The sequence below is a fragment of the Vreelandella piezotolerans genome, assembly GCF_012427705.1.
Lineage (GTDB): Bacteria > Pseudomonadota > Gammaproteobacteria > Pseudomonadales > Halomonadaceae > Vreelandella > Vreelandella piezotolerans.
Map to the genome: position 1 here is coordinate 1,492,632 of NZ_CP048602.1, position 230,686 is coordinate 1,723,317.

At 58.1% G+C, this 230,686-nt stretch carries 207 protein-coding genes, 2 tRNA genes, 2 pseudogenes and 1 riboswitch (1 of these 212 running past the window's edge); of the genes and pseudogenes, 140 read left to right on the plus strand and 71 right to left on the minus strand.

From position 1 onward, the window contains the following. On the plus strand, positions 1-604 hold the 3' portion of the coding sequence (gene cra, locus GYM47_RS06865; protein WP_139528475.1) for a catabolite repressor/activator. Its footprint begins 371 nt before the window's first position; 604 of the gene's 975 nt are visible here — the last part of the coding sequence; its start codon lies off the left edge, out of view; it ends in the stop codon at positions 602-604. 17 nt (positions 605-621) lie between these two features. Here cra and GYM47_RS06870 read toward each other — a convergent pair whose 3' ends face one another. Together GYM47_RS06870 and pyk are read right to left on the minus strand one after the other, a co-directional pair. Then, positions 622-1,098: a methylglyoxal synthase gene (locus tag GYM47_RS06870; protein WP_139528476.1), complete on the minus strand. Its 477-nt coding sequence runs from the start codon at positions 1,096-1,098 to the stop codon at positions 622-624. A 54-nt stretch (positions 1,099-1,152) separates the two neighbouring features. Then, the gene (gene pyk / locus GYM47_RS06875) at positions 1,153-2,619 is read right to left on the minus strand and encodes a pyruvate kinase (protein WP_153843957.1); all 1,467 of its coding nucleotides are present in this window, start codon (positions 2,617-2,619) and stop codon (positions 1,153-1,155) included. 238 nt (positions 2,620-2,857) lie between these two features. Between pyk and gap the strand changes: the two genes are divergently transcribed. Then, complete coding sequence (gene gap, locus GYM47_RS06880; RefSeq protein WP_139528478.1) at positions 2,858-3,862, plus strand: type I glyceraldehyde-3-phosphate dehydrogenase; 1,005 nt, start codon at positions 2,858-2,860, stop codon at positions 3,860-3,862. Between the two features lie 23 nt (positions 3,863-3,885). Here the strand turns inward: gap and GYM47_RS06885 are convergent, their stop codons facing one another. The 6 genes from GYM47_RS06885 to GYM47_RS06910 all read right to left on the minus strand — a co-directional run bounded on the left by GYM47_RS06885 (position 3,886) and on the right by GYM47_RS06910 (position 11,091). Beyond that, the gene (locus GYM47_RS06885) at positions 3,886-4,917 is read right to left on the minus strand and encodes a LacI family DNA-binding transcriptional regulator (RefSeq protein ID WP_139528495.1); all 1,032 of its coding nucleotides are present in this window, start codon (positions 4,915-4,917) and stop codon (positions 3,886-3,888) included. Positions 4,918-5,113: 196 nt separating this feature from the next. Then, the gene (locus GYM47_RS06890; protein WP_139528479.1) at positions 5,114-6,220 is read right to left on the minus strand and encodes an ABC transporter ATP-binding protein; all 1,107 of its coding nucleotides are present in this window, start codon (positions 6,218-6,220) and stop codon (positions 5,114-5,116) included. A gap of 65 nt (positions 6,221-6,285) precedes the next feature. Next, positions 6,286-7,902: an alpha-glucosidase family protein gene (locus tag GYM47_RS06895; RefSeq protein ID WP_139528480.1), complete on the minus strand. Its 1,617-nt coding sequence runs from the start codon at positions 7,900-7,902 to the stop codon at positions 6,286-6,288. Positions 7,903-7,970: 68 nt separating this feature from the next. Next, a complete protein-coding gene (locus tag GYM47_RS06900) occupies positions 7,971-8,813 on the minus strand; it encodes a carbohydrate ABC transporter permease (protein WP_139528481.1) in 843 nt (280 codons plus the stop codon). Next, positions 8,813-9,805, minus strand: coding sequence for a carbohydrate ABC transporter permease (locus tag GYM47_RS06905; protein WP_139528482.1), 993 nt, complete (start codon positions 9,803-9,805; stop codon positions 8,813-8,815). Before GYM47_RS06905 ends, GYM47_RS06900 begins: the two co-directional genes overlap by 1 nt. 14 nt (positions 9,806-9,819) lie before the next feature. Further along, entirely contained in the window at positions 9,820-11,091 is a 1,272-nt protein-coding gene (locus GYM47_RS06910) for an ABC transporter substrate-binding protein (RefSeq protein WP_139528483.1), read from the minus strand. Between the two features lie 469 nt (positions 11,092-11,560). Between GYM47_RS06910 and GYM47_RS06915 the strand changes: the two genes are divergently transcribed. The 7 genes from GYM47_RS06915 (at position 11,561) to GYM47_RS06945 (ending at position 21,011) form a co-directional block, all read left to right on the plus strand. Then, on the plus strand, positions 11,561-13,096 hold the full coding sequence (locus GYM47_RS06915; RefSeq protein ID WP_139528484.1) for a carbohydrate porin: 1,536 nt from the start codon (positions 11,561-11,563) through the stop codon (positions 13,094-13,096). 158 nt (positions 13,097-13,254) lie between these two features. Then, complete coding sequence (gene malT / locus GYM47_RS06920) at positions 13,255-15,960, plus strand: HTH-type transcriptional regulator MalT (protein ID WP_153843958.1); 2,706 nt, start codon at positions 13,255-13,257, stop codon at positions 15,958-15,960. 147 nt (positions 15,961-16,107) lie between these two features. After that, complete coding sequence (locus GYM47_RS06925) at positions 16,108-17,787, plus strand: alpha-amylase family glycosyl hydrolase (protein WP_153843959.1); 1,680 nt, start codon at positions 16,108-16,110, stop codon at positions 17,785-17,787. Beyond that, on the plus strand, positions 17,775-18,890 hold the full coding sequence (gene ugpC, locus GYM47_RS06930; protein ID WP_153843960.1) for a sn-glycerol-3-phosphate ABC transporter ATP-binding protein UgpC: 1,116 nt from the start codon (positions 17,775-17,777) through the stop codon (positions 18,888-18,890). Before GYM47_RS06925 ends, ugpC begins: the two co-directional genes overlap by 13 nt. A gap of 114 nt (positions 18,891-19,004) precedes the next feature. After that, positions 19,005-19,529, plus strand: coding sequence for a DUF3455 domain-containing protein (locus GYM47_RS06935; protein WP_153843961.1), 525 nt, complete (start codon positions 19,005-19,007; stop codon positions 19,527-19,529). A gap of 124 nt (positions 19,530-19,653) precedes the next feature. Next, positions 19,654-20,277, plus strand: a complete 624-nt coding sequence (locus tag GYM47_RS06940) for a sigma-70 family RNA polymerase sigma factor (protein ID WP_231125666.1) — start codon at positions 19,654-19,656, stop codon at positions 20,275-20,277. Then, positions 20,274-21,011, plus strand: coding sequence for an anti-sigma factor (locus tag GYM47_RS06945; protein ID WP_153843962.1), 738 nt, complete (start codon positions 20,274-20,276; stop codon positions 21,009-21,011). Before GYM47_RS06940 ends, GYM47_RS06945 begins: the two co-directional genes overlap by 4 nt. A 15-nt stretch (positions 21,012-21,026) precedes the next feature. Here the strand turns inward: GYM47_RS06945 and trkA are convergent, their stop codons facing one another. The 7 genes from trkA to malE form a co-directional block, all read right to left on the minus strand. Then, a complete protein-coding gene (gene trkA / locus GYM47_RS06950) occupies positions 21,027-22,400 on the minus strand; it encodes a Trk system potassium transporter TrkA (protein WP_168444443.1) in 1,374 nt (457 codons plus the stop codon). Further along, positions 22,397-23,122 carry a response regulator gene (locus GYM47_RS06955; protein WP_153844070.1) on the minus strand — a complete coding sequence of 242 codons (726 nt, stop codon included), beginning with the start codon at positions 23,120-23,122 and terminating at the stop codon, positions 22,397-22,399. The genes trkA and GYM47_RS06955 overlap by 4 nt, the downstream gene beginning before the upstream one ends. Further along, the gene (locus tag GYM47_RS06960) at positions 23,112-24,203 is read right to left on the minus strand and encodes a sensor histidine kinase (RefSeq protein ID WP_153844071.1); all 1,092 of its coding nucleotides are present in this window, start codon (positions 24,201-24,203) and stop codon (positions 23,112-23,114) included. Before GYM47_RS06960 ends, GYM47_RS06955 begins: the two co-directional genes overlap by 11 nt. An 11-nt stretch (positions 24,204-24,214) precedes the next feature. Then, positions 24,215-25,702, minus strand: a complete 1,488-nt coding sequence (locus GYM47_RS06965) for a TrkH family potassium uptake protein (protein WP_153844072.1) — start codon at positions 25,700-25,702, stop codon at positions 24,215-24,217. A gap of 182 nt (positions 25,703-25,884) precedes the next feature. Then, on the minus strand, positions 25,885-26,775 hold the full coding sequence (malG, locus tag GYM47_RS06970; RefSeq protein ID WP_153844073.1) for a maltose ABC transporter permease MalG: 891 nt from the start codon (positions 26,773-26,775) through the stop codon (positions 25,885-25,887). A 10-nt stretch (positions 26,776-26,785) separates the two neighbouring features. Beyond that, the gene (gene malF, locus GYM47_RS06975) at positions 26,786-28,345 is read right to left on the minus strand and encodes a maltose ABC transporter permease MalF (RefSeq protein ID WP_139528207.1); all 1,560 of its coding nucleotides are present in this window, start codon (positions 28,343-28,345) and stop codon (positions 26,786-26,788) included. 63 nt (positions 28,346-28,408) lie between these two features. Further along, positions 28,409-29,596 carry a maltose/maltodextrin ABC transporter substrate-binding protein MalE gene (malE, locus tag GYM47_RS06980; protein ID WP_153844074.1) on the minus strand — a complete coding sequence of 396 codons (1,188 nt, stop codon included), beginning with the start codon at positions 29,594-29,596 and terminating at the stop codon, positions 28,409-28,411. Positions 29,597-29,920: 324 nt separating this feature from the next. On the opposite strand from malE, the gene zwf reads away from it, so the two are divergent. The 4 genes from zwf to GYM47_RS07000 all read left to right on the plus strand — a co-directional run bounded on the left by zwf (position 29,921) and on the right by GYM47_RS07000 (position 34,478). Next, positions 29,921-31,414 carry a glucose-6-phosphate dehydrogenase gene (gene zwf, locus GYM47_RS06985; protein WP_139528205.1) on the plus strand — a complete coding sequence of 498 codons (1,494 nt, stop codon included), beginning with the start codon at positions 29,921-29,923 and terminating at the stop codon, positions 31,412-31,414. A 1-nt stretch (position 31,415) separates the two neighbouring features. Next, positions 31,416-32,081 carry a 6-phosphogluconolactonase gene (gene pgl / locus GYM47_RS06990; RefSeq protein WP_139528204.1) on the plus strand — a complete coding sequence of 222 codons (666 nt, stop codon included), beginning with the start codon at positions 31,416-31,418 and terminating at the stop codon, positions 32,079-32,081. A gap of 42 nt (positions 32,082-32,123) precedes the next feature. Continuing rightward, positions 32,124-32,786 carry a bifunctional 4-hydroxy-2-oxoglutarate aldolase/2-dehydro-3-deoxy-phosphogluconate aldolase gene (locus tag GYM47_RS06995; protein ID WP_139528203.1) on the plus strand — a complete coding sequence of 221 codons (663 nt, stop codon included), beginning with the start codon at positions 32,124-32,126 and terminating at the stop codon, positions 32,784-32,786. A 210-nt stretch (positions 32,787-32,996) separates the two neighbouring features. Then, positions 32,997-34,478 carry a glycoside hydrolase family 32 protein gene (locus GYM47_RS07000; RefSeq protein WP_153844075.1) on the plus strand — a complete coding sequence of 494 codons (1,482 nt, stop codon included), beginning with the start codon at positions 32,997-32,999 and terminating at the stop codon, positions 34,476-34,478. Positions 34,479-34,499: 21 nt separating this feature from the next. Here the strand turns inward: GYM47_RS07000 and GYM47_RS07005 are convergent, their stop codons facing one another. Genes GYM47_RS07005 through edd form a run of 4 tightly spaced genes read right to left on the minus strand, consistent with a single transcriptional unit; the run spans position 34,500 to position 39,258 of the window. After that, entirely contained in the window at positions 34,500-35,465 is a 966-nt protein-coding gene (locus tag GYM47_RS07005) for a carbohydrate kinase family protein (protein WP_153844076.1), read from the minus strand. A 53-nt stretch (positions 35,466-35,518) separates the two neighbouring features. Then, positions 35,519-36,388 (minus strand): aldo/keto reductase, encoded by an 870-nt coding sequence (locus GYM47_RS07010; RefSeq protein ID WP_153844077.1) that lies wholly within the window; start codon positions 36,386-36,388, stop codon positions 35,519-35,521. Positions 36,389-36,403: 15 nt separating this feature from the next. Further along, a complete protein-coding gene (gene glk, locus GYM47_RS07015; protein ID WP_153844078.1) occupies positions 36,404-37,369 on the minus strand; it encodes a glucokinase in 966 nt (321 codons plus the stop codon). Next, positions 37,369-39,258 (minus strand): phosphogluconate dehydratase, encoded by a 1,890-nt coding sequence (edd, locus tag GYM47_RS07020; RefSeq protein ID WP_153844079.1) that lies wholly within the window; start codon positions 39,256-39,258, stop codon positions 37,369-37,371. The genes glk and edd overlap by 1 nt, the downstream gene beginning before the upstream one ends. A 276-nt stretch (positions 39,259-39,534) precedes the next feature. On the opposite strand from edd, the gene cobT reads away from it, so the two are divergent. The 18 genes and pseudogenes from cobT to GYM47_RS18340 all read left to right on the plus strand — a co-directional run. Continuing rightward, positions 39,535-40,611 (plus strand): nicotinate-nucleotide--dimethylbenzimidazole phosphoribosyltransferase, encoded by a 1,077-nt coding sequence (gene cobT, locus GYM47_RS07025; RefSeq protein ID WP_153844080.1) that lies wholly within the window; start codon positions 39,535-39,537, stop codon positions 40,609-40,611. Further along, positions 40,608-41,603, plus strand: a complete 996-nt coding sequence (gene cbiB, locus GYM47_RS07030; protein ID WP_153844081.1) for an adenosylcobinamide-phosphate synthase CbiB — start codon at positions 40,608-40,610, stop codon at positions 41,601-41,603. The genes cobT and cbiB overlap by 4 nt, the downstream gene beginning before the upstream one ends. After that, positions 41,600-42,691, plus strand: a complete 1,092-nt coding sequence (gene cobD / locus GYM47_RS07035) for a threonine-phosphate decarboxylase CobD (protein ID WP_153844082.1) — start codon at positions 41,600-41,602, stop codon at positions 42,689-42,691. The genes cbiB and cobD overlap by 4 nt, the downstream gene beginning before the upstream one ends. Next, positions 42,675-43,238: a bifunctional adenosylcobinamide kinase/adenosylcobinamide-phosphate guanylyltransferase gene (locus tag GYM47_RS07040; protein WP_139528194.1), complete on the plus strand. Its 564-nt coding sequence runs from the start codon at positions 42,675-42,677 to the stop codon at positions 43,236-43,238. Before cobD ends, GYM47_RS07040 begins: the two co-directional genes overlap by 17 nt. Further along, entirely contained in the window at positions 43,235-44,011 is a 777-nt protein-coding gene (cobS, locus tag GYM47_RS07045; protein WP_153844083.1) for an adenosylcobinamide-GDP ribazoletransferase, read from the plus strand. The genes GYM47_RS07040 and cobS overlap by 4 nt, the downstream gene beginning before the upstream one ends. Beyond that, positions 43,948-44,601 carry a histidine phosphatase family protein gene (locus GYM47_RS07050; RefSeq protein WP_153844084.1) on the plus strand — a complete coding sequence of 218 codons (654 nt, stop codon included), beginning with the start codon at positions 43,948-43,950 and terminating at the stop codon, positions 44,599-44,601. The genes cobS and GYM47_RS07050 overlap by 64 nt, the downstream gene beginning before the upstream one ends. Next, positions 44,553-44,996 carry a bifunctional adenosylcobinamide kinase/adenosylcobinamide-phosphate guanylyltransferase gene (locus tag GYM47_RS07055; protein WP_139528191.1) on the plus strand — a complete coding sequence of 148 codons (444 nt, stop codon included), beginning with the start codon at positions 44,553-44,555 and terminating at the stop codon, positions 44,994-44,996. Before GYM47_RS07050 ends, GYM47_RS07055 begins: the two co-directional genes overlap by 49 nt. 20 nt (positions 44,997-45,016) lie before the next feature. Beyond that, positions 45,017-45,265: riboswitch (cobalamin riboswitch) on the plus strand. Positions 45,266-45,408: 143 nt separating this feature from the next. Further along, positions 45,409-47,217: a TonB-dependent receptor domain-containing protein gene (locus GYM47_RS07060; RefSeq protein ID WP_153844085.1), complete on the plus strand. Its 1,809-nt coding sequence runs from the start codon at positions 45,409-45,411 to the stop codon at positions 47,215-47,217. A gap of 4 nt (positions 47,218-47,221) precedes the next feature. Continuing rightward, entirely contained in the window at positions 47,222-48,130 is a 909-nt protein-coding gene (locus GYM47_RS07065; RefSeq protein ID WP_153844093.1) for a cobalamin-binding protein, read from the plus strand. Beyond that, a complete protein-coding gene (locus GYM47_RS07070; RefSeq protein WP_153844086.1) occupies positions 48,130-49,101 on the plus strand; it encodes a FecCD family ABC transporter permease in 972 nt (323 codons plus the stop codon). Before GYM47_RS07065 ends, GYM47_RS07070 begins: the two co-directional genes overlap by 1 nt. After that, positions 49,101-49,889 (plus strand): ABC transporter ATP-binding protein, encoded by a 789-nt coding sequence (locus tag GYM47_RS07075; protein ID WP_153844087.1) that lies wholly within the window; start codon positions 49,101-49,103, stop codon positions 49,887-49,889. Before GYM47_RS07070 ends, GYM47_RS07075 begins: the two co-directional genes overlap by 1 nt. 14 nt (positions 49,890-49,903) lie before the next feature. After that, positions 49,904-51,214: a cobyrinic acid a,c-diamide synthase CobB gene (locus GYM47_RS07080; RefSeq protein ID WP_153844088.1), complete on the plus strand. Its 1,311-nt coding sequence runs from the start codon at positions 49,904-49,906 to the stop codon at positions 51,212-51,214. Between the two features lie 111 nt (positions 51,215-51,325). Then, positions 51,326-51,766: a YtoQ family protein gene (locus GYM47_RS07085; RefSeq protein WP_153844089.1), complete on the plus strand. Its 441-nt coding sequence runs from the start codon at positions 51,326-51,328 to the stop codon at positions 51,764-51,766. A gap of 19 nt (positions 51,767-51,785) precedes the next feature. Then, on the plus strand, positions 51,786-52,397 hold the full coding sequence (gene cobO, locus GYM47_RS07090; RefSeq protein WP_153844090.1) for a cob(I)yrinic acid a,c-diamide adenosyltransferase: 612 nt from the start codon (positions 51,786-51,788) through the stop codon (positions 52,395-52,397). Positions 52,398-52,968: 571 nt separating this feature from the next. Then, entirely contained in the window at positions 52,969-53,364 is a 396-nt protein-coding gene (locus GYM47_RS07095) for a hypothetical protein (RefSeq protein WP_153844091.1), read from the plus strand. 228 nt (positions 53,365-53,592) lie between these two features. Next, complete coding sequence (locus GYM47_RS07100) at positions 53,593-58,977, plus strand: NACHT domain-containing protein (protein ID WP_153844092.1); 5,385 nt, start codon at positions 53,593-53,595, stop codon at positions 58,975-58,977. Positions 58,978-59,211: 234 nt separating this feature from the next. Then, on the plus strand, positions 59,212-60,786 hold the full coding sequence (locus tag GYM47_RS07105) for a transposase (RefSeq protein ID WP_168444432.1): 1,575 nt from the start codon (positions 59,212-59,214) through the stop codon (positions 60,784-60,786). Between the two features lie 179 nt (positions 60,787-60,965). Next, positions 60,966-61,073, plus strand: a pseudogene (locus GYM47_RS18340) (transcription termination factor Rho); the annotation flags it as partial. A gap of 59 nt (positions 61,074-61,132) precedes the next feature. Here the strand turns inward: GYM47_RS18340 and GYM47_RS07110 are convergent. Continuing rightward, positions 61,133-62,332, minus strand: coding sequence for a DEAD/DEAH box helicase (locus tag GYM47_RS07110; RefSeq protein ID WP_153843854.1), 1,200 nt, complete (start codon positions 62,330-62,332; stop codon positions 61,133-61,135). Between the two features lie 215 nt (positions 62,333-62,547). Here GYM47_RS07110 and GYM47_RS07115 point away from each other — a divergent pair, with 215 nt between their 5' ends. Together GYM47_RS07115 and GYM47_RS07120 are read left to right on the plus strand one after the other, a co-directional pair. Then, positions 62,548-62,970 (plus strand): tetratricopeptide repeat protein, encoded by a 423-nt coding sequence (locus GYM47_RS07115; protein WP_153843853.1) that lies wholly within the window; start codon positions 62,548-62,550, stop codon positions 62,968-62,970. A gap of 9 nt (positions 62,971-62,979) precedes the next feature. Further along, positions 62,980-63,450: a YehS family protein gene (locus GYM47_RS07120; protein ID WP_153843852.1), complete on the plus strand. Its 471-nt coding sequence runs from the start codon at positions 62,980-62,982 to the stop codon at positions 63,448-63,450. Here GYM47_RS07120 and GYM47_RS07125 read toward each other — a convergent pair. Further along, the gene (locus GYM47_RS07125) at positions 63,447-64,202 is read right to left on the minus strand and encodes a class I SAM-dependent DNA methyltransferase (protein ID WP_153843851.1); all 756 of its coding nucleotides are present in this window, start codon (positions 64,200-64,202) and stop codon (positions 63,447-63,449) included. The two genes, GYM47_RS07120 and GYM47_RS07125, sit on opposite strands and share 4 nt — an antisense overlap. 220 nt (positions 64,203-64,422) lie before the next feature. Between GYM47_RS07125 and GYM47_RS07130 the strand changes: the two genes are divergently transcribed. After that, positions 64,423-64,833, plus strand: coding sequence for a DUF4019 domain-containing protein (locus GYM47_RS07130; protein ID WP_153843850.1), 411 nt, complete (start codon positions 64,423-64,425; stop codon positions 64,831-64,833). A 52-nt stretch (positions 64,834-64,885) separates the two neighbouring features. Here GYM47_RS07130 and GYM47_RS07135 read toward each other — a convergent pair whose 3' ends face one another. Beyond that, positions 64,886-65,488 (minus strand): YqaA family protein, encoded by a 603-nt coding sequence (locus tag GYM47_RS07135; protein WP_153843849.1) that lies wholly within the window; start codon positions 65,486-65,488, stop codon positions 64,886-64,888. A gap of 11 nt (positions 65,489-65,499) precedes the next feature. Continuing rightward, on the minus strand, positions 65,500-66,309 hold the full coding sequence (locus tag GYM47_RS07140; RefSeq protein ID WP_153843848.1) for a DUF1206 domain-containing protein: 810 nt from the start codon (positions 66,307-66,309) through the stop codon (positions 65,500-65,502). Positions 66,310-66,510: 201 nt separating this feature from the next. Between GYM47_RS07140 and GYM47_RS07145 the strand changes: the two genes are divergently transcribed. Together GYM47_RS07145 and GYM47_RS07150 are read left to right on the plus strand one after the other, a co-directional pair. After that, complete coding sequence (locus tag GYM47_RS07145) at positions 66,511-66,969, plus strand: hypothetical protein (RefSeq protein ID WP_153843847.1); 459 nt, start codon at positions 66,511-66,513, stop codon at positions 66,967-66,969. A 45-nt stretch (positions 66,970-67,014) separates the two neighbouring features. Then, positions 67,015-67,845, plus strand: coding sequence for an AraC family transcriptional regulator (locus GYM47_RS07150; RefSeq protein WP_194928590.1), 831 nt, complete (start codon positions 67,015-67,017; stop codon positions 67,843-67,845). On the opposite strand, the gene GYM47_RS07155 is transcribed toward GYM47_RS07150, so the two are convergent. Further along, positions 67,831-68,424: a LysE family translocator gene (locus GYM47_RS07155; RefSeq protein WP_153843846.1), complete on the minus strand. Its 594-nt coding sequence runs from the start codon at positions 68,422-68,424 to the stop codon at positions 67,831-67,833. The two genes, GYM47_RS07150 and GYM47_RS07155, sit on opposite strands and share 15 nt — an antisense overlap. A gap of 166 nt (positions 68,425-68,590) precedes the next feature. Here GYM47_RS07155 and GYM47_RS07160 point away from each other — a divergent pair, with 166 nt between their 5' ends. After that, on the plus strand, positions 68,591-69,451 hold the full coding sequence (locus tag GYM47_RS07160) for a methylated-DNA--[protein]-cysteine S-methyltransferase (RefSeq protein WP_153843845.1): 861 nt from the start codon (positions 68,591-68,593) through the stop codon (positions 69,449-69,451). Positions 69,452-69,471: 20 nt separating this feature from the next. On the opposite strand, the gene GYM47_RS07165 is transcribed toward GYM47_RS07160, so the two are convergent. After that, positions 69,472-70,392: a glutaminase gene (locus GYM47_RS07165; protein WP_139528167.1), complete on the minus strand. Its 921-nt coding sequence runs from the start codon at positions 70,390-70,392 to the stop codon at positions 69,472-69,474. Between the two features lie 216 nt (positions 70,393-70,608). Here GYM47_RS07165 and GYM47_RS07170 point away from each other — a divergent pair, with 216 nt between their 5' ends. The 4 genes from GYM47_RS07170 to GYM47_RS07185 all read left to right on the plus strand — a co-directional run bounded on the left by GYM47_RS07170 (position 70,609) and on the right by GYM47_RS07185 (position 76,756). Then, positions 70,609-71,979 carry a cytochrome P450 gene (locus GYM47_RS07170; protein WP_153843844.1) on the plus strand — a complete coding sequence of 457 codons (1,371 nt, stop codon included), beginning with the start codon at positions 70,609-70,611 and terminating at the stop codon, positions 71,977-71,979. A gap of 14 nt (positions 71,980-71,993) precedes the next feature. Continuing rightward, on the plus strand, positions 71,994-72,947 hold the full coding sequence (locus tag GYM47_RS07175; protein ID WP_153843843.1) for an alpha/beta hydrolase: 954 nt from the start codon (positions 71,994-71,996) through the stop codon (positions 72,945-72,947). Between the two features lie 133 nt (positions 72,948-73,080). After that, entirely contained in the window at positions 73,081-75,273 is a 2,193-nt protein-coding gene (locus GYM47_RS07180) for a S8 family serine peptidase (RefSeq protein WP_153843842.1), read from the plus strand. 10 nt (positions 75,274-75,283) lie between these two features. Continuing rightward, positions 75,284-76,756, plus strand: coding sequence for a cobyric acid synthase (locus GYM47_RS07185; protein WP_153843841.1), 1,473 nt, complete (start codon positions 75,284-75,286; stop codon positions 76,754-76,756). Here the strand turns inward: GYM47_RS07185 and GYM47_RS07190 are convergent. Next, positions 76,753-77,658 carry a LysR family transcriptional regulator gene (locus GYM47_RS07190; RefSeq protein ID WP_139528162.1) on the minus strand — a complete coding sequence of 302 codons (906 nt, stop codon included), beginning with the start codon at positions 77,656-77,658 and terminating at the stop codon, positions 76,753-76,755. The two genes, GYM47_RS07185 and GYM47_RS07190, sit on opposite strands and share 4 nt — an antisense overlap. 148 nt (positions 77,659-77,806) lie before the next feature. Between GYM47_RS07190 and GYM47_RS07195 the strand changes: the two genes are divergently transcribed. The 3 genes from GYM47_RS07195 (at position 77,807) to GYM47_RS07205 (ending at position 82,111) form a co-directional block, all read left to right on the plus strand. Continuing rightward, a complete protein-coding gene (locus GYM47_RS07195; RefSeq protein ID WP_153843840.1) occupies positions 77,807-78,931 on the plus strand; it encodes a 4-oxalomesaconate tautomerase in 1,125 nt (374 codons plus the stop codon). Positions 78,932-78,983: 52 nt separating this feature from the next. After that, positions 78,984-80,090 (plus strand): Bug family tripartite tricarboxylate transporter substrate binding protein, encoded by a 1,107-nt coding sequence (locus tag GYM47_RS07200; protein ID WP_231125658.1) that lies wholly within the window; start codon positions 78,984-78,986, stop codon positions 80,088-80,090. Between the two features lie 77 nt (positions 80,091-80,167). Then, positions 80,168-82,111: a tripartite tricarboxylate transporter permease gene (locus GYM47_RS07205; RefSeq protein ID WP_153843839.1), complete on the plus strand. Its 1,944-nt coding sequence runs from the start codon at positions 80,168-80,170 to the stop codon at positions 82,109-82,111. An 83-nt stretch (positions 82,112-82,194) separates the two neighbouring features. Here GYM47_RS07205 and GYM47_RS07210 read toward each other — a convergent pair whose 3' ends face one another. After that, on the minus strand, positions 82,195-82,581 hold the full coding sequence (locus GYM47_RS07210) for a RidA family protein (RefSeq protein ID WP_153843838.1): 387 nt from the start codon (positions 82,579-82,581) through the stop codon (positions 82,195-82,197). Positions 82,582-82,763: 182 nt separating this feature from the next. On the opposite strand from GYM47_RS07210, the gene GYM47_RS07215 reads away from it, so the two are divergent. Together GYM47_RS07215 and GYM47_RS07220 are read left to right on the plus strand one after the other, a co-directional pair. Then, positions 82,764-83,324, plus strand: a complete 561-nt coding sequence (locus GYM47_RS07215; protein WP_139528158.1) for a hypothetical protein — start codon at positions 82,764-82,766, stop codon at positions 83,322-83,324. A gap of 113 nt (positions 83,325-83,437) precedes the next feature. Further along, positions 83,438-83,965, plus strand: coding sequence for a cytochrome b (locus GYM47_RS07220; RefSeq protein ID WP_153843837.1), 528 nt, complete (start codon positions 83,438-83,440; stop codon positions 83,963-83,965). A gap of 78 nt (positions 83,966-84,043) precedes the next feature. Here GYM47_RS07220 and GYM47_RS07225 read toward each other — a convergent pair whose 3' ends face one another. The 3 genes from GYM47_RS07225 to GYM47_RS07235 form a co-directional block, all read right to left on the minus strand. Next, a complete protein-coding gene (locus GYM47_RS07225; protein WP_153843836.1) occupies positions 84,044-85,222 on the minus strand; it encodes a vWA domain-containing protein in 1,179 nt (392 codons plus the stop codon). Between the two features lie 3 nt (positions 85,223-85,225). Next, complete coding sequence (locus GYM47_RS07230) at positions 85,226-86,080, minus strand: AAA family ATPase (RefSeq protein ID WP_139528155.1); 855 nt, start codon at positions 86,078-86,080, stop codon at positions 85,226-85,228. A 90-nt stretch (positions 86,081-86,170) separates the two neighbouring features. Continuing rightward, positions 86,171-88,144 carry a sigma-54-dependent Fis family transcriptional regulator gene (locus tag GYM47_RS07235; RefSeq protein WP_153843835.1) on the minus strand — a complete coding sequence of 658 codons (1,974 nt, stop codon included), beginning with the start codon at positions 88,142-88,144 and terminating at the stop codon, positions 86,171-86,173. A 287-nt stretch (positions 88,145-88,431) separates the two neighbouring features. Between GYM47_RS07235 and GYM47_RS07240 the strand changes: the two genes are divergently transcribed. Both GYM47_RS07240 and GYM47_RS07245 read left to right on the plus strand, forming a co-directional pair. Next, complete coding sequence (locus GYM47_RS07240; protein WP_153843834.1) at positions 88,432-90,246, plus strand: NAD(P)/FAD-dependent oxidoreductase; 1,815 nt, start codon at positions 88,432-88,434, stop codon at positions 90,244-90,246. Between the two features lie 31 nt (positions 90,247-90,277). Then, entirely contained in the window at positions 90,278-91,354 is a 1,077-nt protein-coding gene (locus GYM47_RS07245) for a 2,3-butanediol dehydrogenase (protein ID WP_269202183.1), read from the plus strand. A 74-nt stretch (positions 91,355-91,428) separates the two neighbouring features. On the opposite strand, the gene GYM47_RS07250 is transcribed toward GYM47_RS07245, so the two are convergent. Next, a complete protein-coding gene (locus tag GYM47_RS07250; RefSeq protein WP_153843833.1) occupies positions 91,429-92,193 on the minus strand; it encodes an SDR family oxidoreductase in 765 nt (254 codons plus the stop codon). 177 nt (positions 92,194-92,370) lie between these two features. Between GYM47_RS07250 and GYM47_RS07255 the strand changes: the two genes are divergently transcribed. The 5 genes from GYM47_RS07255 (at position 92,371) to GYM47_RS07275 (ending at position 100,418) form a co-directional block, all read left to right on the plus strand. Further along, positions 92,371-94,104 carry a sensor histidine kinase gene (locus tag GYM47_RS07255; protein ID WP_196781584.1) on the plus strand — a complete coding sequence of 578 codons (1,734 nt, stop codon included), beginning with the start codon at positions 92,371-92,373 and terminating at the stop codon, positions 94,102-94,104. After that, positions 94,091-97,273, plus strand: coding sequence for a response regulator (locus tag GYM47_RS07260; RefSeq protein ID WP_168444444.1), 3,183 nt, complete (start codon positions 94,091-94,093; stop codon positions 97,271-97,273). The genes GYM47_RS07255 and GYM47_RS07260 overlap by 14 nt, the downstream gene beginning before the upstream one ends. After that, on the plus strand, positions 97,270-97,662 hold the full coding sequence (locus GYM47_RS07265) for a response regulator (RefSeq protein WP_139528150.1): 393 nt from the start codon (positions 97,270-97,272) through the stop codon (positions 97,660-97,662). Before GYM47_RS07260 ends, GYM47_RS07265 begins: the two co-directional genes overlap by 4 nt. Beyond that, a complete protein-coding gene (locus tag GYM47_RS07270; RefSeq protein WP_153843831.1) occupies positions 97,649-99,313 on the plus strand; it encodes a diguanylate cyclase in 1,665 nt (554 codons plus the stop codon). The genes GYM47_RS07265 and GYM47_RS07270 overlap by 14 nt, the downstream gene beginning before the upstream one ends. A 496-nt stretch (positions 99,314-99,809) precedes the next feature. Further along, positions 99,810-100,418, plus strand: coding sequence for an OmpW/AlkL family protein (locus tag GYM47_RS07275; protein WP_174788518.1), 609 nt, complete (start codon positions 99,810-99,812; stop codon positions 100,416-100,418). 68 nt (positions 100,419-100,486) lie between these two features. Here GYM47_RS07275 and pepQ read toward each other — a convergent pair whose 3' ends face one another. The 7 genes from pepQ to GYM47_RS07310 form a co-directional block, all read right to left on the minus strand. Next, positions 100,487-101,785 carry a Xaa-Pro dipeptidase gene (pepQ, locus tag GYM47_RS07280; RefSeq protein ID WP_153843830.1) on the minus strand — a complete coding sequence of 433 codons (1,299 nt, stop codon included), beginning with the start codon at positions 101,783-101,785 and terminating at the stop codon, positions 100,487-100,489. A gap of 12 nt (positions 101,786-101,797) precedes the next feature. Continuing rightward, on the minus strand, positions 101,798-102,709 hold the full coding sequence (locus tag GYM47_RS07285) for a LysR family transcriptional regulator (protein ID WP_153843829.1): 912 nt from the start codon (positions 102,707-102,709) through the stop codon (positions 101,798-101,800). A gap of 49 nt (positions 102,710-102,758) precedes the next feature. Continuing rightward, positions 102,759-103,820, minus strand: coding sequence for an ABC transporter ATP-binding protein (locus GYM47_RS07290; protein ID WP_139528145.1), 1,062 nt, complete (start codon positions 103,818-103,820; stop codon positions 102,759-102,761). Beyond that, positions 103,817-104,833: an ABC transporter ATP-binding protein gene (locus GYM47_RS07295; protein ID WP_139528144.1), complete on the minus strand. Its 1,017-nt coding sequence runs from the start codon at positions 104,831-104,833 to the stop codon at positions 103,817-103,819. The genes GYM47_RS07290 and GYM47_RS07295 overlap by 4 nt, the downstream gene beginning before the upstream one ends. 7 nt (positions 104,834-104,840) lie before the next feature. Then, positions 104,841-105,785 (minus strand): ABC transporter permease, encoded by a 945-nt coding sequence (locus GYM47_RS07300; RefSeq protein ID WP_153843828.1) that lies wholly within the window; start codon positions 105,783-105,785, stop codon positions 104,841-104,843. Continuing rightward, complete coding sequence (locus GYM47_RS07305; RefSeq protein WP_139528142.1) at positions 105,782-106,831, minus strand: ABC transporter permease; 1,050 nt, start codon at positions 106,829-106,831, stop codon at positions 105,782-105,784. Before GYM47_RS07305 ends, GYM47_RS07300 begins: the two co-directional genes overlap by 4 nt. 134 nt (positions 106,832-106,965) lie before the next feature. Next, a complete protein-coding gene (locus tag GYM47_RS07310; protein WP_153843827.1) occupies positions 106,966-108,537 on the minus strand; it encodes an ABC transporter substrate-binding protein in 1,572 nt (523 codons plus the stop codon). A gap of 276 nt (positions 108,538-108,813) precedes the next feature. Between GYM47_RS07310 and GYM47_RS07315 the strand changes: the two genes are divergently transcribed. Further along, the gene (locus tag GYM47_RS07315) at positions 108,814-109,326 is read left to right on the plus strand and encodes a hypothetical protein (protein WP_231125657.1); all 513 of its coding nucleotides are present in this window, start codon (positions 108,814-108,816) and stop codon (positions 109,324-109,326) included. 6 nt (positions 109,327-109,332) lie between these two features. Here GYM47_RS07315 and GYM47_RS07320 read toward each other — a convergent pair whose 3' ends face one another. Then, positions 109,333-109,725, minus strand: a complete 393-nt coding sequence (locus tag GYM47_RS07320) for a glutaredoxin family protein (protein WP_153843826.1) — start codon at positions 109,723-109,725, stop codon at positions 109,333-109,335. A gap of 239 nt (positions 109,726-109,964) precedes the next feature. Between GYM47_RS07320 and mpl the strand changes: the two genes are divergently transcribed. The 3 genes from mpl to GYM47_RS07335 are packed head-to-tail and all read left to right on the plus strand — an operon-like array spanning position 109,965 to position 112,635. Then, a complete protein-coding gene (mpl, locus tag GYM47_RS07325) occupies positions 109,965-111,350 on the plus strand; it encodes a UDP-N-acetylmuramate:L-alanyl-gamma-D-glutamyl-meso-diaminopimelate ligase (protein WP_153843825.1) in 1,386 nt (461 codons plus the stop codon). Further along, positions 111,347-112,015, plus strand: coding sequence for a flavin prenyltransferase UbiX (locus tag GYM47_RS07330; protein ID WP_153843824.1), 669 nt, complete (start codon positions 111,347-111,349; stop codon positions 112,013-112,015). The genes mpl and GYM47_RS07330 overlap by 4 nt, the downstream gene beginning before the upstream one ends. Continuing rightward, positions 112,012-112,635 carry a LysE family translocator gene (locus tag GYM47_RS07335; RefSeq protein ID WP_194928589.1) on the plus strand — a complete coding sequence of 208 codons (624 nt, stop codon included), beginning with the start codon at positions 112,012-112,014 and terminating at the stop codon, positions 112,633-112,635. The genes GYM47_RS07330 and GYM47_RS07335 overlap by 4 nt, the downstream gene beginning before the upstream one ends. A gap of 10 nt (positions 112,636-112,645) precedes the next feature. Here GYM47_RS07335 and GYM47_RS07340 read toward each other — a convergent pair whose 3' ends face one another. From GYM47_RS07340 to GYM47_RS07350, 3 genes are read right to left on the minus strand one after another with little or no spacing between them, the layout of a single operon-like run. Continuing rightward, on the minus strand, positions 112,646-114,043 hold the full coding sequence (locus GYM47_RS07340; protein WP_153843823.1) for a bifunctional DedA family/phosphatase PAP2 family protein: 1,398 nt from the start codon (positions 114,041-114,043) through the stop codon (positions 112,646-112,648). Positions 114,044-114,071: 28 nt separating this feature from the next. After that, positions 114,072-114,998 (minus strand): diguanylate cyclase domain-containing protein, encoded by a 927-nt coding sequence (locus tag GYM47_RS07345; protein WP_153843822.1) that lies wholly within the window; start codon positions 114,996-114,998, stop codon positions 114,072-114,074. Next, positions 114,995-115,849 (minus strand): hypothetical protein, encoded by an 855-nt coding sequence (locus GYM47_RS07350; protein WP_153843821.1) that lies wholly within the window; start codon positions 115,847-115,849, stop codon positions 114,995-114,997. Before GYM47_RS07350 ends, GYM47_RS07345 begins: the two co-directional genes overlap by 4 nt. A gap of 143 nt (positions 115,850-115,992) precedes the next feature. On the opposite strand from GYM47_RS07350, the gene GYM47_RS07355 reads away from it, so the two are divergent. The 11 genes from GYM47_RS07355 to lipB all read left to right on the plus strand — a co-directional run bounded on the left by GYM47_RS07355 (position 115,993) and on the right by lipB (position 126,504). After that, complete coding sequence (locus GYM47_RS07355; RefSeq protein ID WP_153843820.1) at positions 115,993-117,300, plus strand: glutamate-5-semialdehyde dehydrogenase; 1,308 nt, start codon at positions 115,993-115,995, stop codon at positions 117,298-117,300. Further along, positions 117,297-117,971: a nicotinate-nucleotide adenylyltransferase gene (nadD, locus tag GYM47_RS07360; RefSeq protein WP_153843819.1), complete on the plus strand. Its 675-nt coding sequence runs from the start codon at positions 117,297-117,299 to the stop codon at positions 117,969-117,971. Before GYM47_RS07355 ends, nadD begins: the two co-directional genes overlap by 4 nt. Positions 117,972-118,111: 140 nt before the next feature. Beyond that, positions 118,112-118,498 (plus strand): ribosome silencing factor, encoded by a 387-nt coding sequence (gene rsfS / locus GYM47_RS07365; RefSeq protein ID WP_153843855.1) that lies wholly within the window; start codon positions 118,112-118,114, stop codon positions 118,496-118,498. Next, positions 118,495-118,962 carry a 23S rRNA (pseudouridine(1915)-N(3))-methyltransferase RlmH gene (rlmH, locus tag GYM47_RS07370; protein WP_153843818.1) on the plus strand — a complete coding sequence of 156 codons (468 nt, stop codon included), beginning with the start codon at positions 118,495-118,497 and terminating at the stop codon, positions 118,960-118,962. The genes rsfS and rlmH overlap by 4 nt, the downstream gene beginning before the upstream one ends. 86 nt (positions 118,963-119,048) lie before the next feature. Then, positions 119,049-120,956 carry a penicillin-binding protein 2 gene (gene mrdA / locus GYM47_RS07375; RefSeq protein ID WP_153843817.1) on the plus strand — a complete coding sequence of 636 codons (1,908 nt, stop codon included), beginning with the start codon at positions 119,049-119,051 and terminating at the stop codon, positions 120,954-120,956. A 2-nt stretch (positions 120,957-120,958) separates the two neighbouring features. Continuing rightward, positions 120,959-122,119, plus strand: coding sequence for a rod shape-determining protein RodA (gene rodA, locus GYM47_RS07380; RefSeq protein ID WP_139528130.1), 1,161 nt, complete (start codon positions 120,959-120,961; stop codon positions 122,117-122,119). A 44-nt stretch (positions 122,120-122,163) separates the two neighbouring features. Beyond that, positions 122,164-123,189 carry a lytic murein transglycosylase B gene (mltB, locus tag GYM47_RS07385; RefSeq protein WP_153843816.1) on the plus strand — a complete coding sequence of 342 codons (1,026 nt, stop codon included), beginning with the start codon at positions 122,164-122,166 and terminating at the stop codon, positions 123,187-123,189. After that, positions 123,182-124,147 carry a septal ring lytic transglycosylase RlpA family protein gene (locus tag GYM47_RS07390; RefSeq protein ID WP_153843815.1) on the plus strand — a complete coding sequence of 322 codons (966 nt, stop codon included), beginning with the start codon at positions 123,182-123,184 and terminating at the stop codon, positions 124,145-124,147. Before mltB ends, GYM47_RS07390 begins: the two co-directional genes overlap by 8 nt. A 69-nt stretch (positions 124,148-124,216) precedes the next feature. Further along, on the plus strand, positions 124,217-125,416 hold the full coding sequence (locus GYM47_RS07395; RefSeq protein WP_139528127.1) for a D-alanyl-D-alanine carboxypeptidase family protein: 1,200 nt from the start codon (positions 124,217-124,219) through the stop codon (positions 125,414-125,416). A 105-nt stretch (positions 125,417-125,521) separates the two neighbouring features. Beyond that, positions 125,522-125,833, plus strand: coding sequence for an HP0495 family protein (locus GYM47_RS07400; protein WP_139528126.1), 312 nt, complete (start codon positions 125,522-125,524; stop codon positions 125,831-125,833). Positions 125,834-125,835: 2 nt separating this feature from the next. Further along, positions 125,836-126,504, plus strand: coding sequence for a lipoyl(octanoyl) transferase LipB (gene lipB, locus GYM47_RS07405; protein WP_153843814.1), 669 nt, complete (start codon positions 125,836-125,838; stop codon positions 126,502-126,504). Positions 126,505-126,549: 45 nt separating this feature from the next. Here lipB and lipA read toward each other — a convergent pair whose 3' ends face one another. Together lipA and GYM47_RS07415 are read right to left on the minus strand one after the other, a co-directional pair. Further along, entirely contained in the window at positions 126,550-127,602 is a 1,053-nt protein-coding gene (gene lipA, locus GYM47_RS07410; protein WP_153843813.1) for a lipoyl synthase, read from the minus strand. Between the two features lie 180 nt (positions 127,603-127,782). After that, positions 127,783-128,781, minus strand: coding sequence for a LysR family transcriptional regulator (locus GYM47_RS07415; RefSeq protein ID WP_153843812.1), 999 nt, complete (start codon positions 128,779-128,781; stop codon positions 127,783-127,785). Between the two features lie 278 nt (positions 128,782-129,059). Between GYM47_RS07415 and GYM47_RS07420 the strand changes: the two genes are divergently transcribed. From GYM47_RS07420 to GYM47_RS07445, 6 genes are all read left to right on the plus strand, one after another. Next, positions 129,060-131,444 (plus strand): DUF3141 domain-containing protein, encoded by a 2,385-nt coding sequence (locus tag GYM47_RS07420; protein WP_153843811.1) that lies wholly within the window; start codon positions 129,060-129,062, stop codon positions 131,442-131,444. Between the two features lie 321 nt (positions 131,445-131,765). Then, positions 131,766-134,393, plus strand: a complete 2,628-nt coding sequence (topA, locus tag GYM47_RS07425) for a type I DNA topoisomerase (protein ID WP_153843810.1) — start codon at positions 131,766-131,768, stop codon at positions 134,391-134,393. After that, positions 134,390-134,851 (plus strand): DUF6586 family protein, encoded by a 462-nt coding sequence (locus GYM47_RS07430; protein WP_153843809.1) that lies wholly within the window; start codon positions 134,390-134,392, stop codon positions 134,849-134,851. The genes topA and GYM47_RS07430 overlap by 4 nt, the downstream gene beginning before the upstream one ends. Positions 134,852-134,970: 119 nt before the next feature. Beyond that, positions 134,971-135,435, plus strand: coding sequence for a 2-hydroxyacyl-CoA dehydratase (locus GYM47_RS07435; RefSeq protein WP_153843808.1), 465 nt, complete (start codon positions 134,971-134,973; stop codon positions 135,433-135,435). Positions 135,436-135,620: 185 nt separating this feature from the next. Then, entirely contained in the window at positions 135,621-136,253 is a 633-nt protein-coding gene (locus tag GYM47_RS07440) for a L,D-transpeptidase family protein (RefSeq protein WP_153843807.1), read from the plus strand. A 224-nt stretch (positions 136,254-136,477) separates the two neighbouring features. Beyond that, a complete protein-coding gene (locus GYM47_RS07445) occupies positions 136,478-136,741 on the plus strand; it encodes an Lpp/OprI family alanine-zipper lipoprotein (RefSeq protein ID WP_016914087.1) in 264 nt (87 codons plus the stop codon). Between the two features lie 99 nt (positions 136,742-136,840). Here the strand turns inward: GYM47_RS07445 and GYM47_RS07450 are convergent, their stop codons facing one another. Together GYM47_RS07450 and mfd are read right to left on the minus strand one after the other, a co-directional pair. After that, a complete protein-coding gene (locus tag GYM47_RS07450; RefSeq protein WP_153843806.1) occupies positions 136,841-137,974 on the minus strand; it encodes a L,D-transpeptidase family protein in 1,134 nt (377 codons plus the stop codon). A 98-nt stretch (positions 137,975-138,072) separates the two neighbouring features. Continuing rightward, positions 138,073-141,522, minus strand: coding sequence for a transcription-repair coupling factor (gene mfd, locus GYM47_RS07455; RefSeq protein WP_194928588.1), 3,450 nt, complete (start codon positions 141,520-141,522; stop codon positions 138,073-138,075). A 242-nt stretch (positions 141,523-141,764) separates the two neighbouring features. Here mfd and GYM47_RS07460 point away from each other — a divergent pair, with 242 nt between their 5' ends. From GYM47_RS07460 to sthA, 9 genes are all read left to right on the plus strand, one after another. Further along, a complete protein-coding gene (locus GYM47_RS07460; RefSeq protein ID WP_139528115.1) occupies positions 141,765-143,219 on the plus strand; it encodes a glyceraldehyde-3-phosphate dehydrogenase in 1,455 nt (484 codons plus the stop codon). Positions 143,220-143,536: 317 nt separating this feature from the next. Continuing rightward, complete coding sequence (locus tag GYM47_RS07465; protein WP_139528114.1) at positions 143,537-144,886, plus strand: Na(+)-translocating NADH-quinone reductase subunit A; 1,350 nt, start codon at positions 143,537-143,539, stop codon at positions 144,884-144,886. Next, positions 144,886-146,112 (plus strand): NADH:ubiquinone reductase (Na(+)-transporting) subunit B, encoded by a 1,227-nt coding sequence (locus GYM47_RS07470; RefSeq protein ID WP_139528113.1) that lies wholly within the window; start codon positions 144,886-144,888, stop codon positions 146,110-146,112. The genes GYM47_RS07465 and GYM47_RS07470 overlap by 1 nt, the downstream gene beginning before the upstream one ends. Continuing rightward, the gene (locus GYM47_RS07475) at positions 146,112-146,933 is read left to right on the plus strand and encodes a Na(+)-translocating NADH-quinone reductase subunit C (protein WP_139528112.1); all 822 of its coding nucleotides are present in this window, start codon (positions 146,112-146,114) and stop codon (positions 146,931-146,933) included. The genes GYM47_RS07470 and GYM47_RS07475 overlap by 1 nt, the downstream gene beginning before the upstream one ends. A gap of 2 nt (positions 146,934-146,935) precedes the next feature. Further along, positions 146,936-147,604 (plus strand): NADH:ubiquinone reductase (Na(+)-transporting) subunit D, encoded by a 669-nt coding sequence (locus GYM47_RS07480; protein ID WP_139528111.1) that lies wholly within the window; start codon positions 146,936-146,938, stop codon positions 147,602-147,604. A 1-nt stretch (position 147,605) separates the two neighbouring features. Then, the gene (gene nqrE, locus GYM47_RS07485; protein WP_044628064.1) at positions 147,606-148,223 is read left to right on the plus strand and encodes an NADH:ubiquinone reductase (Na(+)-transporting) subunit E; all 618 of its coding nucleotides are present in this window, start codon (positions 147,606-147,608) and stop codon (positions 148,221-148,223) included. Positions 148,224-148,291: 68 nt separating this feature from the next. Continuing rightward, positions 148,292-149,524: an NADH:ubiquinone reductase (Na(+)-transporting) subunit F gene (gene nqrF, locus GYM47_RS07490; RefSeq protein ID WP_139528110.1), complete on the plus strand. Its 1,233-nt coding sequence runs from the start codon at positions 148,292-148,294 to the stop codon at positions 149,522-149,524. A gap of 211 nt (positions 149,525-149,735) precedes the next feature. Continuing rightward, a complete protein-coding gene (nqrM, locus tag GYM47_RS07495; RefSeq protein ID WP_139528109.1) occupies positions 149,736-149,990 on the plus strand; it encodes a (Na+)-NQR maturation NqrM in 255 nt (84 codons plus the stop codon). A 117-nt stretch (positions 149,991-150,107) separates the two neighbouring features. After that, positions 150,108-151,499: a Si-specific NAD(P)(+) transhydrogenase gene (gene sthA / locus GYM47_RS07500; protein ID WP_139528108.1), complete on the plus strand. Its 1,392-nt coding sequence runs from the start codon at positions 150,108-150,110 to the stop codon at positions 151,497-151,499. Positions 151,500-151,564: 65 nt separating this feature from the next. Here the strand turns inward: sthA and GYM47_RS07505 are convergent, their stop codons facing one another. From GYM47_RS07505 to leuS, 5 genes are all read right to left on the minus strand, one after another. Next, a complete protein-coding gene (locus GYM47_RS07505) occupies positions 151,565-152,500 on the minus strand; it encodes a PA2778 family cysteine peptidase (protein WP_231125656.1) in 936 nt (311 codons plus the stop codon). Between the two features lie 13 nt (positions 152,501-152,513). After that, positions 152,514-152,912 carry a PA2779 family protein gene (locus GYM47_RS07510; RefSeq protein ID WP_139528106.1) on the minus strand — a complete coding sequence of 133 codons (399 nt, stop codon included), beginning with the start codon at positions 152,910-152,912 and terminating at the stop codon, positions 152,514-152,516. A 98-nt stretch (positions 152,913-153,010) separates the two neighbouring features. Next, positions 153,011-154,078: a DNA polymerase III subunit delta gene (holA, locus tag GYM47_RS07515; RefSeq protein WP_139528105.1), complete on the minus strand. Its 1,068-nt coding sequence runs from the start codon at positions 154,076-154,078 to the stop codon at positions 153,011-153,013. Continuing rightward, entirely contained in the window at positions 154,075-154,569 is a 495-nt protein-coding gene (locus tag GYM47_RS07520; protein ID WP_153843803.1) for an LPS-assembly lipoprotein LptE, read from the minus strand. Before GYM47_RS07520 ends, holA begins: the two co-directional genes overlap by 4 nt. Further along, complete coding sequence (gene leuS / locus GYM47_RS07525; RefSeq protein ID WP_153843802.1) at positions 154,566-157,151, minus strand: leucine--tRNA ligase; 2,586 nt, start codon at positions 157,149-157,151, stop codon at positions 154,566-154,568. The genes GYM47_RS07520 and leuS overlap by 4 nt, the downstream gene beginning before the upstream one ends. 163 nt (positions 157,152-157,314) lie before the next feature. On the opposite strand from leuS, the gene GYM47_RS07530 reads away from it, so the two are divergent. Beyond that, a complete protein-coding gene (locus GYM47_RS07530) occupies positions 157,315-157,833 on the plus strand; it encodes a zinc ribbon-containing protein (protein ID WP_139528102.1) in 519 nt (172 codons plus the stop codon). A 3-nt stretch (positions 157,834-157,836) separates the two neighbouring features. Here the strand turns inward: GYM47_RS07530 and GYM47_RS07535 are convergent, their stop codons facing one another. Then, positions 157,837-159,150, minus strand: a complete 1,314-nt coding sequence (locus tag GYM47_RS07535; protein ID WP_153843801.1) for a hypothetical protein — start codon at positions 159,148-159,150, stop codon at positions 157,837-157,839. A gap of 565 nt (positions 159,151-159,715) precedes the next feature. Between GYM47_RS07535 and GYM47_RS07540 the strand changes: the two genes are divergently transcribed. Together GYM47_RS07540 and GYM47_RS07545 are read left to right on the plus strand one after the other, a co-directional pair. After that, the gene (locus GYM47_RS07540; protein WP_153843800.1) at positions 159,716-160,786 is read left to right on the plus strand and encodes a GTP pyrophosphokinase; all 1,071 of its coding nucleotides are present in this window, start codon (positions 159,716-159,718) and stop codon (positions 160,784-160,786) included. A gap of 91 nt (positions 160,787-160,877) precedes the next feature. Beyond that, positions 160,878-161,552: a hypothetical protein gene (locus GYM47_RS07545; RefSeq protein ID WP_196781585.1), complete on the plus strand. Its 675-nt coding sequence runs from the start codon at positions 160,878-160,880 to the stop codon at positions 161,550-161,552. Positions 161,553-161,648: 96 nt separating this feature from the next. Here the strand turns inward: GYM47_RS07545 and GYM47_RS07550 are convergent, their stop codons facing one another. After that, on the minus strand, positions 161,649-162,593 hold the full coding sequence (locus GYM47_RS07550; RefSeq protein ID WP_153844212.1) for an IS5 family transposase: 945 nt from the start codon (positions 162,591-162,593) through the stop codon (positions 161,649-161,651). Positions 162,594-162,769: 176 nt separating this feature from the next. On the opposite strand from GYM47_RS07550, the gene GYM47_RS07555 reads away from it, so the two are divergent. The 9 genes and pseudogenes from GYM47_RS07555 (at position 162,770) to GYM47_RS07595 (ending at position 167,344) form a co-directional block, all read left to right on the plus strand. Continuing rightward, positions 162,770-163,453, plus strand: a complete 684-nt coding sequence (locus tag GYM47_RS07555) for a hypothetical protein (protein ID WP_153843916.1) — start codon at positions 162,770-162,772, stop codon at positions 163,451-163,453. Between the two features lie 95 nt (positions 163,454-163,548). After that, positions 163,549-163,917, plus strand: coding sequence for a DUF3703 domain-containing protein (locus tag GYM47_RS07560; RefSeq protein ID WP_153843915.1), 369 nt, complete (start codon positions 163,549-163,551; stop codon positions 163,915-163,917). Positions 163,918-164,003: 86 nt separating this feature from the next. After that, the gene (locus tag GYM47_RS07565; protein WP_153843914.1) at positions 164,004-164,474 is read left to right on the plus strand and encodes a hypothetical protein; all 471 of its coding nucleotides are present in this window, start codon (positions 164,004-164,006) and stop codon (positions 164,472-164,474) included. A 138-nt stretch (positions 164,475-164,612) separates the two neighbouring features. Beyond that, complete coding sequence (locus GYM47_RS07570) at positions 164,613-164,870, plus strand: type II toxin-antitoxin system Phd/YefM family antitoxin (RefSeq protein WP_022990189.1); 258 nt, start codon at positions 164,613-164,615, stop codon at positions 164,868-164,870. Beyond that, positions 164,858-165,160 carry a type II toxin-antitoxin system RelE/ParE family toxin gene (locus GYM47_RS07575; RefSeq protein WP_153843913.1) on the plus strand — a complete coding sequence of 101 codons (303 nt, stop codon included), beginning with the start codon at positions 164,858-164,860 and terminating at the stop codon, positions 165,158-165,160. The genes GYM47_RS07570 and GYM47_RS07575 overlap by 13 nt, the downstream gene beginning before the upstream one ends. Next, entirely contained in the window at positions 165,147-165,836 is a 690-nt protein-coding gene (locus GYM47_RS07580) for a 5'-nucleotidase (RefSeq protein WP_231125662.1), read from the plus strand. Before GYM47_RS07575 ends, GYM47_RS07580 begins: the two co-directional genes overlap by 14 nt. 30 nt (positions 165,837-165,866) lie before the next feature. Next, positions 165,867-165,983 (plus strand): annotated as a pseudogene (locus GYM47_RS18345) (LysE family translocator); the annotation flags it as partial. Between the two features lie 377 nt (positions 165,984-166,360). Continuing rightward, positions 166,361-166,882 carry a GNAT family N-acetyltransferase gene (locus GYM47_RS07590; RefSeq protein ID WP_153843912.1) on the plus strand — a complete coding sequence of 174 codons (522 nt, stop codon included), beginning with the start codon at positions 166,361-166,363 and terminating at the stop codon, positions 166,880-166,882. A gap of 51 nt (positions 166,883-166,933) precedes the next feature. Then, positions 166,934-167,344 carry a thiol-disulfide oxidoreductase DCC family protein gene (locus GYM47_RS07595; RefSeq protein WP_153843911.1) on the plus strand — a complete coding sequence of 137 codons (411 nt, stop codon included), beginning with the start codon at positions 166,934-166,936 and terminating at the stop codon, positions 167,342-167,344. Between the two features lie 31 nt (positions 167,345-167,375). On the opposite strand, the gene GYM47_RS07600 is transcribed toward GYM47_RS07595, so the two are convergent. Beyond that, positions 167,376-168,275, minus strand: a complete 900-nt coding sequence (locus tag GYM47_RS07600; RefSeq protein ID WP_153843910.1) for a LysR family transcriptional regulator — start codon at positions 168,273-168,275, stop codon at positions 167,376-167,378. 155 nt (positions 168,276-168,430) lie between these two features. On the opposite strand from GYM47_RS07600, the gene leuC reads away from it, so the two are divergent. The 15 genes from leuC to GYM47_RS07675 all read left to right on the plus strand — a co-directional run bounded on the left by leuC (position 168,431) and on the right by GYM47_RS07675 (position 185,597). Further along, complete coding sequence (leuC, locus tag GYM47_RS07605) at positions 168,431-169,882, plus strand: 3-isopropylmalate dehydratase large subunit (RefSeq protein ID WP_153843909.1); 1,452 nt, start codon at positions 168,431-168,433, stop codon at positions 169,880-169,882. Positions 169,883-169,885: 3 nt separating this feature from the next. Beyond that, entirely contained in the window at positions 169,886-170,533 is a 648-nt protein-coding gene (gene leuD, locus GYM47_RS07610) for a 3-isopropylmalate dehydratase small subunit (protein ID WP_153843908.1), read from the plus strand. A gap of 59 nt (positions 170,534-170,592) precedes the next feature. Further along, positions 170,593-171,678, plus strand: a complete 1,086-nt coding sequence (gene leuB, locus GYM47_RS07615) for a 3-isopropylmalate dehydrogenase (RefSeq protein ID WP_153843907.1) — start codon at positions 170,593-170,595, stop codon at positions 171,676-171,678. 133 nt (positions 171,679-171,811) lie between these two features. Further along, entirely contained in the window at positions 171,812-172,924 is a 1,113-nt protein-coding gene (asd, locus tag GYM47_RS07620) for an aspartate-semialdehyde dehydrogenase (protein WP_139528088.1), read from the plus strand. A gap of 255 nt (positions 172,925-173,179) precedes the next feature. Then, the gene (locus tag GYM47_RS07625) at positions 173,180-175,216 is read left to right on the plus strand and encodes a type IV pilus assembly protein FimV (RefSeq protein WP_153843906.1); all 2,037 of its coding nucleotides are present in this window, start codon (positions 173,180-173,182) and stop codon (positions 175,214-175,216) included. Positions 175,217-175,246: 30 nt separating this feature from the next. After that, positions 175,247-176,185 carry a tRNA pseudouridine(38-40) synthase TruA gene (gene truA, locus GYM47_RS07630; RefSeq protein WP_153843905.1) on the plus strand — a complete coding sequence of 313 codons (939 nt, stop codon included), beginning with the start codon at positions 175,247-175,249 and terminating at the stop codon, positions 176,183-176,185. Next, positions 176,182-176,817 (plus strand): phosphoribosylanthranilate isomerase, encoded by a 636-nt coding sequence (locus GYM47_RS07635; protein WP_153843904.1) that lies wholly within the window; start codon positions 176,182-176,184, stop codon positions 176,815-176,817. The genes truA and GYM47_RS07635 overlap by 4 nt, the downstream gene beginning before the upstream one ends. Positions 176,818-176,916: 99 nt before the next feature. Further along, a complete protein-coding gene (gene trpB / locus GYM47_RS07640) occupies positions 176,917-178,155 on the plus strand; it encodes a tryptophan synthase subunit beta (RefSeq protein ID WP_153843903.1) in 1,239 nt (412 codons plus the stop codon). An 8-nt stretch (positions 178,156-178,163) separates the two neighbouring features. Next, complete coding sequence (gene trpA / locus GYM47_RS07645) at positions 178,164-178,967, plus strand: tryptophan synthase subunit alpha (RefSeq protein ID WP_139528083.1); 804 nt, start codon at positions 178,164-178,166, stop codon at positions 178,965-178,967. A gap of 91 nt (positions 178,968-179,058) precedes the next feature. Beyond that, a complete protein-coding gene (accD, locus tag GYM47_RS07650) occupies positions 179,059-180,069 on the plus strand; it encodes an acetyl-CoA carboxylase, carboxyltransferase subunit beta (RefSeq protein WP_139528082.1) in 1,011 nt (336 codons plus the stop codon). Next, positions 180,062-181,354: a bifunctional tetrahydrofolate synthase/dihydrofolate synthase gene (gene folC / locus GYM47_RS07655; protein ID WP_153843902.1), complete on the plus strand. Its 1,293-nt coding sequence runs from the start codon at positions 180,062-180,064 to the stop codon at positions 181,352-181,354. The genes accD and folC overlap by 8 nt, the downstream gene beginning before the upstream one ends. Before the next feature lie 17 nt (positions 181,355-181,371). Beyond that, on the plus strand, positions 181,372-182,067 hold the full coding sequence (locus tag GYM47_RS07660) for an SPOR domain-containing protein (RefSeq protein ID WP_153843901.1): 696 nt from the start codon (positions 181,372-181,374) through the stop codon (positions 182,065-182,067). Between the two features lie 2 nt (positions 182,068-182,069). Then, on the plus strand, positions 182,070-182,660 hold the full coding sequence (locus GYM47_RS07665) for a CvpA family protein (protein WP_153843900.1): 591 nt from the start codon (positions 182,070-182,072) through the stop codon (positions 182,658-182,660). Positions 182,661-182,770: 110 nt separating this feature from the next. Beyond that, positions 182,771-184,291 (plus strand): amidophosphoribosyltransferase, encoded by a 1,521-nt coding sequence (gene purF, locus GYM47_RS07670; protein ID WP_139528078.1) that lies wholly within the window; start codon positions 182,771-182,773, stop codon positions 184,289-184,291. Between the two features lie 106 nt (positions 184,292-184,397). Beyond that, the gene (locus GYM47_RS07675; RefSeq protein WP_153843899.1) at positions 184,398-185,597 is read left to right on the plus strand and encodes an O-succinylhomoserine sulfhydrylase; all 1,200 of its coding nucleotides are present in this window, start codon (positions 184,398-184,400) and stop codon (positions 185,595-185,597) included. A 78-nt stretch (positions 185,598-185,675) separates the two neighbouring features. On the opposite strand, the gene GYM47_RS07680 is transcribed toward GYM47_RS07675, so the two are convergent. Continuing rightward, positions 185,676-185,954 carry a hypothetical protein gene (locus GYM47_RS07680; RefSeq protein ID WP_153843898.1) on the minus strand — a complete coding sequence of 93 codons (279 nt, stop codon included), beginning with the start codon at positions 185,952-185,954 and terminating at the stop codon, positions 185,676-185,678. 331 nt (positions 185,955-186,285) lie between these two features. Here GYM47_RS07680 and GYM47_RS07685 point away from each other — a divergent pair, with 331 nt between their 5' ends. The 3 genes from GYM47_RS07685 to GYM47_RS07695 all read left to right on the plus strand — a co-directional run bounded on the left by GYM47_RS07685 (position 186,286) and on the right by GYM47_RS07695 (position 188,950). After that, positions 186,286-186,843 (plus strand): cytochrome b, encoded by a 558-nt coding sequence (locus GYM47_RS07685; RefSeq protein ID WP_139528075.1) that lies wholly within the window; start codon positions 186,286-186,288, stop codon positions 186,841-186,843. An 85-nt stretch (positions 186,844-186,928) separates the two neighbouring features. After that, complete coding sequence (locus GYM47_RS07690; protein WP_153843897.1) at positions 186,929-187,513, plus strand: YceI family protein; 585 nt, start codon at positions 186,929-186,931, stop codon at positions 187,511-187,513. Between the two features lie 102 nt (positions 187,514-187,615). Continuing rightward, a complete protein-coding gene (locus tag GYM47_RS07695) occupies positions 187,616-188,950 on the plus strand; it encodes an MATE family efflux transporter (RefSeq protein ID WP_153843918.1) in 1,335 nt (444 codons plus the stop codon). 1 nt (position 188,951) lies between these two features. Here the strand turns inward: GYM47_RS07695 and GYM47_RS07700 are convergent, their stop codons facing one another. From GYM47_RS07700 to GYM47_RS07715, 4 genes are all read right to left on the minus strand, one after another. Continuing rightward, positions 188,952-190,436 carry a SulP family inorganic anion transporter gene (locus GYM47_RS07700; RefSeq protein WP_153843896.1) on the minus strand — a complete coding sequence of 495 codons (1,485 nt, stop codon included), beginning with the start codon at positions 190,434-190,436 and terminating at the stop codon, positions 188,952-188,954. 237 nt (positions 190,437-190,673) lie between these two features. Then, positions 190,674-191,864: an amino acid aminotransferase gene (locus tag GYM47_RS07705; RefSeq protein WP_153843895.1), complete on the minus strand. Its 1,191-nt coding sequence runs from the start codon at positions 191,862-191,864 to the stop codon at positions 190,674-190,676. Then, positions 191,865-192,203 carry a 4a-hydroxytetrahydrobiopterin dehydratase gene (locus GYM47_RS07710; RefSeq protein ID WP_153843894.1) on the minus strand — a complete coding sequence of 113 codons (339 nt, stop codon included), beginning with the start codon at positions 192,201-192,203 and terminating at the stop codon, positions 191,865-191,867. A 28-nt stretch (positions 192,204-192,231) separates the two neighbouring features. After that, positions 192,232-193,143 (minus strand): GGDEF domain-containing protein, encoded by a 912-nt coding sequence (locus GYM47_RS07715; RefSeq protein ID WP_153843893.1) that lies wholly within the window; start codon positions 193,141-193,143, stop codon positions 192,232-192,234. Between the two features lie 283 nt (positions 193,144-193,426). Between GYM47_RS07715 and cobA the strand changes: the two genes are divergently transcribed. From cobA to dcd, 4 genes are all read left to right on the plus strand, one after another. Next, positions 193,427-194,245 carry a uroporphyrinogen-III C-methyltransferase gene (cobA, locus tag GYM47_RS07720; RefSeq protein ID WP_231125660.1) on the plus strand — a complete coding sequence of 273 codons (819 nt, stop codon included), beginning with the start codon at positions 193,427-193,429 and terminating at the stop codon, positions 194,243-194,245. Positions 194,246-194,393: 148 nt separating this feature from the next. Next, a complete protein-coding gene (locus tag GYM47_RS07725; protein ID WP_153843891.1) occupies positions 194,394-195,530 on the plus strand; it encodes a coiled-coil domain-containing protein in 1,137 nt (378 codons plus the stop codon). A 145-nt stretch (positions 195,531-195,675) separates the two neighbouring features. Next, positions 195,676-196,476 (plus strand): iron-sulfur cluster carrier protein ApbC, encoded by an 801-nt coding sequence (apbC, locus tag GYM47_RS07730; protein WP_139528067.1) that lies wholly within the window; start codon positions 195,676-195,678, stop codon positions 196,474-196,476. An 11-nt stretch (positions 196,477-196,487) separates the two neighbouring features. Next, entirely contained in the window at positions 196,488-197,054 is a 567-nt protein-coding gene (gene dcd, locus GYM47_RS07735; protein ID WP_153843890.1) for a dCTP deaminase, read from the plus strand. 77 nt (positions 197,055-197,131) lie between these two features. Here the strand turns inward: dcd and purN are convergent, their stop codons facing one another. After that, the gene (purN, locus tag GYM47_RS07740; RefSeq protein WP_139528065.1) at positions 197,132-197,875 is read right to left on the minus strand and encodes a phosphoribosylglycinamide formyltransferase; all 744 of its coding nucleotides are present in this window, start codon (positions 197,873-197,875) and stop codon (positions 197,132-197,134) included. Then, complete coding sequence (purM, locus tag GYM47_RS07745) at positions 197,872-198,951, minus strand: phosphoribosylformylglycinamidine cyclo-ligase (RefSeq protein WP_139528064.1); 1,080 nt, start codon at positions 198,949-198,951, stop codon at positions 197,872-197,874. The genes purN and purM overlap by 4 nt, the downstream gene beginning before the upstream one ends. Positions 198,952-199,150: 199 nt before the next feature. On the opposite strand from purM, the gene GYM47_RS07750 reads away from it, so the two are divergent. Then, on the plus strand, positions 199,151-200,263 hold the full coding sequence (locus GYM47_RS07750; RefSeq protein ID WP_139528063.1) for an AI-2E family transporter: 1,113 nt from the start codon (positions 199,151-199,153) through the stop codon (positions 200,261-200,263). Further along, positions 200,260-200,964 carry a DnaA regulatory inactivator Hda gene (hda, locus tag GYM47_RS07755; protein ID WP_139528062.1) on the plus strand — a complete coding sequence of 235 codons (705 nt, stop codon included), beginning with the start codon at positions 200,260-200,262 and terminating at the stop codon, positions 200,962-200,964. The genes GYM47_RS07750 and hda overlap by 4 nt, the downstream gene beginning before the upstream one ends. Positions 200,965-201,029: 65 nt before the next feature. On the opposite strand, the gene GYM47_RS07760 is transcribed toward hda, so the two are convergent. Continuing rightward, positions 201,030-201,404, minus strand: a complete 375-nt coding sequence (locus GYM47_RS07760; protein WP_153843917.1) for a phasin family protein — start codon at positions 201,402-201,404, stop codon at positions 201,030-201,032. 324 nt (positions 201,405-201,728) lie between these two features. Between GYM47_RS07760 and GYM47_RS07765 the strand changes: the two genes are divergently transcribed. Then, positions 201,729-203,105 carry a class II fumarate hydratase gene (locus GYM47_RS07765; RefSeq protein ID WP_153843889.1) on the plus strand — a complete coding sequence of 459 codons (1,377 nt, stop codon included), beginning with the start codon at positions 201,729-201,731 and terminating at the stop codon, positions 203,103-203,105. 28 nt (positions 203,106-203,133) lie between these two features. On the opposite strand, the gene GYM47_RS07770 is transcribed toward GYM47_RS07765, so the two are convergent. Continuing rightward, a complete protein-coding gene (locus GYM47_RS07770; protein WP_139528060.1) occupies positions 203,134-204,204 on the minus strand; it encodes an endonuclease/exonuclease/phosphatase family protein in 1,071 nt (356 codons plus the stop codon). Positions 204,205-204,383: 179 nt separating this feature from the next. Between GYM47_RS07770 and GYM47_RS07775 the strand changes: the two genes are divergently transcribed. Together GYM47_RS07775 and GYM47_RS07780 are read left to right on the plus strand one after the other, a co-directional pair. Then, positions 204,384-204,460, plus strand: a tRNA-Val gene (locus GYM47_RS07775). 24 nt (positions 204,461-204,484) lie between these two features. Beyond that, positions 204,485-204,561, plus strand: a tRNA-Val gene (locus GYM47_RS07780). A gap of 75 nt (positions 204,562-204,636) precedes the next feature. Here the strand turns inward: GYM47_RS07780 and GYM47_RS07785 are convergent. From GYM47_RS07785 to GYM47_RS07800, 4 genes are all read right to left on the minus strand, one after another. Continuing rightward, a complete protein-coding gene (locus GYM47_RS07785) occupies positions 204,637-205,107 on the minus strand; it encodes a GAF domain-containing protein (RefSeq protein ID WP_153843888.1) in 471 nt (156 codons plus the stop codon). Between the two features lie 74 nt (positions 205,108-205,181). Continuing rightward, positions 205,182-205,976 carry a MetQ/NlpA family ABC transporter substrate-binding protein gene (locus GYM47_RS07790; protein WP_139528058.1) on the minus strand — a complete coding sequence of 265 codons (795 nt, stop codon included), beginning with the start codon at positions 205,974-205,976 and terminating at the stop codon, positions 205,182-205,184. Positions 205,977-206,089: 113 nt separating this feature from the next. Continuing rightward, positions 206,090-206,743, minus strand: coding sequence for a methionine ABC transporter permease (locus tag GYM47_RS07795; protein ID WP_153843887.1), 654 nt, complete (start codon positions 206,741-206,743; stop codon positions 206,090-206,092). Further along, on the minus strand, positions 206,724-207,767 hold the full coding sequence (locus GYM47_RS07800) for a methionine ABC transporter ATP-binding protein (RefSeq protein ID WP_153843886.1): 1,044 nt from the start codon (positions 207,765-207,767) through the stop codon (positions 206,724-206,726). The genes GYM47_RS07795 and GYM47_RS07800 overlap by 20 nt, the downstream gene beginning before the upstream one ends. Before the next feature lie 460 nt (positions 207,768-208,227). Between GYM47_RS07800 and GYM47_RS07805 the strand changes: the two genes are divergently transcribed. From GYM47_RS07805 to moaE, 10 genes are all read left to right on the plus strand, one after another. Next, positions 208,228-208,857, plus strand: a complete 630-nt coding sequence (locus GYM47_RS07805; RefSeq protein ID WP_153843885.1) for a riboflavin synthase subunit alpha — start codon at positions 208,228-208,230, stop codon at positions 208,855-208,857. 204 nt (positions 208,858-209,061) lie between these two features. After that, positions 209,062-210,360 carry an NCS2 family permease gene (locus GYM47_RS07810; RefSeq protein WP_139528054.1) on the plus strand — a complete coding sequence of 433 codons (1,299 nt, stop codon included), beginning with the start codon at positions 209,062-209,064 and terminating at the stop codon, positions 210,358-210,360. A gap of 34 nt (positions 210,361-210,394) precedes the next feature. Further along, positions 210,395-210,940, plus strand: a complete 546-nt coding sequence (locus GYM47_RS07815; RefSeq protein ID WP_139528053.1) for an adenine phosphoribosyltransferase — start codon at positions 210,395-210,397, stop codon at positions 210,938-210,940. A gap of 6 nt (positions 210,941-210,946) precedes the next feature. Next, entirely contained in the window at positions 210,947-211,426 is a 480-nt protein-coding gene (gpt, locus tag GYM47_RS07820) for a xanthine phosphoribosyltransferase (RefSeq protein WP_139528052.1), read from the plus strand. A gap of 1 nt (position 211,427) precedes the next feature. Then, positions 211,428-212,111 carry a uracil-DNA glycosylase gene (ung, locus tag GYM47_RS07825; protein ID WP_153843884.1) on the plus strand — a complete coding sequence of 228 codons (684 nt, stop codon included), beginning with the start codon at positions 211,428-211,430 and terminating at the stop codon, positions 212,109-212,111. Positions 212,112-212,211: 100 nt separating this feature from the next. After that, positions 212,212-212,841, plus strand: a complete 630-nt coding sequence (gene upp, locus GYM47_RS07830) for a uracil phosphoribosyltransferase (RefSeq protein ID WP_044628300.1) — start codon at positions 212,212-212,214, stop codon at positions 212,839-212,841. Between the two features lie 137 nt (positions 212,842-212,978). Continuing rightward, a complete protein-coding gene (locus GYM47_RS07835; protein ID WP_176558252.1) occupies positions 212,979-214,208 on the plus strand; it encodes a uracil-xanthine permease family protein in 1,230 nt (409 codons plus the stop codon). 22 nt (positions 214,209-214,230) lie between these two features. Next, positions 214,231-214,779 carry a molybdopterin-guanine dinucleotide biosynthesis protein B gene (gene mobB, locus GYM47_RS07840; RefSeq protein WP_153843883.1) on the plus strand — a complete coding sequence of 183 codons (549 nt, stop codon included), beginning with the start codon at positions 214,231-214,233 and terminating at the stop codon, positions 214,777-214,779. A gap of 17 nt (positions 214,780-214,796) precedes the next feature. Beyond that, a complete protein-coding gene (moaC, locus tag GYM47_RS07845) occupies positions 214,797-215,591 on the plus strand; it encodes a cyclic pyranopterin monophosphate synthase MoaC (protein ID WP_153843882.1) in 795 nt (264 codons plus the stop codon). A gap of 3 nt (positions 215,592-215,594) precedes the next feature. Then, positions 215,595-216,071 carry a molybdopterin synthase catalytic subunit MoaE gene (gene moaE, locus GYM47_RS07850; RefSeq protein ID WP_255303967.1) on the plus strand — a complete coding sequence of 159 codons (477 nt, stop codon included), beginning with the start codon at positions 215,595-215,597 and terminating at the stop codon, positions 216,069-216,071. 3 nt (positions 216,072-216,074) lie between these two features. Here moaE and GYM47_RS07855 read toward each other — a convergent pair whose 3' ends face one another. Beyond that, positions 216,075-217,676 carry a ribonuclease J gene (locus tag GYM47_RS07855; RefSeq protein ID WP_139528216.1) on the minus strand — a complete coding sequence of 534 codons (1,602 nt, stop codon included), beginning with the start codon at positions 217,674-217,676 and terminating at the stop codon, positions 216,075-216,077. A 273-nt stretch (positions 217,677-217,949) separates the two neighbouring features. On the opposite strand from GYM47_RS07855, the gene purU reads away from it, so the two are divergent. Next, positions 217,950-218,804, plus strand: coding sequence for a formyltetrahydrofolate deformylase (gene purU / locus GYM47_RS07860; RefSeq protein WP_139528047.1), 855 nt, complete (start codon positions 217,950-217,952; stop codon positions 218,802-218,804). Positions 218,805-218,819: 15 nt separating this feature from the next. After that, complete coding sequence (locus GYM47_RS07865) at positions 218,820-219,491, plus strand: energy-coupling factor ABC transporter permease (protein ID WP_153843881.1); 672 nt, start codon at positions 218,820-218,822, stop codon at positions 219,489-219,491. Between the two features lie 37 nt (positions 219,492-219,528). On the opposite strand, the gene lexA is transcribed toward GYM47_RS07865, so the two are convergent. Next, positions 219,529-220,203 (minus strand): transcriptional repressor LexA, encoded by a 675-nt coding sequence (lexA, locus tag GYM47_RS07870; protein ID WP_139528045.1) that lies wholly within the window; start codon positions 220,201-220,203, stop codon positions 219,529-219,531. Between the two features lie 250 nt (positions 220,204-220,453). Between lexA and GYM47_RS07875 the strand changes: the two genes are divergently transcribed. From GYM47_RS07875 to GYM47_RS07890, 4 genes are all read left to right on the plus strand, one after another. Beyond that, entirely contained in the window at positions 220,454-221,131 is a 678-nt protein-coding gene (locus GYM47_RS07875; protein WP_139528044.1) for a TetR/AcrR family transcriptional regulator, read from the plus strand. Next, on the plus strand, positions 221,109-221,624 hold the full coding sequence (locus GYM47_RS07880) for a L,D-transpeptidase (RefSeq protein ID WP_139528043.1): 516 nt from the start codon (positions 221,109-221,111) through the stop codon (positions 221,622-221,624). Before GYM47_RS07875 ends, GYM47_RS07880 begins: the two co-directional genes overlap by 23 nt. A gap of 84 nt (positions 221,625-221,708) precedes the next feature. Next, complete coding sequence (nagZ, locus tag GYM47_RS07885; protein ID WP_139528042.1) at positions 221,709-222,719, plus strand: beta-N-acetylhexosaminidase; 1,011 nt, start codon at positions 221,709-221,711, stop codon at positions 222,717-222,719. Positions 222,720-222,762: 43 nt separating this feature from the next. Next, positions 222,763-223,341, plus strand: a complete 579-nt coding sequence (locus GYM47_RS07890; RefSeq protein WP_153843880.1) for a hypoxanthine-guanine phosphoribosyltransferase — start codon at positions 222,763-222,765, stop codon at positions 223,339-223,341. Between the two features lie 12 nt (positions 223,342-223,353). Here GYM47_RS07890 and ppsR read toward each other — a convergent pair whose 3' ends face one another. Beyond that, on the minus strand, positions 223,354-224,187 hold the full coding sequence (ppsR, locus tag GYM47_RS07895; RefSeq protein ID WP_139528040.1) for a posphoenolpyruvate synthetase regulatory kinase/phosphorylase PpsR: 834 nt from the start codon (positions 224,185-224,187) through the stop codon (positions 223,354-223,356). Positions 224,188-224,420: 233 nt separating this feature from the next. Between ppsR and ppsA the strand changes: the two genes are divergently transcribed. Both ppsA and ggt read left to right on the plus strand, forming a co-directional pair. After that, positions 224,421-226,805: a phosphoenolpyruvate synthase gene (ppsA, locus tag GYM47_RS07900; protein ID WP_153843879.1), complete on the plus strand. Its 2,385-nt coding sequence runs from the start codon at positions 224,421-224,423 to the stop codon at positions 226,803-226,805. 152 nt (positions 226,806-226,957) lie between these two features. Beyond that, a complete protein-coding gene (gene ggt, locus GYM47_RS07905; protein ID WP_153843878.1) occupies positions 226,958-228,745 on the plus strand; it encodes a gamma-glutamyltransferase in 1,788 nt (595 codons plus the stop codon). Positions 228,746-228,752: 7 nt separating this feature from the next. Here the strand turns inward: ggt and GYM47_RS07910 are convergent, their stop codons facing one another. Continuing rightward, a complete protein-coding gene (locus GYM47_RS07910; protein ID WP_231125663.1) occupies positions 228,753-230,639 on the minus strand; it encodes a glycerophosphodiester phosphodiesterase family protein in 1,887 nt (628 codons plus the stop codon). Positions 230,640-230,686: the final 47 nt, after the last annotated feature.

Below are 230,686 nucleotides of genomic sequence, written 5' to 3' on the forward strand. Positions count from 1 at the left end.
CAGCTGTCTGCCAGAGAGCGACACTTTTTATACGGATTTGGCCGACGAAGGCTGGAGCGTCGTTGGGATGGACCGTGGCCTGACACCCGAGCGTTTTGCCAGCGTGGTGAGCAATGACCAAGAGGCGGCTTACGCGCTGACGCGCTCGGTGATGGAGGGGTCAACGCGTCGCATTGCCTGGTTGGATGCTATGCCCGAGCTCTCGGTGAGCCGTGAGCGCCGTGCGGGTTTCTTTGCCGCCTTGGAAGACCAGGGGGTTGAGGCGACCACCTTCAGCGGCGAGCGTTACGAGCGGGATGTGGGCGTGGCGCTGGCGCAGCAAGCGTTTGCGGCGGGCGAGGTGGATGCGCTGGTCACCGCCTCTTACGCACTCATGGAGGGCGTCTTCGATGAGCTGCTGGCTCGAGGTGGGATGCCGAGGACACTTCGGTTAGCCACCTTCGGCGATCATCGCCTGTTGGATTTTCTACCCCAGTCGGTCAATTCGGCACGGCAAGATTACGACCGCATCGCCGAGCTGACGCTTCAGTGCGCGCTCGGCGCGATGAACGGAAGCTACCAATGCGGTCAGCAGGTGGTGGCACGCCACCTGCGTACTCGTTAAGCAAAAGGTGCGCGCGGTTATACCGTGCGGGCATTTGCCCAGGCATTCGCGTCGGGGATCGACATATCGTAGCGTTCGGCCAAGTAGGGCGAGGAGAGCAGAAAGTCAGCACTCGCCGCATTACAGGCCACCGGCACGTTCCACAGCGCCGCCAAACGCAGCAGCGCTTTCACATCCGGGTCGTGGGGCTGCGGTGCAAAGGGGTCCCAGAAGAAAATCAGCACGTCGAGCTGCTGCTCGGCGATACGTGCACCGATCTGCTGGTCGCCGCCCAGCGGCCCGCTCATCAAGCCTTCTACCTCTAGCCCCAGGGCGGTCTTCAGCCGCCCGGCGGTAGTGCCCGTGCCAATCAGCGTGTGCTGGCTCAGCGTCTCCTGCCAGCGCGTCGCCCACTCCAACATCTCGGTTTTTTTGCCATCGTGGGCTATCAACGCAATACGCTTGCGCGGTTGCAGCGTGCGCACCGCTTGGCGGGGTGGGCGGGCATCGTTCATGGCATGGCTCTCCTGGTCATTCGCTTGTTATTCATCGTCCGTCGAGACGGTTATTCATTCGGCGTCGACGGCCAGTACTTTCATGGTGTTGGTGCCGCCATGGGCGTTCATGTGGTCGCCGCGAGTAAGAATGACATGCTCGCCTGGGCGTGCCAATCCATGGGCTTTCAACAGCTTGATGGCTTCCTGGTTCACTTCGGTCGCCTCCATGTGCGTGGTATCGAATGGAAGCGAGACCACGCCGCGGTAGAGCGCCATGCGCCGCTGGGCGATGGGGCTATGGGCCAAGCCTACGATTGGCAGGCCCGACCGGATGCGCGAGGCAATCAGCGGCGTGTAGCCGGTGGAGGTCATGCAGGCAATGGCGCGTACGCCGGTCAGATGGTTGGCGGCGTACATGGCGGAGAGCGCAATGGTTTCATCGATCCGCTCGAAGCCTTCATGGATGCGGTGGCCGGAGGCTTGAGCAATGCGCTCGCGCTCGGCACCCAGGCAGACGCGGTCCATGGCTTCGATGGTTTCCACCGGATAGTCGCCCGCTGCGGTTTCTGCCGAGAGCATGACGGCATCGGTGGCGTCGAGCACGGCGTTGGCTACGTCGAAGACTTCCGCACGGGTGGGGAGCGGCGATTCGATCATCGACTCCATCATTTGGGTGGCGGTGATCACCGCGCGATTCAGCGAACGGGCATGCTTGATAATACGCTTTTGCGTGCCGATCAGCGCCTCATCGCCAATCTCTACGCCCAGGTCGCCGCGAGCGACCATTACCGCTTCCGATGCTTCGATGATGGCGTCCAAGGTGTCGTCGTTGGCGACGGCCTCGGCACGCTCCAATTTCGCCACCAACCCGATCTCTTTGCCCTCGTCACCCAGTAGAGCACGCGCTTCCTGCATGTCGGCGGCGCTGCGTGGGAACGAAACGGCGAGGTAATCCACGCCAATCTCGATGGCGGTTTTCAGGTCTTCTTTATCCTTATCGGTCAGCGCTGGGGCGGAAAGGCCGCCGCTTTGCTTATTGATGCCTTTATTGTTGGACAGCTTGCCGCCCACGTGAACTCGGGTGTGAACTTCTTGCCCAACGATAGACGTGACGTCCAGCACGACGCGACCATCGTCCAGCAGCAGACGGTCGCCGGGGGTGACGTCATCGATGAGCGCTTTGTAGTCGCAGCCGACGCGCTCGCTGCTGCCGCCATTGGCATCTAGTGCCATGTCCAGCACGAACGGTTGACCGACCTCTAGATGAACGGCGCCTTCGGCAAAGCGCGAAATGCGAATTTTAGGGCCCTGCAAGTCGCCGAGGGCGGCGACACTGCGGCCCAGGCGCTGGGCGATCTCGCGGACAGCGTTGAGGCGTTTGCGATGATCATCGGCAGACCCATGGGAGAAGTTGAGGCGCACCACGTCAACGCCTGCTTTTAGCATGGCTTCCAATACCCCAGGGCAGTCGCTGGCTGGGCCAAGCGTGGCGACGATTTTGGTACGGCGTAGGGGAGTCGAGGACGTTGCGCGTGTCATAGGGGCTCCTGGGGGCAGCGTTGCTGAACGTGGCCCGATAAAGGGCGGGTGAATCGTTGATTTAGTATTGGACTACGATAGCCTTTATATAGTAATTTTACTACATATTGGATAGTTATTAGCCTTTAGGGGCGGTTATGGCAGGTTTTAATCGGCCTACAGGTGATTAAATACGTATTTTTAGTAATTTTTTTACTGGATACGCCATCTACGACCACTGCTTGATTGAGGTGCTACCATGACAATAAGAGTTGCCATTAACGGATTTGGACGGATTGGCCGCAACGTACTGCGTGCACTGTATGAAAACGGCTACCGTGATCGCGTTCAGGTCGTTGCGATCAATGATCTGGGTGACCCTTCGCTTAATTCCCATCTACTGCGTCATGATACGGTTCACGGCCACTTCCCCTTCAGTGTCGAGCATGACGCCGAAAGCATCAGCGTAGATGGTGATCGTATTACGATCTCCTCCGAGCGTGATCCGGCCAACCTACCCTGGGCGTCCATGGATATCGATCTCGTCATGGAGTGTACTGGTCTGTTCACCAAGCGCGAGGCGGCTGCCAAGCATATTGCTGCGGGCGCCAAGCGTGTGCTGATCTCAGCTCCCAGCCCGGACGCGGATGCCACCATCGTTTACGGTGTGAATGACGACATCCTCACCGCTGAGCACACCGTGGTGTCCAACGCGTCGTGCACGACGAACTGCCTAGCACCGGTTGCCAAAGCGCTGAACGACGCTGTTGGTATCGAAAACGGCCTGATGACCACGGTTCATGCCTACACCAACGACCAAAACCTGTCGGATGTGTACCACTCCGACCCCTACCGTGCCCGTAGCGCTACCCACTCCATGATTCCGACCAAGACCGGCGCTGCCGCTGCAGTAGGTCTGGTATTACCGGAGCTGGCGGGCAAGTTCGACGGTTTGGCGGTGCGCGTACCGGTGATCAACGTCTCTCTGGTGGATCTGACTTTCACGGCAGGACGTGATACGACCAAAGAGGAGATCAACGAGATCGTCGAGAAAGCCGCCGCGAACTCCCCTGTCCTGGCGGTTAACGCCCAGCCGCTGGTCTCCATCGATTTCAACCACGATGCGCACTCGTCTACCTTTGACGCGAATCACACCCGCGTTAATGGCCGGTTGGTGAAAATCATGGCGTGGTACGACAACGAGTGGGGCTTCTCCAACCGCATGTTGGATACCGCCATCGCCATGCAGAAAACTGCGCAGTAATCCCGCCGTTTAGGGGCTGTCCGCTAAGGACAGGTATCGCCCAACAGCAGCTCGGTCTGGAGCAGCTGTTGGGTCTTGGGTATTCGCCCCAGAATCATTTTGGCCGCGACACGTCCTTTGCCCGCGCTGTCCTGGCGCACGGTCGTCAATCGAGGGGCACGATATTGCCCTTCGGCAATGCCATCGAACCCCGTGATGCGTAACGCCTTCGGCACCTGGATGCCTCGCTGTTCCGCCAGCGTCAGCGCGGTCAGAGCAATCCGATCCGACATGCACAGCAGCAGATCGGGACGCTGCTCTGCTGGCTGATCGAGGATCTCGGTGATCACCGGCGAGCACACATCGAACACGTTCTCCTCGATGTTCCATAGCGGAATGGTATCGGTATCGAACCCGTGTTCACTGAGCGCGGCGTGAAACCCGGCGAGGCGTGCTCGGCTGATCGTGCTGCTGTCGGGAAGCAACGTATGCGCCTTCGTTACTCGGCCATTACAGGGCTCTCTGGTCAGCCGCAGGTTGATGATGGCAGGCCGGGTAGGACGCTGTTTAAGGGCATGCATGGCCATGGCGTAGCTAGCGTCACGGTCATCGATATGCACCGTGGGGCAGCCGTCGATATCGAAGTCGACCGAGACCAGCGGACGCTGCGACGGCAGTTCGTTCAACAGTTTATTGTTGGGCATCAGGCCGTAGACGATGAAGCCATCGGCAATGTTGGCCGAGCCGGGCGGTTGTGATGCGTGCCCCCGGCCTGGAAGCAGCAGCAGGGTATGGCCATGGGCATCCAGGACTTCCGCTACACCGGAAAGAAACTCACTGGCGACGGCATCGTTCAAGCTGTAAGTCAGGCTTTCGGCCAGAATCACCGCCACGATGCTGGAGCGGCCGGTGCGCAGGCTGCGCGCTTTGGCATCGGGGCCGTTATACCCCAGGCGTTTGGCTTCTTTGAGAATGCGATCGCGCAGCAGCGGAGAGAGCTGGTCGGGGCGATTGAAGGCGTTGGAAATCGTCGCAGTAGAAACGCCGAGTTCGAGCGCAAGGTCCTTTAAGGTCATTCGGCGAGGGGTGGTCACGGAGCTTCCTAAACTGGTGAAGAGTATGGGCGGAGAGAGTGCGTGCCGGACGCCTTTACAGCGCAGGCTAATTATTGAATTGTCGCGCACAAGAATAACGGCCTTGACGGTCTGACGACTACCCTCTTTGCAAGGTGCCTCATCCAGCCAAGGCCGTTATGGGTCTTTCTATCCGTGTTTAAGCGGCCGAGCGCGCCTTGGCTAGTGTCAACGCGGCGCCGCTCTCATCGAACAGGTGGACGTGTTCGGTATCCGGTACCAGCGACACCTGCTGGCCCTCTTGCCACTGGCTGGGCGCTTCGCTGCGATGGATGAGCAGCGTCGAGCCCGCTTTCGGCTCCAGATAGACGTAGACCTCGTTGCCCAGGTACTCGACGTTGACGATATCGAAGCAGTTATCGCCTTGAGGCGCTTCCAAGCGAAGGTGCTCGGGCCGCACGCCAAGCGTGAGCGAGGTGCCCTGTGAGTAAGCGTCGCCCGCTTGGGGCAGTGAGACCTCGCCGATGCCCGCTGCTTTGACGCGGCAGCCTTCGGCGGCGCCGCTGATCAGCTCGGCGGGCATAAAATTCATGGTAGGCGAGCCAATGAAGCCCGCGACGAATTGGGTGGCCGGACGCTGGTACAGCTCGTGGGGACTGCCCACTTGCTCCACATGGCCCCGGTTGAGCACTACGATCTTATCCGCCAGGGTCATGGCTTCGACCTGATCGTGGGTCACGTAGATCATGGTAGAGCCAAGACGGTTGTGCAGGCGGGCGATTTCGTTACGCATCTGCACCCGCAGCGAGGCATCCAGGTTGGAGAGCGGCTCGTCGAACAGCAGAATGCGCGGCTCCCGCGCCATGGCACGTCCCATCGCCACGCGCTGGCGCTGGCCGCCAGAGAGGGCTTTGGGTTTGCGGTGCAGCAGCTCTTCCAGCTGCAGGATTTTGGCCGTGCTCATTACCCGCTCGTGAACGGTCTCTTTAGCAGTGTTGGCCAGCTTTAGGCCAAAGGCCATGTTGTCGTAGACGGTCATGTGCGGGTAGAGCGCGTAGGACTGAAACACCATGCCGACGCCGCGCTCGCGGGGGGGTAGGTCGTTCACCACGGTGCCGCCAATGTTCAGGTCGCCATCGGTGATCGATTCGAGCCCTGCAATCAGGCGCAGTAGGGTGGATTTACCGCAGCCGGAGGGACCCACGAACACGACGAACTCGCCGTCGCCAATGGAAAGATCGACGTCTTTGATGATGTGGTCGCGGCCAAATACCTTGTTGACCTTTTCAAGCGTAACACTTGCCATGGTAACTCCTTGCCGACCTCGACCTGAGCGGGTCGGCTATCGTTATTAACTGTTATGGGCGGCGTTTAGGCAACCTGCATAAAGGCGGCTTGGTACGCGGGCAGCGTGAGTGTGCTGCCGTCTCGCGTGGCGGTAAAATGGGCGACCGGCAAGTCGCTGGCGACCTCCACGGGCAGGGTGGTTTGCTGCTCTTGCCCGGTCAGGTTGAAAACACATAGCAAGATCTCGTCGCCTTTTTGACGGGTAAAGCCGAGCAGGTCGTCACCGACGTCGACCAACGATAAATCGCCATCGAAGAGGGCGGGGTGGCGGCGGCGGAACGCCAGCAGGGCGCGTACGGTATTGAGTGTGGCGTTGGGGTCGTCTTGCTGGCGGCTCACCGCCAAATCCAAGTGACGAGCTTCCATGGGCAGCCACGGCTCTACTGGCGAGAAGCCACCCTGATCGCCGTCGGTCCAGGGCATGGGCGTGCGGCAGCCGTCGCGGCCTTTGAACTCGGGCCACAGCACTTTGCCGTAGGGGTCTTGAATGCGCTCGAAGGGCACGTCCGCTTCCGGTAGGCCCAGCTCTTCGCCTTGGTACAGGCACACGCTGCCGCGCAGTGAGAACAGCATGGCCAGCATCACTTTTGGGTAGGCGTGGGGGTCTTCCTCAGCGCCCCAGCGGGTCGCACTGCGCACCACGTCGTGGTTGGACGTGGCCCAGCAAGGCCAGGCGTCGCCCGCCAAGCGTTGGAAGCGTTCGATCACTTCGCGCAGGTAGCTGGCGGAGTGGGGCATGTTGAGCAGGTCGAAGGTGTACGCCATGTGCAGCTTATCGCCACCGGCAGTGTATTCGGCCATGCGTTCTAGCGGATTATCGTCGCCAATCTCACCCACGGTGGTGGTGCCGGGGTACTCATCCATCAGCGCACGCAGGTCTTTGAGGAAGTCCAGATTTTCCGGCCGGCTGAGGTCGTAGACATGGCGCTGCCAGGTGTAGGGGTTCGCTTCCGGTGCCCCCAGGGTTTTGGCTTCGCCTGTCGGTACCGGCGGGTTGTCCCGCAGTTCGGCGTCGTGGAAGTAGAAGTTGACCGTATCCAAGCGGAAGCCGTCTACGCCCAAATCCAGCCAGAAACGCATGTTGTCGAGCTGCGCCTGACGGGCTTCCGGGTGGTGGAAGTTCACGTCCGGCTGGCTGGTCAGGAAGTTGTGCAGATAGTACTGCTGGCGCCGGGAGTCGAAGGTCCACGCCGAGCCGCCAAAAATCGACAGCCAGTTGTTGGGCGGCGTGCCGTCGGGTTTCGGATCGGCCCATACGAACCAGTCGGCTTTAGGATTGGTGCGATTCTGGCGGCTCTCCTGGAACCAGGGGTGCTGATCGGAGGTATGGCTGATCACCTGGTCGATCATCACTTTCAAGCCCAGCGAGTGAGCTTTTTCCAGCAGCGCCTTGAAGTCTTCCAGCGTGCCGAACATGGGGTCTACGTCGCGGTAGTCACTCACGTCATAGCCGAAGTCGAGCATCGGAGAAGTAAAGAAGGGCGATAGCCAGATGCCGTCCACGTTGAGGGAGGCCACGTAATCCAGCTTTTCGGTGATGCCGTTCAGATCGCCTACGCCGTCGCCGCGGCTGTCCAAGAAGCTACGCGGATAGATTTGATAAATAACGCCGCCGCGCCACCACATCATGTTGTCTTGCATTACTGTGTTCCTTAAAAACGGTTGCTGAGTTTGATCAGCGAATTCATGGGACCATGGTGTGAAGGCGGTTAGCCCTTCACGGCACCCGCGGTCAGGCCGGACACGATGCGGCGCTGGAAAATGATGACCAGAATCACCAGCGGTACGGTGACCACGACGGAGGCTGCCATGATCGGCCCCCAGGGCAGTTCGTAGGCACTACCGCCTGACAGAAGGGCAATCGCAACCGGCACCGTGCGCTGCGCATCGGTCAGTGTGAAGGTCAGTGCGAACAGAAACTCGTTCCAGGCGGCGATGAATGCGAGCAGGCCCGTGGTCGCCATGGCGGGCCACATCAGCGGCAGAAATACCTTGGTGATGGTCACCCAGGGCGTTGCCCCATCCATGATCGCCGCCTCTTCCAGCTCCATGGGGAGTTGCTTCATGAAGGTGGTGAGCACCCACACCGTAAAGGGCAGGGTAAAGATGGTGTAGCTGAGAATGAGGCCTGCCGGGTTGTTGTAGAGGTTCAGCGCGCGAATCACTTCGAACAGCCCAGAGAGAACGGCCACTTGAGGGAACATCGACACGCCGAGAATGACCAGCAGCACGGTGGAGCGGCCGCGAAAGCGTACCCGACCCAGCGCGTAAGAAGCGGTGATGCCTAGCAGCAGCGCGATGAATACCACGCTGAACGCGACGATGATCGAGTTGAAGATCGCCCTCACGAAGCTCGATTGGCTAAAGATCTGTGCGTAGTTGTCCAGATTCCAGGTCGAGGGCCATAGCTCCACGCGGAACAGGTCGCTGGAGGGTTTTACCGAGGTAATGACGGCGTAGTAGAACGGGAAGACCGCGTACACCATGATGACGGCAATCAGTGCCCAGAACCCGACGCGTTTCGCTACTTTGGCTAACTGACGGCTGTTCATCAGTCACCTCCCAATTGAATCTGTTTGCGGCCAAGGTAGAGATAAGCCACGGTGGCCAGCGCGATGATCAAGAACAGCAGCGTGGATGCGGCGCTGCCGTAGCCGACGTCCTGAAACTCGACGAGCTGCTGGCGCGCGTAGACCGACATCGACATCGTGCTGGTGGAGTTGGAGGTCAACACGTAGATCACGTCGAAGACCCGCAGGGCATCCAGCAGGCGGAAGATGACCGCCACCATCAGCGCCGGGGTAATCAGCGGTAGCGTGACCTTGAAGAACACGCGCACCGGATGAATGCCATCCACCTCGGCGGCTTCGTAGCAATCTTTGGGCAGCATCTGCAGCGCGGCCAGGACCAACAGAGCCACGAAGGGAATCGTTTTCCACACGTCGACCATGATCACCGCCCACATGGAGTAGGTGGCGCTCGCGGTCCAAGCGATGGGGTTATCAATAATACCGACCATCATCAGCAGGTGGTTGATGATGCCGAACTGGTCGTTGAGCATCCACGCCCACATCTGAGCCGACACGATGGTAGGAATGGCCCAGGGAATCAGCACGGCCGCCCGAACGATCACGCGGCCTTTGAATTCTGCGTTCAAAATCAGTGCGACGATGACGCCGAAAACGACTTCCAGCGATACCGACACCACCGAGAAGTAAACCGTGTTCCACACGGACTGCCACCACACTGGGTCCGCCAGCACGCCAAACCAGCGGCCGTTGTCGTAGACCAGGTAGTTTTCGAAACCGATCAGATTCGCCGAGCCCAAATCGGAGAGCGACGCATCGGTAAAACTCAGGAAAAACGTACGTAGTAACGGCCAGCCCGCCACCAGCGTGAGGGCAATCAGCATGGGGGCTAAGAACAGCCACGCCGCCTTGACGCGTTGGCGGCGGACCTTGGTACCCCGTTGCCGCCGCGCTGGCGTGGCGGAACGCGCCCCGAGGGGCGCGTTTTGGTGAGAGTGGTGAGAAGAGCTCGACATAGGTGTCTCCGCGTTTACCAGTTGCGACGCTTCAGGCGCAGCAATTCGCCTTCAAGGTCGGCGACGGCTTGAGCGCCATCTTTGGTGCCGGACAGCACGTCATGAGAGGTGCTGAAGAACGCGTTGCTGACACGGCCATAGGCATCGCCCGTGGGGGCAGAGGGGCGGGCCACCGCGTTGGTGAACGTATCGTAAAGCGTGCCGAAGAAGGGCACGGCATCCAGCACTTCCTGGTCTTGGTAGAGCGAATCGATCGTCGGGTTGTAAGAAGCCTGAATGGCGCGGCGCTTTTGCTCTTCTTCACCGGTCAGATACGCCACCAGGTCAGCGGCGATCTCAGGATGCTCGCTGTAGCGCGACACGGCCAGGTTCCAGCCGCCCAGGCCCGCGGCGCTCTGGCCCTCTTCACCGCCGGCAGGCAGCTGCACGACGCCTACTTTGCCGCGCACGTCGCTATCGTCACTCTGGGCCAGTGACCACGCGTAGGGCCAGTTGCGCATGAAGACGGCATTGCCGCCCTGGAAAACACCCCGTGCTTCCTCTTCGGTGTAGTTCAGCACGCCTTCCGGGGAGATGTCGCCAATCCAAGAGGCGGCCAGATCCAGCGCTTGGGCAGCGCGCTCGTTGTTGATGGTCACTTCGCCTTCGTTATCGACCACGGTGCCGCCGCCAAAGCTGGCAACCCACTCGAGGGCGTTGACGGTCAGGCCTTCGTAGGCGCGGCCTTGGAACACGAAGCCTTGCATACGGTCGTTGCCCGCTTCACGCTCGGCGTTTTGAATATCGCGCGCGATCTCCGTCATCTCTTGCCACGTGGTGGGCACCTCGTGGCCATGCTTTTCCAGCAGGTCTTCGCGGTAGTAAAGAACACCCGCATCGGTAAACCAGGGCATGGCGACCAGGCGGTCATCGATGGTGTTATTGGTCACGATGGTGTCGAAGTGACCGACTGCGGCGTCTTCACCCAGTACTTCGCGCAGGTCGAGCAGGTGGTTGGCTAGCAGACCGGGCCATACCACGTCGATCTGCATCACATCGATATCGCTGGAGTTAGCGGAGAGAATTTGTTGATAGAGAGACAGGCGCTCAGTAGACGAGTTGGGCGTTGAAACCACATCGACGCTGTGGCCGGTTTTCTCTTCCCAGGCGCGTACGCCTTCTTGGCAAAGGGTCAACTCTGCGCCAACTGCACCACAGGAGATCGTCAGTTCGGCCGCCTGGGCAGACCCGGTGGCACTGGCAAGACTGGCCAAAGCAATAGCTGAAGTGAGTAGTGTCTTTTTCATTACGGCGTTCCTCGGCGTTTATTGTTGTGGGTGATGGGGTATCAATGCGCTCATAGCGCCTACTTAAACGATTAAGTACGCTGCCAGTTAGCCGTCTGTCGTCGTGAAGTTCAATAGCGACTTTTGTCTAATCTATGTCAATTCAATTTCTCTAAGATAAATAACCTTTTAGACATTGGTCGATAATTAGTAAAAGCTTGTTGGTTTACGTGCTCTTAATCGATTAAGTTTCAACTGTCACTCTATCTTCACACAACACGAAAGTTGCTTTGCAACACGTTGGGTCAATCACCTTGTCGCGTTGTTGGGCACAGGCTTCGGCGAGTCGAAGTAACGACACGGGTGGCAGCACTGAAACGCTGGCTTTTTTTACACCGGTTTTGGGGCCGGTGATCAAAAAGTAGGGAGCCAAACGGTTCGGGCGTTCGGGATAAAAAACAATAGGATTTAACACTAGGGTTGAAAAACAATGCATAAAATGACGTTCAAAACACCTTTAGCCATTGCCGTCGCCGCTGCCAGCTTCGGTCTTTGCGGTGCCGCCAATGCTGACATGACCTTGGAAGAGCGCTTTGCCGAGCTGGAAGCACGCATTGCAGCCGCTGAGCAGCGAGCTGAAGCGGCCGAGCGCCGCGCCGAGCTAGCCGAGCAAGGTCGCGGAACCGCGCCTGCATCCAGCGCCCCGGCTGCGGCGACTACCAATGCCGATATCGAAGAGCGCCTGGCCCGCGTCGAACGCCAGGCCAGCGGCGAAGAGGGCTTTTCGTTTAACGTTTACGCCCGATCTGGCCTGCTGATTGGTGAAGATGGCAAAAGTGCACCGGGTGGCCCGTACCTAACGCCCGCCGGTGGTAACGGTGGGGCGGTGGGGCGTTTGGGCAACGAGCCGGACACCTACTCTGAAGCGATCCTGAACTACCGCATGCAGTTCGATAACGGCGCCAAAGCCCGCTACACCACCATGCTGGCCCATGGCACCAACTCCAGCAACGACTGGGTGGGCGATGACACCAACCTGAACGTGCGTCAGGTGTACGCAGAGTTCAGCGATTTGCCGAGCTTTACAGGGGCCTTCGAGAACGCCTCGATCTGGGCGGGTAAGCGCTTCGATCGCAATAACTTCGACATTCACTGGCTTGACAGCGACGTGGTCTTTCTCGCCGGTACCGGTGGTGGTGTGTACGACGTGCAGCTGGCGGAGAACTGGAAAACCAACTTCTCGCTCTATGGTCGCAGCTTCAGCGACTTCCCGGTCGTCAACCGTGAAAACCCCGGTTTGGACGGCGAAAACAGCGATACCGACAACCTTGTCCTGACCTCCAACAACTACTTCGGTAACTGGCAGGTGATGGTCAACGGCATGTCCGCTGCCGATAACGACGAGCGCGACATCGGCGTCGGCCAAACCGCTGCCGATACCGGTTGGCACACCATGGTGGCCTACCACGGTGATAGCTTCTTTGGGTTGGGCGACGGTAACTTCAAGGCCGCCGTACTGCACGGCCAAGGCCTGGGTGCCGAGGTGAAAGGCTTGGGTAGCAACGGCGACTTGACCGATGATGCCAGCGCAACGCGCCTTGCCCTCTACGGCACGACCTACATTGCCCCGCAGTGGCGCATTGCGCCGGCCATCCTGGCGGAAACCAGCGACGACCGTTTTGCTAGTGGCGATAGCTATGATTGGGCCACGCTGAACGTTCGCCTGGCGAACGAAATCAACCAAAACTTCGAAATGCAGTACGAAGCCAGCTACCAGTGGATGGACTTCGAACCGCAGGGTTACAGCGGCCGCAATGCGGTGGACGGCGACTACATGAAGTTCACTATCGCCCCGACCTTCAAGCCGGAAGTGGGCGGGTTCTGGAAGCGTCCTGAAATCCGTCTGTTCACCACCTACAGCGACTGGGATGAGAGCCTGAATAGCTACGGTGCCAGCTCGCTGGGCAGCGACGGCTTCACAGGTGGTGAGTTCACCTTCGGTGTCCAAACCGAAGTATGGTTCTAGGGGAGTACCGCTCGCTAGCAAGACTGCTTTCGATCTCATGGCGGCATGAGCGCCATCTGCCCATGCCGGTTGCCCGCGACTCGTCGCGGGCTTTTTATTGTCCAAATAAGTAGCCTAAGTCATAGACGAGGACGTTGGTAGACACATAGGAGAGGGCCATGCCGCTGCTACAAGAAAAGCTTACCGCACCGACGTTGCCACTGGGCGTCGTGGCAAGGCCGCGCCTCAATGATGCCTTTGCATTGAACGAGCGCGTGCGCCTGCTTCTCGTTCAAGCCCCGTCGGGCTACGGAAAGACCACGCTACTGGCAGAACGCCTACCCGCCCTGGAGCAAGACGCCGCTTGGCTGCGCCTGGACCAGCGCGACAATCGGCCCGAGCGCTTTTTACGCTACTGGCAAGCCGCCATCGATACGCTGTTACGTGAGGATGCGCCGCTGTCGCCTTTGTCTGAGGCGGCGGACTGCGTGGAGCAGCTAGAGCGCTGGCTGGGCGAGCTGCCGAAGCAGCGGACGGCTTGTCGGCTGGTCGTGGATGAGTTCGAGCACCTGACGCACCCCGATATTCTGGCGGGGCTTGCCCACTGGCTGCGTCATCAGCCGCCCTGGCTGACCCTGACCCTAGCCAGTCGCTCCCGGCCTGCGCTGGGCCTTGCCAGCCTGCGGCTGCGGGGCGAACTCGAAGAGATCGATCTAAGCGCCCTGGCCTTCGATAGCGAAGAGGCGCAAACCCTCTGCGCCGAGCAGCTCAGTTTTCCGCCTACTCGGGTGAGCCTGGAGCGGGCGCTGCGCCGCAGCGGCGGCTGGGTGATGGCCCTGAACTGGCTGGTGGAGCGTACGACGACTCGCGCCGGATTCGATGCGCTGGTCGAGCGGCTAAACGGCGGTCATCCCGATTTTGTGGCCTGGTTCGATGAACGGCTGGCCGAGGCGCTGCCCCCTGAGGAGCGAGAGCTACTACTGCAGCTCGGTGTGCTGGAGCGCTTCTCACCTGAATTGATGGCGCGCCTGCTGGAGGGCGAGCGGCTTACCCAGCGGCTCGATGCCTTCGAGCAAGCGGGGCTATTCATCGAGCGGCCCGACCCCCACGCCCAGTGGTACCGCTTTCAACGGCTGTTCGGGGAGTACCTGCGCCACCGCCGCCACGAGCTTAGCTTGGCCACCCAGCGCACCCTGCACCAGCGGGCCAGCCAAGCCTGGCTGGCACTCAACGACCCGATCATGGCGTTGCGCCAAGCCATTTTGGCGGAATCGCCCGAGGAGGTGGCCAGTCTACTGGTCGCGCAAGGGCCAGCGCTGTTGGCCAGCGGGGCCTACGCGCTGCTGGCTCAAGGGCTTGGGCTGCTGGGGGAGCCGCAAATCTCGACACGCCCAGAGCTGGCGCTGCTCTACGGCTGGGTCTCCCATGCGCAGTTCCAGTTCGATATCACCGCACGAGTCATCCAATGGATCGAAGCGCAGCTGGAGGCCCCAGAGTGGCAGCGGCTGACGGCCGAGTTTGCCACCCTGCGCGCCCAATTAGCGATCAATCAGGGCAACGCCGAGCGCGCTGCGCCGCTCGCTGAACAGGCGCTGGCCGTGCCCGCCCGCTATTTAGCCTCCACCCCGCTGACCGCGACCGCCATCTTGAGCGAGGCGCGTTTCGTGCTGGGCTATCTGGACGAGTCGCTGCAACGGGTGCGCGAGGTGGAGCGTCTGGCACGCCAGCGAGAGGATCACCAGCTACTGCTGTGGTCATTCTGCCATCAGTCGGAAACGCTGGTGGCCCAGGGGCGCTTGCAGGCCGCTTACGATATTCAAGAGCGCGCTTTTGCCCTTCTGGAGCGGGCAGAGCTCGAGCACCTGCCCGTGGCGGAGTTTCTCTACCGGATTCGCAGCCAGGTGCTTTGGGAGTGGCACCGCCTGGATGAAGCCGAGCAGGCCGCGCTCAAAGGCATTGCCGTGCTCGACAACCAGGGCGAGCGCTGGACGCTGCAGTGCCACATTCAACTGGCCAAAATTGCCCAGAGCCGTGGCGATCAGGCTCAGTGCGCTGACCATATTCGGCGGCTGCGTAAAATCCTGGCCGAAGGCGATTACCATATCGACTGGGTCGCCAATGCCCACGCCACGCTGCTGGCCTGGTGGCACTCCACGCAAGACCTCGACGCTGTGGAGCGCTGGCGTCAGGAAGCGCCCGCGCCCATCACCGAAGGGGCCACCAACCACTTTGCCCAATGCAACGTACGCAATCACGCTCGGGCGCTTACGCTGCTGGGCCGCTTTGATGAGGCCCGCGCGCTGCTGGAAGCACTCGAAGTCCATACTCAAAGACTTGGGCTGGTCACCGATGCCAACCGCAACCAGCTCTGCCTCGCGGCCGCTGCGTGGTCGGCTGGCCAGGAGGAGCAAGCCCGGCACCATATGCATCAAGCGCTCAGTTTGGCGTCTCGCACGGCGTTGATAGGCAGCTTTTTGCGCATGGGCAAACCGCTGGGAGATCTGCTGTCGGGCTTATTGACGGACGGCACGCTATCAGCCTTGGAGCAGGCGAGGGCAGAGCGGCTGCTGGCGCTGGCGGGTCAGCAGAAAGACTTTGGAAGCGCCCGACGCTTGATATTGGACGAAACGGTGATCGCGGATATCGTCGCAAGACCTGACGTGCCGGAGCTGATTCGCACCTCGCCGCTCACCCGACGCGAATGGCAAATCCTGGGGTTGATCCACGCCGGGCTCTCCAATGAGCAGATTGCCGAACAGCTCTCGGTGGCGCCGACGACCATCAAGACCCATATCCGCAGCCTTTACCAAAAGCAGAACATTCGCCGCCGAGACGAAGCCATTGCGCTGGCAGGGCAACTCATGGCGCATATTCAGGGGGAGTGAGGCGCCGTGTGACCACTCCTCCCCACGCCTACGCCTGATGCGTCCAGTGGGGGAGGATTCTATCAAGCGGCGTAGCCTGCATCATGCCAGCCATAGGTGATGACTCAACGATTTGAGACACCGTCGGTAATAACAAGGATAAGGACCATGATGCAGACACCTTCTACTTCTCACTACGTTGGCAGCCAAGGAGCCGACTGGTGGCGCGGCGCGGTGATTTACCAAATCTACCCGCGTAGCTTTATGGACAGTCACGGCGACGGCATTGGCGATTTGAAAGGGGTGATCGACAAGCTCGACTACATCGCTTCATTAAACGTCGATGCGATTTGGCTGTCGCCGTTTTTTACCTCGCCGATGAAAGATTTCGGCTACGACATCAGCAACTACCGCGATGTCGACCCCATGTTCGGCACGCTGGAAGACTTCGACCGCCTGGTCGAAGCGGCCCACGCGCGGGGGCTGAAAGTGACGATCGATCAGGTGATGTCCCACACCTCCGACCAGCACGTGTGGTTCGAAGAGAGCCGCCAAAGCCGCGACAACCCCAAAGCCGACTGGTACGTATGGGCCGATCCCAAACCCGACGGCGCGCCGCCCACCAACTGGCAGTCGGTATTCGGCGGCAGCGCCTGGCAGTGGGATACCCGCCGCTGCCAGTACTACCTGCATAACTTCTTGGCCAGCCAGCCGGATCTTAACTTCCGCACCCCTGCGGTGGTCGACGCCATGCTGGAAGAGGTGCGCTTCTGGTTGGAGCGCGGCGTGGATGGCTTCCGGCTGGATGCGGTGAACTTCTGCACCCACGGCGAGTTAAAAGACAACCCGCCGCGCCAGGAAGTTACCGAGAGCTTCCTGGGCGTTCGCCCCGACAACCCCTACGGCTATCAGCTCCACCAATACGACAAAACCCAGCCGGAAAATCTGGTGTTTCTGGAGCGGCTGCGGGCGCTGCTGGATGAGTACCCCGGCACCACGAGCGTAGGTGAAGTGGGTGACGACGATGCGCTCGGCGTGATGGCGGAGTACTCCCAGGGCGGCAAGCGCCTGCACATGTGCTATTCGTTCAACCTGCTGACCGATAAAGCCGACCCTGGCTACTTGCACGAAACGCTCACCGAAATGGAAGCGCGCATTGGCGATGGCTGGCCCTGCTGGGCGCTGGGAAACCACGACGTAACGCGGCTGGCAACCCGCTGGCAGGCGGAAGGGCAGCTCGATAAGCTGCGCCTCTATTTGGTGTTCCTGTTCAGCCAGCGGGGCAGCGTATGCCTCTATCAGGGCGAAGAGCTGGGCCTGCCCGAGGCGGAGCTGACGTTCGAGCAGCTCGTCGATCCGGCGGGCATCACCTTCTGGCCTGCTTATAAAGGTCGCGATGGCTGCCGCACCCCGCACCCCTGGCAGGCGGACGCCCGCCATGCGGGCTTTAGCAGCGCTACTCCCTGGCTGCCGGTGCCCGATTCCCACGCAAGTTTGGCGGTGGACCAGCAAGAGCAGGATGCCGATTCGCTGCTCAATGCCTACCGCGCGTTTTTAGCCTTCCGCCGCACGCAGCCTGCGCTGGTGAAAGGCGACGTGGATTACCATCCGGTACGCGACGAGGTGCTCTGTTTGGAGCGCACCCATCAGCAAACTCGCCTGCTGGTGGCGCTGAACTTTAGCGATCAAACCGTGACCCGCTCGGCTCCCGAGGGCGCTGAAGCACTGGGGGATGCACCTAAGTGGCTAAACGGCGAGTGGCAGGCAGGTACGCTGACACTGCCGCCGTTTGGGGTGGCGATTGCCCGCTGCCCGCACACTCAGGAGGAAGCACCATGGGACGTTTGACGTTTAGCGGCATCGGTAAGTCTTTCGATGGTATTGAAATCTCACGGGATATCGACCTCACCATCGAAGACGGCGAGTTCGTCGTTTTCGTGGGCCCCTCCGGCTGCGGTAAATCCACGCTACTCCGCATGATTGCAGGCTTGGAAGACATCACCACCGGGGATATGCAGCTCGATGGCCAGCGGATCAACGAGATACCGCCCCAGGAGCGGGACATCGGCATGGTGTTCCAATCCTACGCGCTCTACCCGCACATGAGCGTGGCGGAGAACATGGCCTTTGGCTTGAAGCTGGCGCGTACCGACAAAGCAGAAATTCGCCGCCGCGTGGAGCACGCCGCCGAGATGCTGCATCTCACCGAGCTTCTGGAGCGCAAGCCCAAAGACCTCTCCGGCGGCCAGCGCCAGCGGGTGGCCATTGGCCGCACCCTGGTCAAAGAGCCTGCCGTGTTTCTGTTCGACGAGCCGCTCTCCAATCTGGATGCCGCGCTGCGCGTGGATATGCGGGTACAGATCGCCGCGCTGCACAAGCGCCTGAACGCCACCATGATCTACGTCACCCACGATCAGGTGGAGGCGATGACCCTGGCCGACCGTATCGTGCTGCTCTCGAAAGGACGTATTGCCCAGGTAGGCGCGCCGCTGTCGCTGTATCACTTTCCTACCACCCTGGAAGTCGCCGAGTTCATCGGCTCGCCGCGGATCAATACGCTGCCGGTAACGGTGGTCGACCCCGGCGAGCGTCAGACCGTGGTGCGCCTGCATAGCGGTGAAACGCTGGCGGTGGCGGTCAACGGTCATCAGCTTCAGGCAGGCGATAGGGCCACCCTGGGACTGCGTGCCGAAGACTTCGTGGCGCCCGAGCAAGCCGACGCCGCCTTGAGCGCCACGCTGATGGTGGCCGAAAAGCTGGGCTATGAAACCCTCGCCCACTGGCAGTTGGCGGGCATCGATACCCCCGTGACCCAGCGGCTGGATGGCCTGACACGGCTGGAAGAGGGCCAAGTTTCGCGCTTGGGAATCGCTGGCCAGCGCTGCCACCTGTTCGATGCCGACGGTAATGCCTGTCCGCGCCAGGTCACGGTGGATGGGGTGAGCCGTTAATTTTTAAACACACAAACTTTTTTTCAAAAAGAGTGCATCCAATCGGTCTCCTTGTGTGTATCCCCTATACAGCCGCTACTCAAAGCGGTTGAACAAAACCCCAAGGAGACTGAAATGACCATCCAACACATGACGCGTGCGACGCTCGCCGCTACCTTGATTGCAACCTTCAGTCACGCCGCGTTGGCGGACATGCCCCCCGCCGACGTCCAAGTACCGGACGGCAACACCGTCGCTCTCGAAACCGTCGGCGTGGGTGCGATTACCTACATGTGTGAAGCCAAGGACGACGGCACCATGGGCTGGGTATTTAAAGGCCCACACGCTGCACTGAACGACAGCGAAGGCACCCAGGTCGGCAGCTACTACGGCCCGCCCGCCACTTGGGAAGCCCTGGACGGTTCTAAAATTACCGGCACTCAGCTAGCCGTGGCGCCGAATGGCGATGGCAACATTCCGCTGCAGCTCGTCGAAGCCAACCCGGCGGAAGGCGAAGGCGCAATGAGCGGCGTGAGCTACATCCAGCGCTTGAACACCCAAGGTGGCGTTGCCCCTGACGTTGCCTGCGACGAGGGCCACGACGGCGCCACTGCGGTCGTCACCTATCAAGCCGACTACATCTTCTGGACCGCGAACTAAGCGTTCCAACACTGACTCACTTTTATTAAGCTTCGTAAGGCTAGGGACTCGTCACCAGGCTCCCTAGCCGTTATGCTCCTGGCAGTGCGACGACCGATGCGGCGCGTTACCAGGGAGCGAAGATGTGTCTGAACGTGACATGCCTGAAACAGGTAAGGCTAACACCATTAGCACCGATAACGGCCACGTAAGGCCCGCTCAAGAATTCGATTACGCTGATGCGCTCGCCCGCTGTGCCCGGGGGGAGCACGCAGCGCTGCAACGGCTCTATCAACAGGAAGGCGCCAAGCTGCTGGGTGTCGTGCTGCGCATCGTGAAGGATCGAGGCATGGCAGAAGATATCGTTCACGATGCCTGCCTGAACATTTGGCAGCGCGCGGACAGCTTCGACCCGCAAAAAGGGGCGGCTCGTACTTGGATCTTCAGCATTGCCCGCCACTTGGCGCTGAATGCCATCCGCGGCCGTGACCGCGAAGTGAGCGTCGACCTGAACGACCCCCACGAACTCGATGACGACGATACCTTCCAGCAGGCGTCGCAAGTGACGGACGCCTTCGATTGGCAAACCGGCCAGCGGATGGACGAGTGCCTGCAGCAGTTGGAAACCGAACGTCGTAACTGCGTGCTGCATGCCTATGTGGATGGCTTGAGCCACGCAGAAATTGCGGCGCACACGGGCGCGCCGCTAGGTACGGTCAAAGCCTGGATCAAGCGCAGCCTGCTTCGCTTACGGGAGTGTATGGCATGAGCCCTTCGAACGAACCCGATGACCTTCATGCCCTGGCCGGGGAGTACGTGCTAGGCACGCTGCCCATGGCCGAGCGTGAAGCCTTTGAGGCGCGTTTAGCCAACGACCCTGAGCTGCAAAAAGCGGTGGCGGCATGGGAAGAGCGCTTTTTCCCCTACACCGCGATGGTGGAGCCGGTCACGCCCTCCGATTATCTCTGGCCGCGCATCGAGCGCAGTCTCAAAGCATCCGCTACCCATGCCCCGTCATCCGTGCCCACACGCGCTCCCAGGCCGGATGCACCACGCCGCCGCTTGATGCAGAGCCTGCCGTTTTGGCGAGGGGTGGCAGGGGCAGGATTAGCGGCTGCGCTGGCCATGGGCGTGTTGCTGACCAACGTCCCTACCGCACCCGCAACGCCAGAGTACATGGTGGTCCTGCTCGCACCGCAGACCCAGTCGGCAGGGTGGGTGGTACAAGCCGCCAACCGCCAGGAGATCCAGCTGATTCCTTTGGGCACCTTCGAGGTACCGGAGGGCAAAGCGCTGGAGTTCTGGACCAAAGCCGATGATTGGCAAGCGCCCGTCTCGCTGGGGCTCGTCGAGCCAGGGCAGCCGCTGCGCCTGCGGTTGGATCAGCTGCCGCCGCTGGAAGATAACCAGCTATTCGAGCTGACGCTGGAAGATGACACCGGCTCGCCCACCGGGCTGCCCACCGGCCCGATTGAGTTCATTGGCCGCGCGGTCGAAATCTAACGTCGCCAGCCGCTGTTAAAAAAAGCTCAACCCGACTTGGAACAGACGCTCCACGTCGCGAATACGCCGCTTGTCGATCACGAACAGAATCACGTGGTCGCCGCTCTCCACCTTCACATCGCCGTGGGCAATCAGCACCTCTTTGCCGCGTACGATGGCGCCGATGGTGGTGCCCTCGGGCAGGTCGATATCGGCGATGGTGCGGCCCACGACTTTCGACGACTGCTTATCGCCGTGGGCGATGGCCTCGATCGCCTCTGCCGCGCCCCGGCGCAGCGAGTGTACGTTGACGATATCGCCCCGGCGCACGTGGGTCAGCAGGCTGCCGATGGTGGCCTGTTGGGGGGAGATGGCGATGTCGATATCGCCACCCTGCACCAAATCCACGTAGGCCGCGTTGTTGATCAGCGTGAGGACCTTCTTCGCTCCCAGCCGTTTGGCCAGCAGCGACGACATGATGTTCACTTCGTCGTCGTTGGTCAGCGCGCAGAAGATATCGCAGTCTTCGATGTTTTCTTCTTCCAACAGCCGCTTGCTGGTGGCGCTGCCGTGCAGCACCACGGTGCGGTCCAGCCGCTCGGAGAGCGTGGTGCAGCGCTCCAGGCTGTGCTCGATGATCTTGACCTGATGGCTGTGCTCCAAGTGCTCCGCCAAGCGTTCGCCGATATTGCCGCCTCCGGCGATGACGACCCGGCGGAAGTCCCGCTCTACCTTGCGCAGCTCGCTCATCACCGCGCGGATATCTCGCCGGGCGGCGAGAAAAAACACCTCGTCGTCGGCTTCGATGATGGTGTCGCCCCGGGGGATGATCGGCCGGTTGCGACGGTAGATCGCCGCCACGCGGGTTTCCACGTTGGGCATGTGCTTGCCCAGAAAAGCCAAATCCTGGCCCACCAATGGACCGCCGTAGAAGGCTTTCACCGCTACCAGCTGTACCAACCCGCCGGCAAACTCCAGCACCTGCAGCGCGCCGGGATGCTCGATCAAGCGGCGCACGTGATCCGTCACCACCTGCTCGGGGCTGATCAGCACGTCGATGGGAATGGCTTCGTGGGCGAAGAGGCCTTTACGAGTCAGGTAGGCAGTGGAGCGGACCCGGGCAATTTTGGTGGGGGTGCGAAACAGCGTGTGAGCCACCTGACAGGCGATCATATTGATCTCGTCGGTGTTGGTCACCGCGATCAGCATATCGGCGTCTTCGCAGCCCGCCTGGCGCAGCACGATCGGGTAGGAGCCTGCGCCGGTCACCGTGCGGATATCCAGCTTGGTGTGCAGCTCGCGCAGTTTTGCGCCGTCGGTATCGACGACGGTGATGTCGTTCTCCTCGCGGGCAAGGTGCTCGGCTAGGGTTGCGCCCACTTGGCCTGCCCCAAGAATGATGATTTTCATTGATTGGACTCCTCACGGTCGAACTCGACACAGAAGCGGTAACCGATGCCAGGCTCCGTCTGCAACAAGCTGGGGGCTTGTGGATCATCCCCCAGCTTTTGGCGTAACTTGCTTACCACGATACGTAAATAGTGGGTGTCTTCCTGATGCGTAGGACCCCAAATGGCTTTCAACAGGTGGGTTTGCGTCACGATACGGCCCGCCCGACCGATCAATAGCGCCAGCACGGCAAACTCTTTGGGCGTCAAATGAATCGTCTCGCCGCTCAAGGTCACCAGGTGGGCGTCGATGTCCAGCGTCAGAGCGCCATACTGATAGCGGGATGGCTCACTTGGGGTGGGATAGTGGCGCAGCACGGCCCGAATACGGGCCAACAGCTCCTGAATCCCAAAGGGCTTGGTGACATAATCATTGGCACCGCTATCCAGCGCAGTGACCTTCTCGGACTCCTGGCCACGCACCGACACGATAATGATCGGTAGCGCGCTGTGTTGGCGCAGCGCCCGAAGCACTTGTTGACCATCCATGTCAGGCAACCCTAGGTCCAGTAGGACGACATCGATCGCATCGGCGCCTGCTGCTTCGTCCACCGTCCGAATGGCCTGTTGCCCGGTGCTGGCTTCGCTAATCAAAAAACCTTGCGATATCAAGCTAATACGCAAGAACTGCCGAATGGCGGGCTCATCGTCGACGATGAGAATGCGAGTAGGCTTAGTCCTCATGGCGAGGCTCCTGCGACGGCGTCGGCAATGGTAGCGACATGATGATACTCGTGCCGTGGCCATGAAGGCCGTCGGTGGCCGTTACGGTTCCGCCGTGAGCGCCCAGCATTCCGCGGCAAATGGCGAGCCCCAGGCCGGTGCCGTGCAAACTTCGGTCGCCATCGTTGCCGGTGAAGAACATCTCGAACACCTGCTCACGTAAATGGCGTGGAATGCCAGGCCCCTCATCGCTGACGGTGAGCGTCATCTTGCAGGCATTTTCATCGGTGGCTGCCGCAATGGTGATCTGGCCGCCAGTCGGTGAGAAGCGGGCGGCATTTTCCAATACATTGACGAGCGCCTGCTCCACCAAGGCTGGGTGAACGTGTAACAGAGGTAGATCGCTGTTCCACACCTGCTGCACGGTCAGGGGGGCTAACGCTCCTGACAAGCGTTTACGAGCAGCGGCGACAAGGTCGTCGACGCTTATCCAGTCTCGCTCGATGGCAAGCTTGCCGTGCCCTAGCCGCGTCATGTCCAACAGGTTTTGAATGTAGCGATTCAAACGCTCGCTCTCGTTCAAAATACCGTCTAGCAACGCGAAGCGATCTTTTGCTGTTAGCTGCGGGTCGAGTGCGCGCAGTGAGCTGGCGGCGCCTATGATCGACGCCAGCGGCGTGCGCAGATCATGGGAAACGGACGCGAGCAGCGCAGAGCGCAGCCGCTCTTGCTCCTCTGCCAGCCGCGCTGCGTTGAGGGCCAGCATGCGTTCCCGGCTTACGCCAGTAATGTTGCCGACGACCAGCGCCACGATCAAAAAGAACAGCAGCGTGACTAGCTGTTCGCGCTCGGCCACCGCTAGGGAGAAGTAGGGCTCGGTAAATGCCACGTTGAAAACGATGAAGTTCAACAGCGCGCTGATAAAGGCGGCATAGCTACCGACCAAGACGGCGCAGGCCAGCACTGCTGTCAAGAAAATCAGCGATAGATTGGCTAGCGCGAGCCAAGCGAATAGCCACCAAGCCACTAGCAGTGCCGCGAGGCTGGTGCCTACCACCAGCGCCCACTCCCGCAGGGTAGGCAGGCGTCGTAGTGCCGTCATGATAGAACTCCTCATCGCCGCCAGAACATCGGCGTCATCAACACCACCACGGTCAAAATCTCCAAGCGGCCCATCAACATGCCGATGCACAGTAGCCACTTGGCGGCATCGGGCAGGCTGGCGAAGTTACCGGCGGGGCCGATGATGTCGCCCAGGCCCGGGCCCACGTTGGCCACTGCCGTGGTGGCCCCGGTAAGCGCCGTGACGAGATCCAGACCCAGCGCGGCGAGCCCTAATGCTAAGACGGCAATGGTGATGAAAAAGAAAAACGAAAACGCCACCACGCTGCGGGAGATATCGCTGGTCACCGGCTGCTGGTTATAGCGAGTGGTAAAGACGCCGTTCGAGTGAATCAGATAGCGCAGCTGGTTACGCAGCATCAGCATGGCAATCTGGAAGCGAAAGATCTTCATGCCGCCACTGGTGGAGCCGCTACAACCGCCAACAAACGTCAGGTAGAAAAAGGCGGCAATGGGCAGCGAGCCCCATAGGGTGTAATCGTCGGAGGCGTACCCGGTGGTGGTGACCACGGAAATGACGTTGAAGGTCACATGGGTCAGAGAGACGAACCAGTCGTCGCCTTGTACGACTCGCCACGCGCTCAGTATTACGATGGCAGCCAGCAGCAGTTTGAGCAGCCCGCGCACCTGCTGATCTTTCCAAAGCGCGCTCTTGGAAGAGCGAATGAAGCGAATGTACAGCACGAAGGGGAGCGCGCCGCTGAGCATGAAAAAGCTCGCCATCCAGAGCAGCCAGGGCTGCTCGGCATAGGCCCCAAACGACGCGTCGGAGTTGGCAAAGCCACCCGTGGCCAGGGACGTCATGCCGTGAACGATGGCATCCAGCGGGAGCATGCCTCCCAGCCAATAGCTCAGCATGGCCGCTAGCGTCAATATCACGTAAACGGCGAGGGTGGCTTTGGCAATGCCGCCCGTGCGTGGCATGACCTTATCGGACCAATCGGACGACTCGGTGTGAAACAGCCGCATCCCACCCACTTTTAGAAACGGCAAAATGGCGATGCCCATGACGATGATGCCGATGCCTCCCATCCACTGCATCAAGCCGCGCCATAGTTTCAAACCGTCCGAGAGGTTATCGATACCTACCAAGACGGTCGACCCAGTGGTGGTAATCGCCGACACCGATTCGAACACGGCGTTGGTAAAGCTAAGCTGGGGAGCGCCTAGAACGAGCGGCAGACTGGCAAAGCCACTGATACTGGTCCAACTGCCGGCGGTCAAGATGAACATCTGCCAGGGTTTGAGCTCTAACGGCACGCCGCGGGTGAGTGCCCAAGTACTCAACGTCGCGCTTAAAATGATGATCAGCGAGACGGCAAAAGCAGGGGCATCGGGATCGCGTTCGATGAGCAGTACCATCAGCGGCAGCGTCATGAACATAGCCAGTACCAGCCACAGCACCGACATGATCTTGAAAATTTGTGCCCAGTTTCGGTAAGTCTCTTGGTAGTAACGTGCGCTAGGGAACGTGGCCATAAGTCCGCTCTAAGTGGGTCCGCTCTAAATTACCCTAAGGGTGGTGAGCTATCTCACCACGCCGATCAAACATTGTCCGTAAAATTTCCCTAAAAATTACCTTACCCATAAAAAACCGGCGCTGATGAGCGCCGGTCATGAGCAACATGCTCAAGCGAGGAAACCCTCGAGCGGTGGGCGGCCTAGCCCTTGACGCCTCCGGCGGTCAAACCGCCAATAATCCAGCGTTGGCAAATAAGAAACGCCACGGTGATGGGCAGGCCAGAGAGCACGGCGGCAGCGGCAAAGTTACCCCAACGCTGGTTATGGTCGGCGAGGTATTGCTGCGCGCCAACGGCAAGCGTCAGTTTGTGCTCGTCCACCAACAGTACCGAGGCCATCGGGTACTCCATGATGCTCATCACGAAGGCCAGGATGAAGACCACCATCAGAATGGGGACAGAAAGCGGCAGCAGAATATAGCGAAACGCCTGCCAGGTGCTGGCGCCATCGACCATGGCGGCCTCTTCCAGTGAACCGTCGATGGATTCGAAATAGCCTTTGATCGTCCAGATATGCAGCGCTACCGCCCCCAGCGAGGCGACGATCAGCGCGCCGTGCGTATTGATGCCCAGCCAACCGACGAACTGGCCCAGCCGGTCAAAGAGGGCATACAGTGCCACCAGCGAGAGCACCGCTGGGAACATCTGAAAAATCAGCATGCCTTTGAGCAGCGGCGCTTTGCCCTTGAAGCGCATGCGGGCAAACGCGTAGGCGCTGGTGGTAGCGAGCATGAGAATCAGCACCGAGGAGATCACCGCCACCTTGATGGAGTTCCACAGCCACAGCAGCACCGGGAAGGGCGGTTGGACCACGGTGCCGTCGGGCCGCTCCCAAGGGATCCCTAGCGCCAGGGACCAGTGCTCCAGCGAGAAGTTCTGCGGAATCAGGCTGCCGGTGGCAAAGTTACCCTCTCGAAACGAGATCGAGATCACCAGCAGCAGCGGAAAGACGATCAGCGATACGAAGCAGATCAGCGCCAAGTGCGCGCCCAAGCGACGCGCGCCAACGGAGCGGGGTTGAACCATGGGCATCGGTAACCTCCTATACCTTTACTTTGGAAAGGCGCAAATTGAGCAGCGACAAACCCGCGACTAGCAGGAAGATCAGCGTAGCGATGGCCGCCGCAAGGCCAAAGTTCTGCCCTGCGTCTTGAAAGGCGATGCGATAGGTGTAGCTCACCAGTAGGTCGGTGGTGCCCGCCGGGGTGCTGGCGCCCAAAATATCGGGGCTGCCGCCGGTGAGCAGGGCAATCAGCACGAAGTTATTGAAGTTGAACGCAAACGCAGCAATCAGCAGCGGCGTGAGCGGCTTGAGGATCAGCGGCAGGGTGATGTTGAACAGATTGGTGATTGGGCCGCCGCCATCCACGGCCGAGGCTTCGTACAAGTCCTGCGGAATGGCCTGAATCAAGCCCATGCAGAGCAGCAGCATGTAGGGGTAGCCCAACCAGGTATTGACGATCAGCAGCATGCTGCGCGCCATCCAAGGATCGGTAAACCACTCCGGGCGTACCCCAAACAGGGTATCCAGGATCAGGTTGATCTCACCGAAGTGCTGATTGAACATCCCTTTGAAAATCAGGATCGAGATGAACGCTGGCACCGCATAGGGCAGAATCAGCAGCGTGCGGTATACGGCCTTGCCCCTGAGTTGATCCCACTGCAGCAAAGAGGCCAGCACGAAACCGACGGCCAGAGTAAACACAACGGTGAGGGCGGCAAATACGAAGGTCCATACGAAAATCTGCATGAACGGACCGCGAATGTCCGGGTCGGTGAAAATCTGGGTGTAATTGGCCATGCCGACGTTGACCGGCCAGCCGGGCGCGATCCGTTCACCGTCGTCAGCCACGAAGAAACCAATGCTTGGGTCGGGGGTGAGCAGCCTGTCATCGCGACGGTCGTACAGCGCACCATCCTCGCGGGCTTCGTAGCGGTTGACCATGGGGGCGAACTGGCGCAGTCCCGCCATGCGCAGCTCGTTGCCGTCCGGGGTGATTAGCCGCAGCCCTTGCAGGGCCTCGCGCGCTTGAATGATGTCGCGCATGCCCAGTGCTTCCTGCGCGGGTGGTGCATCGGCGGGCTGCACGCCAATTTGTCGATTCTCCTGATTGGCAACATTGAGCGGGGAGGAAACGAATCGCTGGCCCTCTTGGCTCTCCAAATAGAGCCGAACCAAATCACTGTCGGGGTAGAGGGCCAGGTCAAAGGCATTGCCTTCCGCTTGATAGGTTTGGCTCATGAGCTGGTCGCGCACCCGCTCTTCCGAAAGCAGATTGGTAGAGCTGTAGTTACTGAAGCTGATCCCGATGGTGTACAGCAGCGGAAAAATGACGAACACACCAAGCCCGGCTATCGCAGGAAAGATGTAGCGATGACTCATCAGCGTGCGCTTGGTAAAGACCACGCCCAGCGAGCCGCCCAGTACCAGAAACAGCAGAGCAAACATCCACTGGCCGTTGAGATGAAACGCCAGCACCAGCCACAGTAGCGCGATCACCAGCACGGCAATGACGCCGCGCATGGCCCAGCGGGTATAGCGTTCGGTAAGATGGCGAGAGCGGTGGCGGGGCAGGCCACGAGACGCGTTAGTGGTGTACATGATGACGTCCTGAAAGGCTGCTCGGCAGCGGGCGCTGCCGGGCAATGGAGGCTAAAACGGAGGCTACTGGCGCATACGGCGCGCAGCGGCATCCAGCGCTTCTTGGGGGGATTGGCGACCGCTGCCAATGTTCTGTAGCGCGGGTTCCATAGCGGCCCAGAAGGCGCCCATTTCAGGAATGTTGGGCATCGGCATGCCCACTTCGGCGTTCTCTAGCGTCGCGGCAATGTTGGGGTTGTCCGCCAGCTCTGCCTGGTAATCGATATGCGCTACCGCGCCGAGCGAACCGTCGCTATTGAACGTGCGCATACCCTCTTCGCTCAGCAAATAGTTTTCCAAGAACTCTACCGCCAGGAAGTCGTTGGGCGTGGCGGAGTTGATCATCGCGGTCATCACGCCGAACATCGGCTTGGCTCGCTCGTCACCCACGTTGGGTAGCAGGGCGACGCCGTATTCGATGCCGCTACGCTCCAGGTTAGGCCACGCCCAAGGGCCGCTGATCATGGTCGCTACCTCGCCTTGGTTGAAGCGAGTATCCATCAGGTTGTAGTCGGTGCCGCGGGGCAGTACGCCGCTCTCGATCAACTCGACCAGCAGCTCAGCCCCTTGCAAGGCACCCTCGTTATTGACGCCGATATCGCTGACGTCATAACCGCTGTCGGTCTGTTTGAACGGGTAGCCGCCGTTGGCTGCCAGCAGCGTCCAGCCGTAGTAGGGTTCGCTGTAATCGAACAAAATGGCTTTTTTGCCTTCTTGGGAGAGCGTGGCGTCTAGCTCCATTAACTCGGCAAAGCTTTCAGGCGGCGTTTCTACCAACGCTTTGTTGTAAATCAGCCCCAGCGATTCCACCGAAATGGGGTAGCCGTAGGTCTCGCCATTCCATAGTGCGGCCTCCCAGGTGAAGTCGTAAAACGCTTCACGGAAGCTGTCGCTGGGCGCAATCGGTTTGAGCAGACCGCTTTGCGCCCATTCCCCCATGCGATCATGGGCCCAAATGACGATATCCGGCCCTTGACCGCTGCCTGCCGCTTGCTGAAAACGGTCGGTCAGGTTGTCGGGAAACACGACGTCCACCTCGATGCCGGTATCTTCCAGGAATTGATCGGCCACTGCGCGGATGCCTTCCTGGCCTTTATTGTCGCCCATCCAGATGGTCAAACGGTCATCTTCGAAGGCTAGGGCGGGGAGTGTGGCAGTGGCCGCTAGCGTAGCGGCGAGCAGCGGCGTGAAAAATGGACGAACCATTGCCATGATGTGCGTACCTCGTTATGACGTTGTTGTTGTCGTGCACGTTCTCATACGACGTGCTTTGTTCACGGTCAGCGTCGCTAATTACGTACGAGGTCACCTCATCCTAGGGGGGAGGAGGGGTGGCGTATCCAAGGGGCGTAGAGTAAAGGTAGAAGAATAGGTGACCAGGGCTCGGCATCACCGCTGTAAAACCAACCGGAAAGGGCAGCAGGCGAGAATATTTTGTAGTAAAATTACACGAATTATTGCGTATAATGCCTCACATCAGATAGATTTTAGGTAATCTAACTACATCAGATGACCTAATTATAAACAGGAGCTGAGATGAGCCAGTCACATGCCCCGCTGGGCGATCCCAATCACGCGATCGATCTGGCGCTATTCGGGGCGCTTGGCGACCTTGCCATGCGCAAGCTGTTTCCCGCGCTGTATCATCTTGACCGCGAAGGTTTGATGCCCGAAAGCACGCGGATCATGGGGCTGGCGCGTCAGGAGCATGACACTGCTGCGTTTCGCCAGCTAGTCAGTGGCGCGCTGCAGAAGCGTCTGAAGAAAGAGGAGCAGGACAAGGCGAGTCTGGAGCGCTTTTTAAATCGCTTGGAGTATCTCAAGCTCGACTTCGCTACCGCTGACGGTTATGACGCCATTCGCCAGTGGCGCGAAGGCTCAAAGCGCCCGATGGTGGTGTATCTCTCGGTGGCGGCGCGCATATACGGCGACATTTGCCGCAATCTCCAGGCCAGTAACAGTCTGGATGACGATACCCGCGTCGTGGTGGAAAAACCGATTGGCTACGACCTGGCCTCTTCCGAAGAGATCAACGATGCCATCGGCGCCGTGTTCCCCGAATCGCGCATCTACCGCATCGACCACTACTTGGGTAAAGAGACGGTTCAGAATCTCATTGCTCTTCGCTTTGCCAACCCGCTGTTTGGCACCCAGTGGAATCAGAATCATATTTCCCACGTCGAGATTACCGTCGCCGAAAAAGTCGGTATCGAAGGGCGCTGGGGCTATTTCGATGATGCGGGCCAACTGCGCGATATGGTCCAGAACCACCTTCTACAGCTGCTATGCCTGATCGCCATGGATCCGCCCTCGAACCTGGATGCCGATGCCATCCGCGATGAGAAGGTGAAGGTGCTCAAGGCGCTGAAACCGTTTACCGGTGAATCGCTGGGGCGTGACGTCGTGCGCGGCCAGTACATTGCCGGTACCAGCGACGGCCAAGCCGTGCCGGGCTACCTGGAAGAGGAGGGGGCCAACACCCAGAGCCAAACCGAAACCTTCGTGGCCATGAAAACCGAAGTGTCCAACTGGCGCTGGGCGGGCGTGCCGTTCTACCTGCGTACCGGTAAGCGGATGCCGGAAAAACTCTCGCAAATCGTCATTCACTTTCGTCAGCAGCCTCACTACATCTTCGATCCGGACCAGCGCGGCATCGCCTCCAACAAACTGATCATTCGCCTGCAGCCAGAAGAGGGCATTGCCCTTCAGGTGCTCACCAAGGATAGCGGTCTAGACAAGGGCATGCGCCTGCGCCCTGGCCCACTACATCTGGATTTCAACAGCGCGTTCCCGAAATCGCGTATCCCGGATGCGTACGAGCGCCTGCTATTGGAGGTCATGAAAGGCCAGCAGTATCTGTTCGTCCGCCGGGACGAGGTGGAGCATGCGTGGCGCTGGTGTGATCAGCTCATCGATGGTTGGAAATCACGCGATACCCCACCGCGCCGCTACCCGGCAGGCTCTTGGGGGCCGGTCGCCTCCATTGCCATGATCACCCAGGATGGTCGCAGCTGGTACGAGGATTATTGAGATGAGCAATACACGACAAGCGCTGGCCGAGCAGCTAGCCGAAGCCGTTTATCAAGCCCTGGCGACAGACCTGGAGCACCAGGAGCGTGCGCTGCTGGTGGTATCGGGCGGCTCGACGCCGGTGCCGTTCTTCAAAGCGCTGGCGCAAAAGCCACTGGCGTGGGCGCGGGTGGATATCACCCTGGCCGACGAGCGCTGGGTCGACGAGCAGAGCAGCGATAGCAACGCCAAACTGGTGCGCGACAACCTGCTGCAAGGCCCGGCGGCGGCCGCTAACTTCGTGCCACTTACTAGCAACGATGGTACGCCGGAAGAAGGGGTGGCCGCCGTGGTACAGCAAACCGCGGCTTTGAGCTGGCCTGCCAGCGTGGTGATTTTGGGCATGGGCGGCGATGGTCATACGGCCTCGCTGTTCCCCGATAGCCAAGAGCTGGGGCTGGCGCTCTCTACGGATGAGCCGCTAGTCGCGGTGCGTACGCCCAGCCAGCCGCAGCCGCGCATTACTTTCTCTGCGGACCGCCTGCACCAGGCGAAACGCCACATTCTGCATATCACGGGTGACGACAAGCGCGCCGTACTGGCCAACGCCATGGGCGGCGACGACGTTCGCACGCTGCCGATTCGCGCGTTTCTATCTTGCCCGCTGGCGATTTACTGGGCGCCCTAATAAACCGCCTTCGCCAATAACAAATTGCTTGGAGACTCACTGATGACCATCGATAAACAGTTACCCTCAACGCGCACCGCCGAGCTGGACAGCATCTGTTTGAAAGCCGAAGTGATCCCGGTGATCACCATCGAGCGCCTGGAAGATGCCGTGCCGCTGGGCCGTGCGCTGGTCGAAGGTGGCCTGACCGTTCTGGAAATTACCCTGCGTACCGACTGCGCCTTAGACGCCATCAAACGCATGAAAGAGGCGCTGCCGGGGGCCAGCATTGGAGTGGGCACCGTACTCACACCTGCCCAGTATCGCCAAGCAGAACAGGTCGGCGCTGATTTCGTCGTTACGCCAGGAGCCACCGAAGCGCTTTACCGCTACGGCGTAGAGAGCCCCGTGCCGATGCTGCCGGGCGTTTCTACCATTTCTGAGCTGATGACTGGCTGGCAATACGGCTACCGCCGCTTCAAGTTCTTCCCCGCTGAGTCCAGCGGCGGTGCCAAAGCGATCAAGGCCTTCGGCGCACCGATCCCCGAGGCGCGTTTCTGCCCCACGGGCGGTATCACGGTCGACAACGCCGACTCCTACCTCTCGCTGCCGAACGTGATGTGTGTCGGCGGCTCTTGGCTGACGCCGAAAGCAATGGTCGATGCCGAAGATTGGGACGGCATCCGCGAACTGGCCCGCCAAGCTGCGGAGCGTTTCCACCACTAAACGTTTCCACCACTTATGTAAAACACAGTACCGAGCACTCTCGTCACTTGCCTCACTGATGTCGGGTCGTGTGAGCAAGACGTTTGCCCGAGCATGGCGACATGCTCGGGCTTTTTTACATCTACACCTAAAGGGGATGCTTCCGTTAGTTAACAGGCGTGATACGCTAACTTAAACGATTAAGTTGACCGATTAACTCAAGGTTCAAGCATGACGTTAGCGGATTTCGAGCCCCAGCGACCGGCGATGCATTTTGCCCCGCCGATGGGATGGATGAATGACCCCAACGGGCTGGTGTTTTTCGAGGGCGAGTACCATCTGTTTTATCAGTACCACCCGTTCAGCACCGTCTGGGGGCCGATGCACTGGGGGCATGCGGTCAGTCGCGACCTGTGCCACTGGCAGCATTTGCCCATCGCGCTGGCGCCCAACGAAGACGGCACCTGCTTTTCGGGGAGCGCCGTGGTGGATGAGCACGATGTGACGGGGCTGTTCGAGGGCCAGCCGGGGCTCCTGGCGTTTTACACCTGCCATAAGGTGCTCTCCGGTGACCCGGAGGATTACCAGCAGTCCCAGTGCCTGGCGTACAGCCGTGACAAGGGCCGTACCTGGCAGCGCTACGCGGGTAATCCGGTTCTGCCGCCGCCTGGGTTTAAAGACGTCCGCGACCCTAAAGTCGTTTGGCATGGACCTAGCCAGCGCTGGGTAATGGCGCTGGCCTGTGGGCAGGCGATTCACTTCTATACCTCCCACGACCTATTGGCGTGGCAGTTCGCCAGCGCCTTTGGCGAAGGCGAGGGCGCTCACACCCAGCACCCCTGGGAGTGCCCGGACCTGTTCGAGCTGCCGGTGGACGGCGCAGGACCGAATGAGCCCGCCACCCGCTGGGTGCTGGTGGTGGGCATTGGCGCCACGCCGGATAACCCGTTTGGCTCGTTGACCCAGTACTTCATCGGCGCGTTCGACGGCCAGCGTTTCACCAATGACAACACTGCCGACGTCGTGCTGATGATGGACGAAGGTCGGGATTTCTACGCGGTGCAGAGCTGGTCGAATACCCCCGGGCGGCAGCTTGCGCTGGCGTGGTTGAACAACTGGCAGTACGCCAACCAGGCTCCCGAAACGGGCTGGCGGGGCACCATGAGCCTGCCGCGAGAGCTGACACTGCGCGCGACTTCCCGTGGGGTGCGGTTACGACAGCGCTTTGCTCGCGAAGCAGGGCAAGTGCTGAGCGCCCCTTGTCATCTATCGCCGCGCACGCTTCAAACGGCCGGGGAGCACTGCATTGTCGTGCCCGACGGGGAGGTCATTCACGGTCAGCTGACGCTGGTGCTCGAAGCGGGCACGAGGCTGGCGCTGTCGCTGCAGCAGGGGAGTCAGCAGCGGCTGTGGCTGACCGCAAGCGATGCCGAAACGTTACTTCACTACGAGCGGCAGGGACGTATTGGGCAGGCCGCGTTCGACGAATACTTTGCCTGCGACCACGCGGCGGGCAGCGTCGATGGGTTAACGGTGACGGTAACGTGGTGGTGCGATCACGGCACGCTGGAAATGTTGGTCGACGGGGCCACCGAACAGCGCAGCATCACTCAGGTTAGCTTTGTCGATCATCGCCGTCAGCCGGTGACGTTGGACGTCGTCAGCGGGCGGGTGGAAGTGGCGGAAGGGGTCATCCAAAGCGTCGTCGAGTAGCGGCCTCGACGACGCTGAGTGCTAGCCTGCCGAGCCGCGCAGGGCTTCGATATCGGTGTGGGTGGGCAGGGCGGCATACGCGCCGGGGCGGGTGACCGCGTGGGCACCGCAGCGGCAGGCAATGTCCACCGCGCGGGTGAGAAACGCGCTGTCCTGATGCCAGTTCTCACTGATGCCGTAGCGGGAAAGCTCGGCCAGTAAGCCGCCAATGAAGGCATCGCCACCGGCGGTGGTGTCGACGGCCGTCACGCTGGGTGGCGTCACGGTTTGGTCGATACCGACGCCTTTGAGCGCGACATCGTTGGGTCCATCGGTGACGACGACCACTTTGACACCTGCTGCCATGCGCTCGGCTAACCACGCCTCTGGTGGATGGTCGCCACGCAGGTAGTCCAGCTCTTCGAGAGAGACTTTGACCAACTCGGCGCTATCGACCAGCTCGGTGACCAGCCAAGGATCTGCCGCACCCTCTGCCCACAGGTTGTGGCGCAGGTTGGCATCCACGCTTACCAGACAGCCTGCACGCTTGGCCATGGCGGCAATCGCGAGGGTGGTCTCGGCAATGTTGGGGTCGGTCAGGCTGTTGCTGCATAGGTGCACGATGGCGGGCTGCTCGAACACGCCGTGGGGCAGATGCTCCAGGCGGTAGAGCAGGTCCGCTGCTGGCGGGCGGTAGAAGTCGAAGGTGCGTTCGCCGCTGGCGTCGCGAGAGACGAAGGCTAGCGCCGTGCGCGCCTCTTGGGTGAGCACGACCCCCTGGGTATCCACGCCGTGGCTTTTCAGCTCACGAATGAGAAAGTGCCCAAAGGTATCGTCACCGACCATGCCCAAAAACTGGCTGGGTACGTTGAGGCGCGCGCAGGCCACTGCGACGTTGGCGGGCGCGCCGCCCGCGTAGGGGGTAAAGGTTTCCGGCCCCGTGTCATCGCCCAATCGGCTCGAGAGCATGTCGATCAAGGCTTCACCGAAAGCAATCACCGGCGTCATAGGTCGTTCCTTGTCATTATTGGCATTGATGTTGAGTGGGCGCGCTAGCGAGCCTAAGCGACGCAGTGGCCGCGGCCGGCCTCCAGCAGTTCATACCAGGCGTCTCTGGGCAGCGTTTCCGGGCCGTTCAGCATATTGGCAATACGCTCCGGTTTCACGCTGCCCACCACCGGTGCCGGGCGGCCGGGCAGGGTGCGCAGCCAGGCCAGCGCCAACGCGCCGGGCGTACCGTTCAGCTCGCCTGCCAAACGGTTCAGCACGCGGCTGACCTCGCCCTGCATCAGTTGGCCGCCCGCCAGCGGCGACCACGCCATGGGCGCCTGGTCATCGGCGTTCAGGTCGTCGAAGCTGCCGTCGAACAGCGGCGCGCTATGGGCAATCGAAAGCTCGATCTGGTTGGCGCGTAGCGGGTGGTGCATATGGCGTTGCAGTCGGCGCCACTGACTGGGCAGATGGTTGGAAATCCCCGCCGCGCCGATTTTGCCCGCCTCGATGGCGTCATCCAGCGCACGGCCTGTCGCGGCGGCGTCCATCAACAGGTCCGGGCGGTGAATTAGAAAGTGATCCAGACGCTCGACACCCAAGCGGCCCAGCGCATCGTCAATGGCGCGGCCAAGGTAGTCCGGGCTGGCATTGTAGTGCTTGACCTTACCGGAGCCTGGAGCCGGATTGTCGTTGGCGATGCTGGCCTTGGTCACCACATTCAGCCGCTTGGCCAGCGCCGGGCGGGCGCGCAGGGCTTGGCCAAACAGCATTTCGCAGGCGCCATTGCCGTAGATGTCGGCATGGTCGAACCAGTGTAACCCTTGCTCTAGACTAGCTTCGATCCAGTCGGCCAACTGGCTCGCTTGGTGCATCTCTTGCGCTTCATGCAGGCGCATCATGCCGAGTACAAAAGGCACGTCAAACGTAACGGCAGCCATGGTGTTTTCCATTCGTTAAAAGACTTCTTCGTTATGCAGCGCTTCGGCGGCCCCTAACAGGCCGGTCCATGGATGTGTCACGATCCACACCGGAATATCGGCGTTATACCCGCCCATCCGCCCTTTGTTGACGAAGCTTGCGCGCAGCTCGCACTTAGGCAGCCAGTCCAACAGGCGGGGCAGAATGCCGCCGCAGAGGTAAACGCCGCCTCGGGCACCCATGGTGAGGGTGGCATCGCCGCATACGTCACCGAGAATCTTCAAAAAGCGCAGCAGCGTGGCGGTGGCGATGGCATCGCCCTGGTTGGCCGCCTGGGTCACCTCGGCAGGCGTCTCGCAGCGAGGCGCTTGGCCTTCCAGGGTGCAGTGCGCTTGGTACAGCTCAAGCAGCCCCTGACCACATAAAATGCGTTCGACGCTCACCCGCTGGTGGCGCTTTAAAAATACATCCAGCAGTGCGCGCTCGGTGGCGTCAGTGGGGGCAAAGGTGACGTGGCCGCCCTCGGTGGGTAGCGGAATCCAGGCGTGCTGGCCGGGGAACACGCCGGCCACGCCCAGCCCCGTCCCGGGGCCGATGACCAAGCGGGTCGAGTGCGACTGCGCCGTCCCCGACTGAACTTCGACGAGATCGTCTTTACCCACATGGGGCACGCCCAGCGCCTGGGCGGTGAAGTCATTGATGACCTTGAACAGCGACAAATTCAGCGCCTGCCGAACGTCGCTTTTCATGAAATCCCAATGGTTGTTGGTCATTTTCACTCGCTCGGCATGTACCGGGCAGGCGAACGCTAGGCAGGCTTCTTTGGGCGCGTTCTCGCCCGTGGCGCCTACCCGAGCGAGGTAGTCTTGAATCGCCTCGATCACGCCGGGGTAATCGGCGCAGGGCAGGTTAAGAATGTCGTGGGGCGTGACCTCGCCCGGCGTGACCAGCGCCAAGCGAGCATTCGTGCCGCCAATGTCCCCGATGAGTGCCGGTCGCATCAGGCGTCCTCTTGAAAAATCTGACCTTCTTGACGAGCGAGATCGTCGGCTTCGAAGCCGCCCAGGGAGCCTGCACCCTCTTCACCGCGCATGGCGAGGTGGCGGAAGCCCGAGAACAGCTCGCGGCCCAGGCCCACATGGTAGTGGTCCAAATTGGCGACAACGAGCTCACGCTCGGCCCAGGTGGCGGCGTCTACCTTGGCTTCCAGCGTACCGGCGTTGGCATCCAGGCGCACCACGTCGCCATCGCGCAGCTTGGCCAGCGGGCCGCCGTCGAGCGCTTCCGGGCTCATGTGGATAGAGGCGGGCACTTTGCCCGAGGCGCCGGACATGCGGCCATCGGTGACGAGGGCTACCTTGAAGCCGCGATCCTGGAGTACGCCCAGGAACGGTGTCAGTTTGTGCAGCTCGGGCATGCCGTTGGCTTTGGGACCTTGGAAACGCACGACGACGATCACGTCGCGGTCCAGCTCGCCCGACTCGAACGCCGCTTTCATCTCGTTCTGGTCTTCGAAGATCTTCACCGGCGCTTCGATGATGCGGTGCTCCTCGGCAACGGCCGAGACTTTGATGACGCCACGGCCCAGGTTGCCTTTCATCACGGTCAGGCCGCCGGTGGGGGCGAAGGGCGTGGCCACAGGGCGCAGCACGTCTTCGTCCAGGCTCTTCTCCGGGCCTTCGCGCCAGACCACTTTGCCATCTTCCAGGAAGGGCTCTTGGGTGTAAGCGGTCAGGTCGGTGCCAAACACGGTGGGAATGTCACCGTGGAGCAGGCCCGCGCCCAACAACTCGCGGAACAGGTAGCTCATGCCGCCCGCTGCCTGGAAGTGGTTGATGTCTGCTTGGCCGTTCGGGTACACCTTCATCAGGCTGGGGGTGACCGCTGACAGGTCGGTGAAGTCATCCCAGTTCAGCGTAATGCCTGCCGCGGCCGCCATGGCAATCAGGTGCATGGTATGGTTGGTCGAACCACCGGAGGCCAGCAGGCCGACCACGGCGTTGACGATGGCGCGCTCGTCGATCTGCTTATAGAACGGGCGGTACTCGCCGCCGGGTTCGGTGTTGCGAATGGCCTGCTCGGTGGCGTAGCGGGTCAGCGCTTCGCGCATCTCGGTGCCTGGGTTGACGAACGAGGTACCCGGCAGGTGCAGGCCCATCACTTCCATCATCAGCTGATTGGAGTTGGCGGTGCCGTAGAAGGTGCAGGTGCCGGGGCTGTGGTAGGAGTCGGACTCCGCTTGCAGCAGCTCTTCGCGGCCTACTTTGCCTTCGGCGTAGAGCTGGCGAATGCGCGCTTTCTCTTTGTTCGGCAAGCCGCTCGGCATTGGGCCTGCGGGGACGAACATGGCGGGAAGGTGACCGAAACGGGCCGCGCCGATAAACAGGCCCGGTACGATTTTATCGCACACGCCGAGGTAAAGCGCGGCATCGAACATGTTGTGCGACAGGCCCACGGCGGTGGCCATGGCAATCACATCGCGGGAGAATAGCGACAGCTCCATGCCCGGCTGGCCTTGGGTCACACCATCGCACATGGCGGGGACGCCGCCGGCAAACTGCGCAGTAGAGCCCATCGCACGGGCAGCCGCTTTGATGGTTTCCGGGAAGGTTTCGAACGGCTGGTGGGCGGAGAGCATATCGTTGTAGGCAGAAATGATCCCTAGGTTGGCGCTGTTCATCAGCTTCAGGGAGTTTTTTTCCTGCACGCTGCAGGCAGCGAAACCGTGGGCGAGGTTGCCGCAAGAGAGTTCGGCGCGGTGCACGCCGCGTTTGTGCTGGTCGGCCATGCGGCGCTCGTACAGGGCGCGTCGCTCGGCAGAGCGCTCACGAATGCGTTGGGTCACCTCGGCAACCGTAGGATGGAGTGTAGCGGATGTTGAACCAGGCATAGAGACCTCTGCATGTGTCGAGACGGTGAGTCGAACTTGTAGTTATTTTACATCTTATGGCGTCGATATAAGAGACTTTACGGCAATAAAATCGCTATTTATAGCTTAAGTTGTAGTTTTATTACTCTGATGAGTGACGACCATCACCGTTGAAGATGATGCTTTGATGAATGATGGATAAAAGTGGCTTGCAAGCGCCTGTTTCATGGTTAAAGCGCAAGTATAGCAGCCCTGGTTTTGCTACCATTTTGCGCCACCTGCCTGTGGAGAATTGTGATGGACAACGAGCCGACCGCTGAACAGCGACTTCAGTCACTTCTGGCGCGCATTCGCGCCGTAGATAACGCCGAGGGTGAGCGTACCCGCGCGTATCTCGACACGCTGACTAAACCTCCCGGCAGTTTAGGCAGGCTCGAAACGCTCGCCATTCAGTTGAGTGCCATTACCGGACAGCGCACACCGCTCGTCTCTCCGCCTGGTGTTGCCGTGTTTGCCGCCGACCACGGCGTGGCCGACGAGGGCGTCTCGGCGTTTCCCCAGGAAGTGACCGCTCAAATGGTGGCGAATTTCGCCCAGGGAGGCGCGGCCATCAATGTCTTCGCGCGCCAAATAGGCGCTCAGGTCGACGTGGTCGATGTGGGGGTGGCGTCACCGCTTGCCCTGCCCAGCGTGGTCGATGCCAAGGTGCGCGCCGGTACGGCGAACATGGTGCGGGAAGACGCGATGAGCCAGGGAGAAGCCCAGCGCGCCATCGGCGTAGGTGCCGACACGGTAGAGCGCTTGGCGGGCCAGGGCGCGAAGAGCGTCATCGTCGGTGAAATGGGCATTGCCAACACCACCGCGAGCAGCGCCATGCTCGCGGCACTTACCCAGGTGCCGGTGGCGACGGTGGTCGGCGCGGGGACCGGGATAAGCAGTGCCCAGCAGGCGCATAAAGTGGCGGTGATCGAGCAGGCGCTACGCGCCCGCCAAGCCCACGCCGACGATCCGTTAGACGTACTCAGCAAACTCGGCGGGCTGGAGATGGCCGCCATGACGGGCGCCTATTTGGCCGCAGCCGCCCACCGGCTACCCGCCATCGTCGATGGTTTCATCGCCACCGTCGCTGCGTTAACGGCGTGTCGCCTTTGCCCCGAGGCGCGCGGCTATCTCATTTTTGGTCATCGCTCCGAAGAGCCGGGCCATGCCACGGCGCTGGCGGCTCTCGACGCCGAGCCGCTTCTGGCACTGGGTATGCGCTTGGGGGAAGGCAGCGGCGCTGCGCTGGCGTTCCCGCTCATACAGGCCGCCGCCTCGATGCTCAGCGACATGGCCACCTTTGATAAGGCGGGCGTGAGCAGCAGCGGAGTATGAGCCCGCTTAGCAGTTGGCTGTCCGCCTCGGTGGCGCTGGTCGCGCTGGCCATCGTCGTCGATCTCATCGTGGGCGACCCGCGCGTGCTGCCGCATCCGGTGGTGATCATCGGTCGGGGCATCAGCGCGCTAGAACGGCGCTGGAACCGAGGCAGTGCCCAGCGTCGCCGTGCCATGGGCTTTTTACTGACGGCGGTGATCGTCCTGGGAACGTTCACTGCCACTTGGCTGGTGTTGGTACTGCTGACTCAGCTTCACCCCTGGCTAGGCCTCGCCGCCGAGCTTTGGCTGCTCGCCACCACGCTGGCCATCAAAGGGCTCGCCGAGGCCGGAAACGCCATTGCCCAACCGCTCGCCCGAGGGGATCTGCCTACCGCTCGTCATGCGCTTTCGATGGTGGTCGGCCGCGATACCGATTCGCTCGATGAAGCCGAGATTACCCGGGGGGCGGTCGAGACCGTTGCCGAGAACACCGTGGATGGCATTACCTCGCCGCTGCTGTTTGCCGTCATCGGCGGCGCGCCCCTGGCGTTGGCGTACAAAGCGATCAACACCCTCGATTCCATGGTGGGCTATCGCAACGAGCGCTACGCGGATTTCGGCTATGCGTCCGCCAAACTCGACGATTTCGCCAACTGGCTGCCTGCCCGGCTGACGACTCTCTGTTTATGGCTAGCGGGCAGGGGATTGATAGGGCGAGGCGTCACCGTGTCAAATTGGCGGGGTGCGCTGGCCGCCACCTGCCGGGAAGCGCCGCGCCACCCCAGTCCCAACGCCGGGTGGCCGGAAGCGATGGTGGCGAATCTGCTGGGCGTGCAGCTGGGCGGCACGAATATGTATCAGGGTGTGGCCTCCCTCCGGGCAACGCTGGGAAGCGGGCAAATACCGCTCACCGTGGCGCATATTTCCATGACGTTACGGCTGATGCACGGCGGGTGGCTGCTGTTTTTCGCATTCCTCGTGCTCTTAGCGTTTCTCTGGGGGCTGCAATGACCACGGCTCCCTGGCCCGACCACGGCGGCGACGCAGCGGCGCTGCTCAAACGCTTTAGGTTACCTGCGGATCACTCGTTCGAGGACGTGAGCGCGAACCTCAACCCGCTGGGGCCGCCGCCCTGGGTGGCGGATTGGTTGGTTGAATGTATTAGTGGGTTAAGCCGCTACCCGGAACCCAGCTACCGCGCCGCGCGGCGTGCCATTGCCGAACACGAAGGCGTGGCGCCGGAGCAAGTACTGCTCACCAACGGCGGAGCAGACGCCATTTTTTTGGCCGCTGCCCTTCATGCAGGCCAGCGCGGGCTGATCGTGACGCCAACCTTTGGCGAATATGCCAGAGCCTGTGCCGCGCATCGGTTAGTGGTAACGGAGCATGCCCTAGAGGCCCCCCGTTTCGGCCTACAAACGGCAGCGTTGGACGAGCCTGTCACACAGGCGGATGTGATCTTTCTCTGCCGCCCCAACAATCCCACCGGCACGCTGGTCAACGCCGTGGAGATCGAGCGTTTGCTCTCGTGCATGCCCACCACGGCAACGCTCGCGGTGGATGAAGCGTTCATCGATCTCGCCCTCGATGCCGAGCCGCTCACGCCGCTGTTGGCGCGCTACCCGCAGCTAATACTGCTGCGTTCCATGACCAAGTTTTACACCCTGCCCGGGCTGCGCCTGGGGTACGTGCTGGCGAGTGCCGAGCACGTTGCCGCCCTGGCATGCCATCAGCCGCCCTGGAGCGTCAATCATCTTGCCGCCGAGCTCGTTGCACCGCTGTTGGCGGATACGGCCTTTGCCCAGCGCACGCGGCAGTGGTTGGCGCGGGAACAGCCGCGTTTGGGCCAAGCGCTGACACACGCGGGGCTAGATGTCGTGCCCAGCCAAAGCTGCTTTTATCTGGTGCGGCCGGGACCAGCGTTGTGCCAGCGCGGGCTTTCCAGCGCGCTGCTGCTTGAACGCTTGCTGCATCACGGTATGCTGGCGCGACATACCTACAGCTTTGCAGCGCTCGACGGTGATTGGTTGCGGCTGGCAGTGCGCGATGGTTCGGCAAATGATCGATTGTTAAAGGTGTTACATGATTGTGTTCGTTAGTGGGGGCGCGCGCTCCGGTAAGAGTCACGTTGCTGAACAGTACGTGCTGCAAGCTGCCAACGGTCAACCGTGTTTTTACGTGGCGACCGCTAACGTATACGACGACGAGATGGCTGAGCGGGTCGCCCTCCATCGAGCCGATCGGGATGCCCAGGGTGTGCCTGATTCGTGGGTAACGCTGGAGGCACCGCTGGCCATCGATCAAGCCATCGCTCGAGTGCCCAACGGGCATGCCGCCTTGCTCGATTGTCTTACACTCTGGGCCAGCCAAGTGATGTTCGACGCCGACGACGCGCACGCACCGCTCTCTACCACCGAAGGGTTTTCGCTGTTGGTGCGCTGTTTGCAAGATGCCCGGGCGCGACACATTACCCTCGTCGTCGTCTCCAATGATCTCAACGAAGCGCCATTGCCTAACGACACCCATACGCAGCGTTATGTCGAGTTTTTGCAAATGCTGCACCGCTGGTTAGCCGTCGAGTCCGATAGCGTGATCGAGGTGGTCGCAGGCCAGGGCATCGAGTGGAAAGCGGGCGCCAATACGTGAACAACGTCCTTTATGGTGGGCTGCTGGCCCTGCAATTTTTGACTCGGTTACCCATACCGGTGGCGTGCCCCTGGACGCCCGCCACCCGCCGTTGGGCCATTCGTGCCTATCCGCTCGTCGGCCTGCTGATCGGCGGTTTGCTCGCGCTGGCCGCGTTACTGTTAGAGCACGTACAAACGCCCACGCCGATCAGTGCGCTGGTACTGCTCAGCGTGTGGGTGGGGCTCACGGGTGGACTACACCTGGATGGCGTAATGGACCTGGCCGATGCGCTGGGCAGCAACCAGCCGTTGCAGCGGCGCTGGGAAATCATGAAAGACCCGCAAATCGGCAGCTTCGGTATGCTGGCGCTGCTGTTTTTGCTGGCCTGGAAGGGCGTGCTGCTCTGGGCGCTGCTGCAGTATCACGCGCCGCTGTGGTGGCTCGCGGTAGTACCCGCACTGGGGCGCTGGGCGGGCGTCGCGCTGCTCGTGCTGACCCCATGCGCCCACTCGCGCGGCCTGGCTTGGAGATGGCAGCAGTCGTTGGGACGCCGCGATGTAGGCGTGGCGCTCCTGCCGCTGATCCCGCTCGCCATGCTCTGGCCGTTAGCCGCGCTGTGGCTGGCAGCGCTGGCATGTTGGGTAGCGCTGGTACGCAGAGCACTGCTGCGCTCGTTTAACGGCATCAACGGCGATATGGTCGGCGCCACCATCGAAGGAGGAGAGCTTTGGCTACTGATCTTAATGTGGAGCTGGTGGCAGTTCGTCACGGTATCACCGCCTGGAATCTAGAGCGCCGTTACCAAGGCCAGCGGGATATTCCGCTGCTGTTTCCTGAGGCGGAGGAGGGGCTGTTAACGTTGCGCGCGGCCCTGGCCGATGAGCGTTTCGACGCCATTTACGCCAGCGACCTAGGCCGCTGCCAAGAAACCCTGGCCTGGTCCCAGGCGGCCAAGCCGGGGGTTCCCGTCTACGCCGAACGGCGCTTACGGGAACTCGATTTTGGCGAGTACGAAGGCAAGGTTTACGATGAATTAAAAGAACTACCGCACTATCATGCCTGGATCGATAGCGCCGGAGAGCTACAAATTCCCGGTGGCGAATCCTCTGGCCAACTGCGCGAACGGCTGGATGCCTGGCTCGACGATGTTGCGGAACATACTCGGCAACACGGCTATCGAAAAGTGTTGGTAGTGACCCACGGCGGCGTGATTCGTGAATTGCGCCGCCGTTTCGAAACCCTCGATTTTTGGCAGGGAATCGTGCATCAAGCCCAGGGACGGCGCTGGCAGCTCGCGTATCAAGCAGGTGAGGACGGAAAAGGAGAATGGCAATGCAACTGTTCATTGGCGGTGCCAGCGCAGGTAAGCGCGACGCAGTAAAACAACGCTTTCCCGGCGCGGTGTGGTGGCGCCTAGCGCCTGGCCAGCGTCTTCACGAGGTCTCTCACGTCATGTTGCCCAACACGCCACTGGTGTTACATGGCTTATTTGAATGGCTGACCGCGGTGCTGGACTCCGACATCAGCAGCGACGAGTGGCGCGCCCAGTGGCGGGAAGATTTACAGCGCCTCGAGCAAGCCGCCGCCGCAGAGAACGTCGCGCTGGTGATCATTGCCAATGAGTTGGGGCGTGGCCTCGTCCCAGTGGCCCGCCACCAGCGCCGCCTGCGGGATTTGAGCGGCTGGTTCACCCAGGACGCCGCCGCTCACGCCGAGCAGGTGTGGTACGTGCGCCACGGCTTGGTACAAGCGCTGAAAGGCGCGTCAGCAAATTGACCACCCCCTAACAAGTTGCTAGTTTACGCACACTCTCAGGTGCTGGTGGCGTAACCGCCATCAGTTAAACGGGAAGTTGGTGAACATGGTCATGTCATGGCTGTGTCAATCCAACGCTGCCCCCGCAACGGTGATCGAGACAAGAACGGCTAGAGACGCCACTGTGCCTTGGCATGGGAAGGTGGTCGTTCGGAAAAGGGTCGGCGCTTAGGTAAAGCGCCCCTCTTTCGCTCGTCAGCCCGGAGACCGGCCTAAGAGTGATGGCTTGAAGAAAGCCACGGATTACCGGCATGCGGAGGGCATGTACAGGGTGACGTTACGTGGCGCTCTGCCACGGATTTCCCTTGTGTGCCCCTGCCCGGTCACTAAAAAATACGCTGTGCGGGTGAGCACAGCGAGCAAGGGACCCACCATGTTCAATCGTTTTCATACCCCCGCAACGCTTGCGGCGTTTACCATGGCCGCGCTACCGCTGGCCGTTCAGGCGCAAAGCGCATCGGCCACCGCGACGGCCTCCAACACGCTGAATCCCGTCGTGGTCACGGCCGCACTCGCTCCGCGCACCGCTAATGAAAGCCTCTCGTCGGTCACGGTAATCGACGAGGCCGCGCTGCGCCGCCAAGACCCCGTCAGTATCACCGACCTGCTGCGTGGCCAGCCGGGCGTGGACGTTTCCAGTAACGGTAGCTTCGGCAAGAATAGCAGCGTCTTCATTCGCGGCACGGGCAGCGCGCAGAATGTCCTGATGATCGATGGTATCCGTTTGCGCTCGGCTACCAGCGGCGGGGCCGCTTGGCAATATTTGGAGCCACGCATGTTCGAGCGTGCCGAAATCGTGCGCGGTCCTCGCGGCAGCCTTTACGGTGCCGATGCCATGGGCGGCGTCATACAGTTGTTTACCCCACAGGGTGAAGACGAAGGTCCGCAGCCGCGTATTTCCGCAGGCGGCGGCTCGTTCAACACCCAGCGGCTGAGCGCAGGCGTCAGCGGTAAAGAGGGCGGCACGCGTTACAGCTTTTCTGGCAGCCACTTCAATACCGACGGCCAGCCAGTGCGTCGTAATGGCGACGACAAAGGCTACGACAACACCTCTGCGCTGGCGCGCGTGTCGCACACCTTCGCGAACGGTGCCGAAGCAGGCGTATTGGCGCTGCGTGCCCGTGGGCATAACGAGTATGACGGCGGGGAAAATGACTTCGTTCAGCAGGTCGCGGGCGTGTATGGCGAGCTGCCGATGACCGACAGCTGGCGCAGCCGCTTGACGCTCAGCGAATCGCGGGACGAAAGCGATAACGTCGCTGATTTTGGCGATACCTCGTTCAATACCAAAATACGCACGGCGCGCTGGGAAAACACCGTGACCATGGGAGCCCACGAGGTGGTCGCCGGGGCCGAGTACAGCGAAGACCGGGTAGACAGCACCACCGCCTACGACGAAACCAGTCGCAGCAACGCGGCCATCTTCACCCAGGCGCTGCTGGATTTCTCTCCCTTCACGCTTCAAGGCAGCCTTCGCTTTGATGACAACGAGTCCTACGGCGACGAGGTGACGGGCAGCGTCGGGATCGGGTATGACGTGGATGGCCACCACACGCTGCGCGCCAACTACGGCACGGCGTTCAACGCACCGACCTACAACCAGCTTTATTTCCCTGGTTTTGGTAACCCGGACTTGGCGTCGGAAACCTCCGAGTCGATTGAAGTCGGCGTGCGTGGCCAGTATGCCCGCTGGTTCTGGGATGCGGCGCTTTACCAAACCGATATCGACAACTTGATTGCGGGCCAAGGGTTACAGTTCAACGTGCCGGAAACGCGCATTCGTGGAGCAGAGCTTAGCGCGGGTGTCGACGTGAACGAGTGGACGCTGGCCGCCGCGCTGACCTACACCGACCCCGAAAACCGCTTGACCGGCAAACGCCTGCAAAACCGTGCCTCGCAAAGCCTGCGCCTGGACGTCGACCGCGAGCTGGGTGATTGGTCCCTGGGCGGCTCTTGGGTCGCGCAAAACCATCGCTACCGTGATGCGGCCAACGAAGATCGCCTGAGCGGGTACGGTTTGGTGAACCTGCGTGCAGGCTGGCAGTTTGCGCCGCTGTGGAGCGCTCGGGTAACGTTAGAGAACGTGCTGGATCAAGACTATGTCACCACGCGCTCGTTTGACGGTGCCGACTACATCAACGCGGGCCGAGCAGGATTCTTGAGTGTTCACTTTGGCCAATAAATTCATGCAGTTCGGCGGCGCCTTGGGCGCCGCTTTCCTATGGCTGGGTAGCGGCATTGCCACCCCGCTTCATGCCGACAACCCCAGCCGCTGCGCGGTCGATGACCGTGGTCGGGAAGTGTGCTTACATGCCTCGGCCAACCGCATCGCCACGCTTTCACCCGGTGCCACGGAACTGACCTACGCCGCTGGCGCTGGGGATCAGGTGGTGGCCGTGGTGAGTTATAGCGACTACCCGCCGGAAGCAAAGGACGTGGCCTCGGTGGGTAGCCACACCCGAATCGATTTGGAAGCCCTGGTAGGGCTTGCCCCGGATTTAGTAATCGGCTGGGTAACGGGGAACCCCGCCGAGCAAATGGATATCCTCGAAGCGCTGGGCATGCCGGTATTTTATATCGAGCCGCGCAGCGTCGAGGCGGTGGCTGACACCATCGAGCGGCTTGCCCGCCTGGCCGGTACCGAACCGGTAGGCAAACAGGCGGCCAATGAGTTCAGAGAGGGCATGGCCGCGCTTACCGCCCGCTATAGCGAGCGTGACCCTGTGGCGACGTTTTATCAGGTGTGGGACGAGCCGTTGATGAGCGTCAATGACGACCACCTGATTGGGCAAGTGGTGCAATTGTGCGGCGGCGAAAACGTCTTTGGCGATCAGCACCGATTAGTACCGCGTTTAGACGATGAAGCCGTGCTTGCGGCCAACCCCGACGCCATCATTGCCGGAGGCATGGGGGAGGAGAACCGCGACTGGCTCACCCACTGGGAGCAGTACCCCAACCTTGCCGCCGTGGACGCCGGTAACCTCTATTTCGTGCCGCCTTCCTTAATTCAGCGGCCCACGCCGCGCCTGCTGGAAGGCGCACAGATTCTGTGTGAAAAGCTCGAACACACCCGCCAAAAGCGCAGGGGGTCTTGATGGTAATGCGCCTGTGGCAACCCCTTGGTCTGCTGGCGCTGATCGCCGTGGCCGCCATGCTGTTTTCTCTGGCGGTGGGCAGCGCGCAGCTTTCGGTAGCGCAGCTCTGGGCGGTGGTGCAGGGCCAGGGCGATGCGCTGGCGCGCACCATGGTGATCGAGCTTCGCTTGCCACGGGCGCTTTCCGCCTTTGCGGTGGGCGGGCTGTTGGCGGTGGCCGGTGCGCTAATGCAGGTGCTGCTACGTAACCCGCTGGCCGACCCCTACGTGCTGGGGCTATCCGGCGGGGCATCCATCGGTGCGCTGGCGGCCATGCTGGCCGGAATGGGCGGTGTGCTTATTTCGGGTTCGGCGTTTTTAGGCGCGCTGTTCTCCACGTTTTTAGTATTTGGCCTAGCCCACGGTAGCGGCGGCTGGACGCCTTCACGGCTGTTGCTCACTGGCGTGGTCGTGGCTGCGGGGTGGGGCGCGGTGATTACCCTGATGCTCGCGCTAAGCCCCGCCGAGCGGCTGCCGGGCATGCTCTATTGGCTGATGGGAGATTTATCTTACGCCCGCACGCCGTGGCCGCCGCTGCTGCTATTAATCGCCACCTGTGTATTGCTGATACCGCTAGGGCGCAGCCTTAACGTGCTGGCCCGTGGCCCCCTGCAGGCCGCCGCTCTGGGTGTGGATGTTCGCCCGTTGGAGTGGGGCATTTACATTGCCGCCAGCCTCTTGACCGCCGCCGCCGTGACCACCGCAGGCAGCATTGGGTTTGTAGGGCTGGTAGTGCCCCATATGTTGCGCCTGCTGCTCGGTAACGACCAGCGCTTGATTCTACCCGCCTGCGCGTTGGCAGGCGGCACGCTGCTGGTACTCGCCGATACCCTAGCGCGGACGATGATTGCCCCCGAGCAGCTCCCCGTCGGGGTGATCACCGCGCTGCTGGGCGTGCCCACCTTCCTCTTTTTGCTCTACCGGAGCCGCTGATGATCCGCTTGGCGACCCAAGACTTGATCATCGACGTGCCGGGGCGCAGCGCAGGCACAGCGCTGAATCTCACCATCGAGCCAGGGCAGGTGTGGGGTGTGCTTGGCCCCAACGGGGCGGGTAAAACCACGCTGTTGCATACGCTGGCGGGGCTGAACGCCCCCCGGTCCGGTCAGGTGCTGATCGGCGACAAACCGCTTGGCCAACTGCGCAGGCGGCAAGTGGCGCAGCAGTTAGGGCTGGTGTTTCAAGAGCGGCTAGACGGCTTTCCCGCCACGGTGCTGGAGACCGCGCTGATAGGCCGCCACCCCTACCTTTCCCTATGGCAGATGGAAGGGGCCGGCGACTACGCCCGCGCCGAGGCCGCCCTGGAAGCGCTGGATGTGGCGCATCTTCGCCACCGCTTGGTCAGCACGCTTTCCGGCGGTGAACGCCAGCGAGTAGCCATGGCGACGGTACTCACGCAAGCGCCCAACATCTGGCTGGCGGACGAACCCACCAACCACCTGGATTTACACCACCAAAGCGCGGTGATGGCGCTGATGGCCGAGCAGGCCGCCCAAGGCAGCGCGGTGATGATGTGCCTGCACGATTTGAATTTAGCCGCCCGCTGGTGCGACCACATTCTGCTGCTTTACCCCAGCGGTGAAGCCTGCTGGGGCCCACGAGACACCATGCTGGTGCCCAGCGCCCTAGAACGGCTCTACCAACAGCGGCTGGCCACGGTAGATGTGGGTGGTGCGCCGGTGTTTGTGCCCATCCAGGCACCCCTTACCGACCATGAGTGATTTAAGGAAGAGACATGTTGCAAGGTAAAGCACACGCAGCGCTGATCAGCGCCCCCGGTTCGGGCCAGGGCAAATCCATGGTCACGGCGGCGCTGGCACGGCTGCACCGCAACGCCGGGCGCACCGTGCGGGTCTTCAAACACGGCCCCGATTACCTAGACCCCATGGTGCAAGAAGTCGCTTCCGGCCAGCCAGTGTATCAGCTTCACCCATGGATGACCGGAGAGCATGAGTGCCGCTGGCGCTTAGCCAAAGCCGCCCAAGAAGCCGACGTGATTTTGGTGGAGGGCTCCATGGGGCTATTCGATGGCTCGCCCTCCAGCGCGGACTTAGCCATCCTGGCGGGCATCCCCGCGCTGCCGGTGATCGATGCCTGGGGCATGGCGCAAACCTTTGGCGCGGTGGCCCAAGGCCTGGCCAACTACCACCCCGACCTCGACATTCACGAAGTGATCGCCAACCGCATCGGCAGCCCCGGCCACGGCAAGCTGCTGAATGAGAGCATGCCGGAAGGCATTGCGCTGCTAGGCGCAATTCCCCGTCATGACGCGATGAAAATCCCCGACCGCCACTTGGGCCTGGTGCAAGCCAGTGAGCTGAGCGGCCTGGATGCCCAGCTAGACGCCGCCGCCATGGTGTTAGAAGAAGCTGGGTTAGGCCGCTTGCCTAAAGAGGTAACGCTAAGCGCTGACGCCCCCACGCCTGCACCGGACTATTTGCGCGGCGTGCGTATTGCCATTGCTAAAGACGACGCCTTTGCGTTTATCTACCGCGCGAATCTCGAAGTATTAGAAGAGATGGGCGCGACGCTGCACTTCTTCTCGCCACTTAATGATGCAGCACTGCCAGAATGCGACGCCCTCTGGCTGCCCGGCGGCTACCCAGAACTGCACGCCGCCCGCTTCAGCGCCAACCAGCCCATGCTAGAGGCGATCAGCGCTCACCACCGGGCAGGCAAACCCATTCTCGCCGAGTGCGGCGGGCTAATAAGCTGTGTAGAGCAATTAATCGATGGCGAAGACAGCGCCCACACCATGCTAGGGCTACTGCCCGGCACTGCCAAAATGGCCGGTAAGCTGACAGCGCTAGGCCTACAAAGCCTACACAGCCAACGCGGCGAACTACGCGGCCACACCTACCACCACTCGCTGCTGGACACCTCCATGCAACCGCTGGCCCGCACCCGCAAATTGGCCGGTAGCGAAGCCGAACCGATCTACCGTGATGGCGCGCTGGTAGCCAGCTACTTCCACGGTTACTTCCCCTCAGCGCCCAGGCTGGTGGCGGATATTTTCACCGGCCAACCAATTCACCAAGCGGAGTAACAGGAAGGGGAGCGCGCAGCTATTAGCCCAAAAATATGGAAGGTTTTTCCATAAAGCAGCAGTGGGCTATCATAGAGCGGCGAGACACTCCCCAACCCTAAAGGAGCTACCATGAGCTTTTACGTCTACCTTTCCGGCGAGATTCACACTGATTGGCGTGAAGAGATCCAGCGCGGTGCAGAAGCGGCAGGCCTGGATGTGGTGTTTACCGCCCCCGTGACCGACCACGACGCCTCCGATGCCGCAGGCGACCACCTGGGCAAACAGGACAACGGCTTCTGGCGCGACCACCAGTCGTCCAAAGTGAACGCCATCCGCACCCGCACGATGATCGAGCAGGCGGATTTAGTGGTGGTGCGCTTTGGCGATAAGTACAAACAGTGGAACGCCGCCTTTGACGCAGGCTACTGCGCGGCACTGGCCAAGCCCTACATCACGCTGCACAGCGAAGAGATCGTTCACCCGCTGAAAGAAGTCGACGCCCAAGCGCAAGCCTGGTGCACCACCACTGATCAGGTTGTGGAAACCCTGCGCTACGTGCTGAAAGCGTAAAACACCCCAAGGAGACCCCATGCGCGAAAATGCCAAAACCCCGGAACGCCATGCCCAGCGCATGGCGGCCAAGCAGAAAATAATGAACGAGCGCATTGCCCGCGCCGACAAAGAGCAGGGCATCTTGCTGGTGCTCACCGGCCCCGGCAAAGGCAAAAGCAGCTCCGGTTTTGGCATGCTCGCCCGCGCCCTTGGCCACGGCATGAAGGTCGGCGTTGTGCAGTTCATCAAGGGCGCGTTCAGCACCGGCGAAGAAGCCTTCTTCCGCAACCTGCCCAACGTGGACTACCACGTGATGGGCGAAGGCTACACCTGGGACACTCAAGACCGCGAACGCGACGTCGCCGCCGCCAACGCCGCCTGGGAGCAAGCCAAGCGCATGCTCCAAGACGACAGCTATCACATGGTACTGCTCGACGAACTCAACATCGCCCTACGCTACGAGTATCTAGACCTAGACCAAGTGCTCGACGACCTTCAAGCCCGCCCCGCCATGCAGCACGCCATCGTCACCGGCCGCTACGCCCCCCAACAACTCATCGACCTCGCCGACACCGTCACAGAAATGAAAGTCGTCAAACACGCCTTCAAAGACCAAGGCATCAAAGCCCAAAAAGGCATCGAACTTTGAAGTAAGGCGAGAAGCACAAGGGGAGAGAAGTGATTGGTGAGAACGAGACGTTCAGCCCCCACAGTGGACACCGGCACGAAGCCCCCCATGGTGGGAGGGAGCTTCAGCTCGCGACGATCAAGCCACCAAGCCTCAGCCCACTCGCCCTTGTGGGAGGGGAGCTTCAGCTCGCGACGATCAAGCCACCAAACCTCAGCCCACCCGTAGCGCGGCGTAACGCCCGAGCGAGAGCAACGAGCGAGGAAGGCACCCGCGAAGGCGGCGCCCAGCCGCCCCGACCCTGCCACATCACCTCAACCACACTCCCCAAGCCATCTCACTCTTTGACCCAACGCAATTTTTCCAAAAATCTACGTGACCAAAGCCAAATTTATCAATAGAGTATGATTGAATCGTAAAAAGCAGCGGGCACGCGAATTTTGGATATGCTGCCATGTGTCAGACATAGACTATGAGAAACAGTGCTTTATGCTTGTTTGAGTGGCTATATAACATCAATAATTATGCTGGCGCGTTCAATAGTGTTATGTAGAAGGGCGTATAATCACTGTTGGGCGTATAGGAGATAGTTTTGGCTGAAGGTCGAGAAACACGAGCAGCAATTGATTCAGAAACCGTGCGCGGCTTATTGCTGATAAACGGTGGTGGTGCCGTGGCATTGCTCGCATTCTTGTCTGGAATTATTGAAAAGCCCGACCTAGAAGTTCTGGCGAGAGCTGTTATCTGGTCAGTTTTCGCATTTCAAATCGGCCTTGCTTGCGCAGTTATACACAATAGGTTTCGCCGCCTCTGTTCACTGGAATTCTCGAAGAAAGCCGAAAACCGGAAAAAGTGCACCCTGTTTGGTCGAGAGAGCACTCAGCCATGCATCTGCTTATGGAGCGTTGGGTTTATGTGGGCGTCGATCATTTCCTTTCTATCTGGTGGCATATTGGTGCTGTGTGCGGGTCTCCAAATTCTGGACTAAAGGTCGATCATGAGGGAAATACGCCCAACAAGTCATTCAAGTTCGTTCCGGCCTACGGCCTCCACCGGACCGCTTTTTCTACGCTGCCGCTCCGCAAAAGCGGCCGCTTAATATTGGCGTTGGGCAGGCAAATGAAACATAGTCATGACCATGCCGCGCAGATAGTGCCTGCCGTCACAAAATTGGCTCCTCGACTTATAACTAGTCCACGAATTTTGCAGGCTAGCGATGCCACAATCACCTGAACTCGCCGGCGGCGAAGGTTTTACCTTTGAAGGGGACGCGGCTGCGTTCTACCTCACCGCATTGCTAGCCGAGGCTTTTGCACCCGGCATTGATGATCGAATCGTTGTCCGAGTGTCGGTTCAGCAGCGCGACTTCGGCGAACCGCTCGATGATGTAATCGTCGATTTTGGAGGGATAGCAAAGAACCCCGCTCGACTTAGCCTCCAGGTGAAACGTTCACTTACGATCAGCAAGGCAAAAACGAATAAAGACTTTCGCGACATCATCCGAGACAGTTGGGCCACAATCAAAAAGTCCGACTTCCGCATCAACGCTGATCGCTATGGGGCAGCGGTTGGCACGGTTACGCCTACCAAAGAAAGGGCGCTCAACACCCTTTGCGATTGGGCCCGTGAAAGTCTGACAGCTGACCATTTCGACGCTCGCTTTGCGAAAGATGGCAGCGCTAGCGCCGACATCACAGCGGTCAAGAACGACGTCATTGCCCTACTGGAAGAGGCGAAGGGGACACCGTGCACGAGTGAAGAAGTGCACCAGTTCCTGGCGCACTTTGTGCTCATCCAGTTCGATTTCCTTCGAGAAGGAGCCACTGATCCGCCTGATGCCATTAATCGCATTCGAGATTGTCTCGTGCCCGATGACGCAGCCAAAGCCCCACTCGTCTGGTCGCGGGTCGTTCAGTTAGCCCGCGCATCAGCAGGGAAGTCAGGCCAGTTTGATCGCGCGCGGCTTGTGCGTTCGATCTCATCTGTCGCACGCCTTCGAGGCGCGACGTCCTTGTGCCGAGATCTCGACAAGTTGAAGGAGCTCGCAAGGAGCTACGAGAACCTTATTCCGGACGATGTTGGCGGAATAAAGCTCGACCGAACCTCGCTCCTTGAGAGGCTGGACGCCAAGCTTACCGCAGCCCGTGTCGTCCAGGTCCGAGGCCTGCCAGGAAGTGGCAAATCAGTCTTGGTGAGGCGAGCGGTACAACGCGCGCTAGAACGCGGACCGATCCTCTTCCTCAAAGCCGAACAGCTCGAAGGCACCAGTTGGGTCAGCTACGCGGCCTCGCAGAGACTCTCTGGTGCTCCCCTGGAGCAACTTCTCGTGGAGATCGGAGCCGCCGGCACTCCCATTTTGTTTATCGATGCAATTGATCGCATTGAGAAGGAGCACCAGCCCATAATCCTCGACGTAATCCGTGTCATCGCGGAGTCGCCGCTGCTCGATAATTGGCGCGTCGTTGTCTCCCTGCGCGACACAGGGATTGAAGTGCTTCGCAATTGGTTAGGCCACTTCCTTGATGTCCTGAAGGTCGAGACGCTTGACGTTGGTCAGCTGAGCGACGAAGAGGCTGAGACGCTTGCAAAAGCCAAACCACACCTGAGGCCACTTCTGTTTGGATCAGCGCAGGTGCAAGAGATCGTCCGACGCCCCTTTTTCGCGAAGGTGCTGAACCAGAGTTATGTGGCTGACACCAGCGTCCCGACATTCGCTCCCCGATCTGAAGTCGATTTGATCGAGAATTGGTGGCGGCGGGGTGGCTACAACGAGACCGGCCAAAGCGCGATTGAGCGTCAGTGCGCATTGCTCGACTTGGCACGTATTCGTGCCCGCCAGCTAAGCCAGCCGATTCGCATTAGTCAGCTAACCTCGGCCGCACACATTGATGATCTAAGATCGGATGGCATACTTCAGAACGCTCGTGAAGGGATCTCCGTCCGCTTCGCTCACGATATTTTCTTCGAATGGGCCTTCTTCTATGTCCTGGCTGATCGCGGGCCCCAATGGATCGAAGAGATCAAGACCTGCGGCGAGCCGCCAGCGGTCGCACGCGTCGTCGAACTTGTTTCCCAATGGGAGTACGCACAGGGAGAAGACTGGCCAACGTACCTCGCCCAAACCGAGGGGTCGGACCTTAGATCACAATGGCTGAGAGCGTGGCTGATCGGTCCCCTCGGAACTGCGAGGTTCGAAGCTGATGAGGGCCAGTTCGCGACGGCTGTCTTTGCCGACGACTTCCGGCTTTTCAGAAAGGTGCTCGTCTGGTTTCAGGCGGAGAAGACCTCTCCGAATGCGAGTATCCTGGCTGGCACGCTCCCACAGGAGCAACGCCAACGGTTCGCTGATCTTCTCGGCTGGCCTTCCGACTTCGCCGCGTGGCGTCACCTCATCGGCTTTATTCTCCGGCGCGTTTCAGATATTCCACAGAGGCTATATCCGGAGGTAGTCGCAATCTTCGAGGTCTGGCAGAACGCCCTAGCCGAACTTCGCAACCCGACATCTCGCGCTCTTTTACAACAATGCGCTATCTGGCTCGCCGCCATCGACGCGCTTAGTACCGCTGATGGGCCTGACGAAAACTCTGAGTACTGGGCGCGGGTGCCCGACTTGGGCGCTTTCCGAAAATCTCTTGGCCAACTTCTCTTAAGATCGTCGAGAGCCGAGCCGACCCTTGCGGCCGACTATTTGCAGCGGGTCGTCGCTTTAGAACGCATCCGTGATGATGCGTTTCATGACATTATTGCCTACTCACCTGTACTCGCCCAATCGCTGCCTCAGTCGATCGTTGAGCTTTCACTGGTTTTCTTGCGCGAAGAGCTTCCTGACGAGCAAGTTGCCCGTGAAAAGCAGGAGCTTCGGACCGCATACGAGTGGCGCAAGGCCATTCTGGCCAAGCCTGAAGCCGAGCGCACGCGTAAACAGCAAATGGCGCTTTCCTTCGGTGTTTCTTTGCGAACGGTCGGCGATTTCAGTTACCACGACTGGGAAAGGCTTTCGATCCACGACGACTACCGAAGCTTCTCGCCCCCTTCGCCGCTTAGAGAGCCCTTTCACTCACTTTTCCAATCATCACCCGACGAGGCCCTGCGTCTCTTTCGGGAACTGTGCAATCACGCGATGACCGCGTGGCGACAGCTGCATCGTTATTCACGAGACCGTGATGGCACCCCCATACCGCTCGAACTGACATTTCCTTGGGGTACCCAAAAGTTCTGGGGCACCGACCGGGAGTATCTTTGGTTTCGGTCGACGTGGGCGCCCAATGCCATCGGCTGCGGGTTTATGGCGCTTGAGGAGTGGTGCTTCGCCGAGCTTGAGCGTAACAGGTCCGTCGACGAGTTGATCCAGCGAATCGTCGAGGGGAATGAGTGTATGGCTATCCTAGGCGTCGCGTCGATGCTTGCGCTCCATACTGAGACGGTGTCCGAAGGGACGTTGCCGCTCTTCACCTCACAGCGCCTGTTGGCGGCAGACCATAACCGAATGGCGCAAGATTTATCGTCAACTGCGAACCTGATCGGCTTCACGCAACGCACCGACATGCCGCACGTAGAGGCGATCCAAGCAGCAAACGCCCGGCCGGTTCGCAAGAAACAGCTTAGCTGGATGGTGCCCAGGTTCATCTTTGAGCCTGGACCGATCAGTGATCAAGCCCGTGAAGCAATACTTAATTTCAAGAACGATCTGCCATTTCAGTACGAAGAGCACCGCGACATTCCTGAGGCACGGGAGGACCTCACAAAGCAGGCCCTCGAATATGCCGAGTTGGCGGACACAGAAAACTATCAGGCCTACCGCACGGAAGAGGGTTCGGATCAAATAGCGATTGTCCACGTTAGCCCTTCCGCTGCTGAGCCTGAAAATGTCGCCAGGGCCGAAGAGGCTACTAAGTACCTCAGGCTGACCGGCCTTTGGACGTGGGCATCCAAATCATTCGAAGAGAAGACGTTAAACGACACCTATACGATAGAGGATGCCATTGTGTTGTCCAAGGAAGCGGACGCCAGAGACTTATTCGAACACCCGGGCAGCGAGAACGAAGAAGAACAGTTGGGAATGCGTCGGGGTGCAGTCGCCGCCACGGCGGCCATAGTGCTTAACTTCCGAGAAGGCTGTACACACGAAGACCTTGGGTGGGCTCGTGGTGTCCTGGGACGCGCGATCCGTCTGCCAGAAAATTTCGATCTGATGTGGTCCCCCAGTTCCGTCGTCCCATGGCACCAGGGGATCTATGTGGCCCGAGGCCTCGCAGCGGATCTCCGCGAAGGTACAGCGGCACGCGGTGCGACTCGCGACCTCCTTGGGCTGATTGCACACCCACTGGAAGTCGTTTCGTTGGCCGCGCTTGAAGAAGCCTGCAAGCTTTGGCCTAAGGACTCCAAATTGACTTGGGCCGCGCTGATCTTGGCATTTTCACTCTGCCACGTTCCTTCTCGGCCGCGGGACCAGCCCCGTCAACACGGTGAAGCAATCCATACATCGAATGAAGCACAAGCAGCTGTCAACGCGGCGCTTGCGTTCTATGAGCATGGAAGAGGATGGGCGCCTCTCCCGTTACCGCCTCCAGCCTGGGTGAAGGTCGAACCCGGGAAGGGGCGGCGTGAGCATCAAAGATATGAAGATTACGACTTGGATGATGCAACCGACGCTGCTGAGGTATGGGGTGAACCGGATGTCTTCTGGCACTCAAAGCAGGCTGCAGAAGTCCTTCAGCGCATCCCCTTCGACGAGGTTATAAACAGCAGTGCAAAGAGAGTGCTTCTCGACTTCCTTGCCAGTGTTCTCGACTGGACCAACCAGAAAAATGCGCCACCGTGGGTGAAGCCTGGACGCCGTGATCGGTCAGCGACCCAGATCTTTGAGTGGACGCATACGCTCGGATCAAGGTTGGGTCACGTGGCTGGCCTTATCCCGCTTGCTGACTTTCAGGCCCGCTTCCTTGACCCGATTTTGGGTCTCGAAGGCGACAATTGCTGGGCTCTCCTCTCTCCACTCGCGAGCACCTACGTCTGCGCTTATCTGTACGATGCGCCGGTCGTTCCAGCCGACGCGGTTGCGACGCTTGACCTCTGTCTCGGGCGGCTTCTCCAGGCCCCCGTCTTCATGCGCGACACCTACCGAAGCGGAGAATTCTCAGGCTTCGATCAACCCAAGCTTGTTCGCACGTTGATGTTTGTCTCAGTCGAGCGCGCGGAATTGGCCGCTCGCTACGTGAATGGCGACTGGTCCGAAATCAGCCGCATTCTGCCATTGATTGATCGTTTCATTCGCGCTGGCGGATGGGCTGTTTCCGTGATGGACCCGTTCTTGACGCTCTGTGAGCGAGCTAGGGCCAACTATCCGGCCGAAGCCTTCGCGGACCAAGTGCTCGCAATTATCGGCGACGGCCCCGACAATCTAAAGGGTTGGCATGGAACGTTCATTCCGGCGCGAATCGCAGAACTGGTTCAGCACTTTGCACATCGTGACGCACCAATGACACTGGCTATAGCTCAGAAATTCCTGCGGATCCTCGACATGCTGGTCGACATGGGCGACAGGCGAAGTGCGGCGCTTCAGCTTGGTGAGGCATTTCGCGAAGTTCGTTTGCCTTCCTAACCATAGAAGCTCGTGCCATTAGTGCGTGTGCGGCTACCTTGACTCTGTACTAGACGTCTAAGGAGCAATAAATCGGGGGCTTCCCTGAGAAACCCTTGAGCTAATCGCGCCCAACAAGGCGGTGCACCGGACGCCCTGATGGGCGCCGGTGACCTTTGCCGTTGAGGCTGTAGAAAAACCCCTTTGACAGCCAGGTTTTGGTAGGATCGGGAAAACAGACGGGGAGTGGTCAGCATGCCGCGCTTCAAGGTTTACAACTACGATCAGAACGCCATGGTGGTGATCAACTACCAGGATCAGCTTCAGCCTGGCACCTTCGAACACGCAGTGCATTACCTGATCGAGCACAAACTCGACTTGTCGGTTTTCCATCCGGGGTATCGCAACGACACGACAGGTCGGTTGGCCTATGATCCGGCCATCCTGTTGAAGATCATCCTGTTTGCCTACTCAAAAGGGATCACCTCTAGTCGTGAGATGCAGTGGTGCTGCGAGACCAATATCATTTTCAAAGCCCTTTCCTGCGATACCGTTCCCCACTTTACCACTCTGGCAAGCTTCGTTAGTCGGCATGCCGACGAAATTGAAGCGCTCTTTGAGCAAGTGCTGTTGGTGTGCCACGAACAAGGCTTACTGGGCAACGAACTCTTTGCCATTGATGGCTGCAAGATGTCCTCCGATGCCTCTAAAGAGTGGTCGGGTACGTTCAAGGAGTTGAGCGAGAAGCGGGAGAAGCTGAGAGGCCTGGTTCGGCATCACCTGCTAGAGCACTACGCTCGTGATGAAGCCGAAACGGAAGCCGATCTGGATCGGGACATTCGCCGAGCCAGGATGATCCTCTCACTAGATGCTGCCATGAACAAAGTGGATCGCTTCCTAAAGACGCACAGCCCAAGGATGGGCCGGGGGAAGCGAATCAAGGAGGTGAAGAGCAACCTCACCGATAACGAAAGCGCCAAGATGACCACTAGTAAAGGCACGATCCAGGGTTATAACGGTGTGGCGACGGTGGATAAGAAGCATCAGATCATCATTGACGCTCAGGCCTCTGGTGAAGGCCAGGAACACCACACCTTGCAGCCCGTACTGGAAAGCGTAGAAGCGCGCTTTAAAAAGCTAGGCATTGTGGACAACATCTACCAGACAGGCACCGTCGTGACCGCAGATACAGGCTTCGCCAATGAAGCAAATATGAAGTACCTGCACGAACGCCAGATCAATGGCTACATCCCCGATAACCAGTTCCGCAGCCGAGATCCGAAGTTCGCCGACCAGAAAGATAAATACGGAAAGCGCCACCAGCACCTACCGGACAAAGGCTGGCGTGAGACGACGCCAGCCAGCGCGTTCCAGTTTGATCCAGTAGCGCTCACGTGTATCTGCCCAACCGGCGAAAAGCTGTCTTATCGCGGGCAACGAGAAACGGACACTGGCAAGGTTCGGGTACACTTTGAAGGACGTTTGCTGCAATGTCGGCACTGCCCAAAGAAATCCCGTTGCATGCAGAACCCGGGCTCGGCCGATCATCGCCAAGGCGCAGGGCGACAAGTATCTTTTATTATCGAGAACAAACGCTTACCCAATTACACAGACTGGATGAAACACCGGGTGGATAGCCCGAAGGGCAAGGAAATCTACAGCCATCGTATGTCAGTCGTAGAGCCGGTATTCGGCAACATTGGCACGACGAAAAGGCTGAACCGATTCAGTCTACGGGGTAAGAAAAAGGTGCAGGGGCAGTGGCAGCTCTACTGCCTGGTTCACAACATTGAGAAGTTAGTGAATTATGGTCATTTGGCCTCGTCATGAAGGGCTTGGAGCGGGATAAATTGCTTTGTAAGAGCAAAATACTGCCTTCATCTAGCTTTAAATGGTAGCTCAAGTGGCGGAATGCCGGTATGAATATTATCCAGCCAGATGGCTGGCTGGATCAGTAAATGATGAAGAGAGGCGGTGGAGACGGCTCGAAATCGGGTTTTCCTACAACCTCGTTAACACCGCTTAAGCCTATAGAAGGCGCGCAGAGGCTGCTTGCGCTGTTGGAGAAATACCCCACCAATGCCGAGCTGTTGGATGCTTTTTCGCCCGCTGAGTAGCGGTGAAGCTCACCCATGACTTCTGAATTCAACTAATAGGTGAGCTTCTTGGTGAACGCTTAACGGCTACTTTTTTTAACGTGGTTCAAGTTAGACGCGGGCACGGCTTTCTTAACCGGGAACCCTTCCACTTCTTTGCGCTCAATCGTGTTTTTCAAACGCCTTTCAATCGCACACAGGTTTTTAAAGTCGCTGATATCGACCAGCGAGATCGCTTCACCGGAAGCACCCGCGCGGCCGGTGCGGCCAATGCGGTGGATGTACTCTTCTGGCTGGAAGGGTAAATCGTAATTCACCACGCGGCTGAGCTCGCCAATATCCAACCCCCGAGCGGCGACGCCGGTGGCCACCAAGTACTTCAGTTCGCCCGATTTGAACTGACCCAACACCTTTTCGCGCATGGCCTGGCTTCTGCCGCCATGGATGGAATCCGCTTGAATACCGCGCTTTTCCAGCTGGGCCACCAGCTTGGCGGCACTGTGCTTTTTCTCTACGAAGATCAGCGCCTGATCCCACGCTTGCTCGTTGATCAAGTGGCTTAGCAGGGCGGACTTGGTGTCTTTGTCGACCGTGATCAGCCACTGTTTGATGGTGGCGGCGGCGCGCACGTTGGGCGTAATGGAGATGTTCGCCGCCATGTCGGTCATTTTGCTGTCTGAAAACGCGTGGGCGATGGCGCGCACGTCGTTGGTCATGGTGGCCGTGAACAGCAGGTTCTGTCGGTTCTCTGGCAGGCGCACGATGATTTTGTGGATATCATCGACAAAGCCCATATCGACCATTCTGTCTGCTTCGTCCAATACCATGACTTGCAGTTCATCGAAGTGCAGCGCGCGCTGGTGCGCCAAATCCAGCAGCCTGCCCGGTGTGGCGACCAGAATATCCACCCCTTCGATCAAGCGCTCTTTTTGCGGCGCGGTATCCACACCGCCGTACGCGGCCATTGAGGTGAGCGGGGTATGCTTGGCGTATTGCGCCACGCTGGCGTCCACCTGAACCGCCAGCTCGCGAGTGGGTACAAGGATGAGTGCGCGAATGCGTTTACCGCGCAGCGGTTCTGCGGCTTTGCTGAACTGTTCCAGCAGCGGCAACACAAAAGCCGCGGTTTTGCCCGTGCCGGTTTGTGCGGTGGCGATTAAATCTTTGCCCGACAGAATGGCAGGAATCGCTTGTTCTTGGATGGGCGTTGGCGTTTGGTAACCGAGTTCAGTAATCGCCTGAACGAGCGGGCGGGACAAGCCTAGGGTTGAAAAGGGCATGAGAAGCTCTGACAGAGTGGCGTATGGGGTGTCGAAAATAAAAAAAGTGGTGCAGCATAGCGTAAAATCAGCCGTTCGACGCTCGAATACGCGTTTATTTCCACTCCACCTTTGCCCGTGCCTCCATCCCAACCAGGTATAATCCTGTCATGACGCTAAACGCACATGCATGTGGGGCGTTTTGCATCCCTTCCGAATGAACAGAGTCGTGGTCGATGATTAACACCAAAATTTACAAGGCGGTGTACGAGCTCGCCGAAAAGCTGATGAAGGCGGCTGCTAAAGATGACCGCGCCACGTTTGAAGCGCTGTATGCCGAGCTTGAGGCGATCTGCACCGAGCACGAAAATACCGAGAAAGACCACCCGGAGCAGTGGGAAACCCTGGCCGATTTCACCGAAGAGCTAGAGGACGCGCTGCCCATCTACCAAAAAGCGCTGGATAAAGCGGTCGCGAAGAAGTCGAACGACCATATCGCTTCGATTGGGTTTTCCATGGCGTCGCTACACGTGGAGTTGGGCGACACCCAGGCGGCCATTGAACGCTTGCAGCAGGCCCAGGCCAGCGCCGAAACGATTGAAGATAACGAGCTGAAAGCAGAAGTCGATGACCTGCTGGCTACGCTCACCCACGCCTAGGACCCCATTTTGACCAATAACGATATTTTTCGCTGTATTCGCTACACCTTCGATTTGAAAGACAACACCATCGTCAAGATCTTCGCCCTGGCGGACGTGAACGTGACCCAGGAGCAGGTGACGGCATGGCTGAAAAAAGATGAAGACGACGCCTTCGTGACCATGAAGAACAAAGAGCTAGCGGCGTTTTTGAACGGTTTCATCAGCTTCAAGCGGGGCAAGCGCGAAGGCCCACCGCCTGCCCCGGAAGCGCAGTTGAACAACAATATGGTGTTCCAGAAACTGCGCATCGCGCTGAACATGAAGGCGGAGGATATTTTAGAGGTGTTCGATCAGATGGGCCTGCCGCTTAGCCCTCACGAACTCAGCGCGTTTTTCCGCAAGCCCAGCCACAAGAATTCCCGCGAGTGCAAAGACCAAATGCTGCGTAATTTCTTGATGGGCGTCCAGCGGCAGCTTCGCCCCAACGATAACAGTTAAGCGAGGCGCTCGCGCTTCACACATACGAAGATCGCATTGCCTGAGACGTTATCCCAGGGCGTGATGGTCTGGTAATCGTGCTCGAACACGTGCACCTCGAAGGTAGGCTCTAGCAGGGCGATGAGTTCGCTAAAACTGACGGCCACCATGGGGTGCTCGTCATGCCACACTTGCGTTGTCTCCGCCGTGGTTTTTTCGATGCTCAGCCGCAGCGACTGCCGCTCCCCCTGGCCGCTGTAGTGCCATCCCGAGCGGAAAGAGAACGTCTCCTCCGCCTGCTGGGCCGTGTGCTTGACGAACAGCTCGTTATCGATTCGCTGTTTATCCACCGCGTTGAAGCAGAACACGCCGCCCTCGTTCAAGGCGCGGTGAGCGCTGGCGATGCAGTCGCCGAGCTTGTCCAGGCCATCGTTGTAGTGGATGGAGTAGAGAAAGCAGGTGATGAGGTCCAGCGGCTCATTGACCTCGAAGCGGCTCATGTCCTGCAGTGAGAAGCTTGCCTCTGGGCAGCGTTGGGCGGCGATATCCAACATCGGCTGGTTGATGTCCAAGCCACTGCTGGTGAAGCCAGCATCCAGAAAATGACGCACGTGGGGGCCGGTGCCGCAGGCGACATCCAGATGGCGTTTGCCTTCGTTGCCAAAAATCTGATGCAGACGACGAATGGCGTTGCTCTGGGCCTGGTAGTCGATGTCGACGCACATCAAATCGTAGTAGCCAGACAGGTCGGTGTAGAGCGCGTTGACGGACATAGTGGCCTAATGGTGAGGGCTGACATAAATGAGGAGGCGCATAGTAAACGAGCGGTTGGGGTTTGAGAAGGCGTAGGAGTGGCTTGGCCAAGCGGCGATCAAGTTTGCACTCTTTCACAGTTTGGCTAGCGCTTTAGGGTTAATGTGATTAAAGAAATCGTGTGATGGTCCGATAACTACTAAAGTCGCACGACACATTCGATTGCCATACGAGGCTGCCATGCCAAAACCCTTTGCTCTCATTCTTTCTGCGTTGCTCCTGGCGATGACTTCTTATGTGCAGGCGTCTACCACCGAGGCGGCGGAAGCGGCCGCGCTCGCTTGGCTGGAAGCGATCGATCAAGGTGAATATGAGCAGGCTTGGGAAAAGTCGTCGCCGCTGTTGAAGACGCCGCTTTCCCCCACCATGCTGCAGCGCGTGGTGACGCTGGCCCGCAACGATTTGGGCAGCGTCGAGTCGCGGCGGCGCATCCGCATGTCGCAGTACACCTCGATGCCTGGGGCGCCGCGCAACGACTACAAAGAGTTCGCTTTTCAAACCCAGTTCACGAATAACCAACGCGTGGTCGAAGTCGTCACGCCACATCTGGAAGAGGGCACGTGGCGAGTGAGCGGCTACTACGTGCAGTAACGTGATTCGAGCGCCCATCAATAGCCGCCAACGTTGGCGGCTATTGTGTTTTCTACACGATCAGCCCCGCCAGCGCCTGCATCCCCAGCACTAACAGAAGCACCACAGTGCCCAGCGCTAGGCTGGTCTTCAGCGCGTGGCGTTTCCACATGCTTTCCACTCGGTGCCCAAAACGATGTACCAGCCACGCCAGGCCATAGTAGCGCAGCCCGCGAGCCATCAGTGCTGCCAGGGCGAACAGCACGATCGGGTAGCCCGAGAGCCCAGCGGTAATCATCGCCACCTGGAACGGAATCGGCAAAATGCCAATCGCTAAAATGGCGGCAAAGCCGTATTGGTCGAAAAAGCTCTGAAACGCCTGATAGCTTTGCTGCATTCCCATGAAGTCGATGAACCAAGTGCCGACGGACTGGTACAACACCATGCCCACGCCGTAACCGACGATGGACGCCGCTAAACAGCCCAGCGTGGTGGCGGTGGCCATCGCCCAAATGCGTTGACGATTCACCGCCATGAGCGGAATCAGCACGAGTTCGATGGGAATCGGCAAAATGATGGTCTCTAGGAAAGAGAGCGTGGCGAGCAGCCACAGCATGTTTTTCGAGCCGTTGATACGCTCGAACCACTGCTTGGTTCGCGTGGAAGTGAAGGCCATGGGTCGAGTCGCTATACGGAAGGGTTGATGCGGCGATAGATCGCCGTGAGGAGGCTATACACGCCGAATGCGAACAGCCCGATGGCAACGAACGCAAGCAGCCACTGGCCGAAGGCTTGGTGTCTCAGCGTGCTCAAGGCTTCCGCCGTGCCGCCTGCTTGGCTAGGATTGTATTGGTACGCCGCGATGATAAATAGGCTGCCCACGATCACAAAGACGAGACCCCGCACCGCCAAGCCAAAGCGACAGACGGGGTATGCCCAACGCTGCACGTGAGTGGGCATGGAGAAGTGGCGGTCGAATTTGGCTTTCCAGCCTTTGATGGCATGGGCAATGCCTGCGCTAATCAAGACCGCGCCTATCGCCGCGACCAGCCAGCGCCCTAATGGCTGCTGCATCAGCCAGCCAGCGGCATCCTGTGAGCCGCTGCCAGAGCCACCGGAGGCGCCCAAGCTGACGATCAACTGAGCCGCAAAAAAAGCCAGCAGCGTGTGCGTTACGGCACTGACCAACAAGCCCGCGCGGATCGCCAACCCTTTGGGTTGACTGCCATGGCCGTCGGTGTCTTGAAGCGCTTGCAGAGTGCGCCAAGTGGCGTAGCCCACTAGCCCAAGGGCAATGATACCCAGCATTACTTTGCCGAATGGGGCGGCCAATACGCTCTCTAGTGCGCCACGACTGCCTTCGGTTTGGCCGCCCTGGCCTAACGCGGCGAGCGCGGCTAAGCCGCCTACCAGTAAATACACGACCCCCCGCGAGGCGTAGCCCAAGCGGGCGAACAGTTTAACCGCATCCCGATGTGTCGGGGGTTGACTGGCCATGGTGTCCTCCTGACGTGAATGGCATTGCCGATCCTTTCGGCGGCCCATACTGTGCATGTAAAATGGTATTGTCCAGCGTAGACCATGCGGCGGGCAGCGTTAGGGCATGGCGGTACTTTTATAGAGAGCACCGCTCAAAAGTGCCATAGTGGTTCTGGGAAGTAGTCAGTAAGCGTCTTCATGTGTCATGGATCGAACCCTATGAGCGATCACCACATCGTTTTTATTCCAGCAGACCCGCATTACCTGCCGGCTGAGGAGCAGGTATCCCGTGCTAAGGAGACGTTATGGCAATGGATGCCGGAAGCCGATTCGCTTGACGCCGCCGTGTCTGAATACGTGCAGTTTCATGACTGCGGTAGTAATTTCGAGTACGTTCGTTGTCACCTGTGTGGGCAGGAGCTGACCCTTCCCCAGTGGCATCTTCTGATGGATCAAGATTACGATTTAGTGCGCGGGTTTGGGCTAATGCCGCAAACGCTTCCATGCTGTGGAAGTGTGGCCAGCGTGAACCAACTCGACTACTCCTTTATGCAAGGGTTTTCACGCTTTTCTCTCACGGCGATTAACCCCAGAACGGGCGCGGTGAGCCCCCAGCAAGCGGAGCTACTAGGGCAACGGTTGGGTCATCGTCTTCTGGTGATTTATCGCCATCTTTAGTGGGGAAGAGCAGCGGTCAAGACGAGGGTGGACGGATAGGTGAACATGAATAGAGCACAGCCTATTTTCTGGCGTGACGCGCGTATGCCCCACGTCGAACTGCGCAAGATACAGGATGCGCGGCAGGTATGTTATGCACCGCACAGCCATGCGCATTGGTCGCTGGGGGCAGTGACCGCCGGGGTCAGTACGTTTCGATATCGCGATGCCTCACATCAGATTCGTGCCGGTGACCTGGTCATGATGAACCCTCACTGGGTGCATGCCTGTAACCCCATCGCCAACCAGCCTTGGGCGTACCTCATGCTGTATGTGGATGCTCGCTGGATGAGCGAGTTGCGCTATGGGCTTGGCCTACTACCTGCGCCAGAGTGGCAAGACATTGCGACTGCGGTCATCCGCCGGCCGAGTCTCTTCCACTCGTTTTGCGAGATGGCCGGCGGTTTGTTGGATGAGCAAGTCGCGATCGAGCGCAAGCGGCAGGCAGTCACCGCCTATCTCACTACGCTGATGAGCGAACTGGCGGAGGAGCCACCTCTGGCACCCGCGCCGACGCCTGAACTGCTGGCCCAAGTGGCAGACTATTTGCGCACGCACTGCGCCCGCGATATTTCGCTGGAAGAGTTATCCCAGCAAACGGGGTACAGCACGGGGCATTTGATTCGCGCGTTCAAGCAGCACTACGGCCTGACGCCCCATGCCTATTTGATCGATCAGCGTATTCAGTTAGGGCAGGCGGTGCTGAGGCAGGGTCAGCCCATCGTCGAGGCGGCGCTCACGGCAGGGTTCAACGATCAGCCCCATTTTCAGCGAACCTTCAAGCGGCTGGTCGCAGCGACGCCCCACCAATACCGTGCGCCGTCATTCAAGAAGTAGAAATAGCGTGCTCGCTGCCAAGCCGACCGCCAAGCAGCGGTTGATCGTCAGGAGCACGATAGGCCGGTGCAGGTAACGTTTGAGAAACGCCCCCGCGTACACCCAGCTTGCCAGCGACAGCCAGCAGATCGGTAGATAAAGCGCGGCGAATAGGCCAATCAAGTAAGGATCGTTGCCGTTGGTATACGCGCCAATGCCTGCCGCCGAGGCCAGCCACGCTTTGGGGTTGAGCCACTGCATGGCCGCGCCGGTGATAAAGCCGGGGGCTTTGTGGGGGTCGTGCTCGCTCACTCGTCCATCGTGCTGACATAAACGTACGCTGAGGTAGAGTAAGAACACGATACCGGCCCACCGTAGCGCCTCCTCTAGCCAGGGCGTGACATGCAGCAGCGAATAGAGCCCCACGCCAATGCCCAGAAACAGCGCAAGGAACCCAAGCGTCGCTCCGGTCACGAAGATGAGCCCTTTATGAAGGGGGTAGTGGGTACCGCTGCTCAAGCAAACGATATTGACCGGCCCCGGTGAAATGGACGCCGCCAGGGCAAAGGCCGACATGGGTAGCAGTAGCGATGTGCTCATGATGATCCTCCAGAAGGGAGGTGATAGTGTGCAAGCGGGGCGCAATCTGGGTATTGCACAAAATTGATATGTGACGTGCGCAAGATTCGGGTGGGGTTGGGCGTGCTCGCTGGTTATGCTTGGGTCACGATAGGTGGTTCGCAACGATGCCTGAGAGACCGACGCGATGAACGACTATGCCCGAATAGAAAAAGCCATGGCCTTTATGGTGGCCAACGCCACCCAGCAGCCGAGTTTGGAGACGGTGGCGGCGCAGGTGCATTTGAGCGCGTTCCATTTTCAGCGGCTGTTTTGCCGCTATGCAGGCGTTAGTCCCAAGCGCTTTTTGCAGGCGCTGACGCTGGCGCGGGGAAAGCAGCTGATTGCTTCGGCCCAGAGTCTTAGCGACACCGCTCATGCGCTGGGCCTGAGTGGGGGCTCGCGGCTGTACGACCATTTTGTGACGCTCGAAGCGGTGACACCCGGCGAGTTCAAGCGCCAAGGGGAGGGTGTGGAGATCGTTTATGGCATTCATCCCACGCCGTTTGGCGAGGTGTTGGTGGCAGCGACGCCAAGGGGTATTTGCCGAATGGGGTTTCTGGCCGCCACGTCCGAGGCAGGGATGCTGGCTCAGCTCGCCGCTGAGTGGCCGTGCAGTACGGTGCGCCACCAGCCAGAGGCGACCCGCTATGCCGTCGATGCGCTGTTCGAGCCAGGGAAAACGGCTGCGCCGGGGGCGCTGTCGCTACACGTACGCGGCACCAATTTCCAACTCAACGTATGGCGCGCGCTGCTGCTAATTCCCAACGGACGGCTCGCCAGCTATTCGCACATTGCCCAGTCGCTAGGCGCGCCAACAGCATCTCGGGCGGTGGGGAATGCGGTGGGCGCGAATCCGGTGGCGCTGTGGATTCCCTGCCACCGGGTGATTCAGCAAAGCGGCGCGCTGGGTGGCTACCGCTGGGGGCTGGAGGTGAAACGCAACGTGCAGGCCTGGGAAGCGGCTCGGCACCTAGAGCCGCAAGCGCAAGAGAGCGTTCAGAGCTAACCCCGCTTGGTGGCTAAAACCTAGTGGCCAAACACGGACCAGCCGGTGCGTTGTACGAACATCTCCAGCGCCCGTGCGCCTAGCAGGCTGTTACCGAAGCGATCCAGCCCCGGCGACCACACCGCCAGCGATCCACGCCCTGGGGCAATGGCTAGAATGCCGCCGCCCACGCCGCTCTTGCCCGGTAAGCCTACGCGGAAAGCAAACTCCCCCGAGGCGTCGTAGTGTCCGCACATCATCATCAGCGAATTGATCCGCCTCGCCCGCTGGGGCGACACCACCCGCAAATTGCTGGGCCGGTTGACCCCGTCGGAGGCCAGGAAGAGCCCAGCGTGGGCTAGCTGGTCGCAGCTCATGGCGATGGCGCACTGGTGAAAGTAGGTGCCGAGCACTTTATCGACATCGTGTCGCAGCCGCCCAAAGGCCTTCATGAAGTGGGCCAGCGACGCATTGCGATCTTTGTGCTCCATTTCCGACGCGGCGACCTGATGATCGAAACAGATGCTGTTGTCGTCGGCGATATAGCGCACGAAGCTCAATATCTCCGCCAGCGTCTCTTTGGGCGCGTGGCCCATCATGATGGCATCCACTACCGCAATGGCCCCGGCGTTGATGAACGGGTTACGCGGTTTACCGCTCTCGTGCTCGAGCTGAACGATGGAGTTGAATGGGTCGCCGGAAGGCTCGCGACCGACTTTAGTCCAAAGCCCATCGCCCCATTTGCCTAGCGCAATGGTCAGGGTGAACACTTTCGAAATGCTCTGAATCGAGAAGGGCGTCGTCGCGCAGCCCGCCGAAAAACGCTGGCCTTCGACCGTGGCCAAGCTGATCGCAAACTGGCTGGGGTCCACATGGGCCAGCTGGGGAATGTAATCGGCTACGGTGCCGCGTTCGGTTTCCAGGGCCAGCTCGGCGGCAATCTCGTCGAGTATCTCTTGCATATCGGGCGCAATCGTTGGGTGGTGGGAGCCGCTACCCTAGCGGAAAATGGCCAGGCTGTCTGCGGGCATTGCCTTGATGGCATGGCCCATAACGCTAACTTAGTTAATGTTTGGCTTGATTTAAGTGCTCGTTGCGCGAGGGGATAGGTGAATGCCTTGCGTGTGGTCGAGGTGGCTCTAGACTGTCACGGTAGCCGCATCACTCAAGGAGCAGGAATGGATAGGAGATCCACCCCTGATGGGTTGCCGACTGCAACGCTCAGGGAAACCATCGCCATTATCAGTCAAGTCATGGCCCCCAACGTGGCAAAGGGGGTCATTCTTCGTCGTCCAAACGTCGTTGGGATGGTGGAGCGTTTTGGCCTGGATGCGAAAGGCATTCGGCAGTTGCAAGCGCTCAGCAAGAAGTATGGCCGTGGCCCACTCATGCTGAAAGTGCCGGGCAAAAAGATGGCAGTGGTGCTCGATCCCGCTGATGCCAACCATGTGCTGGAGCACACTCCGGAGCCTTTCGCGACGGACGAAGCGCTGAAGCGCAGCGCACTCGGTCACTTCGAGCCTGACATGGCGCTGGTGTCCCACGGGGAAGCACGCCAAACGCGCCGCCAACTGAACGAGCGGGTGTTACAGAGTGGCTGCCCGCATCACCTTTTTGCCGATGCATTTACCCAGGTGGTGGAGGAAGAGGCCGACGCATTGGTGGCGCGCACCAACACACGCTTCGATGAGCTGGACTGGCCGACCTTTCAACGGGCGTGGGAGCGTATCGTACGGCGTGTGGTGCTCGGCGATAGCGCCCGAGATGACCGCACCGTCACTCGCGAATTAGTGCGGCTTCGTAAGGCCGCCAATTGGGGCTTCATGCACCCCAAACGCAAACGCTTGCAGCAGCGGTTCGAGCAGCATTTGGCGTTTTACTATCAGCAAGCCGAGCCCCATAGCCTGATGGCGATGCTGTTTCACCATTCGACCGAAGAGACCGACAGCGACCAAGCACCGCTTCAGCAAGTGCCGCAGTGGTTGTTTGCCTTTGACCCCGCTGGCATGGCGGCGTTTCGAGCGTTGGCGTTGCTGTGCGTGCACCCAGAGTTTGCGGCCAGAGCGTTGGATGACGTAAACGACACGCCGCCACCTGACATGGATTGCCTCAAGGCAAGTGTGTTGGAGGCGCTGCGCTTGTGGCCCACCACACCACTTATTTTGAGACAGTCGACGCAACCCACGCAGTGGACACCCGGGGAGATGCCTGCTCATACCTCTGTACTGATTCATACGCCTTATTTTCATCGCGATGAACGCTATTTGCATGCGGCTCATCGGTTTACGCCTGAGATGTGGCTTCGCCCGGACGGCGAGAGGCGATGGCCGCTGGTGCCATTCAGTGGCGGGCCTGGCATCTGCCCCGGTCGACATATCGTACTGCTGGTGACTAGCCGCTTGCTCGCTGCGCTTCTGCGGCGGGCGCGCTGGGAGCTGCATCCTCCAGGAAAGCTGAGCAGCGAAACCCCTATGCCGGGGTTGCTTAGCCCGTTCCACTTGCGCTTTCGCTTGGAGCGCTTTTCGTCCGATGACGCCACCACGGCCTAACAGGAGACCCTGCCATGCCACATGCCCAGCCTACTACCGGCTTACGTTTCGATGTGCTGGTGAATATCTTGCCGGCTGAGGCCGATATTCCGTCATTACAAAGCTATACCACGCGAGATGGCGGCACATTGAGTTACCGTTACTATGCTTGCCACCACTATGCTAGCCACAACCATGCCAGCCACCGCGCTACTCAGCAGGCTGCGCCGTCGACGCTGTTGGTGCTGTTACATGGCTCATCGGCCAGCAGCCATTACTTGGCGCCCATGGCAGAGTACCTAGCGACATCGGTCGGGTTCGATGTCATCACGCCGGATTTACGTGGCCATGGACCAAACCCAGCCAAACGTGGCGATGTGGACTATATCGGTCAATTAGAGGACGACGTAGCCGACCTGATCGAGCATGCTAAGCGTGAGCATGCGCCCTATGAGCGTGTGGTGATTGGTGGGCACTCTTCGGGCGGAGGGTTAGCACTGCGCTTTGCAGCGGGCAAGCAAGCAAGCCATTTAGCCGGGGTCGTGCTATTGGCCCCGTTTTTAGCTTACAACGCGGCCACCGTGCGCAAAAAAGCGGGATGGGCAAAGCCGAATCTATGGCGCATTCTGCCGCTGGCGTTGCTGAATCAAATGAACGTGACTCGCTTCAATCACTGGCCGGTACTGCACTTCAACCTGCCGCTGGCCTACCGCACCGGGTCGGAAACCCTGCGCTACACCTACCGCATGATGGAGAGCTTTGGAACGGCGGACTACAAGGCCGACCTTGCCAATATTCGCGCGCCCATTCTGGTACTAGTGGGCGATAGAGACGAGGCGTTTTACGCTAAGCAATTCGAGCCTACCATTCACCTCCACGCGGCGCAGTCAGAGTTTGAGTTCATTGCGGGAGTGTCGCATTTAGATATCGTCGTCAATACCACCGCTGCTCAGCGTATCGCCCTCTGGGCAGAAACTCACGGCCTATGAAATGAGCGTTATACGACTTGCGATAAGGGCTTTTCTCAGTATTTAATGCCGTTGCCTTTCTTATGTTTTCTAACGCCTTTAGTGCAAGCGAGTCACTCTATGCAACGCCATACCGATACGCAGGGCAGCCGCGATGTTTGAACGGCGCCCGCTCTTCCTAGCGGTAGGGATAGCGCTGGGCACTCTGTCATTATCAGGATGCGGGTCCAGTGGCGGCGGCGGGGGAGATAGCAGCCAGGGCGTGTACACCCCTAGCGGCTCCTCCCCTGGTGTGGGGGCCAGCCAGACCCCCGAACCGCTCGAGCCGGGATTGGTGAGGGTGGCGGTGACGGATAGCGCGTTCGATGTCGCGACCATCACCAACAGCGAGCGGGTGATCGACCGTTTGGACGTCTACACCGGCACGGCTGACGTCAGCGGTGTGGATGAGTGGCACGGTAACGCCGTGACATCCACCATCACGGGCGGCACTTTAGGCAATGCGCGTCTGGACCTTCTGAAAATAGAAGATAGCCAGGGCGCGACGCTGAACAACGCTTTGGATTATGCCATTGGGGAAGCCGCTAACCGGGGAGCGAGGGTCATCAACGCCAGTTTTTCCCGCCGTTTGGAAGCCAGCGACCCTCGTCTTACCTTCAATGGAGTGACCTCGGCGACGTCATATCAGCGCGTAGTAGATGCCAACGACGGCAAAGGCGCGATCTACGTGGTGAGTGCTGGCAATACGGGCAGCGCTATCGATACGCAAGGCAAGCCGATCTACACCAGCCAGCCTGGGCTGTACGAGATGATGCTGATTGCCGTGGGCACGACGCCCAGTGGCACTATTCATCCATCGAGCAGCTATCCCGGCGACGATGCGCAGTTGCAGTCGCGCGCTATTGGTACCGACTTCGCAAACCGCGATGTAGGAGCCCAAGGCACCTCGATTTCCGCCGCACGGATTTCGGAATATGCCGCAGGAATCATAGGCCAGTGGCCGCATCTCACGGCACAGCAGGCCAGCCAGCGGCTACTCGACACAGCCAGCCAGGAGAGCGCGCTGTTCCAGCAGAACACCTGTGGCACGAGCGGCACATTGAACTGTGGCGCTTTCTATTTGGGCCAAGGTGTTGCTGATATTGAGGCAGCGCTGGCCCCGGAAGGCGATCTGATCGTCAGCCAGAGCCAGCGAGTAGCCGATGGCGGTGCGCTAGCCGATGTCTCTTATCTACAGCTTTCAGACGCTTATGGCGATGCGGTCGCAGCGTCTGGTGTGCTGGAGAATGTGGTGGCCTTCGACGCGCTGGGCCGAGATTACGCCATCGATTTAGGGCGCCATACCCAGTCCCGCACCGTGCGGGCTTCGCAGCTTCGCGATCAGTTGCAACAGATGGCAAGTGCTTTCTCATCGCACGCCACCGCTCAGACGGCGATCGAGGGCAACTATCGTCTCTCGACCCGCAGTACGGCCTACGGTGAGCTGCTGTCCAGCCGTTTCGATGGCACCTTTGGTAACGCCCAGCTCAGCGCCTTTCGTTTCTCTGGAAACCAGCCTAGCCCAATGGGCAACTACGCCGAACTTGACGTGATGCCAATGATCTCGTTTCAAACCGGGTCGGCGTTGACCCAAGCCTTCGAGCGGGTGGACGGTGTAGAAACCCGCTATGAGATAGGTGAACGGTTGAGTATGACGGCCTCCCTTTGGGTGGGCGATATGGCTAACGATGCGGCCAGCGATTATCAAGCGCAGCGTTCCGACGTCGGTTTGGCATGGCAAATTGCCCCAGGGCTGCGTATCGACAGCTATGTCGGCCAACTGAGCGAGCAGCAGGGCCTGCTGGGCGCTAATGGCAACGGTGCATTGGGTTTGGGCGATGATAACCGCATGCGCTTTGCGGGCATTAGTCTGCAGGCCCAGAGAGATGGCTTTCGCGGTTTTGCCGAATTCGAACAGGGGCAGGGCAGCGCATCTGGTAGCGGCCTGCTAACTCGCGTGGATGGCATGCGCGCTCAGCAAATGGCGCTGGGGCTACAGTGGCAGGGAGAAGGCGAGCGCGCCGACCGTTGGGCGTTGACGCTGCGCCAGCCGCTGCGCATCGACAGCGCCACGGCCAGTTTCGATGTGCCCGTGGGACGTCGCTTGGATGGCAGCGTGGTGCGTGATACGCGCAGCGCCTCACTGGAACCGTCAGGCCGCCAGCTCGATATCGAACTGGGCTATGGGTTTGCCGCCAGCGAGCGCAGCCAGTGGCAGTTCAACCTGCTGCACACCCGCGAGCCGGGCCACGATGCGAACGCACCGAGCGATTCAGCGGCCATGGTGAACTACTCCTACGCTTGGTAATAGGCGCTCAATGACCACCTTAATGATTCAAGGTACCACCTCGGATGCAGGCAAAAGTACCGTGGTGGCAGGGCTTTGCCGCGTTCTTAAACGGCGCGGCTTCTCCGTCGCCCCATTCAAGCCGCAAAACATGGCGCTGAATAGCGCGGTGACCAGCGATGGCGGCGAGATAGGCCGTTCCACCGCACTGCAGGCCCAGGCGGCGGGTGTCCTTCCCCATAGCGATATGAACCCGGTACTGCTCAAGCCGGAAACCGACCGCGGCGCTCAGGTAATTTTGCGCGGCAAGGTACATGGGCATATGGATGCGCTGGATTACCATGCCTATAAACGCACCGCGAAAGAGAGCGTGATGGCGGCCTGGCAGGCGCTGGAAAGCCGCTTTGATGTGATCATTGCTGAAGGGGCCGGCAGCCCGGCGGAAATCAACCTGCGCCAAGGCGATATAGCCAACATGGGATTTGCCGAGGCCGCCGACTGCCCGGTGCTGCTAGTGGGCGATATCGACCGTGGCGGCGTGTTTGCCCAGCTAGTCGGCACGCTGGCGCTGTTGAGTGAGAGTGAGCAGGCTCGCACCAAAGGCTTCATTATCAACCGTTTTCGCGGTGATATTGCGCTGCTGGAGCCGGGGCTTGAGTGGTTGGAAGCACGTACCCAAAAGCCAGTGATGGGTACGTTGCCGTATCTGCAAGGGCTGCTGCTGGATGCCGAAGACAGCATTGGCACCGTGCAGGCTGAAAAAGCAAGCCAAACGCTTGAGGTGATCGTACCCGCGCTGCCGCGTATCAGTAACCACACCGATTTCGATCCGCTGCGCCTGCATCCGCAGGTATCGCTTAGCTTTATCGGCCCCGATCAGCCCATCCCCCCCGCTGATGTGATCATTCTTCCCGGCAGTAAAAGCACCGCCAGCGACTTAGCCTGGTTAAAGCGCCAAGGTTGGGACGCCGCAATGACTCGTCACCTGCGCTATGGCGGCAAAGTACTGGGCATTTGCGGCGGTTTTCAAATGTTGGGGGAGTGCGTCGATGACCCAGACGGGCTAGAAGGCACGCCCGGGAAAGTCGCCGGGTTCGGTCTGTTACCGCTGACGACACGCATGGTGGCGGGTAAGCAGCTTCGCAACGTGAGCGGCGTGCTAATGGGCGAAGAAGCAACGGTCGCGGGGTATGAGATTCATAATGGTGTGAGCGAAGGTCCGGCTCTGAGTAGCCCGCTCTTCGATCTAGGCACCCACTTGGATGGGGCCATCAGCGAAGACGGCCAAGTAATGGGCACTTACCTACACGGCTTATTCGATCATCCTGAAGCCTGCCAAGCGCTGCTGACCATACTTGGTTTAGCCCAGGTAGGCCGCGTCGATTATAGCGCCCACCGCGAACAGGCCCTGGAGCGCTTGGCCGATACGTTGGAAGCGCACTTGGATATCGACGCGATTCTGGCACTCATTGCATCGCCAAGTACTACTAACAAGCGTTGCTAAATAGCCTCTTTGCCCCAGTGCTCTAACAGAAGATCAATGAAGAGCTGCGCGGTGCTGGATAAGCTGTGTGAGTTGCTGCGCACCAAGCCAATCGAGCGCTGAATGCGTGGCTCGGGTAAATCGCGAGAACAGAGCGTGTCGTGATCGGGGCCGGGCATGGTCATGCGCGGCAAAATCGCCACGCCAAGGCCTGATTCCACCAGCCCCAAGGAAGTAGAGAGGTGCTGCACCTCGTAAAAGCTGTTGAGGTGGATACCCTCTGCTGACAGCGCGTTATCCAGCAGCGTGCGGTTGCCACTATCGCGGCTCACGGTGATGAGCCGCACATCCTCTAAATCGCTCCACTCAATCTGCTTTTTGCTGGCCAGCGGATGGTCCGAGCGCAGTGCCAGTACAAACGGATCTCTTAGCAGCGGCGTAAAGCGCACCTCCGAGCTTTGCGCGCTGATCATATTGATACCGAAATCCGCCTCGCCATTAATGACTTTTTCCAACCCCTCGTTGGCGCTGACATCCAAAATCCGGATGCGAATGCCCGGCCACGCCTCGCTAAACACGCGAATGACACTAGGCAAAAAGTAGAAGGCCGCCGTGGGCAGGCAGGCAATCGTCACCGTGCCTTTTTGGTGCGTGACAAGCTCTCGAATGCCTAAAATCGACGACTCATACTCTTCTAACATTCGCCTAGCGCGCGGGAGAAAATCTGCCCCAATGGGCGTTAGCCGAGTCCGCCGTGTGGTTCGCTCAAGTAGTTCAACTTCAAGGAGTTCTTCGAGTTTTTGGATACGCCGCGTCAGCGCAGGCTGCGACAAATGCAGGCGCTGAGCCGCCTCATGAAAGGTGCCCAATTCCGCGACCAAAATGAAGGCCTGGAGGTCAAGAAATTCGAGTCTGTGAAGCATGGGATTCTTGCGCTAAAGCGGTGGTTTGATAACCAATACACATTAATGCAAAAAATGGATTTATAGCAATCTATATTTGCATTTGAGACATTAAATATTGGCTGACATGCTCCGTTCATACAGTCATCGCGAACTATGGCGGAGCAATATGAACAGCATTCCTTGTGTCATTATGCGGGGCGGCACCTCACGAGGTCCCTTTATTCGCATGAAAGACCTGCCCAGTGATCAGGCCCAGCAGGCCGATATTCTGCTTAGCTTGATGGGCTCCGGCCATGCGCTACAGATCGATGGGATTGGGGGCGGTGACCCGCTCACCAGCAAAGTCGCCATTGTGGAGCGCTCATCGCACCCGGATGCCGACGTCGACTATCTATTTGCTCAAGTAGACGTAGTCAACAAGCGTGTCGACTTCAACCCGAACTGCGGCAACATGCTCTCTGCGGTGGGGCCTTATGCTATCGAAACCGGGCTGGTGGAACCCCAGGACGGTACCACCGTGGTGAGGGTGCATAACCTGAACACTCAGCGGCTGATCGAGTGCCATGTGCCCACTCCGGGCAAGCAGGTGCAGTACGAAGGCAGCGTAACTATCAGCGGCGTTCCTGGCAGTGCGGCGGGTATCCAGCTCAGCTTTTTAGACATCATGGGCAGTAAAACGGGCCAGCTTTTGCCCACTGGTAACGCCTGCGATGAGATCGATGGGGTGGAGGTGAGCTGTATTGATGCGGCGACCCCCATTATGTTGCTGCGCGCTGAGTCGGTGGGATTGACCGGCTACGAGTCACCTGGGGAGCTGGACAATAATGCTGCTTTATTAAGTCGCTTAGAGCACTTGCGCCGTGAAGCAGGGCGTCGGATGGGCATGGGGGATGTAAGCCAGAGCGTACTGCCCAAGGTGGTGCTGATTTCAGCGGCACAAGCAGCCTCGCATACGCTGAACGTGCGCTACTTCGTACCGCACCGTTGTCATAAGGCGATTGCCGTGACAGGGGCGATGGCGGTGGTGGCCGCGATTAACGTGCCCGGCTCGGTGGCCCATCATATGGCTTTTGGCACTGAGAAGCTTTCCGCTGGGCAACTGCTCTCACACATAATATTGGAGCATCCTTCTGGTGCTATTGAGTTAACGGCAGAGTATCGCCAGCAGAATGCGTTTGACCTAGCGCGGGTGTCACTCATTCGAACGGCTCGCAAAATTATGAGCGGGCAAATTTTTTACGCGACCCCTCCCAAGGGAGTGGGGCATTACGCCACCGAAACCATTGATTGAATAACCTGACCTTTATAATGAACCGACAATAATCAATAACAGGAGTATCGCCATGACCACCCTGAAAAACACTCCGCTAAAGACATTCAAGAAAGCGCTACTGGTCGTTGCTTGTTCCACGCTTGGCGCTATCAGTGTGAGTGCTCAAGCGGACAATGTGAACGTGCCTGACACCATCCACTGGACCATTCCCTTTGGTGTAGGCGGAGGAACCGACGTATGGGCGCGTTTTTTCACCACCTGGATGAGCGACCATATTCAAGGCAACCCGACACTGGTGATTGATAACGTGCCCGGCGGCGGCTCTATCAATGGTAGCAACTTGTTCGCGATACGGGCCGATTCGGATGGCAGCCAATGGATAGGCACCTCGGCGTCCACCCAGTATCCGGCCATGCTGCAAGATCGCCGTGTGCGCTATGACTACGACGACTGGACGCCGATTCTGGCCACACCCACCGGTGGCGTAGTGTATGCCCAGCCTAACCTCGGTGATACCGCCGAGGATGTGCTCCGGGCCGTAACCGAGCAGCGCGTCAAATTTGCCGTGCAGAGCCATACCGGATTGGAGCTGCCCGTCTTGATTGCGCTGGACTTGTTAGGGGTCGACGTGCAGGCCGTGTCGGGCATGCGCAGCCGTGGCGAAGGGCGGCTAGCGTTCGAGCGCGGTGAAGCCGATATCGATTTTCAAACCACCTCGGCGTATTTCAGTAGCGTAGCGCCGCTGGTCGAGAGCGGAAGAGCGGTTCCGCTGTTTTCCCTTGGGGTGCTCGACGACAGTGGCCAGGTCGTTCGTGATCCTGCCTTCCCTGATTTGCCGACCTTCAACGAGGTGTATGAAAACCTGCATGGGGAAGCCCCAAGCGGCCCTGCCGCCGAGGCGTATCGCAAGTTCTTCGCTTCAGGATTCACGCTGCAAAAGCTGATTCTACTGCCCAAGGACGCCCCTGAGGCGCTCATCCAAGAGTATCGCGATGCAGCGCGCCGCTTCGTGGACACCGAAACGTTCAAAGAAGCCGCTATGGCTCAGCTAGGCCCCTATACGCCGGTGGTCGGCGAGGTCGTCGAGCAGCACTTGCAAGATGCCATGTCGCTGGATGACGACACGCGCCAGTGGCTCGTCGAGTGGCTGCTCGAACAGCACGGCGCCCGCATTTAACACGCTGGTTCATCAAAGGCACTGTCGAGGCAGTGCCTTTCGGCTCCTTCACACTCAATAACACAAGAGCCACGACAATGTTCGATGTCTTATTCTCCAGTTTGGGACAGTTGTTTACTGTTCCCCATATGCTGTACATGGTGGTGGGTGTCCTGATTGGGTTAATCGTGGGCATCATTCCCGGGCTTGGTGGCATTGCCGGAATGTCGCTGCTATTGCCGTTCCTCTATGGCATGGAGCCGTCTGTGGCTCTTGGTATGCTCATGGGCCTGGTGGCGGTCATTCCCACGGGCGACACCTTTGCCTCTGTACTGCTTGGCATACCAGGCTCTAGCGCGTCGCAGGCCACCGTGGTGGACGGCTTTGCCCTGGCTAAAAAAGGGCAGGCGGCGCGGGCGCTCTCCAGCGCGTTTCTTTCGTCGATGATGGGTGGCCTGCTGGGCGCGGTGGTGTTGACGGCCTTTATCCTGATTGCTCGGCCGGTCGTGCTGTCGTTCTCCTCCTCTGAGCTGTTCATGCTGACGCTGCTGGGGCTCTCGATGGTCGCGGTGCTGTCTGGCAAGGATGTCTTCAAGGGCATTGCGGCCTGCGGAGTGGGGTTGCTGGTGGGCACCATCGGCATGGCCCCCGCCACGGGGGAGTTCCGCTTGCCGTTCGAGATCGACTACCTCTACGACGGTCTGCCGCTCGTCGTCGTGGGGTTGGGTATTTTCGCACTGCCCGAAATCATCGATCTGTTGGTGAAGCGCGGCGCGATTGCCGAGCAGCCGTGCCAGCTGGGCAAGGGGTGGAAAGAGGGCGTCAGGGACGTCGCCAAACGCCCTGGACTCGTCGCTCGCTGTGCGGGTATTGGCAGTTTGATGGGCACGATTCCCGGCTTGGCGGGCTCGGTGGTCGATTGGCTCACCTACGGCCACGCGGTGCAGAGCGCCAAGGATAAAACACAGTTCGGTAAAGGCGATATTCGCGGTGTGATTGCGCCGGAATCGGCGAATAACGCCTGTGCCTGTGGAGCGATGGTGCCCACTCTGCTGTTTGGTATTCCCGGTTCGGGGACGGCGGCGGTGTTCCTGGGCGGCTTGCTGCTACTCGGTCTGCAGCCCGGTGTGAGCATGCTGGAAACCAATTTGGACCTAACGTACACCATCATCTGGTCGTTGGCCCTGGCGAACATCCTCGGCGCTGCGCTCTGCTTGGGACTGGCGCGTCCGGTGGCCAGCCTGACACGGGTGCCGTTCGTGATTTTAGCGCCCTTGATCACTATCTTGATTCTCTTTGCGGCGTATCAAGCCACGCGCTCGCTGGGGGACCTGTTCGCACTTGGTGTCATCGGTGCGTTTGGCGTGCTGTTCAAGCAGGCCAACTGGTCACGCCCGGCCTTCCTGATTGGCTTCGTGCTTGCGCCCGGTGCCGAGGCGTACTTTTATCAGGCTGCCCAGTTCCAGGGGGCTGACGCCTTCATGCGGCCCGGTGTGTTGATCATCGGCGCGCTGATTGCCGCCTCGTTGGTGATTCCCCCATTACGCAGCTACCTGCATGCCCAGCGTCAACGAAAGGCGACCACACCGCATACGCCTCTAGAATCAGCAGAGCCGCTGTCGCTGGGCGCCATCGACGTGGTGCTGCTGGCTAGTCTACTAGCCGGTGCCGCCTACATGTGGTGGACGTTCGCTGATCTTTCCATGCTGGGAGGCATTATGCCCCGACTAGCGATCGCCATCATCGTGGCGGCCTGTGTGTTGGAGGTCGTGAGAACGGTCATTAAGCCGATGAAGTGGCAAACTCAAACGCTGAGCCAACAGCTGCTTTGGGTCGCGGGTTTCTTTGCGTTGATTGGGGGCGTGATGGTGCTCGGTTTTCTATTTGCTGCAGCGATCTTTTGTCTTGGGTTCTTATTGGTCGTCGCGCGTATGAAGCCAGTGGCTGCTGTTGGGTTAGCGGCAGGCGTAACGCTCTTCTTGATGGGAATGGCGCATATGCTGACGCTTAACTATCCAACGGGCATGCTGGCGGGCCTGTAACACCACCCTTGAGAAGTAGACGCACAAAAAGCCATTCAATTGGCTTTTTGTGCGTTGGAAACATGAAAATGTGGTGCTGAATATTAGTTGGGGCGTTTGGCCATCAACGTGATTTCTACCAAACTGCCACCGCAGATATGCGGGGATTCGGTGCAGGTCCGCGCTGGATAGCGACCAGGTTCGAAAAAATCCGCATAGATGCTGTCAAACGCGCTAATTTGCTTAAGATCCGCTAAGTGCACGTCAGCGCGCACTACATCAGCAAGGCTGCCACCCTCTTGTTCGAGCATGCGGGCGAGTTCACGCAGAACTAGGCGAGCCTCCTCTTTGATATTGCCCCGCGCCGCCTCTCCGTTAGAAAGATCGGCCACCGTGAGGCCAGAAATAAACATGTAGTGGTCGTCAACTACCATGTGGCTGCCAGGAAAATCCGGCTTTGGCAGGGTCGGGTCGTTGATGAACTGGGTCATATGCTCTCCTTGGCAATAAAAAACGCCTTGCCTTCAATGCGACTCCCCTAGATCAAGAGGGTTCCATCGACAACAGGCTGGTGTCTCCTCGTGCTTTGCTCTACGCTGGCGGGCTTTCATAACCCGTCAGCGCTTGTCGCTACGAAACATGGCGGGGTGAACGAACGTAACGAGAGAGCGTCATGAAGGTAGTCCATGTAAGTCAGAGTGAGCCGCGCGATGCGTGTTTGGCCAAGCTATGCGCCGAGGTGTATGGCCAGCAGGCAGGCTTGACGCCGTTGGTGATCTTTACCGGCACCAAAAATGTACTGTTTGCCCAAGAAGGCGCGCGGTTGTTGGCAGGGGTTGATGGCGAAGGACACCCTTTAGCGCTGGCGCTATTGGTGCTGGATGAAGCGGGCGAGGGCATGACCGTGACTCACGCCTGCGAGTTTGCAAAAGGTGCAAAAGCTCGTTTGCTGAGCGAGCTCAGTCTGAAGGCTCCGCTGCGCATCGATACGCAGGATGAAAAAGCTAAAACGTTCTTTCAACAGTGCGGCTTCAAACGCTGGTTAGAAGCGGAAAATGGCCAGCATATCGGGCTGTCGACTCGCCATCCTGCTAACAGCATTGAGACGCTATCGCCTACGTTAGCGCTGGATGAGGCGCTGATTATGCGCCGCTTCAAACACGATCCCGTGGCGTTCGCCCAAGCCAAAGAGGCTTTTTTAGCTGGGTTGAATCGCGTTCCCGTGTCGCTCTAAGGCAACGTCGTGTTCCTTTTTTTGCAACCAATTTCCATGCTGTTGTCATGATCTGGTGAGCTGTGCTGGGTAAGATAGTGCCATGGTTCAACGTTTGTTAAGAGGAACAATAGATGGCGCTAGCAGTGATGGACAGCTCTTCGCGTTACGGGTTGGTGAGTCGGGCATTGCACTGGGGAATGGCGCTGCTGTTCGTGTGGCAGTTTAGCAGTGCCGTTGCCAGGGTATGGCTGGAAGATACGGCAATTGAGGGCTTTCTGTGGGGGGCCCATAGCCAAGTGGGTGTCGTGTTGATGGCGCTCGTTGTGATTCGCGCTGTTTGGGCAGTGATGAATGCGTCACGGCGTCCGCCCGCGGTGAGCGTAATGGCGAAGCTTGGACACGTGGCGCTTTATGGATTGATGATCGTGGTGCCAGCGATTGCGCTTATTCGCCAGTACGGCTCGGGTCGTGCGCTGGATGTATTCGGGCTGTCTCTCATGTCGGGCGGCGGTGAGCGCATCGAATGGATGACTAATTTAGGCGGTTTGTTACACGGCGAGCTGGGGTGGGCGCTATTCGCCCTGGTGGTAGGCCATGTAGTGATGGCGGTTTTGCACCGCAAACTGACCAACCACAGCATCATGACGCGTATGGCTTAGCCATTCAGGCATTGCAATATGCGCAACGGCGCACCCATTGGGTGCGCCGTTTTCGTTGCTGCTCTAGGCAGTGCGAGGCTATTTGGCGAGCTCGCGCATGGCAGTTTCCAGCCCTTCCAGCGTCATCGGATACATACGGTCGTCGATGAGCTCGCGAATGAGCGTGGTCGAGTAGGTGTATTCCCAAGCGCGGGGAGGCATTGGGTTAAGCCAGGCTAAACGGGGAAATTTCTCGGTCAAGCGTTTGAGCCACACGCCGCCGGCTTCGTCATTGAAATGTTCGACGCTACCGCCAGGATGGGTGACCTCATAAGGCGACATGGCCGCATCACCGACGATGACGACTTGATAGTCCGCGCCGTAGGTATGCAGCACATCCATGGTCGGAATGCGCTCGTTGCCCCGACGCAGATTGTTGCGCCATACGCCTTCATACAGGCAGTTATGGAAATAGTAGTGCTCCAGGTGCTTGAACTCCGAGCGTGCCGCCGAGAATAGCTCTTCGCAGACGCGAATGTGGTCATCCATGGAGCCGCCGACGTCCAGAAACAGCAGCACCTTGACCGCATTGTGGCGTTCTGGGCGCATCTGAATATTGAGTAGCCCGGCATCACGTGCGGTTTCTCGGATGGTGCCACTGACGTCGAACTCGTCCCGCGCGCCTTGGCGGGCGAACTTTCTCAGTCGCCGAAGCGCCATTTTGATGTTACGGGTGCCCAACTCCAGCGAGTCGTCGTAATCCCGAAAGCGCCGTTCGTCCCACACCTTGGTGGCGCGGCGGTGACGGGAGCCGTCTTGCCCGATGCGAATGCCTTCCGGGTTGTAGCCGTATGCGCCAAATGGGCTGGTGCCGCCGGTACCAATCCATTTATTGCCGCCTGCGTGGCGCTCTTTCTGCTCCTCCAAACGTTTTTTGAACGTCTCGATGAGCTCTTCGAGCCCGCCTAGCGATTCGATCTTGGCCTTCTCCTCGTCGGTGAGCTGTTTCTCGAATTCGCGGCGCAGCCACTCCTCGGGGATCAGCGCTTCGATAGCGGCGTCCATGTCTTCGATGCCTTTAAACCAGGCGGCAAAGGCACGATCGAAACGGTCGAAGTGGCGCTCGTCTTTGACCATGACCGTGCGCGCTACCTGGTAAAACGCCTCCATATCGGCAAATACCACGCCGCGCTCGACCACGGCGTGAAGGTCCAACAGCTCCCGCAGCGAAACGGGGACACCCGCGCGTTTGAGGGTTTCGAACAAGCCTATGAACATGGCTTAGCGCCCGCTGCTCTTTTGGCGACGCATCATGAACGCCAAGCGTTCCAACAGGTGGGTATCCTGCTCGTTTTTGACCAGCGCACCAGCCATGGGCGGCAGTGCCTTGGCGGGGTCACGATGGTAGAGCGCTTCCTGGGCTAGCTCGTCGGCCATCAGCAGTTTGAGCCAATCGACCAGCTCCGAGGTGGAGGGCTTCTTCTTGAGGCCAGGTGCGCTGCGCAGGTCAAAGAAGACTTCCAGCGCCTCGCTGACCAGTTTCGGGGCAATGTCAGGAAAGTGAACATCGACGATGGCCTGCATGGTTTCGCGATCGGGGAACTCGATGTAGTGAAAAAAGCAGCGGCGCAAAAAGGCATCCGGCAGCTCTTTTTCGTTGTTAGAGGTGATGACGATAATAGGGCGCTTTTCGGCGCGGATGGTTTCGCCGGTTTCGTAAACGTGAAACTCCATGCGATCCAGCTCTTGGAGCAGGTCGTTGGGAAATTCGATGTCTGCTTTGTCGATCTCATCGATCAGCAGGACTACCCGCTCATCGGCGCTAAAAGCTTCCCACAGTTTGCCGGGCTTGATGTAGTTAGCGACGTTCTCGACGCCCTCTACGCCCAATTGGGAATCGCGCAGGCGGCTCACTGCATCGTACTCGTAAAGCCCCTGAGCGGCTTTGGTGCTGGATTTGATGTGCCAAGTGATCAGCCGAGTGCCGAGGGCGTCTGCCAGCTCTTCGGCCAGAAGCGTCTTGCCGGTGCCGGGTTCGCCTTTTATGAGCAGCGGGCGCTCGAGCATCACGGCAGCATTCACCGCCTGCTTGAGCGCATGGGTTGCGATATACGAAGAGGTGGAGTCAAACGCCATAGTGGGCCTCGGCTTGTCGAAAGCGTGGTGAACATCAGATTCAAACAAGTGTACGTGAGGCTGGCTGCCCAGGCCAAGCGCCGTCCGCTGTCAGGCCTTGTTCGGCGGCACGATGCCCTGGCGCTGCATTTGCCGATATACCGTTGGCCGTGAAACCCCCAGCTCGCGGGCCACGGCGCTAATGTTCCATTGGTGTTGCTGCAGCTGAATGAGGAGTTGGCTATCGGCGGCCTCGTTTTCAGGCGCGGTGATGGCTGGCGAGTGGGTAATGCGCTGGCTGAGGCACTGTTCGGGCAGGTCGTGTACGGTGATTTCGTTGCTCTCGGCGGTGGCCAGGGCAAACGCTAGGGCGTTTTTCAACTGGCGTATATTGCCTGGCCAGGCGTAGGCGAGCAGGGCGCTGATAGCATCGGCCCGCAGCCGTGGCGCTGAGCTTGCGCCGCGCTCTTTGACCACATCGCTGAAAACTTGGCGAATCACATAGAGCTTGTCGGCGCGTTCACGCAGCGGTGGTAGGCGTAGTTGGGCGCCGTTCAAGCGGTAGTAGAGATCTTCCCGAAACTCCCCCCGCGCGATCATGGTATCGATATGGCGGTGGGTGGCGGTAATCACCCGGATGTCGATTTTTTCCGGTTTACTGGCGCCTAGTGGCATGACCTCACGCTCGGCAAGTACGCGCAGCAGGCGGGTTTGTAGCGCCAGTGGCATATCGCCGATCTCGTCTAAAAACAGCGTGCCGCCATGGGCCTGAGGGATCAGCCCGCGCATACCTTTTGCACGCCCGCCGGTAAACGCGCCGGGCTCGTAGCCGAATAGCTCGCTCTCGATCAGCGCTTCGGGAATCGCCGCACAGTTCACCGCGATGAACGGGCCTTTGGCGCGGTTGCCGCTATCGTGCAGTGCGCGGGCAACCACCTCTTTGCCGGTGCCGGTTTCGCCGCTGATCAACACGTTGACACTGGCCTCGTTGCGCAGCCGTTCAGCCAATTTTTGTAGCTTACGTATCGCGGGGTCGTCGGCGCCCAGTCGTTCTAGCGGCGTCGGCAGGGACGATGCGGGCTGGTCGCGGGATACGATCCGCGGCCTACGCGGCTCTAGCAGGCTAATAAAGTAGATGGCATTGCTGGCGCGGGCGCGAAATGCCCGCAACTGGTCGTTGGTCGCGCTGTTGATGCTGAGCACATCGGCAATCTCGCACTCGAAGAGCTCGCTAAGCATAGGGGCGTGTAGTGCAGACCACGGCGGCCAACGGCGTTGGTGTTCCTCCATCAGTTCACGGCCTACGGCGTTGGCGGCAATCACTTGGCCGTTCTCTTCTATCGCGATCAGCCCCCGCCCATTCACGTGCACGAACTCTCGCGAGGTATCCAGGCGCACCATCAAGCAGTCGCGGTAGCGCTGCAGGAAGTAGGCGTCTTCGATCATGCGGGCGTAGAGCGTGACCAGCGAGAGGCTGAAGTTCTGGCTCTCATGCTGGGCAGGCGACTGCAGCGCGGAGATATCCAGCACGGCCATGACGTTGCCGTGGGGGTCGGCGATAGGGGCAGCCGTGCAGGTCAGCGAAATATGCGTGGCGTCGAAGTGCTCCTGGCGGTGGCAAATGATCGCTTGCCGGTCGTGCAGGCAGGTGCCTACGGCGCAGGTACCCGCGAAGCGCTCGTCCCAGTCGGCTCCTAAATAGAGGCCCGCTTTGCGTAGCTGCTGGTCTTGATTGGGATTGCCGCGAAACTCCACGGTAATGCCGCGATGATCGGTGAGGAGCAGCACGTAGCCGAGCTGGGCGATTTGTCCATAGAGCTGCTCGACCCCGGCGCGGGCGACGTGCAGCAGCTCATCGACGGATTCCCGGTGCTCGATCAAGGTTTGCTGGGGCACCACCCGGGCAGGGCGTGGTTTCGTAGGGTCGAGCCGGTATTCGTTCAGACAGCGCAGCCAAGAGCGGCGGATGGTGGCCTGCGCCGGTAGCTGCGGTGCGTCCACGCCTTCACAGAGCTGGAAGATGTGCTCGATATGCTGGCGCTGCACGGAGGCCAAGCGTGTCGGTGGTCGTGATGGCGTCGGCATGGCGAATCCATACAGAATTATTGTTGTACCTCCAGACTATGCGCTTTGTCGTGGGTGTCAACGAGGCTGTGTTACGCCGTTAGTCGTGGGTTACACCTGTAACGTTAGCCGTACACGAGGTGTGACAAGTGTACAGGTGGTGCGTTGGTGGATAGCAATGCAAAAATGTTTTTTGTCTAAATTTTTCAATTGCTTATTGATTATTTTGCACATTTGGCACGGCGGGTGCTTAGGGTTGGGTGTCTTATCGACAGTTCAACAATAACAACGACCTTGGAGTACCCGCGATGACTCACACAGAGGTAAGAACCCCATCCCACGCCACCAGCACCGTCAACGCATGGCTACAGGAGTTTGATGAGGCGCTGCAGGCACGCGATAGTCAGCGCGTGCTGACGCTATTCAACGACGAGTGCTACTGGCGCGATTTTCTGGCGTTTACCTGGAATCTAAAAACGTGCGAAGGCAAGGAGGAAATCCAGGCCATGCTCGATGCCACGCTGGCCCGCACGCGGCCTTCTCAGTGGCAGCTCGATGGGGAGGCCAGCGAAAACGGCGATACCATCGAGGCGTGGTTCACGTTCAAAACGGCCATTGCCAGCGGCAAAGGCTACCTGCGTTTGAAGAACGGCAAGTGTTGGACACTGCTCACTACCATGCAGGCGTTGAACGACTTCCCCGAACCGCGCAATCACCATCGCCCCAAAGGGGCCGAACATGGTGCCAACAAACAGCGTGAAACCTGGCTGGAAGCCCGTGAACGTGAGGAAGCCGAGCTTGGTTACACGCGCCAGCCCTACTGCGTGATCATTGGTGGTGGCCAGGGCGGTATTGGCTTGGGGGCGCGGCTGAAACAGATGGGCGTGTCCACGATCATCATCGAGCGCAACGAGCGCGCGGGGGACTCTTGGCGCAAGCGCTATAAATCTCTCTGCTTGCACGACCCGGTATGGTACGACCACCTGCCTTACATCCCCTTCCCAGAAAACTGGCCGGTGTTTGCCCCGAAAGACAAAGTGGGCGATTGGCTGGAAATGTACACGAAAGTGATGGAGCTCAATTATTGGAGTTCCACTGAGTGTCAGAATGCACGCTTCGATGACGCCGCAGGTGAGTGGATCGTGAACGTGAAGCGCAATGGCGAAGAGATCACGCTACGTCCGAAACAGCTGGTGATGGCTACCGGGATGTCGGGGATGCCCAACGTGCCCAAGTTTGCAGGCGCGGAGAGCTTCGAGGGCGAGCAGCAGCACTCCAGCCAGCACCCAGGGCCGGATGCCTACGCCGGTAAAAAATGCGTGATCGTGGGCTCGAATAACTCGGCTCACGATATTGCTGCCGCGCTCTGGGAGCATGATGCCGATGTCACCATGCTTCAGCGCTCCTCGACCCATATCGTCAAGTCGGACTCATTGATGGAAGAAGTGCTGGGGCCGCTTTACTCGGAGGAGGCCGTCGCGGGCGGGTTGACCCACGAAAAAGCAGACCTACTGTTTGCCTCGATTCCTTACAAGGTGTTGCCCGATTTTCAACGTCCGGCGTTCGATGCCATCAAACGGCGGGATGCTGAATTTTACCAAAAGCTCGAAGACGCGGGCTTCATGCTCGACTTCGGTGACGATGAGTCTGGCCTGTTTTTGAAGTACCTGCGCCGTGGCTCGGGCTATTACATCGATGTGGGGGCCTGCGATCTGGTCGCCAATGGCGATATCAAGCTGCGCAGCGGTGTGGGTATCGAGCGGATCAATCCGCGCTCGATCACGCTCACCGACGGCAGCGAATTGGACGCTGATCTGATCGTCTACGCCACCGGCTATGGCTCGATGAATGGGTGGGCGGCTCGACTGATTTCTCAAGAGGTAGCGGACAAGGTGGGCAAATGTTGGGGATTAGGCTCTGACACCACCAAAGACCCCGGCCCGTGGGAAGGGGAGCTGCGCAATATGTGGAAGCCCACCCAACAAGAGGCGCTGTGGTTCCACGGTGGCAACCTGCACCAGTCCCGGCACTACTCTCACTATTTGGCGCTGCAGTTGAAGGCGCGTATGGAAGGACTAGATACCCCCGTCTATGGGCTGCAGCCGGTTCACCATGTGTCTTAAAAGCCATGTGTCTTAACAGAAAGGGCAACCTATGAGCCAGTCAACGGATCAATCACAGATGCAGGCCGCGGTGTGGTATGCGGCGAAAGATTTGCGCGTCGAACAGGTGCCGATGCCGACCATCGATGACCCCCATGCGGTGAAAGTGAAAGTCGCCGCCTGCGGTATTTGCGGCAGCGATTTACACGAATACGCCGCCGGGCCGATTTTTATTCCGGTAGGCAAACCGCACCCCATTAGCGGCGGCCAGGCACCGATCATTATGGGCCATGAGTTCGCAGGCGAAGTGGTCGAGGTTGGTGAGAAAGTGACTCGGGTGAAGGTAGGCGACCGCGTGGCCATTGAGCCGATCCTCTCGCCTAATAAAGATGGCGCTTATCAGATGGAGCGCTACAACCTGACGCCGCTACTCGGCTTTCACGGCCTTTCCGGCGGTGGCGGCGGATTCTCTGAGTTCACTGTGATGGGTGAGCACATGGTGCACAAACTGCCGGATGACCTTAGCTTCGAGCAGGGGGCGCTGGTCGAGCCTGCGGCGGTCGCGCTGCATGCAGTACGCCAGAGCAGCCTCAAAGCCGGGGATAGTGCCGTGGTGTTTGGTGCTGGGCCGATTGGCTTAATGACCATCGAAGCCCTCAAAGCCGCAGGAGCAGCGCAGATTTATGCGGTGGAAGTCGCGCCTTCTCGTAAAGCCAAAGCCGAAGCGCTGGGCGCCATGGTCGTCGACCCACAGCAAGAAAACGCGGTGGAGAAACTGCAAGCATTGAGTAGTGGCGGGGTGGACGTGGCGTTCGAAGTGACCGGCATTCCCGCCGTGCTCAATCAAGCGCTGCACAGCACCCATGAGGGCGGTGAAGTGGTGGTGGTGATTTTGTGGGAGTCAGAGGCCAGCTTTCAGCCTAATGACTTGGTGATCAAAGAGCGCACCATGAAGGGCATCATTGCCTATCGCCATGTGTACCCAGCGGTGATGGCGCTGATGCAGCGGGGCTACTTCCGCGCCGAGGATATGGTCACTCAACGCATTCCGCTGGCGGATATCGTGGAGGAGGGCTTCGAGGCGCTGTTGAACGATAAGGCGCAAGTCAAAATCATCGTCACGCCATAAACCAACGTGGAGTTGCCATGTAAAGGCCATCCTTCGATGGCCTTTTTTGATGCGGTAACGTCGCGCGCAGACCGCTATTCGGCATAGATCATTTTGCGTGTCATGCCGCCGTCGACGACGAAATTCTGGCCGGTAATAAAACCAGACTCTTTAGAGAGCAGAAAGTGAGTGAGTGAAGCGATGTCTTCGGGGGTGCCCACGCGGCCGGCCGGGTGTTGTTCGCGATCGATATCCCGGTGCTCAACCGACTGCTGTCGGCTGGGTTTTTGCCAGTCGCCCACTTCGATCCAGCCGGGGCTGATAGCGTTGACGCGAACATCAGGCCCCAGGCTGACCGCCAGCGCATGCGTCAAGGCGACGATGCCGCCTTTGCTGGCGGCGTAGGCTTCAGTGTCCGGCTCGGATTGGATGGCGCGTGACGAGGCCATCAACACCATGCTGCCGCCGTGAGGACGTAAGTAGGCAGCGCCATGTTTGGCACACAAAAAGGCACCGGTGAGATTGGTGTTCAAGTATGCCTGCCATGTCTCTAGCGAAAGCTGCTCCACCGGGCCATGAAAAGGGTCGGCAATGCCAGCGTTATGCACGATACCGTCCAGGCGGCCAAAGTGGGTGACGCTTTTTTCGAGGCTAGCCATCACCTGGGCTTCATCGCTGACGTCTGCTGTGAGAATCAGCAGTTGCGACGGATGAGGCAGTCTTTGCGCAGCGGCGTCGAGGGCTTCGCCATCAATATCGGTAATGACGACACGATGTCCCTCGGTCAAGAGAGTATGGGCAATGCCAAGACCGATGCCTTGGGCGCCACCGGTAACGTAGTAGGTGCAGGGTGAGGTCATGAGTGCGTTTCCAAAGTGGTTGAGTCGTAATCGGCTGCGAGTAGTGCAAATGTAAAATATCGATACAGCCAGCGACAGCACCCACATTAAGGCATACATTGACAGTAACTAAACGATCTTAGCGGCGCTATGCCCGATGGATAATATTGGCGGTTAGACACCTTTGAGGTTTATGTCATGGTGGAGAGTGAACGAGCGCGGCTGCTGGCGTTACATAGTTTAGCCATTTTGGATACTCCGCCAGAGGAGCGCTTCGATCGGATCACCCGATTGGCTACTTCCATTTTTGACGTGGACATTGCGTTAGTGTCATTGGTCGATGAGGAGCGCCAGTGGTTCAAGTCACGCCAGGGCATTTCGCTGACACAGACCTGCAGAAAGGAGTCTTTTTGCGCGCACGCCATCCAGGGAGAGAGCATCTTCGAGATAGAAGATGCCAGTCAAGATTCCCGCTTTGCTGACAATGTGCTGGTCACCGCCCGTCGCGGCATTCGCTTCTATGCAGGCGTGCCGCTAACCACTGCCAACGGCTTTCGAGTGGGCACCTTGTGTATCATCCACCCCGAGCCGCGCCGTTTGAGCCCTTCCCAGCGTCAGGTGTTGACCGACTTGGCGGCGTGCGTAGAAGATGAAATCAATCGAATTGGGCTGGAAAATGAGCTTACCAGGGTCAACGACGTCAAACGACAGTTGGCTGACGATGAATCTCGCCAGCGTTCACTGGTGGACGCATTGGCCGCACTTAACGATATCAGCACCTCTAATCATTTAGGTATCGATCGGCAATTTCAGGAAGCGTTGGCGTTGGGCTGTCGCTATCTCAATCTTCAAATTGGCATCATTAGCCGTATCGATAGAGGGGTATTCGAAGTCGTCGCCGTCACGGCGCCGAAGGATGTCACGCTGGCGGCCGGCCAGTGCCTGCCCTTGGCCAATACCTACTGTGACATGACGCTAAAAACCAGCGGTCTATTGGCCGTTCACGATACGACCGAGAGCGATCTTAGGCATCATCCGTGTTACGACACCTTCGGCCTCAAAGCGTATATGGGATCGTCGATTCAACTGGGTGATCAGCTCTTTGGGACGGTGAGCTTCTCTTCCGCCGATCCTCGCCAGCACCGTTTTGCTGAAACCGACACACTCTTCATCAAGCTATTGAGCCGTTGGATTGGCTCGGCGTTAGATCGGCAGCGAGTCGATGCACTGAAGAGCGAGTTCGTTTCCACGGTGAGCCATGAACTTCGCACCCCACTCACGGCCATGACCGGCGGGTTGAAGCTAGTGCTGGGCGGTGCCACTGGAGAGCTACCCGAGAGCATCCATAAGATGCTCTCCATGGCATTGAAAAACGGCGAGCGGCTGTCGCTATTGATCAATGATCTTTTGGATATCGAAAAACTCTTGGCGGGGCAGCTCAATGTTATTTGCCAGCCAAGAGACCTAGGAGAACTGCTCAAGGCTGCGCTACTTGAAAACCAGCCTTATGCCGACCAGCATGGCGTTGCTTTACGGTTGGAAACGCTATCGAGAGACCGTTTTATTAACGTCGATGTATTGCGCTTTCAGCAGGTCATGGCCAACTTACTCTCCAATGCTGCAAAGTTCTCTCGGCTTAACAGTGACGTCGTTATATATTGTGACGAGTTTGATAAAGAGATACGCATCAACGTAAAGGATAGCGGATGCGGAATACCTGAGGCGTTTAGGGAACGGATTTTCCAAAAATTTTCGCAAGCAGATGCGAGTGATCGACGCGTTAAAGGAGGAACGGGTTTGGGACTGTCAATCAGTAAGGCGATGACCGAACAAATGGGGGGCACTATCGGTTTTCAATCCACAGAGGGAGAAGGCAGTACGTTTTACATAACTTTCCCTTATGCGGAGGTGCCTACGCGTGTTCGGCACTGAACGAATCGGACGCTTCAATGGGGCTCCTTGGTATCTAGGTATTCTGTTTGCGTGTCTGCTCGTCGCTGGCGTGGCGGGTAATATGCTTCAGCTTTCGGTACTGTTTAACGTTTATTTCGTATTTGGCTCGGTGGCTGTCATGCTGGCCATTGCTTGGCTGGGGACATGGCCAGCGGTACTGATTGGGGTCGCCTCAGGCGTTTATACTTACGCCTTTTGGGAAAATCCCGTCACCGTCATGGTGTTCATCCTAGAGGCGCTCGTGGTCTCTTGGCTTTACCACCATAAAGTCAAAAACTTGATCATTGCTGCACTGATCTTTTGGACGGCGATCGCCGCCCCGATCGACTTTCTATTATTGCCTTTGTGGTTAGGATGGAGCCAAGAGCTAACGCTGCTGGTGTATTTAAAACAAGCCATCAACGGTGTTTTCAACGCGGTCATCGCTAGCGCGATCATTATTATTTGTGGGCTATCTCAACGGTCTTGGCTGCCGACGGCAGGGGCTTTATTAAGGCTCAAACATCTGCTGTTTTGTGCCCTATTGTCGGTCACATTGATGACGGGTATTCCGCTGATTCTGTACGAAGGCCATGCCATGCGTCAGGGGCAAGAAAACTTTGTCAACCAAACGCTCAATGCCATGGGCAACGAGCTGGTGGGGCGTTTGTCGGAACCCGGAGCCGATCAGCGTTTCGTTTACCATATTGGTCGAGTAAGGGCAGATAGCAACGTCAATATTGGACTACTCGATGCAGAGGGTGAGCTGCTGGCACAGGTAGGTCATCTCAACTCACTAACGCTGGCATCTGGAGATGAACTCATCGATCTAGACGAGCGCATGCGTATGTGGCTTCCAGGCAATTTGGATAACCCGGCCGTTCGCTTTTCTCAGGGGTTTTATACACTACAGTTACCTGCCCGCGGCGTAGGAGGTGTCGATCACGTATTGTTAGAGACGCCGGCACTGCCTACCGTGCGTGCCATGGAAGCTTATCGGACCGTTTTGTTTGCCATGTTAGCGGCAGTATTGATCTTTGGCATCGTGGCGGCTGAACTCTTGATCCGTATGATTACTCAGCCGCTAACCCGTCTCGGCAAAAAAGGGCGGACGCTGAGCGATTCGATTGCCAAAGGCAAAACGCCCAAACTTCCCGACAGTCGCATCGTCGAGTTCCAGCAGCTATCTAATTTATTGGGTGCGATGAGCGCGGAGCTCAGCGATGCCTTCAAACGCCTTCGCCATACGCAGAGCAATTTAGAGCGCGAGGTCGATCAACGCACCAGAGCACTCGCCAGTAGCAACGATTTGCTGAGCTCGGTACTCGATGCTGCCGTGGATTTTGCCATTATCGCCATGGATACCCAGGGAGTGATCAAGCTGTTCAACAAAGGTGCTGAAGACCTTTTGGGATATCAGGCGAGCGAGGTCATCGGAGTGCAAACTCCCATGCTGTTTCACGATGCCGACGAAGTCGAACAGCGGCTCCTCGAACTGAGCCAGAGTGCAGGCCATACATTGACGCCCTTGGAGGTGTTTACCCACCGGGCTGCCCTGGAAAAGCGCGATGTCAACGAGTGGACCTATCTGACCCGCGCGGGCGATCGTGTGCCCATCAAGCTGGTGGTGACCGCTATTAAAGATCAGCAAGGCACGATTACCGGTTACTTGGGCATTGCCGAAGATATTTCTGAATCGAAGCGCGTCGAGCAAATGAAAAACGAGTTTGTCTCGACCGTGAGTCATGAGCTGCGTACGCCGCTTACGTCCATTTCGGGAGCGCTGGGTATGGTCGCTGCCGGGGCGCTTGGCAGCGTGCCGGATACCGTCATGCGTATGGTCAACATCGCGCATAAAAATAGTCAGCGGCTCACCCACTTGATCAACGACCTGCTGGATATCGAAAAAATAGCCGCCGGTAAACTGGCGTTCGATATGCAGTGGCAGCCGCTGCAGCGTTTACTGGAAAGTGCCATCGAGGAGAATCGCCACTATCGCCATGAGCGGCAGGTGACGTTGACGCTGGATAATCCTCATCCGGATACACAGGTGCGTGTCGACGGTCAGCGGCTTCGTCAGGTCATGGCGAACCTGCTCTCCAATGCCGTGAAGTTTTCGCCGGAGGGAGGAGAAGTCCAAATCAGTGTCGATAAGCAAGACCATAGGATGATGGTGACCGTCAAAGACGATGGGCCGGGAATTCCCGACCACTTCAAAGGCCATATTTTTAGTAAGTTCGCACAAGTCGATGCCTCCGACTCGCGGGCGAAAGGGGGAACGGGGTTGGGTTTGGCGATTACGCGCGAGCTAATCGAGCACATGGAAGGTGAGATGGGCTACGATTCAGAAGAGGGCAAGGGCAGCTGTTTCTGGTTCTCCCTGCCTCTTCATCCCTCGGATACTCTTAGTGATTCGCGGGGCGCTGACGCGGGCCGAGTGCTGGTGATCGAGGATGATCCTTCCGTCGTGCGTGTTCTTTTTGAAACATTGGCTCAAGCCGGTTTCGAAGTGGACTCTGCCTTGGACGGTGCCATGGCGCTAGAGAAACTGGCCAACCAACACTATGACGCCATCACCGTCGATATTGGACTACCCGACATGAGCGGTTTCGAAGTGATTCATGCGCTGCGACAGCAGCGGGCGTCGAAGCATACCCCCGTCATGGTGGTGACGGGGAGCATGGAGCGAGGCAGTGTCGCTCTGGAAGGTCACTTAGAGGACATCGCTTGGTTGGCAAAACCCATTCAGACTGAACACCTGCTAGCACTACTCAGCGAGCAGATGCAGACTCATCAAGAGCGCCTGAGGCTACTGCATATCGAGGATGACCCCGACCTCCATGCGGTCATACGCGCCATGCTTGATGAGCATGCAGAGTGTGATCACGCGGTGAGCGTGGCCATGGCACGTCGCCACTTAGCCTATCGACGCTACGATGCCATTATTTTGGATATTGGTCTGCCTGACGGCGAAGGTTGGGATTTACTAGAGCAGATTCGTGAAGAGCAGCCCCACGCGCGAATCATTATCCTATCTGGGCAGTCCATCAGTGAAGCAGATCAACATCGTGTCGAGACGGTGTTCTTGAAATCGCGCATTAGTCCGACAGAGTTGCTCGAGGCAATTCAACAACGAACCCAACTGGTCCAGATGGTGGATAACGAATGAGCAGCTTAGAGCGTATTTTGTATGTAGAAGATGATCCCGATATCCAAACGGTAGCGACACTTGCTCTCGAAGTCGTCGGTGGTTTTAACGTCAAAGTCTGTGCTTCAGGGGAGCAGGCATTGGAAGAAGCCGAAGCGTTCGCCCCAGACATGATTCTACTCGATGTCATGATGCCTGGTATGGATGGGCCATCGACGCTAGCGGCGTTGCGTCAACGCTCGAGTCTCGAGAAAGTGCCTATCGCGTTCATGACCGCCAAAGTACAACCCCACGAGGTGGATCAACTCATCGCACTCGGTGCCGAAAGCGTGATTGCCAAACCGTTCGATCCCATGACCCTGGCTAATCAAGTTCGCACTCTTTGGGAGCAGGCGTGTGGCAAATCATGATCAACAGTCGCTAGAGCACAAACTGGCACTGCTCAAACAAACCTATCAGCATAATCTGCAAGCCGAATTGGCATCGTTGTGCAGTGTGCTCACGCGTTTGCAGCAAACGTTACGTGCTCAGCTAATGGTCACCACCGAAGCCCCGTCCAGTGGCGACCCACAAGCCCCTCGGGATACGTTGACCGATGTCTACCATCGACTACACAAACTGGCAGGGTCGGCAGGGACGTTTGGTTTCGATACGATCGGCAGCCAAGCACGGCTGTTGGAAAATGGCCTTAAGCGCTGGCTGGAGGAGAGCGATCAAGCCATCGATCTTCAGCTCGTCAACGTGGTGAGTAGTCAATTACAGTCGATGCAAATCGAGCTTGTGCCTAGTTTGCAGCAGGCGCCTAGCGTTGATGGGCCTCAAGAAATCAATGGCACATCCGCTAAGATTTGGCTGATCGAAGAAGATGACGAGCTCGGTAAGCATATCCGTGAACAGTTGATGAACTTCAGTTATGACGTCCGCCTTTTCGACTCTGTGCCAGAGGCGTGCCAAGCGATCGCCAATCAGTCTCCCGATATTTTGATCGTAGACGCCATGGCAGGCGTGGGACACCTTGCACCGTTGCAAGCGCTCCCTTGCCCACTGCTTTTCATCAGCGACTGTGACTCCTTCGATGCACGAATGCGAGCGGCACAGTTAAATGCGCATGGCTATTTTTTGAAGCCACTGAACATACCGCAATTGGTGAACCGTCTGGAGCAGCTACTTCAAGAGCGTCAATCGCCACCCGCTCGTATTCTCGTCGTGGACGACGACCAACAGCTGGCGGCTTATTACCAGCTCGTGCTAGAAGCCGCAGGGATGGAAGTGCGTATCCTCGACAATCCCCGCCATATCATCGATCAACTTGCCTCGTTTAGACCCGAGCTCTTACTGATGGATGTGCACATGCCGGATTACGATGGCCCTGATTTAGCGTCAGTGGTTCGGCAGTATGACGAGTGGAGTAGTCTGCCCATCGTCTTCTTGTCGGCAGAGATGGACTTAGGTAAGCAGGTAGATGCGCTCAGCCACGGAGCCGATGACTTCCTCACCAAGCCCATTCTCGCTGCGCAGCTGGTAGCCTCGATTCGTGTGCGCGTGGCCCGCTCACGCACACTGTCGGCGCTGCTCAATAAAGACAGTCTGACCGGGCTGCTCAAGCATGCCAGCATTAAAAGTGCCGCGATCAATGAGATATGTCGTGGCTTCCGGCAGCACTATTCGGTGGTGGTCGCCATGGTGGACATCGACCATTTCAAATCGGTGAACGATACCTATGGCCATGCCACAGGGGACGTCGTGATTGCGTCAGTGGCGACGCTGCTGCGTCAGCGCCTACGCCAAACCGATATGATTGGCCGGTATGGGGGCGAGGAGTTTTTAGTGGTGCTGCCACACTGCAGCGCAGAGGACGGTCGGAAGCGCTTGGAAGACATTCGCCAGTACTTTTCTCGCCTGCGCTTTAACCAAGGGGAGCAGGAGTTTGCGTGCACGCTCTCGGCAGGTATGGTCTGTAGCACCGACGTATCAGAGGACAACAAAGACCGTCTCTTGGTTTTAGCAGATGAGGCACTTTATCGAGCCAAGCGCGGCGGCCGCAATCAAGTAAGCCAGTAAGGCTAGTTGCTGGTGGCGGTTGAGTGATTCGTTATGAAGCAATGCAGCGAAAAATGCGCGCCGCTGGTGCGCTTTTTCATGGGGTAAAGAGATAGCGAACGCTTTCTTTACTCATTTATTTAGTAAGGTTATGTTTTTTAATAGAAATTATTTTTTTGGCACGCAGCTCGCAATATAAAAGGTAACTCGCAAATGAATAGAGTCATTAAGGTCGCGATGCAACCGGCACTCAATGCTCTCCCTTCTTTGCAACGTTGCCGCGGCGCTGCCCGGCAATACACCGAGTGAGCTGGCGTGCTCCACCTGGGTCCCCTTCGGGGGACTTTTTTTATGCTCGTTTGTCAAGCGCGATAGTTAACAAAAGCTATCAGAGCCAGAAAACCTATAATAAAATTTCACATGAAATTTGGAAACGGTGTTCTTATACTATATATTGTATAGGTTAGCTGGCGTTGACCAGCATCAATCCCAAGCAAGATGCAAGAGGATGACCCTGATGAGCAAAATGAAATTGATCACCGCCGCTATCGTGTCTGCCAGTGCCGTCATGGCGAGCCAAGCCGTTATGGCCTACGAAGCAGGCGATGTGTTTGTTCGCGGCGGTGTTGCCCAAACGGATACGGGCTCAGGTAATGGCAATGTTGGCGGTGCGGACCTCAACGTACAAAGCGCACGTGGGTTCACTTATGGTGCGGGCTACCTGTTCAGCGACAAATTTGGCGTCGAACTCAACAGCTCTGAAAAATTCGAGCATGACTTGAACACGACACCGGGCGGCAGCGCAGGTAGCGTCGACCGTCTGCCGGTGAACCTGCTGGTCAACTACTACCCGATGGGTGGTTTGGACTCGAAAGTTCAGCCTTACGTAGGTCTTGGTTTGAACTACACGAGTTTTTCCAGCGAGCCATCCGGCTTGAGCATCGACGAGAGCTACGGCGCCATCGGCCAAGCGGGTGTGGATTTGGCAGTGACGGATAACGTCATGCTGAACGGCTATGTTAGCTACGCGGACGTGAGCGCCGACATCAATGCGGCTGGCGCCACCGTTGGCGAAGTCGATATCGAGCCAGTGACGATCGGCGGCGGTATTACTTACCGTTTCTAAACCAATCCGATACATATACGCCCGGCTTACATGCGTAAGCCGGGCGTTTTTATTGGGCAAGAGAATGACTATAACGTCAAGTTCTCAGGCCCGCCTTCTGTCACTAGGATATTATCCTCGATGCGTATGCCTCCGCACACCGCGAGCCGGTCGACCAGCGTCCAGTCGATGGGGTGGGGCTTTTTACGCAGTGGTGCCAGCAACATGGGAATGAAATAGAGGCCTGGCTCGATGGTGATGACCATACCGGCTTGCAGTGTACGGGTAAGACGCAGGGCTGGATGGGTGTCAGGTGCTGGCGATGGGCTCCCGTCTGGCTGCCTCAATCCGGCCACATCGTGTACCTGAATCCCTAATGAGTGGCCCAGTCCATGGGGGCAAAAGGCGCGGGTAACACCGGTTTCCACGGCGCTCTCTGCGCTGCCCTGATACAGTCCGTGCGAGACCAATATATCGGCTAGGCCTCGGTGCATCTGCTCATGTAGCGTTAGAAACTCGATGCCAGGAACGATTTGGGTGATGAGTTCATCTTTCAGACCGTGCATGGCGCTGATTAACTCGCCAAATTCGCTGGGTGCATCCGGGCCTGCATAGGTACGGGTAATGTCCGCACAGTAGCCGCGAAAACGACGGCCCGCATCGACTAGCAGGCTATAACGCCGTTTGGGGGCTGACAGGTCATAACGCTGATAGTGTAAGACCCCGGCATGCTCATTTAGACCGATAATGTTTTGATAAGGCACGTCCGACTCTCGCTGTCGGCTGGCCCCTAAATAGGCAAGCTGCACATCCAGTTCGGCCGACGCACCTATAAAAGCAGCATTAGCCGCTTGGTGGCCCGCGATTGCTAGTCGATTGGCTTCGCGCAGGCAAGCCACTTCGTAGGCGGACTTGACCATGCGCAACTCATCGAGTTCGCGTACCAAGCCTTCGGGATGAAGTGTGGCGACATTGGCGAGAGGTGTCGTGTTCGCGAGCTCCTTCAGATCGCCGATCACGGCAGCGCGTCCCGTGAGCGGCGGGGTGATTTTATCGCTACATAAATGTACGTCGAACTCCGCCACCCAGGGTTCTTCAGGCAGCTGAGTCGGTAAGTGCCAAAAATCGGCAGGCGCGTACAGATAAAGCTGGGGGCGCTGATGGGGCTGAATCACCAGCCAGCTGTGCTGAACATCGGCCATCCCCACCCAATGAATGAAATGGCCGTAGGACTGAAAGCTGGTGGCATGGTCATCAGCGAAGTGGTTGTTCGCATGGCCGCTGTATATCGCCAAACTATCCAGGTTATGCGCCGCCATGCGCGCTTGATAAGCATGATTCAGTGCTTGGATGTGGTCGCGCTGCAGTTGATAGAGGGTTGCTGACATATAAACGTCCTTTCAAAGTCGGGGCGGTGAGAGCTGGCCCCACAAACTATCGAGTTCGGCATGGTGCTGGCTTTGGTGACGATACAACCGCAGCTCCATGGGTACGTCCCAGCGGCTGTCGCCCGCCCTGACCAAGGTGCCGTCAGCTAGCTCTGCGGCCACATTTCGCTCGGGTAGCCAGCTCATGCCATACCCCAGCAGCACCAGTTCTTTGATACCTGCTGCATAGAGGTTTTCGCTCTGTGCCGTTAAGTACGTGCTTTGCGGCAACCGTGCCAAATGTGCTTTGACAGCCGAGCCGAGTAGCCCACGTTTGGGGTAGGCCAGCCAGGGCACTGGCTGCTGGCGAGCGCCAGGCAGTAGTGCACACGGCGACCCGTCGTTTTTACGCCCGGTCACGGGAATTAGCCGTTCATGCCCAATGACTCGATAGGTGCAGGCGCTAGTGTCGATATCCAGATCGCAGCGTCCAACGGGCCAATAGCAAATCGCTAGATCGCACTCTGCCCGAGCCAGCGCCTGAAAGTAGTCGCTGGCCACCCAGCCCGTCGCGCGAAGGTAGGGCTGAATGCGCTCCTGCCAGCCGCTGCTGGCTAACCATTCCGGTAGAAAATGCGCCAGCAGACTTTGCGGTGCGGCTACCATGATTCGCCGCTGCTGACCGGCGCTAATTTCACGAACGCGGTCGCGTGTCAAACGCACCCGGTCGGTGACCTGTTCGCAGAGCGTCAAGAACTCTTCACCCGCAGGCGTCAACGACAGCGGTAACGTTTGTCGGTTGATCAACGTGACGCCCATTTCCTCTTCGAGCAGTTTGATCCGCCTTGAAAAGGTAGGCTGCGTGACGTGTTGTTCGTCGGCGGCGCGGGAGAAGTGTCGCGTTCTGGCCAGGGCAATGAAGTCTTCTAGCCAGCGAATTTCCATGCCTTACCTCGCAAAACGACCAAGCGTATGGCGCTTGAAGGGGCCGCGCTCATAGGCGGCCTTCCTCAACAGCGTGACACGCTACGCGGGTGCCGTCATCCTGGGTTATCAAAGCAGGTATTTCTTGCTTGCAGCGGGCGTTAGCATGGGGACAACGACCATGGAAAACGCAGCCGCTGGGTAAGTTGACCGGTGTCGGCACTTCACCCGACAGGCGAATATGCTGAGGGCGGTCGTCCTCCAAGCGGGGAATGGCCGACAGCAATGCCTGGGTATAGGGGTGGCGAGGCTTGGCAAACAGCGTGGCGGTCGTGGCGACTTCACATACGGTGCCCAGATACATCACGGCCACCCGTGTCCCAAAGTGCTCGACCACCGCCAGATCGTGGGTAATGAACAGATAGGTCAGGTTGCGATCCCGCTGGGCATCCATCAGCAGGTTGAGCACCTGTGCTTGGATAGAGACGTCTAGCGCTGAAATGGGCTCATCGGCGACGATGAATTCGGGATCGACGGCCAGCGCACGGGCAATGGCAATTCGCTGACGCTGACCGCCAGAAAACTCGTGGCCAAAGCGCTTGCCCCAATCGGGGTCGATACCCACCGAACGCATCACCTCCTCGACTTTATCGAGGATCTGCTGGCGGTTCCAGTCAGGATGGTGAAGCCGCAGTGGCTCTTCCAGCGTCTGCTGAATGGTCATGCGTGGGTTCAGCGACGCGTAAGGGTTCTGGAAGATCATCTGCATGCGCTTGCGGTAGGGCAGGAGCTGCTTCGAGCTGAGATCGTCGATGCGCTGGCCGTCGTAGCGAATTTCACCCTCTGACGGAGAAATCAGCCCCATGACCGTGCGCGCCACGGTGGACTTACCGCAGCCAGATTCACCCACCACGCAGAGCGCTTCGCCGCGCTTGATGTCCAGATTGACGCCGTTAATGGCGTGGACATACTCCTGATGGCGAATCAGCTTGCCGCCTTTGAAGCGTAGCTGCTCCAGAAAATCACCGGAGAGTGAGAAACGCTTTTTAAGACCGCGAATTTGCAGTAGCGAGTCGTTGCTCGCTTCGTTTTGGGTCGGCATGGTCGCGATCGTTTCCGCCTGGGCGTTCATAAGCTCTCCTCCTTCAAGCGGCGATCTTCCAACATTTCCGCCACCATGTGGCAGGCCACGCGACAGTTGCCAGACTCGACGAAATCGGGGACTTGCTGGGTGCAGGCCGGCCGGGGGAGCCCGTCGGCGCGGTTGATAAAGTCACAGCGGGGATGGAACGCACAGCCGCTGGGCAAATTAGAGAGTGACGGCATACTGCCACGAATCTGGTTGAGTTTTTCACCCGGCGTCGCCATTTGCGGCAGCGCATTGATCAAGCCTTGGGTGTAAGGATGTTGCGGGTCGTTGATGATTTCCCGCGTAGGGCCCTGCTCGATGACGCGGCCAGCGTACATCACCAGCATACGCTGGGTCACTTGGCTTACCACGCCCAGATCGTGAGTGATCAAAATCAAGCCCACGTTGTGCTGCTCGCATAGCTCCAGCAGCAGCGCCATGATTTCGGCTTGAATCGTCACGTCCAGTGCCGTGGTGGGTTCGTCGGCAATGATGATGTCCGGGTCGAGTAGCAGGGCAATGGCGATGATGATGCGCTGGCGCATCCCGCCGGAAAGCTCGTGGGGATACTGATCCAAGCGCTTTTCGGGAGAGGGGATCTGCACCTGGCGTAGTTTGTCCAGGGCGATGGCCCGGGCTTCTTTGGTGGAGATGCGGCGGTGGGCCTTCAAGCACTCCACCATCTGTTCGCCGATGGAGAGCACTGGATTCAGTGTCATCATCGGGTCTTGGAAGATCATCGAAATGCGGTTGCCGCGCACTTTGCGCAGGCCTCGCTCCGACATGCTGTTGAGCTCTTTGCCTTCGAACGTGATGCTTCCGCCCGCAATGAAACCTGGTTTGGCGATCAAATTCAGCAACGAGAAGGCGGCGACGGATTTACCCGCGCCAGATTCGCCGACGATACCCAGGCGCTCGCCGCGCTCGAGAGTGAAGTTGACGTCGCGCAGGGCGCGTACTTCGCCCTGGCGCAGGGCAAAGCGGACGTCGAGTTGAGAGACTTCAAGAAGTGCCATGGTGTCCTCAGCCTTTGTAGAGTCGTGGGTTCATGACATCGCGCAGCCAGTCGCCCAGAAGATTGATCGACAGCACCAGCACGACCAGCACCGCACCGGGGATCAGCGTGATCCACCAAGAGCCTGACTGAATGTAGTCAAAGCCTGCTTTGATCAGCGACCCAAGTGAAGGGTGAGTTTCCGGCATACCCAGCCCTAAAAACGACAGCGCTGCTTCAGAAATGATGGCGTTAGCAATTTGCACCGTCGAAATGACGAATATCGGTGACAGCGTATTGGGCAGCACGTGACGGAACATGATGCGCTTGCTGCGCAGGCCCATGACGCGGGCGGCGTCGACGTACTCTTTGTTTTTCTCGGCGAGTACCGAGGCGCGCACCGTGCGCGCGTACTGGGGCCACTCGGCCAAGCCGATGATCAGAATCAGCATCAGCACGGCGTACTGGCTGTAGAAAGCGCTGCCCAAGGTGGCTTTCACCACGGCCCCCACGACGATGGCTACCATCAGTGTCGAGAACGAGAGCTGGATATCCGCCAGACGCATCAGAAAGGCGTCGACGCGGCCGCCCAAATAGCCTGCCATCAGCCCGAAGGTCACCCCCAAAAGCGCTTGCAGCGCCACGGCGCCAAAGCCGATCAGCAGCGATACCCGCGTGCCGTAAAGAATGATCGAAAGCAGGTCCCGGCCCTGAGCATCGGTGCCCAGGGTGTACATCGGGTCGGCGCCATCGATCCAGAAGGGAGGTAGCTCGGAGGCAAGAATGTCTATCTGTGCCAAGTCATAAGGGTCGGTAGGTGCCAGTAACGGTGCCGAAAACGCCGTCACGACCAAGCAAACGAACACGGCAAGGCAGAGCTGTGCCGTGCGGTCGCGCTTGAAGCTGTACCACAAAAAGGAGTCGCGCAGGCGCTCCCAGCGGCTTGGTGCGGGGGTAGAAGTGGACGTTGTCATGCGGGCTTACCAGTCAGTTTTACGGTGGGGTTCACGAAGCCGTAGATCAGGTCCACGATGGTGTTCGTAACCACGAAAATGACGCCGACAATCATCAGGTAGGTCACGATGAGCGGAATGTCGGCACGGTTGATGGCGTCGAGGAACATCAGCCCCATGCCCGGCCATTGAAAAACGGTTTCGGTCAAAATGGTGTAGGCCACCATGGTGCCGATTTGCACGCCGCCCACGGTAATCACCGGCAGCATGGTGTTTTTCAGCGCATGGACGAAATAGACCCGGCGCATGGAAATGCCTTTGGCGCGGGCGTACTTGACGTACTCGGACTGCAGCACTTCCATCATTTCCGCGCGGATCAAACGAATGAACAGCGGCAGCATGATCGAGGCCAGCGAGACAGCGGGTAGTACCAGGTGCTGTAAGCCGTTCCAGGTTGCCAGGTTGGTATCCCAGTGACCCACCACGTGCACCAAGTCATAGCCACGGCCAAACGACGGCATATTGCCTTCGGTCGAAAGCAAGCCATTTAGCCAAGCCCCCCAAGCCGTGCTCTCCGGGAATAGCGAGACGGTAATACCAATCGAGAAAATTTGAATCAACACGATGGCGGTCAAAAAGACCGGAATCGAAATACCGATAATCGACGCGCCCATAAAGAATCGAGAAACGGGCGAGCGCGGTTTGATCGCGCTATAGACGCCAATGGGCACGGACAGTAGCACGATGATCAGCGTGGCGGCAAAGACCAGCTCTAGGGTGGCGGGCAAGTGCCGAGCGATCACTTCCAACGCCGGTTCGCGGTAAAAATAGGAGTCGCCAAAGTCGCCTTGAACGGCATTTTTGGCAAAGCGCACGTACTGAACCAGGAAGGGGTCGTTGAGCCCCAACCGTTCACGAATGGCTTCGCGCTCACTTTCGGGGACCGACTGTCCGACCATCTGCTGTACAGGGTCACCCAGGTTATCCTGGATGGCGAAGGCCAGTACACTGATGACAAACATCACCAATATTGCGTGCATCAGCCGCTTGATTAAAAAAGCAATCATGGCGTACGCCACCTATGTAGGTTAATCAGAGACGCGCCGCTTCAGGGCCGGGGCGACCCATAGAAAACGCTTCGCCCTCCAGCATGACTGGAGAGCGAAGCATCCTTGCGCGGGTGTTCGGTTCAGCGTGGGGCTTAGCGGTCGATCACCAAGTCACCCAGGTAGGGGAAGTCCAGTGCGCTAACGACCGGCTCAACGTCGACGCCTTCCGCTGCCGCGTAGGCCAAGTTTTGCCAGTGCAGCATGACGAAACCAACGTCTTCATACAGCATGGCTTCGGCTTCACGCAGCATGTCGTTGCGTTTCTCGAGATCGGTTTCGCCGTCGGCTTCCGTCACTAGCGCGTCGATCTCTTCGTTGCAGTAGCTGCCGTAGTTGTACTGGCCAGCACCGCTCTCTTCATCGATACAGAACGAGAGATACTGGAAGAAGTTAGCAGTATCTTCGGTATCGGCGTGCCAACCGATCATGGCGATGTCGGACTGGCGGGTGTCGTACTCGGGCCAGTACTGGGCCAGCGGCATGGTACGCAGGTTCACCGTAATGTTGATACGCGCCAACATGTTGGCCACCGCCTGAGCGATTTGCGCATCGTTCACGTAGCGGTTGTTGGGCGCGATCATGTCGACGCTGAAACCCTCTTCGTAGCCCGCTTCGGCCATCAACGCTTGGGCGCGCTCCAGGTCGTAGCGCGGAACGAGATCCGGATTGTGGCCCGAGTAACCTTCAGGAGAGAACTGGCCAGCTGGTGTGGCGAAGCCGCGCATCAGGCGGTCGGCGATACCTTCCTGATTGATGGCGAGGTCGACGGCTTGACGAACGCGAGCATCCTGAAAGGCTTCCACGCGCTCTTCGTTGAGCTGGAAGCCAATGATGCGGGTGCCGGGCACTTCGACCAATTCGACACCGTCGGCTTCACGCACGCGCTCCAAGTCGTTCGGCGGTACAGCATCGATGAAGTCTACGCCACCGGAGAGGAGGGCCGCTACGCGGGAGGCGTTTTCAGCGATCGGCGTCAAAATGATTTCAGAAACGTTGCCTTCGCTTTCGGTATCCCAGTAATCCTCAAAACGTTTGAAGTCGACGCGGACACCCTGGCGGCGGTCGGTAACGATGAACGGGCCGGTGCCTGATACGTTACGTGAAGCGAAGGAGTTCCCCGCTTTGACGATCTCGGCTTTGTCGTTACCCTCTTCGGTTTCGCCCATGTAGAACTCGCTATCCATCGGGAAAATGTAGGTAGCAAGGTTCAACAGCAGCGGATAGGGCTCAGACGTGGTGATTTCGACGGTGTAGTCGTCGATGGCTTCTGCACTAGCCACCGGGTCAAAAATGGCGCGGTAGTCCGGGCTCTCTTTCAGACGCTCAATGGTCCATACGACGTCTTTCGCTGTGAAAGGGTTACCGGAATGGAAAGTAACGCCTTCGCGCAGGGTCATGCGCATGGTGGTGTCGTCTACCTGCTCCCATTCGGTGGCCAGGCGCGGCTCGAATTGGAAGTCTTTGGTCCAACGTACCAGCGGGTCGAAAGCGAGGTGCGAAAAACGCAATACGCCTCCGGAGAGCTGCTCGTGCAGGTCCAAGGTTTCAGGATCGGCAGAGTAACCAATACGTAGGGTTTCTGCGCTTGCCGTCATCGGCAACATGGCGGTTGCTGCTACGGTTGCACCAATCACAGAGGCCAGTAGTGTCTTCTTGAGCGTCATCTTTGTTCCCATGTATGTTGTTTATTGTTCGCTTTGCTGGACATGTCGCAGACGCATCAATGACCAGCAAAACAGACACGGTCAGCTCGTAAGCTATGCTGACAACATAGAGAGAGGTCATAGCGTCATACAATCGAAATAATGACTGGCCTCATTCATCTGATAAATGATGAGGCTAACGACGCACGTTGTAGACCAGGGTGTTAGACAAAAGTCGATGCGTGCCAGTGCTTTGGCTGGCTAGCCTCGAACAGACCACAGAAGGTGTCGTAGGCAATGTTCAAACAAGGGGTTGGCTGGCTACTCGCCAGTGTATTAACGGGCGGTGCGCTGTTAGCAGGCGCTGACGAGGCGGCGAATATAGCCGGGACATTGGACGGTGACGAGCGTGCTTGGTTCGTATTACGACAAAGTGACGACTCCAATGCGACGTTCATGGATGTCGGCGACCAGCGACAAGTCGAGGTCACCGGTTTCGTCGACCCGCTGGAGTGGGATGCGCAAGAGGCGCTGGTGCTGAGTTTCGTACTGGAGGGGGATGAACTCGTCTCGGCCAAGGTCATGCAGCTCATTGGTCCCACGGCCATACCCCCTCTTTACACCTCGGAAGGAGGCGATATTGATGTGTCGTTGAACCACGTGGAGCAGTTAGGGCGCGAGTTACACCTGCAAGGCGAGATTCAAGGCGTTTTAGCGCTTCAACACGACGCTGAGACACCCCCCAGCATATCGGAGGGCATCGATATTCGCGTTAACTTCGAGCTGGTCGCACAAAGGGTAGAGTTCTAAAAGTCGTTAGTGACTCGCAAAGCGCTGATGTAGCCAGCGGTTGATCTCATCCGATTCATAGAGCCACGTTGCTTGGCCGTCATCGTGATCGATTTTAAGGCAGGGGACTTTGACTTTGCCGCCGCCTTCCAGCAGCGCCTGTTTGTGGTCGGGGTCCAGCTGGGCATCCCGCAGCTCGATGTTGAGCCCTAGGCGCGCCATCTCTTTACGCACTTTGATACAAAATGGGCACGTTCGAAACTGATAGAGCGCGAGTTTCTGGCATTCGGCATCGACGCGTGCTTGCTCTTCTGAAGAGCGCTCCACGGCGGAAGGGGTCGATAGCTTCTCTGAGATCAGCATGACCGGCGCCAGCAAGATGCGAACACCTCTAAAAAAGTAGCGAATCAATACACGCATGATGGACTCCTGTTCTGCCCTATGGGTCACGGTGCAGGGCTGTCAATGTAAATGGCGAACAATAGGTGGGCGCATCCTGCAATAAATCGTCTCCATTGTCACTTTCTCGGCCGTCTGCCCCCTCTCTTCTTGCGAACAAGGTGAGCATCATCGCGTGGCGTGCTAATCTCAGCGCTCGCTGATTGGTAGGTTCGGTAAGTTCAATCGTTTGAAATGGTTAGGAAGGGAGCGCTTGGCCCATGCGTCTGCACATTATCGGTATCTGTGGCACCTTTATGGGGAGCCTTGCACTACTCGCGCGGGAACTGGGCCATGAGGTGAGCGGCTCCGATGCCAATGTGTATCCACCGATGAGCACGCAGCTCGCGGAGGCGGGCATCACCCTGATGGAAGGCTATCGTGAGGAGAATCTGTCGGGTTCCATCGACATGGTGGTGGTGGGTAATGCGCTTTCGCGAGGGAACCCCGAGGTCGAGGCGCTGCTCGATAGTGGCTTGCGCTACACCTCCGGTGCGCAGTGGTTGGCCGAGCATGTGCTTCCAGGACGACAAGTGATTGCCGTGGCGGGCACTCACGGTAAGACGACCACCGCAAGCTTATTGGCGTGGCTACTGGAAAGCGGAGGCCTATCGCCCGGCTTTCTGATTGGTGGCGTGCCGCGCAACTTTGGTGTTTCCGCTCGTTTGGGCGCGTTTGATGCTCCCTTCGTGGTGGAGGCCGACGAATACGATACGGCCTTTTTCGACAAGCGCTCCAAATTCGTGCATTACCGCCCGCATATCGCAGTAATGAATAATCTCGAGTTCGATCACGCCGACATTTTTCCAGACTTAGCCGCCATCGAGCGACAGTTTCATCATTTAGTCCGCATCGTACCTAGCAAAGGGCAGTTGCTGGTCGCCGATCAACAGCCTGCGTTGGAAAGGGTGCTCTCGATGGGCACTTGGTCGCCGGTGTCCCGTTTTGGCACCGACGCCAGCAGCCAATGGCAGCTTCGCTTGGAGCGTCCCGATGCCAGCCGTTTCCAGGTGCTGCATGTCAGCGACCAGGGCGAGGAGGATGGTGTCGTCGAGTGGACGCTCACTGGTGAACACAACGCGCGTAACGCCTTGGCGGCGCTGGCCGCTGCGCGCCTGTGCGGGGTTCAGTTAGCGCGCGCCTGTGCCGCGTTGGCACGTTTTCAAACGCCTCGTCGCCGCCAGGAGCTCCGAGGAGAGGTCAACGGTATTCAGGTCATCGATGATTTTGCTCACCATCCCACGGCGATTGCTGCCACGCTGGAGGGCTTGCGCGCCGCCACGACCAAGGGCCGCCTACTGGCGGTGATCGAGCCGCGCTCCAATACCATGCGCTTAGGCGCGCTGCGTGAGCGATTGATTGATAGCGTTGCCGAGGCGGATGCGGTGTTTTGGTTTCAGCCCAGCAACGTGGCTTGGTCAATGGAGTCGCTCGTCGAGGCCCAGGGGGGGAACGCCGCACTGTTTGACGACATCGAGGCGCTGGTGGAGGCCGTGGTCACACAAGCGTCACCGCTAGATCGTATCGTGGTGATGTCCAACGGTGGCTTTGAAGGGGTACATGAGCGTTTATTGAACGCATTGACCAAGCGGGAGCTAGAAAAGTGACGACGACGTTCAAGCCACCGGTCACCGTTGCCCTTACCGGGGCGTCAGGTGCTCAGTACGGTCTGAGATTGATCGATGTGTTGGTGAAGGCTGGGCACGAAGTATGGGTCATGATTTCCAAAGCAGCCCATATGGTGATCGCCACGGAAACCGATGTGTCCCTTCCGGCTCAGCCGCAGCGTTTGGTCGAGGCGCTGACTGAACGCAGCGGTGCGCAGCCTGGGCAGATCCGTTGTTTCGGTCGCGAGGATTGGATGGCACCGGTGGCGTCTGGGTCGGGCGCACCGTCGGCCATGGTCGTTTGCCCCTGCTCAACGGGTACATTGTCGGCAGTGGCCACCGGCGCGAGTAACAACTTGATCGAGCGGGCGGCGGACGTCGCCATCAAAGAGCGTCGCACGCTGGTCATGGTGCCGCGCGAAAGCCCTTTTTCGCCGATTCACTTAGAGCACATGCTGGCGCTGAGTCGCCTGGGGGTAGTAATTCTGCCCGCCGCGCCGGGGTTCTATCATCGTCCGCAGCGCCTGGAAGATTTGATCGACTTCATCGTGGCGCGCATTCTCAATCAGTTGGGGATCGCGCATACGCTGATGCCGCGCTGGGGCGAAGAGCAACACGCCGCGGCCACCTCTCGCGATGCGCAAAACAAGGACGGTTCGTCATGATGTCATGGGCGACGCTCTCGGTCTTCATACCGACGTTTCTCTTCGTCTCGTTAACACCAGGCATGTGCATGACGCTGGCCATGGTGTTGGGCATGACGCAAGGCGTCAAACGCACGCTGTGGATGATGATCGGGGAGCTGATCGGCGTCGGTTTCGTGGCGGCGGCGGCGGGGGCGGGCGTCGCTGCTTTGATGCTGCGCCAGCCCGAACTATTCATCGCCTTCAAGTGGGTGGGCGGTGCCTATTTGGCCTATTTGGGCATCATGATGTGGCGCTCACGTGGGCGGATGGCCATTCCTAGCGAGCTGGATACAGGGCCCGCGGCGGGGCGTCTTCAGTTAGCGACTCAGGGGCTGGTCACCGCGGTGGCCAATCCCAAGGGATGGGCATTTTTCATGGTGCTGTTGCCCCCCTTTTTGGACGGCAGCAGGCCTTTGGCTCCGCAGTTGAGCCTGTTGATCGCGGTGATTTTGACCATCGAATTTGCCAGCATGCTGGTGTATGCCACTGGTGGTAAAACGCTACGTAAGGTGCTGGGCAAAAGTGGTAATGTCAGGCTATTGAACCGTATTGCGGGTACGTTGATGATCGGCGTGGGGCTCTGGCTAGCGCTTGGCTGAGCGTAATGCCTCAGACGGGCGGAAAGAACGCTACGCGTACGCTCAATAGCACGAGCGGCCCTAGCAACAGCGCTGCCCAGGGCAGCGCTGGCACCGGCGGCCGATAGCGGCGCTGCCAGTTGATTTGAACGACGGCGCACACGACCAATCCCAGCAATGCCCCGCCGATGAGATCACTCAACCAGTGAACGCCCAGCACCAAGCGGGACAGCGCCATCGGCAGCGCCGTTACCATGGCTAGCCAATAAACCCACATGCGCCTTTGTCGAGGCAGTCGTGATGCAGCGAAAGCGGCGAATAGGCCAACGACGACGACCCAGGTCGATGTATGCGCGCTGGGGTAGGAGAACGACCCGGTCAGATACTCCGGTGTGTCGGGCCTGGGTCTTGCGAAAACGGCCTTACCCAAGGTATTGAGCGCGCCGATGCCTCCCAATGCCAGCGCTCCATGGGTCAGTAAATCCCACCGTTTGATCCAGACGAGCCAGCCGAACCAAGGGAGCGTCAGCGCGACGATTCCCGCCTTGTCACCTATTTTGGCGAGCATCAGGCTGGTCGCCGTTAGCCAGTCGGTATCGAGCCAAGCGAAGAGCCGCTGTGCCTGAAGGTCGATCATCAGTGGCTCGGGATGCTTCAGCACCAGCAGTGTCCACGCGCAGGCCAAGGTGATCGCGAGGAGCGATAAGAACAGCGAGGCCAAGGGCACCTCGCCGCTACGGCTCATGGCTAGCCAGGGGCGCCGTATGGCGGGTACACGCCGAGCCAGCCCAGCGATGAAGAAATACACACGGCCATCACGTCCCACCTGAGCCCGACCCCATGAGAACACGATAGCGAGCCCTACGATGCTGGCGGCCATGACGAAAAGGGCCATTTCTACGTTAGCAGGAAGGTCGAGCCGTTGCTGCCAGGTGTGGCCCAACAAGTAGCCTGGTAGCAGATAGGCCGGAGCCCAGAGTGCAGCCGACGTAATGTTGGCCAGTAGAAAAGTTCGCGCTGGCATGTGCATCATGCCAGCGACAAGCGGAATGATAGGGCGCACCGGGCCGACGAAACGGCCAATGAACACCGAGTAAACGCCGTAATGCTCGAAGAAGCGCGCTCCTCGGCCCAGCCACTCTGGATGTTGCGATAGCGGCCAGCGTGTCAGCACACGCTCGCTGTAACGCGCGCCCAGTAAGTAGCTCAAGCCGTCGCCAAGTACGGCCCCGATGAAAGCCGCGCCGATTAGCCAAGGGAGGGCTATCATCTGATGCCCTGCCATCGACGCGGCCGCCGTGATCAGTACGACGCCTGGCACGAGTAAACCCACCAGTGCGAGAGATTCAATCAGCGCAATGCCCAGCACCAGAAGTAATAGCGCCGTCGGCGAAAGCGAAAGAGAGAGGAGCGTGTCAGCAGTCGGCAAGAGTGAATCCATCCACAAAACAAGAAAACTAGACGTTGGCCATCGCGTCGGCGCGTGCTTCCAGTCGCTGTATGTAGCGCTCGAAGCTCTCTTTGCGTAGCGGCAGGCAGGTGGCGATGCGGACTTCCAGCTGTCCGGTCTCGACCAGTACGCAGTGTGACAGCGACCGCTGCAGCCGTTCACGCACGAGCAGCGCGCCACTCTCACTGGTATCTGGCAGCACCAGCCAAAACGTAGCGCTGCCTGCGCGGCCCAGAATGTCGTGGTCTCGGCAGCGACTGTTGACCTCCTGACACAGCGCGGCTAGCAGTGCCGTTTGTGCCCGCAGGCCAAACTGCTCTCCGGCCATGTCCAATTGCGGGAGGTGGAGCACCAAGACGGCCAAGCGTTTGTTCAACATGGCAGCACGCTGGAATTCGTTGTTCAAGCGCTCTTTTAACGTGTCGACATGGTAGGCGTTGCAGTCACTGTCATTGGGGTCTGTGGCGAGAAGCAATGCGCGACGTCGGGCGTGTTCCCAAGGAGGCAGCGCAAGCAGCAGGGCCAAGACGACCACACCTAGCGAAAGTGGTATGACGCCGACCGGTGCCAGCCACCACCAGGCGATCAAGCTCGCCGTATTGACCGCCAGCGCACTCCATAAAGGAAGCAGCAAAAACGTCGCAGCCATCGGTAATCCCCACCACAGGGAGGACGTTTCCACGTTGGCATTCACCGCGCTTAGCACGACGACGTAGGTGCTGATCAGCAGTATCAAGCGAGGCAGCGCCGGCTGAGTGCCCTGGCCCACGTGCATTAACAGGCACGCTAATAGCAAGAGTGACACGAACAGAGGCACCAGCAGTTCGCGGTAGCTACCCATGGCATAGAGCCATAGCGTATAGGCGACCATCGCGATAATGCTAGTACCGTAAGCCAAGGTCATGAGACGTTTTGGGGAAAAGAGGGTATTCATGCCACCTCACGTAGGTGGGATGCCGGAAAGTGGCTCAACTCGTCGAGCGTCAACGAGGCAAGCTCGATGTCCATCAGGGGGGTGTGTTGCGTGAGCACGTTATCAGGCAGGGCGGCCACTAATAGCGTCCGGCGGCTGGCAGCTTCTCCTGGGGTTTTGGAGAGCATCAAGGTAGCCAGCGTCGTGCTGTTGAGACGGTAGACGTTCTCGAAATCGTAGGTAAGTTCGCATAGTTTTTGTGCCACCGGCCAAAGCTGGCGTCTTCTTACCCGAACGATGAGTACGTCGGCATGAATGGCTTCACGCTCTGAGCGGGTCTGTTCGCGTATCAAGTCTCGCAACAACTGCTCGCCAGCCCACAGATTCAAACCGGGTATGAGGCGTAACCGCTGACGAATGACGCCATTGATCGTCAGCAGTTGGTGGGTGCGCGACATGGCCAGCAGCAGTAGGATGCTCAAGGAGAGTGCCATCAACAGCCATTCGGGGAGCGGGATATGAGGTAGCAGCACGAGGCAACTGACCAGCGCAGCGCCACCGTTGAAAACGGCCGCCCAACGATCCTGGGGTAGCATGAACACGGCCCCCCAAGCCCAAATGAGTAGCGCATGTCGGTCTGGTGCGGAGGCGATGAGTCCCAGCAGAAGCGTGCCTGCGAGCATTTGCCAGGGCAAACCTCGGGAGCGGCGATGGCTAAAATCCAGGATCAAGGCGGTGATCAAGAGCCAGCCGATGGAGAGCCACATCATGACGGCCGCTGCAGGTTCCGCGCTGGGTATCCAGAGCGATAAAGCGACGGCCGCGGCAAGTAGATTAGCCTTCAATAGGCTGATTTTGTATTTGCTTTGCATGGTGGCTTACTATTTACCTGATGGCGAATGTCCCTAGCATAACGCATTGCTTGGCCTCGTCCTTCGAATCACTCAGTATTAGGCCATTCGGCGATACGATACGCCGCACTTCATCGGTAACGCTTACGACACAGGGAGATCGCATGCGCGGTTCTGAGACATTCCAACAAGACGCCCAACACCATCTGGCTGCCGGGGATGTGCCCGCGTACATGCAGCAGGTAGGGAAAAGTGCCCGAGCCGCTGCCAGCGTTCTGCGTCGCGCCGATACGCATGTCAAGAACCAGGCGCTGATCGCCATGGCATCGCGTGTCGATGCCGCGCGCAGCGAGATTTTACAGGCCAACGAGCAAGACATGCAGCGAGGCCGAGAAAACGGCCTGGATAGCGCGCTGTTGGACCGTTTGTCGCTCAATGATCAGCGCATTGACGCAATGATCGAGGGACTTCGTCAAGTGGCTACTTTGCCGGACCCCGTCGGCGAGATCGACGGTATGCGCTATCGCCCGAGCGGTATTCAAGTGGGCAAAATGCGTGTGCCGCTGGGCGTGATCGGCATCATTTACGAGTCGCGTCCCAACGTGACTATCGAAGCCGCTAGCCTGTGCCTGAAGTCGGGCAACGCCTGCGTGTTGCGCGGTGGCTCTGAGGCAAGCGCTTCCAACGCGGCGCTGAGCCGCTGTTTACAGGCAGGGCTGTCCGATGTGGGGCTTCCAGCAGGCACCGTGCAAGTCGTGGCGACGACCGACCGTGCCGCCGTAGGGGAGATGATCGCCATGCCAGCGTATATCGACGTGATCATTCCTCGGGGTGGTAAATCGCTGATCGAGCGCATCTCCCGCGATGCCAAAGTGCCCGTCATCAAGCATTTGGACGGCGTGTGTCATGTCTACATCGACGCGACGGCCGATCCTGCCAAAGCGCTGTCCATAGCGGTCAATGCTAAAACTCACCGCTACGGCACCTGCAACACCATGGAAACCTTGTTAGTGGACGCTGCGGTTGCGGATATCTTACTGCCGGAGCTGGCCCGGGCATATGCCGAGCACGACGTCGAGTTGCGTGGCTGCGAGCGTACACGAGCACTATTGCCCCAGGCGCTCGAGGCCAGCGAGGAGGATTGGCAAGCAGAGTACCTGGCTCCCATCCTGGCCATCAAAGTGGTGGACGGCGTGGACGAGGCCATCGAACACATCGAGCGCTATGGCTCCCACCATACCGATGCCATCGTGACACAAGATTACTCATTGGCGAGACGCTTCATGGCAGAGGTGGATTCGAGTTCGGTCGTGGTCAATGCCTCGACTCGCTTTGCCGATGGCTTCGAGTACGGTTTAGGCGCTGAAATCGGTATTTCTACCGATAAGCTGCATGCCCGTGGGCCGGTGGGACTTGAAGGATTGACGACCCAGAAATACATCGTGCTAGGTGACGGTCAGGTTCGACAATGAGCGAGACATCACGACGCCCGCCGCCATTGCGGGTGGGCATGATGGGGGGCACTTTCGACCCGGTTCATCATGGTCACCTGCGCAGCGCATTGGAAGTGCGTGAAGCCCTGGGGCTTGCGACGCTGCACATGGTGCCCGCGCCACAGCCGCCCCTGCGCGATACCCCCCGAGTATCGGCCGCCCAGCGCTTTGCGCTCCTGCAAGCGGGCATTGGCGATGCCTGTGGTCTCGTAGCCGATGATCGTGAGCTTAGACGGGAGGGCCCTTCCTACAGTGTCGATACGCTGGCGGAGCTTCGCCAGCACTACGGCGACGAGGTGTCGCTGGTCATGGTCATCGGCCAGGATGCGTTTTTGCGCTTGGCCAACTGGGACCGCGCCGAGCAGGTGTTTGGGCTGGCGCATGTGGTGGTCATTGCGCGTCCAGGCTATCCATCGCCTTGGCCGTCCGCACTGACGGAACTGGTTGGCCATCGCGAAGTCAGTAGTGTCAGCGAACTGATGAAGCGCACGCGGGGTGGTGTTTTACAGTTGGAGCTGCCATCACGGATGGCGATATCGGCAACGTACATACGCCAACGGTTGAAAGAGGGGAAAAGCGTGCGGTATCTGGTGCCTGAAGCGGTGGAGCAAGCAATTTTCAGTGGGCGGCTTTATCAAACCGGTGAATAGCGCTGGCAGTCGCGAAAGAAGCCGTTACAATGGCCCGCTTGCAGTTCGGTGCCACCGATCAGGTGGTGCCGTCATCGCATTTTATCAATCGACACGTCATCACCACACGTCACTACCACAAGGGGTTGCCTTCAGGAGTCATGCACATCGATACACTGAAAAACCTAGCGATCGACGCGCTAGAAGAGCTCAAAGCACGTGATATCACGCAACTCGACGTTGCCAAACTCACCGAAGTGACCGACCTGATGCTGATTGCCAGCGGTACTTCGACTCGCCACGTGGCGGCCCTGGCCCAAAATCTCGTCGAGAAAGCCAAAGCATCCGGTCTTCATCCCCGCGGCGTAGAAGGCGGCGACAATGCAGACTGGGTACTGGTCGATCTGGGTGACATCGTCGTCCACATCATGCTGCCCGAAGCGCGTGCGCTCTACGATCTCGAGCGGCTATGGGCAGACTTGCCCAGCGATGCTGGCGCGGTGAGTGAATCGCTCAAGCAGTTCGAAGAGCGAGCCACGATGTCATGAGGATTCGGCTGTTGGCGGTGGGGACCAAAATGCCCGCGTGGGTAGAGCAGGGCGTCGAGACCTACCGCAAGCGGCTCCCTCGGGATTTCACGCTCGAAATCGAAGAAATTCCTCTTGGTCAGCGCGGTAAGAATGCCGATATCGCCAAAGCGCGTGCGCAAGAATCGCAGCGCATTCGCGAAAAACTGCGCGGCGATGAGATCGTGGTCGCGCTCGAAGTCAAAGGGAAGCCTTGGACCACCGAGCAGCTCGCCCGAGAAGCAGATGCTTGGCGTATGGAGGGGCGGGACGTCGTTCTGCTCGTTGGCGGTCCGGACGGTTTGGAGCCTTCCCTGTCCGCCACGGCGGACAAAGCGTGGTCTCTCTCGCCGCTGACGCTGCCCCACCCACTCGTCAGAATCATGCTGGCAGAACAGCTCTACCGCGCCTGGACACTGTTGGTGGGTCATCCCTACCACCGCTAGGCGTTAAAGGCCGATCGACGGCTAAATTGTGTTTACTCCCCACTGGGGCCGCCGCTTTTATTGTTTTGTGAGAGTCCTCTGTTGCCATGCCTCAGCGCCGTGACACGCTAAAAATTCCCGAGCAAGAACTGCGTATTTTCCGTGTCAGGGCACTGCTCGCCGTGTTAGTGGTCGTGGTGCTGACTAGCCTGTTGGTTAGTCGACTAGGCTACCTGCAGATCGTGCAGCACGACCTCTACAGCACTCGCTCTGAAAAAAACCGCGTACGGGTCGAGCCTCTGCCGCCCAATCGTGGGTTGATCTACGACCGCAACGGTGTGCTGTTGGCCGAGAACCGGCCTACCTACAATTTGACCCTGGTGCGTGAGCGAGTCGATGATCTCGATGAGACGCTCTCTTTGCTGGTCGATCTTCTAGAGTTGCCTGAGGAGGAGATCGAGGCGTTTCAAGTGCGTTCCCGCCAGCGCCAGCGACCGTTTCAGCCTGCGCTGTTGATGAGCGACCTTAGCGAAGAGCAGATCGCTCGGCTGGCCGTCAATCGCCACCGGTTGCCCGGCGTCGAAGTCGAGGCTCAACTGCTTCGCTACTATCCCGATGCGGACGTCATGGCCCACGCTCTGGGGTACGTCGGGCGTATCAACGCAGAAGAGCTACAGGAGCTCGACCCAGGACGCTATGCGGGTACCCATTTCATTGGCAAAACCGGCGTCGAGCGTTTTTACGAAACTGAACTCCACGGCGAGGCCGGACTACGTAAGGTCGAAACCAACGCACGGGGCCGCGTTCTACGCGAATTGGGCCGTACCGACCCCGTGCCCGGTGCCAACCTCACCTTGACGCTCGACCGCTCCTTGCAAATGCTGGCCTACGAGCTGCTTGATGGGCGACGCGGTTCCATCGTGGCTATCGTTCCCAGCACTGGCGAAATTTTGGCGATGGTGTCGACCCCTGGGTTCGATAGTAACCAGTTCGTGACCGGCATTGATGTCGGTTCTTATCGAGCGCTGCAGGAAGATATCGACCTGCCGCTGTTCAACCGTGCCATTCGCGGTCACTACCCGCCGGGGTCGACCATCAAGCCCTTCTTGGCGCTGGCAGGGTTGGTCGAGGGCGTGATCACCCCGGATAGCACCATCAACGATCCCGGTTTCTATCAATTACCCAACGATTCTCGCCGCTATCGTAATTGGCTGCGCTGGGGGCACGGGCGTGTCGATATGGAGCGCTCCATTGCCGTATCGAATAACACCTACTACTACTCTCTTGCCCACGACCTCGGTATCGACAAGCTCCACGAACAGATGACCAACTTCGGCTTTGGCCAACGCGTGGCTCACGACGTTCAGGGAGAAAGCACGGGGCTGATGCCCTCGCGTGACTGGAAGCGGGCGCGGTTCAATCAGCCGTGGTATCCCGGCGAAACGCTCTCGGTAGGTATTGGTCAAGGGTATTGGCAGGTCACACCGCTGCAACTTGCCAGCGCTACCGCTGCCTTGGCCAATCGTGGCCATTGGGTGAAGCCGCGCTTGGCCCTGCGTATTGGCGAGCAGCCGGTGCCCGAAGAGCTCCCCGATACGCTGCCCGATATCGAACTGGCCAACGATAACTGGTGGGATCGGGTATATAGCGGTATGGAAAAAGTGCTCAGTGGCAGCGAGGGTACGGCGCGTCGAACGGGGGTGGGGCTCGAGTATCGCATGGGGGGCAAGTCAGGCACGGCCCAGGTGTTCTCGCTTGGTCAAGATCAGCGCTATAACGCCGAAGAGCTCGAAGAGCGCCTGCGTGATCACGCGCTTTTCATGGCGTTTGCGCCCATCGACGACCCACAAATTGCGGTATCGGTCATCGTCGAAAACGCGGGGGGCGGCAGCACTCATGCCGCGCATTTGGCGCGGGCGATGACGGATGCTTGGCTGCTCGAAGATGAGGCCCCCGAGGTCGAGGAAGTCAAAGAGGTGTTAGAGGAAGATACCGCCAACGTGGAGGGCAACTAGCGATGCCTTGGCAACTGATTACCCGTTCGTTGCGGCGTTATCCAACGCGTCCGCCGGACAGCGGTATCGCCCGGCGCAAAAGTGTGTGGGAACGTATCCACCTCGACCCCTGGCTGCTCGGCATGCTACTGGTGCTGATGAGCGCCGGGCTATTGGTGCTTTACAGCGCTTCGGGGCAGCGGCTCGATACCGTCATCGCCCAGGCCATTCGGTTTGGCGTGGCGCTGGCGGGTATGGTGATCATCGCCCAGTTCTCCCCCTCGACGTTTTTACGCTGGGCACCGCTGGCCTACGGGGTGGGCCTTGCCATGCTGATTGCGGTAGAAATTGCTGGCGATATCGGCATGGGGGCCAAGCGCTGGCTTGAGATTCCTGGCGTCATCCGTTTTCAGCCCTCGGAGATGATGAAGTTGGCGGTGCCGCTGATGGTGGCGGCATATTTGAACCGCTGCCAGTTGCCGCCTCGTCTTCGCGATATCGTGGTCTGCGCGGTGATCATTGGTGTACCGGTCGTATTAACGGCCATTCAGCCAGATCTTGGTACCTCGCTGTTGGTGGCCAGCGCGGCGGTGATCGTCGTGCTGCTGGCAGGGCTTTCCTGGAAGTTGATCGGTTTGGTCGCAGCGCTGGGCGCGGCGGGCCTACCGGTGCTATGGATGAACATGCACAACTATCAGCGACAGCGGGTGCTGACGTTTCTAGACCCCGATAGCGACCCGCTGGGTTCCGGGTGGAACATCATACAATCCACTACGGCCATCGGCAGCGGTGGGCTATGGGGCAAAGGGTGGTTAGAAGGTACCCAGTCCCAACTCGAGTTCTTGCCCGAGCGGCATACCGATTTCATTATCGCCGTGTTGGGTGAGGAGTTTGGCCTGGTGGGTATGATGGTGCTGCTGACGCTGTATGTGATGATCGTGGGCCGCGGGCTGTGGCTGGCGGCATCGTCCCAAGATACCTTTGGTCGCCTGTTCGCAGGCAGTATCATTCTGACGTTTTTTATCTATGTATTCGTCAATGTGGGCATGGTGAGTGGCATCTTGCCGGTGGTGGGCGTGCCGCTGCCACTGGTCAGTTATGGCGGCACCTCTAGCGTGACCTTGTTAGCGGGGTTCGGTATCCTCATGTCCATACACGCCCATCGGCGGTTACTGCCACGCTGACGGTCAAGGCCGTGGCAGTATGAATTCACAGGAGTGGTGAGCAAATGAACAGGGCGCGAAGTCAAGCGGGTGGCTATGCCATTGCCATGCTAGTAGCGTGTTCGGCCCCGGCGGTCGTCGCTGAGGAAACGGTCAGTTTCGATCCGCAGCATAATCCGCAAACCCAGCAATTGGCTGACGAGCTGGCCGAGCAGGGCGTGCCAAATGCGTGGCTGGAGCAAGCGCTGGCTCAGGCAAGCTATCGACAGGAAGTGTTGGATGCCATGGCAGGCGCGGCCGAGCGTCGGCTGCGCTGGTTCGAGTATCGCGATATTTTTCTAACCGAGCAGCGTATCGACGAAGGGGCCGCGTTCATCAAGGCCCATGCCGATGCGCTGGCGCGTGCCGAATCGGAATACGGCGTGCCGCCGGAAGTGATTACCGCCATCATGGGTGTAGAGACCTACTACGGTCGCCACAAAGGGCGTCATAAAGTGTTGGACTCTCTCGCCACGCTGGCATTTCACCACCCGGTACGCGGCGATTTCTTTCGCGGCGAGCTAGCGGCCTTTTTGACCATCGCCCATCAGCAAGAGGTGGCACCCGAGTCGCTCTACGGCTCCTATGCAGGAGCCATGGGCTACCCTCAATTCATACCTACCAGCTATCAAGCTTACGCCGTCGATTTTGACGGTGACGCGAAGCGCGATCTGTGGAATAACCCAGTCGATGCGATTGGTAGCGTTGCCAATTACTTCGCCGAGCATGGTTGGCAACGAGGCGGCGCGATTTACCATGAAGCCGAAGGTCCTGAAGAGCTCCCTGAAGCGCTGAGCTTCAATCAGACGGTGCGCCCAAGCACGACGGCTGCCGAAGCCGCTGAGCAGGGTGTGGTGACGGAAACTTCCTTAACGCCCGATACGCCAGTGGTGCCACTGCTGCTTGAGGTCGCCGACGGCCAAGAGCGCTATCGGCTGGGGGAGTTCAACTTCTACGTGATTACGCGCTATAACCACAGCCACCTCTACGCCATGGCGGTCGCCGAGTTGGCAGAAGCTATCCAGCAGCAAACCGAGGCCGAGAATGATTAAACTGCGGATCGATGTGCGCCTGTTAAGCGGCTCGCTGTTACTCGCGGCCTTGATCAGCGGCTGCGCCAGCTCATCTTCACCGCAAAGAGTGGCGGGAGACGTAGGCGGTGCCAGCCCAGCATCCAATTCGCCGGCGGCCGCCAGTGGTGAGCGCTACGCCATGTCAGGGGATGCCTACCCGGTGGCGCCGCCGGATGTCAGCACCGTACCCGATGCCGAGCCGCGAATCGAAGCGCCTTCCCGGGCGGGCAACCGTTCCACCTATGAAGTGTGGGGCGAAACCTATCACGTGCTCCCCGACTCGCGCGGCTATGCGCGCCAGGGTACGGCGTCTTGGTATGGTGAAAAATTCCACGGCTACGCCACGTCCAACGGTGAGATTTACGACATGTACAAAATGTCGGCAGCTCACCGCTCGCTCCCGCTGCCCACCTTTGCCAGGGTCACCAGTTTGAACAACGGACGCTCGGTGATCGTTCGCGTCAATGACCGCGGCCCGTTCCATAGCGATCGTGAAATCGACCTCTCTTATGCGGCGGCAGCACGCTTGGGGATTCTCGATAACGGAACCGGGCCCGTGCGCGTCGAGGCGATCGACCCTGCTCAGTGGTTAGCCGAGCGTGGTCGAGGGGGCAGCGTTTCGTCCCCCCAAGCCACATCGGCGGCCCCCGCCGTTGCGGCTTCCACGCCTGTTTCTGAGACTCGGCCTGTTAGGGCGGCGTCAGCCGAGCCGAGCAGTGGTCATGCCGTCTATTTGCAGGTGGCTGCGCTGGGGAGTGCCGAAGGAGCGCAGCAGCTACAACAGCGGCTGTCGGATGAGTTACCCCACGGCGTTCGAGTGCAAAGTGAGGCCGACGTTCACCGCGTTCAGGTCGGCCCCGTCAGTCCCAGTCAAGAGACACAGGCTCGTGAAGAACTTCGTCGCGCAGGCTTTCCTCAAGTATTTGTCGTGAGATAATCGCTCTCAACATGTGCCCAAGTGGCGTATCATGCGCCGCCATTTTTCTTTGTCAGTGAGAAGTATGTGATGAATGTAATGATGTCAATCCGCCGTACCGCCAAGCTCTGCCTCTTCGCAGCGATGACGGCCGTCGTCGCCCCGGCGATGGCTCAGGTGATCCCTCAACCCCAAACGATCATCCCTGCACCACCGCAGCTTGCCGCGAGTTCGTGGATTTTGATGGACGCCAACAGTGGTCGCATTCTTGCAGAGCACAACGCCGATGAGCGTTTGCCGCCAGCAAGTTTGACCAAACTGATGACCGCGTACCTGGTCGAACGCGAGCTGGATCGTGGCACCATCAACCTGACCGATATGGTCAATATCAGCGAAAACGCTTGGCGCACCGGCGGCTCTAAGATGTTCATCGAAGTGGGCGATCGTGTTTCGGTGGATAATCTGCTTCATGGCATCATCATCGTCTCTGGTAACGATGCCAGCGTGGCCATGGCAGAACATCTGGCGGGCGGTGAAGCGCCGTTTGCCGACCTAATGAATCAGCACGCCACGCGTTTGGGCATGAACGATACCCACTTCATGAATGCCACTGGCTTGCCCCATGAGAATCACTACTCGACCGCCCATGATATGGCGCGTCTGTCTCGTCACATTATCAACGACTATCCCGAGCACTACGCCATCTATTCACAGCGTAACTTCTCGTTTGCGGGCATCGATCAGCCGAACCGTAACCGCCTATTGTGGCGCGACCCGACCGTAGACGGTCTGAAAACCGGCTGGACCACCGAAGCAGGTTACTGCCTGGTCTCTTCGGCGCAACGTGATGGCATGCGTCTGATCTCCGTGGTGATGGGCACGAGTTCCGATGAGGCGCGTGCCCAGGAATCGCAAAAGCTTCTGAGCTATGGCTTCCGTTTCTATGAAACCATGAAGCTCTATGAGCGCGGCGCCGTGCTGGCAACGCCGCGCGTGTGGGGCGGGGACATCAACGAGCTACGTGTGGGGGTGGATGAAGAAGTTTTCATGACGTTGCCCCGCAATCGCAATGAAGAGCTCCGCGCCCGTCTAAATTTGGATGCTGACATTCAAGCGCCCGTGGCAGTAGGTGACGACGTTGGTACGCTGGAAGTCTATCTAGGCGAAGAGATGGTGGGGGAGCGCCAGCTCGTCGCGCTGGAAAACATCGAAGAGGGTGGGCTGTTCAAGCGCCTGTTCGATCAAGTGCAGCGTTTCTTCAGCAACTTGATCAGTAATTTCACCAGCTAAACGGCCAGTGTTGGGCCCAGCCTCTCACATACGCCTTGTATTGTGAGAGGCTGGGCCTTATTTATTGGGATTAGCCCAACGATTCACTTAATGTAAAGGCGAGTTATGAAAAAAGGTGCCAAGCAAGGGCTGCGTGATTTACGCCAGCCCGTGGCGAAAGAGCCACCCAAAATTACCTTCCCGTGCGATTACCCGTTAAAGGTCGTGGGCGATGCGGCTGACGATTTTCCAGCCACCGTGTGCCAAGTCATCGTGCGTCACGCGCCTGACTTCGATGAGACCACGTTGGAAGTCGTGGATAGTCGCAATGGTCGTTTCCAGTCCGTTCGAGTCACCATCGTGGCTACAGGGGAGCAGCAGTTGAGCCAACTGTTCGACGAGCTGAAGGCCACTGGCCGCGTGCACATGGTGGTATGACCATGACCGACGACGCCCCGATTGCTCTGCATCGCCTCGGCCATCGCCCCTATCTACCAGTATGGGAAGCCATGCGTGAGCTTACCGACACGCGCGATGAAAACACGGCGGATCAATTTTGGCTGGTCGAGCATGAGCCTGTATTTACCCAAGGGCAGGCGGGCAAGCCAGAACACCTGTTGATGCCGGGCGATATTCCCGTGGTCAATACCGACCGGGGCGGACAGGTTACCTATCACGGGCCGGGGCAGGTGGTCCTCTATCCGCTGCTGGACGTGCGTCGGGGCAAGATCGGCGTGCGCGACTTGGTCACGGCGCTCGAAAATGCAGTGATCGACGTGCTAGACGCGTATGGAGTGCGCGGCTGGGCCAAGCCCGATGCGCCGGGGGTTTACGTAGAAACGGCCATGGGGGAGGCCAAAATCGCCTCGCTCGGCCTGCGTATTCGTCGTGGGGCCAGCTACCATGGCGTCGCGCTGAACGTCGACGGCGACCTGTCGCCATTTGCGCGTATCAATCCTTGTGGCTACGCGGGTATGCAGGTCACTCGTCTTGCCGATTTGGTCGATCTCTCTCATGGACAAGACGGGGCTAATGTTAAAGACGTTGGCGAACGGCTTGCGCAGGCGTTGGCCGCGCGACTGAAGCGTAGCCTGGTAGTGCCTGCGTAACGAAGACTGCCTGCAGAGCGCTGTATGCAGGCAGTCCGCGGCGAGTTAGCCGACGTTGAAGGCGGGGATGCGGTTGCTGTCCGGCTCTTGACCTGGAATGGCCGCAGGAGCGGCAAGACCCAAGTTGTTCTTTTCGAACACGCGGTCTGCCCGGTAGCTGGAGCGCACCAGCGGGCCAGAAGGCACTTCCATGAAGCCTTTCTCAAGTCCCAGTACGCGATAGCGCTCGAACTCGTCGGGGCTGACCCAGCGCTCCACCGCTAGGTGGTTTTTCGTCGGGCGCAGGTACTGCCCCAGCGTCACGATATCGACACCAATCTCACGCAAATCGTCGAAGGTTTGCAGGATCTCTTCGTCCGTTTCTCCCAGCCCCAACATCAAGCTGGTTTTGGTGATGATGTCGGGGCGATACTGCTTGGCGTGGGCCAATACGTCGAGCGTTTTGCGGTAGCCAGCGCGAGGGTCGCGCACTTTGCTGGTCAGCCGCTCGACGGTTTCGACGTTTTGGGCAAACACCTCCAATCCCGAGTCCACTACGCGCTCGATGGCAGATTTGTCGCCATCGAAATCGGGTGTGAGAGCTTCCACGACGACATCGGGCGTGCGCGCTTTGATGGCACGGATGCAGTTGGCGTAGTGAGTGGCACCACCGTCGTCGAGGTCGTCGCGGTCGACGGAGGTCAGCACGATATAGCGCAGCCCCATCAGCTCGACGGACTTCGCGGTGTTCTCGGGCTCTTCGTGGTCCAGCCAGCCTTTCGGGTTGCCCGTGTCCACCGCGCAGAATCGGCAGGCACGCGTGCATACGGAACCCATTAGCATGATGGTCGCGGTGCCGTTGCTCCAGCACTCGCCCATGTTAGGGCAGTGGGACTCGGCGCAAACGGTGCTCAGGCGGTGAGTGGCCACGTTTTTCTTCACGGCTTCGAATCGCTCGCCGCCGGGAATTTGCGCGCGCAGCCACTTAGGCTTGCGCTCGAGTGACGGGGCATCCACCTGCGCTTTGCGCTGCTTCATGCCGTCTTTGATCACCGTCATGCCGTGTTCGTTACGGAATTTTTCGCCGCTGGGCACGCGCTGGGAAGGGGTGTTGCTCATAGGAGAGAGCCTCTCTACTGTGCGGCTGGCAAAGGGAACGATCGCACGAGGTACGCTGCAAACCACGTTTGTCTAACGGAGTCGCTCGGCGACTGCCTGCCATGCCCTGAGTAACGCTAACTGATACGTAGGTTGTAGATAATGTAACATATCTGAACATCAACAAGACACCGTGTACCGCTACTCATCGTTTGCCAATGAGAGAGGGGGTAGGCAGGAAACGCCATGACTGGGTAGCGGGCTAGCCGGGGCCTGAAAGTGGCGCTGGAACTCGCCTAGATGCTCACGGACGAAGCGTAAGAAAAGCTCGGCCACTGGCGTCGGGAAGTGGTCGCGGCGATACACCGTGCACCAAGCGCGGCGAATGGGGAAGTTGGGCAGTGCCAGGGTGGCTAGCAACCCCTGTTCGAGCTCGCGCTGTACGGCTAAACGGGGCAACACGGCGACGCCCAGGTGAGCCATGACTCCCTGTTTGATAGCTTCGTTGGTGCCCAGCTCGATACGGTGGGCCAGCCCCACTTCCTGATCCACGGCGAGCTGCTCGAAGGCACTGCGCACCCCTGATCCTGGTTCGCGCATCAGCACGAAATGCCGCGCGAAATCGACCAGCGTCGGGCGAGGCATGCTGAGCAGTGGATGCTCTGGCCATACCACCGCTACCAATTCGTTTTCGAGGATCGGCATGACCACTAAGCCATCGTCCTCGGGCACCATGGCCATGATAACGATGTCATCCTGCTGCTCGGCCAGCCGTTCGAGTGCCTGACTGCGATTGCAGACCTTTAGCCGTAGCTGCACGTCTGGATAGCGTGAGCGAAATTTAGCCAGCACATAGGGCACGACATACTGCGCGGAGGAGACGGCAGCGACGTTCAACTTGCCGCTGATTTTGCCGTTAATGTCTGAAAGGCTCATTTGTAGACGAGAGAGCTGCCCAAAAATTTCCCGGGTCGAGAGCGCCAACGTATCGGCAGCAGGGAGAGCGTGAAGTGTTTTTCCCGCGTACTTGAACAGCGGCTGCCCAACGGCTTGCTCTAGCTGACGCATCTGCGCACTCACGGCAGGTTGGGTCAAGCCTAGCTGCTCGGCCGCTCGGGAGTAAGAGCGTTGACGATGTACCGCTTGAAACACCTGCAACTGACGGAACGTTAAGCGGTTGAGCAGCGTGGGGGATGACATAATTACCTCGGGGTAAGCTTCCTCTAGGTGAGATGCGCAGGCGCTTTGCGTGCCACTGCTAGCGATAAGCGCGGCGTCATCGGTGAAATGCTACCACTGATTGAGCGCTACCGCTTTGAAAGCTGGGGTTACGACTCTGGTGCGGGTGGCTTAAAGAGGGGCAAGTACAAAAGCGGGCGGTAATCATCGACGTTAGGCAGGGAGTGGCCTAAACTATATTGCATTGCAGCATCATTGCTTCGGGACGGGTGCCCAGCATCAACCCAACGGGAGACTCTATGAACTTTCTCGCAAACCCACTACTGGCGTCGACATCGAGCAGTGACACGCTCGCAAGCATGATGGACCCCTTTGGGTTCGGACGTGCGGCCATGAACTACTGGCGAGATAGCGTCGAGCGTAACATTCTTTACTGGGATGTCATGCGTGAACGCGGTAACCAATACCTAGCGCACATGGAGCAGACCAAGCCCAATGTGTTGGGGTTCGAGACAGAAGTTTTGATGGATGGGCGTACGCTGCCCAACCCGACGAACTATGAGCTGCTGCGCGTTCTTCCGCCTAGTAATGTCCAGGTCGACCCACAAAAACGTCCCTTCGTGGTGGTCGATCCCCGCGCGGGCCATGGTCCTGGGATCGGCGGTTTCAAGCCGGACAGCGAGCTTGGTGTTGCCTTGAAAGCGGGACATCCTTGCTACTTCATTGGCTTCTTGCCTTTCCCTGAGCCGGGCCAAACCGTCGAGGACGTGGTCGAGGCGGAAGTGGCGTTTTTACGCCACGTCATCGAGCTGCACCCAGAAACCACCGAAAAACCCATGGTGGTCGGCAACTGTCAGGCAGGCTGGCAGATCATGATGGCGGCCGCTTTGGAGCCCGATGTCTTCGGCCCGATCCTGATTGCCGGAGCACCGCTCTCTTATTGGGCAGGCGAGCACGGTAAAGCGCCCATGCGCTACACCGGCGGCATGACGGGCGGTAGCTGGATCACGGCGCTGACCAGCGATATCGGCAATGGTCTGTTCGACGGCGCTTGGCTGGTACAGAACTTCGAGCGCCTCAATCCGGCCAACACCTACTGGAAGAAGCAGTACCACCTTTACGCCAACGTGGATACCGAAACCAAGCGCTACTTGGAGTTCGAACGTTGGTGGGGAGGCCACGTGGTATTGGGCGGCGACGAAATTCAGTACATCGTCGACAACCTATTCGTGGGCAATCGTCTCTCAACCGCGCAACTGGTCACTCGCGACGGTCGCCGCATCGATCTGCGCAACGTGCGTTCGCCGGTCGTGGTGTTCTGCTCGCGTGGCGATGACATTACGCCGCCGCCCCAAGCGTTGGGCTGGATTCGTGATCTTTACGAAGGCGAGGAAGACATCATCGCCAACGAGCAAACGATCATCTACTGCCTGCACGATACCACCGGCCATTTGGGTATTTTCGTTTCTGGTAGCGTCTCGCGTAAAGAGCACTCCGAGTTCACGGCGAACATGGATTATATCGACGTCATGCCGCCGGGGCTCTACGAGACGACCATCTCCCATGCCAGTGAGCGTACGGATGCCGAACTGATCGAGCGGGACTACCTGCTGGAGTTCACGCCACGTAATTTCGCAGAACTCGACCAAGACGTGATGCACAAGCCCGAGGATGATCGGCGCTTTGCGACGGTCGCGCGTATCTCCGAAATCAATTTGGGACTTTACCGCCTTTACCTGCAGCCCTGGCTACAGGCTGTCATGACACCTGAAGCTGCCCGCTGGATTCGGCGCATGCATCCCATCCGCTTAGGATACAAGCTCCTCTCAGATCGCAATCCGCTGACGGTGCCGCTACCCGTCATGGCAGAGTACGTTCGTCGTCATCGTCAGCCGGTCGAACAGGACAATATGTTCAAAGCATTGGAAAGCATGGCGTCCGATCAGATCGTGGCGAGCTTGGATGCTTGGCGAGATCTGCGCGATAGCAGCACTGAGCGGATGTTCATGGATATTTACGGTCAGCCGCTTCTGCAAGCAGCCGTCGGCTTGTACGGCGATGCCCACGTCCATCGTCGCCGTCCGGGCGCCGAGCCTGAGCACCGCCGTTTTATCGAGCATCGTCAAAACGAGCTGCGCCACAAAATTGCCCAGGGGGGGCCTCATGAGGCCGTGATGCGCTCCGTTATTTACGTGCTTGGCGGTGCACCGGCCACCGACGAGCGCAACTTCAAGCGGTTGCGTGCATCACGCGCAGAACTCGAGCCGAGCACTTCGCTTAGTGAGTTCAAGCGTTTGGTTCGCGAGCAATTCTTCATTCTGAAGCTCGATAGGGAGCAAGCGTTAGCATCGCTGCCCACGCTGCTGAAGGGTCAAAGCAACGAGCGCATCGATGGCTATATCACTCACCTCGAACACGTGTTTGCGGCGAGCGGTGAGCTCTCGGAGCACGCGGCCGAACGCTTCGAGCAGGTTAAGGCTCTGTTTGACAAGGCGCGCCCCAAAGCCGTGAGCGCACCTGCAGCCAAGGCGTCCGGCGAGGCTGAGAACGCCTCCGTCGAAAGTGCCAAGACAAAGGAGGTGGCCCCTGCTAACGCCGCGCCGGATACGGCCAGCGATACAGCTGCTAAAAAGCCTTCACGTCGAGCGCCAAACCAGCGAAAAGGAACCCAGCGCAAGCAATAATACGCTTGCCTGACGTCGCTGCGCCCCCACTCACTCGTGGGGGCGTTTTTTATGCAAGGCGACTGTTTGGGTTGCCGAGCGGCAAGCGGCAGTCTAGTGTCTAGCTACCCCTTGATAAAACGGCATCCCCTATCTTTCGAGTGTGACGCACTGACGATGCGAAGCGTCAACCCTGCATTTCCCGGTTAGGTTGCTACTGGCGCTTCATCAAGGGCTGGGGTAGGGTAGGCGCATTTTTTCATGGTCGTCATGCCAAGGTGGTGGCGGCAACGTATTCAGAGCATGGGCGACAGCGCCTGGGCAATAGGAAAGTGGAGCACTATGGGCAAGTCACTGGTCATCGTCGAATCGCCCGCGAAAGCGAAGACGATCAATAAGTATCTCGGCAACGATTTCATCGTCAAGTCGAGCGTGGGCCACATCCGTGACCTGCCGACCAGCGGCTCAGGCAAGGCAGCCTCCGACCCGAAGGAGCGCGCTCGCCAAGCCGCGGCAACGCGTAAGATGTCGGCGGAAGAGAAGGCTGAGTATAAAAAGCGCAAGGCCCACGATCAGTTGATTCGGCGTATGGGTATCGACCCCGATAACGGCTGGGAAGCTCACTATGAGGTGCTGCCCGGTAAAGAGAAGGTCGTCGCCGAACTCAAAAAGCTTGCCGAGAAAGCCGATGCCGTCTATCTCGCGACGGATTTGGACCGCGAAGGGGAAGCCATTGCGTGGCACCTTCGCGAGACCATTGGGGGCGACGACAGCCGCTATAAGCGCGTGGTGTTCAACGAAATTACCAAGAACGCCATTCAAGATGCCTTTAAAGCGCCTGGCGCGCTTAACTTGCCCCGTGTCGAAGCCCAGCAGGCACGTCGTTTTCTCGATCGTGTCGTGGGCTTCATGCTGTCGCCTTTGCTGTGGGCAAAAATTGCTCGAGGGCTCTCTGCTGGGCGCGTGCAGTCGGTGGCGGTGCGCCTGATCGTCGAGCGTGAGCGGGAGATCCGTGCGTTCATTCCCGAAGAGTTTTGGGATGTGCATGCGGACCTCGTCTCCCCAGAAGGCGAGCTGGTGCGGTTTGCTCTGGCGAGGCAAGATGGGAAGGCGTTTCGCCCTACGTCCGAACAAGAGACGATGGAGCGCATCGCTCAGTTGCGTAAAGCCAAGCTGTCGATCACCTCTCGCGAGGATAAGCCGACCAGTTCCAAGCCCACTGCGCCGTTCATTACCTCGACACTTCAGCAGGCTGCCAGTGGTCGATTAGGGTTTTCGGTCAAGAAAACCATGACCATGGCTCAGCGCCTCTATGAAGCGGGCTACATCACCTATATGCGTACTGACTCTACCAACCTCTCTAAAGATGCAGTTGAGAGCGTTCGTTCGTTTATTGGTGATGAGTATGGGGCGCGCTATTTGCCCGAGTCGCCCAACCGTTACAGCAGCAAAGAGAGCGCTCAGGAGGCCCACGAGGCCATCCGGCCCTCGAGTGTCGAGCGTAAAGCAACGGATCTCTCTGGCATGGAGCGCGACGCCGAACGTCTCTACGAGCTCATTTGGCGACAATTCGTGGCGTGCCAGATGACGCCTGCCGAATACCTCTCCAGTACGCTGAGTGTGGAAGTGGATGGCTATGAGCTGAGAGCCAAAGGCCGCGTGCTGAAATTCGATGGTTACACACGAGTGATGAAACCCACCGGCAAAAATGAAGACCAAAGCTTGCCGGACCTACCGACCGGCACGAACATGCGTCTCGAGACGCTCGATCCACAGCAGCATTTCACCAAGCCGCCTGCTCGCTATACCGAAGCCAGCTTGGTCAAAGAGCTAGAGAAGCAGGGCATAGGGCGCCCTTCGACCTACGCGTCGATCATCTCGACCATTCAGGACCGCGGCTATGTAAAGCTGGAGAGCCGCCGTTTCTATGCCGAAAAACTAGGGGACATCGTCACCGAGCGGCTAAAAGAATCCTTCCCGGATCTGATGGACTACTCCTTCACGGCGCGCATGGAAGATAGCCTCGATGAGGTGGCCGAAGGCGAGCGTAACTGGCAGGCGCTGCTCGACGCGTTCTACGATGAATTCCGCATGGAGTTGATGAAGGCCGAAAGCGAGGAGGGCATGCGCCCCAACCAGCCGGTGCCTACCGACATCGACTGCCCGAGCTGTGGTCGAAAAATGCAGATTCGCACGGCCTCGACCGGCGTCTTCCTGGGGTGCAGTGGCTACAATTTACCGCCCAAAGAGCGCTGCAAGACGACCATCGACCTGATTCCTGGCGAGGAAGCGGTGGCAGAAGATGCCGGTGAAGAGGCGGAAACCGATGCGTTGCGCGCCAAGCGCCGCTGCCCGAAATGCGGCACGGCCATGGATAACTACCTGATCGATGAAACCCGCAAGCTGCACATTTGCGGTAACAGCCCTGACTGCGAAGGCTACGAAGTCGAAAGCGGTAAGTTCAAGATCAAAGGCTATGACGGCCCGCTCATCGAGTGCGATAAGTGCGGCTCGGACATGCAGCTCAAATCCGGGCGGTTTGGCAAGTACTTTGGCTGCACCAACAGTGAGTGTAAAAACACCCGTAAGCTGCTACGCAGCGGCGAAGTAGCACCGCCCAAAATGGACCCCATCCCCATGCCGGAGCTGGCCTGCCAAAAGGTAGATGACCACTATGTACTGCGCGATGGGGCAAGCGGACTGTTTTTGGCGGCGAGTAAATTCCCTAAAAACCGGGAAACACGCCCGCCGCTGGTCAAGGAACTCAAAGCGCATGCCGATGAGCTGCCGGAGAAGTACCACTTCATCTTGAAAGCGCCGAGTGAAGACCCGGATGGTCGTCCTGCGCAAATTCGCTACTCACGTAAAAACAAAGAGCAGTACGTGATGACTGACGAAGAGGGTAAAGCGACCGGGTGGAAAGCAACCTTCGAAGGCGGCAAATGGCACGTGGAGGATAAACGCAAGTGAGCCCGCGTTCCCGTACTAACCAGTTATTGTATCAGGCCGAACTGCTGGTAGGCCTACCGGTAGGCGATGACGAGCACAGCCCTGCCCGTCGGATGGCCATCGAGGAGAGCGCGCTGGCGCTGTTCGAGCTAGCACTGGGCTCGCTGCTCAAAGAGGTGACCGAGCACGCACGTTTGACGAACCATGACTGGCGCGCGCTACTCGCCAATGACGGGCCCGATGTGGCCGAGCTTCAGCGTCTGCGTGACGCCATGCATCAACCCGACCACTGGCTTCATTGGCTCGTGGGGCAGCTAGACAAGCTGCACAGTGACGAAGGGGCCGCACGGCGCACCGTGCAGAACCCTGCCATGATCGCCGTTGGCAGCCAGCGCTCGCTGGCAGAGCAGCTGTTGGACAACCTAGCGGCTGCCAAACGAGAGATCGCTTCGCTGAGAGAGACCAGCGAGGAGTGGTAGATCGCACTTTGCTGACATAGGGTCGAGGGAGGCGCGATGAGGAAATCGGCGCTGTGCGTTAGCCTTGAAATGGGCTGATTCGCCCTCAGGTCCTTAACACAACTACAGAGGAGACACGGATGCGCTACAACCAAGTCAAGGATCTCATCGAGTGGGCGACAGGCTATCATGCTCGTATGGCGCGTCAGTATAGCGATGCTGCCAGTCAAGCCGAGCACGAACGTTTGGCCATGGCGCTACGCTATTTAGCGGACAGCGAGTTGAAAATGAAAACGGGGCTAGAAGCGCTGTTTCATGATGGCTCAGACCACCGCGAAGTACTGGAGACCTGGTTCGATGATTCCAGCGATTTCCCGCAGCCCCCTGAGCTGGAAGCGCTTGCCGAGCAGAGTGTGGCGGGCTCCATCGATGAGCTGACCGAGACGGCAGTAGAGGCTCATCGTAAGCTTCAGAGCCTCTATGAGCATCGGGCGTCAAGAGCCAAAATCGAGCCAGAGGAAACGTTTTTCAATGCTCTTGCTCAAGGCCACAACGCAGAGGCTCGCAAGCTCGTCGTCAGCATGCAAGAGTTCGACGATCTCTAAGTGCGGGCTGCTCGATGTAGCGCCATCGACCGCACCGTTTTGCTGGCGCATCGTGTAGAGCGAGCGATGCTTATCAACGCATATTGCTTGCTAATACGCTGACAATGGCGGCATCTTTAAGGTATAACAGCCATCATTAACGTATTGTCGGTCAGCACCGCTGGCCCGTTTTTTTGAGAGCCATAATGATGCCTGTGAACCGCCGCCGATTTTTAGCGATGGCCCTGAGCTGGCCCGCCGTAGCCACCGCTGCGACGACCAGCACCGTCGACGACTATGCGCCGCCCGACCTAGTGGCGACGTTGCTTACTCGTGCGCCAGTGCCGCGCCATAGCAATGAGCTATGGGTGCTGATCGACGATAAAGAAGCTACGCTGAGTATTTTCCGTGGCAATGCGTTGATCGAACGCTTCGCGCCTATCTCTCTAGGCCGTGGTGGGGCCAAGACCCAGCGTGTTCGAGGTGATAACGTCACGCCGCTGGGCGAGTTTCGGATCAATCGATTTAATTACGAAAGTCAGTGGCATATCTTCATCGGTATCGATTATCCTACGCCACCTCACGCCCGAATGGCGCTCGACGCAGGTATCTACTCCCAAGCGGATTACGAGGCCTACTTCGATCACTACCGGCGTTTTGGCTCTCCCCCGCAAAATACGGCGCTGGGAGGCGCTATTGGCATTCACGGGATCGGCGGCGGTGATCCAGACATTCACGGTAACTTCCACTGGACCCAAGGGTGTGTGGCGGTGACCAACGAAGAGATCGAGCGAGTCGCCCAGCTAGTAGATGTTGGCACTCGCGTGGTGATCCGCTAGGCTTGTGTTGTTGAAGGAAGTTCTAGGTTTTGAACACGTGGCTATAGACAACCGCTGTGGTCTATTATAAAACAGCGTTTGACTTGCGTGCCCTGGTACGTAACCCTGGTACAAGTCGCTGTAACGAACCTGCACCGCAGGTAGACAAATTTAAGCTAACGTTTTAGCCTTATTTTTTGTCATACCCTTAACGTAGTACCCAAGGAAGACTCAAGGAGAACACTATGACTCTGAAGACTGCTCTGAAGATGACTGCCGCTGCCGCTTCTCTGGCAATCCTGGCTGGCTGTGCTTCTACCAGCGCTCTGGAAGAAGTTCGCATGACTGCTGAATCTGCACAAGCTGACGCTGCAGAAGCTCGCAGCATGGCTTCACAAGCTCTGAACACTGCAAACCAAGCTCAGCGCGACGCGCAAGCTGCTCTGCAGATGTCTGAGCAGAACCGTGAAGAAATGAACCGCATGTTCCAGCGTTCCATGCAGAAGTAATTCTGCTTGGGCCACCGGACATGATGCATGTTCGGTGGCTGCTGTAGATGTGAAAAACCCCGCCTTGGCGGGGTTTTTTGTTGTCTGGCGTTTGCCTTATCAGGCATCGCCTTCCACACGGACGGTAGTGGAGAGCTCGACACCCTCCAAAATCCCTTCCAGTTGTTGTGTGGGCTGCGGTTCGGGTTCCGGCTCAGGAGCAGGTGCCTGTGGGCCGTAAAGCGCCACGAAACGGCCATTTGGCGCTTCTACCGCACGCTTGACCTGTTCGTAGTCTATCTCCGCTTGATCTTCAGCAAGTTCGCTGACGCGCTCGATGGCATTGAGCAGCGGCTCGAAGTCACCGACGTTCTCTTCCAGCTGCGGATAAGACTGCACGAACAGCGTACCGTCAGCTGCCCAACCCGCTTTGAACGGTGCGTCCATCAGGTTGACTTGAGTGCCGCTAGGCAGACGCTCGTAGAGCGATTCGATATCTTCCGGATACATGCGAATACAGCCACGGCTGACACGCATACCCACGCCATCAGGACGATTGGTCCCGTGGATCAAGTAGCTCGGCATAGCCAGCAAGATGGCATGACGGCCAAGCGGGTTGTCAGGCCCTGGTGGAACGATAGCGGGTGCGGGCTCGCCCCTTGCAGCCGCTTCACGACGCATCGAGGCGGGCGGTGCCCAAGCAGGGTCTTTGACTTTGACCGTGGTCCGCGTGATGCCTACCGGAGTTGCGAACTCCTCGCGGCCAACGCTGACAGGGTAGGTTTCCACAATGCCGGGATTGTCGGCAGGGTAGTAGTAAAGGCGCAGCTCGGAGAGATTGACCACCACGCCCTCACGTGGCGCAGGCGGCAGAATGTAGCGCGCCGGAATCACTACCTCGGTACCTTCACCCGGTACCCATAGACTAACGTCTGGATTCGCCATGCGAATCTCTTCGTAACCGATATTATGGCGACGTGCGATGTCGATCAGCGTCTCTTCCGGATTATCGACGGTGACGGTGTAGTACTCACCGATGATGTCGCCATGTTCGGGTAAGCGGAAATGGCCACGCGGCAATTCACGGGCGTCGGCAACCTGCTCGGCACTGGCAGCGGCATCGCCGGTGATGGCCACCGCCGTCTCGGCTTGTTCGGCCGACGGTTGAGCATGAGCGGGGCCCGCCAGGCTGGCTGCTAGCAATACGGCTAGGCTAGTGGGGCCCCAACGGGTGATAGTCTTACGAATGGTCATGGTCGATCCTAGTCAATGTATGCACGGCTGGTACGCATGGTAACAGGCAGCGTTGCGTAACCGATGTGTGCTGCTTAAACATAAGTTTGCCCCAAGGTTCACGCTGCCGCTACTTTTTGATTGAGGGTCGTGAGCAGGGTTTCGATCTTTTCGAAACGCTGTTCGGCCGATTCCATTGGAAATTCAAATCGTAAGGTGTCAGAGCCGTCCAGGCGGTAGTGCTGGGGGGATGTCTGGATCAGGGTGACAAGCGTTAGCGGGTCGATCTCGGTGCTGCTATTGAAGATCACTCGCCCGCGCTGTTCGCCCGCTTCAATGCGGGCCACGCCGAGCTGCTCGGCTCGGTGGCGTAGCTTGGTTTGGCGTATCAGGTTTTTCAACGGCTGGGGGAGTAGGCCGAAACGGTCGATTAGCTCCACCTGGAGCTCTTTCAGCTCGGCATCCGACTGAGTGTTGGCAATGCGTTTGTACATGACCAGACGCTGCTGTACATCGTGCACGTAGTCATCTGGGATCAAGGCGGGCAGATTAAGGCTAATTTCGACACCGGTATTGAAGGGGGCATCGATATTGGGGGTTTTGCCTGCGCGAATCGCTTTTACTGCCCGGTCCAGCATCTCCATGTAGAGGGTATAGCCGATGGTTTCCATCTGTCCGCTCTGCTCGTCGCCCAGTAGCTCGCCTGCGCCGCGAATTTCCATATCGTGGCTGGCCAGTGTGAAGCCTGCGCCGAGATCGTCGGACGCGCTGATGGCTTCGAGGCGTTTGACCGCATCGCGGGTCATGGCTTTGGGGGGCGGCGTCAGTAGATACGCATAAGCCTGATGATGGCTGCGTCCCACGCGGCCACGCAGCTGGTGAAGTTGCGCCAAGCCAAACTTGTCGGCCCGCTCGATCAGAATGGTATTGGCACTGGGGACGTCGATCCCCGTTTCGATTATGGTCGAGCAAACCAGCACGTTGAAACGGCGATGATAGAAGTCTGACATGACACGCTCGAGACTGCGTTCAGGGAGCTGACCATGGGCCACGGCCACGCGCGCCTCGGGTACCAGTTCGCGAATCTGTTCAGCCGCGTTCTCGATGGTTTTGACTTCATTGTGTAAAAAGTACACCTGGCCACCGCGCAGAATCTCCCGCAGCAGCGCCTCTTTGATGACGCTGTTGTCTCGCTGCTGCACAAAGGTTTTGACCGACAGACGCCGAGCGGGAGGCGTAGCGATAATGGACAGATCGCGGATACCGCTCATGGCCATGTTGAGCGTGCGAGGAATCGGCGTAGCCGTTAGCGTGAGAATATCGATTTCAGCTCGCAGGGTTTTGAGCTTCTCTTTCTGGGCGACGCCAAAGCGGTGCTCCTCGTCGATGATCAACAGCCCCATTTTGGGTAGTTCGACGCTTTTTGAGAGCAATTTGTGGGTGCCGATGACGATATCGGTCTGGCCACTTTTGATGCTCTCCAGCGTTTGGGTCATCTCTTTGCCGCCGGTAAAACGCGAGATCAAGCTGATATTGACGGCGGTATCGGCAAAGCGGTCTCGGAAGTTTTCGAAATGCTGGCGCGCTAGCAGGGTGGTGGGCACCAGTACCACGACTTGTCGGCCGGACTGCACGGCGAGGAATGCCGCCCGCATGGCGACCTCGGTTTTACCGAAGCCCACATCGCCGCACACCACCCGGTCCATCGGCTGGGGCGACACCATATCGCCGATGACGGCCTCGATGGCCGCCTGCTGGTCGGGTGTCTCTTCGAAGGGGAAGCTGGCCGCGAAGCGCACGTACTCCTCCCCAGGCGTTTCGTAGATCACGCCTTGCTGGGCTTCGCGGCGCGCATAGATGTCGAGCAGCTCGGCAGCGGTATCGCGGATTTTCTCGGCGGCTTTGCGACGGGCTTTTTCCCACTGATCGGAGCCTAGTTTGTGCAGTGGGGCGAGCTCGTCATCGGCGCCGCTGTAGCGGGAGATGAGGTGTAAGCTGTCCACCGGCACATACAGCTTGGCGCCGTCGGCGTAGGAGAGGGCAAGAAACTCATTGGCCTGACCGCCTGCCTCTAGGGTTTCCAACCCCATGTAGCGACCCACGCCGTGGGCCTGGTGAACCACCGGCGCGCCCTCGCGCAATTCTGAGAGGTGTCTTACCGCCAATTCATTGTCGTCGGTGGCCTTTTCCCGCCGACGGCTTTGGCGCACCACGTCGCCAAACAGCTCGGTTTCGCTGATCACCGCCACATCCGGCTCGGTGAGCCAGAGGCCGCAGCCGACCAAACTTTCGGTAATCGCCATGCGTTGGGTGTCGGCCAGGAACGCTTGGAAACTGTCGCTATGAGGCAACGACAGTGTCAGCGGAGCGAGGACGTCTTCCAGGGCTTCCCGTCGTCCGCGGGATTCCGCGACGAACAGCACACGAGTGTCGGAGTGCTGTTCCAAAAAATTGGCCAGCTCGCTCAACGGCTGCTTGGCGCGGGCGTTGATCGAGAGGGTAGGTAGGGCTTGTGCCAGTGGGCTCAGCGCGTGGCGCTGGCTGTCGTCCTCGGTGAGCTCCAGGCGCGGCCGCGCTTTGATGGCGGAAAACACCTCGTTGACCGGGAAAAAAGCGCGATGGGGCGGCAAGAGCGGGCGCGTCGGGTCGACGCCAAGATTGACATAACGCGATTCGATGGCCTGCCAGTGCTGCTCGGCAGCTTCAAATACGCCTGGCAGAAGGGCGACGCGGGTGTCGTCGGTGACGTGCTCGAACAGGGAGGCGGTTTCATCGAAGAACAGCGGTAAGTACTGCTCTAGCCCGGGAGAGGGGATCGCTTTCAGCGCGTCGTTGTAGAGTGGGCACTGGCGCGGGTCGACGTCGAAGAGCGTTTCGAACTGTTCGCGGAAGCAGGCAATCGCGCTACGACTCAGCGAGTACTCATGTGCGGGCAGCAGCTCGATGGTGTCGACTTTGTCCGTAGAACGCTGACTGCCAGGATCGAAGTGGCGCAGTGTATCGATCTCGTCATCGAAGAGATCGATGCGGATCGGTTCGTCCATGCCCATGGCAAACAGGTCGATGATGGCGCCGCGCATGGCGTACTCACCTGGCTCGTACACCGTTTCGACCGCACGATAGCCTGCCCGGGAGAGCGATTCACGAAACGTCTCGCGGTTTAACGTAGCGCCAGCCTTGAGCGTCATTACGCGGCCAGCGATATAGGAGACCGGCGGCAGGCGCTGCATGAGCGTATTGATCGGCACGAGCACGATGCCGCGCACACCATCTTGCAATTGGCGCAGCGTTCTCAGCCGAGCAGAGATGATGTCCTGGTGCGGCGAAAAGCTGTCATAGGGCAGCGTTTCCCAATCGGGAAAGGGGAGTACGGGCACGCTGCTGTAAAACGCCAGATCCTGCTCCAGACGCTGCGCGCTGGCTGTGTTGGGGGTGATCACCAGCAGTGGCGCATGGGCGGCTGTCTGAGCGAGCGCCAAGGCAGTCGCACTGCCCGGCGGCGCTTTCAGGTAAAGCGTGTCGCGTATCCCTTGCGGCTGAGGCGGTTCGAGCAGAGAGAAAGAAGACATAATTAAGGTATCGTTTTGCGCAGAAACGGAACCAAGATCATACACGATCCGCCCTTTCGCGCAGAGGCTTTGGCGCCATGGGGCGTTAAGATCGCTTGGTCGCTGCATCATTGGCGTTTGTAGTCAATACCCTTTTTCTGTAATACCCCTACATGTTGTGCGACTATCCATTCATTGCGGCACCTTAATAAGCTCCGGATAATACTCGGGACATCCCCGTTCATAACTCAATGAGGCCGCACGTGAGTCAGCAAGCGCTCGAAAACGTTTTTCAGGAATGGCAAAACAACGAAGCCCTGGCGGAGCAAATGATCCCACTAGTGGGGCAGCTCTATCGCCAGAACAACGTTGTGGCCACGATGTTCGGACGCTCTCTGATCAAGCGGTCGGTCATTCGCATTCTCAAAGATCACCGTTTCGTGCGTAAGATCGAAGGGACCGAGCTGTCCGTGGCGGATACCTTTCCCATCGTCAAGGCGATGAGCGAGATGAATCTGGGGCCTGCCCACGTGGATGTAGGCAAGCTGGCGGTCAGCTTCAAGCGGCAAGGTGGCGGTGACCTGAATGCCTTCTTGAACAAGGAGCTGAACGAGATCATCGACGGCTACCAGCCGGGTGCCAGCACGGGTGAGCCAAAAGATGTAGTGCTTTACGGTTTTGGGCGCATTGGACGCTTGCTGGCCCGGGTCATGGTCGAAAAAGCCGGTGGTGGTAACCTATTGCGTCTACGTGCCATTGTGGTGCGTGGTCGCGGGGACGTTGCTAAAGATCTAGAGAAGCGCGCTAGCCTGCTACGCCGTGATTCTGTGCACGGCCCGTTCGATGGCACCATCACTGTCGATGCCGATGCGCGTACCCTGACCATTAATGGCAACGTGGTTCAAGTGATCTATGCGGATTCTCCGAGTGACATCGACTACACCGCCTATGACATCCACAACGCGGTCATCGTCGACAATACCGGTATCTGGCGCGACGAAGCGGGCCTGGGGCAACATTTGGAGTGTAAAGGAGCAGCAAAAGCGCTGCTGACCGCTCCAGGTAAAGGCGATATCAAAAACATCGTGTTCGGTATCAACCACGAGTCGATCGGCGATAGCGACCGTATCGTCTCGGCGGCATCGTGCACCACCAACGCCATCGTGCCGGTTCTCAAGGTGCTCAACGATGAGTTTGGCGTGGTGACGGGGCACGTGGAAACCGTCCATGCTTACACCAACGATCAGAACCTCATCGATAACTACCACAAGGGCGATCGTCGCGGCCGCAGCGCAGCGCTGAACATGGTGCTGACCGAAACCGGTGCTGCCAAAGCCGTTGCCAAGGCGCTGCCGGAGCTGGAAGGCAAGCTGACCGGTAACGCCATCCGCGTGCCCACGCCGAACGTCTCCATGGCGATTCTAAATTTGACCCTGGAGAAAGGCACCGACGCCGAAGCGCTCAACGACTATCTGCGTCGTATGTCCATCGATTCCGCTTATCAAAAACAGATCGATTTCGTCGACTCGGCCGAGGTGGTCTCGTCGGATTTCGTCGGCAACCGCCATGCGGGTATCGTCGATGCCAAAGCGACCATTGCCAACGGCAACCACGCGGTCGTGTATGTTTGGTACGACAATGAGTTTGGCTATAGCTGCCAGGTCATTCGCATTCTGCAGCACATGTCCAACGTGCAATTTTTGAAGCTGCCACACTAAGCCGATGCGGCTATAGACGCGGTAAACGCTAAATTAGCGTATCAGCGACATGGGTTTTATCAACGCCACCCTCGGGTGGCGTTTTTTTGTTCCAGAAACAAATGGCCTAGAACGGCACATAGCACTTTTGGAGGCCATCAGGGATGTGGTCATTGGCCGCGCTTATCTTTATAATGCGATAGATTTTTCGGGGTGGTTCAAGCGTGCTTGAGCCTGACTGGTAACGATCTGAACAGCAAAACAAGAATTCACTGAACAGAAAATAAGCATTCGAACCCCTTACCTTCGTATATCCGATCCATCAACTGGGCGAGACTATGATCGAAGTCAAAAAAGGCCTGGATCTCCCCATCACGGGAGCGCCCGAGCAGCGTATTGACAATGCGCAGCCTGTGCGTCACGTGGCAATCCTGGGCACTGACTATGTTGGCATGAAGCCAACCATGGAAGTTCAGGAAGGGGATAAGGTCAAATTAGGCCAGCTTCTCTTCACCGACAAGAAAATCGACGGCGTTCGTTTTACGGCGCCTGCCGGTGGTGAAGTGGTCGCTATTAACCGTGGCGAAAAACGACGTCTACTGTCTGTGGTCATTAAAGTCGATGAAAATGAAGAAGCGATGACATTTGCTTCTCATGATCGTGGCGCTTTAGCACAGCTCGATCGTCAAACCGTTGTCGACCAGCTCGTCGAGTCTGGCATGTGGACCGCTCTACGTACGCGTCCTTTCTCACGCACGCCAGCTATCGACAGTGTGCCTGCCGATATCTTCGTCACCGCCGTGGATACCCATCCGCTGAGCGCTGACCCCGCCTTTATCATCAACGAAAATGCTCAAGCATTCGAAGACGGCCTCAAGGTGCTAACCCGCCTGACCGAGGGCAACGTTTTTCTGTGCACCGGAGCAAACGCTTCCGTACCCGGCGGCGATATTAGCGGCGTCAAGACAGAAAGTTTCGCTGGGCCGCACCCGGCAGGCTTGGTAGGCACGCATATTCATTACCTTTCGCCCGTCGCGCTGCACAAAAAAGTGTGGCACATCGGTTATCAGGACGTGATTGCGTTCGGTAAGCTGTTTACCGAAGGTAAGCTGGACATGAGCCGCATCGTTGCGGTGGGTGGCCCGCGTGCTGAAAAGCCTCGTCTGCTGCGCACCCGTATCGGGGCGAGCACCGAGGAACTCTTGGCAGGTGAAATCATCCAACCAGAAGACACCCGTGTGATTTCTGGCTCGGTCTTCTCTGGCGCTGCCGCAGAAGGCAAGGTGACTTATTTGGGGCGTTTCCACAACCAAGTCAGCTTGCTGGAAGAGGGCAACAAGCGCACGTTCATGGGTTGGCTCTCTCCCGGTGCCAATCGCCACTCGGTGATGGGCATCTATCTTTCAAAAATCAAAGGCCTGAGCAATTACGCGCCGACCACCTCGACGAATGGTTCCGAGCGTGCCATGGTGCCGGTGGGTAACTACGAACGCGTCATGCCGTTGGATGTCATGCCAACGCAACTGCTGCGTTCGCTGATTGTGGGCGACATTGAGGTTGCCATGCAGCTTGGGTGTCTTGAGCTGGACGAAGAGGATCTGGCGCTATGTACCTACGTTTGCCCCGGCAAATACGAGTACGGCCCAATCCTGCGTGACAATCTCACCATGATCGAGAAAGAGGCCTGATGATGGGTATTCGACAAACACTCGATAATCTCGAGCCGCACTTCCACAAAGGTGGTAAGTACGAAAAGTTCTATCCGCTCTATGAAGCGGTAGATACGATTTTCTACTCGCCCCCCAGCGTTGCAAAAACCACCGCTCACGTGCGTGATGGCGTCGACCTGAAACGCATCATGATCACGGTATGGATGTGCACCTTCCCGGCCATGTTCTTCGGTATGTGGAACGCAGGCTGGCAGGCGAACACTGCCATCGAAGCGGGTTATGCCTCCATGAACGGCTGGCGCGAAGCCATCATGATGACCCTCGCGGGCGGTCATGATCCCAGCAGCCTGTGGGCTAACTTCGTTCTTGGCGCGACTTACTTCCTGCCCATTTACCTCGTGACGTTCGTCGTGGGTGGTTTCTGGGAAGTGCTGTTTGCCATCAAGCGTGGCCATGAAGTCAACGAAGGTTTCTTCGTGACCTCCGTGCTGTTTGCGCTGATTCTGCCGGCCACCATCCCGCTTTGGCAGGTCGCTTTGGGGATTACCTTTGGCGTCGTGATCGGCAAAGAGATCTTTGGCGGCACGGGTAAGAACTTCCTGAACCCCGCGTTGACGGGTCGCGCGTTCCTGTACTTTGCTTATCCGGCGCAAATTTCCGGTGATGCAGTGTGGGTCGCCGCCGATGGCTACACAGGTGCGACAGCGCTCTCCATGGCGTTTCAAGACGGTATGTCTGCGCTGACCAACACCTATAGCTGGTGGGATGCGTTCCTGGGCTTCGTGCCAGGTTCTGTGGGTGAAGTCTCGACCCTGGCTATCCTGATCGGTGCCGCCGTACTGCTTTGGACCAAGATCGCCAACTGGCGCATCATGCTGGGCGTCTTCCTGGGCATGGTGATCACCAGCACACTGTTCAACCTGATCGGCTCCGAGACCAATGCCATGTTCGCGATGCCGTGGTACTGGCACCTCGTCATTGGTGGTTTTGCCTTTGGTATGGTGTTCATGGCGACCGACCCAGTGTCTGCCGCGATGACCAACCAAGGTCGCTTGGTGTTCGGTGCCCTGATCGGTGTGATGACGGTCTTGATCCGCGTAGTCAACCCGGCTTTCCCGGAAGGCATCATGCTGGCCATTCTGTTCGCCAACCTGTTTGCGCCGCTGATCGATCACTACTTCGTCCAGGCCAATGTTAAGCGCCGTCTCAAGCGTACTGGCGTACCGGCCGAGGAGACTGCCTAATGGCACAAGGTAACAACTCCATCAAGAAAGTTCTGATTGTCGCTTTCTCGCTGTGCATCGTGTGCTCGGTCATCGTCTCGACGGCGGCCGTGGCACTGCGCCCAGCGCAGCAGCTCAATCAGGAGCTGGACCGTAAAACCAACATCCTCAACGTGGCGCGTCTTTACGAGCCAGGAATGGATGTGGAAGAGACGTTCAGCAATCAGATCACTGCCCGCGTCGTCGAGCTGGAAACCGGTGACTACACCGAACAGTTCGACCCCAGTACCTTCGATGGTTTCGAAGCTGCACGCGATCCGGCCACTGGCCGTACGCTGTCTGGCGATCGTGACATCGCGGGACTCTCGCGCGTAGAAAATTTCGCGACTGTGTACCTAGTAGGCGATCCTGAGAATCCTGACCAGATCGTTCTGCCTATTCGTGGACAGGGCCTGTGGGGCCGTATGATGGGATTCCTGTCGGTAGAAGGTGACGGCAACACCATCGTTAGTATCACTTACTACGACCACAGTGAAACGCCGGGCCTGGGTGCCGAAGTCAACAATCCGCGTTGGCAAGCCCAGTGGGAAGGTAAAGAGATCTACAGCGAAGAGGGCGACCTCTCTCCTGAAATCCACCTGACCAAAGGCGGTGCGAGTAACGAGCACGAAGTCGATGCGCTCTCCGGTGCTACGCTGACCAGTAACGGCGTGACCAACATGCTGCAGTTTTGGCTGAGTGAAGAGGGCTTTGCTCCTTACTTGGCTAAATTCCGCAGCGGAACCGAGCCATCAGACGCCGAAGACACCGAGACTGACTTCGACGACGTTGAGGGGGCCTGATCATGGCGGATGTAAATGCAAAAGGCGTTTTAACGGCGCCTATTTTCAAGAACAACCCCATTGCGCTTCAGATTCTGGGGATCTGTTCTGCACTGGCGGTGACCACCAGCATGAGTGTGTCGCTGGTCATGTCGCTGGCGGTTATTTTCGTAACCTCTTTTTCGAACCTGTTCGTATCGCTGATTCGGAATCACATTCCGTCTTCGATTCGTATCATCGTTCAGATGACCATCATTGCCTCGTTGGTCATCGTGGTCGACCAGATCCTCAAAGCCTATGCTTACGAAATGTCCAAGCAGCTGTCGGTGTTCGTCGGTCTGATCATCACCAACTGTATCGTAATGGGCCGCGCGGAAGGTTTCGCGATGTCCAATACGCCGGGCATGTCTTTCCTGGATGGTATCGGTAACGGCCTGGGCTACGGTTTCGTCCTGATGGTGGTAGGTTTCTTCCGCGAACTGCTGGGTGCTGGCAGCGTCTTCGGCTTCACCGTGCTGCCGACCATTCAGAATGGTGGCTGGTACGTGCCGAACGGTCTGCTGCTGCTGCCGCCGTCTGCTTTCTTCATCATTGGTCTGTTGATCTGGGTACTGCGCTCTGTCAACCCGGAGCAAGTCGAAGAGAACGAGTTCAAGATGAAGCACAACACCAAGCCGAAGGAGGCCGTGTAACATGGAACACTATCTGAGCCTTTTCGTCGCTTCGGTATTCGTCGAGAACATGGCACTAGCCTTCTTCCTGGGCATGTGTACGTTCCTCGCGGTATCCAAGAAGGTGTCTTCTGCCATCGGTCTCGGTATTGCGGTTATCGTCGTACTGACGATCACGGTGCCGGTCAATAACCTGGTATTCACGTACCTGCTGCAAGAAGGCGCGCTGACCTGGACCGGCATTAGCGGTGCTGAAAACATCGACCTGTCATTCCTGGGTCTGCTCTCGTACATCGGTGTTATCGCGGCCCTGGTACAGATCATGGAAATGTTCCTTGATAAGTACGTACCGTCGCTTTACAACGCCCTGGGTGTCTTCCTGCCGCTGATTACCGTTAACTGCGCCATCCTCGGTGGCGTACTGTTCATGGTGGAGCGTAGCTACAACTTTGGCGAGGCCGTGGTGTATGGCTTCGGCGCGGGTACCGGTTGGGCGCTAGCGATCGCTGCGCTGGCAGGCATTCGTGAAAAGCTGAAGTACAGCGACGTGCCGGGCGGTTTGCAGGGTCTTGGCATTACGTTTATCACCGTTGGCTTGATGTCGCTGGGCTTCATGTCCTTCTCTGGCATTCAGCTTTAATCGGAGCCGGTTTTCTCGGCAGCCCAGGCTGCCGAGGTACAGAAAACCTTCAGCAATAGGAAACCGACATGGTTGATACATCTGTCATCTTGCTCGGTGTTGTCATGTTCACGGTCATCGTTATTAGCTTAACGGCGATCATTCTGGCAGCGCGCAGCAAGCTAGTGAGTAGCGGGGACGTGACGATCGAAGTCAACGGCGACCCCGAGCACACCCTGAAGACCCAAGCCGGCGGCAAGCTACTGAACACCCTGGCGGCCAACGGTATCTTCCTTTCCTCTGCGTGTGGCGGCGGCGGTTCCTGCGCCCAGTGTAAGTGCCGCGTGGAAGAGGGCGGCGGTTCTATCCTGCCGACGGAAGAGTCGCACTTCACCATGCGCGAGAAGAAAGAGGGCTGGCGCCTCTCTTGTCAGGTTCCTGTGAAGCAGGACATGAAAGTAGAAGTGCCGGAAGAAGTCTTCGGCGTGAAGAAGTGGGAAACCGAAGTAACGGCCAACCCGAACGTCGCGACCTTCATCAAAGAGCTCAACTTGAAGCTGCCCGAAGGCGAAGAAGTCGCTTTCCGTGCAGGTGGTTACGTTCAGCTCGTGGCTCCGCCTTACGACATCAAGTTCTCGGACTTCGATATCGAAGAAGAGTACCGTGGCGACTGGGAAAAGTTTGGTCTATTCGACATTTCCCACAAGAACAACGAGGAAATCATCCGCGCCTACTCCATGGCGAACTACCCGGAAGAGAAAGGTCTCCTCAAGTTCAACATTCGTATCGCGACGCCGCCTCCTGGCACCAGCCATCCCCCGGGTCTCATGTCGACCTACGTCTTCAGCCTGAAGCCGGGTGACAAGGTGACCGTCATGGGGCCGTTTGGTGAGTTCTTCGCTAAAGACACCGATGCCGAGATGATCTTCGTCGGTGGTGGTGCGGGCATGGCGCCGATGCGTAGCCATATCTTCGACCAGCTCAAGCGTCTGAAGTCCGATCGTAAGATTTCGTTCTGGTACGGTGCGCGCTCCTGGCGTGAAACCTTCTACAACGAAGAGTACGATCAGTTGGCAGAAGAGTTCCCCAACTTCGAGTGGCATCTAGCGCTCTCCGATCCGCAGCCGGAAGACAACTGGGAAGGCCCGACGGGCTTCATTCACAACGTGCTTTACGAAAACTATCTGAAGGACCATCCGGCTCCTGAAGATTGTGAGTACTACATGTGTGGGCCGCCCATGATGAACGCCTCCGTTATCAAGCTGCTGCTTGATATGGGGGTCGAGCCGGAAAACATCCTGTTGGATGATTTCGGCGGCTAATGTCGCATCCGCAGACGTTAGACACGGGGCTAGCCTTAGGGCTAGCCCCGTTCGTTTATGGAGTGATCGACATGCACATCGTGGGGAATTTGCCCGGAATGCCTGATCATTTTGCATTGGCTGGGGTACAATAGAGGATAATTTTTAAGGCACTTATCGGCGCGATGGCTGTCGGCAGGTAAGGCACTCAACGCAATGTCGGGAGGACCACATGGCAATTTGGCTACTGGTATTCGGTTTTATGGCGCTGATCATGGGGGCCATGGCCGTCGGTGTTTTGATGGGCCGTAAACCCATTGCAGGCTCCTGCGGCGGCTTGAACCAAATCGGCATGAAAGAGGGTTGCGATATTTGCGGTGGCAAAGACGAGGTTTGCGAAGAAGAGAACCGCAAACGTGGCAGCGTGCGCCGGCGCAGCGACGAAAGCCGCGGAGCAGATCTAGGCTATGATGCGACACGCCGTTGAGCCGCATCACGGCTAGCGATTCATGATATACACGCACACACGTTCAACGCTCGCTTAATCGCGGGCGTTTACGTATGTGTTGGCGAAAATGTAAAGGAATGAGGAGATCCAAACCGTATGGCGGTTCACAATTACGATGTCGTGGTTATCGGGACCGGTCCCGCCGGGGAAAGCGCTGCCATCAATGCTGCCAAACACGGTATGCGGGTGGCGATCATCGAGAAACAGACCCAGGTCGGTGGTAATTGCACCCACTGGGGTACCATTCCTTCCAAAGCGCTGCGCCACCAGGTCAAGCAGATCATGGCGTTCAATACCAACCGGATGTTCCGCGATATCGGTGAACCGCGCTGGTTCTCTTTTCCCAAAGTCATGGAGCGCTCGCGCGGCACGATCGACAAACAGGTCGAAATGCGTACGACATTCTACGCGCGCAATCGAATCGACCTCTTTCACGGCGTCGCGCGTTTCAAAGACGAACATACTGTCGTCGTTCGCGACCGCCAAGAGGGGATGGAAGAGTTAGTGGCCAAGAAAATCGTCATCGCCACCGGCTCACGCCCTTATCGCCCGGCGGATATCAATTTCCGTCATCCGCGCATCTACTGTTCCGATACCATCCTAAGCCTTTCCCATACCCCGCGTACGCTGGTGATTTTTGGCGCGGGTGTCATTGGCTGTGAGTACGCCTCCATTTTTTCGGGGTTGGGCGTCAAAGTCGATCTGATCAACAACCGCGATAGTCTGCTGTCGTTCTTGGACGACGAGATCAGCGATGCGCTCTCGTACCACCTACGCAAACATGGCGTACTAATTCGTCATAAGGAAGAGTACGAGAGCGTCGAGGGTGACGAGGCGGGCGTGGTGGTCCGCTTGAAATCCGGCAAGAAAATCCGCGCCGATGCGTTTCTTTGGGCCAACGGCCGCACGGGTAACACCGACAGTTTGGGGCTCGAGAACATTGGCCTAGAGGCCAACGGTCGTGGCCAGCTCAGCGTCGATGAACACTATCGAACGTCGATTCCGCATATTTATGCGGCAGGGGACGTGATCGGTTGGCCAAGCCTGGCCAGCGCCGCCTACGATCAGGGCTTGAACTCCTGTAACGAGCTCTTGGAGAAAGAGTACCGCTTCGTTAGCGATGTACCGACCGGTATCTATACGATTCCCGAGATCAGCTCCTTTGGCCCCAACGAGCGTGAGTTGACCGAAGCCAAAGTGCCCTACGAAGTGGGCAAGGCCTTCTTCAAGGACACCGCCCGTGCTCAGATCACCGGCGATACCGTGGGTATGCTCAAGATCCTGTTCCACCAGGACACGCTAGAAATTTTGGGTATCCATTGCTTTGGTGACCAAGCCTCCGAGATTTTGCATATCGGCCAGGCGATCATGCAGCAAGAGGGCGAGGCGAATACGCTCAAGTACTTCGTTAACACTACCTTCAACTACCCGACCATGGCCGAAGCTTACCGGGTCGCCGCGCAAAACGGTTTGAATCGCGTTTTTTAAGCGCCCATAAAAAGGGGGCTGATGCCCCCTTCCTGTTGTCACACCACTTTCCCGCGGTTAGGCCTTTACAGCGACTCCAGCAGCTGCCGTGCACGGGGCTGCCATTCGCCTTCGAGCGCAGCGGCACGCTCAAGCGATGCTCGTGCGTCGTCGATGCGCTCTTGTTGGTATTGCAAAATAGCGAGGTTCAGCCACGCTGCGCCCATCGTGGGGTCTAACTCCGTGGCAGACTTGAACGCGCTCAGTGACGCGCTCGCCTGCTGGTCGGCATACAGCGCATTCCCTAGCGCAAACTGCCCCATCGGGTTTTGTGGGAAGCGCTCGACAAACGCCTGCCAGCTACTCAGTGCCTTCTCGGTGCCATGCTGCTCTTCATAGGCGCTAATCGCTTCCAGAGCATTACGTGCGGTTACGCCCTCGGGTAGGCTGCCTGGCTCGCTGACCACAAAGCCCCAGCGCTCAGAACGAGCCCAGGTCGCATCGAATCGGCTAAACGATAGGGTATGCCGCTCGATCTCACCGCTACGCAAAACCAGCGTTTCGTTCGGCAAATCAAAACCAATCGCCACCGCATAGTGCCACATGGGAAAGGCGGGCAGGGCGAGGTTCTGCATCACGACGACCGGGTCGCCAGCTTCCAGATGCGTCAGCAGGGCGTCCATGGTGCCGCGAATGGGAATCGCCAGCCGTTCGTAGCGGCGTACCGTGGCCAACATCTCTGGCTGCACGCTGCCATCTCGGCCCGGTAAAAAGACCTGAGGAATCAGCTCGTCCAAGCCGACGTCCACGCCTTCGTGATTGAGTACCATCGCCAGGGTTGCCGGACCGCACTGATACTCGGTTTGGGCGTAAAACGGCACGTCGGTAAGCTCGGTTTGCGGAGTAAGGCTTGCTTTGGTGCTTTCCAGCAGCACGGGGCTGCGGGCACAGCCGGTTAGCAGCAGGATCAGCAGGCTCAACACCAAAACGCCCGCAGAGCGGGCGTTAACGGAACGGTCCATGGTCACCAATACGTTAGCGAGTGAACGGATAAACATCGGTCAACCCTAGGATGTCCGTTACCAGCAGAATGACGAATACCGCGAACAGCGCGCCGATCACACCGGCACCGGCAGGCAGTTGTTCGAGCTGCTGTGCCATTTGCTGAGCTTCGGCATCGCTAAGGGCTGCAACACGCGCCTCGACATCGGCGGGATTGACGCCCTGTTTGAGCAGTTGATCTTGCACATCGGCACGGGCGAGGATTTCGTTGATACGCTCGCGGTCAGCGCCAGCACGGTCGCCTGCTAAAACAGACTGCGTCGATACCAGATCCATACCTTGTGGAGCGGTAGGGGCCGCCACGACGGGCAGGCTGGTCAGCACTAACGCAGCAATCAAAAGGGTCGAGAGGTAAGCACGCACTGTTTTCATCGTCTTCATCCTTAGACTGGTCGGGGAGCAGGCCATCAAGGGCCCGTTAAATAGTATAGAAACAAACAGATGCGGTTTTAAGATAAAAATGCAAAGTACTAATTATTTGCACTAATGCGATAGGTCCAGGGTGTTTCCGCTAAAATGCCCTTGGCTCCGGCCATGGTCATGGCCAGATCGTGCAGCCCCGGCCACAGCGGTACGACAGAGGCGCCTTTGACCGCCAAGTCCAAGCGCTGCGCCATGAGCAGCAGTTTGTGCAAGCGCTTCATGGAGAGTCGGCCAATGGCTTTTTGATAGGCCGGGCGGCGTTTATCGAAAATCATCGGCTTTTGGGTTTTGCAGGCGTGTTCGAAACTCTGGCCCTGGTCGAGATGCTGATGCAGGGACAGCAGGGTGCGCAGCTCGCGGGTCAGCGCCCATAGGACGATGGGCGCTTCCACGCCTTCGCTCTTCAGGCCGTGGACGATCCGCGAGGCGCGGCTGGGTTCGCCTTTCAAGCAGGCGTCTGCCAGATTGAAGACATCGAAGCGGGTACTGTCTTCGACGCCTTGAGCAATGTGTTCGACGTTGAGCCGAGTGTTGGCCGGGTAGATCAGCGCCAGCTTCTGTAGTTCCTGATCCGCCGCCAACAGATTGCCCTCGGTGCGCTCACCCAGTAAGCGCGCCGCTTCCAGGTCGATTTGCAGGCCGTGATGCGAGGCCCTATCGCGCAGCCAGTAGCCAAGGCGCGAGGCATCGACCGGCCAAACGGGCACGAACAAGCCGTGTTTGTCCAGCGCCTTGAACCAGGCGCTTTTCTGCTGCTTGGCATCGACTTTGCCCATGCTGACCAGCAGCAAATCATCGCTGCCATCCATCATGTCTGCGTACTGCGCCAGCGCTTTGGTGCCTTCCTGCCCCAGCTTTTGATTGCCCAAACGCAGCTCCAGCAGCTTGTTAGAGGCAAACAGCGAGAGGTTACTGGCGGTTTCCAGTAGCCGTCCCCAGGCAAAGTTGGGCTCCACGTCCAGCACTTCGCGCTCTTCGATACCCGCTTGGCGGGCGGCGGCGCGGACGGCATCGCAGGCGTCACGATGCTGAAGCGGCTCGTCACCCGCCACGATCACCGCTTTCGGCAGCTTCTTGGCAAGAGCGGCAGGCAATTGATCGGCAAATACCTTCACCGCAGCGCCTCGAGATTGGCCAACCGTTCGATGATGCGCTGGGCAAGCTGGCGGGTCAGCGTTTGCTGGGCTTCCTGGAAGAGCGTCTCCCGGTTCAGCAGGTCGTCATCGCTGACGCGAATGCGCGTGCTGGTCGCCACCGTAGCATCGTTCAACGCGTACGCGCCGGTATCGCGCTGCTGCACCGACAGCGACGTGCTCAGCGTTAGTTCATGCTCTCGGCTCGCGCGACCCTCGGTGCCAATGGGGCGCTGCTGTAGCGAGGGGGTGCTCAGCGTCACGCGCCAGGGCGCACCGCTTGTCACCTCGGTGCCCAGTTGCTGCAGACGTGTGCGAAGCTGCTGAGCGAGAGCGCTATTGTCATCGCCCTCTAACGATAGCGCAGGAAGACGTGGCATGGATTCCGAACCGCGCAAGCGGAACCCACAGCCGCTGAGCAGCACCGCCACCGAGGCGGCAGTACTCAGGGTCAAGAAGCGACGGCGATTCATCCACTCACCACAATGTTAACCAGCTTGCCGGGCACCACGATCACCTTACGAACCGTTTTGCCTTCCAAATGGCGCTGGACGTTATCGTTTTCCATCGCCAGTTGCTCGATGGCGGCTTTATCAGCGCTGGCCGGAGCTTCCAGGCGGGCGCGAAGCTTACCGTTCACCTGTACCACCAGCTCGATGCTGTCGCGGGTCAGGGCGGCTTCGTCGACGTCCGGCCACTGGGCTTCGATGGCCGGCTGTTCGTGGCCGAACTGTTGCCACAGCGTGTGGCACAAGTGCGGGGTAATAGGGGCCAGCAGCAGGACGCAGGCCTCTAGCGCTTCACGGCTGACCGCCAACCCCAGCTCGGAGGTATCCTCGAACTTGGCCACCGCGTTGGAAAGCTCCATCACGGCCGCAATGGCGGTGTTGAACGTGGTGCGACGGCCAATGTCGTCGCTGGCTTTCTTGATGGTTTCGTGGGTCTTGCGGCGTAGCGCTTTTTGGACGTCGTCGAGCGCGTCGACGTTCAGCGTGCCCGGCGTGCCCGCTTCCAAGTGCTCGCTGACCTGACGCCAGATACGCTTCAAGAAGCGATGCGCGCCTTCCACACCGGAGTCCGACCACTCCAGCGACTGCTCGGGCGGTGCAGCGAACATCATGAACAGGCGCACGGTGTCGGCACCGAACTTGTCGATCATCGATTGCGGATCGACGCCGTTGTTCTTCGACTTGGACATCTTCTCGATGCCGCCCATCTCCACCGGCTGGCCGTCGCTCATCAGTACGGCGCTCAGCGGGCGGCCTTTCTCGTCGCGCTTCACTTCCACATCGGCGGGATTAAACCACTCTTTACCGCCGTTCTCTTTAATGCGGTAGAAGGTTTCGGCGATCACCATGCCTTGGGTGAGCAGCTGCTGGAACGGCTCGTCGGAATTGACCATGCCGAAATCGCGCAGCAGCTTGTGGAAGAAGCGGGCGTAGAGCAGGTGCAGAATGGCATGCTCGATACCGCCAATGTAGAGATCCACCGGCAGCCAGTAGTTGGCGCGCTCGTCCAGCATCGCCTCGTGGTTATCCGCACAGCAGAAGCGGGCGAAGTACCAGGAGGACTCCATGAAGGTATCGAAGGTGTCGGTTTCACGCACCCAGCCGTCGCCCAGCTCGGAGAACTCCGGCATCTTCTTCAGCGGCGAGCCGGAGGCATCCACGGTGACTTCCATGGGCAGGGCGACGGGCAGCTCGTCATCGGAAAGCGGTACGGTTTGGCCTTCCGGGCCGTACTTCACCGGAATCGGCGCGCCCCAGTAGCGCTGGCGGGCAATGCCCCAATCGCGCAGGCGGTAGTTGGTTTTCACTTCGCCACGGCCCAGTTCGGCCAGCTTGGCGGCAATGGCATCGAACGCCGCTTGGAATTCCAGGCCGTCGAACTCGCCGGAATTGATCAGCGTGCCGTGTTCGACATACGCGCCTTCGGAGATATCCGGCGTGTTGCCTTGCTCATCGGCGACCACCGGCTTCAGCTCGACACCGTACTTGGTGGCAAACTCCCAGTCGCGCTGGTCGTGTGCGGGCACGGCCATGACCGCGCCAGTGCCAAACTCCATGAGCACGAAGTTGGCCACAAAGACGGGCACTTCTTCACCACTCAACGGGTGAATGGCTTTATGGCCCGTGGTCATGCCCAGCTTCTCTTTGGTGGCCATTTCCGCTTCAGAGGTGCCGCCTTTGGCGCACTCTTCACAGAACGCCGCGATCTCGCTGCTCTGCTCGGCGGCCTGTTTGGCCAGCGGGTGCCCGGCGGCCACGGCCACGTAGGTCACGCCCATCAGCGTGTCCGGGCGGGTGGTGTATACCGCCAGCGGCTCGCAGGCGCTACCATCGGCGGCTTTGATATCGAAGCTCAGCTCGACGCCACGGGATTTACCAATCCAGTTGCGCTGCATGGTTTTGACCTGCTCGGGCCACTCGACGTTATCCAAATCCGCCAGCAGTTCATCGGCGTAGTCAGTGATCTTCAGGAACCACAACGGGATCTCTTTGCGCTCCACCGGCGCGCCGGAACGCCAGCCGCAGCCGTCGATGACCTGTTCGTTGGCTAGCACGGTTTGGTCGACCGGGTCCCAGTTCACCGTGGACATCTTCTTGTAGACCAGCCCTTTCTCCACCAGCTTGGTGAAGAACCACTGCTCCCAGCGGTAGTAGCTGGTGTCGCAGGTAGCGAATTCACGGCTCCAGTCGTAGGCAAACCCCAGTGCCTTCAACTGGTTGCGCATGTAATCGATGTTCTGATAAGTCCACTTGGCAGGCGGCACCTGATTTTGGATCGCGGCATTTTCCGCCGGCATTCCGAACGCGTCCCAGCCCATGGGCTGCATGACATTTTTACCCTGCATGCGCTGGAAACGTGAGACAACGTCGCCGATAGTGTAATTACGCACGTGGCCCATGTGCAGCTTGCCGCTGGGGTAGGGGAACATGGATAGGCAGTAGAACTTTTCGCGGTTGGCGTCTTCTACGGCTTTGAAGCACTGGTGCTTGTCCCAGTACTGCTGAGCATCACGTTCGATATCACGGGGGCTGTAATGTGCGTCCATCGGTGTTTTCAATGCCTTGGGGTCATTCGCCCAGCTAAGGGCGCAAAGTGAATAATAGATGACGACTGTCAGATAAGTAGCGTCGATTGTATCCTATGCGGGTGTATCCTTGAACGGCTAGCCGATGATAGGCATCACCTGTGGCAACAAAAGGAGAGGACCCATGGAAAAACAGAACGATCACCGCCTTCGCGAAGGCTACGAGCGCCTGTTGGAGCGCATGCAAGATGGCGCCAACGAGCTCACTTGGGACAACCTGCAAAAGGATTTGGACGACGCCGTTGCCTTCGAAGCCGAGCTGGAAGAGTACACCAAAGACGAGCTGGCCCTGCTACGCGCCTGGGTAGAGCGCGACCTGAAAGACATGCGCTACTACATGGCCGATACCGGCAAGCAGGTGGCAAGCTGGCTAGGGATCGATATCGACCAGCTCTCCCGCCGCGTGGCGGAATCGCTACTCTCGATTGCCGACCGCAGCATCGTCGAGCGCGAACGCTTCGAGGATGACCTGGAAGCCGCCCGCGCCGACTACTGCGAAGGCGAAATGGCCGCCCCTGGCTTGATGGCCTGCACCCACTGCGATGCCCAGGTAATGCTCAACGAGGTCGCCCGGCTGGAACCCTGCCACCAGTGCGGCCACCGCTACTTCTACCGCTTCCCCAATAAAATCATCGAAACCTGATTGTTAACCCAGCCAAGCGCCCAAGCCTGCGATCGCCCCCAGCGAGAGCAGGCTCATCATCGCTGCGTAGGGCAGGTTGTCTTTCATCATGCGATACCCGCTCACTCCATAGCGGCCCTGTAAGGAAAGATTGATACCGGAAAGCGGCCCTACGCTGGTGCCCACCGCCCAGGCGCTCAGCGCCACAAAGGCAAACAGCGTTTGCTCGCCGCCGCTCAAATCCAAAATAGACGCCAGCACCGAAACGCCAATAATTGGGTGCAGCCCCGCCAGCGCGCTCAGTGTAATGGCGGCAAAGCTGGCCATGGCCTGCCAGGTGCCAAAGCGGGCAAACAGCGTCCACTCATCGCCCGCAGCGGCGGCCACCAGCGTCGACAGCCCCAAAGTAAGTAACCCCGCCGCTAGAAACAGCGAAATCTCCCCACGCATGGCGGGCAGGCGGGTCACGGTATGCTGGCGAATACGCCGCAGGGTAAAGCGCGGCCCTTCCCGCAGGTTGCTTAACAGCGCCACCCCCGGCAGTAAAAAGGTAATGATGCTGACGATGGTCAGCGACGGCGTGATCCAGAAGTGAAACAGCATCACCAGCGCCGCCATGCCCGCTGGCATCAGCAGGCTGCGCGGCGATAGCGAAAAACCATCCACCTCGGCCAAATCGAACCGCCGCCGCAGCTCTAATGTGGTCAATAGCCCCGAGAGCATGGCCATCGGAAAACCCACCACGGCAATCTGGGCGTACTGCACCGATGGCACCAGGGCAATCACCACCGCCATGGAGGCAAAGAAGGGCGACCAAAGGGCTGCGCTAGAAAGCCCCCGGTTCAGCGCCAGTAGCTGCGGCGTGGTCAACGGCGCACGGCGGGCCAAGCGGTCGCCCACCATGAACACCGTCGATAGATTCAAAATCGTGCCAAGAAAATGAACCCCCAGCCAGGTGCGTAGCACGCCGTCCGCCCCCGTTACCCGCTTACCCGGCGCACGCTTGTTGCCCTGGGTGCCGATCAGCGAGATAAAACTCACGCCCACCAGCATGGAAGCCACGAACACGTTCCCCTGCAGCATGGCAGGCCAGTTCACCGCCGCGCCATACACGGTTTGCGCCACCACCAGCATCACCACACCCAGGGCAATCAACACTCCAGCCTGAATGCGTGAACGCTTGGGAATATCCCGCCACAGCAGCGCCACCGCCGCCCACAACAAATAGCTCACCGCCTGCGCGGTCGGCACCGCCCCGGTAAAGCCCACTATCTGCGCCAAAAGCCCCAGCAGCACCAATACCCCCGCCAAGCGCTGCCGCCTCGTCGTCTCTCGCATCTCGATCCCTTACTGGTTGAGTTAGCAGGCTAAGCTGGTTTGCGAGAGAAGGCTAGTCGCAAGAGGTTAAGGGGTAAGGGAGATGGCATGTGTGGGAGGTGACAGATGTAGCAGGTGGCAGAGGCGAAAGATGGATGGTGCGGGAGATGATAGTTGTGAGAGATGGAAAGAGTGGAAGATGACATGAGTGGGAAGGCGCTTCAGCGCGCGATGACCCAGCCACCCAGACATCGAAAAAGCCACCGATCCCGTAGCGCGGCGTAACGAACGAAGTGAGGCACCCGCGAAGCACCGCAACGCGGTGCCGAATGTGCCACCCAAGGCACGCAAAAATTTTCGCAAGGTAGGTGACCTAAGCAAATTTTATGAATAGAGTATGATTAAACAGGCAAAACGAGCGTGCAGGATAATAGGGGATATGTAGCCTGATTCAAGGGGTTGTTATTTAAAATCAATGGGTTAGGTGTTTTTTGGGACTGTATAACATCAATGACTGTGATCGCTCAGTTATTGATGTTATGTAGCGGGCTATATAACCACTGTTAGCCATCCTCAGGGAGAATACATGCCATCTTTGGATTTTGAGACGGAAAAGACAAATTTCCGAGATTACTACAACGAAAATAGTGGGCTACTAGATGGAGCAAAGGGGTCATTCATCACTCTAGTGAATTCCTTAATCAGAAGCTCCAGCGATATTGCTTTGTCAAAAATTGAAGGCCGAGTAAAAGATAGGGACGAATGCGTAAAGAAATTCAGCAGAAAATATCGAACAGATCTTGAATCAGAAGGCGACGAATATCAGATTATAGATCACATCACCGACCTAATAGGCTTGCGGGTAGTTTGCCTCTATGAGGATGATATAGTCAAAATTAAAGATCTTTTGTGCGAGCATTTTGATGTTATTGATATAACTGACAAGATTTCACAGATTGAAAATACCGAAAACTCTTTCGGCTACAAGGGTCTCCATTTGGACCTGAAATTAAATGAACAAAGAAGGGGGCTTCCTGAATATTCGAAGTTCACAGATTTCCAGTTTGAAGTTCAAATACGGACGATAATACAGGACTCATGGAGCGTTATTGATCACAAGATTAAGTACAAAAAATCTATACCGAATTACCTTAAAAGACGAATTAACTCTCTAGCCGCGCTATTTGAGGTAGCAGATAGGGAGTTCAGAGAAATCCGAAATGCTACAGAAGAAAGTATAAGGGCAGAAGACGTACCTCAAGAACAAATCACTCAGGAAACCGATCAAGTTGAATCGGGTGAAGAAGCACCTAGGTTTACAATTTCCCCTTTAAACGCGTTCAGCTTTTTGAAGATAGCGCAGCACTTTTTTAACGGTTTTGAGTTCGAGTCCCATAAGGTGGACGGATTTACCGAAGAAATTGTGTCTCTGAAACCGGATATAACTCGCGGAAAATTCAATTTCTATATGCGAGAGAATATCTCGCTAGTAAAGCGATATAAGGAGTTTTTCGAACATGAGTACCCAAATGATAAGTTGAATCCTTATACAATTATTAGGCACTGCCTATATAACGGTAATAAGGAAGCGTTTTCTAAATTGCTAACCAACCAATCAACCGAAACGTTTGAAGCATGGCTGGCAGAAAATGGCTAACAAAGCGCTGCTGTCGGAAAAACTTTACGCTACGCTTCAAGTTTTCCGCAGAGCGCGGCGTTAGATTTCCGTTGCCACAAAGGAGGTTGTTTTGACCAAAGAGATAAAAGTGTTATCAAAAGATGAAGTGGCAACTAGTGTTGATCAATTTACAGCGGGATTGACGCAGTACCTCGGTGAGCTTGGGTTGCCTAATGAGCATGTCCTAGTTCCTGTTCAAGAGCGCCAACGGGTGATCGCTAACGTGCCTGATGTGATCGAGTTGATCGATGCTAATCGGAAATCGACATCGATCTATCTGTCAAAATTTATTGCTGCCTGCGGGGCAGGATTGTTTGATGCCGCCCTTAACTTCATCTGGGACGAGACTGTTGTAAACCTTCGAAATAAAGTGGCACGTTTTGATTTAGAGTATTTTTATGACAGTGTCGTGACAGATACCAAGCGCAGAGCAAAACTGAAAGATGAAGATGATCTTCAAAAAATAGAAGAGTGGGAGTTGATACGGGGCTGCCATCTGACAGGAATACTTTCTGATATTGGTTACAAGCACTTGGACTATATAAGGGATATGCGGAATTGGGCTAGCGCAGCGCACCCAAACCAAAATGACCTCACTGGCTTTCAGTTGATATCTTGGCTGGAGACTTGTATTCGAGAGGTTATTGCAAAGGAGCCTGAAGGGCCTGTAATTGAGGTCAAGCGTTTTCTTAACAGTATTAGGGAAGGTCTGAATAACTGCCGATATTCATCAACGCTTACTTGAGCCGACAAAAAATCGAAAATTCAGACACTCTTCTCCCTTTCTTTGTGTATTTTTGCTCCTTTCCCGCTCATTGAGCGGGAAAGGAGCGCAATCGCCCTATTCCCATAGGTATTTCTCACTGATCAGCAGGTTGCTGAACGCCGCCAGCAAGTGCAGGCGCTGAGTGTTTTTGGCCAGTCCACGATAGCGAGCCTTGCCATAACCAAAAACTTGTTTGATGTACCGAAAGGGGTGCTCCACCTTGGCACGGATACTGGCTTTGATGTTTTCGACTTTCTGTCGCCTGGCATCTAGCTTCTTGCGTGTGCCAGGCCGTTTGGCAATATACCAAGAGATATCGTTGCGGTGCTTGTGCTCGTCGCGTTTTTGAATACCCAGGTAACCGGCATCACCGAAGACGCGTTGCTCTTCACCGTGAAGGAGCTTATCGGCAGGCACAATGTCATGGACATTGGCAGCCGTGGTCTCGATGCTGTGAATCAACCCAAGCTTATCGTCGACACCTATATGCATTTTCATGCCAAAGTGCCAAGAGCTACCTTTTTTAGTCTGGTGCATTTCCGGATCGCGCTCGCCTTTTTTGTTTTTGGTGGAACTAGGCGCAGAGATGATAGTGGCATCGACAATGCTCCCTTCGCGCAGCATCAGGCCATTTTTCTCTAGGTGGTTGTTCACTTCCTGGAACAGCACCTTGCCAAGGCCGTGATGTTCCAGAAAATGGCGAAACTTGAGAATCGTGGTTTCGTCCGGCAATCGGTCTAGTTTCAAACCGGCGAATTGGCGCATGGACTCGATCTCGTAGAGGGCGTCTTCCATGGCCGGATCGCTCAGGTTGTAAAACAACTGCATGCAATGGACGCGGAGCATGGCAGACAACGGATACGGAGGCCGCCCGCTCTCGCCCTTGGGGTAATAACGGGCTATCTTCTTCTCCAGCTGCGTCCAGGGGATCAGCTTGTCCATCCGCTCCAGAAAGAGTTCGCGGCGAGTCTTTCTCTTCTTGTTCTGGTACTCGGCTTCGGAGAAGGTGATTTGATCCATGGCAGCACTGAAACCTATGCAGTTGACGATAGCCGTATTATCACTGATGGCAGTGACTTTTTCAGAGCTTCCTTAGAAATACCACACTCACTGAGCAGGACTCCCAGTATATTCGGGCAGGAATCGAGTATTTACCTCCCGAGTTGGCAACTTCCGTACTCAGAACCTTATTTGGTATGTACACAACCAAAGATGCGGCAGTTCAGATTAAAAGCAACATCAAGTTGGTGGCTGGCTCAGCGTGGACTGTTGCGCCAGATGAAGTTAAATACGAGTGTGGCTTTAAATACGCAACATTTGCATCAAACGGGGAGGTAGATAGAAAAGAGGCTGCCAACGAGTTCCTTTCCGTTGTTGGAGGCCTACCGTTTCTTCCAAATGATACGCTTGCGCTAGAAATGGCTGACAAAATTGACAGCCTATTTGCCGCCCATGCTGGATTTAATAATTTTCACAACGAGCCTGCTCACGCTCGAGCTCTTGATGCCTACGTTTCTTCTGCAGGCACGGTACCTGATGCCGTTCGAAAATCTTATGTTAAGACACTTGTGATGGCTCGAATTGGAAACGGTCATGGGGTGTCAGATATGGCTGTACCGTATTACGAACGCTTGATAACGAAATTTGGTGAGGCCGAGTTGCGAGAGGTGGCACTTCTTTTAACCGATCGAGAATTTTCATCCCGTGTTGGACTACGATCCTGTCTTTCAAATTTCAGGGCATTACTAGGGCGATTGGCGCCTCGAACTACTAATCAAGTCACTCAGCAGGCCTTTGCTCAGATACAAGGGGCTACCGATGCGCAAATCCCGAATTTAGGCAAAGACAGTGCATATAAACGGCTTCTGGGAGTACGATAAATCTAACCAGGCCATGCACCGGATGCCAAAACCTGCGCTTCGCTACGGCTTTGTCACCGGTGATGGCAGCGTTACATCCCTACGAAGAGGTCTTCATGAAACATACTTTTTCACAGCGAGTGGCACCCTACGTCGAGGTTGAGCTGACGAATGCCAAGCGGGCAAGGTCAGCGGGTGATACCCAGCAGGAATTTTCCCATCTCGAACGGGCGCATGTGCTTGGGCAGGAATCAACGTATTGGCACGTTAAGGTCCATTTGATGATGCTGGCATGGGCAATTCGTAATCGTTCATTTCGAGAAACGCTAGGTCAGGCTTTTCGGATTGTTGGTGCTGCGACGAAAACTGTATTTGGGTTGGTGCCACAAGGCAATACGGGTGGTGCCAATGTGAGCCCGTTCAAGAAGATGCCAATTGCACCGGAGTTGGCTACTTTGATTCAAAAGGCCAAGTCCGGTGTATAACCATACGCGTCACACGGATGTCCTTTACGCCGCTCCGCTCTGTAAAGACCACCGGTGCGCTATGCGTTATGTTTTCTGGAGAGATCGTGCGTAAAGAAGATATTAATGACCCTTTAAAGGAGTATGCGTTTGATTTCTTTTATTGGTTCTCACGATTTGAGTTTGCGCTTAAAGAAAACCGTTTCTTAAAACGCAATGGCGCTGGAGAAAATGCAGAACCGGGGTGGGATGCGTTCGTAGAAAGGTACGCAGAGACGTTCGAACACACAGCGGAAACCAATAGGCTAATTGAACTTAACCCCAAAAGACAAAAGGTTGGGGAGCATTCAGACCTTCAATGGCGCGAAGTAGGCTTAGCAGATTGTAACTCTGAACTCTGTAGAGTTGTTCGCTTACTTAAAACGATCAGAAACAACCTCTTTCACGGAGGTAAACACGGTGCAGAGGGCTGGGATAATCCAGAACGAACACAAGACTTATTGGTTACAGGTAAATCAATCCTAGATCAATTGGCAAGGTTGGCTGACATTGAAGCAGACTATACCCAATACTATTAAAAACATAACAAGCAAAGGCAGCATCGCCCTGCGGGCTGGACGCGCTACCGCGCGCCGCTGCTTTGGGCGTTAGCTGTGATTGTCCCATCCGAGAAGTGATACTATAGTGCCACTAACAGTCTGATTCAGGGTGAGCCCATGAAAGTCGAGCTTGTTACGAACCTCAAGCGCCAAGCCACAAAAATTCTGGCCGATCTGCACCTGTCTAAAGAACCGGTACTGATCACGGAGCATGGCCAGCCATCCGCATACCTTGTCGATGTGCAGGATTACGAGTTTATGCAGCGCCGGCTTGAGCTGCTTGAGGGGCTCTCACGGGGAGAGCGTGCTGTACTTGAGGGAAGAACGTACAGCCAAAGTGAGGCTAGGGAGAAAATGAGTAAATGGCTGAAGTAATCTGGACGGAGCCTGCCCTTCAAGAACTGGATGCCATCGCTGAGTACATCGCTCTGGATAATCCTGCTGCCGCAAGTCATCTGGTTAAAGAAGTTTTCGATAAGACCGAGCGCTTGGCAGATTTTCCCCAATCCGGACGGATTCCTCCAGAGCTCCCTAATTCGGTATACAGGGAGGTAGTGGTTCCACCATGTCGCATTTTTTATCGTGAGGATGGGCAGCGGGTTCTCGTTCTCTATGTCATGCGAGAGGAGCGGCAGCTTCGGGCGTACATGCTTGGGAACAGCTAACCAGGCGCGTCACTCGGATGCCTTTGTCTCCGCTTTGCTACGTCAAAGTCACCGGTGCGCTTCGGCGTTGAACATTGCGCTATTTTTGTCTGGCCACAAGCCGGACGTGGAGACCGCCATTGGCAGCGGCCCCCCGGCGGGGCAGGTGCTGGATTCCATGTTTGACGACGATGAAGACGACCAGACACTACGCATCGCTTTTGACTTCGATGGCGTGCTGGCGGGCGACGAATCCGAGTCGGTCATGCAGGCATCAGGACTCACGGCCTTCCATGATCATGAAGTCAAGAACGTGATGCAGCCGCATCACCCTGGGCCACTGAAAGAGTTCCTGGTACGCATTTCAAGAATCCAGTCGGCGGAAGAAGCGTACAAACAGCAGCACCCGGAGTATGAAAACCGTATACGCGTATCGATTGTCACGGCCCGCAATGCGCCTTCCCATGAACGCGCCTTGAAAACGCTGAAAAGCTGGGGTGTCATGGCCAACGATGCGTTTTTCCTCGGCGGAATCGAGAAGGGCAGAGTGCTGGGTGTGTTGAAGCCGCACATCTTCTTCGATGATCAGTCTGGCCATTTGCAGTCTGCCAGTGCGGTGGTGCCTTCTGTTCATATTCCGTTTGGTGTCACCAACCAGCCCAAGGCGAAGGCAGATGAGCTTTCTGCCGGGAGCTGACCCCATTCATCTTACAAGATGGGAACCGACATGACCCTGATGACGCTCCTGTTATTCATACCTGCATGCTTTGCCCTGAACATGGCCCCCGGCCCCAACAATCTGCTCTCCATGGCGAATGCCAAGCGATACGGCAAACATGTTGCTGGGTGCATTTCGCTCAGCTCGGTGGCGCGGCCTCGCGGGTGCCTCGCTAATCGCTCGTTACCACGCGCTACAGGGGGCTGCCCTGGGTGGCGCGTCGCACCGTCGTGAGGCCATGTGCCCGGGATCGCTTTCTCGCCGTGAGTGCCATACCTTTTTATCGAGGCTCTGCTGCTTTGCGCGACTTGAACGTCACCCTCTGGGGCGTCGGTGTGCACGCGCTGTACAAGGCTCATCAGTATTACCCGAGAGCCATATTCCGACGAAACACCTGCTTTGCCTAGGCAACGTTTCCTCATGAAACGGCTAGGCGTTGTGGTTAACCTTTTCCATCCAATAGGTCCATCCAATAGGCGCTCGAACAGTCAAGGAGCGGCATCATGAACGGAATAACGCTGCGTACAGCGCATTATAATGAGTTGGGGGCGTTGGTAGACATCGACGATGATGCGGGCCAGCTGTTCGTTCGTGCTGGGCTCGACATCGATATCGAGCAGGGGCATCCTTTTGTCGTATCGGAACAGCAGCGATGGGCTTTTGCCATTGAACGCGGGCTCGCCCTGGTGGCCGCTGACACTGTCAATAGGCCTGTCGGCTTTATGATCCTCGGTGTCGTTGATGGAGTGCCTTATCTGGATCAGCTTTCCGTGCGCACGGACCACATGCAGCAAGGAATAGGTAGCATGCTGATTCATCATGCTATTACTTGGAGCGATCATAGCCCCCTCTGGCTTACCACCTATGCGCATTTACCATGGAATAAGCCCTTCTACGAGAAGCATGGTTTTGTGAGGCTTCCGGAAGAAGAGTGTGGCCCAACGCTTTACGCTATCTTGCGAGAACAGCGGGCAACGCTTCCCGACCCGATGCAGCGGATTGCCATGGTGCGCCGTTGCCCGTAGCGTCAGGCAAGTTGGTCATTTCAAACGAACGTCATCTTCCCTCAGGAGCCTATGGAACATCGATATATCGTCATTTTCGATGGTGTGTGCAACTTCTGCAGCGGTGCTGTGAAGTTCATCATCAAGCGAGATCCACAGGGCGTTTTTGCCTTCACCCCGATGCAGAGTGAGTTGGCCCAGGAGCTGACGGAGCGCTTCAACGTCCCCGATGTGGGCGCGGATACTTTGGTGCTCATTAAGCAGGGTGAATGTTTCGTTCTTTCCGATGCGGCCCTTGAGATCGCCAGAGATCTGAAAGGGCCGTGGCGGTTCTGTTATGTATTCAAGGTTGTGCCAAGGCCGATCAGGGATGCGGCTTACAAACTATTCGCGCGGCATCGCTATCGGCTCTTTGGTAAGAAAAATGCCTGTATGGTGCCGTCAGCAGAAGTGAAGTCGCGTTTTTTGGGTATCGATAGCTAATCTCCACGTCATCCACGGCTACCGCCCTCGTCTAGTCGTTAGCATGTTGGCGGCTGTGCTCCAGCTCTTCGATCATTTTACGCGCGGCATTGGAAAGGGTGCGGTTGGTGTGCACCAAATAGCCGAGCGGGCGGTGAATGGGCGCGGTGTCTACCGGTAGCGCCACCAGCTCGCTGTCGATCATTTTTTCCGGCAGCAGGCTCCAGCCAAGTCCGACGCTGCACATCATCTTGAGCGTTTCCAAATAGTTGGTGGACATGCTCACCGGCAGGGTCAAGCCTGCTTCTTCGAAGCGCCGTTCGATCAGCGTTCGGGTAAAGGTTTTAGCCCCCGGCAAAACGCAGTTCACCTCACATAGCTCGGCCAGGCTCAGTGGTTTACCGTTCACGCGACTGCGCTGGGCAAGCGGATGGTCGCTGGCGCACACGACGCACAGGCGGTCGCGCCATAGCTCCACGACGTGAAGCTGTTCGACAGGATGGGGGGCGAGGGTGACGATGGCCATTTCCAGCGTGCCGTCCAGCACGCCCTGATAGGCCAGTTCGGAGTCCACGAAGTGTAAATCGAGCGCCACTTCCGGGTGATGCTGCGTGTACTGCTTCAACAACGGCGGCAGGCGGTGCAGGCCAATGTGGTGGCTGGTGGCGAGCGTCAGTTTGCCGCCCACTTGGCCAGAGAGATTCGCCAGCGCACGGCGGCTGTCTTCCACGGTAAACAGAATGCGCTGGGCCTTGGGCAGCAGCACGTTGCCCGCTTCGGTGAGCGCGATGCGCCGTCCAATGCGGTCGAAAAGCCGAGTGCCGAGCAGGTCTTCCAGCGTGGCGATGCGCTTGCTGACCGCAGGCTGAGTGAGGTGGAGCTGTTCGGCGGCGCGGGAGAAGCTCTGGGTCTCCGCCACGGCGAGAAAGGCTTGCAGGCTTTGGGTATCCACGGCGGCTCCCTGATTGCTATTCCTATTTGGAATCTAAAGTATGAATAACATGAATTGATTTTATGCGCGAGTCGCGTAACACTCTTGGCATGCCATAGAAGCAGCACGCAGAGGCTGCCAACACGAACTAGCAGGGCACCGCCCAGGAGAGCCACATGTCAGGCCAAACGCTTTACGACAAACTCTGGAACCAGCATTTGGTGAAGCAGCGCGACGACGGTACGGCGCTGATCTACATCGACCGCCAACTGCTCCACGAAGTGACTTCGCCGCAAGCGTTTGAAGGCCTGCGTTTGGCCAACCGTAAGCCCTGGCGCTTGGATGCCAACCTGGCCACGCCGGACCATAACGTGCCCACCACGGTGAAAGAGCGCGCCGAAGGTAACAGCGGTATCAAAGATCCGGTCTCGCTCATTCAGGTGCAAACCCTGGACGATAACTGCGTCGAGTACGGCATCGAAGAGTTCAAGATCAACGACCCGCGCCAGGGCATTGTGCACGTGGTTGGCCCTGAGCAGGGTGCCACACTGCCGGGTATGACCGTGGTATGCGGTGACTCCCACACCGCTACCCACGGCGCCTTTGGCGCGCTGGCCCACGGTATCGGCACCTCGGAAGTCGAGCACGTCTTGGCGACTCAGTGCCTGCTGGCGCAAAAAATGAAGAACATGCAGGTGCGCGTCGAAGGCGAGCTTGGCCTGGGCGTGACCGCAAAAGACGTGGTGCTGGCGATCATCGGCAAGATTGGCACCGCAGGCGGCACAGGCTACGCCATCGAGTTCGCTGGCAGCGCCATCGAGTCTCTCTCCATGGAAGGCCGCATGACCGTGTGCAACATGGCCATCGAAGCGGGTGCCCGGGTGGGGCTGATTGCGGTCGACGACACCACCATCGATTACCTCGCCGAGCGCCCCTTTGCGCCCACCGCCGAGCAGTGGGAAGCCGCCGTGGCCGACTGGCGTCTGCTGGTCTCCGATACCGATGCCCACTTCGATAAAGTGGTCACCCTGAAGGCCGAAGAGATCGAGCCCCAGGTGAGCTGGGGCACCAGCCCCGAAATGGTCACCGGTATTTCCGGTCAGGTGCCCGACCCCCAGGCCGCCGATGACGAAACCGTCCAGCGCAGCCACTCCCGCGCGCTGGAGTACATGGGCCTGCAGGCCAACCAGAAAATTACCGATATCAAGCTGGACAAGGTGTTCATCGGCTCCTGCACCAACTCGCGTATCGAAGACCTGCGTGAAGCCGCCAAGGTGGCCAAGGGCAACAAGGTGGCCGATACCATCAAGCTGGCCATGGTGGTGCCGGGTTCTGGCCTGGTGAAGCGCCAGGCGGAAGCCGAAGGCCTCGACAAGATCTTCATCGAAGCGGGCTTCGAGTGGCGCGAGCCGGGTTGCTCCATGTGCTTGGCCATGAACGCCGATAAGCTGGGCGCGGGCGAGCACTGTGCGTCCACCTCCAACCGTAACTTCGAGGGACGCCAGGGCTACGGCGGTCGTACTCACTTGGTGAGCCCGGCCATGGCAGCGGCTGCCGCCATTGCCGGTCACTTCGTCGACGTACGCACCTTGCCCGCCAACGACGCCACCCACGCGCAGGAGGCCTAAGCCATGAAAAAGTTCGAACGTTTTGAAGGCGTGGTCGCGCCGTTGGATCGCGCTAATGTCGATACCGACCTGATCATTCCCAAGCAGTTTTTGAAGTCCATCAAGCGCACAGGCTTTGGCGTCAACCTGTTTGACGAGCTGCGCTACCTGGATGAAGGCCAGCCGGGGCAGGATTGCTCGAAGCGCCCGCTGAATCCTGATTTCGTATTGAACCAGCCGCGTTACCAGGGCGCTGAGGTACTGCTGGCGCGTCGTAACTTCGGTTGCGGTAGTTCCCGCGAACACGCCCCTTGGGCGCTGGAAGATTTCGGCTTCAAGGTGGTGATTGCCCCCAGCTTTGCCGACATTTTCTACAATAACGCCTTCAAGAACGGCATTTTGCTGGTCACTCTGGCGGAAGAAGAAGTGGATCGCCTGTTTGCTGAAGTAGAAGCCAACGAGGGTTACCAGTTAGATATCGACCTTGAGCACCAGCGGGTGATCACGCCCAGCGGCGAAATTCTGGAGTTTGAGGTGGACGCGTTCCGCAAGCACTGTTTGCTCAACGGCTTGGACGATATCGGCATCACCTTGCAAGACGAAGACGCCATTCGCAGCTTTGAAGCGCAGCACCGTCAGCAGCGCCCGTGGCTGTTCCGCCAGCCTGCTTAGCGTCCACCCACTGAGTAGTGGGCTATAAGTATCTAAATTATAAGTGCTAAGGATAGAGCATGACTCATAAAGTGTTGCTGCTGCCCGGTGACGGCATCGGCCCGGAAATCGCGGCTCAGGCGGCGCGGTTGTTGAAAGCCTGCCAAGAGTCGGGCTTGGATATCGAGGTAGAAGAGGGCTTGGTGGGCGGTTCCGCTTACGATGTCCACGGTGAGCCGCTGCCCGCTGAAACACTGGAAAAAGCCAAAGCCGCCAGCGCCATTCTGCTGGGTGCGGTGGGTGGCCCCAAGTGGGATAAACTCGAAGACCTTTCCAAACGCCCTGAAAAAGGCTTGCTGGGGCTGCGTAAGAATCTCGGTCTGTTCGGCAACCTTCGCCCGGCCATGCTCTACCCGCAGCTAGCCAGCGCTTCCAGCCTGAAGCCGGAGCTGGTGGCGGGCTTGGATATCATGATCGTGCGGGAACTGACCGGCGGCATATACTTCGGGCAGCCGCGCGGTATCGAAGAGCGCAACGGTGAGCGCGTGGGCTTCAACACCTACGTCTACTCCGAAAGCGAAATCGAGCGCATTGGCCGCGTCGCGTTCGAGATGGCCCAGAAGCGCGGCAAGAAGCTCTGCTCGGTGGACAAGGCCAACGTGCTGGAAGTGACGATTCTGTGGCGTGAGGTCATGGAGCGGCTGGCGCCGGAGTATCCGGACGTCGAGCTGTCCCACATGTACGTGGACAACGCTGCCATGCAGCTGGTGCGCGCGCCGAAGCAGTTCGATGTGGTGGTGACCGGCAACATGTTTGGCGACATTCTCTCCGATGCCGCCGCCATGCTGACCGGCTCCATCGGCATGCTGCCTTCTGCATCGCTCAACGAGAGCGGGCAGGGCATGTACGAGCCTTGCCACGGCAGTGCGCCGGATATCGCGGGCCAGAACGTCGCCAATCCGCTGGCGATGATGCTCTCGGTGGCGATGATGCTGCGTTACTCGCTCAATGAAACGGCAATGGCCGAGCGGATCGAAGCCGCCGTGGGTAGTGTGTTGGACGACGGCTTGCGCACCGCCGATATCGCCTCCGAGGGCATGAAGCGCGTTTCCACAGCCGAGATGGGTGACGCCGTACTCGCGGCGTTCGAGCGTTATCAAGCATAAAGCGAGCTTGCTAACTAACTGATTCGTCTCGTTGCTTTGTAAATAGACCGCGTCGGCCGCCCTTAGGGGTGGCCGACGTCGTGTCTGATATGTGTGTATAATATAGGTCTCATTCTTTGTTGGAGGACTTCACATGTTGAAAGTCGGTTTCGTGGGATGGCGTGGCATGGTTGGCTCGGTGCTGATGCAGCGCATGCAGGAAGAGGGTGATTTCAACGGCATCGAACCGATCTTTTTCACCACTTCTCAAGTCGGCCAGCCGGGTCCCGATATCGGCGTGGACGTGCCTCCGCTGAAAGATGCGTTTGCGCTGGACGACTTGAAAGCTCTAGACGTCATCGTGACCTGTCAAGGCGGTGACTACACCAAGAAAGTCTACGGCGACCTGCGTAACGACGGCTGGAAAGGCTACTGGATCGATGCCGCCAGCACCCTGCGGATGGACGATGACGCCACTATCGTTCTCGACCCGGTGAACCGCAACGTCATCAACGACCAGCTCGCCAAAGGTGCGAAAACCTTCGTTGGTGGTAACTGCACCGTGAGCCTGATGCTCATGGGGTTGGGCGGTCTGTTCGAAGCCGATATGGTCGAGTGGATGACCTCCATGACCTATCAGGCGGCGTCAGGCTCCGGTGCCAAGCACATGCGCGAGCTGCTCAACCAGATGGGCCAACTGCGTGACAGCGTTTCCAGCGAGCTGGCCGACCCGGCGAGCGCGATTCTGGACATCGACCGCAAAGTGACCGCTGCCATGCGCGGTGGCGACTTCCCCACCGATAACTTCGCTGCGCCGCTGGCGGGCAGCCTGCTGCCGTGGATCGATACCAAGTTGGATAGCGGCCAAAGCCGCGAAGAGTGGAAGGGTAGCGTCGAGACCAACAAGATCCTGGGTCTCGACAACAACCCGATCCCCATCGATGGTCTTTGCGTGCGTATCGGTGCCATGCGCTCGCACAGCCAGGCGTTCACCATCAAGCTGAAGCAGGACGTGCCGCTGGATGAGATCGAAGAGCGCATCGCCAAGCATAACGAGTGGGTCAAGCTCATCCCCAACGAGAAAGACGCCACCATTGCGGGCCTGACGCCTGCGGCGGCGACGGGTACGCTGCAAGTGCCGGTTGGTCGTTTACGCAAGCTGAAAATGGGCGGTGAATACCTCTCTGCCTTCAGTGTGGGTGACCAGCTGCTGTGGGGCGCTGCTGAACCGCTCAAGCGCATGCTGAAAATTTTGCGCGAGCAGTAAGTGTCCGCGCAACGGCGCTGCACTTGCATCGCTACAAAGCGCTAGACCACAAGAGGGAAGCTGTTCGCAGCTTCCCTTTTTTTTGTCGTATGCCGCGTTCTCACTCCTGGGCTCATAAAAACGGCTCATGCAAAAAGGTGCGTTGAACCTAGCGTCATGGTAAATACGTTATGATAAGAACGAACTAACATAGCTCGTGGCGGACAGGCATGACGCTTGCCAGGAGCCAGGGAATGGAAGGCAGTAGGGGCCGAGATGAACAAAAAGCTGGCATGGTTGTTGTGGCTGCCGCTGAGCGTCGTGAGTCCGTTGGCTTTGGCCGTAGGGCTGGGGCAAGCCACCGTAAACTCAACGCTGCAGGCGCCGTTAGATGCCAGCGTGCCGCTCGTGAACGCCAGCGATGTGGTATTGGACGACGTACGCGTCGAGATAGCCGATGCCTCCGCTTTCCGCGCGCTAGGTTTGGAGTGGTCGCCGCTCGCGGCCAGCGTGCGCACCGAGCTTCAGCGCCTGCCCTCAGGCGCTCAGCTGGTACTGCGTTCCGATCAAGCGGTGAATGAGCCGTGGTTGGATCTGCTGGTCACCCTCATTACGCCCGAAGGGCGGCGCACGGAAGCCCTGACGCTTCTCTTCGATCCGCCTAACTATACTGCCAGCACCGCGTCCGCAGCGGGAGCATCGTCGGCGGTCTCATCGGCACCTTCGTCTGCGCCGCCATCCGTAGCCGCTTCTCGACCCAGCAGCGCCGCCCGTGACATCGCCTATGTGGCCAGCGGTGACACGCTTTGGGGCGTGGCGGCCCGTATCAAGCCTGCAGACGTTAGCGTCCAACAGATGATGGTGGCGCTGGTGGATGCGAATCCGACGGCATTCCCCACCGGCAACGTCGACGACATGCGTGCAGGCCAGACACTCAACGTGCCGAGTCGAGAGCAATTGATGGCTCGCTCGCCTGCCCAGGCCGCGCAAGCGATTCAATCGATGCGTCAGTCGTCTTCCGAGCCCTCTACCGTGCCGCCCTCAAACAATGCCCCGGCCTCCCAGCCGTCGGCTGAGACGGCAAGTGAGGTGGCGGCCTCCTCCGCTCCCAACACTGGCTCGCCCGACAGCGCACCTGTGGCGACCGTGCAAGAGGGCGAGCTGGCGGGCTTGACCCTTAACGATCTAGCCGAACAACTGCTAGAAAGCCAGGCCATGTTGCAAACTCTGCTCGATGAGCGTGAAGCCATGCGTGCTGAGATGGCCGCGCTGCGCCAGGAGGTTGCCTCGTTGACGGAGGCGCTGAGTGCCTCTCAACAAGAGACTCGTCGAGCGCTGGCGGCGGCCGAAGCACGTGGAGCGGAGCCTAGCTCGCCCGATATTCAAGCGGTCTCGTCTCCCGTTGCTGCGGATACGCCCGCGGGCGCTTCTGCCAGCCCCAGCATCATCGAGCGGATGGAGCAATATCAGTGGCCACTCGCCAGCGTGGCCTTGGCCCTGCTGCTGGGCGCGCTGATTTGGTCACGTAAGCGCCGTGAGCGGCAGTGGGAGGATGCGCCCGCTCCCATGGGTATCAACGCCGATGTCACGCCCTCCAAGCGTACCGAGCCAGGGATGGCTTCTTCGGCCAACGCGGCCCCGATGGCGTCGTCAGTGCCGCCCGAGGCTTCCCTCTATACGCCGCCGCGCACCGACTCCGCCGTGCCGTCGAGCCACGCTGGATCAGCAGCGTCGGAGGAAACGGGCGGGCCTGACGAGCGCGTCGCAACCGATGACGATGGCCCCGGCCATCACACTGGCGAACGGGCGCCTGACCATTTGGAGCATGGGGATTTTGAGCCTCAGCCTCGTGAGCCGAGCGATCATGAGCCGTTATACCGCGAACCGTCCTACCCTGAGACAAGTGATGACGAGACTATCACTGTCGATGAGCGCGACGAATTACGATATGCGGCTGATCAGTATGATGACGCCCCTCTCACGGCAGTGTCCGAGGAGGATGAGGCCGCGCTGGAAGCCGCTTTCCTAGACACCCCAGAGCCTGTCGATCAGATGTCGTCTGGTGCGCCCATGCAAGCGTCCATGCAAGAGAGCGGTGAGCCACCGTTACAGGACGAGGATCGTGCGCACTACATCGATTACCATCCGCCATCACTGACCCGTGAGGCATCAGGCGGCGAGGAAGGGGCAGACGACCAAGCAGGCGCGAGGTCGTCGCAAGAGAGCCGCGTGGCGCAGCCACCCCGTGTGCCGGAAGAGGAGTGGGACATCGAAGAGGTGGCATTCGAGCCGCGACGTCGGGATAATGGCTAACCTTCAATACTCTCCAAATGACGTGGCTCGATGACGCTGTTCTACCACTTTGATGAGACACAACCGCTAGCGGGCCGCTTGGCGATGGGCGTCGAGTACGATGGCTCTCGCTTTTGCGGCTTTCAGCGGCTCAAGCACGCGGCCTCCGTTCAGCAGGCCATCGAGGATGCGCTGGCCAAAGTGGCCGGTGCACCGGTGCATATTTACGCCAGTGGGCGTACCGACTCCGGCGTTCATGCCACCCGCCAGGTCATCCACTTCGATCCCCCGGTCCAGCGCACTGAGAAAGCGTGGATTTTTGGCGCCAACACCAATTTACCCAGGGATGTGGCGGTACGCTGGGTGAAGCCGGTATCCGATGACTTCCACTCCCGTCTGGGCGCGCTGGCGCGTCGCTATCGCTATATTTTCTTGAACCAAATCAGTCGACCCGTGCTAGAGCGCGCCAACGTGACCTGGTGTCGAGACCCGTTGGATGCCGATGCTATGCACCGTGCGGCCCAAGCGTTGGTGGGTGAGCACGACTTCAGCAGCTTTCGCGCCGCCGGGTGTCAATCGAAAACCCCTTGGCGGCAGATGCACTTCGTGGAAGTGAAGCGCTACGGCCCGCTGGTGGTGATCGACATTCAAGGCAATGCCTTTTTGCATCATATGATTCGCAACATTGCCGGTGCCCTGGCAAGCGTGGGCCGCGGCGCCCAAGACGAAGGCCATATTGCGCGCCTACTGGCGCTGAAAAACCGCCGCCAGGGCGATGTCACGGCGCCTGCTTGCGGCCTGCATTTCGTCGACTCCATCTATGACGAGCGTTTCGAGCTGCCCAAAGAGCCGATCGGGCCGAACCTGTTGGCCTTCACCGGCGAGTGGACCGGCGAGCGGGTGCTGCCCGACAGCCCTCGTGTTGCCGCACGTCGGCGGCTCACGTTCTCCAAACAGGCCCATCCGCAGCATCAGGAGACATCTTCATGACGCTTAGCGTAACGCGCACGCGCATCAAGTTCTGTGGGTTGACGCGCCCGGCGGATATCGACCGGGCGGTAGCGCTTGGCGTCGATGCGCTGGGCTTCGTCATGTGGCCGCAAAGCCGCCGGAGCGTCACGCCAGAAACGCTGGCGACGCTGGCGGCGCAGGTGCCTGCCTTCGTAACGCGGGTCGGACTCTTCGTCGATCAGTCTGCAGAGTTCATCGAGCAGTGCCTGCCGCACTTGGATTTGATCCAGTTTCATGGCGACGAGTCACCGGCGTTCTGCGAGCAGTTCGGTCGGCCTTGGATCAAAGCGTTACGCATGCGCGATGGGCTTGATTTACACGACGCCGCGACGATCTATGGCGGTGCCCAAGCGCTGCTGTTGGATGCCTATCGACCCGGTGTACCAGGTGGAACTGGTGAGACCTTCGATTGGTCTAGAATCCCCGCAACCCTGGCAAAACCTGTTATTCTCGCGGGTGGACTGACCGCCGATAATATTGCCAGGGCGGTCAACGACGTGGCGCCGTATGCGGTCGATGTGTCGGGCGGTATCGAAGCATCTCCCGGCGTGAAAGAGGCCGACTCGATGGCCGCTTTCGTTCGCCATGTGGCGCAGGCTGACATCCGCTAAACGTGCTTGCGCGCACGCACTTTTCGATGCGCTTCCCACCGGTCGTGGGCGAGCCAGACACCATTCATTCATTTGCCTTTTCTGGCGATCTCGTGAGGTATGCCTGTGACTGTCTCAGCAACAGAAACCAAGTTCAGCGACCTGACCCGAATGCCGGATGCCCGCGGTCATTTTGGCCCCTACGGCGGCCGGTTCGTGTCAGAAACCCTTAGCTTTGCTCTGGAAGAACTGGAGCAGATCTACCTCAGTCTGCGCGACGACCCGGATTTCCAAACCGAATTCGATCGTGACTTGGCTTACTACGTGGGCCGTCCGTCGCCGCTGTATCATGCCAAGCGCTGGTCTGACTCGCTGGGCGGGGCACAGATTTGGTTGAAACGTGAAGACCTCAATCACACTGGTGCTCACAAGGTGAACAACACCATCGGTCAGGCGCTGCTGGCGAAAAAAACCGGCAAGCCTCGGGTAATTGCTGAAACCGGCGCTGGCCAGCACGGCGTGGCGACAGCCACCGTCGCCGCCCGACTCGGGTTGGAGTGTGACGTGTACATGGGGGCGGAAGACGTGCAGCGTCAAAAGCTCAATGTTTACCGCATGCGCTTGCTGGGTGCCCGTGTCATTCCGGTAGAGTCGGGCACGCGGACGCTGAAAGACGCCATGAACGAAGCCCTGCGCGACTGGGTCACCAACGTCGATAACACCTTCTACATCATCGGCACCGTGGCGGGCCCGCACCCATACCCGCAGCTCGTGCGCGACTTCAATGCCGTGGTAGGTCGCGAAGCTCGCCGTCAGTCGCTAGAACAGATTGGCCGTTTGCCGGATGCGCTGATCGCCTGTGTTGGGGGTGGTTCCAATGCGCTGGGGCTGTTCTACCCGTTCGTCGAGGATGACGCCGTAGCGATGTATGGCGTGGAGGCCGGAGGCGATGGGGTCGAGACGGGGCGTCACGCTGCACCGCTATCCTCGAATGCGCCACGCGGCGTACTGCACGGTAACCGAACCTATCTGATGTCCGACGAGGGCGGGCAGGTGTCGGACACTCACTCCATTTCGGCGGGCCTGGATTATCCCGGCGTTGGCCCCGAGCACTCGCTGTGGAAAGACGTCGGCCGGGTCAACTACGTGGCTGCGAACGACAAAGAAGTGCTGGAAGCGTTCCGCGAGCTGACCCACATGGAGGGCATCATGCCCGCGCTGGAATCGGCCCATGCGTTGGCCCATGCCAAGGTGCTGGCGCCCACCATGCGCCCAGACCAGCATATCGTGGTGAATCTCTCGGGTCGCGGTGATAAAGACATCATGACCGTGGCGAAAATCGACGGCATCGAGTTTTAAGGGCGAGCATGAATCGTATTGACCAGCGTTTTGCAGAGTTGAAACAGCAGGGCCGTAAAGCCCTCATTCCCTACATCACCGCAGGCGACCCTGCACCGCAATACACCGTGGGCTTCATGCATGCCCTGGTGGAAGCAGGGGCCGATGTGATCGAGCTGGGCGTGCCGTTTTCTGACCCCATGGCCGATGGCCCGGTGATTCAGAAAGCCTGCGAGCGGGCGCTAAAACAGGGCACTCGCTTGGTGGACCTGCTGGAGATGGTGGCCGAGTTTCGTCAAACCGATACCACCACCCCCATCGTCTTGATGGGGTATCTGAACCCCATCGAGCGCATCGGCTATGACGTGTTTGCCGACAAAGCGGCAAGCGTCGGTGTGGATGGCGTCCTGGTAGTGGATATGCCGCCAGAAGAGGCCGATGAGTTCGGCCCGCTGTTGAAAGCACGTGACTTGGCGGCGATTTTCTTGGTTGCGCCTACCACTTCCCATGCCCGTGCCGCTACAATATGCGCCCACGGTGAGGGCTACCTTTATTATGTTTCGCTGAAAGGCGTCACCGGTGCGGCTACGTTGAACGCTGAAGACGTGGCCGAGCACCTTGCACCATTGCGCGATATGACCGATCTACCGCTTTGCGTCGGGTTTGGTATTCGCGATGGTGTGACGGCTGCCGAAGTGGCAAAAGTCGCCGACGGTGTCATCGTAGGCAGTGCATTGGTGAACCGTATTGCCGATAGCGTCGATGCGCCTGAAACGATTGCCGGGCAATTGAAAAGCGTGCTAGCAGACATGCGCACCGCCATGGACGCCTAAGCGCGTTCCTCATCGTCTACACTGAATCGATTGACGACACTCATCAGGCTTGGCGTGGCCAAGCCTTGACGTACACGGAAGCCTTTTTGATATGAGCTGGTTAGACAAGATCGTGCCCTCCATGGGGCGTATCCAGCGTAAAGACCGTCGTGCCAGCGTGCCCGACGGCCTCTGGCGTAAATGTCCCAAGTGTGAAGCGGTTCTCTACCTACCTGAGCTAGAGAAGCATCACAGCGTCTGCCCCAAGTGTGAGCACCACCTACGCTTGACGGCGCGCAAACGCTTGGACTGGTTCCTGGATAAACAGGGGCGCGAAGAGATCGCGGCAGAGATCGAGCCGAACGACCGCCTGAAATTCCGCGATTCCAAGAAGTACAAAGACCGTCTGACCGCTGCGCAAAAAGAGACCGGCGAGAAAGATGCGCTGGTCGCGATGCGTGGCGAGCTGGAAGGTTTGCCGATCGTTGCCGTGGCATTCGAGTTCACTTTCATGGGCGGCTCCATGGGTGCCGTGGTGGGCGAGAAATTCGTTCGCGCGGCGACCATCGCCCTCGAAGAGGGCATTCCACTGGTCTGCTTTGCCGCATCGGGCGGTGCACGGATGCAAGAAGCGCTGTTCTCGCTGATGCAGATGGCAAAAACGTCAGCAGCCCTCGAGAAGCTCAAGCAGGCGGGCGTTCCCTATATTTCGGTATTGACCGATCCTGTATTTGGCGGCGTATCGGCCTCTTTGGCGATGCTGGGCGACTTGAACATCGCCGAGCCGAATGCGCTGATCGGTTTTGCGGGCCCCCGAGTGATCGAACAGACCGTACGAGAGACGTTGCCGGAAGGCTTCCAGCGCAGCGAATTCTTGCTGGAGCACGGTACGGTCGACATGATCGTTCACCGCCACGACATGCGCGCACGGGTAGGCGGCGTACTGCGTAAGCTCACGCATCAAAGCGCTCGCCCGGTAAACGATGAATCGTCAGACGCCGAGGTGGTAGAGCCGGTCGTGAATGAAGAGCAGTTGGCCGATGCTGCTGAAGCACCTGCCAAAAGCACGGGTAATGCAGAGGCGCGTCCTGCATCGAGCGATGACGCGTCACGCAATGCCTAATACGTTAGCGGAGTGGCTTGATTACCTGGAATCCCTGCATCCCGTTGGGATCGATATGGGGCTTGATCGGGTGTCGCTGGTCGCCGAACGTATGGGGCTGTTGGATCGCCCCATCGCCAAGCGAACCATCACCGTGGCAGGCACCAACGGCAAGGGATCGACGCTTGCCATGATCGATGCGTTGGCACGTGGCCACGGCTTGCGTACGGGGACTTATACCTCTCCCCATCTATTACGTTACAACGAGCGCGTGACCGTCGACGGTCGTGAAGCCAGCGATAAACGCTTGGTCGAAGGTTTTCAGCAGGTTGAAGTCGCGCGTCTTCAAGCGCCTGCCGTCAGCCTGACCTATTTCGAAGCAGGCACGCTTTGTGCGCTGTGGTGTTTAGCCCAGGCCGATTTGGACTTGGCCTTGCTGGAAGTTGGCTTGGGTGGACGTTTGGATGCGGTGAACATCATCGATGCAGACGTGGCAATCGTTACGACCATTGCGCTGGATCACGCCAACTTTCTCGGCACGGATATCGAGCAAATTGGCCGCGAAAAGGCCGGGATCTTTCGGCCGCTCAAACCCGCAGTGCTGGGTAGTCAGTCTCTGCCCGCGAGCGTGCTCGACTCGGCGATTGCCATCGCTGCTCAAAGCTACGTATTAGGGGCGGCGTTTAGCCATAGCGCAGGTGACGTTGCTGGGGCGCCCTGGTGTTGGCACGGTTTGGCCACCGATGGTGGGACGCTTTCGTTGGACGGTCTGCCGGATCCTGGGCTTCCGATCGACAATGCAGCCACGGCACTGCAGGCGTTGACACTGGCGGGGGTCACGCTGCACGTCGATACCGTACGCAAAGCGCTCCGGACGGTCACGCTGTCTGGACGGATGCAGTGGGTAGGGCAGTGGTGTTTGGATGTGGGCCATAACCCTCACGCCGCTCAGTACGTTGCTCGCCGCTTACCGTCACCCCCTAAGCGCGGCCGCCAGTGGGCCCTGATTGGCATGCTGAACGATAAGGATGCCGACGGGGTCATCCAAGCGCTGTTACCCCGAGTGACCGATTGGGTGTGTGTGACTCTTGCCGGGGAGCGTGGCCGTACGGCGGCGGAGTTAGCCGAACGTATTACGTCGCTGGGCGGACACGTGTATGATTGCGCCGACTCCCCCGCGGCGGGAGCTGCCAAGCTTGCCAAGCAGCTCGCCCCAGAAGACCGCGTGCTAGCCACTGGCTCTTTCTTCACGGTGGCTGAGTTATTGGCCATGCCGCTGCCGCAAGCCATGCTGTCAGCGCGTTAAGCTCGATGGAGAGGGATATGAAATACGGTAAAACGGAACGCATTAGTGGCATCGTGATACTGCTGGCGCTACTGGCGATTGTCGTCCCTTGGTTGATGAGTGACCCTGCCCCTCGGGAAGAGCGCCCTCAGCCGACCTTCGTCATCGAGCAGCCCGTGGACGTCGCTCGCCAAGAGGTACCCGCACCACAAATGCCCGAATCCATCGCGACGCCCGCTCCCTCCGAACCCGTTGAAACGGATGAAGCGCTCGAAGAGCCCATCGACGAGATGCCTCGTGCACCGCAAACCGATCAAGTCGTTCGCGCCGAAACCTCGTCGACGAATCCGGGGACGTCCGAACCGGCGTCCTCTTCATCAGCGCCAGAACCAGCCTCTCCACCGCAAGAGGATCCCATCGCCGCTTTGGTGGCTGCCAACGAGAGCCGAAATAGCAGCAACGGTAACACCCGTAGCGCTTCTTCGGGTCCGGCTGCCCAGCAGCAGGGTGAGTGGGCCGTTCAGGTGGGTAGTTTTGGTAATACCGCGAACGCGCAACGTATTAGTGATCAGCTCAGTGGGGAAGGCTTTCGTGTCTTTCAGCGCGCGCGTGACAATAACCTGACCACGGTTCTCGTGGGTCCTTACGCCACCTCCGAAGATGGTGAAGAAGCCATGGCGCTCATCAAGCAGCGAATCAATGTTCAAGGTCTGCTCGTGCGAGTAAGAGATTGACCATGGCTTTGACTTGGATCGATGCTCTGTTTCTAGCGGTTCTTGCGCTATCCATGCTGGCGGGGTTCGTGCGTGGCTTCGTACGTGAATCGTTGGGTTTGGCGGCCTGGGTAGTGGCGCTGATGGTGGCGCGCGTGCTGGCTGAGCCGGTGGCCGAGCTAATGAGCGGCTTTATCGATAGTTTCGATGCCCGTTTAGTGTTGGCGTTCGTGCTGGTGATTTTTGCCGTCATCCTATTATGTGGCATCGTCATCCGCGTGGTGCACGCGGCCGTCGAGTGGGTAGGCATGGGCCTACTGAATCGTTTTGCAGGGGCCGCGTTCGGTGTTGCCCGAGGGGCAGTGATTCTGCTGGTGGCCACCGTGTTGATCACGTTGACGCCCCTGGCAGAGTTACAAGCGTGGCAGCAGGCTTCGTTGAGGCCCACGTTCGTCGAGCTGCGCGATTGGGCGGTCAGTCAGCTCGACCAGTGGGAGCGCGAACTGCCCACGCCTCCCGAGTCGCTGCGCGATATTTCGCTACCCGAGCTGCGTCGCCCGCAGCCAACGCTCCCGTCAACTGGGTCGGCGGACGAAGGCTCGGGCGCGCTATAAAGGGTGTTTGAATTCTCTTCACTGGCGCTATGGGCGGTGCCAGTGTTTATCCGTTAGATGAACGTCGGGCTTGCGTCCGTAAGCCATGGTATCAAAGCGAGGTAACAGGAATGTGCGGTATAGTGGGCCTTCTGGCCAAGCAGGCGGTAAATCAGGGAATCTACGATGCCCTGACCGTACTTCAGCATCGGGGCCAGGACGCTGCCGGCATGATGACTTGGAGCGAGGGACGCTTCTTACTGCGCAAGAGTAACGGCTTAGTTCGTGACGTTTTCCATACCCGCCACATGGCACGCCTGAAGGGTAATCTGGGCATTGGGCACGTCCGTTATCCCACGGCTGGCTCTTCTAGCGAGGCCGAATCGCAGCCTTTCTACGTTAACTCCCCCTACGGTATCGCGCTTGCGCACAACGGTAACCTGACCAACTCCGAGCAGTTGAAGCAGGAGCTGTTTTCGACCGATCTTCGCCACATCAACACCAGCTCTGACTCCGAGGTGCTGCTGAACGTGTTTGCCCATGAGCTGGGCAAACAGGGCCTGCATCTAGAAGCAGAAGACATTTTCGATGCCGTCCGTAGAGTGCACCGGCGCTGCAAAGGCGGCTACGCGGCGGTCGCGATCATCAATGGCTTTGGCATGGTGGCGTTTCGCGACCCCCACGGCATCCGTCCGGTCGTCTTCGGTACCCGCCAAAATGCCGATGGCCAGGAGGTCATGATTGCCTCTGAATCCGTGGCGTTGGACGTTGGCGGCTTCGAGCTCGAGCGCGATCTGGCCCCTGGTGAGGCGATTTTCGTCGATATGCAAGGCCAGGTGCACACTCAGGTTTGCGCGGATCGCCCTCAGCTTCGCTCGTGCATTTTCGAACACGTCTACCTCGCGCGCCCCGACTCGATTCTGGACGGCGCCTACGTGTATGGCACACGCATGCAGATGGGGCGCAAGCTGGGCGACCGCATTCTGAACGAATGGCCGGACCACGATATCGACGTGGTCATCCCGATTCCCGATACCTCGCGGACCTCGGCACTCGAAATGGCGCAGCATCTCGGCGTGACCTACCGAGAAGGTTTCATGAAGAACCGCTACATTGGCCGTACCTTCATCATGCCGGGGCAGACCCAGCGCAAGAAGTCGGTGCGCCAAAAATTGAACGCGATCGATGTAGAGTTCAAAGGCAAGAACGTACTGCTGGTGGACGACTCCATCGTTCGAGGCACCACCTGTAAACAGATCATTCAGATGGCTCGCGATGCCGGGGCCCGCAAGGTCTACTTTGCTTCGGCAGCACCGCCCGTGCGCTACCCCAACGTCTATGGGATCGATATGCCGGCGGCCACCGAGCTCATCGCCCATGGGCGTACCGAGGACGAAGTCGGCCAGTTGATTGGTGCGGACCGCATTTTCTATCAAGATCTGGAAGATTTGAAAGACGCCTGCCGTGAAGTGAATCCTGATATGGAAGCCTTCGACTGCTCGGTGTTCGATGGTAACTACGTGACCGGCGACATCGACGATGCCTATCTGGCCGTTTTGGAGGCGAGCCGGAATGATGCGGCGAAAGATCAGAGCGCGGGTGACCACGCGCTGGTCGATATGCATAATCAAGACGATGATCTGGACGATTGAGCGTGATGCTCTGCGGTGACGAGGTCATCGTAGGCATTCGGTTTGGTTGATGTGCACACGATGTGTGCAGCGTTACGATACAGCGGTTGGAATAAGGGGCTCTGCCATGCACGACGATAACCACCAAGATGAGTGGTCGCTCGAAACGCTCGCTATTCGCGCGGGGCATCACCGCACGTTCGAGCAAGAACACGCTGAGCCGATATTCCCGACGTCGAGCTTCGTGTATGAGAGCGCGGCCGAGGCAGCACGCAAGTTTGGTGGCAAAGAGCCCGGTAATGTGTATTCGCGCTTCACCAATCCGACCGTTCACACCTTCGAGCGCCGGTTAGCGGCGCTCGAGGGCGGCGAGCGCTGTGTGGCCACCAGCTCGGGAATGTCGGCGATTCTCTCGACGGCGCTGGCGCTGCTATCGGCGGGGGATGAAATCGTTGCATCTCGCTCGCTGTTTGGCTCCACGGTCAGTCTGTTCGATAAATATTTGGGCAAGTTCGGTATCACCACCCGCTATGTCGAGCTGTCCAATTTGACCGCGTGGGAAGCGGCGATCAGCCCCGCGACCAAGCTGATGTTTGCCGAAACGCCCTCCAATCCACTTTCCGAAGTGGCCGATATTCCGGCCCTGGCAGCGCTTGCCAAGCGAAGCGGTGCGCTATTGGCGATCGATAACTGCTTTTTGACGCCCGCGTTGCAAAAGCCCATCGCGCTAGGCGCCGATTTGGTCATTCACTCCGCGACCAAGTACTTGGACGGACAAGGCCGCGCAGTCGGTGGTGCGGTCGTGGGGAAGCATGACGTATTGGAAGAGGTCTTTGGCGTCGTGCGCACCTGCGGGCCGTGCATGAGCCCGTTCAACGCGTGGATATTCACAAAGGGATTGGAAACACTCTCGCTGCGCATGAAGGCACACTGCGACAATGCCCTGACGCTGGCGCGTTGGCTCGACCAGCACCCGGCGGTGAATCGCGTTTATTACAGCGGTTTGGAAGCCCACCCGCAGCATGCGCTGGCGAAACAGCAGCAGCAAGGTTTTGGTGCAGTGCTCGGCTTTGAAGTGAAGGGAGGGCAAGAGGGGGCGTGGCAGGTCATCGATGCCACGCGTATGCTCTCCATCACGGGTAATCTGGGGGATGTGAAAACCACTATCACTCACCCAGCGACCACGACCCATGGCCGTCTCTCCGAGGCACAAAAAGAGGCCGCTGGCATCGCGCCTGGGCTGATTCGTGTCGCGGTGGGGCTCGAAAGCCAAGAGGACATACAGCGCGATTTGGCGCGTGGCTTGGATGCGCTAGTAGCTCGCTAAGTCTATGACATCGGAAACTCACAAAAAACCCACCTTGCGGTGGGTTTTTTGTTGCTCTAACGATCGTTGCGCGCAGGCTTATGAGGCATTGCGGTGCGGCAAGTCAGATTGCGCGATTTGGCTGTCGCGGTCGTTAGAGGCATGCGCTTCCGAGCTGGGCTCAGCCACGCGATTCTTGGCAGCGTCACCGTTCACGAGCGTCAAGTCTGCAGGCGTCATGTTAACGTTCTCGACACTGTGATTAGCCGAAGAGCTGGCGTGGACGATTTCGTTAAACTCTGCGGAGCCTTGCTCGGCGAACGCGGCGGTGGACGACAATGCAACGGCGATGGCGGAAATAAGGGTCAATTTTTTCATCTGTCATACTCTCTATGGATAATAAAGTCGTTTTGGTCGCTGTGACGTTGTGCGTCAGGACGTGCGCTAATAATAAGCGCACTAAACAAATAGTAAAATTGATTAAAATTGCATGATTTGTTCGAATTTTTAAACTTTCGTCTAACGTGTTCGGTTGGGGTATGTCGCTGGCTGCGCATGACTAGAGGGCTAGATCATTAGCGGCGTAAGCAATGGTTTTTACGAACGAAGTATTCTGCTTTTTTCAGCAGAGTTTTTAGCGGTGAAACGGTATGCTCTTGACACATAAGATAAGAGCGACATGCGAGCAGTTTTACACGGGGGATCAAGGATGTTGCGGAACACGCGCAGCGGTTGGGGTGTCATTAGTATTCTTTTTCACTGGTTGAGCGCCCTGGCGATCGTAGGGTTGTTCATTTTAGGGTGGTGGATGACGGGATTGGGTTACTACGATCCCTGGTATAACCAAGCTCCCTGGATTCATCGTTCGATAGGTATTTTGCTACTTCTGGCTACCGCTGGACGGCTGGTATGGCGCTGTATACAGCCGACCCCTGCAGCAGAAGGGAATCGCCTCGAGCGAATGGCTGCGCACCTTGGCCATATAGCACTCTACGTGCTGTTATTACTGGTGTTGACTAGCGGCTATTTGATTTCCACCGCTAACGGCCGTGGAATCAGTGTGTTTGGTTGGTTTGAAGTACCTGCTGTGCTGTATGACTTGCCCAACCAAGCAAGTCTGGCGGGAGACGTACATTGGTACAGCGCGCTGGCATTAATGGTGTTGGCTGGCGGCCACGCCCTGATAGCGTTGATACATCACTACCGCTATCGCCATGCAACGCTAAAACGGATGATGAGCCCGCGCTACAGCAAGACGAATTTGTGATGGGATGACCATTTTTTTGAACGCTGTTGGAGTTCTCGAACGTGGCTCCGATAGTGCCCATAAGGAAAGAGAGGAGATGGACGTTATGATGAAGAAAAGCGTAATGGCAGCAGCGGTAGCGGCAGCAGCACTGGTTCCACTGAGCCAAGCGCAGGCCGCCGATTATCAAATTGACACCGAAGGCCAGCACGCCTTTGTACAATTTAAAATCAACCACCTGGGTTTCTCCTACATTCTGGGTAGTTTTGAAGAGTTCGATGGTCAGTTCTCCTACGACGCCGACGATCTAGCATCCTCCTCCGTCGAGATGGAAGTGCAGGTAAACAGCCTGAATAGTAACCATGCCGAACGCGACCGTCATATTCTAAGCGGTGACTTCCTCAACGCCAGCGAATACCCCACGGCGACCTTCACATCGACCGGCTTCGAACCCACCGGTGACAACGAGGGTGTCGTCACCGGTGAGCTGACACTGCACGGCGAGACGCAAGAGATCGAAATGCCGGTCACGCTGATGGGAGAAGGTGAAGACCCGTGGGGTAACTACCGCGCAGGCTTCGAGGGTAGCACCATGCTGACTCTGGGCGATTTCGGCATCGACATGAGCGATTTCCCGGAAGCCATGCATGACGTCGAACTTTATGTAACGTTCGAAGGTATTCGCCAGTAAGCGATACCGTTCAAGAACGCCGCCACCCTTGCGGGTGGTGGCGTTTTTTGCGTTTAGCCTTTCCATTTTCTGACATTTAGGAGTCCGTTTTTGGCAGCAGTGATGCAACAACGCGAGCTGGCGATAACCCTATGGCGGCAGACCTGGCCAATGGCCATTGGGGTGCTGGCGCTATTGGGTTTTCAGCTTGTGGATAGTGCGTTCATCGCACGCCTGGGCACTGCGCCGCTGGCGGCGCAATCGTTTACCTTTCCGCTTTCGTTTCTGATCATCGGTATTCAGGTGGGCATGGGCATTGCCATTGCCGCACTGATCTCTAGAGCATTGGGCGCTGAGCAGCAGGCGAGAGCCAAGCGGCTCTCCTGCCTAGTGCTGATGGCTGGAGGTGCCGTGATTGCGCTACTTGCTCTGATACTGTGGTGGCTGGAAGTGCCGCTGTTTCGAATGCTGGGGGCAGATGACACGGCATTGAGCTACATTCGGGCCTACTGGGGGCCTCAGCTTTTGGCGGCTTGGTTAGGAGCCGTGCTTTACTTCATGTACAGCGTCTTTCGCGCCCATGGCGATACCCGTATGCCTGGGAAAATGATGGTCATCAGTAGTCTCATCAATCTAGCACTGGACCCACTGTTCATTTTTGGGGTGGGCCGTTGGGAAGGCTGGGGACTACCAGGAGCCGCGTGGGCGACCGCCGTGGCATTTTCGGTTGGGCTGCTGCTGACGGGACGCAAACTGCATCGACGCCAGTGGGCCACGACCGACGCCATTGGCACGGAGGCGGCACACTCCTGGCGGCCTTTCATTGGCATTGCGGCACCGGCCATGGTTAGCCAGTTGATGCCACCTTTGGCCGCCATGCTGGCCATTGCCGCGGTAGCGGGCCTAGGGGATACCCAAGTGGCGGCATGGGGGTTGGCGAGCCGTCTGGAAACGCTGTCGCTGATGGTCATACTGGCCATGACGATGTCGCTGCCTCCTTGGTTGGGGCGCTGCTACGGTGCGGGCGACTGGGGGCAAATCCAGCGGCTGCTGCGTTTGGCGTTGAAAGTGGCCGTAGTGTGGCAATTGAGCTTGGGCACACTGCTCGCACTGGCATCGCCATGGGTAGCGATGGCGCTAGCGGGAACGCCCGAGGTACAAAACGAGCTGGCGCTACTGATTCGTTTTCTGCTGCCCAGCTACGCGGCACTGGGAGTGTGCATGCTGGTGGTGTCGGCGGGTAACGCGCTGGGTTGGCCGCTAAGGGCCATGCTGCTGTCGAGCGCGCGGCTGTTCATCTGCTACTTGCCCTGTTTATGGTTGGGGGCACAGCTATTTGGCTGGACGGGCCTAGCCGCGGGGGCAGCCATCGGCAATTTGCTGGCTGGATTGACGGCATGGGTGGTGTTGATGCGTATTCTCTCCCGCCCGCATCGGCAGGCGGGAGCCTCGCAATGAATCAGCGCTTATCAGGGGCTTCTTGGAACGAGAAGTAGACGAACAGTAAGGCCATCGCCAAATAGCCCATGACGAACTCCGGTGCGGCGTTGAAGGCGAGCTTGGGCGCATGCATCAAACCGACGAACGAGAAGCCTGCGGCAATGACGGCAAAGGCTGCTGCTCGGCGAAACTGATGGTCGATCACCGAGACGGTCATGGCACCTAAGAAGATGGCCATGAACATGGCACCTTGGCCCATGACGACGATGGCACTGGAAATGTCGCTTACCACCTCGCCCGCCCCACGGTTGAAACGGGTCATGACGTAGTTGGCAAAGTAGGGCAGCATGGCCAGCGCGATGGCCGGGTAGTAGCGCGTATCGTTGGCTTGGAACGCCGTTGCGATCATCGACATGCCGACGAACACTAAAATCGGCGCAACGACAGAGACGGGAATGATCGCAGCCAGCGCGGCGATGAGCCCGAACATGGTCGCCAGCGCGTAAACTGCCCCGTTGAGCAGGCTGTAGCCACGACCCGCGCCCATCCATTTCGCACCTACCGTGGCAATATAAACCGTCGTTGGGAACACGCCACCAAATAGTGCCCCGATGATGGTACCTGCACCATCCACTGCCTGGCACTCGCGCACGTCATACTTGTCGCCAGCGGCCTCCATGGCTTCGACATTGTTCATCGTCTCTATGGCGTTATAGAGCGTGATGGGCAGTACCACGGTCAGCACTGCCAGCATGCCGGTGAACAGAAGGCCCAGCCCCTCGAACCAAGCGAGGTTGGGGAGTAGCGGGTACAAGCCGAGATGCGTAAACGCATCGCTGAAGCGCTCGCTACCCGCATCGCCAATCAGGTAGGCCATGACGGTGCCCACCACGATAGCGAACAGCGATGTCGGTAGTTTGAAGGGCATACTTACGCGGGCCACCAAGCCAACGATGATGATCCCTAGCACCAGCAGGCCAATGACCGGCATCTCCAAGGTTTTGAACAGCATTTCACCGGCGATGAAGGTCAGCGCTACGCCCGCTACGGCCCCCAGCATGGCGGCACGGGGTAGGTGGTACTGCGCCCAACGGCCAATGATACTAATCACCGCTTCTATCGCGCCGCTGATGAAGCACGCGGCAACCGCTACTTTCCAGGCCAGTTCGGCATCGCCGGTGAGCTGTTTGGCAGGCAATAGAACGCCAAACAGGAAGACGAACATGACGGGGGTCGAAATGCCGTAGGAGAGGGCAGTGACGTCGCTACGGTTCTCTTTGCGTGCGAGCCTGGCGGCGCTCCAGGCGTAGTAAAAGTTACCGACCATGACTGCGACGGCGGCGCCGGGTAGCACCTGGCCATACACGATCGACGTGGGAAACCCCATGCCCAACATCGTAATCGCGATGATGACGAAGTTAGCGATATTGTTCTGAAAGAGCGCAAAGAATGCGTCGGTATCTTCCTTTTTGTACCACGGGTAATGAGTGCCAGCAGCCGCCATGTTATGCCTCTTGGTTATGGTGTGTTGTATACAAGGCTACGCTGAGTGTGCCGAAAGTTTGACTGATCGGTCAAGCGCTGCGTTGTATCGGACGCCGCGCGGGCGCCCCAGGCTCTGGCGGCGAAGGCGCAATTGTACACAACCTTGGCAAGGGGTTGATAACCTAATGGCTTTTCTTGTGAGTGACCAATGAAAACGCCCAGGCGATGGCCTGGGCGTTGCGGGGTATGCGGTGGATTAGTCGTTGACTGCCGCGATCGCTTTGGCGAGGTAGGGGAGATTCTCGTGTGAGAATCCCGCGACGTTGGCACGACCAGAGCGAACCATGTAAATGCCGAACTCGTCACGTAAACGGTCGACCTGTTCCGGTGTCAGGCCAGTGTAAGAGAACATGCCGCGCTGCTCGGCCACACAGGCGTACTTTTCATCTAAGCCGTAAGGCTTCAAAGCCTCGACGAAGTCGCGGCGCAGTGTGTTGATTCGGTCGCGCATTTCGGTCAGCTCTTCACGCCACAGGGCGGAAAGCTCGGCATCGTGCAAAATCTCGCTGACGATCGCGCCACCGTGAGCGGGCGGGTTGGAGTAGTTCTCACGCGCCACGATAGCCACCTGGGAACGCACGTTTTCCATTTGCTCGGCGTCTTTAGCGATTAGAATCAAGCAGCCGGTACGCTCGCAGTAAATACCGAAGTTTTTGGAGCAGGAACTGGTGATGATCACCTCATCCAGATGCTCGGCCAACAGACGAACGCCGTAAGCGTCTTCGTCCAAGCCTTCCCCGAAACCTTGGTAAGCGAAGTCGATCAACGGCAGCAGCTGGCGCTCCTTCAGTACGGTCAGAACCTCTTGCCACTGCGACTGGGAAAGGTCGAAGCCGGTGGGGTTGTGGCAGCAGGCGTGCAGTACGACGACATCACCCTCAGGGATTTTCTTAAGCGCGGCTAGCATGCCGTTGAAATCCAGCCGGTTATCCGCGTCGACATAAGGGTATTTGTGCAGCTCGATCCCCGCTGACGTAAAAATGCCGTGGTGATTCGGCCAAGTCGGATCGCTTACCCAGATGCCTTTGCCCGGCAGTTGACTGGCGACGAAGTCGGCCGCGAGACGCAGCGCACCGGTACCACCTGGCGACTGAGTAGCGCTGGCACGGTTGGCTTTGAGTACCGGTGAGTCCGAGCCCAGCACCAACGGCAGCACGGCTTCACCATAAGCGGGAGCGCCGTGCGAGCCAATGTAGGTCTTGGTGGATTCATTCTTGAGCAGGCGAGCTTCCGCTTCCTTGACGGCGCGCATGACTGGCGTGTTGCCAGCGGCGTCGCGATATACGCCAACACCCAGATCGACTTTCTGCGGGTTGGTATCTTTTTTGAAAGCTTCGATCAGCCCGAGAATGGCGTCTCCAGGGACTCGCTCAATTTGCTCAAACATTTATTCGGCTACCTCGTCGGTTCTGGCGGCAAGAATGAAGTCGTTAAGATGCAGGCCGTTTATTTCATGGGACCACCAAGTGACAGTGGTTTTGCCCCATTCGGTGATCAAAACAGGGTGGTGACCCGCCTGCTCTGCGACATCGCCAACACGTTGGCTAAACGCTAGCGCGTCGGCAAAGTTACGAAACGTGAATTGTCTCGATAGCTTCATGATGCCATCGTGTTCGATAATCTGCCACTCTGGAAGTGCCTTGAGATGCGCTTGGCATGCCTCATGAGAGAGTGGCATGACGTTGCCGCTGCAAGGTTCGCACTGTGTTTGTGCTAGCGATGTCATGGGAATGCCTCCTGTTGAAGTCGTCTCTTCAGGGTAGAAGGCATACGCAGTCGCGACCAACCTCTTTGGCGCTGTAAAGAGCCCGGTCGGCCCGATCGATCAAAGTGACCAAAGGCTCCCCGCAGTGATACTCCGCCACGCCAATACTCAATGTGACGCTGCCCTGCCCGATACCAAAATCGTGATCGGCGATGGTTTGGCGTAAGCGGTCCGCAAGCTTATGGCATTGCTGCAGCGAGGTGAGCGGCAGCACTACCATAAACTCTTCTCCTCCTAGCCGGGCGAGCATGTCTTCGCAGCGCAGTAGTGACTGGGCCATCATCGCCAACTGTTTCAGGACGTTGTCGCCCTGCAGATGCCCCCAGCGGTCATTGAGCTGTTTGAAATGGTCGATATCGATCATCATGATCGATAGCGGCGTGCCGTGACGGGCGCTCATCGAAGCTAAGTGGGTGAGCTGTCCCATCAATTTACGCCGATTGGGCAGGTTGGTGAGTGGGTCGGTATCGCAGAGCTTACGTAGCCGCTGCTCTTCGACGACTTGGTCGGTGATGTCCATCATTAGCCCATTCCATCGCACTCCTGATGCGATGGGCTCAGGGTTGGCACTTACCGCAATCCAGTGTGGCTTCTCTTCAGGGAAGGGAAGCCGAAAACGCGTATTGAGCGGGAGCATCCAGCGCGCGGAGCGCTCGATGGCCGACATCACTTTGGGATGGTCGTGGCCGGTGAGTTGCTCCAGCAGCAGGCTGGCATCTTCGGCGAGCTGCTGTTTGTCGACATAGGCTAACGCCATCCCACCCCCCTCAAGATAGGGAAAGTTCATATGGCCGCTATGGGAGCGGTAGAACTGAAAAATGACCCCAGGAATACGGGATACGAGACTATCGGCACTGGCGGGTATGTCGATAGACGGTGCGGCTAGGTCATTCACGGGCATGCGTGAATCTCCGGTTTTTATGCCTGTTGTAAGTTAGCCGTGAAGGTTAGCGGTAAAAACGTAAACAATATGTAAGCCATTGCTGACAATTTAGCGGTTTTTAATACTTTTTGGTCATTAAAACTGATATTTATATTCCATTTGTATGGATGTGACGCGAAAATAAGGGTTCTGCGTAAGCGTGGTCTTGTTCATTCTTTTCTAAAATATCATTAGATTCAAAATTTCACGGGTGATGGCTTTGAATACGCAACGATCAAATGGGGCTCTTCCCGAGGCTGACGTGCTTGAGTCCGCGCAACGGCAGATTGGGCGCGTCAGTCTGATTGGCGCAGGGCCCGGCGACCCAGATTTATTGACGTTGAAAGCCTACAAGCGGCTACTGAGCGCCCAGGTAGTGCTGTATGACCGTTTGGTAAGCGATGAAATTTTGGCGCTGTTACCCGCCGAAGCGGAGCGTTATTACGTGGGTAAGGCTCGCTCCTCCCACAGCGTACCGCATGGGGAAATCAACCAATCGTTGGTGACTTGGGCTCGACAGGGCAAGCAGGTGATTCGCCTAAAAGGGGGGGATCCGTTCATTTTTGGGCGTGGGGGCGAGGAGCTTGAAACACTGGTGGCAGCGGGTATCCCTGTGGAAGTGGTTCCAGGTATCACGGCGGCGTCCGGCTGCGCTGCGTATGCAGGTATTCCGCTGACCCACCGTGATCACGCGCAGTCTGTCCGCTTCGTGACGGGGCATTTACAGGAAGGAGAGTTTTCGCTGGATTGGGCGACGCTGGCGCAGCCGGGCCAGACGCTGGTGTTTTACATGGGATTAAGCAACTTAGCTTCCATTTGCAACGCCCTGACGGCTCACGGCCTGCCCCCTACCACGCCGCTGGCGTTGATCGAACAAGGCACGACCCAGCAGCAGCGAACCCATGTGGGAACATTGACGTCTTTGCCAGATAGCTTTCAGCGTGGGGAGATCCAACCGCCGGCGTTGCTGATCATTGGTAGCGTCGTCTCTCTTCATCAGACGCTTTCGTGGTTTGAGCGCCACCATGGTGTATCGGCTGGGTTTTCCCAGGGGAAGCATCGCCGTTTGACGAGGGGATAGACGATTGAGCGCTTCGTCGGGTGGCGTTATGACCTGCGCTGTGTATGCTAGTAACGAATAGATTCATAAAGCCACGACCTGATCACCATCTTGCTACCTGTCACTAACGCTGCTGATATAAGCAGCCAAGCGAAAAGAGGGACGCAGCATGTCAGAAGCCAATCACTCCGATTCGAACACGCCTGCTCACAAGCCGGATATGAAAACGCTTTTCCAGGATAACCGTGTGAAGGGTATCGCTGGGATTGCTGCCATTGCCGTGATTTGGGCCATCATGGCGCAATCCAATTCAGGCACCCATCAAGAGCGCGTCGAGACCTTGGAAGGTCAACTGGCGAGTGTCGAGCAAGAAAATACGGAGCTAAGCCAGCGCCTATCGGAAGTCGAACAGGCGGAAGCTGACTTGACCGCTATGCGCGATGAAATGGCGTCGTTGGAGCAGCAGCAGGCAGACGCAGCGGCTAGTCTTGAGTCGGCTCAAGAAGATGTCAGCGGTGTCGAGACCCGTTTGCAAGAGTTAGAGAGCCAGCGCGAGACGCTACAACAGGAAGTCTCGGCACTGGAGGAGCAGCTTGCTAGCGCCGAGAGCGAGCTGCAGAGCTTACGTGAAGAGCGTGATCAAGTCGTTAGTGAGCGTGACGAAGCACAGTCTTCTCTGCAGCAGGTAGAAGAAGCGCGACAAAGTGCGGAAGAGGCGCGTCAGCAGGCAGAGTCTGCCCGTCAGCAAGCAGAAGAGCAGCGCCAACAAGCCGTGGAGGACTTGAGTGCCGCGGAGAGCGAACTTAGTGAACTCGACAGTCAGGTAAGCGATGCCAACGACCGTTTGGCTACGCTCGAAGAGGAAATAGCCACCCAGGAGAGCGAGCTGCAATCCCTCCAAGAAGAGCGCGATAGCGTGATGCGCGAGCGGGATTCGCTGCAGTCTGAGGTGGATTCACTTACCCAACTGCGTGAAGAAGAGCAGCAAAGCCTCGAACAGGTGCGCACCGAAATGGATGACCTCATGGTGGCCCTGGACATCGGCCGCGATGAAGTCGCGAAGGTCGAAAACGATATCGAAGCCCGTCAAGAGCAGCTCGCGCGTCTGGAAACGCAGCTCAGCGAGTGGCGAGACGAGCTGTCGACACTCGATGAGCGCCTCCATGTCGATGACCCAGCCTCGGGGGACGTGCCAAACCTCACGGGCGAGCAGCAAGCTCAGCAAGATGGGGAAGATAGCGCTAGTGGGGCAGAAGGAGAAAACGCTCAGGCGGATGAAGCAGAGAGCCAGCAGAGCGGAAGCTAAGTCGTTAAACCAAAAAATCATTCCTCTGACGCAAGCGGATGCGGGGGTTCCCCGCATCCGCTTCTGTTTGTTGGTTTAGAAATAGGGCGCTGAGGAGTATCATTCACGCCATGTTCACAATCAACAACCCTTGGGAGTGCCATTGATGGATGGTGTAAAGCATATTGTGGCAGTGGCATCCGGCAAAGGTGGCGTTGGTAAGTCCACCGTAACGGTCAACTTAGCGCTGGCGCTATCTGCCCAGGGCTACCGCGTTGGCGTATTGGATGCCGATATTTATGGCCCTAGCCAAGCGCAAATGTTGGGCGTGGAAGAGGGGGTACGTCCCCAGGCGGCGGCAGACAATAAGTTTCTGCCCTTGGAGGCTCACGGCATACAAGCGATGTCGATGGCGTTCATGGTCAACACCCGCGACGCGATGGTATGGCGCGGGCCGATGGTGGTGGGGGCGTTTCAGCAAATGCTCACCCAAACCCAGTGGGATAACCTGGATTTCCTGTTGATCGATATGCCGCCCGGCACGGGAGACATCCAACTGACATTGGCGCAGAAAGTGCCGGTATCCGGCGCCGTCATCGTCACGACGCCTCAGGACATCGCGCTGCTGGATGCCCGTAAAGGCATCGAGATGTTCCGCAAAGTCAACGTGCCGGTGCTGGGCGTGGTGGAGAATATGAGCCTCTACCACTGCGAGAAGTGTGGCCATGAAGCGGCGATTTTCGGCACTGGAGGCGGTGACCGTATCGCTGACGAATACGACACGACCGTGTTGGGCCGTTTGCCGCTGACGCTATCGATTCGCGAATTGGCAGATTCCGGGCGGCCCAGCGTGGTGTCCGAGCCCGATGGCGCTGTGAGTCGCATCTTTGCCGAGATTGCCAGCCAAGTGGCGCAGTCCGTCAGCGCTAGCCAAAGCGACGGCCCTACGATTTCTTTTAGCGAGTGATGAAGTAACCGATGAGCATTAAATCAGACAAATGGATTCGCCGAATGGCGCAAAGCGATGCCATGATCGAGCCGTTCGAGGCAGAGCAGGTGCGCTATGTGAACGACCAGCGGGTGATCTCCTATGGTACCTCCAGCTACGGTTACGACGTGCGCTGTGCCGATGAGTTCAAGGTGTTTACCAATATCCATTCGGCCATCGTCGACCCCAAAGCGTTCGATGACAAAAGCTTTGTCGACGTGAAGGGCGACGTTTGCATCATCCCGCCGAACTCGTTCGCCCTAGCGCGGACGGTTGAGTACTTTCGCATTCCGCGCAATGTGCTGACCATTTGTCTGGGTAAATCCACCTATGCACGTTGCGGCATCATCGTCAATGTGACGCCGCTGGAGCCCGAGTGGGAGGGGCACGTGACGCTGGAGTTCTCCAACACCACGAATCTACCCGCAAAAATCTATGCCCATGAAGGGGTCGCTCAGATGCTGTTCCTGGAGTCTGATGAGGTGTGCGAGATCTCTTATAAAGATCGGGGGGGTAAGTACATGGGGCAGCGTGGCGTGACACTACCGCGTACCTGACACACCATTTTTCTCCTGCTACAAAAAGCCTTGCCGCATCACTGTGGCAAGGCTTTTTTGGCACTGACAATGGAAACTTAGGCGTTGCCGCTTTCTTCGTCCAGCTCTTCGGCAGCATCGGCATGGGAGAGGCGCATGCCATACGGCGGAAGCGGGTGGCCGTCCATCGTGGCCCCGTCGGCAGCGTACTGTAGGCGTCCCTCAAGAAACCACTGCACCGCAATGGGGAAGATCAGATGCTCCCGGGCGTGCACCTTCTCCTTAAGGGTCTCGACGGTGTCGTCGGCGCTTACCTGTAGCTCGGCTTGTAGAACGACCGGCCCCCCATCCAGCTCTTCGGTAACGAAGTGGACGCTACAGCCATGATGAGAAACGCCGTCAGCCAGTGCGCGCGCGTGGGTATTCAAACCCTGATACGCGGGCAGTAGGGAGGGATGGATGTTGAGCATCCGTCCGAGAAAACGCTGTACGAAACGTGGCGTGAGAATGCGCATGAAGCCAGCAAGGACGATGACATCCGGCTCATGGCGTTCGATCACTTTGATCAGTGCGCCATCGTAAGCATCACGACTATCGTACTCGCGATGCGGTAGCGCGACTGCTTCGATACCGGCTTCATGGGCGCGTTTCAACCCGTAGGCATCGGGTTCATTGGAAATGACGGCGACAATTTCACCGCCCAACCTGTCGTGCTGCTGGGCCTCGATGAGTGCCTGAAGATTGCTGCCACTGCCAGAAATCAGTACTACCACTCGGCGAGCGCCCATGGGCTCAGGCGTCATGCCGTTGAGGGTGTCGCTGCTGTCGTCCGTACTATTCATTCCTGCGAACCTGCTTGACCGCGCTCGAGCACTACCGCCTCTTTCTGGCGCTGAACGATCTGGCCGATCGTGTAGACAGTCTCGCCCTGTGCTTCCAGATGCGCTTTGGCGTTGGCAGCTTGTTCGGCGGGAACGACCACGACCATACCAATTCCGCAGTTCAGGACACGGTGCATTTCAGTCTCGTTGACGTTGCCCTTGGCCTGAAGCCAGTTGAATACCTCTGGCCGCTGCCAGCTAGTGAGATCGATGCGTGCGGCCAGGGTGTCTGGCAATACACGGGGAATGTTCTCCAGCAGGCCGCCGCCAGTGATATGAGAAAGCGCATGAACCGGGATGTCGGTGCCCCGCATCATCGATAGCAGTGACTTCACGTAGATACGCGTGGGTGCCATCAGTGCATCGCCCAGCGGCTGGCCATCGATGCTCTCCTCCAAGGAAGCATTGCTGACTTCTAGGATTTTGCGGATCAACGAATAGCCGTTGGAGTGTGGACCAGAAGACGCCAAGCCAAGCAGCACATCACCTTCAGCCACGTTGCTGCCGTCGAGAATCTCGGACTTCTCCACGACGCCCACGCAGAAACCGGCCAAGTCGTAATCGCTGCCTTCGTACATGCCCGGCATTTCAGCCGTTTCACCGCCGACCAGTGCGCAGCCGGCCAGCTCGCAGCCAGCGCCGATACCGGTCACGACATCGGCAGCGATGTCGACATCCAATTTGCCTGTGGCATAGTAATCGAGGAATAGCAGCGGCTCGGCACCGGCGACGATCAGGTCATTGACACACATGGCTACCAGGTCGATGCCAATGGTGTCATGCTTGCCAAGATCCATGGCCAGGCGCAGCTTGGTGCCGACACCGTCGGTGCCGGAGACGAGCACCGGCTGCCGATAGCCAGCAGGTAGCTCGCACAGGGCACCAAAACCGCCAAGACCACCCATCACTTCAGGGCGTGACGTGCGCTTGGCAACGTGCTTGATGCGATCGACAAGAGCGTTGCCGGCATCGATATCGACACCTGCGTCTTTGTAGCTCAGAGAGGGCGTAGCCTGGGAGGAAGAAGTCTCGGTCATGACAGGTCCTGTGAAGCCTATGCAATGCTGCAGTGCGATTGTGCTGGCAAATAGCCAGTGCCGGAGCAATAACGGTGGGCGATTGTATCACCCAGCGACGTAAGTCGCATCGATGTGGCGCGTTATCAGGTGCGTCGCGAGCAACTTTTGTTACTATTCGAGCACTACCGCTGACCGTATATCCAGGAAGGAGCAGGGAATGAGGCATTCATGGTGGGGGATCGCGCTGGTCGTTGCGCTGGTGGGAACGGTGTATTTTCTCGATGCCGTTCTGATGCCCTTTATCGCAGGGTTGATTTTGGCCTACTTGGCTGACCCGTTGACGGATTTCTTTCAGCGTTTGGGCATGCGGCGAGTCTGGGCAGTGAGCAGCGTTTTTTTGGTGCTGATGCTCGTACTGGCGGTGAGCCTGCTGGTCCTCATTCCACTCGTCGTTCAGCAGATCAAGCAGTTAGGGGAAGCGTTGCCGGGCGTACTCAGTTGGGTAGAGGGCGTGCTGGCGCCTCAAGTTCAGGAGTGGACAGGGTACGATCTTGCCACCGAGCTTAGCAATGTGCGCGAGACTCTCATCGACAACTGGCGGGATGCGGGTAGTTACGTGGCTCAAGCATTGGGCCATATCGGTCGTTCGGGCATGGCGTTCGTCTCTTGGGTGACGTATGTCGCGCTCATTCCGGTGGTGACGTTTTACCTGCTGCTGGATTGGGACCGAATGCTCGACAACCTGGGAAATTTGGTGCCTAGGCAGTGGGCAGACGATACGTTTCGTTTAGCGCGCCGCTGCGATGAGGTGTTGGCTTCGTTTTTGCGCGGCCAGCTGCTCGTCATGCTGTGCTTGGGCATTATTTACGCTGCTGGATTGACGCTGTTAGGGCTGAATTTCGGGTTGCTGATTGGCGCGCTTTCTGGGCTCGTTAGCATCGTTCCCTTTTTGGGCTTCATCGTCGGTCTAGCGATCGCGTTGGTAGTGGCGCTGTTTCAGTTCGATACCTGGTGGGCGGTGCTCGGCGTCATCGTTGTCTTTGGTTTGGGTCAAGTCGCCGAAAGCGTCGTGCTGCAACCGAAGCTATTAGGCGATAAGATTGGTTTGCACCCGGTGGCGGTCATTTTTGCGGTGCTCGCGGGCGGGCATTTGTTCGGACTCACGGGCGTGCTATTGGCGCTACCCGCAGCGGCGGTGATCATGGTGCTGCTGCGCGAGGTGAAAGATCGCTATAAAAACAGTGCACTCTATGACGCACAGCTAGACGCTCCAGAACAGCACAAACAGCATGAAGCGCTGCAGGGCGACGACAATAGGGAGTCATCATGAGCCGATTACCGGCACAGCTGCCGCTTGGGGTGGGGCTGCGCGACGATGCGACGTTCGATAACTATTATGCTTCTCGCGCCAATGCGTCGTTGGTCGACCACCTTGCTCATCAGCTAACGCCTGGCTCAGAGCCGTTTCTCTATGTGTGGGGTGCCCCAGGCAGCGGCCGTAGTCACTTACTGCAAGCCGCCTGCCATGCGGCTTCCGACCAAGACAAGCGTGCCCTCTATTTGCCACTTGCGGACCTAGGCCATTTTCCACCGCTTATGTTGGAGGATATCGAGCGGCTCGATCTGGTAGCCATCGATGATTTGGAATACGTCATTGGGCGCAAACGCTGGGAAGAGGCGTTATTTCACGCGTTCAATCGTTTGCGGGACGCGGGCAAAGCGCTGTTGATCGCGGCCAACAAGCCGCCGCGCCATTTGGAGGTAGTGCTGCCGGATTTGGCGTCTCGACTGGCTTGGGGAGTCACCTTCCATCTTCACCCGTTGGACGATAATGACCGTTTGGCGGCGCTAAAGCTACGTGCCCAGGTCCGTGGCATGCAGTTGCCGGATGACGTAGGGCGCTACATCATGCACCGTGGGCCGAGGGAGTTGGGCGAGCTCTGTCGAGCTTTGGACACCTTGGATCAGGCATCATTATCAGCAAAGCGGAAATTAACGATCCCTTTCGTAAAGTCGGCGCTCGATTGGTAAAACGCCCCTGCCAGTGGGCTGGCAGGGGCGTGACGAGACTGATCAAATGATCAACGCTGAATGCGTTAGGCGGTCTTGCTCATTTTAGTCGCGGCCGCTTGTGCCTGCTTCACATTCTCTTCTGTCAATTTCTGACTCTTCTGCAAGAAATCCTGCTGTAATGATACGACCTTGTCGGTATCGCCTTTGACACGCTCGGCCAGTTCTTTAGCCACTTTCTGCTGACCTTCCATGTAGCTACGCAGGCCGTCGACATCTTTGACACTCAGCAGCTGACGCATCTGCGCGACGCCGGTGTCGACATACGCTTTGTTAGCGTCTAGCTGAGCGTTTATCAGCTTTTCAGAGTAGTCGATGCTCAGATTCATGTAGGCACGTGCCGGTGCCATGAACAGGTTGTCGAACTGCTGGGTCATTTCGTTGGTATTTAACGTACGCATCATTAACTCTCCTATGCCATTACGAGCGTCTGGGGCTGCTAAGCTGAGCCCAGGACGATTCATTGATCAGCGTCGGCGGGTTAGATCGCGCACCGTCACTGATGGGTTATCTTGCATTGCAGCATAGCAAGTGTTTTTGTGCAGTGCAACATCAGAGGCGCAATGAATTTTTGACCGCGCGTGCCGCGCTGATATGGGCAAACGGTTGAACGAACAGTGGGTTTACCAAGAGGGGCTCGAACACTAGTCTAAAAGCTACAGAGAATCGTTATCACATGGCGGTGTGGATAGTCCGTGTCGCCGATGACTCACAAGGAGTGCAACATGGAAACACGTATCGAGCGGGATAGTATGGGCGAGTTGAAGGTTCCAGGCACGGCGCTTTATGGGGCACAAACGCAGCGTGCTATCAATAATTTTCCCGTGTCGGGCACGCCGATGCCGGAGGCCTTCGTTCATGCGGTTGCTCGTATTAAGCTGGCAGCGGCGCGCAGTAATCATCAGTTAGGGTTATTGGATGCCGAGCGTGCCCAGGCGATCGAAAAAGCCGCACAAGCGGTGATCGATGGCCAGCATGATGAGCATTTTCCTATCGACGTTTTCCAAACGGGGTCGGGTACGTCGACCAATATGAATGTGAACGAGGTGTTAGCGACGCTGGCCAGCCGAGAGGGCGTTGACGTCACACCTAACGATCACGTCAATATGGGGCAATCCAGTAACGATGTCATTCCCACGGCGATCCACCTGTCAGCGGCTATCGCGGTGAACGAGTCACTGCGCCCTGCGTTAACCGAACTCAAGGCAACGATCGACCGCCGTGCCAATGAGTTGAGTCATATCGTCAAAACCGGCCGTACCCACTTGATGGACGCCATGCCGCTTCGCATGGATCAAGAGCTAGGCGCGTGGTCTAGCCAGGTGGGTCAAGCCATCGAGCGGTTCGATAGTGCCATGACGCGACTATGCCGCCTTGCCCAGGGTGGCACCGCTGTGGGCACGGGGATCAATGCGCCGGAGGGATTTGCTGACTTGATGGCCAAAGACCTAAGCCAGCAAACAGGTCTCTCATTTGTACCTAACGATAGTTTCTTTGCCAGCTTGGCATCGCAAGATGCCGCGGTAGAGCTTTCCGGTCAGTTGAAGGGGTTGGCATGCGTCGTAATGAAGATCGCCAACGATCTGCGCTGGATGAACTCTGGGCCGCTAGCGGGGCTGGGTGAAATCGAATTGGAAGCATTGCAGCCGGGAAGTTCGATCATGCCCGGCAAGGTCAATCCCGTCATCCCTGAGTCGGCGGCGCAAGCGGCCGCTCAAGTGATTGGATTGGATGCTGCTATTACGGTGGCCGGACAAAGCGGCAATTTTCAGCTCAACGTCATGTTGCCACTCGTGGCCTCGAACCTGTTGACCTCGATTACATTGATGAGCAGTACCGCCACCTTGCTGGGTGAGCGCGCCATCGCCACCTTCACAGTCCGTGAAGACAATCTCCAAGGCCCGCTGGCGCGTAACCCCATCCTCGTCACCGCGCTCAACAGTGTGATTGGCTACAACGCGGCCGCTGCGATTGCCAAAAAGGCTTACCAAGCGGGGAGGCCCATCATCGATGTGGCGGAAGAAGAGACGGAGTTGGATCGAGCTACGTTGGAGCGGCTGCTCGATCCTACGGTACTGACGAAGGGCGGGGTGCCAGAGTAGCGAAGCGCCTTGACGCAGGGCAAGGCGGCTACGTCTTTTGGCGTTCCGTTTTGCCCTTTTGAATGGTCTCGCTGGCTTCTTGGCGCTCCTCTTGACTCGCTTCTGGATTGTCATGCTCATCTTGCCGTGAGGGGCGATAACAGAGCGTCGCGAGGATCGGGAAGTGGTCGGATCCGAAGGCGTCCAAGCGCTGCATACTGTCTAGCGTGAAGTGCTCACTGACGAATACGTGATCTAGTGGCCAGCGCAGAAACGGATAGTTTGCATGAAACGTGCTAAACATTCCTCGCCCGCGGCGCGGGTCGAGCATGCCACTGATCCGGCAAAACCGACGTGTCGTGCGTGACCAAGCGACGTCGTTGAGATCGCCCGCAACGAGCGTAGGCGATGGGTTCTGGTGAATTTCCTTGCCTACCAAGAGTAGCTCGGCGTCTCGCCAAAGCGATTTTTCACTCTCGCTGGGGGCGGGAGGGCGTGGATGCAGCGCATAGAAACGGATCTGATCGCCGCTCGCTAGGGTGACATAGGTATGGATAGAGGGGATGTCATCCTGAATCAACCATTTTACTTCCGTCTCGCTGAGCGTCAGTCGAGAGTACAAGTGCATGCCGTAAAGGTTGTCGAGGGGAATTTTTACGCTGTTTGGCCAGGCTTTTGAGAGAGCAGTATCCAACTGACGCTGCCACCACTGGTCGGATTCCAGCGTCAACACCATATCGGGCTGGTGCTGCTCTATCATGCTGATCAGCTTATCCGCTTGACGGTTTGGTGTGAGCACGTTAGCGATCAGTAACGTGATTTTCTGCTCATCCGGCGCCTTGCGGGTCGATTGAACCTGTACGGGCCAAAGTCGTGTCCAGGGAAAGATGTAGCGCAGTTGGAGCATGCAGGTGAGTAGCGACAACCCTATCGTGGCAGTCTGCCATCGGCTGGGGGGCAAGAGGAGTGCGCCAACGGCGGCGCAGAGCCCAGCGAGCACCGCGATTTGTAGTCGTGGAAACTCGAAACTTCGCACCCACCACCAACGTAGCCTTATTCGCGCGATGAGGGTGGATAATAGTAGTAAACCGGCGATGCATCCTAGCAAAGGCCCTAACAAAACCTATCTCCTTATCCGTAAGCGATCATGATTGATCTATGTGCAGCTTAGCCGGTAGGTTTGATAAGTGTCGATGTAATTTGCGGGAGCGGGTAGGGTAAGGCACTAAAGTAGGCAAAGGCGCAAAAATGACTTGCAATTCAGCCATGAAGCCGTAGAATACGCATCCGTTGCACAGCAGGACCATAGCTCAGTTGGTTAGAGCGCCACGTTGACATCGTGGAGGTCGGCGGTTCAAATCCGCCTGGTCCTACCAAATCTATCCGTGCACTTTTTTTCTAGGACCATAGCTCAGTTGGTTAGAGCGCCACGTTGACATCGTGGAGGTCGGCGGTTCAAATCCGCCTGGTCCTACCAGACAGTCACAAAAAAGCCCTGCTCATCGAGCGGGGCTTTTTTGTGTGCGCCTGTTTTATCGTTTGGCGTCTTGCATCATATGAAGCGAGGAAGGTCTGTTTGCCGTACGAAAGTCGCCACCAGCGCCTCGATGCCCGCCTGATCTTCTTGGCTAAAGCGCGCGTGCTGCGGGCTGTCGATATCCAGTACACCCCATACGACACCATCGCTCACGATAGGAACGACCAGCTCGGAACGTGAATCGGCGTCGCAGGCGATGTGGTCGGCCACCGCGTGTACGTCATCGACACGTTGCGTTGCCTGTTCACGGGCCGCTGCTCCACAAACACCTTTGCTAAATGGAATGGGGTGGCAGGCGGGTTTGCCCTGAAACGGCCCGAGGCACAGCAGTTGCGGTTCGCGCTGCAGATAAAAGCCAACCCAGTTTAGCGTCTCTAGCGCTTGCTGAATGAAAGCGCAGGTTTGGGCGCTGTTGGTCAGCCAGTCGCGAGTGTCTAACAAAGCTTCTAGCTGACGGTTGAGTAGGGTGTAATCGGTGGTCGACATACCATTTCCTTGATGAAAAACGCATCAGGCCAGCCTTTCGGCTGGCCTGATAATGAATCATGAACGGGTGAGAGTTACTCGTCAGTCCAGCCTGGTACCGCCGCACCTTTGAACAGCTCGTCGGCTTTCTCGATCACTTCCTCACGCTGATAGGCGTCGACCAACTGGCGAATTTCTTCGCGATCTTCATCGCCACCGCGAACCGCAATCAGGTTGACGTAGGGAGACTCAGGGCCTTCCTTGATCAGCGCATCGTCCAGGCTCAGGCCAGCCGGCTGGGCGAAGGTGTTGTTGATGAAAGCCATGTCGACATCCGGCAGGACACGGGGCAACTGCGCTGCTTCGATTTCACGGAAGCGGAAGCCGCGCGGATTTTCTGCGATATCGATCGGCGTGGCTTCCAGGAAGGTCGGATCGTTGAGCGTGATCAAACCTTCGTTATGCATCAAAATGAGCGCACGCCCTTCGTTGGAAGGGTCGTTGGGTAGCGCGATTTGGGCACCGTCCGGCAGCTCATCGATGCTGTCGTACTTTTCAGAATACGCGCCGATGGGGTACACGAAGGTGTAACCAGCAATGGCAAAATCGTAGCCACGGTCATTGACCATCGCCTGCATGTAGGGCTCGTGCTGGTAGGCGTTGGCATCCAGGCTGCCATCGGCCAGCGCCGCGTTCGGTGTGACGTAGTCGGTGAACTCGATGATTTCGACGTTCAGGTCGTACTCTTCTTTGGCAATGCGCGCGGCCACTTCCATGACTTCGGTTTCGGGGCCGGCGACGGTGCCCATTTTGATGGTACGGGTTTCCGCATTGGCCACGTTGATGGCCAGAGCCAGTGCGGTCAGGCTGCCGATAATGACTTTTTGCATGGCATTACTCCAGTGTCGTTGTGCATCGTGTTGCAATGATGCGGGAATAAGAAACGCAAGTCTAATGCGTTTTTGTTATATTTAGCTATGCCAATGAAAGAGGCTGGCTATGACTATTTACGGTCGCTTTTGCGCACCAAGTAGTCGCCCAGGCTTTGAAACCCTTGTACCAGTACGACTAGGATCACCACGGTGATCAGCATGATCGTGGGGTTGAAGCGGTTGTAGCCGTAGCGAATGCCTAGGTCGCCTAGTCCGCCGCCGCCCACGGCGCCCGCCATGGCCGAGTAACTCACTAAGGTGACCAGCGTGATGGTGAGGCCCGTGATGATGCCGCCGCGCGCTTCGGGAATCAGTACCTTGGTAATGATTTGCCAAGGTGTTGCCCCCATGGCTTGCGCAGACTCGATCAGTCCCGGAGAGATCTCATTCAGCGCGCCCTCGATAAGGCGGGCCACGAAGGGAATAGCGGCAATCGTCAGCGGTACCGACGCGGCATTGATGCCGATGGAAGTGCCCACCAACATGCGAGTGAAGGGAATGATGGCGACCATCAAAATGATGAACGGAATCGAACGCCCGATGTTGGTGATGATGCCCAGTGCCTGGTTGAGAATGGGCATCGCCATGATTTGCCGCGGGCGGGTCACGTAAAGCATGACGCCCAGCGGCAGGCCCAATAGGGTGGCAATCACACCCGATACGGCCACCATGTAAAGGGTATCCAGCGTGGCCTGTAAAATGAGATCAAACATTGCGCTGGACATGACCAAGTACCTCCACCTGTAGTTGATGCGCTTCTAAATAGGACATGGCTTGTTGGGTTTGCTCATGGCTGCCCAGTAGCTCGGCAATCATTAGGCCCAGCGTGCGGTCTTGTATGGACTCGACTTTGGCCTGCAGGATGCTGACGTCCACGCTGCACTCCCGCGCCAGACGAGAAATGAGCGGTGTTGAAACGGCGTCACCCGAGAACGTTAGCCGCACCACCGGGTGCGTGTGTTCATTAGGGCGCTCTTCCAGGCGCTCCAGTAGCTCTTTCGGGGGGCTGAGTTGTAAGAAGTCGTTCAAAAAGTCGCGACCAAGCTGCGTTGCAGGCGCGGTAAAGAAGTCGCCCACTTCCGCGTCCTCTACCAGCTTGCCATCAGAGATCAGGCTGACCCGGTGGCAGATCGATTTCACCACTTCCATTTCGTGGGTAATGAGCAGGATGGTGATGCCCAGTTGGTGATTGATGTCGCGCAGCAGCTCGAGAATCGAGCTAGTGGTCTGTGGGTCCAGCGCCGAGGTCGCTTCATCGCACAGCAGCACATGCGGTTTGCTGGCAAGGGCGCGGGCAATGGCAACACGCTGTTTCTGGCCGCCGGAGAGCTGGGCGGGGTACTGCTTCGCTTTATCGGCAAGGCCTACCATCTCGAGCAGCGGAAGAACGCGGTTTTTGATCGCGCTGCGCTTTTCACCCATCAGTTCCAAGGGGAGGGCGACATTATCAAAAACGGTGCGTGTGGTGAGTAGGTTGAAGTGTTGAAAAATCATGCCGATACGATGACGAGCATGATTCAGTTCGCTGCGGCTCAGCCCGGTCATCTCTTGCCCATCCACGACCACGCTGCCGCTCGTGGGGCGCTCGAGTAGATTGACGCAGCGGATGAGGGTGGATTTGCCAGCGCCGGAAAGGCCAATGACACCGTGAATCGTGCCTTTGGGGATCGTTAAATCGACGTTTTGAAGGGCATGCACGGCACCATCGCCGCTGCCATAAGTTTTACTAACGTTGCTAAGTTCAATCATAGCGTCTGCCTTAATGGTAGGCCGAAGACGGAGTGCGAGGGGGCAAGCGTAGGGCGGGGAACAAAAAAAGGCCACCCTTGCGGGTGGCCATCAACGCTGGACACACCCTTTTAGCTGCACTTCACCCCGCCAAAGGCCAGGTGGACGCCCGCAATCTGGGTACAAATCGGCGTCATTACATTTGCGGCGAAAGTCTAAAGAGCGATGGGGGCGTTGTCAACGGAAAGCGTTCTATTTCATGTTTTTAAGTTTTTAAACAGATCTATTTTCTTTTTTTGGTTGTTTTTTTGGGTTTTTATTGCTGTTGAGTAAAGGTATGGCGGGGTGTTAGCAGCAAAAAAACATGATCGATCAAGCGTGGGTGCTGCCTGGCTGCACAAGGTTGGGTCATTAGTAGTAAGCTTACGCAAGTTTTTATGGCCTATGCCACCCTGCTCACCTGTAAAGAAAGGAAGGGATCATGTTCACGGGTATCGTTCAAGGTACTGCTGAGATTGTCGAAGTGCGCGAGCTAGAGGAGTTCCGCACCCATGTGGTTGCCTTGTCAGAAGAGCTTAGGAGCGGTTTGGAAATTGGCGCGTCCGTCGCGCATAACGGTGTGTGCCTGACGGTGACGGCCATCGAGGGCGAGCGTGTCAGTTTCGACCTGATGCGAGAAACGCTGCGACTGACCAATCTTGGTGCAATTACCCCGGGGCAATGCGTCAACATAGAGCGTGCGGCCCGCTTCGGTGATGAGATTGGCGGTCACTCTATGTCCGGTCACATCATTTGTATGGCGCAGATCGTCGCCATCGAAGAGGCGCCCAATAATCGCCGTATCTGGTTCGCACTACCGGAAAAGGCCGCTAAATTCGTTTTTGAGAAAGGCTACATTGGCGTTGACGGCATCAGCCTCACCGTGGGTGCCGTGCGGCCATCGGCGGATGGGGCGGGGGTCGAGTTCAGTGTTAATCTGATCCCCGAGACACTATCCCGTACGGTATTGGGCAGCCGCTCGATGGGCGATTGGGTCAATATCGAGATCGATCCGCAAACACAGGTCATCGTGGAAACGGTGGAGCGGGTATTGGCGAGCCGGTCCTTTTAGCAATTTGAGGGTATTGCTTTGGGCTTTTGTTGACCGATCGGTTAGCTGATGGCCTAAAGTTTGCTAAACAGTAAGTGAGGGAACGTGCCCTCGATCAACGGCTGCATGTACGGCACTCGCATCACGCGGTGCCTTTCGGTAGTATGTGCGGCTTTTCTCGCACCAAGGGACGCATTCGGCGTAAGCGCGAAGGATAAAAACTACATGAAACTTCTGGACAACTACTTCAAGCTCACAGAGCAGAAGACCAACCTCAAGACGGAAGTGATCGCAGGGGTCACGACGTTCTTAACCATGGCCTACATCATTTTCGTCAACCCGAGCATTCTGTCGGAAGCGGGGATGGATTACGGCGCTGTCTTTGTAGCAACCTGTCTAGCGGCGGCCATCGGCTGTTTCGTGATGGGCCTGTGGGCTAACTACCCCATTGCTCAAGCGCCGGGCATGGGGTTGAACGCCTTCTTCACCTACGGTGTGGTGCTGGGCATGGGGTATACCTGGGAAGCGGCGCTAGGGGCCGTCTTCTTCTCGGGTTTGACGTTCTTCCTGCTGAGTATTTTCAAAATTCGCGAGTGGATCATCAACTCCATTCCGCTCTCGTTGCGCCTGGGGATTGCCGCCGGTATCGGTCTGTTCCTTGCGATGATTGCCCTCAAGAATGCGGGTATCGTGGTCGCTAATCCGGCTACGTTCGTGTCGCTCGGCGACTTGTCAGAGCCAGCGCCGCTGTATGCCTTGCTGGGCTTTTTCGTGATTACTGCCTTGGCCTATTTGCGCGTCACGGGCGCGGTCATGATCGGGATCATCGGGGTGACCGTGCTGGCCATGGTGCTGGGGCATAACCAGTATGGTGGCATCATGTCCATGCCGCCTTCCATTGCGCCGACGTTCATGGCCATGGACCTGATGGGAGCGCTGGATGTCGCCATGCTCAGCGTCATTTTTGCGTTCCTATTCGTCGATTTGTTCGATACGTCCGGCACGCTGGTGGGGGTTGCTCACCGTGGCAAGCTACTGGATGAAAACGGTAAGCTGCCACGTATCGGGCGTGCCATGATGGCCGATAGTACTGCGTCGATGGCCGGTGCCGCGCTGGGTACCTCCACCACCACCAGCTACATCGAATCCACGGCGGGCATCGTCTCCGGTGGGCGTACTGGGTTGACGGCGGTCGTGGTCGGCCTACTGTTTTTGATCAGCCTGTTTTTCGCGCCGCTGGCTGGCTCTATCCCCGCCTATGCGACAGCCGGTGCGCTTCTTTATGTCGCTGTGCTGATGGCGGGAAGCTTGGCGCATGCGAATTGGGAAGATCCCACCGACGCGGCCCCGGTCCTGATCGCGGCGATTGCCATGCCGCTGACCTTCTCCATTGCGGAAGGTATTGCCCTGGGTTTCATCAGCTACGTGGCGATCAAAACGCTGTCGGGCCGCTTCGCGGATCTCAACCCGGCGGTGGTGGTGTTAGCGCTGCTATTTGCAGCAAAGTTTCTATTCATGGGCTAACTGCCCAATCTTCGACTAATCAATGAGAGACGCGATGAGCATCTACGGCGATTACATTAAGTCCGTTATTCGCACGGTTCCTGACTGGCCAGAGCAGGGGGTGAATTTTCGTGATATTACCCCCTTGCTGCAAAACAGCGCTGCTTTTCGTAAGCTGATCGACAGTTTCGTGCACCGCTACCAGGAAATGAATCTGGATGCCATCGCGGCCATCGACGCCCGTGGCTTCATTATTGGTGCACCGCTGGCGTACGAGCTGGGCTGCAGCTTCGTTCCCGTGCGTAAGAAGGGCAAACTGCCGTTCAAAACCATTAGTGAAACCTACACGCTGGAGTATGGCCATTCGGAAGTCGAGCTCCATGCCGATGCGTTTCAGGAAGGGGATCGGATTTTGCTCATGGATGATCTGATCGCGACGGGGGGAACGATGCTGGCAGCGGCTAACTTGATTCAGCGCTGCGGTGGCCACGTCGTGGAGACGGCAACGATTATCGATCTACCCGAATTGGGTGGTTCTCAGAAGATTCGCGATGCGGGCTACAGCGTCTTCGCGGTCTGTTCCTTCAACGAAGACGAGTAACGTCCCATGAGCAGCGAACGCTATCATCAACACTTCACCGTCTCTTGGGACCAAATTCATCGCGACGTGCGCCAGCTCTGCCATCTGCTCATCGAGCGAGACTTCAAAGGCATCGTAGCGATTACCCGTGGCGGCTTGATTCCGGCGGCGCTGATTGCCCGCGAGCTGAACATTCGCCTGATCGATACCGTGTGCATCAAGAGCTACGATCACATGGAGCAGGGCGGGTTGGATATCATGAAAGGGGTCGACCATGATGGCGATGGCTGGCTGTTGGTCGACGATCTCGTCGATACCGGTAAAACGGCCCGTGCCGTGCGTGAAATGTTGCCTAAAGCACATTTTGTCACGATTTACGCCAAACCAGAGGGACGCCCTTTGGTGGATCAATATCTGACAGAAGTGGCTCAACAGTGCTGGATCCAATTCCCTTGGGATATGGGCATTGCCTACGTCGAGCCACTCGCCGATCAAATGAAGAAGTGATATGGCTAACCCGTTACCCGATGATTGGAGCCATTGGCTAGGGCAGGAGTTTCAGGCGGAATACATGTCCGCTTTGAAGGCGTTTTTGGCCGACGAAAAGGCGGCCAAGAAAGTTATCTATCCGCATTCGTCGAATTGGTTTCGTGCCTTTGAATTAACGCCTCTCGCGTCGGTAAAGGTTGTGATTTTGGGTCAAGACCCTTACCACGGGCCTAATCAAGCGCACGGGCTTTGCTTTTCGGTGCAGCCGGGTGTCCCGGTGCCCCCATCGCTTGTCAACATCTACAAGGAGTTGGCGAGTGACGTTGGCTTTACGCCGGTGCAGCACGGTTTTTTGGAGGCGTGGGCCAAGCAGGGGGTATTGCTATTGAACACGGCGCTGACGGTCGAGCAGGGCAATGCCGCGTCGCATCGTGGTAAAGGCTGGGAGCTCTTCACCGATCAAGCTATTGAGACCGTCAGTCGTCATGCCGAGCCCAGCGTATTTCTTCTTTGGGGGAGTCACGCGCGGCAGAAAAAGGCGCTGATCGATACCTCTCGCCATTTGGTGCTGGAATCACCGCATCCTTCCCCACTGTCGGCGCACCGTGGCTTTTTTGGCAATCGTCATTTTTCCAAAGCTAACCAGTTCTTGGAAGCGCAGGGGCGCTCGCCCATTGATTGGCAATTACCGGAAACCCCTTAACCTCATGGTCAGTTGCGGGTAGAATGTCGCGCAATTTGTAAGCATGTCGATGGTGGCTCAGCAGGCTGCCATCTTGAATCCCCTGCAGTGAGGAAGTCCCATGAGTGTCTACGCCATTAACCATCCGCTTGTTCAACATAAGCTGGGACTAATGCGCGAAGCTGATTTGAGCACTAAAAGCTTTCGTGAACTGGCAGGTGAAGTGGCTAAACTCCTGACCTACGAAGCGACCAAGGGTCTGGAGCTCGAAGATCATGAGATTCAAGGCTGGAACGGTGAGCCTATAGCGACACGTCGCTTGAAAGGCAAAAAGGTGACCATCGTTCCGATTCTGCGGGCGGGCTTAGGTATGTTGGAAGGCGTGACAGACCTTATTCCTAGCGCGCGGGTCAGTGTCGTTGGCCTGTATCGCGATGAAGAGACGCTGCAGCCGGTGCCGTATTTTGCAAAATTCGCCAACGACATCGAAGAGCGTATGGCGATTGTGATCGACCCGATGCTGGCAACCGGTGGTTCGATGGTGGCTACGTTGGACATGCTGCGTGAGCGTGGCTGTGAACACATGAAAGTCATCGTATTGGTGGCTGCCCCTGAAGGGATTAAACGGGTGCAAGATGCGTATCCCGATGTAGAAATTTACACTGCCTCGGTGGATGACCGACTCGATGAGAATGGCTACATCGTCCCCGGCTTGGGAGATGCCGGCGACAAAATTTTCGGAACGCGCTGAGCGCTCCGTCTCAAAACGCCCCTTACGCTTTGCGTTAGGGGCATTTTTTTGCCTCCGTGACTTGGCTATGTACGAACACTATCTGCGCTAGCCGCCATTTCGTACAAAACCTAATAACAGACCCTAGGAGTGGTGTGATGATAACGAGTGCGAGACAAGAGTCTTGGCCAAAAATGTTACTGACCGGCGCGCAGATGCTGTTCGTGGCCTTTGGTGCATTGGTACTGGTTCCGCTATTGACTGGGTTAGATCCCAGCGTGGCGCTGTTTACAGCCGGACTCGGTACGCTGGTCTTTCATGGCGTCACCAAGCAGAGCGTGCCGGTATTTCTGGCCTCCTCGTTTGCCTTCATCGCGCCCATTCAGGGCTCTGTCGCCAGCTTCGGCGTGTCGGCGACGCTGGGTGGGTTGATGGCGGCCGGGTTGGTGTACGTGGTGATTTCTCAGGCGGTACGGCTGAAAGGGACGGCTTGGCTGCACCGGCTGTTGCCCGCCGTGGTGGTCGGTCCCGTCATCATGGTGATTGGTTTGGCGCTCGCCCCGGTCGCCGTCAGCATGGCAACCGGCGAGACCAGCGACTCCATTGGCTACGGCCAAGCGATATTTCTTTCCATGGCAAGTCTGTTGGTGACCCTGGTGCTCGCAGTATTTGGCCGCGGCCTGTTGCGTTTGGTGCCCATCATGGGCGGTATTGCAACGGGCTACGCGCTGGCGCTCATCATGGGAGTGGTTGACTTTACGCCGGTGCGCGATGCGGCTTGGCTGTCGTTACCCAACTTTACGGCGCCTAGTTTCCATTGGGCGGCCATCCTGTTCATGATTCCGGTCGCGATTGCGCCTGCCGTCGAGCATATTGGTGACATGGTGGCGATTGGTTCGGTCACGCGTACCAACTATCTGGAAAAGCCTGGCTTGCATCGCACGCTACTGGGCGATGGTTTGGCCACCACCGTCGCTGCGCTGTTTGGTGGGCCGCCTAACACGACTTACTCAGAAGTCACCGGTGCCGTGACGCTGACCAAGGCCTTCAATCCGATGTACATGGTGGTGGCGGCGGTCATCGCTATCGTTTTGGCCTTTGTCGGCAAGCTTGGTGCGCTATTGCAAACCATCCCTGGGCCAGTCATGGGGGGCATCATGACGCTTCTGTTTGGCTCGATTGCCGTGGTCGGTATGAATACTCTCGTGCGGGCAGGGCAGTCGTTGACGGCGGCGCGTAACTTGGTGGTGGTGTCGCTGATCTTGGTGTTTGGCATCGGCGGTATGCAATTTGGTGGCGGGCAGTTCACGCTACAGGGCGTAAGTTTGGCCGCTCTGGTCGGCATTGCGTTAAACTGGTTGCTACCAGCAGAAAAAGAGGGTGAGTGAGTCGTGACAGACAGGATGCGTTATGAGTGAGGCGCTACGCTGCCCGTTTCCGGTTCTGGGGGTGGCTGCCTGGAGTGGTACCGGTAAAACCACGCTGTTAGAGAAATTGTTGCCGCTTCTGCGCGGCATGGGAGTGTCGGTGGCGGTTATCAAACATGCGCACCATCATTTCGACGTGGACCAGCCGGGTAAGGACAGCTACAGGTTACGCAGCTCGGGGGCAGCGCCCATGTTGATTGCGTCGCGCCATCGCTATGCGCTGATGCAAGAGACGCCGGGGCAAGAGGAGCCCGACTTGGCCCATTTGCTGGCATTAATGGCTCCCCATTCGCCTGATTTGGTGATTGTGGAAGGCTTCAAAGCTTGGCCGATACCGAAGTTGGCGCTCTATCGAGAGGGAATTGGAGACCCGGCGATTCTTTCCGACCCTTGGGTGCAGGCCGCTGCGTTGACCGGCGAGCCTCCTGTGAAGCTTGCGTCTTCGGTCACGCGTTTGGATTTGAATCGCTGTGACGCGATCGCCCGCTGGGTCAGTGACTGGGCCGACCAACAGCGGCGCAACTTGGCTTGATGATAAAAGGTGACACCATGCAGTTAACCCACCTGAACGCGCACGGCGAAGCCAATATGGTCGACGTCGGCGATAAGCAAGAGACACGTCGAGAGGCCGTCGCCTCGGGGCGTATCGTCATGCAGCCTGCTACCTTGAAGTTGCTGAGCGACGGCGCGTTGCCCAAAGGCGATGTGCTGGCCACGGCGCGTATTGCAGGGATCCAAGCGGCTAAACGCACCCACGAGCTCATTCCTCTGTGCCACTCGCTGGCACTTTCTAAAGTCGCGGTAGAGTTCGATATCGATCACGATCAGGGGTGGGTGAGTGTGACCGCCATGTGCCGTTTGAATGGCCGTACCGGGGTCGAGATGGAGGCGCTGACCGCCGTATCGGTCGCCTGTCTGACGCTTTACGATATGTGTAAAGCGGTCGACAAGGCAATGCGTATCGAAGCGGTACACCTGGATAGCAAGCAGGGCGGACAGCGCGGCGATTATCGCCGTGAAATGGCGGCGCCCATCGTCACTGGTGAAGGTGCTGCGGGCGAGGTGAGCCTCGGCGAGCGCTGTGTCTCACCCTGTGTGCGGGTCAAGTTTTTGGCCGAGCTGCGCGAGCGCGTTGGAGAGAGTGATTTGGCCATTGGGTTGGACAAATTGCCAAGCCGTGATGTGGCTGGGCTAAAAGCCGCGCTCAAAGCTCAAGATGCGCGCTTCTCAGTGCTGGCAGACCGTCGAACGCTGTGCGCGATTAACCAGGTGATGGCCAACGACAGCGCACGCATTACCGATGAAGACGAAGTGGCCTTTTTCCCCCCGGTGACCGGAGGCTGAGCCGTGTCCGTTAACGAACAGAAAGCACCCGACATAGGGGTAGTCGTGCAGTCTGCTCCGTTCTCCATGGCCTACGGTTATGAAAGCGCGTTGCGCCAGCGTACCGACATTGGCGCGATCGTCACCTTTACGGGGCTGGTGCGAGATTTCAACGAAACGCCCGACGTCATCGGTTTGACCCTGGAACACTACCCAGGCATGACCGAGCGCACCTTGGCACGTATTGCAGAGCAAGCGTGTCAGCGGTGGTCATTGCAAGCGGTGAGGGTCATTCATCGCGTGGGAGATTTGTTGCCGGGGGACCCCATTGTCAGGGTGCTGGTTGCCAGTGCACACCGCCGAGATGCCTTCGAGGCCTGCGATTTCATCATGGACTACTTGAAGACCCAGGCACCTTTCTGGAAAAAAGAGCACTCTAGACAGGGAGCATACTGGGTGAAAGAGCGCGACACCGATCAGCAAGACGCTGCTCGGTGGTAGTGCTCAAGGCTCGTCGTTCAATTCCTCGATGGTTGGCATCTCGGCGGCCATGATCTGCAGGTGCACCTCGGGCATATGCTGCAAGTGATTCGCCAACCAGTGTACCAACCGAGGCTGTAGCGCATGGCGTAAATCGGCTAGCGTATCTGCGGTGATCTCATCGAGCTGCTCGTCCAGCCACTCGCTAAAGCTGTCTTCATCCATGGGGCTGGCCCCGCTAGCATCCAGCATCAAGCGTCCAATGCGGCACCAGCCCGTCTCGGTGGCCGCTACCGGCAAAGCCAAAAAAAGGCTGCCGCGACGTGCCGAGGAGTGGCCCGTATCCAAGCCAGGATGAGCGACTACGCTATTTTGATTGACGATGCAGGGAGGCTGAGGATAGCGCGTCTCGCAGCGTAACCCTTGCTGGTCGAGCACTAGCATGTCGCCATTCACAGGCGTCAGCGGTGCTTGAATGCCCAGCTCTTCGGCAAGCGCTTGATGCGCCGCTTGATGGCGAGCCTCGCCATGCACCGGTAGCAGCATTTTGGGTCTGACCCACTGATAGAGCTTTCTAAGCTCTTCCTGGGCAGGGTGTCCGGTAGCGTGAAGCTCGGGATGGTTCGTTTCATCGAACAGCGTGACATCGAGTTGCAACAAACGCTTTTTAAGCTGCTCGATGGGGCGCTCATTGCCTGGAATGGCTTTGGCAGAAAAAATCACGCTATCGCCCGGTTCTAAATCGACAAAGGGGTGGCGACGCTGGGCCAATCGTTGCAAGGCGGCGCGAGGCTCGCCCTGGCTACCGGTGGCAATGATCACGACCTCTTCAGGGGGGAGGTAGCCCAGGTCATGGGCGGGCACCAGGGGCGGGAAGTCGTCCAAATAGCCCAGGCCTCTGGCCACACTCACCATCCGCTCCATCGAGCGGCCCATCAGGCTAACCCGGCGTCCACTCGCCTGGGCTGCCAAACCAATGGCCAATACCCGCGCTAGGTTGCTGGCAAAGCAAGACACGACCACCCTGCCTGTGCAAGCGCTCAGCGTGTTCGCCAACGCCTTGGCAACGTCCCCTTCGCTGGCGGACTGTCCCGGCATGGGCGCGTTGGTTGAATCCCCTACCAGCAAATCGACCGGTGCCAGTGCTCTGAATTGAGCCGCATTGACCGGTGAGCCAATGAGCGGGGTTGGGTCCAGTTTCCAATCACCCGTGTGGAGAATGCGGTAATCCCCCGCTTGCATCATGATGGCGCAGCTCTCGGGGATGGAGTGGGTAACGCTGAGATAGCGAAGGGTGAAGGGGCTACTCTCTACTGCCTCCCCCGGTTCGATGGTCTGGATCGCTGCGCTACTGAGCTGATGTTCGGCAAACTTGTAGCGCAAGAGTCCCGCTGCGAGTGGGGTGGCAAAAATCGGGCAGCCCCATTTGGGCCAAAGCCACGCCACGGCGCCGATGTGGTCTTCATGGCCGTGGGTAATGAACAGGGCTTTGGGGGTGATCTTGAGCGCTTCCAGGGTTTCCGTGTTGGGGACTTGAAGCGGAGAATTCGGCAGGTCTTGGCGAATCATCATGCCGCAATCAACGGCGATCCACTGATCGTCATACCCATACAGCGTGAGGTTCATTCCAATTTCGCCACAGCCACCAAGCGGTAGCAGGCGCAGGGGCGGGCGGCGACGGGGACGAAGTTGAACGCGTGATGGATGCATCAGTTATGAAAAGCCTAGAAAGTAATGTCTTAACTATACGGGATGCGGGGGGCGGGTAACAATCATCGCGGCACCAGACCGCGGTGCTTCCTTATCTTGCTTACGTTACACTAATGCGGCTAAAGCGTTTATCTGCCGTTAGGCAGGTGCTTGGCGAGCGTGCCGTTAAATACGTTAAGAGTGTCTGTGATGTCTCATTATTACCGTTTAGTTGTTTCCTGCCCCGATCAGGTGGGCATTGTGGCGCGTGTCTCAAGCTTTATTGCTCAGCAGGGTGGTTCCATTACCGAAGCAAGCCAGCACTCTGATTTAGAGACTGGTCGCTTTTTCATGCGCTATGAAATTCTGGCGGACTCACTGGGTATGTCGGCGGAAGCGTTGCGCACCGCGTTTGAGCCCGTCGCCGCCGAATTCGATATGCAGTGGTCGTTGGTAGATACGCAAAAGCGTCGCCGTGTCGTGCTCATGGTGTCTAGAGAGTCTCACTGCTTGGTCGACTTGCTGTATCGCTGGCAAGCAGGCGAGCTGGATTGCGATATCGTGGGCGTCATTTCTAACCATGACGATATGCGTTCACTCACGGAGTGGTACGGTATTCCCTATCATCACGTACCGGTCGATCCTACCAACAAGCAGCGGGCATTCGATCAAGTGCAAGAGCAGATAGATGCGGCCCGCGCCGACTGTGTGGTGCTGGCGCGCTACATGCAAATACTGCCGCCTTCCCTTTGCGAACGCTATGCGGGCCGAGTCATCAATATCCACCACAGTTTCCTGCCGTCGTTCGCGGGTGCCAAGCCGTATCATCAAGCTTATGAGCGCGGTGTGAAGCTGATCGGTGCGACCTGCCATTACGTCACCGAAGAGCTGGACGCGGGCCCGATCATCGAGCAGGACATACATCGGGTCAGCCATTGCCACACGCCGACCGATCTCGTTCGCTTCGGTCGCGACGTTGAAAAAGCGGTGTTGGCGCGTGGTTTACGCTGGCACTTGGAAGATCGTGTGCTCATTCACGGCAATAAAACAGTCGTCTTTAGTTAATCTACCGGGGGCGCTATGTCGTTTGCACAGAGCGTATTGGCACCATGGGCGCTGGTGATGACGTGGTTGTTGTCATTGGGCATGGTGGGCTGGTGCATTTGGCTGCGCCCTTGGCAACCGTTGCTCGAAGATACCGCGCTCCAACATCGATGGTTGGCCGCGACGCTTGTCGTCATGCTGTTTTGGCAGCTTCGCGCTCAAGCAGTGGATTGGTTGACGCTTCACCTAGTATTTACGGTGTTAATGACGCTGGTCTTTAAAATGCCGTTAGCGCTGCTGAGCAACGTAATGATCAACGCTGCCATGGTAGCGATTGGACGTAACGAGTGGAACCTTCTTGGGGCGAACGTACTGGTGACTGGCATCGTGCCTGCTATGGTGACAGGCATCGTGTGGCGTCTGGTGGATCGCCGCCTGCCGGATAATTTGATGGTGTTCTTATTCGCCTGCGGATTTTTCGGCGCAGCGCTGTCGACGTTAGGTGGCGGGCTTGTCGCGGTGGCGCTCATCATATTGGCGGGCACGGATCCTGAGGCCGTATATCTCGCTCAAGAGTATGCCCGCTTTTTACCGCTGCTGATGCCGTCGGAAGCCTTCATCACCGGGATGCTGCTCAGCATCTTGCTAGTCTACCACCCAAGTTGGGTGGCCACCTTCAATGACCACCGTTACATCGACTCACAGTAAATACACTTCGTGTGCCGGGTCTGACCACGGCCTCAGCTCAGCCGAGCGCTTGTCCGTTTCCGCCCCGAATAACGCCGACGCCGACACCCTCGATATCCAGTTGTTGGGTGCGCAGATCGATCTCGATCGGTGGGAAGTCGGCATTCTCGGCGATCAACGTGACTTGATGGCCCTGGCGTTTAAAACGCTTGACCGTCACTTCGTCTTCTAACCGTGCTACGACGATCTGGCCATCGCGTACGCGATCAGTGCGATGAACGGCCAGAAGATCGCCTTCCAAAATGCCGACATCTTTCATGGAGAGGCCGCGTACACGTAATAGGTAATCGGCTTTGGGCGTAAAATACTCGGCTGGAAGCGGGCAGTAGCGGTCTATGTGTTCGGCAGCCAAGATTGGACTACCGGCGGCAACTTCGCCAATCACGGGTAGCCCATTGGGTACAGGCTCGGAGGCGGCCGTTGTCGTTGCTGGCACTTCGCTAGGTTCCAGCACCTCCTGGTTCGGTAGCCGAATTCCCCGCGACGTATTTCGAATGATGCGTATGGCGCCTTTACGCTCGAGCGCACGCAAATGCTCCTCGGCAGCATTTGGAGAGCGGAACCCCAGCGCCTTGGCGATTTCAGCGCGCGTTGGCGGGTACCCCAGGTCACCCATGGTTTTGACGATGAAATCAAATACGTGCTGCTGACGTGCTGTGAGTGGACGAGACATACCAAACTCCAAAACAGTGAAAAGACAGTAGCTACATGTCGGCTTAATCAGTATGTGTTTAAGTATACAGTATGTTGCTCTGTCCAGTACATGGTCCATGACAAACGCCAGTACATAGCGAGCTCTTTGAAAGCTAGGTAAAGAAGGCGCCGCCCATGGACCGTTGGCGAACTGGATAAGTGATTGAGCCTGTCAAACATATGTCATAGTATGCAGCGTTGTTTAAAACACCTGTTTTTTGGAGGGCGAGATGGCCCAATCAGATACGGTAACGCGTATATTGGACACGGCAGAGGTGCTATTTGCAGAGCGAGGCTTTGCCGAGACGTCGCTGCGCAATATCACCAGCAAGGCACGCGTCAATTTGGCGGCCGTCAACTACCACTTTGGTTCCAAAAAAGCACTGATTCAAGCGGTGTTCGCTCGCTATCTCGATCCGTTTTCGGCACGTTTTCATACGGCACTGGATGAACTCGAGACGCGCCATCAAGGTCAACCGATTCCTTTGGAAGTGCTGCTTGAGACCATGGCGACCACGGTGTTGGCCGTCCCGGCAGAACGCAATAGCCTGAAAGTGTTCATGAGGCTCCTGGGTCTGGCGTATAGCCAGGCTCAGGGGCATTTAAGGCGTTATATTCAGCAGCAATATGGCGACGTGTTTACGCGCTTCACCGAGCTGGTGCGCCAAGCGACCCCAGACCTGCCGGACGCTGAGCGTTTCTGGCGGCTACACTTTATGTTGGGAACGGTGATATTCACGCTGTCAGGCTTGGATGCGCTGCGTGATATCGCCGCCAAGGATTACCAAGAACAGGTCACGGTGCGAGATCTGGTACGACGCCTGCGGCCCGTCGTGGTCGCCGCCATGAATGCGCCGTTGCCCGCCGCGGTTGAAGAGGGTCACCATGGAAACGCCCAAGCTAGCTGAGCTGCCGCCTACACACGGTGGTTGGATAGAGATCGATACCCAGCGTCAGAGACTCTGCTGGTGGCAAGGTAACGATATTCAGCATGAGTGTACGATTTCGACGGGGCTGGCAGGCGTTGGGCAGGAAGAGGGCAGCGGTCAAACGCCGCTTGGCTGGCACTACGTTCGCGCATCGATTGGCCAAGGCTGCCCCGATAACGCGGTATTTCAGGGGCGCCGTTGGACGGGCGAAGTCTATTCGCCAACTCTCGCGGCCAGCTTCCCCAAGCGTGACTGGATCCTGACGCGGATACTTTGGCTATGCGGTTTGGAGCGCGGCGTGAATCGCGGGGGAAACGTCGATTCCCAGCGGCGCTACATATACTTGCATGGCACCCCAGAGGATCAGCCCATGGGCACGCCAGCCTCACACGGTTGTATACGCGTGCGCAATCACGATTTACATTTCCTATTCGATCACGCCCAGCCCGGTACGCCGGTTTGGCTGCATTAAGCCCACCCACAGGACGTCGCGCCAGAATTTTGACACGCCAAGCGGTTAGTCTAGAATGGCGCCCTTTTTGTTGGACTCACCATCATGACGCAACCCATTGGCCCGGTCATGCTCGACCTTGAAGGGCCACAGTTAACCAACGCTGACAAGCGCCTGCTAAAAGATCCTGCCGTAGGCGGTGTGATTTTGTTTGCTCGTAACGTCGAAGACGCGTATCAGGTTCGCAAGCTGTGCGACAGTATTCGTCGTGTGAGAGGCGATTTGCTACTGGGGATCGACCAAGAGGGGGGGCGTGTCCAGCGAATCAAGCAGGGCGTTACCCGGCTACCCGCTATGGCGCGTCTGGGTGAGCTGTTCGCCAGCGACCCGGTCGCGGGTGTGAGTCTTGCCAAAGATACCGGCTGGCTGTTGGGCATGGAGATGGCCGCCTGCGGATTGGATATCAGCTTCGCCCCCGTATTGGACGTTGAGAGTGGCGTGTCCAGCGTGATTGGTGAGCGCAGCTTTAGCAGTGACCCTATTCACGTAGCCAAACTTGGCCATGCGTTTATCGAGGGCTTGCACGAGGCTGGCATGGCCGCTGTGGGTAAACACTTTCCCGGGCATGGGGGCGTGGCGGCAGACTCCCACGTGGCGCTACCCGTCGATGACCGGCCGCTAGCCGAATTGAAAGCGCGCGATCTTGTGCCGTTTCGTGAACTTGCGGGCGTTTTAAACGGCGTCATGCCAGCCCATGTCATTTATTCGGCGTTCGATAAACGTCCCGCTGGGTTTTCGCCGACGTGGCTGGGCATGCTACGCGAATCGCTGGGTTTCAAAGGGTGTATTTTCTCGGATGATTTGAGCATGACCGGGGCGCATGAAGCCGGTGGACCCACGGAGCGCGCCAAGGCAGCTTTGACGGCTGGCTGCGACATGCTGCTGATATGTAACGATCGTGCCGCTGCTCTTGAGGTCGTCCACGCCTGTGAAGGGGTATCGAACAAACGCCCTGCCAAACTGCGTTATGGCCGTGCGAGACCTGATATCGATGCCCTGGCTGCCCTTGGGCGCTGGCGGCGCACTCATGCCAAGCTAGAAGCATTGGCGAATTAATTTTATACCGTTATCTGTTAAGACGTCTTTATGGAGATGGAGCATGTCCAAGTTGGATAAAGAAGCGCTTGAATCGTTGGATTCCATGCGTGAGTTGATGGATAACGCGGATTGCCTGATATCACAGGAGCAGGTAGAGCGAGCGTTGGATCGCATGGCCGAAGAGATCACGCGTGACTTGGGCGACAAGCTGCCGGTGTTTTACTGTGTCATGAACGGTGGTCTCATTACCACGGGCCACTTGTTGACACGTCTAGGCTTTCCATTGGAAGTGGACTATCTACACGCCACTCGTTATCGCAAAGAGTTGCGCGGCGGTGAGCTTTTTTGGCGCGTTTCTCCGGAGGTGCCGATGGCGGGGCGTCACGTCGTCATCGTCGATGATATTCTCGATGAAGGCGCGACACTGGCCGCTATTCTCGAATACTGCAAAGAGGCACAGGCCGCCAGTGTCACGACCGCGGTATTAGTCGATAAACAGCATGACCGTAAAGCAGTGCCGGGACTGAAAGCCGACTACTGCAGTTTGGAGGTGGCCGACCGCTACGTTTTCGGTTTTGGTATGGATTACAAAGGCTATTGGCGTAATGCCCCTGGGATTTTTGCGCCTAAGGGCATGTAATCACATCCGCGCCTAGCGAGGAGAGAAACGCCTTGCTAGGCCGGTCTCCGCAATCATTCGCGTTGAAATCTCCTCCACGGAAAACCGCGTCGTATCGATGAACGGAATGTGCATGGTTCGATACAGCGATTCTGCCTGCTCTACTTCCTGCAAACACTGATCCATTGAGCTGTAGCGGCTGTTGGGCCGTCGCTCGTTACGAATGGCCGATAGCCGACGGGCATCGATGGTCAAACCAAACAGTTTGTGTCGATGAGGAGCTAAGGCTTTGGGGAGCTTGAGGTGACCGTCTTCGTCGAGGTCGTCCTCGGTCAGCGGATAGTTGGCGGCGCGAATGCCGAACTGAAGCGCTAGGTATAGCGACGTCGGGGTTTTGCCGCAGCGAGACACCCCGACCAAAATGATGTCGGCTTTGTCGTATTGATGGGTGCGTGCGCCATCATCGTTATCGAGCGCAAAGTGTACCGAGTGGATACGGTCCATATAGACGTCGTCGCTGCCAATGGAGTGAGTGCGCCCGACGCTATACGATGAGTGGGTTTCCAACTCCTGCTCCAGCGGCTCCAGGAACGTCGAAAAAATATCGACCTTGAAGCCCGACGCCTGGCGAATGACGTTACGGATGTTTTGATCCACGATGGTATCGATGATGATTGGCCGATGACCATCGCGGATAGCGGTGGACTCGATGACCTCCGCCAGCGCTTGGGCTTTTTCCACGGTATCGATATAAGGTTTAGTCAGCATGTTGATCTCGACATCGCTGAACTGGGCCAGCAAGCTGCGACCCAAACTCTCTGCGGTAATGCCTGTACCATCGGAAATGAAAAAGGCCGTTCGTTTCATAAACTGTTCCGCCAGCTAGAGATGCGTTAAGCGTCTATTGTGGGCTGCCTCTTCCATCAGCACAATGCTTCTTGCCACTACATAAAACAGCCATATTCGATCGTTGTTGTAAAAATCCTCCACTCCCTTCGCTGTTAGACCAATGGCGAATAGGGCCCCGCAATGCTAGGGTGTCAGCGTCTAACAGTGTCGCCCTGATGGGTTGCAACAGAGTCTGAGAGCGAGGGGGTTGCGTGGAAGAGTACATTCTGTGGTTCGATCAGCTAGGTATGGCAGACGTCGAACGCGTGGGTGGTAAAAATGCCTCGCTAGGCGAAATGATTTCCAACTTGTCGGGTGTTGGCGTCACGGTGCCCGGCGGTTTTGCGACCACGGCCCACGCATATCGTGAGTTTCTGTCCCATGAAGGCTTGAACGACCGCATCAATGACACGCTCGCTCGCCTAGACGTCGACGACGTCAAAGCGTTGGCTGAAGCTGGTAAAACGATCCGCCAATGGATCATCGAGACACCGCTGCCCCCCGCTTTCGAAAAATCCCTGCGTGATGCCTATGAGCAACTCCAGGCGCAGCATCCTAACCTAAAAGTGGCCGTGCGCAGCTCTGCCACGGCTGAAGATCTGCCCGATGCCTCCTTTGCAGGGCAGCAGGAAACCTTCTTGAACATCGAGGGTTTTGCCAACATCAAGCACGCCGTGCATGAAGTGTTTGCCTCGCTCTTCAATGATCGCGCAATCTCTTACCGCGTGCACCGTGGCTATGCCCACGAAAACGTGGCCCTGTCAGCGGGCGTCCAAAAGATGGTGCGTTCCGAAACGGGTGCTTCCGGGGTGATGTTCACGCTCGATACGGAGTCGGGCTACCGTGATGCCGTGTTCGTCACGGCCTCATGGGGGCTGGGCGAAACCGTGGTGCAGGGAGCCGTCAATCCTGACGAGTTCTATGTTCACAAGCCCACCCTGGCTGCCGGCCGTCCGGCGGTGTTGCGCCGTACGTTAGGGTCCAAGTTGATCAAGATGGTTTACGGCCAAGATGCCAGTGCCGGTAAGTCCGTCGAAACTGTCGATGTGCCCTTTAAAGACCGCGGTCGCTTTTGTATTGATGATGAGCAGGTCATGGATCTGGCGCGCCAGGCCGTGATCATCGAGCAGCACTACCAACGCCCCATGGATATCGAGTGGGCACTGGACGGTGACGACGGCAAGCTCTACATCGTGCAAGCACGTCCTGAAACCGTGGTGTCTCAGCAAGAGGGTGGCAAGCTCGAGCGCTTTCAACTGCGTGAGAAAGGCCGCACCCTGATTACTGGTCGTGCCATCGGTCAGCGTATCGGGCGAGGGGCGGTCAAGATCGTTCTTAGCCCTGACGAAATGGACAAAATTCAGGAAGGCGACATTCTAGTGACCGACATGACGGACCCTGATTGGGAGCCGATCATGAAGCGCGCATCGGCCATCGTGACCAACCGCGGCGGCCGTACCTGCCACGCGGCGATCATCGCGCGTGAGCTGGGCATTCCGGCCGTGGTGGGCTGTGGCGACGCTACCACGCAGCTGCAGGAAGGCATCGACGTGACGGTTTCCTGTGCGGAGGGTGATACTGGCCACGTTTATGAAGGGCTATTGGCTTTTGATTGTAATGTGTCCAGCGTCGATTCGATGCCGGAAATCCCGTTCAAAATCATGATGAACGTGGGTAATCCGGATCGTGCGTTTGGCTTTGCCAGTCTGCCTCATGCCGGTGTCGGCTTGGCGCGTCTGGAGTTCATCATCAACCGCATGATTGGCGTGCATCCGAAAGCGCTGCTCGAGTACGATACGCTGCCTGCGGATCTTCAGCAGGTCATCGATCTACGTACTGCTGGCTATGCCGATCCGGTGAGCTTCTACGTCGATAAGCTGGTGGAGGGAATTTCCACGCTAGCTGCCGCTTTTCATCCGCAGCGCGTGATCGTTCGGTTGTCGGATTTTAAGTCCAACGAGTATGAAAACCTGATAGGCGGTAAGCTCTACGAGCCCGGTGAAGAGAACCCCATGCTGGGTTTCCGTGGGGCTTCTCGCTATATCTCCGAGGCATTTCGTCCTTGTTTCGAGCTCGAATGTCGCGCGCTGAAACGTGTGCGTGACGACATGGGGCTGACCAACGTCGAAATCATGGTGCCGTTCGTCCGTACCACGGATGAAGCGCGTGAAGTGGTCGATCTGCTAGCGGCTAACGGTTTGCAGCGTGGCGGTGATGAGCACCCTGATGGTTTGAAGGTCATCATGATGTGTGAATTGCCCGCCAACGCGCTATTGGCGGACGAGTTCCTCGAGTATTTCGATGGCTTCTCCATTGGCTCGAATGACCTTACCCAGTTAACGCTGGGCTTGGATCGGGATTCAGGCATCGTGGCGCACTTGTTCGACGAGCGTAACCCTGCAGTGAAAAAGCTGCTCGCCATGGCGATCAAAGCTTGTAAGGAGAAAGGAAAGTACGTGGGTATCTGTGGCCAAGGGCCGTCTGACCACCCAGATCTTGCCAAGTGGTTGATGGAGCAGGGGATCGATTCGGTGTCGCTCAACCCTGACGCCGTGCTCGAAACGTGGTTCATGCTAGCGGGGGAAACCATCGCCTAAGCTTGCGATCTTGAAATTAGCCTGCTTGCTATTTTACGCCCGGCCATTGTGCCGGGCGTCCTCGTTTTATAGGCTAAGCTGTTGTTTGAAGGTCAACCGGGCGCTTTCGTCTGGGTGGCTAACGTCTGCGCAAAGGTTCAAGGAGAAAAGCGATGCGTCCAACAAGGGCTCTCTCACTCACTGGTTTACTGCTGGTGCCCATGGTGAGTTGGGGGTTTAGCTACGAAACCCCTTCTATTACCCCAGAAGTTGGATCGGGTTTCGAAGAGAAACCTGGCTGGGCAGCCGAGACCTTTGCCGTGGCCGCTGCCAACCCGTTGGCCACCGATGCAGGCTACCAAGTGCTCAAGGCGGGAGGAAATGCCATTGATGCGGCAGTCGCCGTGCAAATGGTACTGACGCTGGTCGAGCCGCAGTCCAGCGGTATCGGCGGCGGGGCGTTTCTAATGCACTTTGACGGGGCGGATGTGCAAGCTTATGACGGGCGTGAAACGGCCCCTGCCACGGTGACAGGCAAACTGTTCATGGAAAATGGTGAGCCGTTACCCTTCATGGACGCCGTTGCCAGTGGTCTCTCCGTGGGAGTGCCGGGTACCGTCCGCATGCTGGAGCAGGCCCACGCTGAGCATGGTCAGCTCCCTTGGCGAGAGCTTTTTACACCCGCCATCACGTTGGCAGAAGAGGGGTTTGCCGTCAGTCAGCGACTGCATACCAGTCTTGCCAACGACGAGGCCTTGCGACAGAACGAGCGTGCTCGGGCATTTTATTACACCGCCGAGGGCGAACCGCTTGAAGTCGGCACCTCCCTGAAAAATCCTGCGTTGGCGGCCATATTGCGCCGTATCGCGGATGAGGGAAGCGCCGCATTCTATGAGGGAGCGGTCGCGGAGGATTTGGTAGCGCAAGTGCAGTCACACCCCGTGCGGCCCGGTACCATGACGCTGGAGGATATCAGCGGTTATCAGTCGTTAACGCGTGAGCCGCTGTGTACGCCCTGGCAGCAGTGGGAAGTATGTGGTTTTCCTCCGCCCTCATCTGGTCATCTTACCGTCATGCAGATTCTGGGCATGATGGATCAGCAGCCGCTGCTCGAAGCGCCGTTGGAGGATGGCGTGTCCAGCAGTGGTTGGTTGCATCAGTTCTTGGAAGCTTCTCGACTCGCCTTTGCTGACCGTGGACGTTACATCGCCGATCCTGATTTCGTCGACGCGCCGGGCGGTGACTGGTCACTGATGTTGGCACCCGATTATCTGGACAAGCGCAGCCAATTGATTGGCGACGAGAGCATGGGTGAGAGCGCCGAGCCGGGCAACCCAGGGGAACTGGCCGTCAGCTTTGCCAGCCAGCTGGAACAGCCTGAGTACGGTACGAGTCATATCAGTATCGTCGATGCCGACCGCAATGCGATTGCCATGACGACCACCATCGAGCAGGCCTTTGGATCGCGGCTGTTAGCGGACGGCGGCACCGATTTGCCGGGCGGCTACTTGCTCAACAATGAGCTGACGGATTTCTCTTTTACCCCAGAAATCGATGGTCAGCCGGTGGCCAACCGTGTCGAGCCAGGTAAACGTCCTCGCTCAAGCATGAGTCCTACGCTGGTCTTCGATCAAGAAAGCGGCGAGTTAGTGGCGAGCCTGGGGTCTCCCGGTGGCGCGGCCATCATTCATTATACCGCGCGCACCCTGGCGGCCATGCGTGATTGGGGGCTGAACGCTCAAGAAGCGCTCAATCTACCTCATGCCATCACGCTGGGTGGTGATGTCTATCTAGAGGAGGGGCGTTTTCCAGATTCGACCATCGAAGCGTTGCGCGAACGTGGTCACACCGTCAGCGAACGTGAGCTGACAAGCGGCCTGCAAGCGATTCGGCGCTTGGAGGATGGCACTCTATTTGGCGGAGCCGATCCTCGCCGTGAAGGCGTTGTCATGGGCGAGTGAACCCGATTCACTGGCGTAGCCAGTTGCGAAGTTTGACCAGCATGAGGCCGCCGTCGCTCAGAGATCGGCGGTCTTCTATTAGCTCACGAAGCCGGTCAGGGTAGTCGGTAATGATCGCATCGACACCCAAATCGATGAGTGTCGACATTCTCGCTCGATCATTGACCGTCCAAGCATGGATCTCATACCCAAAGCTTGCCGCCAAGCTGACCTCTTGACCCGTTATACGATTATGGCGCAAGCCCAGGGCGTCAAATTGGCGGCGATCCAGGGTGCCTGGCAATATCAGTTGCGCCAGCAGCGTAACCCTTAGTTCGGGAGCCCTTGCTTTGATGTAACGCACCAGATCAGGCGACATGGTCGCGATGCGCATCTCCATCAGCGCGTTGGGAAAGCCACAAGCGGTCATGCCGCTCAGGGCGCTTTGCTGCGTGGCCCAACAGCGATAGCGCAGATCGCTCTCTTCTTGGAGAGCATCGATGACGGCTTGAGCAAGCATCTGCTCTTGGCCCGGTAACGCTTTCATGTCGATCATTAGTGACGCCCGTCCGCGCACGATGCCAAGAGCGTCATCCAGCCCCGAGATGCGCTCGTTTTGAAAAGCATCGCCAAACCAACTGCCGACATCGAATTCGCTCAGTTCACGACGAGTCAGATCGCCGAATTCCCTTGGGTCGCCAGTAAGGCGGGCGAGCGTTCGATCGTGATAGAGCATGACCTGCTGGTCGGCGCTCAAACGTACATCGAGTTCAACGGCGTCGGCGCCATCTTCTAGTGCTTGTGATACGGCGGCCAGGGTGTTTTCCGGTGCTACCATGGAGCTACCCCGATGGGCGATGATGGTGACGTTGTCGCGAATGTCAAAGCTGTTGAGAATCCACCACGCCTGCAGGCCAGCGAGAAGCAGCACACAGAGCTCCAGCGCCCAGGCCATGCGACCCGTATGGGCATTGGATGATGGCGGTGCCGGACGTGTTTTGTGATGGGCGAGTTGCATATACAGACACGCCGACAGCAAGGCATTGGTGGTAATCCCCAAAAACGTCATGGCCAGAGTGATGAGCACATAGCCGGTCAAGTAGACCAGCATGGCCGGTATCAACAGGGCATTGTGTTCCGGCAGCCACCACAGTAGCGGGGTGACCACGCTGTCAAATAGCCAAGTAGTGAGGATCGGCAAGCTAATGATGATGGCCAGCAGGATGAGGACGGCTGCGCCAATCGAGCGATGCCAGCCGCGGGTCAAATGCACGCTGTGTTTTAGCGCCTGGAGAGGCGAGTAGGCTTCTAATGCCACGAGCGGCAGCGCCAGTAGCCAGCGCAGGTAAAGCCAAGCGGCTAGCAGCATCCATAGCAGAACGATGGGTAGCGCACAGGCCAGAAAATACCACAGAACGGGGGGGCGAATGCGCTGCAGGTAATAAGGGTCGAGGCCGCTTAGCCAAAGATCGTAGAGCCATGTGAGCGCTACCATGAAGGGGGCCAGAAGTAGGAGATGACTTCCGACTTGTAAAACGACCAGCACGGCTAGCGCCGGCAGACGTCGCGTGCCTAACCACAGTGCCTCCAGGGCCAGTCGGTAGTGATGGTCTTTCGGCCTGACAGCGACATGTAACATACCCGCTTGCTGCCAGTAGATAAGTAAAAACGTCAGGCCGAAGCCGACGAGCATGACCAGTAACCCCAGTGGGCTGAACAGCAGCGCGAGTAGGGCGTCTGTGGTCACCACCGTGCGGTTTAGCTGTGCTAGAAAACGCTGCGACAGCCAGGCAACCGTAGGCAGCAGCAGAGCGGATGCCAGTAAGGTAAACAGTAGGTGATAAGCAATCAGTGGTCGAAGGTGGTCTCGCAGGGTACGAAGAAGGGCGTGGCCTAATAGAGTGAGCGGCTGCATGGTCACGAAAGTGTCAAAGTAAAGCTTCAGGGTGGCACTCTCTGCCA

Coding starts and splice junctions, on each gene's coding strand:
- GYM47_RS06870 (WP_139528476.1), bottom strand. CDS start 1,098: ATGAACGATGCCCGCCCACCCCGCCAAGCGGTGCGCACGCTGCAACCG.
- pyk (WP_153843957.1), bottom strand. CDS start 2,619: ATGACACGCGCAACGTCCTCGACTCCCCTACGCCGTACCAAAATCGTC.
- gap (WP_139528478.1), top strand. CDS start 2,858: ATGACAATAAGAGTTGCCATTAACGGATTTGGACGGATTGGCCGCAAC.
- GYM47_RS06885 (WP_139528495.1), bottom strand. CDS start 4,917: ATGACCTTAAAGGACCTTGCGCTCGAACTCGGCGTTTCTACTGCGACG.
- GYM47_RS06890 (WP_139528479.1), bottom strand. CDS start 6,220: ATGGCAAGTGTTACGCTTGAAAAGGTCAACAAGGTATTTGGCCGCGAC.
- GYM47_RS06895 (WP_139528480.1), bottom strand. CDS start 7,902: ATGCAAGACAACATGATGTGGTGGCGCGGCGGCGTTATTTATCAAATC.
- GYM47_RS06900 (WP_139528481.1), bottom strand. CDS start 8,813: ATGAACAGCCGTCAGTTAGCCAAAGTAGCGAAACGCGTCGGGTTCTGG.
- GYM47_RS06905 (WP_139528482.1), bottom strand. CDS start 9,805: ATGTCGAGCTCTTCTCACCACTCTCACCAAAACGCGCCCCTCGGGGCG.
- GYM47_RS06910 (WP_139528483.1), bottom strand. CDS start 11,091: ATGAAAAAGACACTACTCACTTCAGCTATTGCTTTGGCCAGTCTTGCC.
- GYM47_RS06915 (WP_139528484.1), top strand. CDS start 11,561: ATGCATAAAATGACGTTCAAAACACCTTTAGCCATTGCCGTCGCCGCT.
- malT (WP_153843958.1), top strand. CDS start 13,255: ATGCCGCTGCTACAAGAAAAGCTTACCGCACCGACGTTGCCACTGGGC.
- GYM47_RS06925 (WP_153843959.1), top strand. CDS start 16,108: ATGATGCAGACACCTTCTACTTCTCACTACGTTGGCAGCCAAGGAGCC.
- ugpC (WP_153843960.1), top strand. CDS start 17,775: ATGGGACGTTTGACGTTTAGCGGCATCGGTAAGTCTTTCGATGGTATT.
- GYM47_RS06935 (WP_153843961.1), top strand. CDS start 19,005: ATGACCATCCAACACATGACGCGTGCGACGCTCGCCGCTACCTTGATT.
- GYM47_RS06945 (WP_153843962.1), top strand. CDS start 20,274: ATGAGCCCTTCGAACGAACCCGATGACCTTCATGCCCTGGCCGGGGAG.
- trkA (WP_168444443.1), bottom strand. CDS start 22,400: ATGAAAATCATCATTCTTGGGGCAGGCCAAGTGGGCGCAACCCTAGCC.
- GYM47_RS06955 (WP_153844070.1), bottom strand. CDS start 23,122: ATGAGGACTAAGCCTACTCGCATTCTCATCGTCGACGATGAGCCCGCC.
- GYM47_RS06960 (WP_153844071.1), bottom strand. CDS start 24,203: ATGACGGCACTACGACGCCTGCCTACCCTGCGGGAGTGGGCGCTGGTG.
- GYM47_RS06965 (WP_153844072.1), bottom strand. CDS start 25,702: ATGGCCACGTTCCCTAGCGCACGTTACTACCAAGAGACTTACCGAAAC.
- malG (WP_153844073.1), bottom strand. CDS start 26,775: ATGCCCATGGTTCAACCCCGCTCCGTTGGCGCGCGTCGCTTGGGCGCG.
- malF (WP_139528207.1), bottom strand. CDS start 28,345: ATGTACACCACTAACGCGTCTCGTGGCCTGCCCCGCCACCGCTCTCGC.
- malE (WP_153844074.1), bottom strand. CDS start 29,596: ATGGCAATGGTTCGTCCATTTTTCACGCCGCTGCTCGCCGCTACGCTA.
- zwf (WP_139528205.1), top strand. CDS start 29,921: ATGAGCCAGTCACATGCCCCGCTGGGCGATCCCAATCACGCGATCGAT.
- pgl (WP_139528204.1), top strand. CDS start 31,416: ATGAGCAATACACGACAAGCGCTGGCCGAGCAGCTAGCCGAAGCCGTT.
- GYM47_RS06995 (WP_139528203.1), top strand. CDS start 32,124: ATGACCATCGATAAACAGTTACCCTCAACGCGCACCGCCGAGCTGGAC.
- GYM47_RS07000 (WP_153844075.1), top strand. CDS start 32,997: ATGACGTTAGCGGATTTCGAGCCCCAGCGACCGGCGATGCATTTTGCC.
- GYM47_RS07005 (WP_153844076.1), bottom strand. CDS start 35,465: ATGACGCCGGTGATTGCTTTCGGTGAAGCCTTGATCGACATGCTCTCG.
- GYM47_RS07010 (WP_153844077.1), bottom strand. CDS start 36,388: ATGGCTGCCGTTACGTTTGACGTGCCTTTTGTACTCGGCATGATGCGC.
- glk (WP_153844078.1), bottom strand. CDS start 37,369: ATGCGACCGGCACTCATCGGGGACATTGGCGGCACGAATGCTCGCTTG.
- edd (WP_153844079.1), bottom strand. CDS start 39,258: ATGCCTGGTTCAACATCCGCTACACTCCATCCTACGGTTGCCGAGGTG.
- cobT (WP_153844080.1), top strand. CDS start 39,535: ATGGACAACGAGCCGACCGCTGAACAGCGACTTCAGTCACTTCTGGCG.
- cbiB (WP_153844081.1), top strand. CDS start 40,608: ATGAGCCCGCTTAGCAGTTGGCTGTCCGCCTCGGTGGCGCTGGTCGCG.
- cobD (WP_153844082.1), top strand. CDS start 41,600: ATGACCACGGCTCCCTGGCCCGACCACGGCGGCGACGCAGCGGCGCTG.
- GYM47_RS07040 (WP_139528194.1), top strand. CDS start 42,675: ATGATTGTGTTCGTTAGTGGGGGCGCGCGCTCCGGTAAGAGTCACGTT.
- GYM47_RS07055 (WP_139528191.1), top strand. CDS start 44,553: ATGCAACTGTTCATTGGCGGTGCCAGCGCAGGTAAGCGCGACGCAGTA.
- GYM47_RS07060 (WP_153844085.1), top strand. CDS start 45,409: ATGTTCAATCGTTTTCATACCCCCGCAACGCTTGCGGCGTTTACCATG.
- GYM47_RS07065 (WP_153844093.1), top strand. CDS start 47,222: ATGCAGTTCGGCGGCGCCTTGGGCGCCGCTTTCCTATGGCTGGGTAGC.
- GYM47_RS07070 (WP_153844086.1), top strand. CDS start 48,130: ATGGTAATGCGCCTGTGGCAACCCCTTGGTCTGCTGGCGCTGATCGCC.
- GYM47_RS07075 (WP_153844087.1), top strand. CDS start 49,101: ATGATCCGCTTGGCGACCCAAGACTTGATCATCGACGTGCCGGGGCGC.
- GYM47_RS07080 (WP_153844088.1), top strand. CDS start 49,904: ATGTTGCAAGGTAAAGCACACGCAGCGCTGATCAGCGCCCCCGGTTCG.
- GYM47_RS07085 (WP_153844089.1), top strand. CDS start 51,326: ATGAGCTTTTACGTCTACCTTTCCGGCGAGATTCACACTGATTGGCGT.
- cobO (WP_153844090.1), top strand. CDS start 51,786: ATGCGCGAAAATGCCAAAACCCCGGAACGCCATGCCCAGCGCATGGCG.
- GYM47_RS07100 (WP_153844092.1), top strand. CDS start 53,593: ATGCCACAATCACCTGAACTCGCCGGCGGCGAAGGTTTTACCTTTGAA.
- GYM47_RS07105 (WP_168444432.1), top strand. CDS start 59,212: ATGCCGCGCTTCAAGGTTTACAACTACGATCAGAACGCCATGGTGGTG.
- GYM47_RS07110 (WP_153843854.1), bottom strand. CDS start 62,332: ATGCCCTTTTCAACCCTAGGCTTGTCCCGCCCGCTCGTTCAGGCGATT.
- GYM47_RS07115 (WP_153843853.1), top strand. CDS start 62,548: ATGATTAACACCAAAATTTACAAGGCGGTGTACGAGCTCGCCGAAAAG.
- GYM47_RS07125 (WP_153843851.1), bottom strand. CDS start 64,202: ATGTCCGTCAACGCGCTCTACACCGACCTGTCTGGCTACTACGATTTG.
- GYM47_RS07130 (WP_153843850.1), top strand. CDS start 64,423: ATGCCAAAACCCTTTGCTCTCATTCTTTCTGCGTTGCTCCTGGCGATG.
- GYM47_RS07135 (WP_153843849.1), bottom strand. CDS start 65,488: ATGGCCTTCACTTCCACGCGAACCAAGCAGTGGTTCGAGCGTATCAAC.
- GYM47_RS07140 (WP_153843848.1), bottom strand. CDS start 66,309: ATGGCCAGTCAACCCCCGACACATCGGGATGCGGTTAAACTGTTCGCC.
- GYM47_RS07145 (WP_153843847.1), top strand. CDS start 66,511: ATGAGCGATCACCACATCGTTTTTATTCCAGCAGACCCGCATTACCTG.
- GYM47_RS07150 (WP_194928590.1), top strand. CDS start 67,015: ATGAATAGAGCACAGCCTATTTTCTGGCGTGACGCGCGTATGCCCCAC.
- GYM47_RS07155 (WP_153843846.1), bottom strand. CDS start 68,424: ATGAGCACATCGCTACTGCTACCCATGTCGGCCTTTGCCCTGGCGGCG.
- GYM47_RS07160 (WP_153843845.1), top strand. CDS start 68,591: ATGAACGACTATGCCCGAATAGAAAAAGCCATGGCCTTTATGGTGGCC.
- GYM47_RS07165 (WP_139528167.1), bottom strand. CDS start 70,392: ATGCAAGAGATACTCGACGAGATTGCCGCCGAGCTGGCCCTGGAAACC.
- GYM47_RS07170 (WP_153843844.1), top strand. CDS start 70,609: ATGGATAGGAGATCCACCCCTGATGGGTTGCCGACTGCAACGCTCAGG.
- GYM47_RS07175 (WP_153843843.1), top strand. CDS start 71,994: ATGCCACATGCCCAGCCTACTACCGGCTTACGTTTCGATGTGCTGGTG.
- GYM47_RS07180 (WP_153843842.1), top strand. CDS start 73,081: ATGTTTGAACGGCGCCCGCTCTTCCTAGCGGTAGGGATAGCGCTGGGC.
- GYM47_RS07185 (WP_153843841.1), top strand. CDS start 75,284: ATGACCACCTTAATGATTCAAGGTACCACCTCGGATGCAGGCAAAAGT.
- GYM47_RS07190 (WP_139528162.1), bottom strand. CDS start 77,658: ATGCTTCACAGACTCGAATTTCTTGACCTCCAGGCCTTCATTTTGGTC.
- GYM47_RS07195 (WP_153843840.1), top strand. CDS start 77,807: ATGAACAGCATTCCTTGTGTCATTATGCGGGGCGGCACCTCACGAGGT.
- GYM47_RS07200 (WP_231125658.1), top strand. CDS start 78,984: ATGACCACCCTGAAAAACACTCCGCTAAAGACATTCAAGAAAGCGCTA.
- GYM47_RS07205 (WP_153843839.1), top strand. CDS start 80,168: ATGTTCGATGTCTTATTCTCCAGTTTGGGACAGTTGTTTACTGTTCCC.
- GYM47_RS07210 (WP_153843838.1), bottom strand. CDS start 82,581: ATGACCCAGTTCATCAACGACCCGACCCTGCCAAAGCCGGATTTTCCT.
- GYM47_RS07215 (WP_139528158.1), top strand. CDS start 82,764: ATGAAGGTAGTCCATGTAAGTCAGAGTGAGCCGCGCGATGCGTGTTTG.
- GYM47_RS07220 (WP_153843837.1), top strand. CDS start 83,438: ATGGCGCTAGCAGTGATGGACAGCTCTTCGCGTTACGGGTTGGTGAGT.
- GYM47_RS07225 (WP_153843836.1), bottom strand. CDS start 85,222: ATGTTCATAGGCTTGTTCGAAACCCTCAAACGCGCGGGTGTCCCCGTT.
- GYM47_RS07230 (WP_139528155.1), bottom strand. CDS start 86,080: ATGGCGTTTGACTCCACCTCTTCGTATATCGCAACCCATGCGCTCAAG.
- GYM47_RS07235 (WP_153843835.1), bottom strand. CDS start 88,144: ATGCCGACGCCATCACGACCACCGACACGCTTGGCCTCCGTGCAGCGC.
- GYM47_RS07240 (WP_153843834.1), top strand. CDS start 88,432: ATGACTCACACAGAGGTAAGAACCCCATCCCACGCCACCAGCACCGTC.
- GYM47_RS07245 (WP_269202183.1), top strand. CDS start 90,278: ATGAGCCAGTCAACGGATCAATCACAGATGCAGGCCGCGGTGTGGTAT.
- GYM47_RS07250 (WP_153843833.1), bottom strand. CDS start 92,193: ATGACCTCACCCTGCACCTACTACGTTACCGGTGGCGCCCAAGGCATC.
- GYM47_RS07255 (WP_196781584.1), top strand. CDS start 92,371: ATGGTGGAGAGTGAACGAGCGCGGCTGCTGGCGTTACATAGTTTAGCC.
- GYM47_RS07265 (WP_139528150.1), top strand. CDS start 97,270: ATGAGCAGCTTAGAGCGTATTTTGTATGTAGAAGATGATCCCGATATC.
- GYM47_RS07275 (WP_174788518.1), top strand. CDS start 99,810: ATGAGCAAAATGAAATTGATCACCGCCGCTATCGTGTCTGCCAGTGCC.
- pepQ (WP_153843830.1), bottom strand. CDS start 101,785: ATGTCAGCAACCCTCTATCAACTGCAGCGCGACCACATCCAAGCACTG.
- GYM47_RS07285 (WP_153843829.1), bottom strand. CDS start 102,709: ATGGAAATTCGCTGGCTAGAAGACTTCATTGCCCTGGCCAGAACGCGA.
- GYM47_RS07290 (WP_139528145.1), bottom strand. CDS start 103,820: ATGAACGCCCAGGCGGAAACGATCGCGACCATGCCGACCCAAAACGAA.
- GYM47_RS07295 (WP_139528144.1), bottom strand. CDS start 104,833: ATGGCACTTCTTGAAGTCTCTCAACTCGACGTCCGCTTTGCCCTGCGC.
- GYM47_RS07300 (WP_153843828.1), bottom strand. CDS start 105,785: ATGACAACGTCCACTTCTACCCCCGCACCAAGCCGCTGGGAGCGCCTG.
- GYM47_RS07305 (WP_139528142.1), bottom strand. CDS start 106,831: ATGATTGCTTTTTTAATCAAGCGGCTGATGCACGCAATATTGGTGATG.
- GYM47_RS07310 (WP_153843827.1), bottom strand. CDS start 108,537: ATGACGCTCAAGAAGACACTACTGGCCTCTGTGATTGGTGCAACCGTA.
- GYM47_RS07315 (WP_231125657.1), top strand. CDS start 108,814: ATGTTCAAACAAGGGGTTGGCTGGCTACTCGCCAGTGTATTAACGGGC.
- GYM47_RS07320 (WP_153843826.1), bottom strand. CDS start 109,725: ATGCGTGTATTGATTCGCTACTTTTTTAGAGGTGTTCGCATCTTGCTG.
- mpl (WP_153843825.1), top strand. CDS start 109,965: ATGCGTCTGCACATTATCGGTATCTGTGGCACCTTTATGGGGAGCCTT.
- GYM47_RS07335 (WP_194928589.1), top strand. CDS start 112,012: ATGATGTCATGGGCGACGCTCTCGGTCTTCATACCGACGTTTCTCTTC.
- GYM47_RS07345 (WP_153843822.1), bottom strand. CDS start 114,998: ATGAATACCCTCTTTTCCCCAAAACGTCTCATGACCTTGGCTTACGGT.
- GYM47_RS07350 (WP_153843821.1), bottom strand. CDS start 115,849: ATGCAAAGCAAATACAAAATCAGCCTATTGAAGGCTAATCTACTTGCC.
- GYM47_RS07355 (WP_153843820.1), top strand. CDS start 115,993: ATGCGCGGTTCTGAGACATTCCAACAAGACGCCCAACACCATCTGGCT.
- nadD (WP_153843819.1), top strand. CDS start 117,297: ATGAGCGAGACATCACGACGCCCGCCGCCATTGCGGGTGGGCATGATG.
- rsfS (WP_153843855.1), top strand. CDS start 118,112: ATGCACATCGATACACTGAAAAACCTAGCGATCGACGCGCTAGAAGAG.
- rlmH (WP_153843818.1), top strand. CDS start 118,495: ATGAGGATTCGGCTGTTGGCGGTGGGGACCAAAATGCCCGCGTGGGTA.
- mrdA (WP_153843817.1), top strand. CDS start 119,049: ATGCCTCAGCGCCGTGACACGCTAAAAATTCCCGAGCAAGAACTGCGT.
- rodA (WP_139528130.1), top strand. CDS start 120,959: ATGCCTTGGCAACTGATTACCCGTTCGTTGCGGCGTTATCCAACGCGT.
- mltB (WP_153843816.1), top strand. CDS start 122,164: ATGAACAGGGCGCGAAGTCAAGCGGGTGGCTATGCCATTGCCATGCTA.
- GYM47_RS07390 (WP_153843815.1), top strand. CDS start 123,182: ATGATTAAACTGCGGATCGATGTGCGCCTGTTAAGCGGCTCGCTGTTA.
- GYM47_RS07395 (WP_139528127.1), top strand. CDS start 124,217: ATGAATGTAATGATGTCAATCCGCCGTACCGCCAAGCTCTGCCTCTTC.
- GYM47_RS07400 (WP_139528126.1), top strand. CDS start 125,522: ATGAAAAAAGGTGCCAAGCAAGGGCTGCGTGATTTACGCCAGCCCGTG.
- lipB (WP_153843814.1), top strand. CDS start 125,836: ATGACCGACGACGCCCCGATTGCTCTGCATCGCCTCGGCCATCGCCCC.
- lipA (WP_153843813.1), bottom strand. CDS start 127,602: ATGAGCAACACCCCTTCCCAGCGCGTGCCCAGCGGCGAAAAATTCCGT.
- GYM47_RS07415 (WP_153843812.1), bottom strand. CDS start 128,781: ATGTCATCCCCCACGCTGCTCAACCGCTTAACGTTCCGTCAGTTGCAG.
- GYM47_RS07420 (WP_153843811.1), top strand. CDS start 129,060: ATGAACTTTCTCGCAAACCCACTACTGGCGTCGACATCGAGCAGTGAC.
- topA (WP_153843810.1), top strand. CDS start 131,766: ATGGGCAAGTCACTGGTCATCGTCGAATCGCCCGCGAAAGCGAAGACG.
- GYM47_RS07435 (WP_153843808.1), top strand. CDS start 134,971: ATGCGCTACAACCAAGTCAAGGATCTCATCGAGTGGGCGACAGGCTAT.
- GYM47_RS07440 (WP_153843807.1), top strand. CDS start 135,621: ATGATGCCTGTGAACCGCCGCCGATTTTTAGCGATGGCCCTGAGCTGG.
- GYM47_RS07445 (WP_016914087.1), top strand. CDS start 136,478: ATGACTCTGAAGACTGCTCTGAAGATGACTGCCGCTGCCGCTTCTCTG.
- GYM47_RS07450 (WP_153843806.1), bottom strand. CDS start 137,974: ATGACCATTCGTAAGACTATCACCCGTTGGGGCCCCACTAGCCTAGCC.
- mfd (WP_194928588.1), bottom strand. CDS start 141,522: ATGTCTTCTTTCTCTCTGCTCGAACCGCCTCAGCCGCAAGGGATACGC.
- GYM47_RS07465 (WP_139528114.1), top strand. CDS start 143,537: ATGATCGAAGTCAAAAAAGGCCTGGATCTCCCCATCACGGGAGCGCCC.
- GYM47_RS07470 (WP_139528113.1), top strand. CDS start 144,886: ATGATGGGTATTCGACAAACACTCGATAATCTCGAGCCGCACTTCCAC.
- GYM47_RS07475 (WP_139528112.1), top strand. CDS start 146,112: ATGGCACAAGGTAACAACTCCATCAAGAAAGTTCTGATTGTCGCTTTC.
- GYM47_RS07480 (WP_139528111.1), top strand. CDS start 146,936: ATGGCGGATGTAAATGCAAAAGGCGTTTTAACGGCGCCTATTTTCAAG.
- nqrE (WP_044628064.1), top strand. CDS start 147,606: ATGGAACACTATCTGAGCCTTTTCGTCGCTTCGGTATTCGTCGAGAAC.
- nqrF (WP_139528110.1), top strand. CDS start 148,292: ATGGTTGATACATCTGTCATCTTGCTCGGTGTTGTCATGTTCACGGTC.
- nqrM (WP_139528109.1), top strand. CDS start 149,736: ATGGCAATTTGGCTACTGGTATTCGGTTTTATGGCGCTGATCATGGGG.
- sthA (WP_139528108.1), top strand. CDS start 150,108: ATGGCGGTTCACAATTACGATGTCGTGGTTATCGGGACCGGTCCCGCC.
- GYM47_RS07505 (WP_231125656.1), bottom strand. CDS start 152,500: ATGGACCGTTCCGTTAACGCCCGCTCTGCGGGCGTTTTGGTGTTGAGC.
- GYM47_RS07510 (WP_139528106.1), bottom strand. CDS start 152,912: ATGAAAACAGTGCGTGCTTACCTCTCGACCCTTTTGATTGCTGCGTTA.
- GYM47_RS07520 (WP_153843803.1), bottom strand. CDS start 154,569: ATGAATCGCCGTCGCTTCTTGACCCTGAGTACTGCCGCCTCGGTGGCG.
- leuS (WP_153843802.1), bottom strand. CDS start 157,151: ATGGACGCACATTACAGCCCCCGTGATATCGAACGTGATGCTCAGCAG.
- GYM47_RS07530 (WP_139528102.1), top strand. CDS start 157,315: ATGGAAAAACAGAACGATCACCGCCTTCGCGAAGGCTACGAGCGCCTG.
- GYM47_RS07535 (WP_153843801.1), bottom strand. CDS start 159,150: ATGCGAGAGACGACGAGGCGGCAGCGCTTGGCGGGGGTATTGGTGCTG.
- GYM47_RS07540 (WP_153843800.1), top strand. CDS start 159,716: ATGCCATCTTTGGATTTTGAGACGGAAAAGACAAATTTCCGAGATTAC.
- GYM47_RS07550 (WP_153844212.1), bottom strand. CDS start 162,593: ATGGATCAAATCACCTTCTCCGAAGCCGAGTACCAGAACAAGAAGAGA.
- GYM47_RS07555 (WP_153843916.1), top strand. CDS start 162,770: ATGTACACAACCAAAGATGCGGCAGTTCAGATTAAAAGCAACATCAAG.
- GYM47_RS07560 (WP_153843915.1), top strand. CDS start 163,549: ATGAAACATACTTTTTCACAGCGAGTGGCACCCTACGTCGAGGTTGAG.
- GYM47_RS07570 (WP_022990189.1), top strand. CDS start 164,613: ATGAAAGTCGAGCTTGTTACGAACCTCAAGCGCCAAGCCACAAAAATT.
- GYM47_RS07575 (WP_153843913.1), top strand. CDS start 164,858: ATGGCTGAAGTAATCTGGACGGAGCCTGCCCTTCAAGAACTGGATGCC.
- GYM47_RS07590 (WP_153843912.1), top strand. CDS start 166,361: ATGAACGGAATAACGCTGCGTACAGCGCATTATAATGAGTTGGGGGCG.
- GYM47_RS07595 (WP_153843911.1), top strand. CDS start 166,934: ATGGAACATCGATATATCGTCATTTTCGATGGTGTGTGCAACTTCTGC.
- leuC (WP_153843909.1), top strand. CDS start 168,431: ATGTCAGGCCAAACGCTTTACGACAAACTCTGGAACCAGCATTTGGTG.
- leuD (WP_153843908.1), top strand. CDS start 169,886: ATGAAAAAGTTCGAACGTTTTGAAGGCGTGGTCGCGCCGTTGGATCGC.
- leuB (WP_153843907.1), top strand. CDS start 170,593: ATGACTCATAAAGTGTTGCTGCTGCCCGGTGACGGCATCGGCCCGGAA.
- asd (WP_139528088.1), top strand. CDS start 171,812: ATGTTGAAAGTCGGTTTCGTGGGATGGCGTGGCATGGTTGGCTCGGTG.
- GYM47_RS07625 (WP_153843906.1), top strand. CDS start 173,180: ATGAACAAAAAGCTGGCATGGTTGTTGTGGCTGCCGCTGAGCGTCGTG.
- truA (WP_153843905.1), top strand. CDS start 175,247: ATGACGCTGTTCTACCACTTTGATGAGACACAACCGCTAGCGGGCCGC.
- GYM47_RS07635 (WP_153843904.1), top strand. CDS start 176,182: ATGACGCTTAGCGTAACGCGCACGCGCATCAAGTTCTGTGGGTTGACG.
- trpB (WP_153843903.1), top strand. CDS start 176,917: ATGCCTGTGACTGTCTCAGCAACAGAAACCAAGTTCAGCGACCTGACC.
- trpA (WP_139528083.1), top strand. CDS start 178,164: ATGAATCGTATTGACCAGCGTTTTGCAGAGTTGAAACAGCAGGGCCGT.
- accD (WP_139528082.1), top strand. CDS start 179,059: ATGAGCTGGTTAGACAAGATCGTGCCCTCCATGGGGCGTATCCAGCGT.
- folC (WP_153843902.1), top strand. CDS start 180,062: ATGCCTAATACGTTAGCGGAGTGGCTTGATTACCTGGAATCCCTGCAT.
- GYM47_RS07660 (WP_153843901.1), top strand. CDS start 181,372: ATGAAATACGGTAAAACGGAACGCATTAGTGGCATCGTGATACTGCTG.
- GYM47_RS07665 (WP_153843900.1), top strand. CDS start 182,070: ATGGCTTTGACTTGGATCGATGCTCTGTTTCTAGCGGTTCTTGCGCTA.
- purF (WP_139528078.1), top strand. CDS start 182,771: ATGTGCGGTATAGTGGGCCTTCTGGCCAAGCAGGCGGTAAATCAGGGA.
- GYM47_RS07675 (WP_153843899.1), top strand. CDS start 184,398: ATGCACGACGATAACCACCAAGATGAGTGGTCGCTCGAAACGCTCGCT.
- GYM47_RS07680 (WP_153843898.1), bottom strand. CDS start 185,954: ATGAAAAAATTGACCCTTATTTCCGCCATCGCCGTTGCATTGTCGTCC.
- GYM47_RS07685 (WP_139528075.1), top strand. CDS start 186,286: ATGTTGCGGAACACGCGCAGCGGTTGGGGTGTCATTAGTATTCTTTTT.
- GYM47_RS07690 (WP_153843897.1), top strand. CDS start 186,929: ATGATGAAGAAAAGCGTAATGGCAGCAGCGGTAGCGGCAGCAGCACTG.
- GYM47_RS07695 (WP_153843918.1), top strand. CDS start 187,616: ATGCAACAACGCGAGCTGGCGATAACCCTATGGCGGCAGACCTGGCCA.
- GYM47_RS07700 (WP_153843896.1), bottom strand. CDS start 190,436: ATGGCGGCTGCTGGCACTCATTACCCGTGGTACAAAAAGGAAGATACC.
- GYM47_RS07705 (WP_153843895.1), bottom strand. CDS start 191,864: ATGTTTGAGCAAATTGAGCGAGTCCCTGGAGACGCCATTCTCGGGCTG.
- GYM47_RS07710 (WP_153843894.1), bottom strand. CDS start 192,203: ATGACATCGCTAGCACAAACACAGTGCGAACCTTGCAGCGGCAACGTC.
- GYM47_RS07715 (WP_153843893.1), bottom strand. CDS start 193,143: ATGCCCGTGAATGACCTAGCCGCACCGTCTATCGACATACCCGCCAGT.
- GYM47_RS07725 (WP_153843891.1), top strand. CDS start 194,394: ATGTCAGAAGCCAATCACTCCGATTCGAACACGCCTGCTCACAAGCCG.
- apbC (WP_139528067.1), top strand. CDS start 195,676: ATGGATGGTGTAAAGCATATTGTGGCAGTGGCATCCGGCAAAGGTGGC.
- dcd (WP_153843890.1), top strand. CDS start 196,488: ATGAGCATTAAATCAGACAAATGGATTCGCCGAATGGCGCAAAGCGAT.
- purN (WP_139528065.1), bottom strand. CDS start 197,875: ATGAATAGTACGGACGACAGCAGCGACACCCTCAACGGCATGACGCCT.
- purM (WP_139528064.1), bottom strand. CDS start 198,951: ATGACCGAGACTTCTTCCTCCCAGGCTACGCCCTCTCTGAGCTACAAA.
- GYM47_RS07750 (WP_139528063.1), top strand. CDS start 199,151: ATGAGGCATTCATGGTGGGGGATCGCGCTGGTCGTTGCGCTGGTGGGA.
- hda (WP_139528062.1), top strand. CDS start 200,260: ATGAGCCGATTACCGGCACAGCTGCCGCTTGGGGTGGGGCTGCGCGAC.
- GYM47_RS07760 (WP_153843917.1), bottom strand. CDS start 201,404: ATGCGTACGTTAAATACCAACGAAATGACCCAGCAGTTCGACAACCTG.
- GYM47_RS07765 (WP_153843889.1), top strand. CDS start 201,729: ATGGAAACACGTATCGAGCGGGATAGTATGGGCGAGTTGAAGGTTCCA.
- GYM47_RS07785 (WP_153843888.1), bottom strand. CDS start 205,107: ATGTCGACCACCGATTACACCCTACTCAACCGTCAGCTAGAAGCTTTG.
- GYM47_RS07790 (WP_139528058.1), bottom strand. CDS start 205,976: ATGCAAAAAGTCATTATCGGCAGCCTGACCGCACTGGCTCTGGCCATC.
- GYM47_RS07795 (WP_153843887.1), bottom strand. CDS start 206,743: ATGTCCAGCGCAATGTTTGATCTCATTTTACAGGCCACGCTGGATACC.
- GYM47_RS07800 (WP_153843886.1), bottom strand. CDS start 207,767: ATGATTGAACTTAGCAACGTTAGTAAAACTTATGGCAGCGGCGATGGT.
- GYM47_RS07805 (WP_153843885.1), top strand. CDS start 208,228: ATGTTCACGGGTATCGTTCAAGGTACTGCTGAGATTGTCGAAGTGCGC.
- GYM47_RS07810 (WP_139528054.1), top strand. CDS start 209,062: ATGAAACTTCTGGACAACTACTTCAAGCTCACAGAGCAGAAGACCAAC.
- GYM47_RS07815 (WP_139528053.1), top strand. CDS start 210,395: ATGAGCATCTACGGCGATTACATTAAGTCCGTTATTCGCACGGTTCCT.
- gpt (WP_139528052.1), top strand. CDS start 210,947: ATGAGCAGCGAACGCTATCATCAACACTTCACCGTCTCTTGGGACCAA.
- ung (WP_153843884.1), top strand. CDS start 211,428: ATGGCTAACCCGTTACCCGATGATTGGAGCCATTGGCTAGGGCAGGAG.
- upp (WP_044628300.1), top strand. CDS start 212,212: ATGAGTGTCTACGCCATTAACCATCCGCTTGTTCAACATAAGCTGGGA.
- GYM47_RS07835 (WP_176558252.1), top strand. CDS start 212,979: ATGATAACGAGTGCGAGACAAGAGTCTTGGCCAAAAATGTTACTGACC.
- mobB (WP_153843883.1), top strand. CDS start 214,231: ATGAGTGAGGCGCTACGCTGCCCGTTTCCGGTTCTGGGGGTGGCTGCC.
- moaC (WP_153843882.1), top strand. CDS start 214,797: ATGCAGTTAACCCACCTGAACGCGCACGGCGAAGCCAATATGGTCGAC.
- GYM47_RS07855 (WP_139528216.1), bottom strand. CDS start 217,676: ATGAACCTCACGCTGTATGGGTATGACGATCAGTGGATCGCCGTTGAT.
- purU (WP_139528047.1), top strand. CDS start 217,950: ATGTCTCATTATTACCGTTTAGTTGTTTCCTGCCCCGATCAGGTGGGC.
- GYM47_RS07865 (WP_153843881.1), top strand. CDS start 218,820: ATGTCGTTTGCACAGAGCGTATTGGCACCATGGGCGCTGGTGATGACG.
- lexA (WP_139528045.1), bottom strand. CDS start 220,203: ATGTCTCGTCCACTCACAGCACGTCAGCAGCACGTATTTGATTTCATC.
- GYM47_RS07875 (WP_139528044.1), top strand. CDS start 220,454: ATGGCCCAATCAGATACGGTAACGCGTATATTGGACACGGCAGAGGTG.
- GYM47_RS07880 (WP_139528043.1), top strand. CDS start 221,109: ATGGAAACGCCCAAGCTAGCTGAGCTGCCGCCTACACACGGTGGTTGG.
- nagZ (WP_139528042.1), top strand. CDS start 221,709: ATGACGCAACCCATTGGCCCGGTCATGCTCGACCTTGAAGGGCCACAG.
- GYM47_RS07890 (WP_153843880.1), top strand. CDS start 222,763: ATGTCCAAGTTGGATAAAGAAGCGCTTGAATCGTTGGATTCCATGCGT.
- ppsR (WP_139528040.1), bottom strand. CDS start 224,187: ATGAAACGAACGGCCTTTTTCATTTCCGATGGTACAGGCATTACCGCA.
- ggt (WP_153843878.1), top strand. CDS start 226,958: ATGCGTCCAACAAGGGCTCTCTCACTCACTGGTTTACTGCTGGTGCCC.
- GYM47_RS07910 (WP_231125663.1), bottom strand. CDS start 230,639: ATGCAGCCGCTCACTCTATTAGGCCACGCCCTTCTTCGTACCCTGCGA.